The organism is Pseudomonas sp. ATCC 13867, assembly GCF_000349845.1.
Taxonomy (GTDB): domain Bacteria; phylum Pseudomonadota; class Gammaproteobacteria; order Pseudomonadales; family Pseudomonadaceae; genus Pseudomonas.
The window spans coordinates 3,889,329-4,113,365 of sequence record NC_020829.1 but is presented as its reverse complement, the minus strand read 5'-3'; the positions used below and the strand labels follow the sequence as shown (position 1 = coordinate 4,113,365).

Annotated in this window: 218 protein-coding genes, 4 tRNA genes, 4 pseudogenes and 1 riboswitch (2 of these 227 running past the window's edge); of the genes and pseudogenes, 127 read left to right on the top strand and 99 right to left on the bottom strand. The window is 65.7% G+C overall.

Translation table 11 applies throughout. The features are described from left to right. Positions 1–47: the 3' portion of a DUF5064 family protein gene (locus H681_RS18390; RefSeq protein ID WP_015478384.1), read on the top strand. 325 nt of this gene lie to the left of the window's left edge; 47 of the gene's 372 nt are visible here — the last part of the coding sequence; the start codon falls outside the window, past its left edge; its stop codon occupies positions 45–47. A gap of 260 nt (positions 48–307) precedes the next feature. Here the strand turns inward: H681_RS18390 and phnE are convergent, their stop codons facing one another. From phnE to H681_RS18370, 4 genes are read right to left on the bottom strand one after another with little or no spacing between them, the layout of a single operon-like run. Next, a complete protein-coding gene (gene phnE / locus H681_RS18385) occupies positions 308–1,078 on the bottom strand; it encodes a phosphonate ABC transporter, permease protein PhnE (protein WP_015478383.1) in 771 nt (256 codons plus the stop codon). Further along, positions 1,075–1,917, bottom strand: coding sequence for a PhnE/PtxC family ABC transporter permease (locus tag H681_RS18380; RefSeq protein WP_015478382.1), 843 nt, complete (start codon positions 1,915–1,917; stop codon positions 1,075–1,077). Before H681_RS18380 ends, phnE begins: the two co-directional genes overlap by 4 nt. After that, positions 1,911–2,717 (bottom strand): phosphonate ABC transporter ATP-binding protein, encoded by an 807-nt coding sequence (locus tag H681_RS18375; RefSeq protein ID WP_015478381.1) that lies wholly within the window; start codon positions 2,715–2,717, stop codon positions 1,911–1,913. Before H681_RS18375 ends, H681_RS18380 begins: the two co-directional genes overlap by 7 nt. Then, entirely contained in the window at positions 2,714–3,571 is an 858-nt protein-coding gene (locus tag H681_RS18370) for a putative selenate ABC transporter substrate-binding protein (RefSeq protein WP_015478380.1), read from the bottom strand. Before H681_RS18370 ends, H681_RS18375 begins: the two co-directional genes overlap by 4 nt. A gap of 169 nt (positions 3,572–3,740) precedes the next feature. On the opposite strand from H681_RS18370, the gene H681_RS18365 reads away from it, so the two are divergent. Together H681_RS18365 and H681_RS18360 are read left to right on the top strand one after the other, a co-directional pair. Next, positions 3,741–4,640: an NAD(P)-dependent oxidoreductase gene (locus tag H681_RS18365; protein ID WP_015478379.1), complete on the top strand. Its 900-nt coding sequence runs from the start codon at positions 3,741–3,743 to the stop codon at positions 4,638–4,640. Continuing rightward, on the top strand, positions 4,637–5,428 hold the full coding sequence (locus H681_RS18360; RefSeq protein WP_015478378.1) for a hydroxypyruvate isomerase family protein: 792 nt from the start codon (positions 4,637–4,639) through the stop codon (positions 5,426–5,428). Before H681_RS18365 ends, H681_RS18360 begins: the two co-directional genes overlap by 4 nt. 1 nt (position 5,429) lies before the next feature. On the opposite strand, the gene H681_RS18355 is transcribed toward H681_RS18360, so the two are convergent. Then, on the bottom strand, positions 5,430–7,592 hold the full coding sequence (locus H681_RS18355; protein ID WP_015478377.1) for a putative bifunctional diguanylate cyclase/phosphodiesterase: 2,163 nt from the start codon (positions 7,590–7,592) through the stop codon (positions 5,430–5,432). A 301-nt stretch (positions 7,593–7,893) separates the two neighbouring features. Here H681_RS18355 and H681_RS18350 point away from each other — a divergent pair, with 301 nt between their 5' ends. Further along, positions 7,894–9,552 carry a phosphoethanolamine transferase gene (locus H681_RS18350; RefSeq protein WP_015478376.1) on the top strand — a complete coding sequence of 553 codons (1,659 nt, stop codon included), beginning with the start codon at positions 7,894–7,896 and terminating at the stop codon, positions 9,550–9,552. Positions 9,553–9,622: 70 nt separating this feature from the next. Here H681_RS18350 and H681_RS18345 read toward each other — a convergent pair whose 3' ends face one another. Continuing rightward, positions 9,623–10,075 carry a universal stress protein gene (locus H681_RS18345; protein WP_015478375.1) on the bottom strand — a complete coding sequence of 151 codons (453 nt, stop codon included), beginning with the start codon at positions 10,073–10,075 and terminating at the stop codon, positions 9,623–9,625. A 283-nt stretch (positions 10,076–10,358) separates the two neighbouring features. After that, on the bottom strand, positions 10,359–13,211 hold the full coding sequence (gene rapA / locus H681_RS18340) for an RNA polymerase-associated protein RapA (RefSeq protein WP_177324588.1): 2,853 nt from the start codon (positions 13,209–13,211) through the stop codon (positions 10,359–10,361). Between the two features lie 224 nt (positions 13,212–13,435). Between rapA and H681_RS18335 the strand changes: the two genes are divergently transcribed. The 7 genes from H681_RS18335 to H681_RS18310 all read left to right on the top strand — a co-directional run bounded on the left by H681_RS18335 (position 13,436) and on the right by H681_RS18310 (position 18,111). Continuing rightward, on the top strand, positions 13,436–13,738 hold the full coding sequence (locus tag H681_RS18335) for a hypothetical protein (RefSeq protein WP_015478373.1): 303 nt from the start codon (positions 13,436–13,438) through the stop codon (positions 13,736–13,738). Positions 13,739–13,789: 51 nt separating this feature from the next. Beyond that, positions 13,790–14,389 (top strand): alpha-ketoglutarate-dependent dioxygenase AlkB family protein, encoded by a 600-nt coding sequence (locus H681_RS18330; RefSeq protein ID WP_015478372.1) that lies wholly within the window; start codon positions 13,790–13,792, stop codon positions 14,387–14,389. Continuing rightward, positions 14,386–14,547: a hypothetical protein gene (locus H681_RS26710; protein WP_015478371.1), complete on the top strand. Its 162-nt coding sequence runs from the start codon at positions 14,386–14,388 to the stop codon at positions 14,545–14,547. The genes H681_RS18330 and H681_RS26710 overlap by 4 nt, the downstream gene beginning before the upstream one ends. A gap of 216 nt (positions 14,548–14,763) precedes the next feature. Next, positions 14,764–14,874: a cytochrome c oxidase subunit CcoM gene (ccoM, locus tag H681_RS27140; RefSeq protein WP_015478370.1), complete on the top strand. Its 111-nt coding sequence runs from the start codon at positions 14,764–14,766 to the stop codon at positions 14,872–14,874. Positions 14,875–15,055: 181 nt separating this feature from the next. After that, positions 15,056–17,044 (top strand): FUSC family protein, encoded by a 1,989-nt coding sequence (locus H681_RS18320; RefSeq protein ID WP_015478369.1) that lies wholly within the window; start codon positions 15,056–15,058, stop codon positions 17,042–17,044. Further along, on the top strand, positions 17,031–17,240 hold the full coding sequence (locus H681_RS18315; protein WP_015478368.1) for a DUF1656 domain-containing protein: 210 nt from the start codon (positions 17,031–17,033) through the stop codon (positions 17,238–17,240). The genes H681_RS18320 and H681_RS18315 overlap by 14 nt, the downstream gene beginning before the upstream one ends. Positions 17,241–17,253: 13 nt before the next feature. Continuing rightward, complete coding sequence (locus tag H681_RS18310) at positions 17,254–18,111, top strand: efflux RND transporter periplasmic adaptor subunit (RefSeq protein ID WP_015478367.1); 858 nt, start codon at positions 17,254–17,256, stop codon at positions 18,109–18,111. Here H681_RS18310 and H681_RS18305 read toward each other — a convergent pair. The 3 genes from H681_RS18305 to H681_RS18295 form a co-directional block, all read right to left on the bottom strand. After that, complete coding sequence (locus H681_RS18305) at positions 18,092–19,270, bottom strand: MFS transporter (protein WP_015478366.1); 1,179 nt, start codon at positions 19,268–19,270, stop codon at positions 18,092–18,094. The genes H681_RS18310 and H681_RS18305 overlap by 20 nt on opposite strands. Positions 19,271–19,479: 209 nt before the next feature. Beyond that, positions 19,480–19,950 carry a MaoC family dehydratase gene (locus H681_RS18300; RefSeq protein ID WP_015478365.1) on the bottom strand — a complete coding sequence of 157 codons (471 nt, stop codon included), beginning with the start codon at positions 19,948–19,950 and terminating at the stop codon, positions 19,480–19,482. Next, on the bottom strand, positions 19,947–20,900 hold the full coding sequence (locus H681_RS18295; RefSeq protein WP_015478364.1) for an alpha/beta hydrolase: 954 nt from the start codon (positions 20,898–20,900) through the stop codon (positions 19,947–19,949). The genes H681_RS18300 and H681_RS18295 overlap by 4 nt, the downstream gene beginning before the upstream one ends. 338 nt (positions 20,901–21,238) lie before the next feature. On the opposite strand from H681_RS18295, the gene fadD2 reads away from it, so the two are divergent. Beyond that, the gene (fadD2, locus tag H681_RS18290; protein ID WP_015478363.1) at positions 21,239–22,927 is read left to right on the top strand and encodes a long-chain-fatty-acid--CoA ligase FadD2; all 1,689 of its coding nucleotides are present in this window, start codon (positions 21,239–21,241) and stop codon (positions 22,925–22,927) included. 74 nt (positions 22,928–23,001) lie between these two features. Here the strand turns inward: fadD2 and H681_RS18285 are convergent, their stop codons facing one another. Further along, entirely contained in the window at positions 23,002–23,238 is a 237-nt protein-coding gene (locus H681_RS18285) for a YdcH family protein (protein ID WP_041712686.1), read from the bottom strand. A 534-nt stretch (positions 23,239–23,772) separates the two neighbouring features. Between H681_RS18285 and fadD1 the strand changes: the two genes are divergently transcribed. From fadD1 to hrpA, 4 genes and pseudogenes are all read left to right on the top strand, one after another. After that, a complete protein-coding gene (gene fadD1, locus H681_RS18280) occupies positions 23,773–25,458 on the top strand; it encodes a long-chain-fatty-acid--CoA ligase FadD1 (RefSeq protein ID WP_015478361.1) in 1,686 nt (561 codons plus the stop codon). A 39-nt stretch (positions 25,459–25,497) separates the two neighbouring features. Further along, a pseudogene (locus tag H681_RS27270) lies at positions 25,498–26,322 on the top strand (cache domain-containing protein); the annotation flags it as partial. 150 nt (positions 26,323–26,472) lie between these two features. Further along, positions 26,473–27,228, top strand: a complete 756-nt coding sequence (locus tag H681_RS27265) for a methyl-accepting chemotaxis protein (protein ID WP_371318953.1) — start codon at positions 26,473–26,475, stop codon at positions 27,226–27,228. Positions 27,229–27,391: 163 nt separating this feature from the next. After that, on the top strand, positions 27,392–31,447 hold the full coding sequence (gene hrpA / locus H681_RS18270) for an ATP-dependent RNA helicase HrpA (RefSeq protein ID WP_015478359.1): 4,056 nt from the start codon (positions 27,392–27,394) through the stop codon (positions 31,445–31,447). Between the two features lie 107 nt (positions 31,448–31,554). Here the strand turns inward: hrpA and H681_RS18265 are convergent, their stop codons facing one another. Further along, positions 31,555–32,259, bottom strand: coding sequence for a glutathione binding-like protein (locus H681_RS18265; RefSeq protein WP_015478358.1), 705 nt, complete (start codon positions 32,257–32,259; stop codon positions 31,555–31,557). Between the two features lie 132 nt (positions 32,260–32,391). Here H681_RS18265 and H681_RS18260 point away from each other — a divergent pair, with 132 nt between their 5' ends. Next, complete coding sequence (locus H681_RS18260) at positions 32,392–32,829, top strand: HIT family protein (RefSeq protein ID WP_015478357.1); 438 nt, start codon at positions 32,392–32,394, stop codon at positions 32,827–32,829. Positions 32,830–32,855: 26 nt separating this feature from the next. Here H681_RS18260 and H681_RS18255 read toward each other — a convergent pair whose 3' ends face one another. Continuing rightward, complete coding sequence (locus H681_RS18255) at positions 32,856–33,278, bottom strand: hypothetical protein (protein WP_015478356.1); 423 nt, start codon at positions 33,276–33,278, stop codon at positions 32,856–32,858. Positions 33,279–33,482: 204 nt separating this feature from the next. Between H681_RS18255 and H681_RS18250 the strand changes: the two genes are divergently transcribed. Further along, positions 33,483–34,547 (top strand): GGDEF domain-containing protein, encoded by a 1,065-nt coding sequence (locus H681_RS18250; RefSeq protein WP_015478355.1) that lies wholly within the window; start codon positions 33,483–33,485, stop codon positions 34,545–34,547. Between the two features lie 5 nt (positions 34,548–34,552). On the opposite strand, the gene H681_RS18245 is transcribed toward H681_RS18250, so the two are convergent. Next, the gene (locus tag H681_RS18245) at positions 34,553–35,065 is read right to left on the bottom strand and encodes an ankyrin repeat domain-containing protein (protein ID WP_041712137.1); all 513 of its coding nucleotides are present in this window, start codon (positions 35,063–35,065) and stop codon (positions 34,553–34,555) included. Between the two features lie 406 nt (positions 35,066–35,471). Here H681_RS18245 and H681_RS18240 point away from each other — a divergent pair, with 406 nt between their 5' ends. Genes H681_RS18240 through H681_RS18230 form a run of 3 tightly spaced genes read left to right on the top strand, consistent with a single transcriptional unit; the run spans position 35,472 to position 37,437 of the window. Further along, complete coding sequence (locus H681_RS18240) at positions 35,472–36,593, top strand: beta-ketoacyl-ACP synthase III (RefSeq protein ID WP_015478353.1); 1,122 nt, start codon at positions 35,472–35,474, stop codon at positions 36,591–36,593. After that, positions 36,590–37,204: an RNA polymerase sigma factor gene (locus H681_RS18235; protein ID WP_086009570.1), complete on the top strand. Its 615-nt coding sequence runs from the start codon at positions 36,590–36,592 to the stop codon at positions 37,202–37,204. The genes H681_RS18240 and H681_RS18235 overlap by 4 nt, the downstream gene beginning before the upstream one ends. Beyond that, a complete protein-coding gene (locus tag H681_RS18230; RefSeq protein ID WP_015478351.1) occupies positions 37,198–37,437 on the top strand; it encodes a zf-HC2 domain-containing protein in 240 nt (79 codons plus the stop codon). Before H681_RS18235 ends, H681_RS18230 begins: the two co-directional genes overlap by 7 nt. A 405-nt stretch (positions 37,438–37,842) precedes the next feature. Here H681_RS18230 and H681_RS18225 read toward each other — a convergent pair whose 3' ends face one another. Further along, positions 37,843–38,757 (bottom strand): VTT domain-containing protein, encoded by a 915-nt coding sequence (locus tag H681_RS18225; RefSeq protein ID WP_015478350.1) that lies wholly within the window; start codon positions 38,755–38,757, stop codon positions 37,843–37,845. Positions 38,758–39,054: 297 nt separating this feature from the next. On the opposite strand from H681_RS18225, the gene H681_RS18220 reads away from it, so the two are divergent. Continuing rightward, positions 39,055–40,371: an OprO/OprP family phosphate-selective porin gene (locus H681_RS18220; protein ID WP_015478349.1), complete on the top strand. Its 1,317-nt coding sequence runs from the start codon at positions 39,055–39,057 to the stop codon at positions 40,369–40,371. Positions 40,372–40,554: 183 nt separating this feature from the next. Here H681_RS18220 and H681_RS18215 read toward each other — a convergent pair whose 3' ends face one another. Next, entirely contained in the window at positions 40,555–41,019 is a 465-nt protein-coding gene (locus tag H681_RS18215) for a GNAT family N-acetyltransferase (protein ID WP_015478348.1), read from the bottom strand. Positions 41,020–41,164: 145 nt separating this feature from the next. On the opposite strand from H681_RS18215, the gene H681_RS18210 reads away from it, so the two are divergent. Together H681_RS18210 and H681_RS18205 are read left to right on the top strand one after the other, a co-directional pair. Beyond that, positions 41,165–42,304, top strand: coding sequence for an acyl-CoA dehydrogenase family protein (locus H681_RS18210; protein ID WP_015478347.1), 1,140 nt, complete (start codon positions 41,165–41,167; stop codon positions 42,302–42,304). A gap of 42 nt (positions 42,305–42,346) precedes the next feature. Then, positions 42,347–43,528: a CaiB/BaiF CoA transferase family protein gene (locus H681_RS18205; RefSeq protein ID WP_015478346.1), complete on the top strand. Its 1,182-nt coding sequence runs from the start codon at positions 42,347–42,349 to the stop codon at positions 43,526–43,528. Between the two features lie 6 nt (positions 43,529–43,534). On the opposite strand, the gene H681_RS18200 is transcribed toward H681_RS18205, so the two are convergent. The 3 genes from H681_RS18200 to H681_RS18190 form a co-directional block, all read right to left on the bottom strand. Beyond that, on the bottom strand, positions 43,535–44,032 hold the full coding sequence (locus tag H681_RS18200) for a SprT family zinc-dependent metalloprotease (RefSeq protein ID WP_015478345.1): 498 nt from the start codon (positions 44,030–44,032) through the stop codon (positions 43,535–43,537). A gap of 263 nt (positions 44,033–44,295) precedes the next feature. Further along, positions 44,296–44,892, bottom strand: coding sequence for a Yip1 family protein (locus H681_RS18195; protein ID WP_015478344.1), 597 nt, complete (start codon positions 44,890–44,892; stop codon positions 44,296–44,298). A 160-nt stretch (positions 44,893–45,052) separates the two neighbouring features. Beyond that, a complete protein-coding gene (locus tag H681_RS18190; protein ID WP_015478343.1) occupies positions 45,053–45,649 on the bottom strand; it encodes a DNA-J related domain-containing protein in 597 nt (198 codons plus the stop codon). 101 nt (positions 45,650–45,750) lie between these two features. On the opposite strand from H681_RS18190, the gene ttcA reads away from it, so the two are divergent. From ttcA to H681_RS18160, 6 genes are all read left to right on the top strand, one after another. After that, complete coding sequence (gene ttcA, locus H681_RS18185; RefSeq protein ID WP_015478342.1) at positions 45,751–46,578, top strand: tRNA 2-thiocytidine(32) synthetase TtcA; 828 nt, start codon at positions 45,751–45,753, stop codon at positions 46,576–46,578. Between the two features lie 23 nt (positions 46,579–46,601). Further along, on the top strand, positions 46,602–47,273 hold the full coding sequence (locus H681_RS18180; RefSeq protein WP_015478341.1) for a DNA-3-methyladenine glycosylase I: 672 nt from the start codon (positions 46,602–46,604) through the stop codon (positions 47,271–47,273). A gap of 28 nt (positions 47,274–47,301) precedes the next feature. Then, positions 47,302–48,066, top strand: coding sequence for an NAD-dependent deacylase (locus tag H681_RS18175; RefSeq protein ID WP_015478340.1), 765 nt, complete (start codon positions 47,302–47,304; stop codon positions 48,064–48,066). Positions 48,067–48,141: 75 nt separating this feature from the next. Beyond that, entirely contained in the window at positions 48,142–48,765 is a 624-nt protein-coding gene (locus tag H681_RS18170; RefSeq protein WP_015478339.1) for a C40 family peptidase, read from the top strand. Between the two features lie 81 nt (positions 48,766–48,846). Continuing rightward, positions 48,847–49,377 (top strand): C40 family peptidase, encoded by a 531-nt coding sequence (locus tag H681_RS18165; protein WP_015478338.1) that lies wholly within the window; start codon positions 48,847–48,849, stop codon positions 49,375–49,377. 18 nt (positions 49,378–49,395) lie between these two features. Further along, positions 49,396–50,058, top strand: coding sequence for an O-methyltransferase (locus tag H681_RS18160; protein WP_015478337.1), 663 nt, complete (start codon positions 49,396–49,398; stop codon positions 50,056–50,058). A gap of 125 nt (positions 50,059–50,183) precedes the next feature. Here H681_RS18160 and H681_RS18155 read toward each other — a convergent pair whose 3' ends face one another. From H681_RS18155 to H681_RS18135, 5 genes are all read right to left on the bottom strand, one after another. After that, positions 50,184–50,882: a pirin family protein gene (locus tag H681_RS18155; RefSeq protein ID WP_015478336.1), complete on the bottom strand. Its 699-nt coding sequence runs from the start codon at positions 50,880–50,882 to the stop codon at positions 50,184–50,186. 137 nt (positions 50,883–51,019) lie between these two features. Further along, complete coding sequence (gene tcyN, locus H681_RS18150) at positions 51,020–51,775, bottom strand: L-cystine ABC transporter ATP-binding protein TcyN (RefSeq protein WP_015478335.1); 756 nt, start codon at positions 51,773–51,775, stop codon at positions 51,020–51,022. Continuing rightward, the gene (gene tcyL / locus H681_RS18145; protein ID WP_041712684.1) at positions 51,772–52,443 is read right to left on the bottom strand and encodes a cystine ABC transporter permease; all 672 of its coding nucleotides are present in this window, start codon (positions 52,441–52,443) and stop codon (positions 51,772–51,774) included. Before tcyL ends, tcyN begins: the two co-directional genes overlap by 4 nt. Further along, positions 52,443–53,243, bottom strand: coding sequence for a cystine ABC transporter substrate-binding protein (gene tcyJ / locus H681_RS18140; RefSeq protein ID WP_015478333.1), 801 nt, complete (start codon positions 53,241–53,243; stop codon positions 52,443–52,445). Before tcyJ ends, tcyL begins: the two co-directional genes overlap by 1 nt. Positions 53,244–53,360: 117 nt before the next feature. Next, positions 53,361–54,362 carry a D-cysteine desulfhydrase gene (locus H681_RS18135; protein ID WP_015478332.1) on the bottom strand — a complete coding sequence of 334 codons (1,002 nt, stop codon included), beginning with the start codon at positions 54,360–54,362 and terminating at the stop codon, positions 53,361–53,363. A 265-nt stretch (positions 54,363–54,627) separates the two neighbouring features. Here H681_RS18135 and H681_RS18130 point away from each other — a divergent pair, with 265 nt between their 5' ends. The 3 genes from H681_RS18130 (at position 54,628) to H681_RS18120 (ending at position 55,820) form a co-directional block, all read left to right on the top strand. Next, positions 54,628–55,083, top strand: coding sequence for a hypothetical protein (locus tag H681_RS18130; protein ID WP_051070445.1), 456 nt, complete (start codon positions 54,628–54,630; stop codon positions 55,081–55,083). Positions 55,084–55,162: 79 nt separating this feature from the next. Next, the gene (locus tag H681_RS18125) at positions 55,163–55,369 is read left to right on the top strand and encodes a hypothetical protein (protein ID WP_015478330.1); all 207 of its coding nucleotides are present in this window, start codon (positions 55,163–55,165) and stop codon (positions 55,367–55,369) included. Between the two features lie 196 nt (positions 55,370–55,565). Next, positions 55,566–55,820, top strand: coding sequence for a hypothetical protein (locus tag H681_RS18120; RefSeq protein WP_015478329.1), 255 nt, complete (start codon positions 55,566–55,568; stop codon positions 55,818–55,820). A 144-nt stretch (positions 55,821–55,964) separates the two neighbouring features. Here the strand turns inward: H681_RS18120 and H681_RS18115 are convergent, their stop codons facing one another. From H681_RS18115 to H681_RS18100, 4 genes are read right to left on the bottom strand one after another with little or no spacing between them, the layout of a single operon-like run. Further along, positions 55,965–56,603, bottom strand: a complete 639-nt coding sequence (locus H681_RS18115; RefSeq protein ID WP_015478328.1) for an ABC-type transport auxiliary lipoprotein family protein — start codon at positions 56,601–56,603, stop codon at positions 55,965–55,967. Continuing rightward, on the bottom strand, positions 56,600–57,538 hold the full coding sequence (locus H681_RS18110; protein ID WP_015478327.1) for an MlaD family protein: 939 nt from the start codon (positions 57,536–57,538) through the stop codon (positions 56,600–56,602). The genes H681_RS18115 and H681_RS18110 overlap by 4 nt, the downstream gene beginning before the upstream one ends. Next, positions 57,539–58,324, bottom strand: coding sequence for an ABC transporter ATP-binding protein (locus H681_RS18105; protein WP_015478326.1), 786 nt, complete (start codon positions 58,322–58,324; stop codon positions 57,539–57,541). Beyond that, positions 58,321–59,469, bottom strand: a complete 1,149-nt coding sequence (locus tag H681_RS18100; protein ID WP_015478325.1) for an ABC transporter permease — start codon at positions 59,467–59,469, stop codon at positions 58,321–58,323. The genes H681_RS18105 and H681_RS18100 overlap by 4 nt, the downstream gene beginning before the upstream one ends. Positions 59,470–59,602: 133 nt before the next feature. Here H681_RS18100 and H681_RS18095 point away from each other — a divergent pair, with 133 nt between their 5' ends. From H681_RS18095 to H681_RS18040, 12 genes are all read left to right on the top strand, one after another. Further along, complete coding sequence (locus H681_RS18095; RefSeq protein WP_051070444.1) at positions 59,603–61,648, top strand: FUSC family protein; 2,046 nt, start codon at positions 59,603–59,605, stop codon at positions 61,646–61,648. Between the two features lie 22 nt (positions 61,649–61,670). Further along, positions 61,671–61,895: riboswitch (cobalamin riboswitch) on the top strand. A 112-nt stretch (positions 61,896–62,007) separates the two neighbouring features. Further along, positions 62,008–63,852, top strand: coding sequence for a TonB-dependent vitamin B12 receptor (gene btuB / locus H681_RS18090; RefSeq protein WP_015478323.1), 1,845 nt, complete (start codon positions 62,008–62,010; stop codon positions 63,850–63,852). Between the two features lie 14 nt (positions 63,853–63,866). Continuing rightward, positions 63,867–64,478 carry a cob(I)yrinic acid a,c-diamide adenosyltransferase gene (gene cobO, locus H681_RS18085; RefSeq protein WP_015478322.1) on the top strand — a complete coding sequence of 204 codons (612 nt, stop codon included), beginning with the start codon at positions 63,867–63,869 and terminating at the stop codon, positions 64,476–64,478. A 28-nt stretch (positions 64,479–64,506) separates the two neighbouring features. Beyond that, positions 64,507–65,802 carry a cobyrinate a,c-diamide synthase gene (locus tag H681_RS18080; protein ID WP_015478321.1) on the top strand — a complete coding sequence of 432 codons (1,296 nt, stop codon included), beginning with the start codon at positions 64,507–64,509 and terminating at the stop codon, positions 65,800–65,802. 6 nt (positions 65,803–65,808) lie between these two features. Further along, positions 65,809–66,459, top strand: coding sequence for a 5,6-dimethylbenzimidazole synthase (bluB, locus tag H681_RS18075; protein WP_015478320.1), 651 nt, complete (start codon positions 65,809–65,811; stop codon positions 66,457–66,459). Further along, the gene (gene cbiB, locus H681_RS18070) at positions 66,456–67,385 is read left to right on the top strand and encodes an adenosylcobinamide-phosphate synthase CbiB (RefSeq protein ID WP_015478319.1); all 930 of its coding nucleotides are present in this window, start codon (positions 66,456–66,458) and stop codon (positions 67,383–67,385) included. The genes bluB and cbiB overlap by 4 nt, the downstream gene beginning before the upstream one ends. After that, complete coding sequence (gene cobD, locus H681_RS18065; RefSeq protein ID WP_015478318.1) at positions 67,386–68,387, top strand: threonine-phosphate decarboxylase CobD; 1,002 nt, start codon at positions 67,386–67,388, stop codon at positions 68,385–68,387. Positions 68,388–68,437: 50 nt separating this feature from the next. Continuing rightward, positions 68,438–69,898 (top strand): cobyric acid synthase, encoded by a 1,461-nt coding sequence (locus H681_RS18060; RefSeq protein WP_041712680.1) that lies wholly within the window; start codon positions 68,438–68,440, stop codon positions 69,896–69,898. A 114-nt stretch (positions 69,899–70,012) separates the two neighbouring features. Beyond that, the gene (gene cobU, locus H681_RS18055; protein WP_015478316.1) at positions 70,013–70,534 is read left to right on the top strand and encodes a bifunctional adenosylcobinamide kinase/adenosylcobinamide-phosphate guanylyltransferase; all 522 of its coding nucleotides are present in this window, start codon (positions 70,013–70,015) and stop codon (positions 70,532–70,534) included. After that, a complete protein-coding gene (cobT, locus tag H681_RS18050; protein WP_015478315.1) occupies positions 70,531–71,586 on the top strand; it encodes a nicotinate-nucleotide--dimethylbenzimidazole phosphoribosyltransferase in 1,056 nt (351 codons plus the stop codon). The genes cobU and cobT overlap by 4 nt, the downstream gene beginning before the upstream one ends. Further along, a complete protein-coding gene (gene cobC, locus H681_RS18045) occupies positions 71,583–72,173 on the top strand; it encodes an alpha-ribazole phosphatase family protein (protein ID WP_015478314.1) in 591 nt (196 codons plus the stop codon). The genes cobT and cobC overlap by 4 nt, the downstream gene beginning before the upstream one ends. 140 nt (positions 72,174–72,313) lie before the next feature. After that, positions 72,314–72,979: an adenosylcobinamide-GDP ribazoletransferase gene (locus H681_RS18040; protein ID WP_236620550.1), complete on the top strand. Its 666-nt coding sequence runs from the start codon at positions 72,314–72,316 to the stop codon at positions 72,977–72,979. A gap of 144 nt (positions 72,980–73,123) precedes the next feature. Here the strand turns inward: H681_RS18040 and H681_RS18035 are convergent, their stop codons facing one another. Next, positions 73,124–74,944, bottom strand: a complete 1,821-nt coding sequence (locus tag H681_RS18035; protein ID WP_015478312.1) for an acyl-CoA dehydrogenase C-terminal domain-containing protein — start codon at positions 74,942–74,944, stop codon at positions 73,124–73,126. Positions 74,945–75,118: 174 nt separating this feature from the next. On the opposite strand from H681_RS18035, the gene H681_RS18030 reads away from it, so the two are divergent. From H681_RS18030 to H681_RS18015, 5 genes are all read left to right on the top strand, one after another. After that, complete coding sequence (locus tag H681_RS18030) at positions 75,119–75,535, top strand: MarR family winged helix-turn-helix transcriptional regulator (protein ID WP_041712134.1); 417 nt, start codon at positions 75,119–75,121, stop codon at positions 75,533–75,535. Between the two features lie 80 nt (positions 75,536–75,615). Next, positions 75,616–76,818: an MFS transporter gene (locus H681_RS18025; RefSeq protein ID WP_015478310.1), complete on the top strand. Its 1,203-nt coding sequence runs from the start codon at positions 75,616–75,618 to the stop codon at positions 76,816–76,818. Continuing rightward, a complete protein-coding gene (locus H681_RS27065; protein WP_269078313.1) occupies positions 76,815–76,937 on the top strand; it encodes a hypothetical protein in 123 nt (40 codons plus the stop codon). Before H681_RS18025 ends, H681_RS27065 begins: the two co-directional genes overlap by 4 nt. A gap of 48 nt (positions 76,938–76,985) precedes the next feature. Beyond that, positions 76,986–77,537, top strand: coding sequence for a glutathione peroxidase (locus H681_RS18020; RefSeq protein WP_015478309.1), 552 nt, complete (start codon positions 76,986–76,988; stop codon positions 77,535–77,537). 275 nt (positions 77,538–77,812) lie between these two features. Then, the gene (locus H681_RS18015; RefSeq protein WP_015478308.1) at positions 77,813–78,751 is read left to right on the top strand and encodes a DUF2167 domain-containing protein; all 939 of its coding nucleotides are present in this window, start codon (positions 77,813–77,815) and stop codon (positions 78,749–78,751) included. A 218-nt stretch (positions 78,752–78,969) separates the two neighbouring features. On the opposite strand, the gene H681_RS18010 is transcribed toward H681_RS18015, so the two are convergent. Genes H681_RS18010 through purM form a run of 3 tightly spaced genes read right to left on the bottom strand, consistent with a single transcriptional unit; the run spans position 78,970 to position 81,408 of the window. Further along, complete coding sequence (locus H681_RS18010; protein WP_015478307.1) at positions 78,970–79,686, bottom strand: DUF3108 domain-containing protein; 717 nt, start codon at positions 79,684–79,686, stop codon at positions 78,970–78,972. Positions 79,687–79,696: 10 nt separating this feature from the next. Then, positions 79,697–80,347 carry a phosphoribosylglycinamide formyltransferase gene (gene purN, locus H681_RS18005; RefSeq protein WP_015478306.1) on the bottom strand — a complete coding sequence of 217 codons (651 nt, stop codon included), beginning with the start codon at positions 80,345–80,347 and terminating at the stop codon, positions 79,697–79,699. Beyond that, complete coding sequence (gene purM, locus H681_RS18000) at positions 80,347–81,408, bottom strand: phosphoribosylformylglycinamidine cyclo-ligase (RefSeq protein WP_015478305.1); 1,062 nt, start codon at positions 81,406–81,408, stop codon at positions 80,347–80,349. Before purM ends, purN begins: the two co-directional genes overlap by 1 nt. A 214-nt stretch (positions 81,409–81,622) precedes the next feature. Here purM and H681_RS17995 point away from each other — a divergent pair, with 214 nt between their 5' ends. Together H681_RS17995 and hda are read left to right on the top strand one after the other, a co-directional pair. Continuing rightward, entirely contained in the window at positions 81,623–82,666 is a 1,044-nt protein-coding gene (locus tag H681_RS17995) for a DUF2066 domain-containing protein (RefSeq protein WP_015478304.1), read from the top strand. Between the two features lie 157 nt (positions 82,667–82,823). Next, positions 82,824–83,528: a DnaA regulatory inactivator Hda gene (gene hda / locus H681_RS17990; RefSeq protein WP_015478303.1), complete on the top strand. Its 705-nt coding sequence runs from the start codon at positions 82,824–82,826 to the stop codon at positions 83,526–83,528. Between the two features lie 24 nt (positions 83,529–83,552). On the opposite strand, the gene H681_RS17985 is transcribed toward hda, so the two are convergent. The 3 genes from H681_RS17985 to arsC are packed head-to-tail and all read right to left on the bottom strand — an operon-like array spanning position 83,553 to position 84,949. After that, the gene (locus H681_RS17985; RefSeq protein ID WP_015478302.1) at positions 83,553–84,002 is read right to left on the bottom strand and encodes a DUF2069 domain-containing protein; all 450 of its coding nucleotides are present in this window, start codon (positions 84,000–84,002) and stop codon (positions 83,553–83,555) included. Then, positions 84,003–84,599 (bottom strand): NAD(P)H:quinone oxidoreductase, encoded by a 597-nt coding sequence (gene wrbA, locus H681_RS17980; RefSeq protein ID WP_015478301.1) that lies wholly within the window; start codon positions 84,597–84,599, stop codon positions 84,003–84,005. It abuts the gene before it with no gap. Then, positions 84,596–84,949, bottom strand: a complete 354-nt coding sequence (gene arsC / locus H681_RS17975) for an arsenate reductase (glutaredoxin) (RefSeq protein ID WP_015478300.1) — start codon at positions 84,947–84,949, stop codon at positions 84,596–84,598. The genes wrbA and arsC overlap by 4 nt, the downstream gene beginning before the upstream one ends. 124 nt (positions 84,950–85,073) lie before the next feature. Between arsC and H681_RS17970 the strand changes: the two genes are divergently transcribed. Both H681_RS17970 and H681_RS27260 read left to right on the top strand, forming a co-directional pair. After that, positions 85,074–86,303, top strand: coding sequence for a YihY family inner membrane protein (locus H681_RS17970; RefSeq protein WP_015478299.1), 1,230 nt, complete (start codon positions 85,074–85,076; stop codon positions 86,301–86,303). Between the two features lie 157 nt (positions 86,304–86,460). After that, positions 86,461–86,664, top strand: coding sequence for a hypothetical protein (locus tag H681_RS27260; protein ID WP_041712678.1), 204 nt, complete (start codon positions 86,461–86,463; stop codon positions 86,662–86,664). 5 nt (positions 86,665–86,669) lie between these two features. Here H681_RS27260 and H681_RS17960 read toward each other — a convergent pair whose 3' ends face one another. Continuing rightward, complete coding sequence (locus tag H681_RS17960; protein WP_015478297.1) at positions 86,670–87,065, bottom strand: hypothetical protein; 396 nt, start codon at positions 87,063–87,065, stop codon at positions 86,670–86,672. A gap of 182 nt (positions 87,066–87,247) precedes the next feature. Further along, positions 87,248–88,657, bottom strand: coding sequence for a PilZ domain-containing protein (locus H681_RS17955; RefSeq protein WP_015478296.1), 1,410 nt, complete (start codon positions 88,655–88,657; stop codon positions 87,248–87,250). Positions 88,658–88,687: 30 nt separating this feature from the next. On the opposite strand from H681_RS17955, the gene H681_RS17950 reads away from it, so the two are divergent. Both H681_RS17950 and H681_RS17945 read left to right on the top strand, forming a co-directional pair. Further along, the gene (locus H681_RS17950; RefSeq protein ID WP_015478295.1) at positions 88,688–89,158 is read left to right on the top strand and encodes a TlpA disulfide reductase family protein; all 471 of its coding nucleotides are present in this window, start codon (positions 88,688–88,690) and stop codon (positions 89,156–89,158) included. Then, positions 89,158–89,433: an acylphosphatase gene (locus H681_RS17945; protein ID WP_015478294.1), complete on the top strand. Its 276-nt coding sequence runs from the start codon at positions 89,158–89,160 to the stop codon at positions 89,431–89,433. The genes H681_RS17950 and H681_RS17945 overlap by 1 nt, the downstream gene beginning before the upstream one ends. Before the next feature lie 13 nt (positions 89,434–89,446). On the opposite strand, the gene H681_RS17940 is transcribed toward H681_RS17945, so the two are convergent. Both H681_RS17940 and H681_RS17935 read right to left on the bottom strand, forming a co-directional pair. Beyond that, positions 89,447–90,406 carry a hypothetical protein gene (locus tag H681_RS17940; protein ID WP_015478293.1) on the bottom strand — a complete coding sequence of 320 codons (960 nt, stop codon included), beginning with the start codon at positions 90,404–90,406 and terminating at the stop codon, positions 89,447–89,449. Positions 90,407–90,414: 8 nt separating this feature from the next. Then, complete coding sequence (locus H681_RS17935) at positions 90,415–92,130, bottom strand: proline--tRNA ligase (RefSeq protein WP_015478292.1); 1,716 nt, start codon at positions 92,128–92,130, stop codon at positions 90,415–90,417. A 111-nt stretch (positions 92,131–92,241) separates the two neighbouring features. Here H681_RS17935 and H681_RS17930 point away from each other — a divergent pair, with 111 nt between their 5' ends. Beyond that, entirely contained in the window at positions 92,242–92,649 is a 408-nt protein-coding gene (locus H681_RS17930) for a PaaI family thioesterase (protein WP_086009616.1), read from the top strand. A gap of 83 nt (positions 92,650–92,732) precedes the next feature. On the opposite strand, the gene H681_RS17925 is transcribed toward H681_RS17930, so the two are convergent. Beyond that, entirely contained in the window at positions 92,733–94,046 is a 1,314-nt protein-coding gene (locus tag H681_RS17925; RefSeq protein WP_015478290.1) for an OprD family porin, read from the bottom strand. A 722-nt stretch (positions 94,047–94,768) separates the two neighbouring features. Between H681_RS17925 and H681_RS17920 the strand changes: the two genes are divergently transcribed. Both H681_RS17920 and H681_RS17915 read left to right on the top strand, forming a co-directional pair. Further along, positions 94,769–95,194, top strand: a complete 426-nt coding sequence (locus H681_RS17920) for an HIT family protein (RefSeq protein ID WP_015478289.1) — start codon at positions 94,769–94,771, stop codon at positions 95,192–95,194. Between the two features lie 3 nt (positions 95,195–95,197). Continuing rightward, positions 95,198–95,404 carry a SlyX family protein gene (locus H681_RS17915; RefSeq protein ID WP_015478288.1) on the top strand — a complete coding sequence of 69 codons (207 nt, stop codon included), beginning with the start codon at positions 95,198–95,200 and terminating at the stop codon, positions 95,402–95,404. 44 nt (positions 95,405–95,448) lie between these two features. Here the strand turns inward: H681_RS17915 and H681_RS26445 are convergent, their stop codons facing one another. From H681_RS26445 to H681_RS17905, 3 genes and pseudogenes are all read right to left on the bottom strand, one after another. Beyond that, positions 95,449–95,694, bottom strand: coding sequence for a cold-shock protein (locus H681_RS26445; protein ID WP_157883404.1), 246 nt, complete (start codon positions 95,692–95,694; stop codon positions 95,449–95,451). Between the two features lie 84 nt (positions 95,695–95,778). Then, positions 95,779–96,042, bottom strand: a pseudogene (locus tag H681_RS27135) (cold shock domain-containing protein membrane protein); the annotation flags it as partial. Positions 96,043–96,252: 210 nt separating this feature from the next. Further along, on the bottom strand, positions 96,253–96,723 hold the full coding sequence (locus tag H681_RS17905; RefSeq protein WP_015478286.1) for a Dps family protein: 471 nt from the start codon (positions 96,721–96,723) through the stop codon (positions 96,253–96,255). Positions 96,724–96,970: 247 nt separating this feature from the next. On the opposite strand from H681_RS17905, the gene H681_RS17900 reads away from it, so the two are divergent. From H681_RS17900 to nadA, 17 genes are all read left to right on the top strand, one after another. Then, positions 96,971–97,240: an FmdB family zinc ribbon protein gene (locus H681_RS17900; protein WP_015478285.1), complete on the top strand. Its 270-nt coding sequence runs from the start codon at positions 96,971–96,973 to the stop codon at positions 97,238–97,240. A 43-nt stretch (positions 97,241–97,283) separates the two neighbouring features. Beyond that, positions 97,284–99,062: an aspartate--tRNA ligase gene (gene aspS, locus H681_RS17895; RefSeq protein WP_080636236.1), complete on the top strand. Its 1,779-nt coding sequence runs from the start codon at positions 97,284–97,286 to the stop codon at positions 99,060–99,062. A gap of 70 nt (positions 99,063–99,132) precedes the next feature. Then, a complete protein-coding gene (locus tag H681_RS17890) occupies positions 99,133–99,879 on the top strand; it encodes a YebC/PmpR family DNA-binding transcriptional regulator (protein ID WP_015478283.1) in 747 nt (248 codons plus the stop codon). A 116-nt stretch (positions 99,880–99,995) separates the two neighbouring features. Next, on the top strand, positions 99,996–100,520 hold the full coding sequence (gene ruvC / locus H681_RS17885; RefSeq protein ID WP_015478282.1) for a crossover junction endodeoxyribonuclease RuvC: 525 nt from the start codon (positions 99,996–99,998) through the stop codon (positions 100,518–100,520). Positions 100,521–100,551: 31 nt separating this feature from the next. Further along, positions 100,552–101,157: a Holliday junction branch migration protein RuvA gene (gene ruvA / locus H681_RS17880; protein WP_015478281.1), complete on the top strand. Its 606-nt coding sequence runs from the start codon at positions 100,552–100,554 to the stop codon at positions 101,155–101,157. Positions 101,158–101,169: 12 nt separating this feature from the next. Further along, entirely contained in the window at positions 101,170–102,228 is a 1,059-nt protein-coding gene (ruvB, locus tag H681_RS17875) for a Holliday junction branch migration DNA helicase RuvB (protein WP_015478280.1), read from the top strand. Positions 102,229–102,280: 52 nt separating this feature from the next. Next, positions 102,281–102,727, top strand: coding sequence for a tol-pal system-associated acyl-CoA thioesterase (gene ybgC / locus H681_RS17870; protein WP_015478279.1), 447 nt, complete (start codon positions 102,281–102,283; stop codon positions 102,725–102,727). A gap of 1 nt (position 102,728) precedes the next feature. After that, positions 102,729–103,424, top strand: coding sequence for a protein TolQ (gene tolQ, locus H681_RS17865; protein ID WP_015478278.1), 696 nt, complete (start codon positions 102,729–102,731; stop codon positions 103,422–103,424). A 24-nt stretch (positions 103,425–103,448) separates the two neighbouring features. After that, complete coding sequence (gene tolR / locus H681_RS17860; RefSeq protein ID WP_015478277.1) at positions 103,449–103,913, top strand: protein TolR; 465 nt, start codon at positions 103,449–103,451, stop codon at positions 103,911–103,913. Next, positions 103,910–104,929 carry a cell envelope integrity protein TolA gene (tolA, locus tag H681_RS17855; protein WP_086009568.1) on the top strand — a complete coding sequence of 340 codons (1,020 nt, stop codon included), beginning with the start codon at positions 103,910–103,912 and terminating at the stop codon, positions 104,927–104,929. The genes tolR and tolA overlap by 4 nt, the downstream gene beginning before the upstream one ends. Then, a complete protein-coding gene (gene tolB, locus H681_RS17850; protein WP_015478275.1) occupies positions 104,926–106,224 on the top strand; it encodes a Tol-Pal system beta propeller repeat protein TolB in 1,299 nt (432 codons plus the stop codon). Before tolA ends, tolB begins: the two co-directional genes overlap by 4 nt. A 52-nt stretch (positions 106,225–106,276) precedes the next feature. Next, positions 106,277–106,783: a peptidoglycan-associated lipoprotein Pal gene (gene pal / locus H681_RS17845; protein ID WP_015478274.1), complete on the top strand. Its 507-nt coding sequence runs from the start codon at positions 106,277–106,279 to the stop codon at positions 106,781–106,783. Positions 106,784–106,789: 6 nt separating this feature from the next. After that, the gene (ybgF, locus tag H681_RS17840; protein ID WP_015478273.1) at positions 106,790–107,620 is read left to right on the top strand and encodes a tol-pal system protein YbgF; all 831 of its coding nucleotides are present in this window, start codon (positions 106,790–106,792) and stop codon (positions 107,618–107,620) included. A 196-nt stretch (positions 107,621–107,816) separates the two neighbouring features. After that, the gene (queE, locus tag H681_RS17835; RefSeq protein ID WP_015478272.1) at positions 107,817–108,464 is read left to right on the top strand and encodes a 7-carboxy-7-deazaguanine synthase QueE; all 648 of its coding nucleotides are present in this window, start codon (positions 107,817–107,819) and stop codon (positions 108,462–108,464) included. Between the two features lie 38 nt (positions 108,465–108,502). Continuing rightward, on the top strand, positions 108,503–109,177 hold the full coding sequence (queC, locus tag H681_RS17830; RefSeq protein ID WP_015478271.1) for a 7-cyano-7-deazaguanine synthase QueC: 675 nt from the start codon (positions 108,503–108,505) through the stop codon (positions 109,175–109,177). A 59-nt stretch (positions 109,178–109,236) separates the two neighbouring features. Continuing rightward, positions 109,237–109,312 (top strand) — tRNA-Lys (locus H681_RS17825). A gap of 158 nt (positions 109,313–109,470) precedes the next feature. After that, the gene (nadA, locus tag H681_RS17820; protein WP_015478270.1) at positions 109,471–110,529 is read left to right on the top strand and encodes a quinolinate synthase NadA; all 1,059 of its coding nucleotides are present in this window, start codon (positions 109,471–109,473) and stop codon (positions 110,527–110,529) included. 48 nt (positions 110,530–110,577) lie between these two features. Here nadA and H681_RS17815 read toward each other — a convergent pair whose 3' ends face one another. After that, on the bottom strand, positions 110,578–111,909 hold the full coding sequence (locus tag H681_RS17815; protein WP_015475035.1) for an IS4 family transposase: 1,332 nt from the start codon (positions 111,907–111,909) through the stop codon (positions 110,578–110,580). A gap of 206 nt (positions 111,910–112,115) precedes the next feature. Continuing rightward, positions 112,116–113,552, bottom strand: coding sequence for a M48 family metalloprotease (locus tag H681_RS17810; RefSeq protein WP_015478269.1), 1,437 nt, complete (start codon positions 113,550–113,552; stop codon positions 112,116–112,118). Positions 113,553–113,777: 225 nt separating this feature from the next. On the opposite strand from H681_RS17810, the gene H681_RS17805 reads away from it, so the two are divergent. Then, positions 113,778–114,029 carry a sulfurtransferase TusA family protein gene (locus H681_RS17805; RefSeq protein WP_015478268.1) on the top strand — a complete coding sequence of 84 codons (252 nt, stop codon included), beginning with the start codon at positions 113,778–113,780 and terminating at the stop codon, positions 114,027–114,029. 53 nt (positions 114,030–114,082) lie between these two features. Next, positions 114,083–115,162, top strand: coding sequence for an AI-2E family transporter (locus H681_RS17800; RefSeq protein ID WP_015478267.1), 1,080 nt, complete (start codon positions 114,083–114,085; stop codon positions 115,160–115,162). A 51-nt stretch (positions 115,163–115,213) separates the two neighbouring features. On the opposite strand, the gene H681_RS17795 is transcribed toward H681_RS17800, so the two are convergent. Both H681_RS17795 and H681_RS17790 read right to left on the bottom strand, forming a co-directional pair. Further along, complete coding sequence (locus H681_RS17795; protein ID WP_015478266.1) at positions 115,214–115,687, bottom strand: peroxiredoxin; 474 nt, start codon at positions 115,685–115,687, stop codon at positions 115,214–115,216. Positions 115,688–115,699: 12 nt separating this feature from the next. Next, positions 115,700–116,257 carry a glycine cleavage system protein R gene (locus H681_RS17790; RefSeq protein ID WP_015478265.1) on the bottom strand — a complete coding sequence of 186 codons (558 nt, stop codon included), beginning with the start codon at positions 116,255–116,257 and terminating at the stop codon, positions 115,700–115,702. Between the two features lie 171 nt (positions 116,258–116,428). Between H681_RS17790 and dapA the strand changes: the two genes are divergently transcribed. From dapA to H681_RS17765, 5 genes are all read left to right on the top strand, one after another. Then, positions 116,429–117,307, top strand: coding sequence for a 4-hydroxy-tetrahydrodipicolinate synthase (dapA, locus tag H681_RS17785; RefSeq protein ID WP_015478264.1), 879 nt, complete (start codon positions 116,429–116,431; stop codon positions 117,305–117,307). A 13-nt stretch (positions 117,308–117,320) separates the two neighbouring features. Continuing rightward, entirely contained in the window at positions 117,321–118,511 is a 1,191-nt protein-coding gene (gene bamC / locus H681_RS17780; RefSeq protein WP_015478263.1) for an outer membrane protein assembly factor BamC, read from the top strand. Beyond that, positions 118,450–119,208, top strand: a complete 759-nt coding sequence (locus tag H681_RS17775; RefSeq protein ID WP_015478262.1) for an MBL fold metallo-hydrolase — start codon at positions 118,450–118,452, stop codon at positions 119,206–119,208. Before bamC ends, H681_RS17775 begins: the two co-directional genes overlap by 62 nt. 29 nt (positions 119,209–119,237) lie before the next feature. Beyond that, positions 119,238–119,948 (top strand): phosphoribosylaminoimidazolesuccinocarboxamide synthase, encoded by a 711-nt coding sequence (purC, locus tag H681_RS17770; protein ID WP_015478261.1) that lies wholly within the window; start codon positions 119,238–119,240, stop codon positions 119,946–119,948. Positions 119,949–120,043: 95 nt separating this feature from the next. Next, a tRNA-Ser gene (locus H681_RS17765) sits at positions 120,044–120,133 on the top strand. Positions 120,134–120,387: 254 nt separating this feature from the next. Here H681_RS17765 and H681_RS26935 read toward each other — a convergent pair. The 7 genes and pseudogenes from H681_RS26935 to H681_RS17730 all read right to left on the bottom strand — a co-directional run bounded on the left by H681_RS26935 (position 120,388) and on the right by H681_RS17730 (position 127,821). Beyond that, positions 120,388–120,814 (bottom strand): annotated as a pseudogene (locus H681_RS26935) (phage integrase). A 409-nt stretch (positions 120,815–121,223) separates the two neighbouring features. Beyond that, on the bottom strand, positions 121,224–122,078 hold the full coding sequence (locus tag H681_RS17755) for a hypothetical protein (RefSeq protein WP_015478260.1): 855 nt from the start codon (positions 122,076–122,078) through the stop codon (positions 121,224–121,226). A gap of 88 nt (positions 122,079–122,166) precedes the next feature. Further along, a complete protein-coding gene (locus H681_RS17750) occupies positions 122,167–123,672 on the bottom strand; it encodes a CoA-acylating methylmalonate-semialdehyde dehydrogenase (protein WP_015478259.1) in 1,506 nt (501 codons plus the stop codon). Positions 123,673–123,753: 81 nt separating this feature from the next. Next, complete coding sequence (locus H681_RS17745; RefSeq protein ID WP_015478258.1) at positions 123,754–124,992, bottom strand: MFS transporter; 1,239 nt, start codon at positions 124,990–124,992, stop codon at positions 123,754–123,756. 130 nt (positions 124,993–125,122) lie between these two features. Next, positions 125,123–125,734, bottom strand: coding sequence for a malonic semialdehyde reductase (locus H681_RS17740; RefSeq protein ID WP_015478257.1), 612 nt, complete (start codon positions 125,732–125,734; stop codon positions 125,123–125,125). An 18-nt stretch (positions 125,735–125,752) separates the two neighbouring features. Continuing rightward, on the bottom strand, positions 125,753–126,754 hold the full coding sequence (locus tag H681_RS17735; protein ID WP_015478256.1) for a 2,4,5-trihydroxytoluene oxygenase: 1,002 nt from the start codon (positions 126,752–126,754) through the stop codon (positions 125,753–125,755). Positions 126,755–126,954: 200 nt separating this feature from the next. Then, the gene (locus tag H681_RS17730; protein WP_015478255.1) at positions 126,955–127,821 is read right to left on the bottom strand and encodes a fumarylacetoacetate hydrolase family protein; all 867 of its coding nucleotides are present in this window, start codon (positions 127,819–127,821) and stop codon (positions 126,955–126,957) included. A gap of 235 nt (positions 127,822–128,056) precedes the next feature. On the opposite strand from H681_RS17730, the gene H681_RS17725 reads away from it, so the two are divergent. Together H681_RS17725 and H681_RS17720 are read left to right on the top strand one after the other, a co-directional pair. Beyond that, entirely contained in the window at positions 128,057–128,674 is a 618-nt protein-coding gene (locus H681_RS17725) for a TetR/AcrR family transcriptional regulator (RefSeq protein ID WP_015478254.1), read from the top strand. 235 nt (positions 128,675–128,909) lie between these two features. Next, positions 128,910–129,809 (top strand): SphA family protein, encoded by a 900-nt coding sequence (locus H681_RS17720; RefSeq protein ID WP_236620486.1) that lies wholly within the window; start codon positions 128,910–128,912, stop codon positions 129,807–129,809. A gap of 330 nt (positions 129,810–130,139) precedes the next feature. Here the strand turns inward: H681_RS17720 and H681_RS17715 are convergent, their stop codons facing one another. Together H681_RS17715 and H681_RS17710 are read right to left on the bottom strand one after the other, a co-directional pair. Then, the gene (locus H681_RS17715) at positions 130,140–130,484 is read right to left on the bottom strand and encodes a carboxymuconolactone decarboxylase family protein (protein ID WP_015478251.1); all 345 of its coding nucleotides are present in this window, start codon (positions 130,482–130,484) and stop codon (positions 130,140–130,142) included. Positions 130,485–130,641: 157 nt separating this feature from the next. Then, a complete protein-coding gene (locus H681_RS17710) occupies positions 130,642–131,124 on the bottom strand; it encodes a GreA/GreB family elongation factor (RefSeq protein ID WP_015478250.1) in 483 nt (160 codons plus the stop codon). A 134-nt stretch (positions 131,125–131,258) separates the two neighbouring features. Between H681_RS17710 and H681_RS17705 the strand changes: the two genes are divergently transcribed. The 3 genes from H681_RS17705 (at position 131,259) to rmuC (ending at position 134,639) form a co-directional block, all read left to right on the top strand. Beyond that, positions 131,259–131,627 (top strand): antitoxin Xre/MbcA/ParS toxin-binding domain-containing protein, encoded by a 369-nt coding sequence (locus H681_RS17705; RefSeq protein WP_015478249.1) that lies wholly within the window; start codon positions 131,259–131,261, stop codon positions 131,625–131,627. Then, positions 131,628–132,398, top strand: coding sequence for an RES family NAD+ phosphorylase (locus tag H681_RS17700; RefSeq protein WP_015478248.1), 771 nt, complete (start codon positions 131,628–131,630; stop codon positions 132,396–132,398). 876 nt (positions 132,399–133,274) lie between these two features. Further along, a complete protein-coding gene (rmuC, locus tag H681_RS17695; protein ID WP_162140839.1) occupies positions 133,275–134,639 on the top strand; it encodes a DNA recombination protein RmuC in 1,365 nt (454 codons plus the stop codon). 198 nt (positions 134,640–134,837) lie between these two features. Here the strand turns inward: rmuC and H681_RS17690 are convergent, their stop codons facing one another. The 4 genes from H681_RS17690 to H681_RS17675 form a co-directional block, all read right to left on the bottom strand. Then, positions 134,838–136,184: an NAD(P)/FAD-dependent oxidoreductase gene (locus tag H681_RS17690; RefSeq protein ID WP_015478246.1), complete on the bottom strand. Its 1,347-nt coding sequence runs from the start codon at positions 136,182–136,184 to the stop codon at positions 134,838–134,840. A gap of 88 nt (positions 136,185–136,272) precedes the next feature. Continuing rightward, complete coding sequence (locus tag H681_RS17685; RefSeq protein WP_015478245.1) at positions 136,273–137,163, bottom strand: metal-dependent hydrolase; 891 nt, start codon at positions 137,161–137,163, stop codon at positions 136,273–136,275. Positions 137,164–137,170: 7 nt separating this feature from the next. Continuing rightward, positions 137,171–138,943: an SDR family oxidoreductase gene (locus tag H681_RS17680; protein WP_015478244.1), complete on the bottom strand. Its 1,773-nt coding sequence runs from the start codon at positions 138,941–138,943 to the stop codon at positions 137,171–137,173. Beyond that, positions 138,940–139,824 (bottom strand): M24 family metallopeptidase, encoded by an 885-nt coding sequence (locus tag H681_RS17675; protein ID WP_015478243.1) that lies wholly within the window; start codon positions 139,822–139,824, stop codon positions 138,940–138,942. Before H681_RS17675 ends, H681_RS17680 begins: the two co-directional genes overlap by 4 nt. A 392-nt stretch (positions 139,825–140,216) precedes the next feature. Between H681_RS17675 and H681_RS17670 the strand changes: the two genes are divergently transcribed. After that, positions 140,217–140,915 carry a MerR family transcriptional regulator gene (locus tag H681_RS17670; protein WP_236620549.1) on the top strand — a complete coding sequence of 233 codons (699 nt, stop codon included), beginning with the start codon at positions 140,217–140,219 and terminating at the stop codon, positions 140,913–140,915. A gap of 43 nt (positions 140,916–140,958) precedes the next feature. Here H681_RS17670 and H681_RS17665 read toward each other — a convergent pair whose 3' ends face one another. Further along, positions 140,959–141,897: a LysR substrate-binding domain-containing protein gene (locus tag H681_RS17665; protein ID WP_015478241.1), complete on the bottom strand. Its 939-nt coding sequence runs from the start codon at positions 141,895–141,897 to the stop codon at positions 140,959–140,961. An 82-nt stretch (positions 141,898–141,979) separates the two neighbouring features. On the opposite strand from H681_RS17665, the gene H681_RS17660 reads away from it, so the two are divergent. Continuing rightward, entirely contained in the window at positions 141,980–142,438 is a 459-nt protein-coding gene (locus H681_RS17660; RefSeq protein ID WP_015478240.1) for a DMT family transporter, read from the top strand. 158 nt (positions 142,439–142,596) lie between these two features. Here H681_RS17660 and H681_RS17655 read toward each other — a convergent pair whose 3' ends face one another. Further along, positions 142,597–146,073 (bottom strand): PAS domain-containing hybrid sensor histidine kinase/response regulator, encoded by a 3,477-nt coding sequence (locus H681_RS17655; RefSeq protein ID WP_015478239.1) that lies wholly within the window; start codon positions 146,071–146,073, stop codon positions 142,597–142,599. Between the two features lie 248 nt (positions 146,074–146,321). On the opposite strand from H681_RS17655, the pseudogene H681_RS17650 reads away from it, so the two are divergent. From H681_RS17650 to H681_RS17635, 4 genes and pseudogenes are all read left to right on the top strand, one after another. Next, positions 146,322–146,908 (top strand): annotated as a pseudogene (locus tag H681_RS17650) (GNAT family N-acetyltransferase); the annotation flags it as partial. Positions 146,909–146,974: 66 nt separating this feature from the next. Further along, complete coding sequence (locus H681_RS17645) at positions 146,975–147,826, top strand: AraC family transcriptional regulator (protein ID WP_015478237.1); 852 nt, start codon at positions 146,975–146,977, stop codon at positions 147,824–147,826. Positions 147,827–148,031: 205 nt separating this feature from the next. Continuing rightward, positions 148,032–150,197, top strand: a complete 2,166-nt coding sequence (locus H681_RS17640; protein WP_015478236.1) for a TonB-dependent receptor family protein — start codon at positions 148,032–148,034, stop codon at positions 150,195–150,197. Positions 150,198–150,377: 180 nt separating this feature from the next. After that, positions 150,378–152,252, top strand: coding sequence for an MFS transporter (locus H681_RS17635; RefSeq protein WP_015478235.1), 1,875 nt, complete (start codon positions 150,378–150,380; stop codon positions 152,250–152,252). 66 nt (positions 152,253–152,318) lie between these two features. Here H681_RS17635 and H681_RS17630 read toward each other — a convergent pair whose 3' ends face one another. The 4 genes from H681_RS17630 to rdgC form a co-directional block, all read right to left on the bottom strand. Continuing rightward, positions 152,319–152,528, bottom strand: a complete 210-nt coding sequence (locus H681_RS17630) for a cold-shock protein (protein WP_015478234.1) — start codon at positions 152,526–152,528, stop codon at positions 152,319–152,321. A 204-nt stretch (positions 152,529–152,732) separates the two neighbouring features. Next, entirely contained in the window at positions 152,733–153,047 is a 315-nt protein-coding gene (gene sugE, locus H681_RS17625) for a quaternary ammonium compound efflux SMR transporter SugE (protein WP_015478233.1), read from the bottom strand. 136 nt (positions 153,048–153,183) lie between these two features. Beyond that, entirely contained in the window at positions 153,184–154,137 is a 954-nt protein-coding gene (locus tag H681_RS17620) for a bile acid:sodium symporter family protein (protein WP_015478232.1), read from the bottom strand. Positions 154,138–154,189: 52 nt separating this feature from the next. Then, positions 154,190–155,110 (bottom strand): recombination-associated protein RdgC, encoded by a 921-nt coding sequence (gene rdgC / locus H681_RS17615; protein ID WP_015478231.1) that lies wholly within the window; start codon positions 155,108–155,110, stop codon positions 154,190–154,192. Between the two features lie 178 nt (positions 155,111–155,288). Between rdgC and H681_RS17610 the strand changes: the two genes are divergently transcribed. The 4 genes from H681_RS17610 to H681_RS17595 all read left to right on the top strand — a co-directional run bounded on the left by H681_RS17610 (position 155,289) and on the right by H681_RS17595 (position 157,230). Further along, positions 155,289–155,364, top strand: a tRNA-Val gene (locus tag H681_RS17610). Between the two features lie 15 nt (positions 155,365–155,379). Further along, a tRNA-Asp gene (locus H681_RS17605) sits at positions 155,380–155,456 on the top strand. Between the two features lie 244 nt (positions 155,457–155,700). Next, positions 155,701–156,435 (top strand): FKBP-type peptidyl-prolyl cis-trans isomerase, encoded by a 735-nt coding sequence (locus H681_RS17600; protein ID WP_015478230.1) that lies wholly within the window; start codon positions 155,701–155,703, stop codon positions 156,433–156,435. A gap of 369 nt (positions 156,436–156,804) precedes the next feature. Then, the gene (locus H681_RS17595) at positions 156,805–157,230 is read left to right on the top strand and encodes a YkvA family protein (RefSeq protein ID WP_015478229.1); all 426 of its coding nucleotides are present in this window, start codon (positions 156,805–156,807) and stop codon (positions 157,228–157,230) included. Here the strand turns inward: H681_RS17595 and H681_RS17590 are convergent. Further along, positions 157,218–157,976 (bottom strand): substrate-binding periplasmic protein, encoded by a 759-nt coding sequence (locus H681_RS17590; protein WP_041712122.1) that lies wholly within the window; start codon positions 157,974–157,976, stop codon positions 157,218–157,220. The genes H681_RS17595 and H681_RS17590 overlap by 13 nt on opposite strands. 87 nt (positions 157,977–158,063) lie before the next feature. Here H681_RS17590 and H681_RS17585 point away from each other — a divergent pair, with 87 nt between their 5' ends. Genes H681_RS17585 through H681_RS17575 form a run of 3 tightly spaced genes read left to right on the top strand, consistent with a single transcriptional unit; the run spans position 158,064 to position 159,230 of the window. Then, on the top strand, positions 158,064–158,381 hold the full coding sequence (locus H681_RS17585; protein WP_015478227.1) for a helix-turn-helix domain-containing protein: 318 nt from the start codon (positions 158,064–158,066) through the stop codon (positions 158,379–158,381). Next, positions 158,378–158,743, top strand: coding sequence for a hypothetical protein (locus H681_RS17580; RefSeq protein WP_015478226.1), 366 nt, complete (start codon positions 158,378–158,380; stop codon positions 158,741–158,743). The genes H681_RS17585 and H681_RS17580 overlap by 4 nt, the downstream gene beginning before the upstream one ends. A 7-nt stretch (positions 158,744–158,750) precedes the next feature. Next, positions 158,751–159,230 carry a tetratricopeptide repeat protein gene (locus H681_RS17575; RefSeq protein WP_041712670.1) on the top strand — a complete coding sequence of 160 codons (480 nt, stop codon included), beginning with the start codon at positions 158,751–158,753 and terminating at the stop codon, positions 159,228–159,230. Between the two features lie 2 nt (positions 159,231–159,232). Here the strand turns inward: H681_RS17575 and H681_RS17570 are convergent, their stop codons facing one another. Further along, on the bottom strand, positions 159,233–160,981 hold the full coding sequence (locus H681_RS17570; RefSeq protein ID WP_015478224.1) for a bifunctional diguanylate cyclase/phosphodiesterase: 1,749 nt from the start codon (positions 160,979–160,981) through the stop codon (positions 159,233–159,235). Positions 160,982–161,070: 89 nt separating this feature from the next. Continuing rightward, a complete protein-coding gene (locus tag H681_RS17565) occupies positions 161,071–163,149 on the bottom strand; it encodes a carboxy terminal-processing peptidase (RefSeq protein ID WP_015478223.1) in 2,079 nt (692 codons plus the stop codon). Positions 163,150–163,287: 138 nt separating this feature from the next. Between H681_RS17565 and H681_RS17560 the strand changes: the two genes are divergently transcribed. Together H681_RS17560 and H681_RS17555 are read left to right on the top strand one after the other, a co-directional pair. Continuing rightward, the gene (locus H681_RS17560; RefSeq protein ID WP_015478222.1) at positions 163,288–164,250 is read left to right on the top strand and encodes an NAD(P)H-quinone oxidoreductase; all 963 of its coding nucleotides are present in this window, start codon (positions 163,288–163,290) and stop codon (positions 164,248–164,250) included. 28 nt (positions 164,251–164,278) lie between these two features. After that, a complete protein-coding gene (locus H681_RS17555) occupies positions 164,279–165,442 on the top strand; it encodes a site-2 protease family protein (RefSeq protein WP_015478221.1) in 1,164 nt (387 codons plus the stop codon). A 6-nt stretch (positions 165,443–165,448) separates the two neighbouring features. Here H681_RS17555 and H681_RS17550 read toward each other — a convergent pair whose 3' ends face one another. From H681_RS17550 to H681_RS17525, 6 genes are read right to left on the bottom strand one after another with little or no spacing between them, the layout of a single operon-like run. Next, positions 165,449–166,102, bottom strand: a complete 654-nt coding sequence (locus H681_RS17550; protein WP_015478220.1) for an HAD family hydrolase — start codon at positions 166,100–166,102, stop codon at positions 165,449–165,451. Continuing rightward, entirely contained in the window at positions 166,102–167,097 is a 996-nt protein-coding gene (locus tag H681_RS17545; RefSeq protein WP_015478219.1) for an ABC transporter ATP-binding protein, read from the bottom strand. Before H681_RS17545 ends, H681_RS17550 begins: the two co-directional genes overlap by 1 nt. After that, positions 167,094–167,882, bottom strand: coding sequence for an ABC transporter permease (locus H681_RS17540; protein ID WP_041712120.1), 789 nt, complete (start codon positions 167,880–167,882; stop codon positions 167,094–167,096). Before H681_RS17540 ends, H681_RS17545 begins: the two co-directional genes overlap by 4 nt. Beyond that, the gene (locus tag H681_RS17535; protein ID WP_015478217.1) at positions 167,866–168,708 is read right to left on the bottom strand and encodes an ABC transporter permease; all 843 of its coding nucleotides are present in this window, start codon (positions 168,706–168,708) and stop codon (positions 167,866–167,868) included. Before H681_RS17535 ends, H681_RS17540 begins: the two co-directional genes overlap by 17 nt. Then, positions 168,705–169,514 carry an alkaline phosphatase family protein gene (locus H681_RS17530; RefSeq protein ID WP_015478216.1) on the bottom strand — a complete coding sequence of 270 codons (810 nt, stop codon included), beginning with the start codon at positions 169,512–169,514 and terminating at the stop codon, positions 168,705–168,707. The genes H681_RS17535 and H681_RS17530 overlap by 4 nt, the downstream gene beginning before the upstream one ends. Before the next feature lie 56 nt (positions 169,515–169,570). Then, positions 169,571–170,629, bottom strand: coding sequence for an ABC transporter substrate-binding protein (locus H681_RS17525; protein WP_015478215.1), 1,059 nt, complete (start codon positions 170,627–170,629; stop codon positions 169,571–169,573). A gap of 358 nt (positions 170,630–170,987) precedes the next feature. Here H681_RS17525 and H681_RS17520 point away from each other — a divergent pair, with 358 nt between their 5' ends. Further along, the gene (locus tag H681_RS17520) at positions 170,988–171,704 is read left to right on the top strand and encodes a UTRA domain-containing protein (RefSeq protein WP_015478214.1); all 717 of its coding nucleotides are present in this window, start codon (positions 170,988–170,990) and stop codon (positions 171,702–171,704) included. Between the two features lie 102 nt (positions 171,705–171,806). On the opposite strand, the gene H681_RS17515 is transcribed toward H681_RS17520, so the two are convergent. The 6 genes from H681_RS17515 to minC form a co-directional block, all read right to left on the bottom strand. Further along, a complete protein-coding gene (locus tag H681_RS17515) occupies positions 171,807–172,208 on the bottom strand; it encodes a GFA family protein (RefSeq protein WP_015478213.1) in 402 nt (133 codons plus the stop codon). A gap of 48 nt (positions 172,209–172,256) precedes the next feature. Further along, positions 172,257–173,546 carry a M18 family aminopeptidase gene (locus tag H681_RS17510; protein WP_015478212.1) on the bottom strand — a complete coding sequence of 430 codons (1,290 nt, stop codon included), beginning with the start codon at positions 173,544–173,546 and terminating at the stop codon, positions 172,257–172,259. A 169-nt stretch (positions 173,547–173,715) separates the two neighbouring features. Continuing rightward, complete coding sequence (locus tag H681_RS17505) at positions 173,716–174,351, bottom strand: RluA family pseudouridine synthase (protein ID WP_015478211.1); 636 nt, start codon at positions 174,349–174,351, stop codon at positions 173,716–173,718. A 79-nt stretch (positions 174,352–174,430) separates the two neighbouring features. Further along, a complete protein-coding gene (gene minE / locus H681_RS17500; protein ID WP_015478210.1) occupies positions 174,431–174,685 on the bottom strand; it encodes a cell division topological specificity factor MinE in 255 nt (84 codons plus the stop codon). Further along, the gene (gene minD / locus H681_RS17495; protein ID WP_015478209.1) at positions 174,682–175,497 is read right to left on the bottom strand and encodes a septum site-determining protein MinD; all 816 of its coding nucleotides are present in this window, start codon (positions 175,495–175,497) and stop codon (positions 174,682–174,684) included. The genes minE and minD overlap by 4 nt, the downstream gene beginning before the upstream one ends. Positions 175,498–175,558: 61 nt before the next feature. Next, positions 175,559–176,473, bottom strand: coding sequence for a septum site-determining protein MinC (minC, locus tag H681_RS17490; protein WP_015478208.1), 915 nt, complete (start codon positions 176,471–176,473; stop codon positions 175,559–175,561). Between the two features lie 273 nt (positions 176,474–176,746). Here minC and H681_RS17485 point away from each other — a divergent pair, with 273 nt between their 5' ends. Together H681_RS17485 and H681_RS17480 are read left to right on the top strand one after the other, a co-directional pair. Then, positions 176,747–177,679, top strand: a complete 933-nt coding sequence (locus tag H681_RS17485) for a lipid A biosynthesis lauroyl acyltransferase (protein ID WP_015478207.1) — start codon at positions 176,747–176,749, stop codon at positions 177,677–177,679. Between the two features lie 45 nt (positions 177,680–177,724). Continuing rightward, complete coding sequence (locus H681_RS17480; RefSeq protein ID WP_041712118.1) at positions 177,725–178,909, top strand: patatin-like phospholipase family protein; 1,185 nt, start codon at positions 177,725–177,727, stop codon at positions 178,907–178,909. A 117-nt stretch (positions 178,910–179,026) separates the two neighbouring features. Here H681_RS17480 and H681_RS17475 read toward each other — a convergent pair whose 3' ends face one another. From H681_RS17475 to H681_RS17455, 5 genes are all read right to left on the bottom strand, one after another. Further along, complete coding sequence (locus H681_RS17475) at positions 179,027–179,887, bottom strand: pirin family protein (protein ID WP_015478205.1); 861 nt, start codon at positions 179,885–179,887, stop codon at positions 179,027–179,029. A 140-nt stretch (positions 179,888–180,027) separates the two neighbouring features. Then, positions 180,028–180,840 (bottom strand): MlaA family lipoprotein, encoded by an 813-nt coding sequence (locus tag H681_RS17470; protein WP_015478204.1) that lies wholly within the window; start codon positions 180,838–180,840, stop codon positions 180,028–180,030. A gap of 3 nt (positions 180,841–180,843) precedes the next feature. Continuing rightward, the gene (locus H681_RS17465) at positions 180,844–182,193 is read right to left on the bottom strand and encodes a serine protein kinase PrkA (protein WP_015478203.1); all 1,350 of its coding nucleotides are present in this window, start codon (positions 182,191–182,193) and stop codon (positions 180,844–180,846) included. An 87-nt stretch (positions 182,194–182,280) separates the two neighbouring features. Beyond that, entirely contained in the window at positions 182,281–182,766 is a 486-nt protein-coding gene (locus tag H681_RS17460) for a GNAT family N-acetyltransferase (protein ID WP_015478202.1), read from the bottom strand. Positions 182,767–182,830: 64 nt separating this feature from the next. Then, complete coding sequence (locus H681_RS17455; protein ID WP_015478201.1) at positions 182,831–183,394, bottom strand: hypothetical protein; 564 nt, start codon at positions 183,392–183,394, stop codon at positions 182,831–182,833. Positions 183,395–183,496: 102 nt separating this feature from the next. Between H681_RS17455 and H681_RS17450 the strand changes: the two genes are divergently transcribed. After that, on the top strand, positions 183,497–183,862 hold the full coding sequence (locus H681_RS17450; protein WP_041712115.1) for a hypothetical protein: 366 nt from the start codon (positions 183,497–183,499) through the stop codon (positions 183,860–183,862). A gap of 1 nt (position 183,863) precedes the next feature. Here H681_RS17450 and H681_RS17445 read toward each other — a convergent pair whose 3' ends face one another. Both H681_RS17445 and H681_RS17440 read right to left on the bottom strand, forming a co-directional pair. Next, positions 183,864–185,447, bottom strand: coding sequence for a glycoside hydrolase family 17 protein (locus H681_RS17445; protein ID WP_015478199.1), 1,584 nt, complete (start codon positions 185,445–185,447; stop codon positions 183,864–183,866). Between the two features lie 78 nt (positions 185,448–185,525). Continuing rightward, positions 185,526–185,747 carry a DUF2061 domain-containing protein gene (locus tag H681_RS17440; RefSeq protein WP_015478198.1) on the bottom strand — a complete coding sequence of 74 codons (222 nt, stop codon included), beginning with the start codon at positions 185,745–185,747 and terminating at the stop codon, positions 185,526–185,528. Positions 185,748–186,030: 283 nt separating this feature from the next. On the opposite strand from H681_RS17440, the gene H681_RS17435 reads away from it, so the two are divergent. The 9 genes from H681_RS17435 (at position 186,031) to H681_RS17395 (ending at position 193,997) form a co-directional block, all read left to right on the top strand. Beyond that, complete coding sequence (locus tag H681_RS17435; RefSeq protein WP_015478197.1) at positions 186,031–186,885, top strand: glycine betaine ABC transporter substrate-binding protein; 855 nt, start codon at positions 186,031–186,033, stop codon at positions 186,883–186,885. A 223-nt stretch (positions 186,886–187,108) separates the two neighbouring features. Then, on the top strand, positions 187,109–187,420 hold the full coding sequence (locus H681_RS17430; RefSeq protein ID WP_015478196.1) for a DUF485 domain-containing protein: 312 nt from the start codon (positions 187,109–187,111) through the stop codon (positions 187,418–187,420). Continuing rightward, the gene (locus H681_RS17425) at positions 187,417–189,072 is read left to right on the top strand and encodes a cation acetate symporter (RefSeq protein ID WP_015478195.1); all 1,656 of its coding nucleotides are present in this window, start codon (positions 187,417–187,419) and stop codon (positions 189,070–189,072) included. Before H681_RS17430 ends, H681_RS17425 begins: the two co-directional genes overlap by 4 nt. 75 nt (positions 189,073–189,147) lie before the next feature. Beyond that, positions 189,148–190,935, top strand: a complete 1,788-nt coding sequence (locus tag H681_RS17420; RefSeq protein ID WP_015478194.1) for a DUF294 nucleotidyltransferase-like domain-containing protein — start codon at positions 189,148–189,150, stop codon at positions 190,933–190,935. Continuing rightward, positions 190,932–191,558 carry a 3'-5' exonuclease gene (locus tag H681_RS17415; RefSeq protein ID WP_015478193.1) on the top strand — a complete coding sequence of 209 codons (627 nt, stop codon included), beginning with the start codon at positions 190,932–190,934 and terminating at the stop codon, positions 191,556–191,558. Before H681_RS17420 ends, H681_RS17415 begins: the two co-directional genes overlap by 4 nt. Positions 191,559–191,732: 174 nt before the next feature. Continuing rightward, the gene (locus H681_RS17410; protein ID WP_015478192.1) at positions 191,733–192,032 is read left to right on the top strand and encodes a hypothetical protein; all 300 of its coding nucleotides are present in this window, start codon (positions 191,733–191,735) and stop codon (positions 192,030–192,032) included. Between the two features lie 126 nt (positions 192,033–192,158). After that, positions 192,159–192,971: an SDR family oxidoreductase gene (locus H681_RS17405; RefSeq protein ID WP_015478191.1), complete on the top strand. Its 813-nt coding sequence runs from the start codon at positions 192,159–192,161 to the stop codon at positions 192,969–192,971. Between the two features lie 240 nt (positions 192,972–193,211). Continuing rightward, complete coding sequence (locus H681_RS17400; RefSeq protein ID WP_015478190.1) at positions 193,212–193,637, top strand: hypothetical protein; 426 nt, start codon at positions 193,212–193,214, stop codon at positions 193,635–193,637. Positions 193,638–193,667: 30 nt separating this feature from the next. Further along, on the top strand, positions 193,668–193,997 hold the full coding sequence (locus H681_RS17395; protein WP_015478189.1) for a YnfA family protein: 330 nt from the start codon (positions 193,668–193,670) through the stop codon (positions 193,995–193,997). A gap of 214 nt (positions 193,998–194,211) precedes the next feature. Here the strand turns inward: H681_RS17395 and H681_RS17390 are convergent, their stop codons facing one another. From H681_RS17390 to H681_RS17375, 4 genes are read right to left on the bottom strand one after another with little or no spacing between them, the layout of a single operon-like run. After that, positions 194,212–194,442 carry a YheU family protein gene (locus H681_RS17390; protein ID WP_015478188.1) on the bottom strand — a complete coding sequence of 77 codons (231 nt, stop codon included), beginning with the start codon at positions 194,440–194,442 and terminating at the stop codon, positions 194,212–194,214. Between the two features lie 58 nt (positions 194,443–194,500). After that, a complete protein-coding gene (locus H681_RS17385; protein WP_015478187.1) occupies positions 194,501–195,703 on the bottom strand; it encodes an osmoprotectant NAGGN system M42 family peptidase in 1,203 nt (400 codons plus the stop codon). Further along, positions 195,700–197,493, bottom strand: coding sequence for an N-acetylglutaminylglutamine synthetase (gene ngg / locus H681_RS17380; RefSeq protein WP_015478186.1), 1,794 nt, complete (start codon positions 197,491–197,493; stop codon positions 195,700–195,702). The genes H681_RS17385 and ngg overlap by 4 nt, the downstream gene beginning before the upstream one ends. Before the next feature lie 33 nt (positions 197,494–197,526). Continuing rightward, a complete protein-coding gene (locus H681_RS17375) occupies positions 197,527–199,296 on the bottom strand; it encodes an N-acetylglutaminylglutamine amidotransferase (protein ID WP_015478185.1) in 1,770 nt (589 codons plus the stop codon). 150 nt (positions 199,297–199,446) lie between these two features. Between H681_RS17375 and H681_RS17370 the strand changes: the two genes are divergently transcribed. Continuing rightward, positions 199,447–199,908: a MarR family transcriptional regulator gene (locus H681_RS17370; RefSeq protein ID WP_442961246.1), complete on the top strand. Its 462-nt coding sequence runs from the start codon at positions 199,447–199,449 to the stop codon at positions 199,906–199,908. Here H681_RS17370 and H681_RS17365 read toward each other — a convergent pair. Together H681_RS17365 and mnmC are read right to left on the bottom strand one after the other, a co-directional pair. After that, positions 199,905–200,657, bottom strand: a complete 753-nt coding sequence (locus H681_RS17365; protein WP_015478183.1) for a sulfite exporter TauE/SafE family protein — start codon at positions 200,655–200,657, stop codon at positions 199,905–199,907. The genes H681_RS17370 and H681_RS17365 overlap by 4 nt on opposite strands. Positions 200,658–200,708: 51 nt before the next feature. Continuing rightward, the gene (gene mnmC / locus H681_RS17360) at positions 200,709–202,688 is read right to left on the bottom strand and encodes a bifunctional tRNA (5-methylaminomethyl-2-thiouridine)(34)-methyltransferase MnmD/FAD-dependent 5-carboxymethylaminomethyl-2-thiouridine(34) oxidoreductase MnmC (protein WP_015478182.1); all 1,980 of its coding nucleotides are present in this window, start codon (positions 202,686–202,688) and stop codon (positions 200,709–200,711) included. Between the two features lie 227 nt (positions 202,689–202,915). Here mnmC and pap point away from each other — a divergent pair, with 227 nt between their 5' ends. Continuing rightward, the gene (pap, locus tag H681_RS17355; protein WP_015478181.1) at positions 202,916–204,421 is read left to right on the top strand and encodes a polyphosphate:AMP phosphotransferase; all 1,506 of its coding nucleotides are present in this window, start codon (positions 202,916–202,918) and stop codon (positions 204,419–204,421) included. A gap of 159 nt (positions 204,422–204,580) precedes the next feature. Here pap and lapD read toward each other — a convergent pair whose 3' ends face one another. Next, a complete protein-coding gene (gene lapD / locus H681_RS17350) occupies positions 204,581–206,533 on the bottom strand; it encodes a cyclic di-GMP receptor LapD (RefSeq protein WP_015478180.1) in 1,953 nt (650 codons plus the stop codon). A 12-nt stretch (positions 206,534–206,545) separates the two neighbouring features. Continuing rightward, complete coding sequence (gene lapG, locus H681_RS17345) at positions 206,546–207,247, bottom strand: cysteine protease LapG (protein ID WP_015478179.1); 702 nt, start codon at positions 207,245–207,247, stop codon at positions 206,546–206,548. Positions 207,248–207,455: 208 nt separating this feature from the next. On the opposite strand from lapG, the gene H681_RS17340 reads away from it, so the two are divergent. Genes H681_RS17340 through H681_RS17325 form a run of 4 tightly spaced genes read left to right on the top strand, consistent with a single transcriptional unit; the run spans position 207,456 to position 213,886 of the window. Next, positions 207,456–208,601 carry an efflux RND transporter periplasmic adaptor subunit gene (locus H681_RS17340; protein ID WP_041712113.1) on the top strand — a complete coding sequence of 382 codons (1,146 nt, stop codon included), beginning with the start codon at positions 207,456–207,458 and terminating at the stop codon, positions 208,599–208,601. Then, a complete protein-coding gene (locus H681_RS17335) occupies positions 208,598–211,708 on the top strand; it encodes a multidrug efflux RND transporter permease subunit (protein WP_015478177.1) in 3,111 nt (1,036 codons plus the stop codon). Before H681_RS17340 ends, H681_RS17335 begins: the two co-directional genes overlap by 4 nt. A gap of 52 nt (positions 211,709–211,760) precedes the next feature. Next, positions 211,761–212,453, top strand: a complete 693-nt coding sequence (locus H681_RS17330) for a heavy metal response regulator transcription factor (protein ID WP_015478176.1) — start codon at positions 211,761–211,763, stop codon at positions 212,451–212,453. A 32-nt stretch (positions 212,454–212,485) separates the two neighbouring features. After that, complete coding sequence (locus H681_RS17325; protein WP_157883403.1) at positions 212,486–213,886, top strand: heavy metal sensor histidine kinase; 1,401 nt, start codon at positions 212,486–212,488, stop codon at positions 213,884–213,886. Here H681_RS17325 and H681_RS17320 read toward each other — a convergent pair. Next, positions 213,878–214,276 carry a YbaN family protein gene (locus H681_RS17320; protein WP_015478174.1) on the bottom strand — a complete coding sequence of 133 codons (399 nt, stop codon included), beginning with the start codon at positions 214,274–214,276 and terminating at the stop codon, positions 213,878–213,880. The two genes, H681_RS17325 and H681_RS17320, sit on opposite strands and share 9 nt — an antisense overlap. 51 nt (positions 214,277–214,327) lie before the next feature. After that, positions 214,328–214,915 (bottom strand): UPF0149 family protein, encoded by a 588-nt coding sequence (locus H681_RS17315; RefSeq protein WP_015478173.1) that lies wholly within the window; start codon positions 214,913–214,915, stop codon positions 214,328–214,330. Positions 214,916–215,111: 196 nt separating this feature from the next. Here H681_RS17315 and recQ point away from each other — a divergent pair, with 196 nt between their 5' ends. From recQ to H681_RS17290, 5 genes are all read left to right on the top strand, one after another. Next, positions 215,112–217,259: a DNA helicase RecQ gene (recQ, locus tag H681_RS17310; protein WP_015478172.1), complete on the top strand. Its 2,148-nt coding sequence runs from the start codon at positions 215,112–215,114 to the stop codon at positions 217,257–217,259. A 158-nt stretch (positions 217,260–217,417) separates the two neighbouring features. Then, positions 217,418–218,611, top strand: a complete 1,194-nt coding sequence (locus tag H681_RS17305) for a GGDEF domain-containing protein (protein WP_051070442.1) — start codon at positions 217,418–217,420, stop codon at positions 218,609–218,611. 139 nt (positions 218,612–218,750) lie between these two features. Continuing rightward, positions 218,751–219,767 (top strand): DUF2804 domain-containing protein, encoded by a 1,017-nt coding sequence (locus tag H681_RS17300; RefSeq protein WP_015478170.1) that lies wholly within the window; start codon positions 218,751–218,753, stop codon positions 219,765–219,767. A 96-nt stretch (positions 219,768–219,863) separates the two neighbouring features. Continuing rightward, positions 219,864–220,298 carry a transcriptional regulator SlyA gene (gene slyA / locus H681_RS17295; protein ID WP_015478169.1) on the top strand — a complete coding sequence of 145 codons (435 nt, stop codon included), beginning with the start codon at positions 219,864–219,866 and terminating at the stop codon, positions 220,296–220,298. Between the two features lie 340 nt (positions 220,299–220,638). After that, a complete protein-coding gene (locus tag H681_RS17290) occupies positions 220,639–222,735 on the top strand; it encodes a FimV/HubP family polar landmark protein (protein WP_015478168.1) in 2,097 nt (698 codons plus the stop codon). Between the two features lie 294 nt (positions 222,736–223,029). Here the strand turns inward: H681_RS17290 and H681_RS17285 are convergent, their stop codons facing one another. Further along, a protein-coding gene (locus tag H681_RS17285; protein ID WP_015478167.1) for a patatin-like phospholipase family protein crosses the window boundary here: on the bottom strand, positions 223,030–224,037 show its end. 1,179 nt of this gene lie beyond the right edge of the window; only the last 1,008 of its 2,187 coding nucleotides appear in the window; its start codon lies off the right edge, out of view — the gene reads right to left on this strand; its stop codon occupies positions 223,030–223,032.

Here is a 224,037-nt window from a genome sequence, read left to right as displayed (position 1 = left end):
ACCCAGTGGACCTCAATGACGTGATTCGACACGGCGAAGAGGATTGATACTCCTTGGAATCCATAAAGCCCGGCCATGCGCCGGGCTTTTTGTTGCGTGCTGTTACGCTGGGCTTCGGCGTGTTTCGTAGGAGCGGATTCCGTCCGCGATCAGCCGGCAAGGCCGGCGCTGGGCGGGTTCGCGAGCAAGCTCGCTCCTACGAAGAGCGCATCGGCGTGAACTTGTAGCAGCGAGCTTGCTCGCGAACCGCACGAGGCCAGTCGCGAACGGAGTCCGCCCCCGCAAAATCCAGGACCCGCATGCCGACTCAATGGGTCACCCAGCGCTGCCGCGCCCAGGCGCTCAGCGTATCGACGCCCAGCACCAGCACCAGCATGGCGAGAATCACCGTTGCCGCCTGGGCCTGCTGGAACAGGCTGAGGCTGAAGTAGAGCATCTGTCCCAGTCCGCCGGCGCCGACGAAACCGAGCACGCTGGCCATGCGGATATTGTTCTCCCAGCGATACAGCGTATAGGCCACCAGCTGTGGCCAGACGCCGGGCAGGGTGCCATAGGCGAAGGCGGCGATGCGTCCGCCGCCGGCCAGACGCACGGCCTCGGCCGGCGCGCTCGGCGTATTCTCCAGCGCCTCGGCGAACAGCCGGCCGAGCACGCCGCCGGTGTGCAGCGCCAGGGCCAGGGTGCCGGCGTTCGGCCCCAGTCCGGCGGCCAGCACCATCAGTGCGCCCCAGACCAACTCCGGTACCGCGCGCAGGGCGTTGAGCAGCAGCCGCGCCAGACTCTGGGCCACGCGCCCGAAGCGGCCGGCGGCGGGCAGGGCGACCAGCAGGCCGATCAGCACCGCCAGCAGCGTGCCGATGGCCGACATGGCCAGGGTTTCCAGGGCGCCGCGGCCGACGGCCACGAGGTGCGCGGCGGACAGGTCCGGGGAGAGGAAGTCCCCGGCGTAATCGAGCATCTGGCCGGCCCCGCGTGCACTGAACAGCCCGCCGGTGTCCATGTCCAGATAGGCGAACGACGCCGCCACCGCGATCAGTACGGCGAGCAGCCAGGCGAGGCTGCGCAGCAATCCGCTCATTCGAGCCTCCCGCGCAGGAAGCGGCTGAGCAGGTCGGCGCCGAGCACCAGCAACAGGAAGGTCAGCAGGATGCTCGCCACCTCGCCGCCGGCGAACATGCGCAGCGACAGGTCGATCTGCTGGCCGAGGCCGCCGGCGCCGACGAAGCCCATCACCACCGAGGCGCGGATCGCGCATTCCCAGCGGTAGACGGTGTAGGAAATCAGTTCCGGCGCCGCCGAGGGCAGTACGCCATAGGCGAAGGCTTGCAGGCGCGAGCCGCCACCCAGCAGCACGGCTCGGGTCGGGCGCGGGTCCACCGATTCGAAGATTTCCGCATAGACCTTGCCGAGCATGCCGCCGTAGGTGATGGCGATGGCCAGCACGCCGGCGGTGGGACCCAGGCCCACGGCGCGGACGAACAATAGTGCCCAGACGATTTCCGGCACGCTGCGCAGCAGGATCAGCAGGCCACGCACCGGCCAGCGCAACGCGCGTGCCCACCAGGCGGGCAGGCCGCCGCGGGACAGGGCGGAGATCGACAGCGCACGGGTGGCCAGCAGCGAGGCGGGGAATGCGATCAGCCAGGCCAGCGCCATCCCGGCGGTGGCGATGGCCAGGGTTTCCAGCGTGGCACGGCCGAGCAGGCCGAGAAATTCGCCATCATGGGCCGGCGGCCAGAAGCCGCCGAGGAAATTGACCATGGTCCGCGCGTTGTCGCCGCTGAACAGACCGGTGATGTCCAGCTCGGACAGGCGCAGGCCCGGCCATAGCAGGGCCACGGCGAGCAGCGTGAGCAGCAGGCGCGGCAGCGCGGCGGGGTCGCGGGGCGGGCTCTTCGAAAGCGCAGACTTCAGCATCGCGGAATCTGCACCACCATCGGCTTGCCCACCGGCGAGGCGCTGTCCTGCCGTCCCAGTTGCTCGTTGGCGTAGAGCGCCCGCAGGTCGTCCGGGGTGACCCGTTCCGCCGGCTTGTCGAAGGCGATGCGGCCGTCGCGGATGCCGACGATGCGCGGGAAGTGCTCCAGCGCCAGGTCCACCGCGTGCAGGCTGGCCAGCAGCGTCACGCCACGGTTCTGCGCTTCGCGGCTGAGCACTTCCAGGGTATGGCCGGCGAGCACCGGGTCCATCGCCGAGACGGGTTCGTCCGCCAGCAGCACTTCGGCCTGCTGGTACAGCGCACGGGCGATGCCGACGCGTTGCAACTGGCCGCCGGAAAGCTGGTCGCAGCGTTCGAACAGCTTGTCGCCCAGGTCCAGGCGTTGCAGTTCGGCGCGGGCGCCGGTGCTGTCGAGCGGGTAAAGCAGGCTGGCCAGGCTCTTGCCCAGCGACCACTGGCCGAGGCGGCCGGCGAGCACGGCGGTGACCACCCGCTGGCGCGGCGGCAGCGGCGGCGCCTGGTGTACCAGCGCAATGCGCGCGCGCAGGCGCTGGCGTGCGGCGTCGCCCAGCGCCCAGGGTTGGGCACCGAGCAGTTCGAAGCGGCCCGCCGAGGGTTTCAGGGCGGTGGCCAGGATACGCAGCAGGGTGGTCTTGCCGGCGCCCGAGGGGCCGATGATCGCCACCCGCTCGCCGGCTCCGACCGTGAGGTCGATGCCGGCGAGCGAACGCTGGCCATTGGCGTGGACGTGCTCCACGCCGGTCAGTTCCAGGGTCACTTCAGGAGGCCTGCGGCGCGCGCCGACTCCTCGATGCCCTGGTAGTTCTCGGGCTGGGTCTCGATGAAGCGGCTGGCCGCCTGCAGGTCGAGGATTTCCTTGTCGCGCGGCTTGCTCGGGTCGAGGGCGAGGAAGGCCTTCTTGATTTTCTCGGCCAGGGCCGGATCGAGGTTGCCGCGTACGGTCCAGTTGTAGTCGTAGTAGGTCGGGGTGGTGGCGAAGACCTTCACCTTGTTGGTGTCGACCTTGCCGGCGTCGACCAGTTTTTGCCACACGGAGGCGTTCAGCACGCCGGCGTCGACCTTGCCGGCCTGGACCCAGGCGACGGTGGCGTCGTGGGCGCCGGAATAGGCCACGCGGGAGAAGAACTGCTCGGGCACCACGCCGTCCTTCTGCATGAAGTAGCGCGGCATCAGGCTGCCGGAGGTGGACGACACGGAGCCGAAGGCGAAGGTCTTGCCCTTGAGGTCCTGGATCGACTTCACGTTCGCATCGGCGGTGATGAATTTGCTGGTGAACTGCTGGTCCTGCTCGCGCTGTACCAGCGGGATGGCGTTGCCGGTCTTCAGGCGCGCCTGGACGAAGGTGAAGCCGCCCAGCCAGGCCATGTCCAGGCGATCGGAAGCCAGGGCCTCGACCACGCCGGCATAGTCGGACACCGGGATGAACTTCACCGGCATGCCCAGCTGTTCTTCCAGGTAGGCGCCCAGCGGCTTGAACTTGCGCAGCAGTTCGGTGGGGGCTTCATCGGGGATGGCCGAGACCTTGAGTTCCTTCAGGGCTTCGGCATGGGTAACGGACGCAGCAAAGGACAGCGCAAAGCAGGCGGCGAGCGCCAGGGTGCGTTTCAGCATGGAGCAGTCTCCGGTTCAATAGCGGAAAAAGCCTGGGAAGTTTAGTGGCGGTCTGCCCGCGTATTCCCCGACCTTGGGTACACGCACTGCCGGCAGGCTCGGCCTCGGGCCTCGCGGGGGTTAAGATGGCCGCCCCCGTGCCCGCTATTTTGCCTGACAGGAGTGACCCATGTCTGCTGCCTTGCCTTCCATTGCCTTCGCCGGCCTCGGCCTGATGGGCGTGCCCATGTCCCGCCGGCTGCTCGCCGCCGGTTTTCCGCTGACCGTGTGGAACCGTTCCGCCGGCAAGCGCGAGCTGCTCGCCGGGGAGGGCGCCAGGGCCGTGGAGACGCCGGCGCAGCTGTGTGCCGAGGCCGAAGTGGTGATGCTGTGCCTGGCCGACACCGCCGCCGTGCGCGAGGTGGTATTCGGCGCCGGCGGCATCGTCGAGAGCGCCCGTGCCGGGCAGGTTCTGGTGGACTTCTCCAGCCTGGAGCCGGCCGCCACCCGCGAAATGGCGGTGGAACTGGAAGCGCGCACTGGCATGCGCTGGGTCGACGCGCCGGTCTCGGGCGGCACGCCGGGCGCGGAAGCCGGCACCCTGGCGATCATGGCCGGCGGTCGGGTCGAGGACATCGAACGCGTGCGGCCGATCCTGGCCAATCTGGGCCAGCGCCTGACGCGCATGGGCGATGTCGGCGCAGGGCAGGTGACCAAGGTGTGCAACCAGATGATCGTCGCCTGCAACGCGCTGGTGATCGCCGAGGTGGTGGCGCTGGCGGAGAAGTCCGGCGTCGACGCGAGCCTGATCGCCCCGGCGCTGGCCGGTGGCTTCGCCGATTCCAGGCCCCTGCAGATCCTCGCCCCGCAGATGGCCGAGAGCCGCTTCGAACCGGTGAAGTGGCACGTGCGCACGCTGCTCAAGGACCTGGATACCGCCGTCAGGCTGTCCCGCGAGGAAGGCTCGGCCACGCCCATGAGCGGCCTTGCCGCGCAGCTGATGCGCCTGCACGGCAGCCAGGGCAATCTCGAACGCGACCCGGCTACCCTGGTCGAGCAATACCGTCAGTCGAAGGAATCCCACACATGAAACTCTGCGCCAACCTGTCCCTGCTGTTCACCGAAGTCCCGCTGCTGCAGCGCATCGATGCCGCCGCCAAGGCCGGTTTCGAGGGCGTGGAGATCCAGTTCCCCTACGACGTCCCGGCCGAGCAGTTGAAGGCGGCGCTGGATGACGCCGGCCTGCCGCTGGTACTGATCAACCTGCCGGCCGGCGACCTGATGCAGGGCGGCCCGGGCCTGGCGGCGGTAGCGGAGCGCGCGGCAGAGTTCGATGCGGCGCTGGCCCAGGCGCTGGCCTACGCGCGTATCGTCAAGCCGCAGCATGTGAACGTGCTGGCCGGGCGGCTGGTCGAGGGGCTGGACCGCGAGGTCGCCCTGCAGACCCTGGCGGAGCGTCTGCGCGCGACCTGCGATGCCTTCGCCGGCAGCGGCACCGACGTGCTGATGGAGGCCATCAACTGCCACGACATGAAGGATTTCCTGCTCAACACCCCCGAGCATCTGCAGGACATGCTCGAGCGCGTGGCGCGGGAAAACCTGCGCGCGCAGCTGGACCTCTACCACATGGCGCGCATGGGCCTGGAACTGGTGGATTGCATCTATGCGCTGATGGGCCAGATCGGCCACGTGCAGTTCGCCGACTACCCCGAGCGCGGCGAGCCGGGCTCCGGCGAGATGGAGTTCGAGGTACCGCTGCAGGTGCTCGACGATGTCGGCTACGACGGCTGGCTGGGCGCCGAGTACCGCCCCACCGGCACCACCGCCGACTCGTTGCGCTGGCTGCCGCGCTGGCGTGCAGGCCAGTTTGACTTCTGATTCAGGCCTGGTTGCGTAGCAGGGCCGAATCGCTGCCCTCGTGGTAGGCGTCGAGAAACTCCACCAGCGCGGAGAAGGGCAGCGGTCGGCTGAACAGGTAGCCCTGCGCCAGCTCGCAGTGGTTGTCGCGCAGGAAGGCCAACTGCTGCGGGTGCTCGACGCCTTCGGCGATCACCTTCAAGTGCAGCTTCTGCGCCATGGCGACGATTGCCTGGGCGATCTCGCTGTCACGCAGGGATTGTGGCACGTCGCAGATGAAGGAACGGTCCACCTTCAGCGCATCCAGTGGCAGCCGGCGCAGGTACGACAGTGACGAATAGCCGGTGCCGAAGTCGTCGATCGACAGGCTAACGCCCAGTTCACGCAGGCGACTGAGCAACGGGATGGCCTGGTCGATGTTGGCCATCACCGCGTTTTCGGTGACTTCCAGCTCCAGGTAACGGGCGGGCAGTCCGGCGTCGTCCAGGGTGCGCTGCACTTCTTCCACCAGGCTGTCGCGGCCCAGGTTGCTGGCGCAGCAGTTCACCGCCACCCGCAGGTCGGCAAATCCCAGGTCGTGCAGGCGGCGCAGGTCCTTGCAGGCATGGCGCAGGACCCAGGCGTCCAGCGCGCCGATCAGGCCGTTGGCCACGGCCAGGTTGATGAAGCGGTCCGGCGCCAGCAGGCCGTGGGTCGGGTGCTTCCAGCGCACCAGGGCTTCCACCTGTTCCACCCCGCCGTGGTCGAGGCGCAGGATCGGCTGGTAATAGAGCACCAGTTCGTCGTCCCACAGCGCCTTGCGCAGTTCCTCTTCCAGCTGCAGCTCCTGGGTGGCCTTGGTCTTCAGGTGCGGGCTGAAGAAGTGGGTGACGTTGCGTCCGTTGCCCTTGGATTGATAAAGGGCGAGGTCGGCGTGCTTGAGCAGTTCCTCGGCCTGTTCGCCGTCGTTGGGAAACAGGCTGATGCCGACGCTCAGGGTCATCACCAGGCTGCGCCCGGCGGTGGTGATCGGCTCCTTCATGCGCTGCATCAGGCGTTGGGCGAGAATGCGCGCTTCGTGGTCCTCGCCCAGGTCGGCGAGGATGCAGAACTCGTCGCCGCCGAACCGGGCCAGCAGGTCGGAGCCGCGCAAGGCGCTGCGGATGCGCCCGGAGACGATGCACAGCAGTTCGTCGCCGGCGGCGTGGCCGAGGGAGTCGTTGACCCGCTTGAAGTGGTCCAGGTCCAGCAGGATCACCGCCATGCCCTGGCCCTGCTTGCGGTTGCGCTCCAGGCGCAGGGCGAACTCCTCGTTCAGCGCCGCGCGGTTGTGCAGGCCGGTGAGTCCGTCGAAGCGCGCGAGTTGCTGCAGCGAGGCATTGGCGTGGTCGAGCTGGCTGAGCAGGGCATTGACCCGGTGCAGTTCGCTTTCCTTGCTCTCCAGGCTTTCCTCGATCCAGGCGGCCCAGAGCCCGGCGAGCACCACCGCCAGCGCCAGCAGGCCGACCATCAGGCCGAGCTGGATGGCGTTGCCTTGGGTGGGGTCTTCGCCCGGCACCACCCAGCTGGGTAGCGTCAGGGTCAGCGCCGCCATACCGGTGAAGTGCATGCCGGCGATGGCGCTGCCGAGCAACAGGCTGGCGGCGACCTGGTAGATCCATTGGCGCTGCGCAGGCTGCCGGTTGAGGACGGGCGTCAGCACCAGGGCGGCATAGGCCACCAGGATCGCCAGCAGGACCGACAGCGCCACCAGGGGCGGGTCGTAATGCTGCGCCGGTGGCGCCTGGATGGCGGCCATTCCGGTGTAGTGCATGCCGGCGATGCTCGCGCCGATGCAGCAGGCGGCCAGCAGGTGTTGCAGGGGGCTGAGCCCGGCCTGGACGAGCAGGCGCATCGCGACCACCGAGGTGCCGATGGCGATGAACAGCGAGAGGAGGGTCAGCCCGCCGCTGAAGTGCACCGGCACCGCCGGGCGGAAGGCGAGCATGGCGACGAAATGCATCGACCAGATGCCGCTACCCAGGCAAATACCGCCCACCCACTGCCAGCGGTGGGCGTGGCGGGGCGTACGGATCATCCGGCTGGCGATGCTCAAGGCGACGAAACTGGCGACGCAGGCGATCAGGATGGAAAGCAGCACCAGGCCGGAATTGTGTGTGCACTCCAGCAGCACCGCGTCGGGTACGGCGTCCTTCTGCCATTCCATAGCCGGGAGCTCCTGATGTCGGGACGTGGTCGGGGCACGGTTCGATATCACTTTGATGTCAGTCTAGGAGGCGACCATCGCCCTGCAAGGCGTGGATGGCCTTTCCGACGGGGCGGAGGGCTGTCGCCGACGTACGGTCGAGCCCGTTGGCGATGGCGTCTCATCTCTTTCTTCCGGGCAGGGATGGAATCGCCAAATTGACATTTTTTTGACTAACTTCCGGCTAGAGTATCGCCGCCGGCCGGGAGGCTCGGCCGTTGACGTTTCCAACCCGATTATTGACGCTCAAGGAGTGCACTCGATGGCCGAGGGCAAGCGCCGCCTCTTCCCGCAGATCAGTTCGACGCGGCTGGTCATGCTGTTTTCCCTGGCCCTGGTGTTGTTCTACAACGTCGCGACCTGGAAGGCGCTGAACAACCTGGTGCCGCTGGAAGGCATCAAGGGCGCTGCGTTCTTTCTTTCCTTCGCCTTCTTCCTCTGGGCGGCCTTCACCCTGCTGCTGACGCTGGTGTCGTTCCGGCCGCTGCTCAAGCCGGCGCTCACGTTGGTGGCACTGGTTTCCGCGGGCGCGGCCTACTTCATGAACGCCTACGGCGTGGTCATCGACACGGTGATGGTGCAGAACGTGTTCGAGACCAATCCCGGCGAAGCCGCAGCGCTGTTCAGTGCGCGGATGGTGGGTTACCTGCTGGTGCTGGGCGTACTGCCGGCGGCGATCATCTGGCTGACCCCGGTGAGCTATCGCCCGTTCTTCCGCGGACTGCTGAACAAGGTCCTGGTGATCGCCGGGTGCCTGGCGGTGGTGGCGGTTTCGGTGGGCAGCTTCTATTCCACCTACGCGCCGGTGTTCCGCCAGGAAGACAAGCTGACCCACTTCATCAATCCGACCAACTACATCTATGCAGTGGGCAAGTACACCAAGCAGCGCCTGGGCATCAAGGAAAACCTGGTGGTGCAGCCGATCGGCGAGGATGCCGTACTGACCCAGCGCGTGCGCGCCGACGGCAAGAAGTCGCTGATGGTCTTCGTGGTCGGTGAAACCGCTCGCGCCGATCATTTCTCCCTCAACGGCTACGCCCGCGACACCAACCCGGAACTGGCGAAGCTGGACATCATCAACTTCGCCAACGTCAGCTCCTGCGGCACCTCCACTGCCGTGTCGGTGCCCTGCATGTTCTCCAAGTTCCCCCGCGAGGACTACAGCGACAAGAAGGGCAAGACCTACCAGGGGCTGCTCGACGTTCTGCAGCGCGTGGGGGTGTCCGTGCTCTGGCTGGACAACAACAGCGACTGCAAGGGCACCTGCCTGCGCGTGCCGAACCGCGACATTCCCAAGACCCAGGCCGGTCCGTTCTGCGATGGCAAGAACTGCCTGGACGAAGCCTTGCTGCAGGATCTGCAAGCCTATATCGACGGCTTGAAGGGCAACGCGATCATCGTCCTGCACGCTGACGGCAGCCACGGCCCGGAGTACTACGAGCGCTATCCGAAGACCCTGGAACGCTTCAAGCCGGTATGCCGCACCAACCAGCTGGGCAGTTGCAGCAGCGAGGAACTGGTGAACGTCTACGACAACACCATCCTCTACACCGACTTCTTCCTGTCCAAGGTGGTGGAGTTGCTCAAGCGCAACGAAGGCCGCTTCGACACCTCAATGCTCTATGTCTCCGACCACGGCGAGTCGCTGGGTGAAAATGGCGTCTACCTGCACGCCGCGCCCTACGCCATCGCCCCGAAGGCGCAAACCCATGTGCCGATGGTGATGTGGTTCGGCGCTGGCGCGCTGGGCGATCTGGGTATCGATCGCGGCTGCCTGGAGACCAAGGCCAAGGCCGATGAGTTGAGCCATGACAACCTGTTCCACTCGGTGCTCGGACTCTATGAGGTGCGTACCAGCCTCTACCAGCCGGACCTGGACATCTTCCATTCCTGCCGACGCAACATGACCGTCTCCCAGTAAACGGGAACAGCGGCAAAAAGAAGGCCCTGCGGCGTCTGCCGCAGGGCCTTTGTGTTTTCCGGTTCTGGAATTACTTGTCGCGTACCAGCAGCACCGGGCGGTTGCTGACGCGGATCAGGCCTTCGGCCACGCTGCCCAGCATCAGGCGGCGTACGCCACGGCGGCCGTGGGTGCCCATGACGATCACATCGGCTTTCGAGGCTTCGGCCTCGATCTCGATGCGTTCGGCGATCTCCTCGCTGGCGCGCTCCTGGCAGACCCGCTCGAACACGGCCTTGACCGGGAAATCGGCGACATGCTCCCTGGCCTTGGCCAGGATGTCATCGGCAGCCTTCAGCGCGGCTTCGCGCAGCGGCTCGGGGTTGTAGTACACGGCGTAGTCGGGCAGGTGCCGCAACGGGCTGTCGACGATGGTGATGACACGCAGCTCGCCGCCGCTCAGCTTGGCCAGCTTGGCTGCTTCCACCAGGGCACGGTCGGAAACCGGACTGCCGTCCACCGCGACCAGAATGCGCTCGTACATGATGTGTTCCTCAATCAGTGGGCTTGGTAAGAAAACTCTATCCCTCCGAGGGCGAGATTCCCTTGCGCAGCGTCAATGGTAGTCGGTATGTCTGAAAATGCCGGGAATAGAGCGGTGTAACCGTGGACGGAACGTTGCCAGGGCGGGTTCGCGAGCATACAGGTTGCGGGCGTGCCTGCGTTTCGTAGGAGCGAGCTTGCTCGCGAACAAAGCCCGCCCCATGAAAAACCGCCACAGGTCACCCCGTGGCGGCTTCTTCATTGCGCGTTGCTCGGTATCCGGATCAGCCAGCCACCAGAACGCGGATCGCCTCCAGGCGCAGCGAGGCTTTATCCAGCATCGACAGGCTGTCGTCGCGCTGCTTGCGCAGGGCTTCCAGTTCGCTGTCGCGCACGCTGGGGTTGACGGCCTTGAGCGCGGTCAGACGGGCCAGTTCCTCGTCCAGGGTGGCGGTCAACTGCTGGCGGGCCTGTTCCACGCGCTCGGCGTGGCGCGGTGCGATCTTGGTTTCGGCCACGGCGAACTGCTTGGCCAGCACGTCGCGCTGGGCCTGCACGAACTTGTTGGCGCTGGCGCGCGGCACGCTTTCCAACTGGTCGTTGAGGGTTTCGAAGGACACGCGGGCGGACAGGTCGTTGCCGTTGGCGTCCATCAGGCAGCGCAGCGCCACCGGCGGCAGGAAGCGGCCGAGCTGGAGTTTGCGCGGCGCCACGGCTTCGCTGACGAACAGCAGCTCCAGCAGCACGGTGCCGGGCTTGAGTGCCTTGTTCTTGATCAGCGCCACCGAGGTGTTGCCCAGCGAGCCGGACAGCACCAGGTCCATGCCGCCCTGCACCATCGGGTGCTCCCAGGTGAGGAACTGCATGTCTTCGCGGGCCAGCGCCTGGACGCGGTCGTAGGTGATGGTGACGCCTTCGTCGTCGCCCAGCGGGAAGCTGGCGTCCAGCATCTTCTCGCTCGGACGCAGGATCAGCGCGTTCTCGGAATGGTCCTCGCTGTGGATGCCGTAGGTATCGAACAGCTTCTCCATGTAGATCGGCAGGGCGAACTGGTCGTCCTGCTCATCGATCGCTTCCACCAGCGCCTCGCCTTCGCCGGCGCCGCCGGAGTTCAGCTCCAGCAGGCGGTCGCGGCCGCTGTGCATCTCGGCTTCCAGCGCCTCGCGGGCGGCGATGCCTTCGGCCAGCAGGGCAGCGAAGGCGTCGTCGTCGCCGCCGTCCAGCAGTTCCACCAGGCGCGGGCCGAAGCGGTGCTGCAGGGCGTTGCCGGTAGGGCAGGTGTTGAGGAACGCGTTCAGCGCCTGGTGGTACCACTGGAACAGGCGTTCCTGCGGGCTGTTTTCCAGGTGCGGGACGTGGATCTGGATGGTGTGCTTCTGGCCGATGCGGTCAAGACGGCCGATACGCTGTTCCAACTGGTCCGGGTGGGCCGGCAGGTCGAACAGCACCAGGTGATGGGCGAACTGGAAGTTGCGGCCTTCGCTGCCGATTTCCGAGCAGATCAGCACCTGGGCGCCGAACTCTTCGTCGGCGAAGTAGGCGGCGGCGCGGTCGCGTTCGAGGATGCTCATGCCTTCGTGGAACACGGTGGCCGGGATGCCGGACTTCAGACGCAGAGCGTCTTCCAGGTCCAGTGCGGTCTCGGCGTGGGCGCAGATCACCAGCACCTTGTACTGCTTGAGCATCTTCAGGGTGTCGATCAGCCACTCGACGCGCGGGTCGAAGCGCCACCAGCGGGCGTTCTCGTCGGCGTCCTCGACCTGGGCCTGGAAGCTGACTTCCGGGTACAGATCCGGGTGCTCGCCGATGGGCAGTTCCATGTACTCGATCGGGTTGGCCAGCACGTAGGGGTGCAACTGACGCTCCGGGAAGCCCTGCACGGCGGCGCGAGTGTTGCGGAACAGCACGCGGCCGGTACCGTGGCGGTCGAGCAGCTCACGGACCAGGCGGGCACGGGCGTCTTCGTTGCCGCTCTCGACGCTGGCCAGCAGTTCGTCGCCGGCGCTGCCGAGGAAGCCGTGGATGGCCTCGCGGGCGGTGGGGGAGAGGCGGCCGTGGTCGATCAGCTCCTGCACGGCCTCGGCGACCGGACGGTACTGGCCGCTTTCGGCGCGGAAGGCTTCCAGGTCGTGGAAACGGTCCGGGTCGAGCAGGCGCAGACGGGCGAAGTGGCTGTCCAGGCCCAGCTGTTCCGGGGTCGCGGTGAGCAGCAGTACGCCGGGGATGACCTGCGACAGTTGTTCGACCAACTGGTATTCGCGGCTGGCCTGCTCCGGGTGCCAGACCAGGTGGTGGGCTTCGTCCACGACCAGCAGGTCCCAGCCGGCGGCGAACAGGGCGTCCTGCGCACGCTCGTCCTCGCGCAGCCACTCCAGCGCCACCAGGGCCAACTGGGTGTCTTCGAAGGGATTGCTGGCATCGCTCTCGACGAAACGTTCGCGGTCGAACAGGGCGACTTCCAGGTTGAAGCGCCGGCGCATTTCCACCAGCCACTGGTGCTGCAGGTTTTCCGGCACGAGGATCAGCACGCGGCTGGCGCGGCCGGAGAGCAGTTGGCGGTGGATCACCAGGCCCGCTTCGATGGTCTTGCCCAGGCCCACTTCGTCGGCCAGCAGGACGCGCGGCGCCATGCGGTCGGCGACTTCGCGGGCGATGTGCAACTGGTGGGCGATGGGTTGCGCGCGGGCGCCGCCCAGGCCCCAGAGGGAGGATTGCAGCAGGCGGGTGCGGTGTTCCAGGGTGTGGTAGCGCAGGCCGAACCAGGACATCGGGTCGATCTGCCCGGCGAACAGCCGATCGCTGGCCAGGCGGAACTGGATGAAGTTCGACAGCTGGGTCTCCGGCACGGTGTGCTGGTCGTTCTGTGCGGTGATGCCGTGGTAGATCAGCAGGCCGTCGACCTCGTCCACTTCGCGGACGGTCATCTTCCAGCCTTCGAAATGGGTGATCTCGTCGCCCGGGGCGAAGCGCACGCGGGTCAGCGGCGCGTTGCGCTCGGCGTACTGGCGGGTATCACCGGTGGCGGGATAGAGCACCGTGAGCAGGCGGCCGTCCAGCGCCAGGATGGTCCCCAGCCCGAGTTCCGCTTCACTGTCGCTGATCCAGCGTTGACCGGGTTGATACTGCGCCATGATCACCTCCCAAAAAAAGCCGGCTATGGTACCGGAACGTGCGGCATTCAGCGATGGCCGAAGACGGTTCCGGTCGTCCGAAAGGTCGGGCCTGCCGGGAGGGAGGCGCTGGGCGTCGGGGGCTCCCGCTGGACTTGCCGCAAATGTACGAAAGTGTAGCGAGCCGGGCTCAAGTCTGTAGCGGAGCCGCCGATAGCCTGACCAGAGGACCTCCGACGGGACTTTTCCGCATGCTGCCGCCCATTCCCCACAGTCTGGCACCGGTCACCGCCCAGCAGGACGTGCCCAGGCCGCGACCGGATGTCGCCCCGGTGAGCCCGCCTGCCCCCAGCGCGGGCAACGCCGGCGTGGGCCTGGAGCGTCGTCCCGACGAAGAGGTGCTGGAAGAGGAGTACCAGCGCCGCCGCAAACGCCGCCAGCCCAGCGATGGCACGCCGGAGGGCGAGGCGCTGGAAGAGTTGGAGCAGGTCGAGGAGCTGGGCGAAGTGCGGGATGCTCCGCGCAAGGGCCTGTGGATCGATATCGAGGTCTGACGCCGCGGCCCGGAGTAAGCTGGACGAGTTCCCGATCACGCCGAGTCCCGCATGCTGTTCGACGATGCCCCCATTCACTTGCCCGATGCCGAGTTGCGCCTGCTGTCCGACTGGTGCCCGCCGCGGCGTGCTGCTCAGTGGTTCGAACAACTGGTCGCCGAGACGCCCTGGGAGCAGCCATGCGTGCGCCTGCACGGGCGCGACTACCCGGTGCCGCGGCTGGTCAACTGGTACGGCGATCCCGAGGCTTTCTATGCCTACTCCGGCCTGACCCACGTGCCGCTACCCTGGACGCCGCTGCTGACGGAGATCCGCGCACGGGTGGAAGAGGCGGCCGGGCAGCGCTTCAACGGCGTGCTGCTCAACTACTACCGCGACGGCCAGGATTCGATGGGCTGGCACAGCGACGACGAACCGGCACTGGGCCGCAACCCGGTGGTGGCGTCATTGAATCTCGGTGGCGCGCGGCGCTTCGACCTGCGGCGCAAGGGGCGACACACAATCGAACATTCCATCGAGCTGTCCGGCGGTTCGCTGCTGGTCATGTCCGGCGCGACGCAGCATTATTGGCAACATCAGGTCGCCAAGACGCGCCATGCGGTCGCGCCGCGCCTGAATCTGACTTTCCGCCTGGTGCATGCCCTGCCATGAGCAATGACGAAAAACTGATCGACTTCGCCTCCGAGCGCGACAAGCGCATCCACGACGTGCACGAAAAGCGTTTGCAGGACGTGCGCAAGGCCTTCGAGAACGCGCTGCCGCTGAGCAAGGCGCGCAAGAAGGGCAAGAGCAAGCCGAAGAAACGCTGATTTTTCCTGCCCCTACCCACCCCTTTTTCGTCAGAAACACCGTCCCACGCGGCTTCCCGCCGCACCTACCCCTTTCGCTAAGTTGACCTGCGTCAGTGCTCCGGCCCTCGCCGGAAAGCGCCTTGTCGACCATTGATCCAGGTCAATTTGCCCTGTCCGGCCGCCGGTAATCTGCACACATCCCCAGACGATGTAGGCAAATAGGAGGCCAGCATCATGTTCATCGACGAAGTGGTTCTCGCAGGCATCGTTACCGTAGGACTCATGGTTCTGTTCTTCGGCGGGGTCGGATATTTCATCTGGAAGGACTCGCACAAGCGCGGTTGACCTTCCAGATACACAGAGCACGCAAGGCACTTCGGGCGACTTAGGTCGCCCGTTTTTTTTTGCCTGCGCGAAAGTCGGAATGACATATTGTTAGCTTGCTAATAATATCCGGGCAACGATAGTGCCATTCCCGTTGCGGGCTATCTTTAAGCGATAGATCCGAAGCCTTTCGAGAGACTGCGTGCGACCTACGCTACAGGCATTCCTCGCGCCGGATACGCTGGCGCTGACGTTCGCGATCAAGACCCTCCTGGCTGGTGGCCTGGCGCTCTGGTGCGCCTTCCGTTTCGACCTCGAGCAGCCACAGTGGGCGCTGATGACGGTGTTCATCGTGTCCCAGCCGTTGTCGGGCATGGTGGTGGCCAAGGGGCTGTTCCGCCTGATCGGCACCCTGGCCGGCACCGCCATGTCGGTGGTCATCATGGCCTTGTTCGCCCAGACCCCCTGGCTGTTCCTGCTGGCCGTATCGGTGTGGCTCGGCCTGTGTACCGCCGCTTCGACGACCCTGCGCAACCACATGTCCTACGCCTTCGTGCTCTCGGGCTATACGGTGGCGATCATCGGCCTGCCGGCGATCAGCCATCCGCTGGGGGTGTTCGACCAGGCCGTGGCGCGTTCCACAGAAATCTGCCTGGGCATCCTCTGCGCCTCGGCGGTCAGCGCCATCCTCTGGCCGCGCCGGGTCGAGGCCAACCTGGACAAGCAGGCGCGGGCCACCTGGCTTGCCGGGATGCAGGCCGCACGCAGCGAAATCGACGCCGATGCGCGGGAAATCAGGGGCCTGCTGCAGGCGCTGGGCAAGATCGTCGAGGTGGACGTGCAGCGCGACCACGCCTGGTTCGAGGGGTATCGCGGGCGCATGCGGTCGCGGGCGCTGCGCATCCTGTCCCGCGATCTGCTCAGCCTGTTGCGCACTGCACGTGGCGTGGCCCGCCAGCGCAGCGTGCTGGACGAGGGCGACAAGGCGCGGCTGCAACCCTGGATCGATGAACTGCAAGCGCTGTTGCAGGACCCGCAGGTCGAGCCGATGAAGATGCTGGGCGCGCGGCTGGAGCAGGCGGGCACCGACGACACCCGGTCCAATGACCTGCGCTACTGCCTGACCCGCTGTGCCCTGTTGCTGCGCAAGGCCGTGGACGCCGAGCACACCATGCGCTCGGTTGCTTCGGGCGCGGTGGATGAGCGAACGACCGGTACGCTGTCCTGGCACCGCGATGGGCTGATGGCGCTGTTCTACGGATTGCGCAGTGCCCTGGCGCTGCTCGGCATGTCGGCCTTCTGGATGGCCACCGCATGGCCCGCCGCCACCGGTGGAATGCTGCTGGCGGCGGTGATCTGCAGCCTGTTCGCCAACCGCGACAACGCCGTTGCCATTGGCCTGGGCTTCCTGCGCGGCATTCTCTATGCGATACCCGCCGCCGCGGTGGTCACCCAGTGGCTGCTGCCGCAATGGAATGGCTTCCCCTTGCTCTGCATGGCCCTGGGCGTGCCGCTGTTCTTCGCCTTGCTGGGCATGGCCACGCCGGCATTGGCCGGCATCGCCACGTCGTTCTCGATCCACTTCATCACCCTGGTGGCGCCGAGCAATGTGATGAAGTACGACCTGGCCAGCCTGCTCAATTCCGCACAGGGCATCGTCATCGGCGTGGGCTTCGCGGTCGTGGTGTTCCGCCTGTTGACCCTGCCGGCGGACTGGCTGAACCGCCGCCTGATCCAGGCCACCTGTGTCGATCTCGGGCGGCTGACCCGGCGGCCGATCGCGGAGGCGGAGAACTGGTTCGGTGGCCGCATGGCCGACCGCCTGATTCGCCTCGCGCGGCACTACACCCTGCTGCCGAAAGCCGGGCAGCGGCGCTGGCAGGACGGCCTGCTGGCGCTGGACCTGGGCAACGAGCTGATCCACATGCGCGCCTGTCTCAATGGCGCCCAGGGTGTGCTGCGCAAGTCGCGCGACCAGTTCCTCGGCGCGCTTGCCAGCGTGCTGGAGCAAGGGCCGGGCATCGGCCGCGAGCAGCGCCTGGAATCGCTCTGCGAACCGCTGGAACAGGCCCTGGCGCGTGATCGCCAGGGCGACAGCGAACCCAATCGCCTGGCCCGCGCCGCCCTGGCGCAATTGCGCCACACTTGGCGGCAGTGGTGTCGACTGGAGGAATCGCATGGGCCTGCATGAGGTCGGCTGGGGCGGTGTCTACCTCAGCCCGCTGTTCATCTACGCCGTGCTGGCCCTGGGCCTGACCGTGGTACTGCGCCTGCTGCTGCAGGCTACGCCCTTCGGCCGCTGGATCTGGCACGAAGCGTTGTTCGATTGCTCGTTGTTCGTGTTGATTCTCTGCGGCGTCACCTGGGCGCTGAGTGGGATCCCTTGAGAGGAGACGTTGCATGCGCGGATTCCTTCGCGTAGCCATCACCCTGATTCTGGTCGCTGCCGCGGTGCTCGCCGGCACCTGGCTATGGCGTTACTACATGCTGTCGCCCTGGACCCGCGATGCGCGGGTACGCGCCGACGTGGTGGTGATCGCCCCGGACGTTTCCGGGTGGGTCACCGACCTTGCGGTGCAGGACAACCAGCAGGTGAAAGCCGGCGACCTGATCATGCGCATCGACCGCGAGCGCTACGCCGCCAACCTCGAGCAGGCCAAGGCACAGGCCGAAACCCGGCACCAGCAGTACCTGCTGCGCCAGAGCGAAGCGTCGCGGCGCAATCGTCTGGGCATCGCCGCGATCAGCGCCGAAGACAAGGAAACCGCGCAGATCAACGCCGCCATCGCCAAGAGCGAGTACGACGAGGCGCTGGCCCAGGTGCGCCTGGCCGAGCTGAACCTCACCCGCAGCGAGATGCGTGCCCCGCGCGACGGACAGGTGACCAACCTGCGCCTGGCCCAGGGCAACTATGCTCAGGCCGGCCAGCCGGCGATGGCGCTGGTGGACCAGAAGTCCTTCTACGTCACCGCCTACTTCGAGGAGACCAAGCTACCCGGCATCCGCGTCGGCCAGCCGGCGAAGGTCGTGCTGATGAGCGGCGACACCCCCATCGACGGCACCGTGCAAAGCATCAGCAGCGGCATCACCGACCGCAATGCCATTCCCGACAGCCAGTTGCTGGCCAACGTCGAGCCGACCTTCAACTGGGTACGCCTGGCCCAGCGCATTCCGGTGCGCATCCATCTCGACAGGGTTCCCGAAGGCGTGCACCTGAGCGCCGGGATGACCGCCAGCGTCACCGTGAAGGAACGCTGAGGGGCGCGTCGTCCGGCTCGCGCTGCAGCCAGCAGGACAGCACGGCGCAGAGCACCGAGAGCGCCACCAGGCCGATACCGAGCCAGGGCGTCCAGGCGATGCCCGCGAGGCTGATCACCGCGCCGCCCAGTGCAGCGCCGAGGGCTACGCCCAGGTGCATCGCCGAGGTGTTCAGCGCCACCCCGGCGCTGCCGCTGGCCGGGTCGCTGGCCAGCAGGTAGCTCTGCACCGCCGGCGAGATCATCCAACTGATGGTGCTCCAGACCATCAGCGCCGCCAGCAGCATCCAGGGGTACCCGAGGCTCAGCGGGATCGCCAGCATCGCCAGGGCAAACAGGATCGGTACCACGATCAAGGCGCGGCGATGGCCGAGGCGGTCGCTCAGCCAGCCGCCGAGGTAGCCGCCGCCAATGGCCGCAAGGCCGATCAGCAAGAGGGTCAGGGCGATGCGCTGGCTGTCGGTGATCCCGGCCACCTGCTGGAACCAGGGCGTGATGTAGGCGAACAGGGTGAAGTGCCCGCCCAGCAGCAGGATCGACACCAGTTGCGCCAGGTTCAGCGAGGGGCTGCGCAGCTGGCGCTTGTACGCCGCGCCATTGGCCGGGCTGACGAGGGCGCGGCGGGGCAGGGCGAGACGCAGCAGTGCGGCCAGCGGCAGCGAATAGAGGGCGATGGCGGCGAAGATCCAGCGCCAGCCGAACCATTCGTTCACCAGCACGCCGGCCGGCACGCCGAACACCAGCGAGCCGCTGATACCCATGAAGATCAGGCCGATGGCGCGCCCGCGCTGGGTCGGCGGCGCCAGCTCCACCGCCAGCAGGCTGGCCTGCATGATCAACAGCCCGCAACAGGCGGCCATACCGATGCGCATCAGCAGCAGGGGGACGTAACCGGGGCTGAGCGCCGCGCCGGCGTTGAAGGCGGCGAACACCAGCAGGGTGATCACCAGCAGGCGGCGGCAGTCGGCGCCACGGGTGAACCAGCCGAGCAGCGGCGCGGCGATGGCGAAGCTCAGGGAGAACAGGCTGGTGAGCTGGCCGGCGAGGCTGAGGGAAACGCCCAGGTCATCGGCGAGTGACGGCAGGATGCCGGTGAGGATGGCCTCGGCGAGGCCCGCGGCGAAGGTGCAGATGGACAGCAACAGCAGTCGAAGGTCCATGATGGCTCCGATTCCCGGTAATGGGGTTTCGGGCGGAGGGCCTTCGGTTATCCCAGATGGATTGAAAAATGACCAGGGCAGGGTAGTTGAGGTGAAAACTGTATACAAGTTTCCGGGGCCGGCGGCCAGCCCCGGAGTCGACCTCGGAACCTGTTCAAGGTCTTGCCGGGCGCAGCATGAGCAAGCGCAGGCAGACGTTGAATAGATTCTCAGCCGATGGTGATCGGCGGCAGGGCAGGCAGTTCGATGTTGAGCTTCTCGGTGGGTGCCAGCACTTCGGCCTCGCCTTTGACCACGGCCTTGCCATCCTGGTTGAGCACCACGGTGCCGATGCGTACGCGGTTCTTCGGCAGCTTTTCCAGCACTTCCAGCTCTACCGTCAGTTCGTCACCGAGCTTCACCGGGCGGGTGAACGTCAGATTCTGGCCGAGGTAGATAGTGCCCGGGCCGGGCAGGGTGGTGGCGATCGCCGCGCTGATCAGCGCGCCAGTGAGCATGCCGTGGGCGATGCGTTCCTTGAACTGGGTGGTGGCGGCGTAGTCGGCGTCCAGGTGCACCGGGTTGCGGTCGCCGGAGACCTCGGCAAACAGCTGGATGTCGCGCTCGCCGACGTTGCGTCGGAAGTTGGCCTTCTGGCCGACTTCGAGTTCTTCATAGGGGACGTTCTGGACCTGGGTCATAGGGGCTCCTCGGATTTCTCGACCTGCGAGACGGGGCAGTGCGCCGCCAGCCAGTCGATCAGGTTGCGGGTGATCTCGTCGCGGTTGCTCTCGTTGAACAGCTCGTGACGAGCGTCGGGATAGATCTTCAGTTGGACGTCGCGTACCCCGGCCCGGGTCATCGCCTGGGCGAGGTCGCGCAGGCGCTTGCCCTGGCTGACCGGGTCGCGCTCGCCACCGATCACCAGTACCGGCAGGTCGCTGCGGATGCGCGACAGGTGCTCCAGCGGCGTGATGTCGGCCAGGCCGCCGAGCAGGTCCAGCCATAGCTGATTGCTGCAGCGGAAGCCGCAGAGCGGGTCGGCGACGTATTTGTCGACTTCGGCGGGATCGCGGCTGAGCCAGTCGAAGGCGGTACGGTTGGGTTTGAAGGCTTTGTTGAACGAGCCGAAGGAGAGGAAGTCGATCAGCGCGCTGCGCCCCAGCGGGCCCTGGCGCCAGCGCTCGAAGCGGGCGATCAGGCGGGCGCTCTTGTACAGCGCCACTGGCTGGTAATTGGAGCCGGACAGCACTGCCGCCTTCACGCTGGCGCTGTGCTGCATCAGGTAGGCGCTGCCGATGTAGCTGCCCATGCTGTGGCCGAGCAGGACGATGGGCAGGTCCGGATGCTCCTCGCGCACATGCTGGTTCAGCGTGTGCAGGTCGCCGATCACCTTGCCCCAGCCGCCGCGGTCGGCGTAGTGGCCGAGTTCGCTGTTCTCGGCGGTGCGGCCGTGGCCGCGCTGGTCGATGGCGTAGAGGTGATAGCCGGCGGCGTTCAGCGCCAGGGCCAGGCGCTCGTAGCGGCCGGCATGTTCGGCCATGCCGTGGGACAGCATCAGAGCCCCGCGGAACTGACCTTCCGGTGCCCAGTGGCGGGTGTACAGCGGTGTCTCGTCGCTGGCGGTCAGCCAGTAGGCGGCGTAAGGCATGGGTCCTTCCCGTTGTTGTACGAATTATCGTCGAGCGAAGGTGAGACACGGCGATCGTCGCCGAAGCTGCGCAGTGTACAGCGCCGTGCGCATCTGCCCAGGCGATTTTTGCCCAGGTTCGCCCGTGGACATCTTCTGTAAGGATTGTGTCGGCTGGCCTAGGCTTCCCGCGACGTCAGGTGCTCCGTGGTATCCCTGCGCGGCAGTAGGCGGTGGCGCAAGATTCATGCAGTCAATGACACTCGCCGGAGTCTTTGCGCTGACCGGGGGAACTGTTAGCTTCCGTCAAATGACCGCAATGGCGGTTTGGTTTCGCTCAGGTACGAGGATAAGAATAAATGCAACCTGATTTCTGGAACGACAAACGCCCGGCCGGCGTGCCCAGCGACATTGATCTGACGGCCTACAAGTCCGTGGTCGAAGTGTTCGAACGCTCCTGCAAGAAGTTCGCCGACCGTCCGGCGTTCAGCAACCTGGGCGTGACCCTGACCTATGCCGAGCTGGACCGCCTGTCCGCTGCTTTCGGCGCGTACCTGCAGAAGCACACCGACCTCAAGCCCGGTGACCGCATCGCCGTGCAGATGCCCAACATCCTGCAGTACCCGATCGCCGTGTTCGGCGCCCTGCGCGCCGGGCTGGTGGTGGTCAACACCAACCCGCTGTACACCGCGCGCGAGATGCGCCACCAGTTCAAGGACTCCGGCGCCCGCGCGCTGGTCTACGTGAACCTGTTCGGCAAGCTGGTGCAGGAAGTGCTGCCCGACACGGGGCTCGAATACCTGATCGAGGCGCGCATGGGCGACCTGCTGTCGCCGCTCAAGGGGCTCCTGGTCAACACCGTGGTCAAGCACGTGAAGAAGATGGTGCCGGAGTACAGCCTGCCCCAGGCCGTCTCCTTCAAGGACGCCCTGCGCCAGGGCCGTGGCCACGGGCTGCAGCCGGTCAAGGCCGGTCTCGACGACATCGCCGTGCTGCAATACACCGGCGGCACCACCGGCGTGGCCAAGGGCGCCATGCTCACCCACGGCAACCTGGTGGCGAACATGCAGCAGGTGCACGCCTGCCTGCAGCAGCACGGCCCGGACGGCAAGCCACTGATGCAGGTCGGCAACGAGGTGATGATCGCGCCGCTGCCGCTGTACCACATCTATGCCTTCACCGCGAACTGCATGTGCATGATGGTCAACGGCAACCACAACGTACTGATCACTAACCCGCGCGACATCCCCGGCTTCATCAAGGAACTGAAGAAGTGGCGCTTCTCCGCGCTGCTGGGGCTGAACACCCTGTTCGTCGCCCTGATGGATCGCCCGGAGTTCAAGGAACTCGACTTCTCCAACCTGAAGGTCACCAACTCCGGTGGCACCGCGCTGGTCACCGCCACCGCCGAGCGCTGGAAGGCCATGACCGGTTGTTCCGTGGTCGAAGGCTACGGCCTCACCGAAACCTCCCCGGTGGTCAGCACCAACCCCTACGGCGACCAGGCGCGCCTGGGCACCGTCGGCATCCCGGTGCCGGGTACCGCGCTGAAGGTGATCGATGACAACGGCAATGACCTCGGCCTGGGCGAGCGGGGCGAGCTGTGCGTGAAGGGCCCGCAGGTGATGAAGGGCTACTGGCAGCGCCCGGAAGCCACCGCCGAGGTGCTGGACGCCGAAGGCTGGCTGCGTACCGGCGACATCGCGGTGATCGATCAGGACGGCTTCGTCCGTATTGTCGACCGCAAGAAGGACCTGATCATCGTCTCCGGCTTCAACGTCTACCCCAACGAGATCGAGGACGTGGTCATGGCCCACCCGAAAGTCGCCAACTGCGCGGCGGTCGGCGTGCCGGACGAGAAGTCCGGCGAGGCGGTGAAACTGTTCGTCGTGCCGCGCGAGGGCGGGGTGACGGTGGAGGAGCTCAAGGCCTACTGCAAGGAGAATTTCACCGGCTACAAGGTGCCCAAGCACATCGTGCTCAAGGACGCCCTGCCGATGACGCCGGTGGGCAAGATCCTGCGTCGGGAGCTGCGCGAAACGGCTTGAGGCGAGCGTGAACGAAAAGGGGGCTGATCCAGAATCAGCCCCCTTTTTTATTGCCGATTGTCAGCCAGAGCCGGTCAACCGCCACAGCCGCCACAGCAGCTATTCTTCTTGCGCAGGATCTCGTAGAGATCGTCCTTGAGCTGCAGCTTCTGTTTCTTCAGCGCCTCGATGGTGTCGTGCGAGGCAGGGGTGATGCCGGCTTCCATGTTCTTGATCTCCTGATCGAGATCGTTGTGGCTATGGAAGAGCTTGGCGAAATGCGGGTCTTCGGCTTTGAGGCGAGTAATCTTTTCACGGAATTCGGGAAACATGAGGGTTCTCCAGGCGAGTGCAAAAGTACTCTGCGTGATCTGCACCTGGCCGGTGTTGAGGTAGATCATTTCCGGAAGATGATTTCGCAAGTACCTGGCGGATGATTCGTACACCGGCCCGCAAGCGCCGACTAATGCCCTTGCTCTTCACCCGGTGGGCAGAATCGGCATCGGGAGCTGCGCGAAACCGCCTGGTCGGACTCCGCCGATCCACCTCCGTGACGGGACCGCTCTGGCGATCAGTCCCCGTTCTTTTTTCCGGTTTCATCTCCCTGAAACCTGCCTTGTCTGACAATCCAACAAGCCTGTAGCCCCTCTGGGGCGGGCTTTTCCGACGAGTGGGCGGTTAGTGACCGAAATGACTGCTTTTGGTCATTTTTCTGACTGACAAGGCCGTGTTTGGTGCTGGTCGCGTTTTCTCAAAGCTGCTAATCTCGGCCCGCTTTTCGCTCCCTGCCTCAAGGGAAGGCGACATAAACACAACAACGAACCGCACTGCGGTAAAGATAAGCTGTTGCTTAGGAGTGGGCTTCCATGACCGATAATTTCTGGAAGGACAAATACCCAGTGGGGATCGCTGCCGAGATCAACGCTGACCAGTACCCGAACATCCTCGCGGTACTGAAAGAGTCCTGCCAACGCTTTGCAAACAAGCCCGCCTTCAGCAACCTGGGCAAGACCCTGACCTACGGCGAGATGTACAAGCTCTCCGGGGACTTCGCGGCCTATCTGCAACAGAACACCGATCTCAAGCCCGGCGATCGCATCGCCGTGCAACTGCCCAACGTGCTCCAGTACCCGGTCGTGGTTTTTGGCGCCATGCGCGCCGGCCTCATCGTGGTCAACACCAACCCGCTGTACACCGCGCGGGAAATGGAGCACCAGTTCAACGACTCCGGCGCCAAGGCGCTGGTGTGCCTGGCGAACATGGCGCACCTGGCCGAGGAAGTGCTGCCCAAGACCGGTATCCGCAACGTCATCGTCACCGAAGTGGGTGACATGCTGCCGCCGCTCAAGCGCTTCATCGTCAATTTCGTGGTCAGGAACATCAAGAAGATGGTTCCGGCCTTCAACCTGCCCAATGCGCAGAAGCTGACCGACGTCCTGGCCAAGGGCCGTGGCAAGGCGGTGGCGGAAGCCTCGCCCAAGAGCGACGACGTGGCCGTGCTGCAGTACACCGGCGGCACCACGGGTGTGGCCAAGGGTGCGATGCTGACCCACCGCAACCTGGTCGCCAACATGCTGCAGTGCAAGGCACTGATGGGCGCCAACCTCAACGAAGGCTGCGAGATCCTCATCGCGCCGCTGCCGCTGTACCACATCTACGCCTTCACCTTCCATTGCATGGCGATGATGCTCACCGGCAACCACAACATCCTGGTGACCAACCCGCGCGACCTGGCCAGCATGGTCAAGGAGCTGTCGCAGTGGAAGTTCACCGGCTTCGTCGGCCTGAACACCCTGTTCGTCGGCCTGTGCAACAACGAAGGCTTCCGCAAGCTGGACTTCTCTGCACTGAAGCTGACCCTCTCCGGGGGCATGGCTCTGCAACAGGCCGCAGCCGAGCGCTGGAAAGACGTTACCGGCTGCGCCATCTGCGAAGGCTACGGCATGACCGAGACCAGCCCGGTGGTTTCGGTGAACCCGTTCCAGAACATCCAGATCGGCACCATCGGCATTCCGGTTCCGTCGACCCTGTGCAAGGTCATCAGCGATGACGGCCAGGAGCTGCCGCTGGGCGAGCGTGGCGAGCTGTGCGTGAAGGGCCCGCAGGTGATGAAGGGCTACTGGCAGCGCCAGGAAGCCACCGACGAGATCCTCGACAAGGACGGCTGGCTGCGCACCGGCGACATCGCGATCATCCAGGAAGACGGCTACATGCGTATCGTCGACCGCAAGAAGGACATGATCCTGGTGTCGGGCTTCAACGTGTACCCCAACGAGCTGGAAGACGTGCTCGCCACCCTGCCGGGCGTGCTGCAGTGCGCCGCCATTGGCATCCCGGACGAGAAATCCGGCGAGTCGATCAAGGTCTTCGTGGTGTCCAAGCCGGGCGTCACCCTGACCAAGGAGCAAGTCATGCAGCACATGCACGACAACCTCACCGGCTACAAGCGGCCCAAGGCCGTGGAGTTCCGCGACAGCCTGCCGACCACCAACGTCGGCAAGATCCTGCGCCGAGAATTGCGCGACGAAGAGCTCAAGAAGATCAGGGCCTGAGCCGATAAACAAGGAACCCGCCGCGAGGCGGGTTTTTTGATGCCTGCACGGAAGCGGGTCCCTTATCTGCCTGAGGTCCATGCCGTGAATACCGTCCTTCGACTGCGCGCCAAGGTACTGCTCCTGGCCATCGCCCCGATCCTGCTCCTCACCGTTCTGTTGTGTGCCATCGCCACCGTTGCCCTCATGCAATTGTCGACCCAGCAGGAGGCGCAGATCCGCGAGAACCTCACGCATGACCGCGAGGCGCAGTTGAGGAACTTCGTCGATGTGGCCCTGGCTGCCGTTGGCCCGATCTACCAGGCTGCCGCCCAGGGGGATGCCCAGGCCCGCGAACAGGGCATCGCGATCCTCAAGCGCCTCGAATACGGCAAGGGTGGTTATTTCTGGGGCTATGACACACGCTCCGTACGGGTCTTCCAGGGCACCAGCGACGAGCGCCTGGGCGAGGACTTCAGCGGCTATCGCGACCCCAATGGCGTCTATGCCATCCGCGAGTTGGTAGCGGCGGGCCAGAGTGGCCAGCACTATGTGCGCTACAGCTTCACCCTGCCGGGCGGCAATGCCATCGTGCCGAAGATCGGCTATGCGCATTTCCTGCCCAAGTGGAACCTGGTGTTCGGTACCTCGCTGAATCTCGATGACGTCGAGCGGGAGGCTCAGGAAGCCGGCGCTGCCTTCGACGCCAAGATCGACAACCTGCTGCTGTTGATGGGCGGCTCGGCGCTGGCGCTGCTGCTGGTGATCGGCCTGCTTGCCGGGCTGTTCAGCCGCACCATCGTCCAGCCCATCGTGCAGGTGCGCGACAACCTCGACGACATGGCCGCCGGCGATGGAAACCTGACCCATCGTCTGAACCTGGGCCGCAGCGACGAACTGGGCGAACTGGCCGGCTCGTTCAATCGCTTCGTCGAAAAGATCCACGTGCTGGTGCAGCAAGTGGCCGGCACTACCCACCAACTGTCCGGGCTGGTCGGCGACGTGGCGCAGCAGGCGCAGCGCTCCGAGCGGGCGATGGACGGCCAGCGCCACGAGACCGACCAGGTCGCCACCGCCATCAACGAAATGACCGCCGCTGCGCAGGAAGTGGCGCGCAGCGCGCAACAGGCGGCCGACGCGGCGCAGCAGACCGACCGCGAGGGGCAGGCGGCCAAGCGCGAAGTGGACCTGTGCGTCTCGCAGATCAACGACCTCGTGGGCGAGGTGCGCAGCAGCAGCGACTCCCTCGACACCCTGCGCCAGGACGTGCAGGGCATCGTCGGCGTGCTCGAGGTGATCCGCTCCATCGCCGAGCAGACCAACCTGCTGGCGCTCAACGCCGCCATCGAAGCGGCCCGCGCCGGTGAGGCCGGGCGAGGCTTCGCCGTGGTCGCCGACGAAGTCCGCGCCCTGGCCAGCCGCACCCAGCAAAGCACCGGGGAAATCCAGCAGATGATCGACCGTCTGCGCGGTACCACGGAAGGCTCGGTAAGCGCCATGCAGCGCGCCAGCGACATGGCCGAACGCACCCGCGGCCAGGCCAACCAGGCCGGCCAGTCGCTGGACGCCATCGCCCAGCTGATCGGCACCATCAACTCGATGAACGCGCAGATCGCCAGCGCCGCCGAGGAGCAGACCGCCGTCGCCGAGGAGATCAACCGCAGCGTGCACCAGATCGCCGGTGGCGTGGAAAGCGTGGCGGATGACGCCGCCAAGGGCGCACGCACCGCGACCGAACTGAACGGACTGGGAGAGCGCTTGCGCCAGCTGGTCGGCCAGTTCCGCATCTGAACCGGCGGGGCGCAATGCCCCGCCAATCCGGGCCGCCAAGCATTCGGCATGGCGGCCCGTGCCGGTCTTTTGCGACAATTCACGAATTGTCGCCACGACAGCTCACTCCAGGGACCGGCTCCGCACCAGCTCGCGCCGCTCCCGCCTGATGCCCGCGAAGCCGATGACCACAGACAGTACGCCGACCCCCGAACAGCTCCTGCAGCGCATGGATCACGCGATGATCCGCGACCGCCACCGCCTGCGCCGGCAGCTCCATGAACTGCGCAAGCACCCCGACGAAGCCAAGCTCGTCCAGTGGGCCGAGCGCTTCCAAGCCTCCTGCGCCAAGGCCGAGGCGCGCCGCGCGAGCATCCCGTCGATCCGTTACGACGACAGCCTGCCGATTGCCGCCAAGCGCGACGAGATCAAGGCCGCGCTGATGAAGAGCCAGGTGGTGGTGATCGCCGGCGAGACCGGTTCGGGCAAGACCACCCAGCTGCCGAAGATCTGCCTGGAGCTGGGCCGTGGCACCCACGGCCTGATCGGCCACACCCAGCCGCGCCGCTTGGCCGCGCGCAGCGTGGCCACCCGCGTCGCCGAGGAGATCGGCACGCCGCTGGGTTCACTGGTCGGCTACCAGGTGCGTTTCGAGGACCAGAGCGACGACAGCACGCTGATCAAGCTGATGACCGACGGCATCCTGCTGGCCGAGACCCAGCATGACCGTTACCTCGAGCGCTACGACACGATCATCGTCGACGAAGCCCACGAACGCAGCCTGAACATCGACTTCCTGCTCGGCTTCCTGAAGACCCTGCTGCACCGCCGGCCGGACCTGAAGCTGATCATCACTTCGGCGACCATCGACCTGGAACGCTTCTCCAAACACTTTGGCGATGCGCCCATCGTCGAGGTCTCGGGGCGCACCTACCCGGTGGAAACCTGGTACCGCCCGCTGGCGGCGGAAGTGGACGAGGATGGCGAAGCGCTGTTCGACGACCTCTCCGTGGACCAGGGCATCCTCCGCGCGCTGGACGAGATCGCCGCCCACGAGCGCGAAATCGGCAAGCGCCCCGGCGACGTGCTGGTGTTCCTCCCTGGTGAGCGCGAAATCCGTGATGCCGCCGACATGCTGCGCAAGGCCAACCTGCGTCACACGGAGGTGCTGCCGCTGTATGCGCGGCTGACGCCGGCCGAACAGCAGAAAATCTTCGCGCCCATGCCGGGGCGCAAGATCGTGCTCGCCACCAACGTCGCGGAAACCTCGCTGACCGTACCGGGCATCCGCTACGTGATCGACAGCGGCACCGCGCGGATCAGCCGCTACAGCTACCGCGCCAAGGTCCAGCGCCTGCCCATCGAGGCCGTCTCGCAAGCCAGCGCCAACCAGCGCAAGGGCCGTTGCGGACGGGTCGAGCCTGGCATCTGCGTGCGTCTGTACAGCGAGGAAGACTTCAACGGCCGTCCGGCCTTCACCGATCCGGAGATCCTGCGCACCAACCTGGCGGCGGTGATCCTGCAGATGCTGCACCTGCGCCTGGGCGACATCGAGGCCTTCCCCTTCATCGAGCCGCCGGACGGCAAGGCGATCAATGACGGTTTCACCCTGCTGCAGGAACTCTCGGCGGTGAACCGCGAGGGCCAGCTGACGCCGCTGGGCCGCCAGCTGGCGCGCCTGCCCATCGACCCGCGGCTGGGCCGCATGCTGCTGGAAGCGGCGCAACTGGGCAGCCTGCCGGAAGTGCTCACCGTGGCCAGCGCACTGTCCGTGCAGGACCCGCGCGAGCGGCCGATGGATCGCCAGCAGGCCGCCGACCAGGCCCACGCTCAGTGGAAGGACCCGGATTCGGACTTCGCCGCACTGATTAACCTCTGGCGCGGCTTCGAGGAGCAGCGCCAGGCGCTGGGTTCCAACCCGCTGCGCAATTGGTGCCGGAAGAACTTCCTGAACTATCTGCGTCTGCGCGAGTGGCGTGATGCGCACCGCCAGCTGACGCTGATCTGCCGTGAATTGCAGCTGCCCTTCGGCTCCAAGGCTTCTGGTAGGAGCGAGCTTGCTCGCGAACAGCCCCACACCGCGAAACCCCAGGACAACAAAGCCGCCGGCAAGGACTCGAAGAGCGTTCGCGAGCAAGCTCGCTCCTACAAAGGTGGCGAGCCGGATGCGAAGCAGCGCGACATCGACTACGCCGCCGTGCACAAGGCAATCCTCTCCGGCCTGCTGAGCCAGATCGGCCAGAAGGCGGAGGAGGGCGACTACCTCGGCGCGCGCCAGCGGCGTTTCTGGATTCACCCTTCCAGCGTGATCGGCCGCAAGAAGCCGCAGTGGATCATGGCCGCCGAGTTGGTGGAGACCACCAAGCTGTTCGCCCGCATGGTCGCCAAGATCGAGCCGGACTGGCTGGAGCCGCTGGCCGGGCACCTGGTGAAGAAGAACTACCTGGAGCCGCACTGGGAAAAACGCCGGGGCCAGGTGGTGGCCTACGAGCAGGTCACGCTCTACGGCCTGATCATCATCGGCCGCCGCCCCGTGCACTACGGCCCCATCGATGCGCCGGTATCCCGCGAGATGTTCATCCGCGAGGCGCTGGTGCGTGGCGAGATCAACAGCCGCGCCAAGTGCCTGTCGGCCAACCGCCAGTTGCTGGAGAAGCTCGACGAGCTGGAAGCCAAGGCGCGCCGGCGCGACATCCTCGCCGACGAGGAAACCCTCTTCGCCTACTACGACGAGCGCCTGCCGGCGGACATCTACCAGTCCGCCAGCTTCGAGAAGTGGTACGAGCGCGAGCACAAGCAGCAGCCGGACCTGCTGATCATGCGCGAGGAGGACGTCCTCGCCCGTGACGCCAGCGAAGTCACTGCCGGCCTCTACCCGGACCGCCTGCGCCTGGGTGACCTGCAACTGCCGCTCACCTATCACTTCGAGCCCGGCCACGTGCGTGATGGCGTGACCGTGCGCGTACCGGCGCCGCTGCTGCCGCAGCTGCCCGCCGAACGCCTGGAGTGGCTGGTGCCAGGCCTGCTGGAGGCCAAGTGCATCGAGCTGGTGCGCAGCCTGCCCAAGGCCATCCGCAAGAACTTCGTGCCGGTGCCGGACTTCGTCCGCGCCGCACTGGGCAAGATGGTCTTCGCCGAAGGCGCGCTGTCCGAATCCCTCGGCCGCGAGCTGCAGCGCATGACTGGCAGCCGCGTGCCCGAAGAGGCCTGGGCGGAGGCCGAAACCCAGGTGGAAAGCCACCTGCGGATGAACATCGAGGTGGTCGACGCCCGTGGCAAGTTCCTCGGCGAAGGCCGTGATCTGGCCGAGCTCACCGCACGCTTCGCCGAAGCCAGCCAGGCTGCGCTGGCGATCCCGCAGGCGGACAAGCCGCAGAAAGCGGTGGAAGCCAAGGGCTTTGGCGAAGTGGCGGAGAGGGTTCAGCAGAAGGTCGCCGGGCTGTCGATGACGGTCTACCCGGCGCTGGTGGAAGAGGCCGGCGTGGTGAAGGAAAACCGCTTCCCGACCCAGGCCGAGGCCGACTACCAGCACCGCCGCGCCCTGCAGCGCCTGCTGCTGCAACAGTTGGCCGAGCCGGCCAAGTTCCTGCGCGGCAAGCTGCCAGGGCAGACCGACATGGGCCTGCTCTACCGCGAGCTGGGCCGGGTCGAGTCGCTGGTGGAGGACATCCTGCTGGCCAGCCTGGACAGCGCCATTCTCGACGGTGAAAGCAGCCTGCCGCGCGATGGCGCCGGGCTCGCCTCACTGGCCGAGAAGAAGCGCGGCGCATGGACCGAGCACGCCGAGCGCATCGCCCGCCTGACCCTGGAAATCCTCAAGCTCTGGCACGGCCTGCAGAAGCGCTTCAAGGGCAAGGTCGACCTGGCCATGACCGTGCCGCTCAACGACGTGAAGGGGCAACTGGCCAAGCTGGTCTACCCCGGCTTCGTCCGTGACACGCCGCTGGAATGGCTGAAGGAATACCCGCGCTACCTGAAGGCGGTCGAGCAGCGCCTGGACAAGGTCGCCGGCCAGGTCCAGCGCGACCGTGTCTGGAGCGGCGAGATGGCCGGCTACTGGGAACAGTATGCGGCGCGCCTGGCCAAGCACGCCCAGGAAGGCAAGCGCGACCCGGAACTGGTGATGTACCGCTGGATGCTGGAGGAATACCGCGTCTCGCTGTTCGCCCAGCAACTGGGGACGAAGGTGCCGGTGTCGGACAAGCGCCTGTCGAAGCAGTGGAGCCAGGTCGAGGCCTGAGGTTCAGACTCTTCGTAGGAGCGAGCTTGCTCGCGAACCCGCCCAGCGTCTGAGCTGCCGGAGAATTCGTTCGCGAGCAAGCTCGCTCCTACAGGTCTATGCCGCAGTCAGTCGCGCTTGGGAATATTCAGCCCACGCTGTACCGCCGGCCGCGCGAGGAAGCGCTCCAGCACGCGCTTCACGTTCTGGAAGTTGTCGAAGCCCACCAGTTCGCCCGCCTCATAAAAACCGACCAGGTTGCGAATCCACGGGAAGGTGGCGATGTCGGCGATGGTGTAGTGCTCGCCCATGATCCAGTCGCGGCCTTGCAGGCGCTGGTCGAGCACGCCCAGCAGGCGCTTGGCCTCGTCCACGTAGCGCTGCAGCGGGCGCTTGTCCTCGTAGTCCTTGCCGGCGAACTTGTTGAAGAAGCCGATCTGGCCGAACATCGGGCCGATTCCGCCCATCTGGAACATCAGCCACTGCAGGGTTTCGTAGCGGCCGCTGGCGCCGGGGGCGATGAGCGAGTCGGTCTTGTCGGCGAGGTAGACCAGGATCGCGCCGGACTCGAACAGCGCCAGCGGCTTGCCGTCGGGACCGTTGGGATCGAGGATCGCCGGGATCTTGTTGTTCGGGTTCAGCGAGAGAAATTCCGGGGACATCTGGTCGTTGCGCTCGAAGCTGACCAGGTGCGGCTCGTAGGGCAGGCCAAGCTCTTCCAGCATGATCGATACCTTCACGCCGTTGGGCGTGGGCAGCGAGTACAGCTGCAGGCGGTCAGGGTGTTCGGCGGGCCATTTGCGGGTGATGGGGAACGCGGAAAGGTCTGACATGCATACTCCGGTCAGGTCACTGAAGAAAAGCAGCGAAAGGCCTCAGGATAGCCCTCCACGCGCCGCCGGTCATGACCCGGGCGCAACAAACCGGTATGGTGCGGCACCAGAGTCATGCACAAGGAACCGACCATGAGCCTGCACGGCACCTACGATCCACAGAACATCTTCGCCCAGATCATTCGAGGCGATGCGCCTTGCTACAAGCTGTACGAGGACGACGACGTCCTGGCCTTCCTCGATCTCTTCCCGCAGTCCTACGGCCACACGCTGGTGATCCCCAAGCGCAGCGCCGCGCGCAATATCCTGGAGGTCGATCCCGATGCGCTGGACAAGGTGATGCGCGTGGTGCAGCGCCTGACCGGCGTACTGGTGGAAGAGCTCAACCCCGACGGTGTGCAGGTCGCCCAGTTCAATGGTGCGCCGGCCGGGCAGACGGTATTCCATATCCATATGCACATCGTTCCGCGCTATGCCGGCGAGGGCCTGGGCATCCACGCGGCGAACAAGGCCGACGTGGGTGAGCTGGAGAAGCTGCAGGCGCGCCTCGTTGCGCGTTTGAATGGCTGAAGCGCGCCTGGGCGGTCGGGGTTCGCTCAGCGGGTGACCACCGGCTTGATGTCGAAGCCCGTGCGGTTGTCGCTGTTGATGCGGAAGCGGTTGTCGTTGCCAGGCTCCAGCGACACCAGCAACTCGCGGCGCAACATGGCCTTGCTGCACAGGCCGTCGCCATCCTTGTCGCCGATGATGCCGACCACGTGCTGGCCTGCCGGTACGTGGAAGCTGGCCGATTCGCCCGTGCCGATGCGCGCCGCCACCTCGCGGTCGATGGTGACGGCGACATAGCAGCCGCCGCCCAGGTAACCCGCATCACGCGTTACTTCCAGTTCCACGCTGTCCTTGCCCGGTTGCTGGTAGGCCAGCAGCCGGTCGGCGGGAACGGGATGGATCTCATCGCTCTGGTACGAGGCACAACCGGACAGCACCAGCAACGGCAGGACAGCAAGGATCGAACGCATAGACTTCCTCCACGGATGATGCAGCGAAGGCTAGTCCAGACGGACCGATCCTGCCGCGAATCGACCCGCGTGCCCCGAATGATTCGGTCGGATGGCTACGAAGTGTAGGAAATTGGAGTAGTCTTCTGAGGCGGGAACTGGCAGAACGATTGGATTTCGCCACGACGGCCGACCCGCTGACGGCCGAGCCAAGGAGCCAGGCTGATGCAGCGCAACAGCGATCCCGAACAATTGTACGAGCCCAGCACCGGGCCGACAGGGCTGGAAGAGGCGGATCACCGTCTGCTGATGCGGCTGATCTTTGCCTGCACCGGGGCGACCCTGGGGGTATTCGGCATTCTGCAGAGCCTGGCCGGCAACTACTGGCTGGCCGTCGCCGAGGCCGTCGCCTGCGGCATGCTGCTGTGGGCCGCGCACCGTCTCAAGCGGGTACGCCGCCTGGTGCCCTGGATCATCGCCTACCTGCTGCCAACCTTCTGTTTCATCCTCTATATCATCGTCATGCCCAACGCGTCGGCCACGGCCTTTGTCTGGGTCTACCTGATGCCAGTCATGGCCTACCTGCTGCTGGGCAAGCTGCGCGGCTTCCTGCTGGCCGTGCCGTTCATGCTGCTGGCGACCCTGATGTACCTGTACATGAACCACCTGCGCCTGGATGCGCCAGGCCTGATCGACATCGGCAATGGCATCTTCTGCGGCGTGCTGGTGCTCGCCTTCATGCACGTCTACGAGGGGCGGCGTGCCGACGCCTACAGGCAACTGCGTCGCCTCGCGCTCACCGACACCCTGACCGGAGTGGCCAGTCGCGAGAGCTTCCAGCGTGCGTTGCAGCGCTGTATCCAGGAATCGGCTCGCTACGACGCGCGCCTGGTGCTGGTGGTGCTGGACGTCGACCATTTCAAGCTGATCAACGACCAGTGGGGGCACGACGCCGGTGACAAGGCCCTGCAGCACCTGTGCAAATCCCTGCGCCACCGCTTGCGCGCCACCGACCTGATCGGTCGCCTGGGCGGGGAGGAGTTCGGCATCCTGCTGCCGTACACCGACCGCTACGACGCCCAACCGCTGGTGGAGTCGCTGCGTAAGGAAGTGTCGCGGTTACCGCTGGAGTACTCCGGCCAGCGGATTCCCCTGTCGGCCACCTTCGGCCTGGCCGAATGGCCCTCCGACGGCCTGGACGCCGACGAGCTCTACCGCTGCACCGATCGCCGCCTGTACCGGGGCAAGGCGGAAGGACGGGATCGGCTGGTCTGCAGCGACCCGGTCTGAGCGGCTCAGGTGGCGTCGAGCAGGGCGAGGGTGTCGGCGGCGTTCATCATCCGCGCGGCGGCCAGGGGCGTCAGGCCGCTGGCGTCCTGTGCCACGCGGTTGGCACCGTGCTCCAGCAGGCAGCGGACGATTTCCGGGCGATTGAACATCGCCGCCATCATCAGGGCGGTCTTGCCATCGGCTGAAGCACCCTCGACGTCGGCGCCGTGTGCCAGCAGCAGGCGGACCATCCGCAGATCGCCCTTGAAGGCCGCACCGGCCAGCGGTGTCTGTCCGGCGTTGTTGCGCAGGTCCGGATCGGCGCCGTGGTTCAACAGCACCTGCACCGTATCGTGGTGGCCGTAGTAGCTGGCCAGCATTAGCAGGCTGTCGCCCTTGTGATTGCGCAGATTGGCCGGCAGCCCCTGGCGCAGCAGCTCGGCGAGGCGCTCGGTATCGCCCTGGCGGGCCAGGTCGATCACCTGATTGGCAAATTCCAGTGTCTGTTCGTCCATTTCCGGGCGGGGCATGTCACTCATCCTGTCAGTCTTCCTGGGCAATAAGCCGAAGCATACGGGGCGCCACCGATTCCGGCGCGCCAGCGGTTGCTATGGTGCCCTTGCAGAATTTCAATCGATTGAGCCATGCCAGGGAGTACGAGGCTTTCTTACGGAAAGTGGCGGAATTACCACGCTTTACCGGCGACTTTTTGCCGAAAATTGCAGCATAATCAGCGGCCAGCGGTTGTACCAAGGTGCCATCGAGGACCGCCGGGCGGTGAAAGGTGCCGCTCGCGGGCGGGGGTGGCACACTGCCTTGTTACATCCCCCGGCATCCGCGTGATGCCGCGGAAACCCAGACTATCCAGTGCCGGCCAGCGTGCGGGCACCTTGATGCCTAACCTTGCCGCCCGGTCCGGCGGCCCGATACAGAAGAGGATTGACCGTGCATAAAGTCGTGATCAGCGGAACTGGCCTGTACACCCCGCCGTTCAGCATCTCCAACGATGAACTGGTGGAATCCTTCAACAGCTACGTCCGCAGTCACAACGAGCAACACGCCGACGCCATTGCCAAGGGTGAGATGGAGCCGCTGGCCGAATCCAGCTCGGCCTTCATCGAGAAGGCTTCCGGTATCAAGAGCCGCTTCGTGGTGGACAAGGAAGGTATCCTCGACCCGCAGCGCATGGCGCCGCGCATTCCGGAGCGCTCCAACGAAGACTGGGGCATCCTCTGCGAGATGGCCGTGCACGCGGCGAAGGAAGCCCTGCAGCGCGCCGGCCGTACCGCCGCGGACATCGACGGCGTGATCGTCGCCTGCTCCAACCTGCAGCGCGCCTACCCGGCGGTGGCCATCGAAGTGCAGGCCGCCCTTGGCATCCAGGGTTTCGGCTACGACATGAACGTCGCCTGCTCCTCGGCCACCTTCGGCCTGCAGGCCGCGGTGAACAGCGTGCAGCTCGGCCAGGCCCGCGCCATCCTGCTGGTCAACCCGGAAATCTGCACCGGTCACCTGAACTTCCGCGATCGCGACAGCCACTTCATCTTCGGCGATGCCGCCACCGCGGTAATCGTCGAGCGCGCCGACCAGGCCACCAGCCCGCACCAGTTCGACGTGGTGAGCACCAAGCTGCTGACCCAGTTCTCCAACAACATCCGCAACAACTTCGGCTTCCTCAACCGCGCCGCGGAAGAGGGCATCGGTGCACGCGACAAGCTGTTCGTGCAGGAAGGCCGCAAGGTGTTCAAGGACGTCTGCCCGATGGTGGCCGAGCTGATCGGCGAGCACCTGGTGCAGAACGACATCCCGGTCAGCGACGTGAAGCGCTTCTGGCTGCACCAGGCCAACCTGAACATGAACCTGCTGATCACCCGCAAGCTGATCGGCCGTGACGCCGAAGCCCACGAGGCGCCGGTGATCCTCGACACCTACGCCAACACCAGCTCGGCGGGTTCGGTCATTGCCTTCCACAAGCATCAGGACGATCTGCCCGCCGGCTCCATCGGCGTGCTGAGCTCCTTCGGCGCCGGCTACTCCATCGGCAGTGTGATCCTGCGCAAGCGCTGATCGTGCCCACCGACGACAGCGAGTTGTTGTCGCGCCTGCTGGCCGGTGACCAGCAGGCCTTCCGCACCCTGGTAGCCGCCTATCAGGGTGCGATGCGCGCTGTCGCTATCGCCATCGTCGGTGCTGCCCATGCCGACGAGGTGGTGCAGGACGCCTGGCTCGCCGCCGTGCGCAACCTCGACGGCTTCCAGGGGCGTTCCAGCCTCAAGACCTGGCTGCTGACCATCACCGCCAATACCGCGAAATCCCGCCTGCGCAAGGTTCGTCGCGATGTGTCGCTGGACGACCTGCCCGCGCCCCACGGCAGCATCGACGACAGCCGTTTCGCTGCCGACGGCCATTGGAGCCCGGCGCCGCTGGCCTGGCACGAGGACTCGCCCGAAGCCCTGCTGGCCGGGGAGGAACTGCGTGAATGCCTGGAAAAGACCCTTGCCAGCCTGTCCGAGCTGCAGCGCAGCGTCCTGCTGCTGCGTGAGCGCCAGGGGCTGGACTTGGAGGCGATCTGTAATCTTCTGGACGTTTCGCTCTCCAATGTCAGGGTGCTGCTGCACCGCGCGCGGCTGAAGGTGTTCGCCACGCTGGAGCACTTCGAGGAGACCGGGGAATGCTGACCTGCAAGGAACTGGTGGCACGCTCCAGCGACCTGCTGGATGAGCAACTGGGCTTTCGCGAGAAGCTGGCGCTGCGCCGGCACCTGCTGCTGTGTCGCAACTGTCGGCGTTACCTGCGGCAGATGCGGCTGACCCAGGCTACTTTGCGCGCGCTGCCGGAGAAATCCGGCGCGGACACCGACCTGCTCGCCGCGCATCTCGCCGAGCTGCGACGGGACCATTCGCGGCGCTGACCCTGGGGAAGGCTCTTCGTGGGGGCGAGTTTGCTCGCGAGCCGATGTTTTCGGTGACTCCAGCATCAAGCGGGTTCGCGAGCAAGCTCGCTCCTACAAGAGCGGGATCGCCTGGCGTTCTTCCGTAGGAGCAACTGCCTACTTCTGGGCGATCTGTGCCAGCGCTTCCTCCTCACCCCAACCCTCTCCCTCAGGGAGAGAGGGCAGACCGTGCCGGCTGAGACCGAGATTTCCTCCTGCGCCGAACGGTCCCCTCTCCCCCTGGGAGACGACTGCATGGATGCAGGAGGTAGAGCGACGCAGGATGCCAAAGCCGAGGCTGAGGGCCGCCCCGAGCGCAGATATATCTCGTAGCGGACTCCGTCCGCGATCAGCCCGTCTACCAAGCGATTGGCGGATAAATCCCTAGCGCGGCCCCTGCGCGTGCCACGCATCCAGCCCGCCCGACAGCGCCCAGGCGCGCGGATGTCCCGAGGCCTGCAGGCGTTCGGCGAGCATGGCGGCAGAGAGTTCGTGGGGACAGGCGCAGTAGATCACCACGTCCTGGCCTTCCAGGCTGCCGTGCAACTGGTCCAGCGGCGTGTCGAGGCCGAACGGGATGGAGCCGGGGATCGCTTCGCCATCGAGCTGCGCACGTACGTCGAGGATCAAGGGCGGCTGGCCGGCGTCGAGGCGGGCGCGCAGCTCGCCGACGCTGATGCGCGGGATCCGCGAAGTGCGGCGCAGCAGGCTGAAGCGCTGCCAGAGTTTCCAGGTGATGAACAGGGCGAAGGCGCCGAACAGCAGTGCCGCGCCAAGGCTGGCGTATTGGGTGAGCCAGCCGAGCACATGGTCCACCGCGTCGCTGAAGATGCTGCCGATCATCAGGGCCGAGCCGGCCCACAGCGCGGCGCCGGCGCAATCGTAGCCGAGAAAGCGCGGCGGCGGTGTACGGGTCATCCCGGCCATCGTGGTGGTCAGCGCGCTGGCTCCGGGGAGAAAGCGCGAGATCAGCAGCGCGCGCGGACCGATGCGCAGGTACAAGCTCTGGCTCTGGCGGATGCAGCTGTCCGGCGACAGCGAAATCTTGCACGCGCTGCGCAGCATGAAGCCGCCGTAATGCCGGCCGGCGAAGTACCAGATGAAATCGGCGATCAGGCAGGCGACGACGGCCACCGCCAGCGCTTCGCCCAGTGGTACGCCGCTGCCTTGCAGGGCCAGCGCGCCGGCAACGATCAGGGCCGGGTAGGCCGGAATCGGCAGGCCGAGCTGCTCCAGCAGGACGTTGAGGAACAGCAGGGAGAGGCCGTGCTGCTGGATCAGGGGTTGCAATTCATGCATGGGGACGCCTGAAGGCAAGGTCGTTCAGTGGGAGGTGGAAGCATACCGCCAAAGCGCGATCGGAAAGAGCCCGGGACCCAGTCGGGCGTGGCTCAGGATTCTTATGACTCAAAGAAATCAAAAGTTCCTCTGTAATAAAAGTTTTATCTACGAGCAACTGATCTGAAATAACCCCTCGCCAAGATTCCCAGCAACACAAACGGGGGCCGCCAGACGGCCTGTGCGAGACCTTGGGGGCCGCGCAGCAGCCAGGCACTCGGCGTGTTCAACGCTAAATACCATTAAGGGGAATCTTCGATGATCCGTAAGCACTTCGCCGGTTACGCCGCCACTGCCCTGGCACTGGCCGTTTCCGCCCAGGCTTTCGCAGGCACAGTCACCACCGATGGCGCCGATATCGTTATCAAGACCAAGGGCGGCCTTGAGGTCGGCACCACCGACAAAGAATTCAGCTTCAAGCTGGGTGGCCGTCTGCAAGCGGATTACAGCCGTTTCGATGGTTTCTACACCAAGAATGGCAACGATGCCGACGCCGCGTATTTCCGCCGTGCCTACCTGGAACTGGGCGGCACCATGTACCGCGACTGGAAATACCAGATCAGCTATGACATGGCCCACAACTCGGGTAACTCGGACAACGGTTACTTCGATGAAGCGTCCTTCAGCTATATCGGCTTCTCCCCGGTCACCCTGAAGTTCGGCCGCTTCGACCCGGACTTCGGCCTGGAAAAAGCCACCAGCTCCAAGTGGGTTACCGCCACCGAGCGTAACTCGGCCTACGAACTGGCTGACTGGATCAACACCCACCAGGACGGCATGGGTGCCCAGGTTGGCGGCGTCGTCGCCAACATGGCCTACCTGGATGCCGGCGTGTACGCCAAGGACGCCGACGACACCGACGGCGACAGCGTCAAGCAGTTCAACTTCCGTGGTGTGTTCGCGCCGATGAACACCGACGGCAACGTCCTGCACCTGGGCGTGGACTACGCCTACCGCGATCTGGACGACACCGCCTTCGACTCCCGCATCCGTCCGCGTCTGGGCATGCGCGGCGTTTCCACCAATGGCGGTAACGACGCCGGCGAAAACGGCAACCGCGCGACCTTCGGCGGCGCCACCCTGAGCCCGGCCGGTTCCTACAAGGATGACTCCACCTGGGGTGCTGAATTTGCTTACGCCTTCGGCCCGTTCTCCGCTCAGGCCGAATACCTCAAGCGCAAGCTGAAGGCCGACGCCGATGCCTACCAGGACATCAAGGCTGACGGTTACTACGGCCAGTTGGCCTACACCATCACCGGCGAGTCCCGCGTGTACAAGCTCGATGGCGCCAAGTTCGACACCATCAAGCCAGCTGACAAGCAACTCGGTGCCTGGGAAGTCTTCTACCGCTACGACCACATCAAGGTCGATGACCCGAACGTGACCGTGGCCACCGCTACCCGCGATGTTGGCGACACCAAGGCCAGCACCAACACCATCGGTGTGAACTGGTACGCCAACGAAGCGGTGAAAGTCTCCCTCGACTACGTTCACGTCACCACCGATGGCATTCGCAACGCCAACGGCGACGATGACGGCAACGGCGTCGTGACCCGTCTGCAGTACGTGTTCTAAGAACTACAGCTTTACCGTTTGACTCCTTTGTGTGAACCCCGCTTCGGCGGGGTTTTTTTATGGGAGTCGGAAAGCCTTTCTGTAGGAGCGAAGGGGACGCCATCGTTATTGCTCGCGAACCTGCTGCACGCCGAAGCTGCCTGCGACCTCGTTCGCGAGCAAGCTCGCTCCTACACTTGTGCCTTAGCGGAAACCGGGGCGTGCTGGCTGCCGGCGGAATTCGAACTCGAGCAGCTCATCGAACGGATTGCCCATTTCCAGGCGCGTCCAGCCCAGCTTGACGAGGAAAGCCCGCGCCGTCGGGTTGTCCGGCCTCACGCTGGCCCGCCACAAGGGGCTGCTCTGCAGTTCCGGTTGGCTCATCACCAGCGCCATCACTGCGCGTCCGACGCCTGAGCCGCGCAACTCCGGGCGTACCGCGAGGTCAGTGACGAAGTAGTACGGATGCGCCGGGGTGGGCAGGCAAACCCCTACCACCGCGATCAGCTGGCCGCCGCGCAGAATGCTGTACTGGGCCTTGTCCGCATCCTTCAGTACCTGTTCCAGCCAGTAGCGATCCATCGGACCGAGTTGCGCATCGAGCAGCGGATCGGCGAACCAGCTTTCGTACGGCGGGATGTCCTCTGCCTGGAAAGGACGAATCTGCATGCGGGTGCTCTCCGGTGCAGCCTTGGGAAGTTTCACCCTCGCATCCGCTGGGCGAATGCGTCAATCGACCCTGAGCGCTCGCGTCATTGAGGCCGCGCGCGGCCAGCACCTACCCTGCGGGCACTCAACCCACCGGGAGTCGACCATGCTGCGCAATCACTTCGAGACCGAGCACAACCTGTTCCGCGATGCGTTCCGAGCCTTCCTCGACCGGGAAGTGGTGCCTCACCAGGACGAATGGGAAGAGGCCGGCGTGGTGGACCGCAGCGTCTGGCGCAAGGCGGGGGAGATGGGCTTCCTGCTGCCCTGGGCGGAAGAGGAGTACGGCGGAACCGGTCTGAAGGATTTCCGCTACGAACAGATCATGTGCGAGGAACTGGCCGCCATCAACGAGCCGGGCTTCATGATTCCGCTGCACTCGGCGCTATGCGGTCCCTACATCGCCGAGTACGGCAACGCCGAGCAGAAGGCCCGCTGGATGCCGGGGATCATTCGCGGCGAAAGCATCCTGGCGGTGGCGATGACCGAGCCGTCGGCCGGCTCCGACCTGGCCGGCATGCGCACCACGGCGGTGGACAAGGGCGACCACTTCGTCCTCAACGGTTCCAAGGTGTTCATCTCCAACGGCCTGCTGGCGGACCTAGTGATCGTCGCGGCCAAGACCGATCCGGCGAACAAGCACGCGATGGGGCTGTTCGTGGTCGAGCGCGGCATGGAAGGCTTCGAGCGTGGGCGCAACCTGAAGAAGCTGGGCATGAAGAGCCAGGACACCGCCGAGCTGTTCTTCAACAACGTGAAAGTGCCGAAGGAAAATCTGCTGGGCGACGCCAAGGGCGGCTTCTTCTACCTGATGAACATGCTGGCGCAGGAGCGCCTGACCAACGCCTGTGGCGCGGTAGCCGGTGCCGAGGCGGCGCTGAACGCGACCGTCGACTACGTGAAGGAGCGCAAGGCCTTCGACCGCCCGGTGGCGCACTTCCAGAACACCCGCTTCAAGCTCGCCGAGATGCGTACGCAGATCGACGTCGCGCAGGTCTTCACCGACCGTTGCGTGATGGACCACAACCAGAAGAAGCTCATCCCCGAAGTGGCCGCCGAGGCCAAGCTGTTCACCACCGAGCTGTTGTGCAAGGTGGTCGACGAAGGCGTGCAACTGCACGGCGGCTGGGGTTACATGTGGGAGTATCCGATCTGCAGGATGTACGCGAACGCGCGTATCCAGCGCATCTTCGCCGGTACCTCGGAGATCATGAAAGAGATCATCAGCCGCGGCATGAAGCTCTGAGGCGCGGCGCCCACGCATCGATTGAGCGAAACAGGAGTGCCCATGAACGGCCCGCTCGCCTCCCTGAAAATTCTCGACTTCTCCACCCTGCTGCCGGGGCCGTTCGCCTCGTTGCTGCTGGCTGACATGGGCGCCCAGGTGCTACGCGTGGAGTCGCCCACGCGCATGGACCTGGTGCGCGTACTGCCGCCGCACGTGGACGGCACCTCGGCCAGCCATGCCTATCTCAACCGCAACAAACGCTCCGTCGGCCTGGACCTCAAGCAGCCGCAAGCGGTGGAAGTGGTGAAGCAACTGGTGCAGGAGTACGACATCGTGCTGGAGCAGTTCCGTCCCGGCGTGATGGACAAGCTGGGCGTGGGCTACGAGGCGCTCAAGGCGATCAACCCGAAGCTGATCTACGTGTCGATCACCGGATACGGCCAGACCGGGCCGCTGCGCGACCGCGCTGGGCATGACATCAACTACCTGGCCCTGGCTGGCGTCGCCAGCTACACCGGCCGCCGCGAGAGCGGCCCGCTGCCGCTGGGTGTGCAGCTGGCGGATATCGGCGGCGGCTCGCTGCACGGTGTGATGGGCCTGCTTGCTGCGGTCATCCACCGGCAGCAGACGGGGGAGGGGCAGCAGGTCGATGTGAGCATGACCGACTGCGCCTTCAGTCTGCATGGCATGGCTGGCGCGGGCTATCTCGCGGCGGGCGTGGAGCCGGAGATGGAAGGCCTCGCGCTCAACGGCGGCAGCTTCTACGACTACTACCGTACCCGCGATGGTCGCTGGTTCTCGGTGGGCAGCCTGGAGCCGCAGTTCATGCAACAGTTCTGCGCCGCCATCGGCCGCCCGGAGTTGGCCGCGCGCGGGCTTTCGCCCAAGCCGGAAGAGCAGCAGGCGCTCAAGCGTGAGATCGCCATCGAGTTCGAGAAGCAGGATTTCGAGGAGTGGCGTGAGCGTTTCGCGGCGCTGGATGCGTGCGTCGAGCCGATGCTGTCGCTGGCGGAGGCGGTGGAACACCCGCAGTTGCGCGAGCGCGGAGTGGTCACGCAGGTGCCCAATGGCCAGGGCGGCGCGCAGCGACAGGCGGCCTGTCCGATCCGCTTTTCCGCCGGCCTGCCCGAACCGCGCCATATCGGTGCCGCACTGGGGGCGCACACGGCGGAGGTGATGGCGGAGCTGGGCTATTCGGCCGAACAGGTCGAGGCGTTGAAGGCGGCGAAGGTCATCGCCTGAGCGGTATCACTCGCGGCGGGTTTCGCCGGTGAACACCAGCGTCGCGCGGCAGCGCCGGCAATAGTAGCGGCGACCCTGGGCGACCAGATTGTGGCGCTGGGCGGAAAAGGGAAATTCGTTGCCCTCGCCGCAGTGGCAGCGGTACAGGTAGCGGGTAGCCCGGCGGCGCTTGATCTCGTAGGTGTGGCAGCGGTCCGGCGGCAGGCCGTAGATGCCGCGCATGATCAGCTGCCACTCCTCGCCATGCGGGCGAATGCGCGGGCCGAACATCTGGTGGGCGATCAGGTGGGCCACTTCATGGGCCACGGTCTGCTCAAGGAAGTGTTCGTGGTTTTCCCGGTACAACTGCGGGTTGAAGCGCAGCAGGTTTTCATCGAGGTGGGCGACGCCGGCCTTCTGGCCGCGTAGCCGGAAGCTCACTTCCGGGCGGGGAAAGCGCCGCTGGAAGAAGGCTTCGGCCTGCTGGTAGCAGGCTTCGACGCGAGCGTTAAGCTGTTCAGGCATACAGTGGTTCTCCGACGGGGGCAGATTATGCCGCAGTCGGAGCGCGGGTGGCGGATTTCTCGTGGCCGCTCGTCCGGGGTGCAGGTTCAGGCAAGCCGGGAAGCCTTTCAGGCAAGTGGCCTTCCCTGTAGAGCGGACTCTGTCCGCGAGGCTTCCTTGCCGGCCATACGGCCGGATCGCGGACAGAGTCCGTTCCTACGAAAAGCAGTGGTGCAAAAGAAAACCGGGCCACTGGGACCCGGTTTTTCATTCAAGGATGGGAATCAGGTGTATTCCGGGCCGACACCGCTGCCCCAGAGGATCACCGACAGGGCGATCATCGCCACCAGCACCACCAGCCCCACCGCCAGCACGGAGCTGGAGAACAGGAAACCTTCATCCCTGGGAATGTTCATGAAGGTCGGGATGCCGACGTAGAGCAGGTACACGGTATAGCAGATCGCGGCGGTGCCGATGATCATGCCCAGCCACAGGTGCGGATAGAGCGCCGCCAGACCGCCGATGAACAGTGGGGTGGCGGTGTACGCGGCGAATACGATGCATTGGGTCAGCGACGGCGCCGCATCGTAGGTGCGTGCCATCCAGTGGATGAAGGCGCCCATCACGGCGACGCCGGCGAGCATGGCGATATAGGTCATGATGGTCAGCTGTATCGCACTGGCGGGCGTCAGCTTGACCGGTCCTGCGTTGCCCAAGACCCAGCCGACCTGTGTGGTGCCGATGTAGGCGGAAATGACCGGGATGGCCGCGAGGATCAGAACGTGGGTCAGGTACATGTGGCTGATGGATTCTTCCTCGCCACGGATGTCCTGCCATTCCTGATCGGGATGGGTGAAGAGCCCCCACACATGATGGATCATGTCAGCATTCTCCTCTTCTTATAGAAGGCCGCCCCCCAGCAAGACCCCAGAGACGCGTAGCCAGCGTCATCCGGTGTCCGACCGACCTATGCGGCCTTATGACGCAGTATAGGGAGGGCTGGAGGGGGCGTCGTCCGTGGGGTTAGAGCAAATGGAAGTTTCACGGGCGGCTGTAATAGCGCTCCAGAATTTCCATCGCCTTGTTGATCGACTGCAGGCGCGTGGTGCTGCCGCCCCGGTCGGGATGGTGCTGGCTGACCAACTGGCGGTAGCGCAGCTTGATCAGCGCATAGTCCACCGGGCCGTCTTCCAGCTCGAACAGGGCCAGCGCGGCGGCTTTTTCCTCGTTGCCCTGCATGCGCGTCCAGAAGCTTTCCAGCAGCTTCTCCACGTCGCGCTCGGTGGTTTCCTTCAGGTGTCTTTCGTCGAGGTAGTAGGTGCGCAGGGTGTCTTGCTCGCCGAGCGCCTGCGCGCCGCTCATGTAGGGGGAGAGGCGGATCTGCAGCGGGCCGATCTCCAGGTGCGCGGCACTCTCCGCCCACAGGCGGTCGCGCAGCCGATAGAGCGCGTTGAACACCAGGAAGTGGGTGCGGAACAGTACCAGCTTGTCGGTCAGCGCCAGGTTCGGAACATGCGTGGAATGCCGCGCCTTCAACTGCTGGATGAGCTGAAATTCGGAGAGTCCGTCAGGCGCTTCCTGTAGTAGCTGCAGGAGCTGGTCCGTCAGGTCGAGGGAAGGATCGAGGTCGGGCGTCATGCTGTCAGATTAGCAGTAGCCCGATAGAGGGGCTGGGGTACGCGTCGCTTTGCGCGTAAAATGACCGGCTTTTCGTCTTGCCCTTCGGATTCCAGAACATCATGGCCAGCACCCTTTCGGTCAACCAGAACAAACTGCAGAAACGCCTGCGCCGCCAGGTTGGCGAAGCGGTCACCGACTTCAACATGATCGAGGACGGTGACAAGGTGATGGTCTGCCTGTCCGGCGGCAAGGACAGCTACACCCTGCTGGACATCCTGCTGTACCTGCAGAAGGTGGCGCCGATCCAGTTCGAGATCGTCGCGGTGAACATGGACCAGAAGCAGCCCGGCTTCCCCGAGCATGTGCTGCCGCAATACCTGGAATCCATCGGCGTGCAGTATCACATCATCGAGAAGGACACCTACTCGGTGGTGAAGGAGAAGATCCCGGAGGGCAAGACCACCTGCTCGCTGTGCTCGCGCCTGCGCCGTGGCACCCTCTACACCTACGCCGACGAGATCGGCGCGACCAAGATGGCGCTGGGGCACCACCGCGACGACATCCTGGAAACTTTCTTCCTCAATATGTTCTACGGCGGCACCCTCAAGGCCATGCCGCCCAAGCTGCTGTCCGACGACGGCCGCAACGTGGTGATCCGCCCGCTGGCGTACTGCAACGAGAAGGACATCGAGGCCTACTCGGTGCTCAAGGAATTCCCGATCATCCCGTGCAATCTCTGCGGCTCGCAGGAAAACCTGCAGCGCCAGGTGGTCAAGGAAATGCTGCTGGACTGGGAGCGCAAGTCGCCGGGCCGCACCGAGATCATGTTCCGCGCGCTGCAGAACGTGGTGCCGTCGCAACTGGCCGACCGCGACCTGTTCGACTTCAACAGCCTGCGCATCGACGAGGCGGCGACCCCGCGCTTCCTCGATGTGATGAACCTGTAAGAACGCCCCCGCAAGGACGCCCGATGCGCGATTACCCGTGGCTGTATGAGTATTGCCTGAACCGCTTCGGCTCGGTCGAAGCGCTGGAAGCCCGCCTGCCGCAAGCCTGGTCGCCGGCTGAACTGGCGGCGGTAGGCGATGACCGCTACCTGTCGCTGATCAGCCTGCGTATCTTCCGCGCGGGGCTCAAGCACAGCCTGGTGGACGCCAAGTGGCCGGCCTTCGAGGAGGTCTTCTTCGGTTTCGATCCGGAGAAGGTCGTGCTGATGGGCGGCGAGCGCCTGGAAAACCTGATGCAGGACACCCGGCTGATCCGTCACCTCGGCAAGCTCAAGAGCGTGCCGCGCAACGCCCAGATGGTCCTCGACATCGCCCGTGAGTACGGCAGTTTCGGCAAGCTGCTGGCGGACTGGCCAGTGAGCGATATCGTTGGGCTGTGGAAGCTGCTGGCCAAGCGCGGCAACCAGTTGGGCGGCATGTCGGCGCCGCGCTTCCTGCGCATGGCCGGCAAGGACACCTTCGTGCTCAGCGACGATGTGGTCGCGGCCCTCAAGGCCCAGGACATCGTCGACAAGGCGCCCACCAGCCTGAAGGACCTCGCCCGGGTGCAGGCCGCGTTCAATACCTGGCAGGAACAAAGCGGTCGCCCGCTGTGCCATATCTCGATGATGCTGTCGTACACGGTCAACCATTGACGCGCGGCCTGGCCGCGGAGGAGGGCGCATGGATTCGGCGATCAAACGCACCGGCGCGGCACTGGCCTGCGCCGAACGCATCCTGGTGATCACCGGCGCCGGCGTCTCCGCCGATTCCGGCATGCCCACCTACCGCGGCCTTGGGGGCCTCTACAACGGTCGCACGGAAGAAGGGCTGCCCATCGAGGCGGCGCTTTCCGGGCCGATGCTGCGCGATAATCCGGCGCTGTGCTGGAAATACCTGGCGGAGCTGGGCAAGGCATGCATCAACGCGCGACCCAACGCTGGCCACGAAGCGATCGCCGAGCTGCAGCGGCTCAAGCCGGAGTGCTGGGTGCTGACGCAGAACATCGACGGTTTCCATCGCCGCGCGGGCTCGCCGGTGGAGCGCCTGATCGAGATACACGGCGAACTGGCACCGCTCTATTGCCAGTCCTGCGGCCAGGAAAGCGCCGAGCTGGCCGAGCACCTGCAACGTCCGCTGCCCCCGCGCTGCGAGCGCTGCGCAGGCGTGCTGCGCCCGTCGGTGGTACTGTTCGAGGAGATGCTGCCGGAAGCGGCGATCGACACGCTCTACGCGCAACTGCGCAAGGGATTCGATGTCGTATTGCTGGTGGGAACCACCGCGAGCTTCCCCTACATCATCGAGCCGGTGATGCGGACGCGGGCCGCTGGAGGCTTCACCGCCGAGGTGAATCCGGGGCTGACCGACCTGAGTTCAGTGGTCGAGGAAAGAATGCAGGGTCGAGCCTTAGACATTATGCCGCGCCTGTTGAGTCACATTCCGCGATAAAAAACTTGCATTGGTCTCATTGAGCGGGCAAATTAGCCCGCTAACTAATGGAACTAATGAGACACGGTCGTGCCCATGCTTAAACGCTTCGCACCCCTCGTGCCCATGAGTTTCGTTCTGCTGCTGGCAGCTTGTGCCAGCCATTCGCCGGAATCGCAGCAAAGCCAGGTCGCCGCATCGTCGACCAGCCGCGCCGCTTTTCTCCAGATTGACCAGAATAAGGTCACGCAGGCGGATGAGTCGCAGGACGAGGGGGCCAAAAACTATAACGGCAGTTCGACCACGCACGTATCCGATATCCTGGATCGCGCGTTCTCGCTGATCGGTACACCGTACCGCTTCGGTGGGAAATCGGAACGGACTGGTTTCGATTGCAGCGGCTTCGTGGGCTATCTGTTCCGCGAAGAAGCAGGCATCAACCTGCCGCGCTCCACGCGCGAGTTGATCAATATGGACGTCCCGCTGGTCTCCAAGGAAGACCTGCAACCGGGCGACCTGATCTTCTTCAATAATCGTGGTCGCGGTCGGGTGAGCCATGCCGGCATCTATATCGGTGACGGCCAGTTCATCCACTCCGCCAGCCGCCGTAGCGGTGGGGTGCGGGTGGACAGCCTGGACGAGAGCTACTGGCGTCTGAGCTACATGGAAGCCAAGCGCGTACTCGAACCGGGTTACGAACCCAAGACGGTGAGTCGCTAAACTTAAAGTTTTACTTTAAGTATTGCGTTCAACTCACTGTCGGTGCAAAGTGATGGCATTCCTTCGCAGGGATGCCATCACATGCTTTCGCCACAGCGCATCATCCTTCTCGCGTTTCTCGCTTCCCTGGCCGCCTGTGCCATTCGCACTCCGCCATCGCCGCCGCCCGTGGTGAATGCGCCTTCGCTCCCTGCCTACAATTCGCAAGCCGCCGATGACATTCTGATCCGCGCCATTGGCCTGGTCGGTACCCCTTATCGCTGGGGCGGCAACACGCCCGATGGCGGCTTCGATTGCAGCGGCCTGATCGGTTATGTCTACCGCGATGCCACCGGCCTGCAACTGCCGCGTTCGACACGCGAGATGATCACCCTGCGCGCGCCCACCATCGGCCGCGAATCCCTGCAGAGCGGCGATCTGGTGTTCTTCGCCACCAGCGGTGGACGTGGCGTGAGCCATGCGGGTATCTATGTCGGGGAAGGGCGCTTCGTCCATGCGCCCAGAACGGGTGGAACCGTACGCCTGGACAGCCTCGACAGCGCCTATTGGCAGAAAGCCTTCCTGGAAGCCAAGCGCGTCCTCGCCGTGCAGAGTATCGCCCTCCATCCCTGATCGTTTGCGGGAGGGGCCATGACGACACGCACACTGAACCTGGACGATACCCTCTACCAGTACCTTCTCGACGTGTCCCTGCGGGACTCCGCGATCAAGGCTCGCCTGCGCGCCGAGACCGCGGCGATGCCGACGGCGCGCTGGCAGGTTGCGCCTGAACAGGGGCAGTTCCTTGCGCTGCTGGTGAAACTGATCGGCGCCCGGCGCATCCTCGAAGTGGGCACTTTTACCGGCTACAGCGCACTGTGCATGGCCGAGGCGCTTCCCGCCGACGGGCATCTGCTGTGCTGCGATCTGCCCGGTGACTACAACGAGATCGCCCGTACCCACTGGCGGGAGGCGGGTGTCGATTCCCGTATCGAACTGCGCCTGGGGCCGGCGTTGTCCACGCTGGAGAGCCTGATGGCCGGGGGCGAGAATGGTTGCTTCGATCTGGTCTTCATCGATGCCGACAAGGCGCGCTATCCCGCCTATTTCGAGTACGCCCTGAGTCTGTTGCGCAGTGGCGGGCTGGTGGTCTTCGACAATGTGCTGTGGAGCGGCCGGGTGCTGGAGGTCGAGCCTCAGAGCGAAGATACGCGCGCCATCCAGCGGCTCAACCGGGCGTTGAAGGACGATGCCAGGGTCGATTACTCGCTGGTGCCGATCGGCGATGGCATGAGTCTTTGCCGCAAGCGGTGACATTGCCGATCAGAACGCAGCTCCGTATCGAATCGATAGTCCTGCCGGGAGAGATCCTCCTTCGGCCCACCCGACACAAGAAGGCACGCCAGATGGCGTGCCTTTTTCGTTTCTGGTGCGTGCCGTCAGGCAACGTCGACCAGGATGACTTCGCTGTCTTCCAGCGCCGTCACCTTCACCACGGCTTCGTTGGCGATAGCCGCGCCGTCGCGAGCCTCCAGCGCCACGCCATTCACTTCCACCTTGCCGGTCGCCGGCACCAGGTAGCCGCGGCGCTCGCTGCCCAGTTCGTACTCGGCACTCTGGCCGGCCTTGATGGTCGCCGCGACCAGACGGCCATCGGCGCGGATGCGCAGGGCATCGACGTCGCTCTCATAACCGCTGGCCAGGGTGACGAAGCGTCCGGCGCGGTCGCCCTTCGGGAAGGGCTTGGCGCCCCAGGACGGCGTGCCGCCGCGTACCGAGGGGATGATCCAGATCTGGAAGATCCTGGTCAGGTCCTTCTCGAGGTTGTACTCGGAGTGCACGATGCCGGTCCCGGCGCTCATGACCTGCACGTCGCCGGCTTCGGTGCGGCCCTTGTTGCCCAGGCTGTCCTGGTGGGTGATCGCGCCCTGGCGGACGTAGGTGATGATTTCCATCTCGCGGTGCGGGTGCGGCGGGAAGCCGGTGCCGGCGGCGATTTCGTCATCGTTCCAGACGCGGAGGTTGCCCCAGTCCATGCGCTCGGTGTCGTAGTACTCGGCGAAGGAGAAGTGGTGCTTGGCGTTGAGCCAGCCGTGGTTGGCGCCGCCGAGTTGCTGGAAGGGTCTGCGTTCGATCATGGCGAAGTCCTCATGGGCACGGCCGGCGGAATCACCGGCCCGTGCGGTTCATGGGAGCTATGTTCCATCGCATTTGATAGATATAAAAGCGCAAATATCCGAGCTAATAGATCGAATTTTACGATTGTTTGCGGGATTCAGGAGCCGTCTCGGGTAAGGAATTTGCTAAGGAACTGCCGCGTGCGTTCCTCCCTCGGATTGGAGAACAGTGTCTTGGCATCGCCCTGCTCGACGATTACGCCCTTGTCGATGAAAATCGCCCGGTTGGCCACGTCGCGGGCGAAACTCATCTCGTGGGTGACGATGACCATCGTGCGTTTTTCCTGCGCCAGGCCGCGAATGGTCGCCAGCACCTCTCCGACCAGTTCAGGATCGAGCGCCGACGTCGGTTCGTCGAACAGGATCACGTCCGGCTGCATCGCCAGGGCGCGGGCGATGGCAACGCGCTGCTGCTGGCCGCCGGAAAGTCGCTTGGGATAGGCGTCTTCCTTGCCGGCCAGGCCGACCTTGGCGAGCAGGGCGCGGGCGCGTTGCTCGGCCTGGGCGCGGGGCTCCTTCTTGACGATCACCGGGCCTTCGATCACGTTCTCCAGCGCCGTGCGGTGCGGGAACAGGTTGAAGTTCTGGAACACGAAGCCCACGTGCTGGCGCAGCTTGCGGATCAGGCCCTGCTGCCCGCTGAGCGGACGCGAGGCGTCGATGCGGATCTCGCCGACCTGGATGGTGCCGCCGTTGGGGGTTTCCAGCAGGTTGAGGCAGCGCAGCAGGGTGGTCTTGCCGGAGCCGCTGGGGCCGATGATCGCAACCACTTCGCCGGGCTCGACGGTCAGGTCGATGCCCTTGAGCACCTCCTGGCCGCGGAACTGCTTGGTCAGCTGGCGTACTTCGATCATGCGTCGTGCTCCTGGTCATGACGGTTGACCCGGTCTTCCAGGCGGTTCTGCAGGTGCGACAGGATGCTCGCGAGGATCCAGTAGATCAGCGCGGCAGCGAGGTACATGGTGAACACCTCGAAGGTGCGCGCGGTAATCAGTTGGGCCTGGCGGAACAATTCCGGCACCTGGATGGTGGCGGCCAGGGCGGTGTCCTTGACCAGCGAGATGAAGCTGTTGCCCAGCGGCGGCAGGGCAGTGCGCGCGGCCTGCGGCAGGATCACCCGGCGCAGGGTCTCGGCGCGGGTCATGCCGATACTGGCGGCGGCTTCCCACTGGCCCTTGTCGATCGAGCCGATGGCGGCGCGGAGGATTTCGCAGACGTAGGCGGCCATGTTCAGCGAGAAGCCGATCAGCGCCGCCGGCAGCGGGTCGAGTTCGATGCCGGCCTGGGGCAGGCCGTAATAGATCATGAAGAGCTGGACCAGCAACGGCGTGCCACGGAAGAACGACACGTAGATGCGGGCGAGCCAGCTCAAGGCGGTGAAACCGTACAGGCGCATGAGTGCCAGCACGAAACCCAGCAGCAGTCCGAAGAACATGCCGCCTACGCTGAGGACTACCGTGAAGACCGCGCCCTTGAGCAGGAAGGGCGCGGAATCCAGCGCAAGCTGCAGGCTTTCTTCGATCATTGGGTGACGTCAGCCTGGAACCACTTCTCCGACAATTTTTTCAGCGTGCCGTCGGCCCGGAATTTCTCGATGGCCTTGTTCAGCGCCGCGAGCAATTCGGGGTTGCCCTTGCGCAGGGCGATGCCTGCTTCCTGGCGGGCGAAGGGGGCGCCGGTCAGCGCCATGGCGCCCTTGGTCTTGTTGACCATGTCGAAGGCCGCCAGGCGGTCCACCAGGATCACGTCGATGCGCCCGCTGCGCAGGTCCTGGAACTTGGTCGGGTCGTCTTCGTAGGTACGCACGTCAGCCTGCGGCACGTGTTCGCGCAGCCACTGTTCGTAGTTGGTGCCCAGGCCTACGCCGACTTTCACCCCGGCGAGTTTTTCGGGGGCGTCGTATTTGCCTTCGTCACCCTTGCGCACCAGCGCCTGGATGCCGGAAACGGTGTAGGCGTCGGAGAAGTCGTACTTCTTCTTGCGCTCCTCGGAGATGGTCACCTGGTTGATTACCAGGTCCAGGCGCTTGGATTCCAGCGCGGCGAGGATGCCGTCCCACTTGGTCGGCTGCAGCTTGGCGGTGACGCCCAGTTCCTTGGCGATCAGGTGGGAGAAGTCCACTTCGAAGCCGGCGAGTTTGCCGTTCTCGTCCTGGAAGCTGAAGGGCGGGTAGGTGCCCTCGAGACCGACGCGGACTTCGTCCTTGGACTTGATCTGGGCAAGCAGGTCGTCGGCGGCCTGGGCCTGGCCGAACAGGCTGGCGCCGAGGGTGAGGGTCAGGCCGGCAAGCAGGAAATGACGTCGCAGTGCGGAGAAGGTCATGGTGAGCCCCGTTTTTGGTGTTTTAAGCAGGTTAGTCAACGCGTGGCGACTATAGGGTCGTAGTTGTTATGCAATAAAATAATAAAAGATTACATACTTAGCTGGATTTGCTCGGATTCATCCTGCCGGGTGGTAAGCGAACAGCGCCGGCGAGCCTCCGGTGTGCAGGAACAGCAGGGGCCCCTGCTGGGCGAAACGCTGGCGGGCGACGCCATCGAGCAGGCCGGCCATTGCCTTGCCGGTGTAGACCGGGTCGAGCAGCAGTCCTTCGTGGCTCGCCAGCAGGCGCAGCGCATCCAGCGTGCCGGCGTTGGGCTCGCCGTAGCGCGGGGCGAAGTACTCATCCCAGAGTTCCACCTTCGGCGCCTTGGCCGTGTCCTGGCCAAGCAGTTCCAGCGTGCGCTGGATCAGGCCTTCCACTTTCGGCCGCTGCGCGGCGTCGGTGCGCGAGACGGTCACGCCGATCACCGGCAGTTCCGGCAGGGCATCGGCCAGTGCCACGGCCAGTCCGGCATGGGTGCCGGCGCTGCCGGAGGCCAGCACCACGGCGGCGAAGCGCTGGCCGCTGTGGCGGATCTGCTCGGCCAGCTCCAGCCCGGCGCGTACGTAGCCCAGCGCGCCGAGGGCGTTGGAGCCGCCAATCGGTACGAGGTAGGGCTTGCGGCCTTCGCGCAGCAGGCGCTCGCCGGTCTGCTGCAACAGTTCGTCGGCGGTGTCCAGGTTGGCGACCACTTCGACCTCGGTGCCGAACAGGTCGAGCAGCAGGCGGTTGCCGTTGCTCAGGTAGTTGTGGTCGGCGGTGCCGATGGGGTTTTCCAGCAGCGCCATGCAGCGCAGGCCCAGCTTGGCTGCCACCGCGGCTGTCTGGCGTACGTGGTTGGACTGGATCGCCCCCGCCGTCACCAGGGTGTCGGCGCCGGCGCGCAGCGCATCGGCGGCGAGAAACTCGAGCTTGCGTACCTTGTTGCCGCCCAGTGCGAAGGGCGTGGCGTCGTCGCGCTTTACGTGGATATCGCGGCCCAGCCGGGCGGAAAGCCGCTCCAGCTTTTCCAGCGGCGTCGGGCCGCCGGCCAGTTCGAGACGAGGGAAGCGGGCGAGCGATTCGCGCAGGGAGCTCATGTGGGAATCCCGGATCAATCCTGTGAAACGGTCACGATAGAGCGACAGACGCGCATCGGCAATGCACTGGTGGCGCGCATGACGCGGTGTCGCAGCGGAATGTCGCGTCTGGCTGGTGCAACGGGGTGGCGCAGGAATGCCGCGGGCTGTGAATCAATGTGCGGACAGCCGTGCGGCGAACCGCTACGCTCCATCTTCAGACCCGGAACGCCAGCGTTGAATCGGGCAGATGACGAGAACATTCATTCCAGGGGCGGGACATCCAATGACACCAGTTGTAATTCCGGTCGCCAGCAGCCGAGGTTCGCTGCGGCGCTTGTGCATCCTGTTGTTCGGCAGCGTTGCGCTGCTGCTGGGAGGCATGGCTCCGGCCCATGCCGACCGCATACTGCCCTCGGGCATGATGGTGGGCTTCGTCGACAACGCGGTCTATCCGGTGATCACCCTTAAGCGCCCCAAGCCGAGCCTGCTGCGGCAGGTGATCACGCTCGGGTTCTACAAGAGGACCATCAGCTATCCGCTGTCGGTTTCCGTCCGCATCCGTGACGAGGACAACCGCTTCATGGTTCACGGGCTGTTGCCGAAGATCAACGGCAAGTTCGTCGGCCTCAAGCTCGGCCTGGACCAGCGGATCAACCAGATCTGGGTGATGACCTATGAGGAAGCGTCCGAGTACGTCACCCGTCCGGATACGCTCTTCCCGCCGACCGGAGGGGCGTGAACGGCATCGCCTGCAGCCGGAACGGGGCTGGATCGGCTATCATGTGTGCCGTTCCAGTCTCTTGTAGAACCCCAGACCCATGACTTCCTCTCAGCAGCCGCCCCGCGACGACAGCGCGGAATCCACTCAAGACGCTTCCACGCTGTCTCTGACCGACCTCGCCAAGGCCGCCCTGGCGGCACAGAAACAGGCGAGTACGGCCTACCAGCACCGCAAGCCGCACGACAAGGCTGAATTCCGGCCACCGCATCCGCGCGGCTCCCGCCGCTCGATGGGCAAGCGCTGAGACGACCTTCCGCCGGTAAGCCCTTCAGGCAAGGTATTTGTCGGGGGCTTGCAGGCTGAACTGCATCGCCGCGTTCGGGTCGAACTCCCACCGCCATGCACCGGCGGTCGTTCGAATCACCAGCCCGCTTTCGCGAAGCCGTCAGGGAATGACAGACGCGCCGCCCGTCCGGCGCATCGCGTAGCAAGGAGAAGCCATGAAATACCTGATCCCCGTACTGTCCCTGCTGGCCCTGGGTGGTTGCATCACCATGACCGGCAACTACGAAGTCAGCGCCCACGACGAGGCAGGCAACGCCCTGGGCAAGGGCAAGTTCCTCGCCCACGGCAGCGGCATCTATACCGTGCGCAACTCACTCTGCTCGGTGTATCCGAAGGCCATCGTGACCATCCGTGACGTGGACACGGACCAGGAGCTGGAGGGCGAGAGCCCGTACCATTGCCACAAGTAGCGGCAGGCTGGCCAAGGGGTGCTTTGGCGTCCCCACTGGAGCGCTCGTGCGCGAGCAAGCTCGCTCCTACAGATAATCCGTGCCTTTGTGCAATAGACGGCTCGCGGGCGGCCCCTGCCGGTATCAATCAGCTCAGGCCACGGCTCAGTTGTCGGCTTGGGCTGGCTGCCCGATCTGCTGCGCCTGCCCCTGCTGCAGCGTCCACTCCACCACCTGCGCGGCGAGCTGGTCGGCGGCCTTGCCGAAGGCGGTGACCACTTCCGCCACCTGCTTGCCGTCCACCGCCTGGCGGACCTCGAAGCTGCGCGAGGCGACGATGCGCTGGCCGAGCGTGCGCACCAGGCGCGCGTCGTAGCGGATGTGGATCACCGGTTCACCGTTCTGGTATTCGCTCTGGAAGGCGCGCAGTTCGCCGGTGAGGTCGAGGTCGGCCTGCAGGCTGTTTTCGTCGCTGCTCAAGGCTCGGATGCTGCCGTTGGCGGTGAAGGCGTCGAGCAGGCGATCGCGCAGCAGGCCGGGGGCTCGGTTGCTCCAGCGCGCGCCCTGGTAGCTGCTGAGCTGATTGCCCTGCGGGATCACGGCGATGCGGTTGCTGTCCAGTGCGAGGCTCGCACTGGGCGCGCTGACCCGCAGTGACCAGTCCACAGCCGCGTTGTTGCGCTGCGGTTGCTGGGCGGCCGGCAGCAGGTAGAAGTCCGGGGTTTCCGCTTCCGGAAGAATCGAGCAGGCACTGAGCAGTCCGAGCAGGGCGGCGACACCGAGCAGGCGGGGAAGGGCGATCATGGCTGGAACTCCTTGTTGCGTTCGCGGCCGAGCAGGTAGCCAGCGGGGTTTTCCTGCAGGCGCCGGGTGACGCCGCGCAGGTCCTCCAGGGTGGCGCGCAGTTCGCGCACGGCGGGGCCGATTTCGCCCAGTCCGCTGAGGCCGCCGTTCACCGCGTCGTAGTTGTTGTTGAGCAACTGCTCGATCCGCTCGCTGCTGACGCGCAAGGCGGCCAGGGTCTTCTGGGTGTCGTCGAGGATGGCCGGACCGCGGCTGCCGAGGGTCTGGTTGGCGCGTTCGAGCAGTGCACTGGCGTTGGCCAGGGTGATGCGCGCCTGTTCGCTGGCGGCGGCCATTTCCTTGATGGTCTGGCGGATGTCGGCGCGCTGCTCGGCGATCACGCTGGTGGCCTGGTCCATGTGGTCGAGGGTGCGGCTGATGTGGTCGACGTTCTCCTGGGAGAACAGCCGGCTGGCGTTGGCGAGCAGGGTGTTGACGTTGGTGGCGATGTCTTCGCCATTGGCCAGGAGCTTGGCCAGTGGCGAGGGGATGGTCTTGATCACCGGGATGCTGCCGTCCTGGCTGACCAGCGGCGGGCTGTCCTGGGCGGCGCTGGAAAGCTGGATGATGGCCTGGCCGGTGACGCCGGTGAGCGCCAGCTTGGCGCGGGTGTCTTCGCGGATCGGTGTACTGTCGTAGACGCGGATGCGCGCGCGGACCTTGCGCGGATCGTTCGGATCCAGGCGCAGGGAGACCACGTCTCCCACGCGGATGCCGCTGTACTGCACGGTGCCGCCTTCGGAGAGGCCGGTCACCGCTTCGTTGAAGATCACATCGTAGAACTTGAACTTCTGGTCGTTGCTCGACTGCGCCAGCCACAGCGCGAAGAGCAGTGCGCCGATCGAGACGATCAGGGTGAACAGGCCGATCAGCACGTGATGGGCACGGGTTTCCATTCAGCTTTCCTCCCGCAGGTGTTCGGTGGCCTGCAGCGCGGCACGGCCGCGTGGGCCGTGGAAGTAGTCCTGCACCCAGGCGTCGTTGGTCTCGGCGACCTGATCCAGCGGCCCCACTACCAGCACGCGCTTTTGCGAAAGCACGGCAACGCGGTCGCAGATGGTGTAGAGGGTGTCCAGGTCGTGGGTGACCAGGAACACGGTGAGGCCGAAGGCGTCGCGCAGGGTCAGGATGAGTTGGTCGAAGGCCGCGGCGCCGATGGGGTCGAGCCCTGCAGTGGGTTCGTCGAGGAACAGGATGTCCGGGTCCAGCGCCAGGGCGCGGGCCAGGGCGGCGCGCTTGACCATGCCGCCGGAGAGTTCGGCGGGGTACTTGGCGCCGGCATCCGGCGGCAGGCCGGCGAGGGAGATCTTCACCTTGGCCATGAACTCGGCGTCGGCGCGGGACAGGCCCGCATGCTCGATCAGCGGCAGGCAGATGTTCTCGCTCACGCTCAGCGAGGAGAACAGCGCGCCGTTCTGGAACAGGACGCCGAAGCGTCGCTCCAGCTTCGAGCGCTGCGCCGGCGGCAGTTCCAGCAGGTTCTGGCCGAACACCTGGACGCTGCCTTCGCTGGGCTGGCGCAGGCCGATGATGCTGCGCAGCAGCACCGACTTGCCGGTGCCCGAGCCGCCGACCACGCCGAGGATCTCGCCCTTCATCACATCCAGGTCGAGGTGCTCGTGCACGGCGTGGGTGCCGAAGCGGTTGGCCAGGTCGCGGACGACGATGATTGGTTCGCTCACCAGCCCATCTCCATGAAGAACAGCGCGAACATGGCGTCCAGCAGGATCACCACGAAGATCGACTGGACTACGGCGGAGGTGGTGTGTTCGCCCACCGACTGTGCGCTGCCGCTGACGCGGAAGCCTTCCAGGCAACCGATCACGGCGATGATGAAGGCGAACACCGGGGCTTTGACGATGCCCACCAGGAAGTGCTGCACGGCGATGTCGTTCTGCAGCATGTAGAGGAACATGCGCGGCGAGATGTCCAGGCTCAGGGCGCAGACCACGCCGCCGCCGAAGATGCCGGCGATCATCGCCAGGAAGGTCAGCAGCGGCAGGGCCAGCAGCAGTGCGAGCACCCGGGGCAGGACCAGCAGCTCCACCGGATCCAGGCCCTGGGCCTGGATGGCGTCGATCTCCTGGTTGGCCTTCATCGAGCCGATCTGCGCGGTGAAGGCGCTGGCGGTACGGCCCGCCAGGAGGATGGCGGTGAGCAGCACGCCGAATTCGCGAAGGAAGGAGAAGCCCACCAGGTCGACGGTGTAGATCGCCGCGCCGAACTTCTGCAGCACCGTGGCGCCGAGGAAGGCCACCACCGCGCCGACCATGAAGGTCAGCAGGGCGACGATGGGCACGGCGTCCAGGCCGGTCTGTTCCATGTGCGCGGCCAGCGAGGTGATGCGCCAGCGGCGAGGCCGCAGCAGGCTGCGCATCAGCGTCTGCAGGGTCAGGCCGATGAAGCCGAGAACGCCGACCAGGTGATCCCAGAAGGTGACGGTGGCGATGCCGATGCGTTCGAGTATGTCGACCAGCGCGTTGCCCGGTGGCGGTGCCTTTTCATCGAGCCGGCACTGGGTGATGGCGCCGCCCACGGTGCGCAGCAGCGCCTGGCGCTCGGGCGGCAGGTTGCGGGCGATCTGCTCGAGCTGGCTCATCCGCGCGCCGCCGATGACTTCGGCGAGCAGCGCGGCGCCGGCGGTGTCGAGGGCGCCGAGTTCGCTGAAGTCGAGGGTGGCGATGTTCTGTCGCTGCTCAGCCAGCCCGCGCATCTGTTGCTGCAGGCTGGTGAAATGGGCGAGCGTCCAGTCGCCGCTGACGTGCAGCAGTGTCTGGGTGGCGGATGAGTCCAGCCGAAGCTGGCCGGCTTGAGCGGGCGCGATCATGCAGGGAGTCTAGCGAAGTTCTTCGATGGAGCCATTCGTCGGGTGGGCCTGGTTCTCGTAACGGGATATTTCTGGACTTTGTTAGCAAGCTAACTAAAATTCGCCCGGTCGGTTTCCTGCCGGTGGTCTTGCCATGCCTGCTCTGCCTCCTTCGTTGTCTGCATTCGCCCAGGCCATCTTACGCCCCCGGGTGGTCGATCTGCAGTTCGCCATCAAGGCGGTGCTGGCGGGCGGGATCGCTCTCTACCTGGCGTTCGTCTTCCAGTTGCAGCAGCCGCAATGGGCGCTGGTCACGGTGTTCGTGGTCAGCCAGCCGTTGAGCGGCATGGTGCTGGCCAAGAGCGTGTTCCGCCTGCTTGGCACGCTGACGGGGGCGGCCATGTCGGTGGCCCTGGTCGCCTGGCTGGGGCAGGCGCCCTTGCCGTTCCTGCTGGCGATGGCGCTATGGCTGGCGTTCTGCACCGCCGGGGCGTCGATGCTGCGCAATTTCTCGTCCTACGGCTTCGTGCTGGCCGGCTATACCGCCGCGATCGTTGCCCTGCCAGCCTCGGCCGCGCCGCTGATGGTCTTCGACCAGGCCGTGGCCCGCTGTTCGGAGATCGGCCTGGGCATTGCCTGTGCTTCCCTGGTCAGCGTGCTGCTGTGGCCGCGCAGCACGGAGCAGCAGTTGCTCGAGCAGGCGCGCAAGGTCTGGTCGTCGACGCTGAAGGCGGCGTCCGCGGAAATGCTGGGCACCGATGAACACGCGGCGCTGATCGCTACCCTGGGCAGCATTCTGGAGCTGGATGGGCGGCAGGAGCAGGCGTGGTTCGAAGGTCCGACGGGGCGTCGGCGAGTGCCTGCGTTGCGTGGGCTCAATGCCGCCCTGCTCGGCCTGCTGCGCGCCGCGCGCCGGGTTGCGCGGGAGGGACGGTTGCTCGACGCCGCCGTCGAGCTGGCCGTGCGCCCCTGGCGCGAGCAGGTGCGCAAGTGCCTGGAGAATGCGCAACAGCCCGACTTCACCGCCTGCCGGGAGCATCTGCTCGGTGCGCTGGAGAACGTCGTAGGTGCACAGGAGCGCGATTACCTGGAATCTCTGCTGGCGGTGCTGGATCGGGGCCGGCAATCCCGGCGCAGCCTGGAAGTACTGCTTTACGGTGAAGCGACACGCGAGGCGCCGGCGCTGATCGTCTGGCACCGGGACGTCGAGCGCGGGCTGCTGTTCGGCCTGCGCAGCGCCCTGGCATTTCTCTGCGTGGCGGGGTTCTGGGTGGTCAGTGCCTGGCCCAGCGGCCTGGGCGCGGTTTCCATCACCGGTGTGGTGCTGAGCCTGTTCGCCAGCCGTGACGAGCCAGCCGGCGCGGGCCTGAACTTCCTGCGCGGCATCCTCCTCTCGATTCCCGTGGCGGCGGTTGCCGTGCTGGTGATCCTGCCGCGATGCGAAGGATTCACGGCGCTCTACAGCGTACTCGGCATACCGCTGTTCATCGCGGCGCTGTGCACGACGCGGCCGGCCATCGCCGCAATGGCATCGGCCTTCTGCATCTTCTTCGTGAAGAACGTGGGGCCGAGCAACCAGATGGTCTACGACCTCGACCACTTCCTCAATTCGGCGTTGGCGACGGTGCTGGGCGTGGGGTTCGCGGTGCTGGTGTTCAACCTGGTGGAGCTGCGGCCGGGGCGCCGCCACTACCGGCGAGTGCTCGGCGCACTGCTGGCCGACCTGGCACGGCTGACTCGTGGCCCGCTGCCCAGGCTGGAGGCCTGGTTCGACGGGCGCAGCGCCGACCGCCTGCTGCGCCTGGTGCAATACCAGGACGGCCTGCCGCGGGAACGCCGCGCCCAATGGCGGGGAGGGCTGTTCGGCCTGGCGTTGGCGGACGAACTGCTGTTCCTGCGCGACAGCCTGGGCACGGCGCGGGGGCCGCTGCGGCGCGCGCGGGACTCTTATCTGGCGCGGTTGCGGCAGTTGCTGCTCGACGGCGGGCCGCGTAACGACCGGGAGCATGCGCTGGATGGAGTCGAGGAGGCGCTGTCGGCTGCGTTGCAGGGCAATCGCTGGCTGGAGGAAGGCCAGCGCCGCCGGGCACGGGCCGCCGTCGGCCAATTGCGCTCGATCTGGTTGCGCTGGTGCCGGGAGGCTGCGGCCGACGCACCGGTGCGCTTCGTCACCCTGGGAGCGACAGGCCGCCGCAATTGACCGTGGCTGGCGACAGCCACTAAGCTGCGCGCCTGCTTCAGGTGCCCCCGGTGCAAGTCGGGGGTGAAACAGGGAAGCCGGTGAAGTCCGACCTCGCGGTCCGACCAGTCCGGCGCTGCCCCCGCAACGGTAAGCGAGCATCGAACCGCATTCCGCCACTGTGCCATCGGCATGGGAAGGCGCGGTTTCAGGAGCCTGTCACGGCCCACTCGCAAGCCCGGAGACCGGCCTGCTGCATGTCATGGCATCGCGGTGGGCGCTGTCGAGCGTTCCGGCGGATCGACCGCCGGGGCGCTACCGTCCTCCGCCTGCCTTTTTCGGTCAGAGCCGCGCGGGTGAGAGCGGCGGAGTGAGTTCACGTGAAGCATTTCCTCTATTGGCCGACAGCCCTGGCGCTGGGCGGCTTCTCCTGCATCGGCCTGGCGGCGGACGAAGCGCCGCTGGTGCTCGACGATCAACTGGTGACCGCCACGCGCACCGAGCGCCGCGCCGAGCAGACGCTCGCTTCGGTCAGCGTGCTGGACCGCGCCGACATCGAGCGCAGCCAGGCGCAATCGGTGCCCGACCTGCTGCGGCGGCTGCCGGGGATTTCCCTGGCCAGCAACGGCGGCCCCGGCAAGGCCACCAGCCTCTACCTGCGCGGCAGCGAATCCGACCATGTGCTGGTGCTGATCGACGGCATCAAGGCCGGCTCGGTTTCGTCCGGCGGTGCGTCCTTGCAGGACTTGCCGGTGGCGCTGATCGAGCGCATCGAAGTGGTGCGCGGGCCGCGTTCCAGTCTGTACGGTTCCGAGGCCATCGGCGGGGTGATCCAGATCTTCACCCGACAGGCACTGGAGCCGGGCTTCAAGCCCTGGGTCTACGCCGGGGCGGGTAGCCAGAGCACCTACGAAGGCAGCGCCGGAGCCTCGGCCGGCAACGGTCGCGGCTGGTTCGCCCTCGGCGTATCGAGCCTGGATACCGCTGGCATCGACGCCAAGGCCAACGGTGCCAGCGGCCATGAGCCGGACCGCGACGGCTACCGCAACCTGTCCGGTTCGCTGCGTGCCGGCTACCGTTTCGACAACGGCCTGGAGCTGGACGGCAGCCTGCTGCAAACCGATTCGCACAACGACTTCGACACGGTGAACAGCCGCCGCACCCAGGGCTTCGATGCCTACAACGATGGCGTGCAGCGGGTGATCGGCGGCCGCGCGCGCTTCGCGCCGCTGGAGCCCTGGCGGGTGAGCCTGTCCGCCGGGCGCAGCGAGGACAAGTCCGATGCCTACCAGGACGGTGCCTTCTACTCGCGCTTCGACAGCCGTCGCGACACCGCGTCCTGGCAGAACGACCTGGACCTCGCGCCCGGCCACACCCTGACCCTGGGCTACGACTGGCAGCAGGATGAACTAAGCAGTTCCACCGACTATGCGTTGACCTCCCGCGACAACCGCGGCACCTTCGCCCAGTACCTGGGCAGCGCGGGGCGGCATGACTGGCAACTGAGCCTGCGCCACGACGACAACCAGCAGTTCGGCAGCCGCAACACCGGCAACCTCGCCTGGGGCTACGCGCTGACCGACGCCGTACGGGCCTTCGCCAGCTACGGTACGGCGTTCAAGGCGCCGACCTTCAACGAACTCTATTACCCTGGCTACGGCAACCCCGACCTGGATGCGGAAACCTCGCGCAGCGTCGAACTCGGCGTGGACGGTCGCCACGGCTGGGGCCACTGGGCGGTGAACCTGTACCGCACGGCGATCGACGACCTGATCGCCTACGACTCGGCATTGCGTGCGCCGGACAATATCGACCAGGCGCGCATCCGCGGTGTCGAACTGCAGCTGGGCAGCCAGTGGCGGGACTGGGTGTGGAACGCCAACGCCAGCCTGCTCGACCCGGAAAGCCGCGCCAGCGGCAACCGTGGCAACGACCTGCCGCGCCGCGCCCGGCAGTTGTTCAACCTGGACCTCGACCGGCGCCTCGACGCGCTGAGCCTGGGCGCCAGCCTGCACGCCGAAGGCCGCCGCTACGATGACCTGGCCAACCGCAATCGCCTGGGCGGCTTCGCTACCCTGGACCTGCGCGGCGAGTATCGACTGAACCCGGAGTGGCGTCTGCAGGCGCGCCTGAGCAACCTGTTCGACGCCGATTACCAGACCACCCTGGGCTATGAGCAGCCCGGCCGCGCCGTACTCTTCGGCGTGCGCTACCAGGCCCTTTGAGAGGAGAGAGACCGATGAGCGAATCCCCGGAAAAGGACGAACGCCACCGTTCGCGCATGCAGCGCAAGAAAACCGTGGTCGACGAGAAGATCGCCCAGGCCCAGGGCGAGCGTGGTGTGTTCCTGGTCCACAGCGGCAACGGCAAGGGCAAGAGCAGCTCGGCCTTCGGCATGGTCGCCCGCGCCTTGGGCCACGGCATGAAGGTGGGCGTGGTGCAGTTCATCAAGGGCGCCGCCACCACCGGCGAGGAGGCCTTCTTCCGGCGTTTCCCCGAAGAGGTCAGCTACCACGTGATGGGCGAGGGCTTCACCTGGGAGACCCAGGACCGCCAGCGCGACATCGCCAAGGCCCGCGAGGCCTGGGACGTCGCCCGCCAGTTGCTGGGCGATCCGCAGGTCGGCCTGGTGGTGCTGGACGAGGTGAACATCGCCCTCAAGCACGGTTACCTGGCGCTGGACAGCGTGCTCGCCGACATCGCCGCCCGTCCACCGATGCAGCATGTGGTCGCCACCGGGCGTGGCGTGCTGCCGGCGATGGTCGAGGCGGCCGACACCGTGACCGAGATGGGCCTGGTGAAGCATGCCTTCAAGGCCGGGATCAAGGCGCAGAAAGGGGTGGAGTTCTGATGGCTGCCGTCGTGCCGGAACGCACCTGATGTCCGACTCCCGTCAGTGCCCCGCACTCCTGATCGCCGCCCCGGCCTCCGGCCAGGGCAAGACCACCGTGACCGCCGCCTTGGCACGCCTGCACACGCGCCTTGGACGCCAGGTGCGGGTGTTCAAGTGCGGGCCGGATTTCCTCGACCCGATGATCCTCGCCCGCGCCAGCGGCGCGCCGGTCTACCAGTTGGACCTGTGGATGGTCGGCGAGGACGAGAGCCGGCGGTTGCTTTGGGAAGCCGCCGGCGAGGCCGACCTGATCCTGATCGAAGGCGTGATGGGGCTGTTCGACGGTTCGCCCTCGGCGGCCGATCTCGCCCGCCGCTTCGACGTGCCGGTGATGGCGGTGATCAACGGCCAGTCGATGGCCCAGACCTTCGGCGCGCTGGCGGTCGGCATGGCTACCTACCAGAGCGACCTGCCATTCTCCGGCGTGCTCGCCAACCGCATCGGCAGCCAGCGCCACCGCGACCTGGTGCGCGACAGCCTGCCGGAATGGATCCGCTGGTATGGCGCGCTGCCGCGCGACACCGAGGTGGAACTGCCCAGCCGTCACCTGGGCCTGGTGCAGGCCGACGAACTGGCCGACCTCGACGCCCGCCTGGACGCCGCCGCCGATGCCCTGGCCGCCAGCGCCAGTACCGAGCTGCCGGCGCCGGTGTGCTTCGCGGCAGCCGGGCCGCGCGCCGCGCTCGGTCGTCTCGACGGCGTGCGGATCGGCGTGGCGCGGGACAACGCCTTCGCCTTCCTCTACCAGGCGAACCTCGATCTGCTGCGCGCACTGGGGGCCGAGCTGGTGTTCTTCTCGCCATTGTGCGACAAGGCGCTGCCTGCGGTGGACAGCCTCTACCTGCCCGGCGGCTACCCGGAATTGCACCTGCGCGCGCTGGCGGAAAACCTCTCCATGTCCCAGGCGATCCGTGCTCACCATGACGCGGGAAAGCCGATCCTCGCCGAGTGCGGGGGCATGCTCTATCTGCTCGACGCGCTGGCCGACGTGGATGGCGTACGCGCCGAACTGCTCGGCCTGCTGCCCGGCGAGGCACGCCTGCAGAAGCGCCTGGCGGCACTGGCGCTGCAGGCCGTGGCGCTGCCCGAAGGCACGCTGCGCGGCCACACCTTCCACCATTCGCTGCTGGACAGCCCGGAACCACCGCTGGCCCGTGGCGTCTGTCCGAACGACAAACCGGTGGCCGAGGCGGTGTTCCGTCGTGGCCGGCTTACCGCGTCCTACATCCACTTCTACCTGCCGTCCGCTCCGGACGCCGCGGTGGCCCTGTTTCGACCATGACCGACCATGACTCAGCACGCCTACAGCCTTGAAGAACGCGCCGCGCTCTACCGCGCCATTGCCGAGCGCCGCGACATGCGCCACTTCAGCGGCGGCGAGGTGGCGCCCGAGCTGCTTGCCCGTCTGCTGGAGGCCGCCCATCAGGCGCCCAGCGTCGGCCTGATGCAGCCGTGGCGGTTCATCCGTATCACCGCCAGGGCGTTGCGCCAGTCGATCCACCAACTGGTGGAGGACGAACGTGTGCGCACCGCCGAGGCGTTGGGCGAACGCTCCGCCGAATTCATGCGGCTGAAGGTGGAGGGGGTGCTCGACTGCGCCGAAGTGCTGGTCGCCGCGCTGATGGACGGCCGCGAGGCGCATGTGTTCGGCCGCCGCACGCTGCCGCAGATGGACCTGGCCTCGCTGGCCTGCGCCCTCCAGAACCTCTGGCTCGCCTCCCGCGCGGAGGGCCTGGGCATGGGTTGGGTGTCGTTGTTCGACCCGGCCGCCTTGGGCGAACTGCTCGGCCTGCCCGTCGGGGCCGAAGCGGTGGCGGTGATCTGCCTCGGGCCGGTGAGCGAGTTCTACCCGGCGCCGATGCTGGCCCTGGAGGGCTGGCGGCAGCCGCGCCCGCTCGGCGAGCTGCTGTTCGAGAACCACTGGGGGGAGCAGCCATGAGCCTGGCGCTGTTGAGTGTGCTCGGGGTGGCGCTGGACGCGCTGCTGGGCGAGCCGAAGCGCTGGCACCCGCTGGTGGCCTTCGGGCGCTTCGCCGATCGACTGGAGCGGCGCTTCAATCGATCGCGCACGGATGCGGCGGCCGACACGCCCGGTCTGGGCTGGCGCAGTCATGGCGTTACCGCCTGGGTGCTCGCGGTCATTCCGCTGACCTTGATCGCAGGGTTGCTGAGCCTGCTGCCCCAGGTCGGCTGGCTGGTCCAGGCGCTCGCCCTGTATGCCGCGCTGGGCCTGCGCAGCCTGGGTGAGCACGCCGAACCGGTGGCCCTGGCATTGCGCGGCGGCGATCTGAACGAAGCGCGTCTGCGCGTGGGTTGCATGGTCAGCCGCGAAACCTCCGCGCTGGACGAGACCGCCGTGGCCCGCGCGGCCACCGAGTCGGTGCTGGAGAACGGCAGCGACGCGGTGTTCGCCGCGCTGTTCTGGTTCGCCGTGGCCGGCGCTCCGGGCGTGGTGCTGTATCGGCTGAGCAATACCCTCGATGCGATGTGGGGTTATCGCAACGCGCGCTTCGAACGCTTCGGCTGGGCGGCGGCGAAGATCGACGATGTGCTCAATTACATCCCGGCGCGACTGGTGGCGCTGACCTACGCGCTGCTCGGGCAGACCCGCCTGGCACTGCGCTGCTGGCGCACGCAGGCGCCGCAATGGGACAGCCCCAACGCCGGCCCGGTGATGGCCGCCGGTGCCGGCGCCCTGGGTGTCGCGCTGGGCGGTGCGGCGCGCTACCACGGCGCGCTGCATGAACGTCCGCAACTGGGCGAAGGCCCGGCGCCGAGCGCGGCGGACATCTGGCGCGCGCTGGCCCTGGTGCGCCAGGGCGTGCTGCTGTGGCTGGCGCTCATCCTGATTCCGGGAGTGCTCTGAATGCTCGAACATGGTGGCCGGTTGCGCCGGGCGGCGCAGCACTATGGCATCCCGCTGGCGGAGTGGCTGGACCTGTCCACCGGCATCTCGCCCTGGCCCTGGAGCCTGCCGAACATCCCGGCCAGCGCCTGGATGCGCCTGCCGGAAGACGACGATGGCCTGGAAGCCGCCGCGCGCCGCTACTATGGCGCCGAGACGCTGCTGCCGCTGTCCGGCAGCCAGGCGGCCATCCAGTTGCTGCCGAGGCTGCGCCGGCCGGGCAAGGTCGGCGTGGTCTCGCCCTGTTATGCCGAGCATGCCCATGCCTGGCGTAGCGCCGGGCATATCCTGCGGGAAGTCGGCGATCACGAAGTGACGCATCACCTGGAGCGTTTCGATGTGCTGGTGGTGGTCAACCCGAACAACCCCACCGGCCGACGCATCGATCCCGGCGTTCTGCTGGAGTGGCACGCGCGGTTGCACGAGCGCGGCGGCTGGCTGGTGGTGGACGAAGCCTTCATGGACTGTACCCCGGAGCAGAGCCTGGCCCCCCGTTGCGCAACCCGGCCGGGGCTGGTGGTGCTGCGATCCTTCGGCAAGTTCTTCGGCCTGGCCGGCGCGCGGCTGGGATTCGCTTTCGCCGAACCGCGCCTGCTGGCGGGCCTTGCGCAGTCGCTCGGGCCCTGGGCGGTGAACGGTCCGACGCGTTGGGCGGCGCAGGCGGTGCTGGGCGATCTCCACGAACACATCCAGCGCCGCCGCGACCTGGCCGAGGCCAGCCGGCGTCTGGCGGGGCTGCTCGGCGAGCATGGTTTCGCCCCCCAGGGCGGCACGTCGCTGTTCCAGTGGGTGGTGTCGATGCAGAGCCCGGTACTGCGCGAGCACCTGGCGCGCCAAGGGATTCTCGTGCGCCTGTTCGACTCGCCCGCCAGCCTGCGCTTCGGCCTGCCGGCGGACGAGGAGGGCTGGCGGCGCCTGGAGCATGGTTTGCACACCTTCAAGCAGATGGAGAACCTGCGATGACCTCGCCGACGGGGCAGGCCGAGAGGCTGATGGATCAGGGTGCGACATTGATGGTGCAGGGCACGACATTGATGGTGCAGGGCACCACCTCCGACGCCGGCAAGAGCACCCTGGTGACGGCGCTGTGCCGCTGGCTGCGTCGCCAGGGCGTGGCGGTGGCGCCGTTCAAGCCGCAGAACATGGCGCTCAACAGCGCGGTCACCGCCGACGGCGGCGAGATCGGCCGCGCCCAGGCGGTCCAGGCCCAGGCCTGTGGATTGGCACCGCACACCGACATGAACCCGGTGCTGCTCAAGCCCAACAGCGACATCGGCGCCCAGGTGGTCATCCACGGCCGCGCGGTGACCAGCATGAACGCCGCCGCCTACCACGACTACAAGCGGGTGGCGATGCAGGCGGTGCTGGAGTCGCACGCGCGTCTCGCCGCGCAGTACCCGGTGGTCATGGTGGAAGGCGCGGGCTCGCCGGCAGAGATCAACCTGCGCACCAACGACATCGCCAACATGGGCTTCGCCGAGGCGGTGGACTGCCCGGTGATCCTCGTCGCGGACATCGACCGTGGCGGCGTGTTCGCGCATCTGGTCGGCACCCTGGAGTTGCTGTCCGTGAGCGAGCGGGCGCGGGTGAAGGGCTTCGTGATCAACCGCTTCCGGGGCGACATCGCGCTGTTGCAGAACGGCCTCGACTGGCTGGAACAGCGCACCGGCGTGCCGGTGCTGGGCGTGCTGCCATACCTGATGGATTTCCACCTGGAAGCCGAGGACGCCATCGACCTCCGCCAGACCGCCAAGAGCGGCGAATGTCTGCGCGTGGCGGTACCGGTGCTGCCGCGCATCAGCAATCACACCGATTTCGACCCGCTGCGTTTGCACCCACAGGTGGAGCTGAGCTTCGTCGGGCCGGGGCAGCCGCGGCCGCCGACGGACCTGATCATCCTGCCCGGCTCCAAGAGCGTTCGAGCCGACCTTGCCTTCCTCCGCGAGCAGGGGTGGGATACGGCGATCCAGCGCCACCTGCGCTATGGCGGCAAGCTGCTGGGGATCTGTGGAGGGTTGCAGATGCTGGGACAGACCCTGGCCGACCCGCATGGACTGGAAGGCGCGGCGGGGGAGAGCGACGGCCTCGGCCTGCTGGACTTCCGCACCGTGCTGGAGCCGGAGAAGCAACTGCGCAATGTCCGCGGCCGGTTGGCGCTGGAGGATGCCGAGGTGGCCGGGTACGAGATTCATGCCGGCGTCAGCGAAGGCCCGGCGCTGGAATGTCCCGCCGTCCGCCTGGGCGATGGTCGCGCCGATGGCGCCGTGAGTGCGGACGGCCAGGTGCTGGGCACCTACCTGCACGGGCTGTTCGAGTCGCCGGCCGCCTGCTCGGCGCTGCTGCGCTGGGCGGGATTGCGCGAGGTGCGGAGCATCGATTACCACGCGCTGCGTGAGCGCGACATCGAGCGCCTGGCCGACCAGGTCGAGGCGCATCTGGATACTGCACGATTGAAAGCACTATGCGGGCTGTAGGGGGGCTCTTCGTAGGAGCGAGCTTGCTCGCGAACAAATTTCCTCGAACGCGCCGGGGTCGGGCGGTTCGCGAGCAAGCTCGCTCCTGCAGATATCGATTTATCCGGAGACAACATGCTTGAACTGATCCTCGGCGGCGCCCGTTCGGGCAAGAGCCGCCTGGCCGAGCGCCTGGCGCTGCAAAGCGGCCTGCCGGTCACCTATGTCGCCACGGCCCAGGCCGGCGATGGCGAGATGTCTACGCGCATCCTCCAGCACCGCGAGCGCCGTCCCGCGCAGTGGGGGCTGGTGGAGGAGCCGCTGGCCCTGGCCGGGGCGCTGGAGCGCCTGGCCGATCCACAGCGCTGCGTGCTGGTGGATTGCCTGACCCTCTGGGTCACCAACCTGCTGCTGCATGAAGACGGCTGGCGCCTGCGCGGCGAGATCGATGCGCTGCTGGAGGCGCTGCCGCGCCTGCCGGGACGGATCATCCTGGTCAGCAACGAAACCGGGCTGGGCGTGGTGCCGATGGGCGAGCTCAGCCGCCGCTATGTCGACGAGGCCGGCTGGCTGCACCAGTCGCTGGCCGAGGTCTGCGAGCGCGTGGTGTTTACCGTCGCCGGCCTGCCCACGGTGTTGAAGGGGAATGCGTTATGAGTCTGCAATGGTGGCTGCAAGGTACCCAGCCGATCGACCGCGTGGCGCAGGACAAGGCCGCCGCGCGCCAGGACCGGTTGACCAAGCCGCGCGGCGCGCTGGGCCGCCTGGAAGAGGAAACCATCCGTCTGGCCGGCCTGCAGGGCCGCGAGCGGCCGACGCTGGAACACCTCTGGATCGCCCTGTTCGCCGGTGACCACGGCGTGGTGGCCGAGGGCGTATCGGCCTATCCGCAGGCGGTGACCGTCGAGATGCTGCGCAACTTCGTGCGCGGCGGCGCGGCGATCAGCGTGCTGGCGCGTGATCTCGAGGCGCACCTGGAGGTGATCGACCTCGGCACGGCGACGCCGCTGGAACCGCTGCCGGGTGTGCTGCACCTGATGGTTGGCGCCGGCACCGCGAACTTCACCCGGTCGCCGGCGATGACCGCTGCGCAGTGCCTGACCGCCCTGGAAGCCGGGCGCGAGTCGGTGCGCCGGGCGCAGCAGGCCGGCGCGGAGCTGTTCATCGGCGGCGAGATGGGTATCGGCAATACCAGCGCGGCGGCCGCGCTGGCCTGCGCGCTGCTGGATGAACCGGCGCAGGCGCTGGTCGGCCCCGGTACCGGGCTGGATGCGCAGGGGGTGGCGCGCAAGGTCGAAGTGATCGAGCGTGCCTTGGCCTTGCACCGCCCCCAGTGCGACGAGCCTTTCGAAGCGCTGTGCCGCCTCGGCGGTTTCGAGATTGCCGCGCTGGCCGGCGCTTACCTTGCCTGCGCGCAGAAAGGCATTCCGGCGCTGGTGGACGGCTTCATCTGCAGCACGGCTGCGCTGTGCGCCACGCACCTCAACCCCAATTGCCGCGACTGGCTGCTGTTCGCCCATGCCGGTGCGGAACCGGGGCACGACCGTGTGCTCAGCGCGCTCAACGCGCAGCCGCTGCTGGACCTCGGCCTGCGCCTGGGCGAGGGCAGCGGCGCGGCGCTGGCGGTGCCGCTGCTGCGCCAGGCCTGCCGGCTGCACAGCGGCATGGCCACCTTCGCCGAGGCGGCGGTGTCGGATCGCCCGGCATGACGCTGTTCCTGGACCTGCTGCGCCACGGCGAAACCGAGCAGGGCGGCGGCTTTCGCGGGCGCCTGGACGATGCGCTGACTGAAACCGGTTGGGCACAGATGCGGGCGACGGTTGGCGAGGCGTGCCGCTGGTCGGCGGTGGTCAGCTCGCCGCTGCGCCGCTGCGCCGCGTTCGCGCAGGAACTGGCGGGCCGCCACGGGCTGCCGCTGAGCCTGGACGCCGACCTGCGCGAGCTGGACTTCGGCCAATGGGAAGGCCTTTCGCCAGCTAAGCTGATGGAAAGCGATGCCCAGGCGCTGGGGCGTTTCTGGTCCGATCCCTACGCGTTTCCTCCGCCCGACGGCGAGCCGTTGGGTGACTTCGAACTCCGCGTATTCCGCGCACTGGAGCGGTTACACCGCGACCACGCCGGCGCCTGTGTACTGGTGGTGACCCACGGTGGCGTGATGCGCCTGCTGGGGGCATTGGCTGGTGGCTTGCCGGCCCGGCGTTTGCTGGAGGTGGTGGTCGATCACGGCCAGTGCCTGTCGCTGGCCGTGGCGCGTGAAGGCGAAGGCTGGCGAATCCAGCAGGCGGAACGGCGATGAGCGAACAACCCGAACGAGATGAGCCCGTGCCAACGCCGGGTGACCTACCCACTTCCCCGCCCGCCGGCCCGCTCAGCGACTGGTGCCTGCCCCTGGTGGCGCTGCAGTTCCTCACCCGCCTGCCGGTGCGTTTCACGCAGATGCCCACGCCGGAACAGTTCGGCCGGGCGACGCTGTTCTATCCGCTGGTGGGGTTGCTGATCGGCGGGCTGCTGATGGGCGTGGGCGAGTTGCTGGTCAACGTGCACCTGCTGTTGCAGGCGGCGCTGTTGCTGGCGCTGTGGGTCCTGATCAGCGGTGCGCTGCACCTGGATGGCCTGGCCGATACGGCGGATGCCTGGGTCGGCGGCCTGGGCGATCGCGAGCGCACCCTGGCGATCATGAAGGATCCGTGCTGCGGGCCTGCGGCGGTGGTGACGCTGGTCGTGGTGTTGCTGCTGAAGTTCGCCGCGCTTGCCGCGGTGCTCGGCAACCACCAGTACTGGGCGCTGCTGCTGGCGCCGTGGCTGGGACGTTGTGCATTGCCTTTGCTGTTCTTCAGCACCGAGTACGCCCGCCGCGGCGGCCTCGGGCAGGCGCTGGCGGACCACTTGCCGCGCCGGGCGACACCCTGGATGCTGGCGGGCAACGCCGCGCTGATGGTGGTGATGGGGTTGCCCGGAATGCTTGCGGTGGCGGTTGCGCTGGTGGTCTTCGTCTGGCTGCGCCGCCGCTTCATCGCCCGCCTGGGCGGTACCACCGGGGATACCGCCGGGGCGATGGTGGAGCTGATCGAGTGCGCAGTGCTGGTGGCGCTGGCGGTCTGATCATGTCCCCGCGGTTATGCGGGTGGGCTGGACGTGTTGTAGGAGCGAGCTTGCTCGCGAACCGCATGGCTCCGATGCGGCCGGGAAGCGCGTTGGCGAGCAAGGGCTGGGCGCCCCCCCTCGGTCCTACGAAAAGCGCCCACCTCAATCGAAGGCGAAATGCTCCGTCTTCAAACCCATGATCGACTGCACCGGCTTCGCCATCGCCGCCGCATGCCCCTTGGCGCGCGGCAGCAGGCGGGCGAAGTAGAACTCGCTGGTAGCGATCTTCGCCTTGTAGAAGTCGCTCGACTCGCTGCCGCCCTGGCGCAGGCGCTTGCGCGCGGCGGCTTCCTGCAGCGCCCAGGAATACGCCAGCGCGGCGTAGCCGGAGAACATCAGGTAGTCGTGGCTGGCGGTGCTCACCAGGTCGCGCTGCTTGCGGGCGGTGAGGGCGATGCGCAGCGTCAGCAGGTTCCACTGCGCGCAGAGCTTGAGCAGGGTGAGCGCGCGACCGCGCATGGCCGGCTCCTGCTTGAGCAGTTCGACGGCGAACTTCGCCACCTGCCGGGTGAAGTCGCGCACCGCCTTGCCCTGGGTCATCAGCAGCACCTTGCGGCCGAGCAGGTCCAGCGCCTGGATGCCGGTAGTGCCTTCGTAGAGCGTGGCGATCCGCGCGTCGCGGACGATCTGCTCCATGCCGTGTTCCTTGATGTAGCCGTGGCCGCCGAATACCTGCATGCCGAGGTTAGCGCTCTCCAGGCCCAGTTCGGTCAGGCAGCCCTTGAGGATCGGGGTGAGGAAGCCGAGCTTGTCGTCCCAGCGGTCATATTCGGCGTTGTCGTTGGTCAGCAGGCCCTGGATCATCTTGTCGGCGTACTGGGTGGCTAGGTAGATCAGCGCGCGGCCGCCCTCGGCCACGGCCTTCTGGGTCAGCAGCATGCGGCGCACGTCGCCGTGGTGCATCAGGCTGTCGGCGATCTCGCCCGGTTCCTTGGTGCCGGAGAGGGCGCGCATCGAGCGGCGCTCGCGGGCATAGGCGAGTGCGCCCTGGTAGGCCAGCTCGGCGGTGGCGACGCCCTGGATGGCGGTGCCGATGCGCGCGCTGTTCATGAAGGTGAACATGCACTCCAGGCCCTTGTTCGGTTCGCCGATCAGGTAGCCGGTGGCGCCGTCGAAGTTCATCACGCAGGTGGCCGAGGCCTTGATGCCCATCTTCTTTTCCAGCGCGCCGCAGGTCACGCCGTTGCGCGGGCCGAGGCTGCCGCTTTCACCCGGCAGGAATTTCGGCACGATGAACAGCGAGATGCCGCGCGTGCCTTTGGGCGCGTCCGGCAGGCGTGCGAGCACGATGTGGACGATGTTCTCGGTGAGGTCGTGCTCGCCGGAGGAGATGAAGATCTTGGTGCCGGTGATCGCGTAGCTACCGTCGGTGTTGGCTTCGGCGCGGGTCTTCACCTGACCCAGGTCGGTGCCGCACTGCGGCTCGGTCAGGCACATGGTGCCGCCCCAGCGGCCTTCGGTGAGCGGGGTGAGGTAGGTCTGCTTCTGCGCCTCGGTGCCGTGCTGCATCACGGTGTTCATCGCGCCCAGCGACAGCCCCGGGTACATCGAGAACGGCCAGTTGGCGGTGCCCAGCATCTCCTGCTTGAGCGCGCCCAGGCTCATCGGCAGGCCCTGGCCGCCGTATTCCACCGGGTGCGACAGGCCCTGCCAGCCGCCGGCGACGTAAGCGTCGTAGGCTTCCTTGAAGCCCTTGGGGGTGCGCACTTCGCCGTTCTCCAGGTGGCAGCCTTCCTCGTCGCCACTGTGGTAGAGCGGGGCGATAACCTCCTCGCAGAGTTTCGCGCATTCGCCGAGAATGGCATCGACCATGTCCGGCGTGGCTTCGCCGCCGTTGACCAGGTTCTGGTAGTGGCTGGGGAAATCGAAGACTTCGTTGAGCAGGAAGCGGGTGTCGCGCAGCGGAGCTTTGTAGACGGGCATCGGGGACCTCGGAGCGTGATGCGCCCCGTCGAAAGCGCGGGGCTGGATGGCCGCAGTTATACGGCTGGCTCCGCGCGATGCCCTTGGCTGCGCCAACGCGCCGATCTGGCAGATGGGACAATCGGTCGCGCCGGCCATTGACGATCCGCAGATTGCGGGTATATACACGCAGTCATGCTGACGACCCACTGTCTCTGTACCAAATTGCGCCGCTCCGCCCGTGCGGTCACCCGTGTCTATGATGACGCCCTGAAGGGGGTCGGGTTGACCACGCCGCAGTTTTCCCTGTTGCGGCACCTGTCGCGGCTGGAGCAGCCGAGCATCTCCGAACTGGCCGAAGCGATGGGCCTGGACCGCAGTACCCTCGGGCGCAACCTCAAGCCGCTGGAAGGCGAGGGGCTGGTACGCCTGGCGGAGGGCGCAGACCTGCGCAACCGTATCGTGGTGCTGACCGCGGAAGGACTGGCGCGCATCGAGCTTGGCCGCGAGGCCTGGGATGCGGCGCAGCAGGATGTCGCGGCCCACCTGGGCGAGGACAAGCGCCGTCAGCTGGAAGCCTTGCTGGATGAACTGGCCGAGCTGGAGAGCTAGCGGCGGCCCGCGTGCAATGGATAGCTTTTCACCTTAGAAGACGGATTAAAAGCGGGTATATACCCGTTTAGGAGAAAACGATGTCGAAGCTATCGCGCACGGCGTTCTGGATACTCTTGTCCGGCGCCCTGATCCTGGCCTTGTCCCTGGGCATCCGCCACGGCTTCGGCCTGTTCCTGGCGCCGATGAGCGCCGAGTTCGGCTGGGGCCGCGAGACCTTCGCCTTCGCCATCGCCCTGCAGAACCTCATCTGGGGCATCGCCCAGCCGTTCACCGGGGCCATCGCCGACCGCTTCGGCGCCATGCGCACCGTGCTGGTGGGCGGCATCCTCTACGCCGTCGGCCTGGTGCTGATGGGCTACTCCGATTCGGCCTTCAGCCTGTCCTTGAGCGCGGGCCTGCTGATCGGCATCGGCCTGTCCGGCACTTCCTTCTCGGTGATCCTCGGTGCGGTGGGCCGTGCGGTACCGCTGGAGCGGCGCAGCATGGCGATGGGCATCTCGGCGGCGGCCGGCTCCTTCGGTCAGTTCGTCATGCTGCCGGGCACCCTCGGCCTGATCAGTTGGCTGGGCTGGTCCGCTGCGCTGCTGGCGCTGGGCCTGCTGGTGGCACTGATCGTTCCGCTGTCCGGGCTGATGCGCGACAAGCCGCTGCCGGTCCAGGGCCACGAGCAGACCCTTGGCGAGGCGTTGCGCGAGGCGGCCGGCCATTCCGGCTTCTGGCTGTTGTCCCTGGGCTTCTTCGTCTGCGGCTTCCAGGTGGTGTTCATCGGCGTGCACCTGCCGGCCTACCTGGTGGATCGTCACCTGCCGGCCACCGTCGGCACCACGGTGCTGGCGCTGGTGGGGCTGTTCAACGTGTTTGGCACCTACATCGCCGGCTGGCTGGGCGGGCGGATGAGCAAACCCAAGCTGCTCACCGGCCTGTACCTGCTGCGCGGCGTGGTGATCGTCGCCTTCCTCTGGGCGCCGCTGACGGTATGGACGGCCTATGCCTTCGGCATTGCGATGGGGCTGCTGTGGCTGTCCACCGTGCCGCTCACCAATGGCACCGTGGCCACGCTGTTCGGCGTGCGCAACCTGTCGATGCTCGGCGGCATCACCTTCCTGTTCCACCAGGTCGGCGCCTTCCTCGGCGGCTGGCTGGGGGGCTATGTGTATGACCACACCGGCAACTACGATCTGGTCTGGCAGGTTTCCATCCTCCTCAGCCTGCTGGCGGGCCTGCTCAACTGGCCAGTGCGTGAGCGCCCGATCGAGCGGCCAGTCCTGGAGGCCGCGTGAAACGCAGGCTGGTGATCGTACTGGTACTGGGCATTTGCCTGGCGCTGGCCGGCCTCGCCTGGTGGGGCTGGCAGCGCGGCGGGCTGGCGCTGATGCAATTGGGCATGGGCAGTTGCTGATGCCCGGTGCGCGGGGTAGCGTGGCGGAATCACTCGAGGATCACTGCCATGCGTCTCTCTCTGCTCGCCCTGACCCTGCTGTTGCCCTTTGCCGCCCAGGCCGCCGAGTGTCCGGCGCTGCTCAAGACTCAGGGTGAATTGCCCAAGCTGCGTTCCAAGGACGTGCTCGACCTCTGCGAGCTGTATGCCGGCAAGCCGCTGGTGGTGGTGAACACCGCCAGCCACTGTGGCTTCACGCCGCAGTTCAAGGGGCTCGAGGCGGTCTACCAGAAGTACAAGGGGCAGGGCCTGGAAGTACTCGGCGTGCCCTCCGACGACTTCAAGCAGGAAGACGCCGACGCCGCCGAGACCGCGAAGATCTGCTACGGCAATTACGGTGTGACCTTCAACATGACCTCGGTGCAGCACGTCAGCGGCGACGAGGCGATCCCCCTGTTCAAGGACCTCGCGCAGCAGGCTGACCAGGTGCCGCGCTGGAACTTCTTCAAGTACGTGGTGGATCGCCAGGGCAAGGTGGTGGCGGAGTTTTCCAGCCTGACCAAGCCAGATGATCCCGAGCTGCAGGCGGCCATCGAGAAAGCTATCGCCAGCCAGCCCTGAATCAACGGCTTTTTGTAGGAGCGAGCTTGCTCGCGAACGCATGGCACCGGCGCGGCCGGCAAACGGGTTCGCGAGCAAGCTCGCTCCTACAATGAACCCTGTCGGAGACAGATCATGAAACCACCAGCCGGGCCGGTGCCCGGCTTTTTTGTGCAGCGCATCGGGCGGAAGTGAAATTTCCTGTTACAGGTTCAGCGCTGGAGTGCGACAATTCGTGCCCGGCGGCTCAGCAATTGGCCGCCGATGTCATGGATATGATTCAGGAGATTCACCCTATGGATGGCAAAGCCCTCTTCCTCGTTGCCTTGCTCGCGCAGGCTGGCGCCGCGCCCGCGTTTGCCGCACCCGCCACTTCCAGTTCCAGCGAAGCCCCTGCTGCTGCGGCCGCCACAGCCCCCGCCGCCGAGTCGGACGAGGAAATGTCGCCCGAGACCTTCGTCGCCAGCCTGCACTTCCAGAAGGGCAAGGTGGTGGTCGGTGACAACCTCGCCACCTTCGACCTGCCGGACAATTTCGTCTTCCTCGACGGCAAGGATGCCGAGCGTGTGCTGGAGGCCTGGGGCAACCCGCCCAGCTCCGAGCCGCCATTGGGCATGTTGATGCCAGCGGACGTCTCGCCCTTCGCCGCCGAGTCATGGGCGGTGACCGTGCAGTATGAGGAGAGCGGTTACGTGTCCGACGAGGACGCGGCGAAGATCGACTACGCCGAGATGCTCAAGGACATGCAGAACGATCTCAAGGAAGCCAACCCGCAGCGCGAGCAGCAGGGCTTCGAGGCGATCCAACTGATCGGCTGGGCCGCGCCGCCGCGTTATGACGCCGCCGAGAAGAAACTGTACTGGGCCAAGGAGCTGCAGTTCGGCGACGCCAAGGAGCACACGCTGAACTACAACATCCGCGTGCTGGGCCGCAAAGGGGTGCTGGTGCTGAACTTCGTGGCCGGTATGGAGCAACTGCCGGAGATCGAGAAGAACGTCGACAAGGTGCTGGCCATGACCGAATTCAATCCGGGCAGCCGCTATGTCGACTTCAACCCCAGCGTCGACAAGGTCGCGGCCTATGGCCTGGGCGCGCTGATTGCCGGCAAGGTGGCGGCCAAGGTCGGCCTGTTCGCCACCGCGCTGGTGCTGCTGAAGAAGCTGTGGATCATCCCGGCGCTGGCCATCGGCTGGATCCTCCGCCGCTTCAAGCGCAAGCCCCCCACCGAGGGCTGATTCGCAGGCATGGCTTCAAGGCAAAGAAAAGCCGGGCAATGCCCGGCTTTTTTGCTCTTGGTAGGAGCGAGCTTGCTCGCGAACAGAACTCCAGGCAACGCCGGCGCCAAGCGGTTCGCGAGCAAGCTCGCTCCTACAAAAACACTGCGACATCTGGTCCGGCCACGCACGATAGAAAAAGCCGGGCATTTGCCCGGCTTTTTCATGCTGCTGAAGGATCAGCCTTTCTCGCCCTGGACGGTCTTGCCGTTCACGCTGCCTTCCTTGAGCATGATCTGGTATTCCTTGCCGTCGGACTCCTGTTGATACAGGCGGACCAGCAGGTAATCCCAGTCCTTGGCGAACCAGAGGACGGTCTTGCGGTTGCTCTTGGTAGGGTCGCGCACGCGCTCCACCTTGATGGCGGTGATCAGGCCGGCCTGGGTGCGGACCTTCTCCTCGCCCAGCACGCGGAAATCGTAGGTATCGGTGTCGGTACCCTCGATCACCTGGTAGCTCATGGCCTTCTTGCCGACAGCCACATCATGCTGCAGCGCGAGCTGGTAGGTCGACTTGTCCAGCTGTCCCTTGTTCAGCGGCTGGCGCACCTGGTCGCCACGGTCGCTGCCCAGTACCTGCTTCTCGGCCCAGTCGAAATCGAGCTCGGTCTGCTTGTTCTTGCCCAGGCCTTCGCGGGCCCAGCGGTAGGTCAGCGGCAGGTAGGTGTCGTTCTCGACCTTGAACGTACTGGTCTCGGTGAGACTGGCGAGCAGCATGGACGCCTTGAAATCCAACTCCCAACGGCCGCCGTCGCCTTGCTTGAGGCTGCGGGAGGCGGTCCCGCTGATCGGCATCTGTTTCCAGTCGGCGGTGTAGCTGGCCTCGAACGGCTGCAGCTCGAAAGCCTGGGCCGGCAAGGTCAGTACAGCCATCAGGAACAGCAGGGCTCTACGCATCACGAATCTCCTAGGTTCGGTACGAATAGCCGGAGGCGGGCAGAAGCTCCCCATCCAGCATGGCGCCTTGCTCGCCCAGGCACAAACGGCCTTCGGCGAACCAGTGCATGGCCAGCGGATAGATCAAGTGCTCCTGCACGTGAACGCGCTGCGCCAGCGTTTCCGGCGTGTCGTCAGACTGTACCGGGATTGTCGCCTGTACGACCAGTGGTCCACCGTCAAGTTCCTCCGTGACGAAGTGCACGCTGCAGCCATGTTCGGCGTCGCCGGCTTCCAGCGCGCGCTGATGGGTGTGCAGGCCCTTGTACTTGGGCAGCAGGGACGGATGGATGTTCAGCAGGCGGCCGTGATAGTGACGCACGAAGCCGGGGCTGAGGATGCGCATGAAGCCGGCGAGCAGCACCAGGTCAGGGCTGAAGCCATCGATGGCCTGGATCAGCGCGGCATCGAAGCTTTCACGGTCGGCATAGGCCTTGTGGTCGAGGAAGCAGGTCTCGATGCCGGCCTTGCGCGAGCGCTCCAGACCGTAGGCGTCCGCGCGGTTGGACACCACCGCGCGGATCGCTGCCGCCGACGGGGCGTCGGCGAGGCTGTCGATCAGGGCTTGCAGGTTGCTGCCGGAGCCGGAAATCAGCACCACGACATTGCAAGGTGTGGACATCAGTGGCCTTTCAGGTTGTTCAGGACCACGCGCTCGGCGTCGGCGGCGCAGGCTTCGATGCTGCCGATGACCCACGGCTGCTCGCCGGCGTCACGCAGGGCTTTCAGGGAAGCCTCGACCTGGTCCTGGGCAACACAGATGACCATGCCCACGCCGCAGTTCAGCACGCGGTGCATCTCGGTCTCGTCGACGTTGCCTTTTTCCTGCAGCCAGTCGAAGACCGCCGGGCGTTGCCAACTGGCCACGTCGATCACGGCCTGGGCGTTGTCCGGCAGGACGCGCGGGATGTTGTCGAGCAGGCCGCCACCGGTGATGTGGGCCATCGCCTTCACCGCGCCGGTCTGCTTGATCAGTTGCAGCAGGGGTTTGACGTAGATGCGGGTCGGGGCCATCAGCAGGTCGGCCAGGGGCTGGCCGTTCAGCTGGGTGGACTCGATGTCGGCGCCGGAGACTTCGATGATCTTGCGGATCAGCGAGTAGCCGTTGGAGTGCGGGCCGGAGGAGGGCAGGGCGATCAGGGCGTCGCCGGCGACCACTTTCGAGCCGTCGATGATCTCGGACTTCTCCACGACGCCGACGCAGAAGCCGGCCAGGTCGTAGTCTTCGCCTTCGTACATGCCGGGCATCTCGGCGGTTTCGCCACCGACCAGGGAGCAGCCGGCCAGCTCGCAACCGGCGCCGATACCGGTGACCACGGTGGCGGCCACGTCGACGTTGAGCTTGCCGGTGGCGTAGTAGTCGAGGAAGAACAGCGGCTCGGCGCCGCACACGACCAGGTCGTTCACGCACATGGCGACCAGATCCTGGCCGATGCTGTCGTGCTTGTTCAGGTTCAGCGCCAGGCGCAGCTTGGTGCCGACGCCGTCGGTGCCGGAGACCAGTACGGGCTGCTTGTAACCGGCCGGGATTTCGCACAGAGCGCCAAAGCCACCCAGGCCGCCCATGACTTCCGGACGCGCGGTGCGCTTGGCGACGCCTTTGATGCGTTCGACCAGGGCTTCGCCGGCGTCGATGTCCACACCGGCGTCCTTGTAGCTCAACGAGGGTTGCTTGTTGCTCATAAATCCAGGCCTATAGATAGGGATGATTCGTCTTGCCGCCGGGCGCGCCGTTCGCGCTTCCCGGCCTGCGCGGGAGGCGCGGGATTTTATCAGGCTTGCCCGGCAGCGGCCATCTCGTGCTGTTGCCGCTGGCCGGACGGCTGTTTAAGGTATAGGCCTTCCTTGCCGGCTCGTTGGATGCCGGCATCTTCGTTTTCCTCCGCGAGAGCCCGCCATGCGTCTGACTGCCCGCCTGTTGATCCTCTGCCTGTCGCTGCTCAGCCTGCCATCCTTCGCTGAAACGCTTGGCAATCTTTACCAGGTGCACGAGCCGGTGGCTTCCCAGCAGCCGGACGAGCGCAACGCCGGCCTGACCCGCGCCCTGCAGACCCTGGTGCAACGCCTGACCGGCGACACCCGCGGCCTGCAAAGCCCCGCGCTGGCGGGCTATTTCAAGGACCCGCAGCAATTGATCAGCCAGTACGGCTACGAGAACGGTCCGCCGCTGGCGCTGGTGGTGGACTTCGATCCGACCGCCACCGACAACGCGCTGCGCCAGGCCGGCCTGCCTGTCTGGGGTGCCAGCCGTCCGTCCGTACTGGCCTGGTGGCTGAATGAAAGCACCGATGATGGCAGCAGCCTGGTGGGTGACAGCCAGGAAGCCGCTGCGCCGCTGAACCGTGCCGCTCAACGCCGCGGCCTGCCGCTGCGCCTGCCGATGGCTGACCTCAGCGAGCAGCAGGTCGGCACTGCCGAGAACCTCAACGCCGCCCAGCCTGACGCGCTGAACGCTGCCTCCGAGCGCTACGGCGCCGACGCCCTGCTGGCGGTGGACGCCAAGGAAGCCGACGGCAAGTGGACCGCCACCTGGCGCGTATGGATGGGCGATAGCCGCGAACAGGGCCAGGCCCAGGGCGATACTCCGGACGCGCTGGCCGATGCGGTGATGCTCGGTGTGTCGCAACGTCTATCGCAGCGTTTCGTCGGTTCGGCAGGATCGGCTTCGGCCCAGGTCCTGCAGATCGAGGGCGCCGATCTGGCTCGCTACGCCGAGGTGTCGCGTCTGCTCGAGCCTATGGGCGCCAAGCTGGTGCTGGTGCAGGGCGGCAAGCTGGTCTACAACGTGACCGCGAGCCCCGAGCAATTGCGCGCGCAACTGGCGCTGGCCCGCCTGCAGGAAGCCTCCGCCGAACCGACCCCGCCAGCGGTGGATGCCAATGGCCAGCCGGTGCCGAACCCCGCCGTACCGCGCCAGAACATCCTGCGTTTCCACTGGTGATTTCTGCGGATAACGCCATGCCCCGGGAGCGGACAAAGTCCCGTTGCGGGGCATGGCCGCTCTGATCCGTACCGGGGAGCTGCGTTATCCTTCTGATTTGGATAAACTTTCAGTCACCAAGGCTCACCCTAAGCGATTGAAGAAACGCTCGGCCCGCATGACTCCTATGCAGCTCCCCCTAAGCGTACGCCTGCGTGATGACGCAACGTTCGCCAACTACTACCCCGGTGCCAATGCCGCGGCGCTGGGCTATGTCGAGCGCCTGTGCGAACCGGAAGCGGGTTGGACGGAGAGCCTGATCTATCTCTGGGGCGCCGAAGGCGTGGGCCGCAGCCACTTGTTGCAGGCCGCCTGCATCCGTTCCGAACAGCTCGGCGAGCCGTCCGTCTACCTGCCGATGGCGGATCTGGTGCCCTACGGCCCGGAAATCTTCGACAACCTCGAACAACGCGAGCTGGTGTGCCTGGACGACCTCGATGCCCTGGCCGGCAAGCGTGAGTGGGAAGAAGGGCTGTTCCACCTGTTCAATCGTCTGCGCGATTCCGGCCGCAAGCTGCTGCTGTCGGCGTCGGTGTCGCCACGCGAGCTGGGGGTGAAGCTGCCGGACCTGAAATCCCGCCTGACCCTCTCGCTGATTTTCCAGCTGCACCTGCTGAGCGACGAAGAAAAGCTGCGTGCCCTGCAACTGCGCGCCTCTCGTCGCGGCCTGCACCTGACCGACGAAGTGGGGCGCTTCATCCTCACCCGCGGCGCGCGCAGCATGCAGTTCCTCTTCGACCTGCTGGACGAGCTGGACAAGGCGTCGCTGCAGGCCCAGCGCAAGCTGACGATTCCCTTCCTCAAGGAAACCATGGGCTGGTAAGCCCAGGTTTCCTCCGGCGGTTGCTCAGGCGCTCGTCGCTTCCTGCTGTGTTTCCTCGCCTTCGCCGGCCCGCTTGCGGTCGTACTGGAAGCGCCAGCGGGTGTACAGCAAGGCCGAGCAGAACAGCCCGACGCTGAGGATGATCTCGGCCCAGCCGAAGATGGCGTGGGCGGGATCGAAGGCGTTGAGCACACCGAGGATGAAGTACAGATTGATCACGTAGCAGGCCCAGGCGTGGCCGCGCGCGCTGCCGATCAGCAGGCCCGGCGCGACCACCAGCAGCGGCAGCAGCTTGAAGCCGAGGAAGACCCACGGTACCCAGTGCGCGCCACCGTGGGCGTCGGCGAACAGCACATCCCAGATGACGATGAGCAGAATCAGGCCGATGAAGCTGCCGAGGGCAATGGCCCGGCTGGCGGCCAGCCGGGGCTTGAGCCAGTCCATCGACGGCAGCGGTTTGTTCTTGCGGGCCATTCAGCTCTCCAGTTTGCGGGCGACTTCGGCCAGGCGCTTGCCCAACGCGCGGCACAGGGTGATTTCGTGATCATCGAGGCTGCGCTTGCCATCCGCGCCGGCGAAATGGCTGGCGCCGTAGGGGGTGCCGCCGCCTCGGGTTTCCAGCAGGGCCGGCTCGCTGTAGGGGATGCCGGTGACGATCATGCCGTGGTGCAACAGCGGCAGCAGCATCGACAACTGGGTGGTTTCCTGGCCGCCGTGCAGGCTGGCGGTGGAAGTGAATACCGCCGCCGGCTTGCCCACCAGGCCGCCGGTCAGCCAGAGGCTGCTGGTGCCGTCGAGAAAGTACTTGAGTGGTGCGGCCATGTTGCCGAAGCGCGTCGGGCTGCCCAGCACCAGGCCAGCGCAGTCCTTCAGGTCGTCCAGGGTGGCGTAGAGCACGCCTTCGGCCGGGATGTCCGGGGCTACCGCTTCGCATTCGGTGGAGACGGCGGGCACCGTGCGCACGCGGGCTTCCAGGCCGCCCTGTTCCACGCCACGGGCGATCTGTCGTGCCATTTCCGCGGTGGCGCCGTGGCGGCTGTAGTACAGGACCAGGATATAGGGCGTGTTCAAGGCAGGATCTCCAGCACCTTCTCCGGCGGGCGGCCGATCACCGCCTTGTCGCCGACGATCAGGATCGGTCGCTCGATCAGCTTGGGATGGCTGGCCATCGCCTCGATCAGTTGCTCGTCGCTGAGCGCCGGATTGGCCAGGTCGAGGGTCTTGTACTCGTCCTCGCCGGTGCGCAGCAATTGGCGCGCGCCGATGCCCAGCTTGCCGAGCAGCGCCTTGAGTTCAGCCGCGCTGGGCGGGGTTTCCAGGTAGCGGATGATCTCCGCCTGGATACCGCGTTCTTCCAGCAGTTCGAGGGCGCCGCGGGATTTCGAGCAGCGGGGATTGTGGAACAGGGAAATCTGGCTCATGTGCCGGGACTCGCAAGGCCGATGAAGTGGCGGCTATTCTAACCGCCTCCTCGGATCGGACTGAACCGCTGTCGTGCGGCGCGATCTACGAGGACGGTTTTTCTGTGCAGCCAAAGGACAATTCATGCACGAACGCATGCGGGGCCTGGTCGAGTTCGGCCGCTATCTGGCCCAGCGCTTCCTCGCCGACAAGGCGCCGAACAGTGCGGCGGCCTTGACCTATACCACGTTGTTCGCTGTCGTCCCGATGATGACCGTGACCTTCGCCATGCTCTCGGCCGTGCCGGCCTTCGAGGGGATGGGGGAGCGCATCCAGTTGTTCGTGTTCCGCAACTTCGTACCCTCCACCGGCGAAGCGGTTGAGGCCTACCTGCGCAACTTCACCGTGCAGGCGCGGCATCTGACCTGGCTGGGCGTGGCCTTCCTGGCGGTGACCGCGTTCACCATGCTGGTGACCATCGAGAAGGCCTTCAACGCCATCTGGCGGGTGCGCCAGCCGCGCCGGGGCGTCGCGCGCTTCCTGCTGTACTGGGCGATCCTCAGCCTGGGGCCGCTGCTGCTGGGGACGGGCTTCGCGGTGTCGACCTACATTACCTCGCTGTCGCTGCTGTCCGGCCCTCACGCCCTGCCGGGGGCGGCGATGCTGCTGAAGTTCATGCCGCTGCTGTTCAGCGTCGCGGCCTTCACCCTGATCTACGCGGCGGTGCCCAATGCGCGGGTGCCTTTCCTTCACGCGTTGGCCGGTGGTGTCTTTACCGCGATCCTGTTCGAGGCGGCCAAGTCGCTGTTCGGCCTCTATGTCAGCTTCTTCCCCGGCTACAAGCTGATCTATGGCGCCTTCGCCACGGTGCCGTTGTTCCTGTTGTGGATCTACCTGTCCTGGCTGATCGTGCTGTTCGGCGCGGAGCTGGTCTGCAATCTGTCCTCGACCCGGCTGTGGCGGCGCCGCGCGCTGCCGCGCCTGCTGGTGATCATGGGGGTGCTGCGGGTGTTCTTCGATCGCCAGCGGCACGGCGTGCCGACCCGGCTGGAGCATCTGCACCGCGCGGGCTGGCTGTTGCCGGAAGACGAGTGGGAGGAGATTCTCGATTTTCTGGAAGGCGAGCAGCTGGTTTGCCGTGTCGGCGCAACCAGCGCGTCCTGGGTGCTGTGCCGCGACCTGGGCAGCTACCGCCTGCATCACCTGCTCAACCGCAGCCCCTGGCCGCTGCCGTGTCTCGACGCCTTGCCGACGGAACTGGACGAGCCCTGGTACCCCGCCTTGCGGGAAACCCTGGAGCGTTATCAGACGGAGCGGCAGGCACTTTTCGGCGCCAGCCTCGCAGAATGGTTGAAGCCGTCACATTCTGAGTGACGTAAAACGTCAGTTTCGGGCGATTCTGATGCTTCGGAGATTTCGTATTTAGTGTAGGGCGCGCCAGTCATGGCTATCTCTGGATTGGCACGCTTCTGGCTATAGCTCTGACAGGACAATGATGTTCTGTAGAAGTTCCTTCAAGGCCAGCGAATCCATGAACAACGACCAGAAAAAAGTAGTACACCTGCATCAGCGCGATCCTCAGAGTGCGCTGGAGAGGCTGAATAGAATCACTGGTCTGCAGTTCAGCAGTTGGCCGGAGTCCCTGCTGCCCGTGGCGCAGGGCGAGGCGAGCGGCGTGTCGCCACAGGCCGGGCCGGAACTCGAGGCGGCTGCCCAGGTACGTCAGCTGGGCTGATCGGATCAGAGGCTGGTGGCAATCGGGCGTGCGGTGCTTTCCTGCGGCTCGACGGCCTGGACGAACAGTTCCTCGACCACCAGGCGCGACAGGCCGATGGCTGCCCGCAATCTCACCTGCATGTCCTCGATACGCTGGCGGAACGGCAGTCGGGCGATGCCTGACAGCAGGATGCGGCTCTGCGCATTCACCGTGCCGTGATCGACGGCCACTTCTCGAACCTGTTCGCCATCCCGATAGATGACCACCAGTGTCACCGGCAACTCCGCCACACCGGGCAGTTGCAGCCAGGCGGCGATGTTGTAGTCGCTCAGGCGGCCGCCACTGGCCGAGTTGGCGACACGCGCGCTGCTGACGATGTGGCTGGGAACCTTGCTGACAAGCTGGTCGGTGGGCTGCATCTGGCAATCCTGTCGAAAGTGGGAGGCGTGCGTGGCGCCTGCCGCATAGTGGGGCTGCCGAGAGGCGGCTGGAGGAAAGGCTTCTAGTCGGCTCGGACTAACGTTCCGAATTATAGGTAGGTAATTTCCGACAAACCGGGCCTATTGCCGATCTTGGCTGTGACTTGTCTCGCAAATCAGCTTCAGACCAGGCGCAGCGGGTGCCGGGAGACGAGGGGCGTACTCAGGTTGGCGGTCGGCAACGGCAGGATGGTCTGGTTGTCGAAACTGGCCAGTTGCAGCCAGAGGTTTTCTCCTTCCACGAAATGTCCCTGGGGTAGCCACAGGCCGTGGTACCAGCCGTTGCCGGGCTCTGGGGTGCTCTGCAGCACGCCGGGGTGACGCTGGGCGTCAGGTGCGCGACGCAGCCAGACGGGCCGGGGAAGCCCTTTCAGGTAGCGCAGGCCCAGGTGCAGTCCGTCGTTGTTGAGGTGTCGCCAGCGCACCACGGCCAGGGTTGGCGTGCCGTTGTTGTTGAGGATCAGCAGCAATTGGCCGACCGGGAACTGGTTGGCACGATTGCCGGCACAGTTGATGCGGGCGCCCCCGGCGCTGACGTCCAGTATCCCGGCATCGCAACCGCCTTCGGTATCGGGGCTGAGCAGGTGCTGCTGGATGGCGCCAAGCCCCACGATCAGCCGGCAGGTGCCGGTCTGCTCGGTACGCTCGTGTCGACGCGGATGATGCCCCAGCCAGTGATGGCGGACGCGCTCCAGCAGGATGTCCTGGTCGACCTTGCGCAAGGGCGCGGGGTCGTGGAGGGCGATCAGCAGGGCGCCCAGCTCCAGGCGGCGCAGTTGCTCGGGCGGCACTTCGCCGATCTGCTCGTGACCGATGCAGGGCAGGTCGGCGCCCAGGTCGACCAGGTAGCCTTCCTGCTCCTCATCGTCCCAGACATGCAATCGGCCAAGGGCGGCGAGGGGAGCGAGAGCGCTGAACAGCTGCGGGGCTTCGCCTTCGGTCAGGTGGAAGGGGTTGCTCAGGGCGAGCAGCAGTATCTGCTGGTAGAGGCCGCGCAGGGTGCCGGCAGGAGTGGGGTCGAAGGCGGCCGCCACCGGCTCGTCGAGACACTCCTGGTGCTCGCCGACCCAGTACAGCAGGTGGCTGTCGCGCCAGAGCACGCCGGGCGGTTGCTGGTACTGCTGGTAGTGGCGCAGCAGCGCCTGGGCGAGGAAATGCTGGGCCATGTACAGGCACCAGGCCAGGTGCGGCCGCGACGGTTTGCGGCCGTGCAGAATCTGCAGCAGCAGACGCTTGAAACCCGCCGCCAGCTCGGTGCAGAAGTGCACGAACAGCGTCGGTGGCGCCTTTTCGTGGCGAATCATCTGCGAATAGTGGCGATATTCTTCGGTCAGGCTTTGCAGGGCGCGTTGCCTTTCCAGTAAGGTCAGCGCACATCGGTTGAGGCGGAACAGTGTACCCAGGGTCTTCTGTAGTCCTTCCAGCAGGGAATGGCGTCGGGATTCCTGAAGCACTGCCGCCAGATTGCTCGTTGCATCGGAATCCTCTTCGAGGATATCCGGCACCTCCAGACGCAAGGCATCGAGCGTCATGAACGCCCCGCATACACGAGGACTGAAGGCATGGGAGTGCGGCTCCGTATTGTGATGGGACTGGTCGCCGGCCTGCTCCTGGCCGGTTGTTCGGCTGACTATGGCAGCGATCAGCATGGACAGAAAGTAACCGCTGCGAGCATGGATGGCCAGTGGCTAGTCATTAATTATTGGGCCGAATGGTGCGCGCCGTGCCGCAAGGAAATTCCCGAGCTGAACCAGCTTGCCAAAGGGGGCGCGGAACAGGGTTTCCGGGTGCTGGGCGTGAATTTCGACGGGCTGCGCGATACCGATCTGGCCAAGTCTGCCCAGGCGCTGGGAATCGCCTACACGGTGCTGGCGGATGACCCCTCGCCGCGATACAGCCTGCCACGCAGCGAAGCGCTGCCTGTCACCTACATCGTCGACCCTGACGGCAAGTTGCGCGAGCAGTTGCTCGGCGAGCAGACCGCCGCCGGCCTGCAGGCGCGCCTGGCTGCTCTGCGGGAGGAGAAACGCTGATGGCCAGGATCTGTCTGCACGGCTATGTGAGTGGCAAGGTACAGGGCGTGTACTACCGCCAGAGCACGCAGGAACAGGCCGAACGCCTGGACATCGATGGCTGGGTGCGCAACCTGGACGACGGTCGGGTGGAGGTGCTGCTCGAGGGCGAAGAGGGTGCCGTGTGCGAGCTGGAGAAATGGCTGGCCCGCGGGCCGGTCAAGGCAAAGGTGGCGGCGGTGGAGCTGGCGCCGATGACGCCCCAGGGCATCACCGGCTTCATCGTGCGCCGCTGAGCACGGTCTGGCGTCAGTTGCTGGCCGCGCCAGGGTCCGCGGCCAGGCGGCCGGCATCGGTCATCAGGCTGTGCAGGAATTCCTTCTGCAACTCCGGATCGTTGCGGGTCAGCTCGATCAGGCTCTGCTCCAGCTCGCTGGCTTCCTCTTCCAGGCCAAGCTCGGAAAGACGCTTCACGCGGTGCACCCAGTGGTGCACATCATCCGCTTCCAGGTCGTCGTAGATCAGCCGGTGGGCTTCCTGCAGCTTGCCGCGAAGCGAGCGGCTGACCTGCAGGCTGGCGTCGGCGCGGGTATCGTCCGAGGGATCCTGCACGCTGAACTGCAGGCGGCCGATGCGGCTGACCTCTTCATCGCTGAAGGGGCCTTCCAGCAGGTTCAGGCGCAGCACGCCATGACGGTCGGTCAGCAGTTCCTGGGAGTTCTTGCCGGCGGTGACGGTCACCGGGCGTTCCGCCCAGGGCAGGCTCGAGTACTCCGTGCGCTTGTCGCGCTGGTGTTCTTCGATGGTTGCCAGGTTCTGCTCGGCGCGACCGTTGGATTGCACGTTCATGAATGGGTTCATGCCGTCGATGCCATAGCGGATCCAGCCACGGGTGACGCTCTCCGGCAGGTTGCCGAGGGCGAACACGTTGACCACATTGGCGCCGATGCCGGCGACGAAGGCCACGACGCCCAGCGGCATTTCGTAGGACTTGCGCCAGCCCTGGTAGGGCGTGTAGCGGTCGTAGCGCCGGGTGACCTCGAATTCGGTAACCTCGAAGGTCTTCTGCTCCTGCACGCGAATGCGACGCTGCGGCAGTTCCAGGGTGCCTGGCGTGCCCACGTCGATCTGCAGGCTGTGGTCGAGCAGTTTGCGCTCGACTCGCTCTTCATGTTCGCTGCGTTGCGGCAGCTGGTTGGCGCAGCCGCTCAGCAGGAGGCTGCCGCACAAGGCGGCAGCCGCGAGGCTGGAGGTACTTCGGGGGAACATCGCTCTGCTCAGTTGCGGATCTTGGCCGTGATGAAGGCTTGCAGGTCGGACAGGGCGACAGGCTGCGACTCGGCGTCACGGCGGCCCTTGTACTCCAGGGTGCCTTCGTCCAGGCCGCGCTCGCTGACGACGATGCGGTGCGGGATACCGATCAGCTCCATGTCGGCGAACTTCACGCCGGGACTGGTCTTCTTGTCGCGGTCGTCCAGCAGCACTTCGAAGCCGGCGGCGGTGAGGTCCGCGTAGAGCTTGTCGGTGGCGGCGCGCACGGCCTCGTTCTCGTACTTCATCGGCACGATGGCGATCTGGAAGGGCGCCAGGGCGGCCGGCCAGAGGATGCCGCGATCGTCGTAGTTCTGCTCGATGGCGGCGGCGACCACGCGGGATACGCCGATGCCGTAGCAACCCATGATCAGGGTGACCGGCTTGCCGCTCTCGCCCAGTACAGAGAGCTTCATGGCTTCGCTGTACTTGGTGCCGAGCTGGAAGATGTGGCCGACTTCGATGCCGCGACGGATCACCAGGGTGCCCTTGCCATCCGGGCTCGGGTCGCCTTCGACGACGTTACGCAGGTCGGCGATTTCCGGTACCGGCAGGTCGCGTTCCCAGTTCACGCCGAAGTAGTGCTTGTCGTCGACGTTGGCGCCGGCGGAGAAGTCGCTCATCAGCGCGACGGAGCGGTCGATGATGCAGGGCAGCGGCAGGTTCAGCGGGCCGAGGGAGCCGGGGGCGGCGCCGATGGCGGCCTTGATGTCCGCCTCGCTGGCCATCTGCAGCGGGCTGGCCACCAGCGGATGGTTGCCGGCCTTGATCTCGTTGAGTTCGTGGTCGCCACGGACGATCAGGGCAATCAGCTTGCCTTCTTCGGCTGCATGCACCACCAGGGTCTTGATGGTCTTCTCGATGGGCAGGCCGAACTTCTCCACCAGGGCGGCGATGGTCTTGGTTTCTGGAGTGTCGACCAGACGCAGCTCTTCGCTGGCCGCGCCGCGAGCGGTCTCGCGGGGCAGGGCCTCGGCTTTCTCGATATTGGCGGCGTAGTCGGTGGATTCGCCGAAGACGATATCGTCCTCGCCGGAGCCGGCCAGCACGTGGAACTCGTGGGAGCCGCTGCCGCCGATGGAGCCGTTGTCGGCTTGCACGGCACGGAAGTCCAGGCCCAGGCGGGTGAAGATCTTGCTGTACGCGCCGTACATGACGTCGTAGGTCGCCTGCAACGAGTCCTGGCTGGTATGGAAGGAGTAGGAGTCCTTCATGATGAACTCGCGGCCGCGCATCAGGCCGAAGCGCGGACGGATTTCGTCACGGAACTTGGTCTGGATCTGATACATGTTGATCGGCAACTGCTTGTAGCTGTTCAGCTCGTTGCGCGCCAGATCGGTAATCACTTCCTCGTGGGTCGGGCCGACGCAGAAGTCGCGGTCATGGCGATCCTTCAGGCGCAGCAGCTCGGGGCCGTACTGCTGCCAGCGGCCGGATTCCTGCCACAGTTCGGCGGGCTGGATGGCGGGCATCAGTACTTCCAGGGCGCCAGCGGCGTTCATTTCCTCGCGAACGATGGTCTCCACCTTGCGCAGTACCCGCAGACCCATTGGCAGCCAGGTGTAGAGGCCGGACGCCAGCTTGCGGATCATGCCGGCGCGCAGCATCAGCTGATGGCTGATGACGACCGCATCGGAAGGGGTTTCTTTCAGAGTGGAAAGCAGGTACTGACTGGTACGCATCGTTGGCCGTTATGTCGGTTGCGAAGAGGGATATAGGTTGGGCATTGTACGGTGCAGGTCTGGCTGCGTACAGGGCGCGGCGGGCAGAGACGGAGGAGCAAGGTGAGTCGACTGAATGCAGCGCAGGTGCAGACGTTCATCCGGGCTGGATTGCCGATGGCGGATGACATGGATTTTCGTATCGATGCGCTGGAGGGGCGTAGCGCGTATGCGCGGATTCCGTTCCACGGCAAGCTGGTTCGCCCCGGTGGAACGGTTTCCGGCCCGACCATCATGGCGCTGGCGGATGCGGCGATGTATGCAGTGATTCTGGCTCAGTTGGACAACGTCGAGATGGCGGTTACTTCCAACCTCAATATCAACTTTCTCAGCAAGCCGAAGCCGGAAGATCTTCTGGCGGAAGCAAAGATATTGAAGCTGGGGCGTCGTCAGGTGGTTTGCGAAGTGGCTGTCTTCTCGGTCAGTAATCCGCAGGAGTTGGTTGCCCATGTAACGGGCACATATGTATTGCCCATGTAACGGATACGTTCGAAATTGTAGGTAAGTTGCAATAAAAAACCCGGCAGAAGCCGGGTTTTTTATTGTTTGCAGTTCGCTCTGTATTACAGGACGGACAGCGGGTAGTCGACGATCAGGCGGAACTCGTCGACCTTGCCACCGGTGCTGTCGTCGCCACGGTGCCAGGCTTGGCGGATACGGAAGGACAGGTCCTTGGCCGGGCCGCTCTGCAGTACGTACTTGGCCTCGACGTTGGTCTCGCGCTCGCTGTCGTCATTGCCGTAGGCGCCTTCGTAGGCAGTGCCGTCAGCGTGGGAGCCGTCGATATCCTTACCGCTGATGTAACGAGTCATGAAGCTCAGGCCGGGAACACCGTACTCAGTCATGTCCAGGTCGTAACGGCCTTGCCAGGATTTTTCGCCCGGGCCGTTGAAGTCGGAGTATTGAATCGAGTTGGCGAGGAAGATCGAGTCGCCGCCACCGTTGTTGTCACCGATACCGATGTAGTCGAACGGAGTATCGCCGTTGACGTCCTGGTAGGCCAGGGTGAAGGTGTGCGCGCTGATGGTGTAGGCGGCAGCCAGCGAGAAGGTGTTGTTGCTGATGTCACCCAGCTTGGCATCACCCGAATCGCGGGTGTTGTAGTAGTTGAAGTCGAAGCCCAGCGATTGGTTGTCTGCGATCGGCAGGGTGTAGTTCAGGTTGGCGTAGTACTGGTCCCAGAGATCTTCGACCTGGGCGCCGTACAGCGATGCGCTGAACTGATCGTTGAACTGGTATCTGCCGCCTACGAAGTCGGCGGAATCGGCAGTCTCGCCACCATATTGCGCCCAGATCTCGCCGTCGCGGTTGGTGGTGTCATAGTTGGTGCCGGAGTAGTAGTGACCGCCTTCCAGATCCAGGCCTTCGATTTCGCTGCTCATCAGGGCGATACCGCTGGCAGTCTGCGGCAGCAGGCGGGTGCCGCCTACGGCGAATACCGGAGCGGTGGGCTGCATGTCGCCGATTTTCAGTTCGGTCTTGGAGATACGGACCTTGAGGGCTGCCCCAGCCTTGCCGTAGTCGTCAGCCTTGTCGCCGTCGTCGTGGAGTGGCAGGTTGCCGGTCTTGCCGTAGCCGCTGCCGCCGTCAAGTTTCAAACCGAGGTAGCCGAAGGCATCGACGCCGAAGCCGACGGTGCCTTGAGTGAAACCGGAGTTGTAGTTGGCCAGGAAGCCTTGGCTCCAGTCGCGGGCGTCGGTAGCGCCACCGGTATTGCTACGGTTGAAGTAGTAGTTGCGAACCAGGAAGTTCAGGCTGCTGTCTTCGACAAAGCCCTTGGATTCAGCCTGATTGCCTACGAAGGGCTCGGCCATTGCCAGTTGCGTGGTGCCTGCAGAAACCGCCAGGGCGATGGCGCTCCACTTCATCACTTTCATTGTGATTGCTCCTTTGGTTTTGAAATTATCTGCCATCACAGTGCCGCGGTGACGGCTCATTCTTTTTGTCGGCGCTAACTTATAGCACGCGTGTTGTCTTGGCGATAGTTGCCCAATTAATCACGCGAAAACTTTACGGGGCTGTCGCAAACCTGCATGAACTATGTCGCATTCAGGTAGATTCGATGTTGCAAAAAGAGATTGCTCCCCCTGGTTTACGGCATGTTGTTGGTTGCGTCAGCCGGCGTGGTTCGATTCTCCATTGACCACTTCCGGATTCCGTACGTCGCGCTGCCTGTGGGGCAGTGTAGCGGCCATATCCTTGCCCCCGTCCATTGGCCAGCAAAAAACGTGCACAAATGTTCCGTTATTGCTTCGCATCTCCGGATGTGCGGCGCGATGATGCATTTCACGGGTTCCTTTGTGGTTTTGCAATAAAGGGAGAATAGCGGCGCCTCTTTCAGGGCGGTGCCGTATCGGCTGGTTTAACGATTTTTCTATGCATTTCGGTGTTCTTGTCCGAGGGATCAGTTCCGCTGGCCTGCCGTCGGAATCAGCTCGGCATGCATTGCGCACGCTCCTGGGGCCTTGTGGAGGATGCCCGCTCCGGGGAAGTGCAGTACGCGGTCGTATTCGCTGGCGGGGCGCTCTAGTATCCTTCGCGCCCTTCGCCCCGGTGGGGCTAGTCTTATCAATACGTTCGTCGAACAGGAGATGTGGTTATGTTCGTCCTGGATTCCCGTCTCGAGCAGGACACCGTCCCGGTGGGGGATTTTCCGTTGAGCAGTCTGCTGCTGATGAATGACTCGCAGTATCCGTGGTTCATCCTGGTGCCCCGGCGCGAGGACGTCAGCGAACTGTTCCAGCTCGATCCCGATGATCAGCAGCAGCTCTGGAGGGAGGCTACGCAGCTGGCGGAAACCCTCAAGGACACTTTCAGCGCCGACAAGATGAACGTTGCCAATCTTGGAAACGTCGTCAGTCAGTTGCATGTGCATGTGATCGTGCGGCGCCGCAATGATGCGGCCTGGCCGGGGCCGGTCTGGGGGCGTCATCCGGCGGTACCTTACGGTGTCGAAGAGCTTGCCCGCCTGCGTGAGAAACTGCGCATGGTGCTGGGCGATGAGTTCCGTTTCGTGCAGGAGTGAGTGATGGAGCTGGAGGATCGGGTTGCGGACCTGGAGAGCCGGCTGGCGTTCCAGGACGATGCGTTGCAGACCATGAGCGATGTGGTCTACGAACAGGAGCGGGTGATCGAGCGTCTGCGCCTGCAGATGCAGGCGTTGATCAAGCGTCTCGAGGATCTGCAGGGGCAGGTGGGCGTCGCAGACGATGAGGCGCCGCCACCGCACTATTGAGCCCAATAAAAAGCCCGCCGATTGGCGGGCTTTTTATTGGGCGTTCAGCGGCGGTTGGGAAGGGCCGCTATCACGTCCTCGGCCTGCAGTCCCTTGTCGCGCTGGACGACGGAGAACTCCACGCGCTGGCCTTCGATCAGGATGCGGTGGCCTTCGCCGCGGATGGCGCGGAAGTGCACGAAGATGTCCTCCCCGGTGTCGCGGGAGATGAAGCCGAAACCCTTGGAGGTGTTGAACCACTTCACGGTGCCGGTTTCGCGATTTTCGTCGCTGACCGGAGCCGTATCGATGGGGCGGGGTTTGTTCAGGTCAGCGGCCCATTGCAGGACGACGGCGGCGGCCAGGCTCAACAGCGGCAGCAGGATGGCCGGCTGATTGCCGATGAACGGCAGCGGGGCAAGCAGGATCAGCACTTGCAGTACGACAGCCAGGACGACCAGGGCGGTCGACAGGCTTTGCAGTGCCGCCGGCTGCTTGAGGTTGCTGCTCGGGGCGAGCAGCAGGCTGGTCAGGCCGAGCAGTGCAAGATAGATGGCATCGCTTTGTTGCAGGTAGGGCAGGGCATCGTTGCGCAAACTGGGAGCGAACGACAGCAGGAGTGCTGCGACGCCCGTCAGGAGATGGACGACTTTCAACATGGCTACGGATTCACCTTGAGCGGGTAACGAAAAAAAGCAGCCGTCCAGCGGAGCGACGCTGAAAAGTGTATGAAAGCGTGCCGGACAGCCTATGCGCGAAGCGCACGGCAGTATTTAACCGCAATCCAGTTGCCTTCTCAAATCAACCGGTTAGGCCATTCGTAGGGGGAGGGGGCCCGCTCGGTGGTGGGCTCCCTATATAAAGAAGAGTTATTCGGCGAGCAGGCTGCGAAGCATCCAGGCAGTCTTTTCGTGAACCTGCATGCGCTGGGTGAGCAGGTCGGCGGTGGGTTCGTCGTTCACCTTGTCCAGCAGGGGGAAGAGATTGCGGGCGGTGCGGACCACGGCTTCCTGGCCTTGCACCAGTAGGCGGATCATCTCCTGGGCGTCTGGCACGCCTTCCTCTTCCTTGATCGAGGACAGGCGTGCGTAGGCGGCGTAGGTCCCCGGGGCGGGGAAGCCCAGCGCGCGAATGCGCTCGGCGATGCTGTCCACGGCCAGCGCCAGTTCGGTGTATTGCCCCTCGAACATCAGGTGCAGGGTATTGAACATCGGCCCGGTGACGTTCCAGTGGAAGTTGTGGGTCTTCAGGTAAAGGGTATAGGTGTCCGCCAGTAGGCGGGACAGGCCATCGGCGATGGCGGCGCGGTCCTGTTCGGCGATTCCGATGTTGATTTCCATGACGACCTCCTGGGGTGCGGCTTGTCTGTCGGTTCGTATAGTTGTGAGCCAGGCTAGCATCGACGTGTGGGTGGCGCTCTTGGCTTGTGTCAAGGTGATCGATAGGGTGTCTCTATCGATTTCGTGGCGACAAAGCGTGCGTCGGCGTGCAGGGGGCGGCGGCTGCAAGCCTTGGTTTTTTCAGGCTATAATCCCGCCTTTGCCGCGGGACGCGGGCCCGTGGCAGTGTGATCAGTCAAGGTGCCCCATGCCGATTTACGAGTACCAGTGCCAGTCCTGCGCGCATCAGCTGGAATCGCTGCAGAAGATCAGCGATGCGCCGTTGGTCGATTGTCCGGCCTGCAAGGCTCCCGAGTTGAAGAAGATGTTGTCGGCTCCGGGCTTCCGCCTGGGTGGCAGCGGTTGGTACGAGACTGACTTCAAGACCGGAGCGAAGAAGAATCTTGCCTCCGGCGATGCTCCAGCGGCCTGTCCGGCCACCGGTTGCGGTGGTGGCGGCTGCTCCGCCAGCGAATGAGCGGTTCCCTAGAATTCAAGACTTTCGAGAAGCGAAACACACCATGATGCGCAGCCACTATTGCGGCCAATTGAACGAGAGCCTGGACGGCCAGGTAGTCACTCTTTGCGGTTGGGTACACCGTCGCCGCGACCACGGCGGGGTGATCTTCCTCGACGTGCGTGATCGCGAAGGCCTGGCCCAGGTGGTGTTCGACCCGGATCGCGTCGAGACCTTCGCCAAGGCCGACCGCGTGCGCAGCGAATACGTGGTGAAGATCACCGGCAAGGTGCGCCTGCGTCCCGAAGGCGCGCGCAATTCGAACATGGCTTCCGGCGCCATCGAAGTGCTGGGTCACGAGCTGGAGGTGCTGAACCAGGCCGAAACCCCGCCGTTCCCGCTGGACGAGTACTCCGACGTGGGCGAGGAAACCCGCCTGCGCTACCGCTTCATCGACCTGCGTCGCCCGGAGATGGCCGCCAAGCTGAAGCTGCGCGCACGCATCACCAGCAGCATCCGCCGCTACCTGGACGACAACGGCTTCCTCGATGTGGAAACCCCGATCCTCGGTCGTCCGACCCCGGAAGGCGCGCGTGACTACCTGGTGCCGAGCCGCACCTACCCGGGGCATTTCTTCGCCCTCCCGCAGTCGCCCCAGCTGTTCAAGCAACTGCTGATGGTCGCCGGCTTCGACCGCTACTACCAGATTGCCAAATGCTTCCGCGACGAAGACCTACGTGCCGACCGCCAGCCGGAATTCACCCAGATCGACATCGAGACCAGCTTCCTGGAAGAAAGCGACATCATCGAGATCACCGAGAAGATGGTGCGCCAGCTGTTCAAGGAAGTGCTGAACGTCGAGTTCGACGAGTTCCCGCACATGCCGTTCGAAGAGGCCATGCGCCGCTACGGTTCGGACAAGCCTGACCTGCGTATCCCGCTGGAACTGGTCGACGTGGCCGACCAGCTCAAGGATGTCGAGTTCAAGGTGTTCTCCGGTCCCGCCAACGATCCCAGGGGCCGCGTTGCCGCCCTGCGCGTTCCGGGCGGTGCGAGCATGCCGCGCAAGCAGATCGACGACTACACCAAGTTCGTCGGCATCTACGGCGCCAAGGGGCTGGCCTACATCAAGGTCAACGAACGCGCCAAGGGCGTGGAAGGTCTGCAGTCGCCGATCGTGAAGAACATCGCCGAGCCGAACCTGAACGTGATCCTGGATCGCGTCGGTGCGGTCGATGGCGACATCGTGTTCTTCGGCGCCGACAAGGCCAAGATCGTCTGCGACGCCCTCGGCGCGCTGCGCATCAAGGTCGGCCATGACCTCAACCTGCTCACCAAGGAGTGGGCGCCGATGTGGGTCGTGGACTTCCCGATGTTCGAAGAGAACGATGACGGCAGCCTGACTTCCCTGCACCACCCGTTCACCGCGCCCAAGTGCACCCCGGAAGAGCTCGAGGCCAATCCGGCCGACAAGCTGTCCCGCGCCTACGACATGGTGCTCAACGGTACCGAGCTGGGCGGCGGCTCCATTCGTATCCACGACAAGGCCATGCAGCAGGCGGTGTTCCGCGTGCTCGGCATCGACGATGCGGAGCAGGAAGAGAAGTTCGGCTTCCTCCTCGATGCCCTCAAGTACGGCGCACCGCCGCACGGTGGCCTGGCCTTCGGCCTGGACCGCCTGGTGATGCTGATGACCGGCGCGGCTTCGATCCGCGAAGTCATCGCCTTCCCGAAAACCCAGAGTGCCGGCGATGTCATGACCCAGGCCCCGGGCACCGTGGATGGCAAGGCGCTGCGCGAGCTGCACATCCGTCTGCGCGAGCAGCAGAAGGCCTCCGAGTAAGTCGATTCAGATGGCAAGGGCGCCCGGACTCGGGCGCTGAATGCGAAACACTAGCGATACGGAGTGAGTTATGGCTGGTCATTCCAAATGGGCCAACATCAAGCACCGCAAGGAACGTCAGGACGCCAAGAAGGGCAAGATCTTCACCAAGCTCATTCGTGAGCTGACCGTTGCAGCCAAGCAGGGCGGCGGGATCCCGGCGGACAACCCGCGTCTGCGCCTGGCCGTGGACAAGGCGCTGACCGCCAACATGACCCGCGACACCATCGACCGCGCCATCCAGCGCGGCGTGGGCTCCAGCGAAGCGGACAACATGGCCGAGCTGACCTACGAGGGTTACGCGCCCAGCGGCGTGGCGATCATCGTCGAAGCGATGACCGACAACCGCAACCGCACCGCGGCCGAAGTGCGTCATGCCTTCAGCAAGTGCGGCGGCAACCTGGGCACCGATGGTTCGGTGGCCTACATGTTCGAGCGCAAGGGCCAGATCAGCTATGCGCCGGGGGTGAACGAAGAAGCCCTGATGGACGCCGCGCTGGAAGCCGGCGCCGACGACGTGGTGGTCAACGACGATGGTTCCATCGACGTCTTCACCAGCTTCGCCGACTTCATCTCGGTCAACGAAGCGCTGACCGAAGCCGGTTTCAAGGGCGAGGAAGCGGAGGTCGCCATGATCCCGTCGACCACCGCGACCCTGGATCTGGACACCGCGCAGAAGGTCCTCAAGCTGATCGACATGCTCGAAGACCTGGACGACGTGCAGAACGTCTACTCCAATGCGGATATCCCGGACGAGGTGATGGCCCAGCTGGGCTGATCCCTCCACCGGCGCTGGTCTGAAGCCGGAAGCGGGAGCGGTCGTCAGCGGCGCCTCCCGCTTCCGGTTTTTGTTATCTGAAGTACAGGTTACCGACAAGGTGTGATCGGACGGACATGACCCTGATTCTCGGCATCGACCCAGGCTCACGGATTACCGGCTTCGGCGTGGTGCGCGACACCGGCCGCGGCTGCGAGTACGTAGCGTCGGGCTGCATCCGTACCGGCAATGGCGAACTGTTCGAGCGCCTGCAGATCGTCTTTCGTGGCGTGCGCGAGGTCATCCAGACCTACCGGCCGAGGATGATGGGCATCGAGCAGGTGTTCATGGCGCGCAACGCCGATTCGGCGTTGAAGCTGGGGCAGGCGCGGGGCGCGGCCATCGTCGCGGCGGCGGAAGAAGGCTTGCAGATCGCCGAGTACACGGCCAGCCAGGTCAAGCAGGCGATTGCCGGCACCGGTGGTGCGGACAAGCAGCAGGTGCAGATGATGGTGATGCACCTGCTCAAGCTGACGCAGAAGCCGCAGATCGACGCCTCCGACGCCCTGGCCATCGCCCTGTGCCACGCGCACACCCGGCAGAGCCTGGTGCCGCATGGGCTGGTGGGTACCCGTCGACGTGGCGGCCGGCTGCGCCTGTGACCTCGAATCTAGCAATTAAGGACGCTTACCTGTGATTGGACGCCTGCGTGGCACCCTGGCGGAAAAACAGCCGCCGCACCTGATCCTCGATGTAAACGGGGTGGGTTACGAACTCGAAGTGCCGATGACCACGCTCTACCGTCTGCCCGGTGTCGGCGAGCCGGTGACATTGCATACGCATCTGGTGGTGCGGGAAGACGCCCACCTGCTCTACGGCTTCGCCGAGAAGCGCGAGCGCGAGCTGTTCCGCGAGCTGATCCGTCTCAATGGGGTGGGGCCGAAACTTGCGCTTGCACTGATGTCGGGTCTGGAAGTCGATGAGCTGGTACGCTGCGTCCAGGCGCAGGATACTTCCACCCTGGTGAAGATTCCCGGAGTGGGGAAGAAGACTGCCGAGCGTCTGCTGGTCGAACTCAAGGATCGCTTCAAGGCCTGGGAAAATATTCCGTCGATCGCGCCTCTGGTGGTGGAACCCATGCGGGTCGCCGCAGTCTCAAGCGCCGAGTCCGATGCAGTCAGTGCCCTGATCGCGTTGGGCTTCAAGCCGCAGGAGGCGAGCCGTGCCGTGGCCGCCGTGCAGGAGGAAGGTCTGTCCAGCGAAGAACTCATCCGCCGCTCGTTGAAAGGCATGGTCTAGGTGTAAATATCGATGATCGAAGCTGATCGCCTGATTTCCTCTGCCTCCGGCCGCGACCGCGAAGAGCAGTTCGACCGTGCCATCCGCCCATCGAAGCTGGCCGATTACATCGGCCAGCCGGTGGTGCGCGAGCAGATGGAACTGTTCATCCAGGCGGCCAGGGGGCGCAACGAAGCGCTCGATCACACGCTGATCTTCGGTCCGCCGGGCCTGGGCAAGACCACGCTGGCGAACATCATCGCCCAGGAAATGGGCGTGTCGCTCAAGAGCACATCCGGCCCGGTGCTGGAGCGCCCCGGTGATCTGGCGGCGTTGCTGACCAACCTCGAACCCAACGATGTGCTGTTCGTCGACGAGATCCACCGGCTGTCGCCCATCGTCGAGGAAGTGCTGTACCCGGCGATGGAAGACTTCCAACTGGACATCATGATCGGCGAGGGGCCTGCGGCCCGTTCGATCAAGCTGGACCTGCCGCCGTTCACCCTGGTGGGCGCGACGACCCGCGCCGGGATGCTGACCAATCCGCTGCGTGATCGCTTCGGCATCGTCCAGCGTCTGGAGTTCTACGGGGTGGATGACCTGTCCACCATCGTCAGCCGTTCCGCTGGCATCCTCGGGCTGGAGATCGAGCCGGCGGGCGCCTACGAGATCGCCCGGCGGGCACGGGGAACGCCGCGGATCGCCAACCGCCTGCTGCGGCGCGTGCGGGACTTCGCCGAAGTGCGCGGCACTGGCCATATCAGCAGCGACATCGCCGACAAGGCGCTGAACCTGCTGGACGTTGACGAGCGTGGCTTCGATCATCAGGATCGCCGCCTGCTGCTGACCATGATCGACAAGTTCGACGGCGGGCCGGTGGGTATCGACAACCTGGCCGCCGCGATCAGCGAAGAGCGGCACACGATCGAGGATGTGCTGGAACCGTATCTGATCCAGCAGGGCTATATCATGCGCACGCCGCGGGGACGGGTCGTCACCCGGCATGCGTATCTGCATTTCGGCCTGAACGTGCCGAAGCGGATGGGGGAGGGGACGACGTCGGATCTGTTCGTCCCTGAAGATGGTAATTAATTGCATTTGTAGACGATTGCCGATTGGCAAAATCTCTACTTGGTTCTAGAGTATGCGCGCGCAACACGGGGGTCAGCCGTTCCAGCAGCGGTATCGGGTCTATTACGAGGACACCGATGCCGGCGGCATCGTCTACTACGTCAACTACCTCAAGTTCATGGAGCGGGCTCGTACCGAGCGGCTGCGTGATCTGGGCTTTGCCCAGTCGCAGCTGGCGGGAGAGAACCTGCTTTTCGTCGTTCATTCGGCCGAGGCGCGCTACCACGCGCCGGCCCGCCTGGATGACGAGCTGCTCGTCAGCGCCGAGGTGGAGGAGTTGAACCGCGCGAGCCTGAAGTTTCGTCAACAGGTTCGGCGGGCGTCGGATTCGACCTTGCTCTGCGAGGGGCGATTCCTGGTGGCGTGCGTGCGGGCGGATACCCTGAAGCCCCGCGCTATCCCAGATGTGTTGCGTGCGGCATTTGCCGGCAGTCCGGACACCCTTTCAGCAGGAGATTAACGTGGAACCGAACGTCGTCGACCATACTTCGATGTGGAGCTTGATCAGTAACGCCAGCATCGTGGTACAGCTGGTGATGCTGACCCTGGTGGCCGCCTCGGTCACTTCGTGGATCATGATTTTCCAGCGCAGCAACATGATGCGCTCGGCGAAGAAGGCCCTGGAAACCTTCGAGGAGCGCTTCTGGTCGGGTATCGACCTGTCCAAGCTTTATCGCCAGGCCGGCAGCAACCCGGACCCGGATTCGGGCGTCGAGCAGATCTTCCGTGCCGGCTTCAAGGAGTTTTCCCGTCTGCGCCAGCAGGCCGGCGTCGATCCGGATGCGGTGATGGAAGGTGTGTCCCGCGCCATGCGCGTCGCCATCTCCCGTGAGGAAGAGAAGCTGGAAACCAGCTTGCCGTTCCTCGCCACCGTTGGTTCCACCAGTCCGTACATCGGTCTGTTCGGCACCGTGTGGGGCATCATGAACTCCTTCCGTGGCCTGGCCACCGTGCAGCAGGCCACCCTCGCCACCGTGGCGCCGGGCATCGCCGAAGCGCTGATCGCCACCGCCATCGGCCTGTTCGCTGCGATCCCCGCGGTCATCGCCTACAACCGCTTCGCCGCACGCTCGGAAACCCTGATCGGCCGTTACTACACCTTCGCCGACGAGTTCCAGGCCATCCTGCACCGCAAAGTGCACACCAGCGACGATTGAAGACGACGTAAGAGGTAAGCCGATATGGCAAGGGTTCGTCACAAGCGCAAGCCGGTCGCCGAAATGAACGTGGTGCCCTACATCGACGTGATGTTGGTGCTGCTGGTGATTTTCATGGTGACCGCGCCGATGCTCAACCAGGGGGTCAAGGTCGACCTGCCCAAGGTTTCCAGCGAGGCGCTGCCGCAGGACAACGATTCGCGCGTCCTCACCATCTCCATCAAGGCCGACAAGACCTACTACTGGAACATGGGTTCCGAGGTCGATCCGGACCAGGGCAAGGGCAGCCAGACTGCCGTGGACCTCGATCAACTGGTCAACGCTGCTTCCGGCATCATGGCCGAGAACAGCCGCCAGGGTAAGAAGGTCCAGGTCTTCGTCCGGGGTGACAAGGCCGTCGACTACGGTTCGGTCATGGCGGTCATGGGCGGCCTGCAGAAAGCCGGTGTCGGCAACGTCGGTCTGATCACCGAGGCGCCGGGGACTTGATGCACCAGCTCGAGCGCTCTCCTTCGGAAAGCTACTTCTGGCCGGTCGTACTGGCCGTAGCTCTGCACGCCCTGATCTTCGCCATGCTCTTCGTCAGCTGGGCCATGACGCCTGAACTGCCGCCTTCGCGGCCGGTCGTCCAAGCCACCCTGTACCAGCTGAAATCCAAGAGCCAGGCGACCCAGCAGACCAACCAGAAGATTGCCGGCGAAGCCAAGAAAACGTCGTCGCGGCAATACGAGCAGGAGCAGCTCGAGCAGAAGAAAGCCGAGCAGCAGGCCATTGCTGCTGCCAAGGCCGAGGAACAAAAGAAGGCCGATGCGGCTCAAAAGGCGGCCGAAGCCAAGAAAGAGGCTGATGCCAAGAAGGCCGCCGATGCCGCCGCGGCCAAGAAAGAGGCCGAGGCGAAGGCTGCCCAGCAGAAGCAGCAGGCAGACATCGCCAAGAAGAAGGCCGAGGAAGAGGCCAAGAAGCAAGCCGCCGAGGACGCCAAGAAGAAGGCGGCCGAAGAGGCCAAGAAGAAGGCCGCCGCGGACGCGAAGAAGAAAGCGGCTGCCGATGAGGCCAAGAAGAAGGCTGCGGTGGAGGCTGCCAAGAAGAAGGCGGCCGCGGCCGCGGCCCGCAAGGCGCAGGAAGACAAGAAGGCTCAGGCACTGGCCGAGCTGCTGTCGGACGATACTCAGCGACAACAGGCTTTGGCTGACGAGCGAGGCAACGAAGTAGCTGGTAGCCTCGACGACCTGATCGTCAAGCTGGTGAGCGAGCAGTGGAACCGCCCGCCATCGGCGCGTAACGGAATGAGCGTAGAGGTGCTGATCCAGATGTTGCCGGACGGTACCATCACCAACGCCAGCGTGACCCGCTCGAGCGGCGACAAGCCGTTCGATGCTTCCGCGGTGGCAGCGGTGCGTAACGTCGGCCGGGTTCCCGAGATGCAACAACTGGATCGTGCGACCTTTGACCAGCTCTACCGTCAGCGCCGCATCGTCTTCAAACCGGAGGATTTAAGTCTGTGAGTACCCTGATTCGCTTCGCGCTGTTCGCCCTGGCCCTGGTGGCCGGCGTGGCGCAGGCCGCCGACCCGCTGGTGATTTCCAGCGGTCGCGACTCGGCCGTCCCGATTGCCGTGGTTCCGTTCGGCTGGCAGGGCGGCAACGTGTTGCCCGAGGACATGTCGAACATCATTGGCAACGACCTGCGCAACTCCGGTTACTTCGAGCCGATCCCGCGGCAGAACATGATCAGCCAGCCGGCCCAGGCCAGCGAAGTGATCTATCGCGACTGGCAGGCGCTCGGCGCCCAGTACGTGCTGATCGGCAACATCGTGCCGGCCGGTGGTCGTCTGCAGATCCAGTACGGCCTGTTCAACGTGGCGACCCAGCAGCAGGTCCTGACCGGCAGCGTGGGCGGCACAACCGAGCAACTGCGCGACATGTCGCATTATATTGCCGACCAGTCGTTCGAGAAGCTCACCGGCATCAAGGGCGCGTTTTCCACCAAGCTGCTCTACGTCACCGCCGAGCGCTTCTCCGTGGACAACACCCGTTACACCCTGCAACGCTCCGACTATGACGGCGCTCGCCCGGTGACCCTGCTGCAGTCCCGCGAGCCGATCCTGTCGCCGCGTTTCTCGCCCGATGGCCGCCGCATCGCCTATGTTTCCTTCGAGCAGAAGCGTCCGCGCATCTTCATGCAGTACGTCGACACCGGTCGCCGCGAGCAGATCTCCAACTTCGAGGGTCTCAACGGCGCCCCGGCCTTCTCGCCGGATGGCAACCGCCTGGCTTTCGTGCTGTCGCGTGACGGCAACCCGGAGATCTATGTGATGGACCTGGGCAGCCGCCAGCTGCGTCGCCTGACCAACAACCAGGCGATCGACACCGAGCCTTTCTGGGGCGCCGATGGTTCGACCCTGTACTTCACTTCGGATCGTGGCGGCAAGCCGCAGATCTACAAGATGAACGTCAACTCGGGCGCCACCGATCGCGTAACTTTCATTGGCAACTACAACGCCAACCCGAAACTTTCCGCGGATGAGAAAACCCTGGTAATGGTTCACCGTCAGGACGGTTTCACCAACTTCCAGATCGCGGCCCAGGACCTTCAGCGCGGCAATCTGCGCGTGCTTTCGAATACCACGCTGGACGATTCGCCTACTGTTGCGCCCAATGGCACGATGCTAATATACGCCACCCGCCAGCAGGACCGGGGCGTGCTGATGCTCGTAAGCATCAACGGACGTGTTCGGTTACCTATACCTACCGCTCAAGGCGACGTGCGCGAACCATCCTGGTCCCCTTACCTGAACTGACGGTTGCCAACTGTTTCAAACTTATACACTGGGGTTCATTAGGAGTTACATGATGGAAATGCTGAAATTCGGCAAATTTGCCGCGCTTGCTCTGGCCATGGCCGTTGCCGTTGGCTGTTCCTCCAAGGGCGGCGACGCTTCCGGCGAAGGCGCCAATGACGGCCGTGACCCGAACGCTGGCTACGGCGCAAACAGCGGTGCCGTTGACGGCTCCCTGAGCGACGAAGCCGCTCTGCGCGCTATCACCACCTTCTACTTCGAGTACGACAGCTCCGACCTGAAACCGGAAGCCATGCGTGCCCTGGACGTACACGCCAAGGACCTGAAAGGTTCCGGCCAGCGCGTAGTCCTGGAAGGTCACACTGACGAGCGCGGTACCCGCGAGTACAACATGGCTCTGGGCGAGCGTCGTGCCAAGGCCGTCCAGCGCTACCTGGTACTGCAGGGCGTTTCCCCGGCTCAGCTGGAGCTGGTTTCCTATGGGAAAGAGCGTCCGGTTGCCACTGGCCACGACGAGCAGTCCTGGGCCCAGAACCGTCGCGTTGAGCTGAAGAAGTAAGACGTGATGCCGATGCGCCTGCGTTTTCTGACCTTGATCGCATGCGGCCTGCCCCTGATGGCGGCGGCCGCGGTTCCGGTACAGGACGGCAATGGTGGCGGTTACGCCAACACGCCGCCCTCGGGTTATGGCACCGCAGGCGCTGAGGGCGCCTATGCCGGAGGCGGGATGACGACTCAGCCCGTCTCCGGACAGGCTCAGCTGTTCATGCAGCTGCAGCAGATGCAGGACGAAATGTCCCGTCTGCGCGGCATGCTCGAAGAGCAGCAGAACCAGATCCAACAGATGAAGCAGGAAAACCTGGAACGCTACCAGGATCTCGACGGCCGTATCTCGGGTGGTGCGGGTGCCGGTGCTGCTCAACAGAACTCCCCCGCTGCCGGCGCCAGTGCCGGAGCTGCCGCAGGTGCCGGCGCAGCCGCCGCACAGCAACCCGCCGCCAGCAGCGAGCCGGGTGATCCGGCAAAAGAAAAGCTCTACTACGATGCCGCCTTCGACCTGATCAAGGCCAAGGACTTCGACAAGGCCAGCCAGGCCTTTGGCGCCTTCCTGCGCAAGTACCCCAACAGCCAGTATGCCGGTAACGCGCAGTACTGGCTTGGCGAGGTGAACCTCGCCAAGGGGGACCTGCAGAGCGCCGGCCAGGCCTTTGCCCGCGTCAGCCAGGCCTATCCGAGCAGCGCCAAGGTGCCGGACTCGCTGTACAAGCTGGCTGACGTCGAGCGTCGCCTGGGCAATACCGACAAGGCACGTGGCATCCTGCAGCAGGTTATCTCCCAGTATCCGGGCAGTTCCGCAGCGCAACTGTCCCAGCGTGACCTGAAGAACCTCAAGTAAGGCTCGCTCCCTCAGTCCGAAAACCCGCGCTCGTCGCGGGTTTTTTCGTTAGAATCCCCGCCTTTCGGGACGTGTCAGTGGCTTCAGCTCGGCTGATGTCTGCGGCCCCCGTGTATGCCGAGTGCGCCGTGTCGCACTCCTGACTCCAACGCAACGGAGGCGGATGGCCTGTATCGCCGTCACGCCCGTGGCTGATATGCAACAGACCCTGCGAATCACCGAGATTTTCTACTCGTTGCAGGGGGAAACGCGCACCGCCGGCTTGCCGACGGTGTTCGTGCGGCTGACCGGCTGTCCCCTGCGCTGCCAGTACTGCGATACCGCCTATGCCTTCAGTGGTGGCGAAATCCAGTCCCTCGACGCCGTCCTCGAGCGCGTCGCGGCTTACAAGCCACGCTATGTCTGTGTCACCGGTGGCGAGCCGCTGGCCCAGCCCAACTGCATCCCGCTGCTGCGGCGCCTCTGCGATGCCGGCTATGACGTGTCGCTGGAAACCAGTGGTGCGTTGGACATCTCCGCCACCGACCGCCGCGTCAGCCGTGTGCTGGACCTGAAGACGCCGGGCTCCGGCGAAGCGTCGCGCAATCGCTACGAGAACATCGGAGAGCTGACGCCCAACGATCAGGTGAAGTTCGTCATCTGCTCGCGCGGGGACTACGACTGGGCAGTTTCCAAACTCATCGAATACCGCCTGGAGCAGCGTGCCGGCGAGGTGCTGTTCTCGCCCAGTCATCGCCAGGTGGACGCCCGTGCGCTGGCCGACTGGATTGTCAGTGACAACCTGCCGGTACGCCTGCAACTGCAACTGCACAAGATTCTCTGGAATGACGAGCCGGGCCACTGAGCGCGGAGGAGACCCTGTTTATGTCCAATCAGAAAGTCATGAATGACAAGAAGGCCGTGATCCTGCTCTCTGGCGGCCTGGACTCCGCGACCGTGGTCGCCCTGGCCAGGGCCGAGGGCTATGACTGCTATACCATGAGCTTCGACTACGGCCAGCGCCACCGTGCCGAGTTGCAGGCGGCCGAGCGTGTGGCGAGCCAGTTGGGTGTCATCGAGCACAAGGTGATCGGCCTGGACCTGAACGACATCGGTGGCTCGGCCCTGACCGACAGCAGCATCGATGTGCCCGAAGCGCCGAGCGAGGGCATTCCGGTGACCTATGTGCCGGCGCGCAATACCGTGTTCCTTTCCCTCGCTCTCGGCTGGGCCGAGGTGTTGGGCGCGCGGGACATCTTCATTGGCGTGAATGCGGTGGACTACTCTGGCTACCCGGATTGCCGTCCGGAGTTCGTCGAGGCCTTCGAGCGCATGGCCAACCTGGCTACCAAGGCCGGTGTGGAAGGTGAGGGCTTCCGCATTCAGGCGCCGCTGCAGTTCCTCTCCAAGGCGCAGATCGTCCAGGCCGGCATTGCCCAGGGCGTGGACTACAGCCTTACGGTTTCCTGCTATCAGGCGGACGATGACGGGCGCGCGTGCGGCAAGTGCGACAGTTGCAGGCTGCGTGCTGACGGCTTTCGCGCAGCCGGGATTGAAGACCCGACGCGATATTTCTGAAAAAAGTTTTTAAGGGGTGTTGTTTTTGCGTTAGAAATCAGTATTATACGCACCACGTCGGGTCGTTAGCTCAGTCGGTAGAGCAGTTGGCTTTTAACCAATTGGTCGTAGGTTCGAATCCTACACGACCCACCAACAAATCCTGCGAAAGCCCCGTGATCGAAAGGTCACGGGGTTTTTGCTATGCGCCGGGAAAAGTCCGTCGTGCGGCAGCCGACAGCGCGTCGCCAGAAGGACGGTGGTGATAAAATCGTCGGCATAATCAGAACCGCGCCTGTAGAGGTTTCCACACGATGTCCCAGATTTCCGAACGCCTGTTGGTTCAGGCTCACCTGGCTGCCAAGCAGCCGCGGGTGCTGAGTGCACAGGAAGAGGCCGATTACCGCGCGGCCATCGCTGCCGAGCTCAAGGCGCAGAACGCCGTGCTGGTCGCGCATTACTACTGTGACCCGGTGATCCAGGCGCTGGCCGAGGAAACCGGCGGTTGCGTTTCCGATTCGCTGGAAATGGCCCGCTTCGGCAACCAGCACCCGGCACAGACCGTGGTGGTTGCCGGCGTTCGCTTCATGGGCGAGACCGCCAAGATCCTCAACCCGGAAAAGCGCGTGCTGATGCCGACCCTGGAGGCAACCTGTTCGCTGGATCTCGGCTGTCCGGTGGATGAGTTCTCGGCGTTCTGCGACCAGCACCCGGAGCGCACCGTGGTGGTCTACGCGAACACCTCGGCGGCGGTGAAAGCGCGGGCGGACTGGGTGGTGACCTCCAGTTGCGCGGTGGAGATCGTCGAGCACCTGATGGATAACGGCGAGCCGATCCTCTGGGCGCCGGACCAGCATCTGGGTCGCTACATCCAGCGCGAGACCGGTGCCGACATGCTGCTCTGGGATGGCGCCTGCATTGTCCACGAGGAATTCAAGGCCAAGCAGCTGGAGGACCTCAAGGCGGTCTACCCGGACGCGGCGATCCTGGTGCACCCGGAGTCGCCCGAGGCGGTGGTCGAGCTGGCCGATGCGGTGGGCTCCACCAGCCAACTGATCAAGGCCGCGCAGACGATGCCGAACAAGCGCTTCATCGTCGCTACCGACCGCGGCATCTTCTACAAGATGCAGCAGCTGTGCCCGGACAAGGAGTTCATCGAAGCGCCCACCGCCGGCAATGGCGCGGCCTGCCGCAGCTGCGCGCACTGCCCGTGGATGGCGATGAACACCCTGGAGCGCACCTTGACGTGCCTGAAGGAGGGGAGTGGCGAGATCTTCGTCGATCCGGCGCTGATTCCCAAGGCCATCAAGCCGCTCAAGCGCATGCTCGACTTCACCCAGGCCGCCAGGCTGAGGGTGGCGGGCAACGCCTGATCTATTGCCCTACAGCGAAAAAGGCCCGGCATAACGCCGTAATGCTGTTCACTTAAGCGGAGCAGCCTTGCAATCCACTGGGTAGCGGGACTTGGAGATCTTCACCGTCCTTGGTCTTGAGGGCCTTGGACGGTGATCCAGAAACAGTCCTCCGAGTCCCGATCTCAGCTCCGAGAGGCGCCTGCCTGTTGCCGAAATCGGGTTGGCCGCCGCCATCACGATCAATTGCACGGCGATATAGTGGGCCACCGGCTTGAAACGTATGTCGCTTGGGGAACGGCCAAAGGCCACCGCAGCCTGACTGGCCTCACGGCGGATGATGTTGTAGGCCAGCAACACTCCCCAGACCTCTTGATAGACCAGTTCCTTGACCTTGCTGCGCAGGGTCATTGCATTCTGCTGTAAGGAGCTTTTGATATCCCGGAAGCCCAGCTCGATCTCCCAGCGTTCCTGGTACAGCTTCACCACGGCTTTGGCGTTATGGATATCCGCCGGCAGTGAGGTCAAAAGGGTTTTTACCTTGCCCCCTACTTCGTAGCTGACCTCACGCACCTCCCAGTGCGTTGGCAGGTCCGGATTGCGCTTGCGTGCCGGGGTCGACACCTTCATGCGCAGCAGGCGATCCCCTTTGCCGTAACGCGTCACCTCCTCGCTGACCAGGGCCTTGCGTGCCGGAATCAACCAATGACGGTTGTCACCGCCCTTGGCCAGCCCCAGTAGCAAGTCAGCACTCCAAAATCCCTTGTCGAACAGCGTCACCGAGTGATCGGGAACCTGCTGCAGGAATGTATCGGCCAAGCGCATTTCGCTACGGCGGTAGGGACTCAGCTGGGCATCCAGGATCAGGTGCGAGCGCACATTCATCAGGGCTGCAAGCCGCAGCATGGGGAATGGTGTCTGGCGGTCGGTGGAGGTATTGCCAGAGCCGAAATGCTCCCGGAGTTCGGGGGTGTCTGGGGTGCGCAGCAGTGCGCCATCCACGGCCAACACCTGCAAGCCCTGCCAGGTATCGCCGTCGTAGCGCTCGCGGCCCCATTGGTGACCCGTCTGGCGAAACAGCCACTCAACCGGATCGGCACCCAACCGTTTGCGCGCCTCGGTGACGCCACTTCTGGCCAGAAGGTCGTAGGAGGCCAGCCCCTGGGCGCAGATGTTCAGACGCCTTGCCACTTCATGGACCGGTTCGTCGCGGAACAACGCCATCCCCAGCACCAGCCAGAGCACCTGGTCGCTGGGCAGGCGGCGCCGCCGGATGGTCGCCTGGGCGGAAAGGTCCAGCGCGGACGCCACCCACTCGACCGGAATGTTCTGGGTGAAGGTGCTCAAATCGGAGAAGTTGAACAACTCGCCTAGGTCGAGCAGTTGCTGTTGGAAAGACATAAAAAATCCGATGCCAGAAGTCTGGCATCGGATTTTCAGGGAGCCGCGACAACAGCTCAAATGCTTAAGTGAACAGCATTACGGCATAACGCCGGGCCTTTCCGTTTCTACCAAGGTGATTTTCGTAGGAGCGAGCTTGCTCACGAAGCTGAACGGCTCCCGTGCTGCCCGCTGAGCCGTTCGCGAGCAAGCTCGCTCCTGCGGGTTCAGCGGCCCATCATCTCCTTCAGCAGACGTTCCTGTTCGCGGAACTCCTGCTGGCGCGCATCCAGGCGCGCGGCCAGGGTGAAGTTGCCGCCGGCACGCCGCTTGGCGAAGTCCAGTTGCTCGATGGCCTGCTTGTAGTCGCCGGTGAGGGCGTAGAACTCGGCGCGTGCCTGGTACACGCCGATGGCGTTGCCGCTGAGGGTGCAGGCGTCGGCCAGGCGACTCCAGACGTCCGGGTCCAGCGGCCGCTTCTGGGACAGCTTGAACAGGGTCTTCTCGGCATCGGCGGCGCGGTTGCTCTTCAGCATCAGATCGGCCTGGGCCTGGATCAGCGGATAGCTCTGCGGGAACTGGCTGAGCAGGCGCTGCACCCGCGCCTGGGCATCGGGGAGCTTGTTGGCGGTGATGTCCAGATCGACCAGGGCCAGGTTGTAGCTGATGTCGTTGGGCGCCTTGGCCAGTAGTTGCTGGAGGCCGCCGCGGGCCTCGTTCAACTGGCCGATGCGGATCTGCGAGAGCGCCAGGCCGTAGCGGGCTGCATCGTTCTTCGGGTCGTCGTCCAGCACCGCGCGGAAACGCTTGCCGGCCATGCCGGGGGTTTCCTCGAACATCAGCTGGACGCGGGCGCGCATCAGCTCGTAGCGCAGAGTGTCTTCCTTGCCGCCCTTGGGGAACTGCTCGGCGCGGTTGCGGGTGTCGGCGATACGCGATTCGGTCACCGGGTGGGTCAGCAGGAACTCCGGCGGCTTGCCCTCGTAGCGGTACTGGCGGGCGAGGCGCTCGAACATGTTGGGCATGGAGCGCGGGTCGTAGCCGGCGCGAACCATAGTGGTGACGCCGACGCGGTCGGCTTCCTGTTCGTTCTGCCGGGAGAAGCGCAGTTGGTTCTGGATGGCTGCCGCCTGGGTCGAGGCGATGGCGGCGATGCCGGCATCGCCGGCACCGGCTGCGGCGGCGACGATACCAGCCAGCATGGCGGCCATCACCGGAATCTGCATGCGTTGCTGCGCTTCGATGCCGCGGGCGAAGTGGCGTTGGCTCAGGTGGCCGAGTTCGTGCGCCAGTACGGCGATGTATTCGCCTTCGGTCTGGGCGTAGAGGAACAGGCCGCCGTTGACGCCCACCACGCCGCCGGGAGCGGCGAAGGCGTTGATCTGCTTGTCGCGGATCAGGATGAATGCCAGGCGATGGTCCTGCAGCTCGCTGGACTCGGCCAGGCGGTAGACGGTGGACTCGACGTAATCCTTCAGTTGCGGGTCGTTGAGCGAATCGACCTGGCTGCGCAGCATGCTCAACCAGGCGCGGCCGAGCTGGAACTCCTGTTCCGGGGATACGATGGACGAGCTGGCGTCGCCCAGGGATGGCAGGTCGTCCGACATCGCGGGCGCTGCGAGGGCGCAGGCGATGGTGAGCAAGGCTGGGCGCAGTACTTTCATGTACAAGAAGCTCGTTCCGAGAAAGGCTCTACTTTAGCTGTACGTTATTGCCAATGCCTAGGTCGCACGGAGCGACTGCGGTGCAAATCGCAGTCGGTATTTCCGGGCTGCCTGGGTTTCGAGCCGCGAAGCTGATGGTGTCGTTCGGGCGGCGGGTGTCGCGGAGCCTGGTTACTTTTCCAATGCTTTCGGTATCCTTGAGAGCCCTTCCCGGAGTTCGTTTCGATGTCTGATTCCACGCCGCTCATCCCCGCCTGTGACGCGGAGCTGGATGCCAGCGGTCTTAATTGTCCGCTTCCCCTGCTCAAGGCCAAGCTCGAGCTGAACCGTCTGCCCAGCGGCGCGGTGCTCAAGGTGATCGCCACCGATGCCGGGTCGCAGCGGGATTTCCGCGCCTTCGCCGAGCTTGCCGGTCACTCGCTACTGCATGAAGAGGTCGAAGCCGGCGTCTATCGCTACTGGCTGCGCAAGAAGTAGCCCTCATGTCCGGGTAACCGGGACGTTACCCCCTTCGTTTTGCAGGTCTGTTCATGCTCAAGGTTTTGCAGGACTGGATGCAGCGCTATTTCTCCGACGAGGAGGCGATAGTGCTGGCGGTCATTCTGGTGCTGGGCTTCAGCGTCATCCTGGCGTTCGGCGGCATGCTCGCGCCGGTGCTGGCCGCAATGGTGATCGCCTTCCTGATCCAGGGCATGGTGGGCGTTCTGGAGCGCCTGCGCCTGCCGCACCTGTTCGCGGTCTGGCTGGTCTATTCGCTCTTCCTTGGCCTGCTCGCGGTGTTCCTGCTGGTGCTGGTGCCGCTGGTCTGGAAGCAGCTGTTCACGCTGCTCAATGAATTGCCGCGGATGCTCGGCGACTGGCAGGCCACGCTGCTGATGCTGCCCGAGCGTTACCCGGACATGGTTACCGAAGAGCAGGTCCTGCACACCGTCGAGGCGGCGCGCAGCGAGCTGGGCCAACTGGGCCAATGGGCGCTGACGTTCTCGCTGTCCGGGCTGCCGGTGCTGGTCAATATCATGATCTACCTGGTGCTGGTGCCGATCCTGGTGTTCTTCTTCCTCAAGGACCGCCGCCGCTTCTACCACTGGTTCCGCCGCTACCTGCCGCGCGAGCGGGGGCTGATGAAGCAGGTGTGGAACGAGATGAACCAGCAGATCGCCAACTACATCCGTGGCAAGGTCGTCGAGATCTTCATCACCGGCGTGACAACCTACATCGCCTTTGCGGTGCTGGGGCTGAACTATGCCGCGCTGCTCGCCTTGCTGGTCGGCCTGTCGGTGGTGGTGCCTTATATCGGCGCGGTAGTGGTGACGGTGCCGGTGGCGCTGATCGCGCTGTTCCAGTGGGGCTGGAGCGACCAGTTCATCTACCTGATGGCCGCCCATGCGATCATCCAGGCGCTGGATGGCAACGTACTGGTGCCGCTGCTGTTCTCCGAAGCGGTCAACCTGCACCCGGTGGCGATCATCTGTGCCGTGCTGCTGTTCGGTGGCCTGTGGGGCTTCTGGGGCGTGTTCTTCGCCATTCCGCTGGCGACCCTGGTGAAAGCCGTGCTGGATGCCTGGCCCCGGCAGCCGGAGCCGGAACGGCAAGTCAGTCCGCTGATGTGATGGAGCGAAAAAGCCCGGCACAGGCCGGGCTTTTTCATATGGCTCGGTAACTCAGCCCTTGTTCAGCGCCTGGGCGGCGGCGAGCACGGCATCGACGTGGCCCGGCACCTTCACGCCGCGCCATTCCTGGCGCAGCACGCCCTTGGCGTCGATCAGGAAGGTGCTGCGGTCTACCCCCATGTATTCCTTGCCGTAGAGCTTCTTCAGCTTGATCACGTCGAACAGCTGACAGACGGCTTCATCCTTGTCGCTGATCAGCTCGAAGGGGAAGCACTGCTTGGCCTTGAAGTTCTCATGGGACTTGATGCCATCGCGGGACACCCCGAAAACGACGGTGTTGGCCGTGGCGAAGTCCTCGATCTTGTCGCGGAAGCCCTGGCCTTCGGTGGTGCAGCCGGGTGTGCTGTCCTTGGGATAGAAGTACAGCACGACCTGCTTGCCCTTGAGTTCCGACAGACGGAAGGCGACACCGCTGGTGGCCGGGGCCTGGAAGTCGGCGACGGCTTTGTTCAGTTCAACGGCCATGAGGCTCTCTCCTTAGGGATGCTGCGGGCGCCAGGGCTCGATCAGCGCGTCCAGGTTCAGGGCGTCGGCGAAGTCCAGGAACTGGTCGCGCAGCCAACTGATCTGGGTGCCGGCCGGCAGGGTCACGGTGATGGTGGCGTTGAGCATGCTGGTGTTGGTGTGCGGCGCCTGGTAGGTGTCGCAGGTGAGGTTCTCCAGCTCGATGTGGTGATCGATGAAGAACTGGCACAGCTCGTTGAGGATGTCCGGACGATAGACCGCGCTGACGTAGGCCACGTAAGGCAGCGCCTGGGCGCGGGTGACGTGGGCGTTGCTGCGGGTGACGCTGAGGGTGAAGCCGTGGCGTTTGGCCAGGGGCGGCAGGCCGCCCTCCAGGCGAGCCAGGGCATCCCAGCTGCCGGAGACCTGCAGGATCAGCGCGCTGAACTCGCCGTGGCGGGTCAGGCGGCTGCTGACCACCGAGCAACGGTTGTCGACGCAGGTGCGGCACAGCACGCTGGTCAACTCCATCGGGTTCGGACCAAGAGCACTGATCAGAAGGAATTGTTCACGAGGGTGGGAGGTGGACATGCAGCTTTCCTGGGAGTGGCGGCCAAGCGGGCCGCATCGACAAAGGGGGAAGGGTAGCGAAAAGCGCCGATGAGGGGAATGTCTGTGCGTTCGCGGACGCTGCTGTCACCTTGTGCGTGGCCGGTGGCGACAGTACCATTACGGCTTTCTTTTTCCGGCAGGAGCGGTTGCATGATTGCGGGCAGTATGGTGGCGCTGGTCACCCCCTTCGATGCTCAGGGTCGACTGGACTGGGACAGCCTCGCGAAGCTGGTGGACTTCCACCTGCAGGAAGGCACCAACGCCATCGTCGCGGTCGGCACCACGGGTGAATCGGCCACTCTGGACGTGAGCGAACACCTGGAAGTGATCCGTCGCGTGGTCGACCAGGTCAACGGCCGCATCCCGGTCATCGCCGGCACCGGTGCCAACTCCACCCGCGAGGCCGTCGAGCTGACCGAAGCCGCCAAGACCGGCGGTGCCGACGCTTGCCTGCTGGTGACCCCGTACTACAACAAGCCGACCCAGGAAGGCCTGTACCAGCACTTCCGCCACATCGCCGAAGCCGTGACCATCCCGCAGATTCTCTACAACGTGCCCGGCCGTACCTCCTGCGACATGCTGCCGGAGACCGTCGAGCGCCTGTCCAAGGTGGCGAACATCATCGGCATCAAGGAAGCCACCGGCGACCTGCAGCGCGGCAAGGAAGTGCTGGACCGCGTCGGCAAGGACTTCCTGGTCTATTCCGGCGACGACGCCACCGCTGTCGAGCTGATGCTGATGGGCGGCAAGGGCAACATTTCTGTGACCGCCAACGTCGCCCCGCGCGCCATGAGCAACCTGTGCGCCGCCGCCATGCGTGGCGATGCCGGCGAAGCCCGCGCCATCAACGACCGCCTGATGCCGCTGCACAAGGCCCTGTTCATCGAATCCAACCCGATTCCGGTGAAGTTCGCCCTGCACGAAATGGGGTTGATCCCCGAAGGTATCCGCCTGCCCCTGACCTGGCTCAGCCCGCGTTGCCACGAACCGCTGCGTCAGGCCATGCGCCAGACCGGCGTGCTGGCTTAAGGAGCTCTCTCGCATGAAGCGACTGGCAGGACTGACTGCGCTCGCCCTGGTCATCGGCAACACCTCCGGCTGCGGCTGGCTGTGGGGGCCGGATGGCTATTTCCGTGACCGTGGCGACGACTACCTCAATGCCCGCGAAACGGCGCCGATGAAGGTGCCCGAAGGCCTGCAGAGCAAGCCGCTCGACCCACTGCTGCCGGTGCCCCTGAACGTCGCCGACACCCATGCGAAAGAGGGCGAGTTCGAAGTGCCGCGCCCGCAGCCGCTGGCCAGTTCCGGCGAAGTCAGCGACTTCAGCCTGCAGAAGAGCGGCGATTCGCGCTGGCTGATCGCCCAGCGTCCGCCGGCCGAAGTGTGGCCGGTGGCCCATCAGTTCTTCCAGGACAACGGCTTCTCCATTGCCGACGAACGCCCGCAGACCGGGGAGTTCAGCACCAACTGGCAGCCGCTCTCGCAGCTCTCCGCGCCCCTGGCGCGCCGCCTGAGTAGCCGCGTCTCCGGCGTCGAGCCCGACAGCGAAGCGCGCGTGCGCGTGCGCATCGAGCCGGGCGTGGAAACCAACACCAGCGAAGTCTACGTGCTGAGCGAAACCCGCCCTGCCGGCAGCACTGCCAGCGCCGACTGGCCGTCCAAGCCGGTCGTGCCGAGCCTCGACGCCGCGCTGCTCGATGAAATGCTGGCCAACATGGCCACCAGCGCCGAGAAGGGCGGCTCCGTCTCCCTGCTCGCCGCGCACTCGGCCTACGACACGCCCGGCACCGCCGAGCTGAGCAAGGACGGTAGCGGCAACCCGGTGCTCACCGTGGATTCCGACTTCGATCGCACCTGGGTCAGCGTTGGCCGCGCACTGGATCGCGCCGACATCCGCGTCGACGACCTCAACCGCAGCCTGGGCGTGTACTACGTCAACATCGCAGAAGGCGCGAAGAAGAAGGACGAAGACAAGCCAGGCTTCTTCAGCCGCCTGTTCGGCGGTGGCGAGAAGACCAAGGAAGAGGAAGACGCCAAGGCGCAGCGCTACCAGGTTCGCCTGACCAGCGTGAACAACACGGTGCAGATCACCGTCGACAAAGACATCAACACCTCCGCGCCGGCCGATGTCGCGCAGGGCGTGCTGGAAAAACTCCAGGAGAGTATGCGCAGTGCACTTCGCGGTCCTGGGGAGCGGAAGCCGGGGCAATTCGGCCTTGGTGAGCAGTTCTGACACCCGGATACTGATCGATTGCGGCTTCCCGCTGCGTGAAACCATCCGCCGTCTGGCGCGCCTGGGCGTAGAGCCCGGGCAACTGGACGCGGTACTGGTCACGCACGAGCACTCCGATCACATCAACGGCGTCGAACTGCTGGCCCGGCACCATCGAATACCCGTGTACCTCAGCGCCGGTACCCTGCAGGGAATGCGCAAGCCGGTGACACCGGCGGGGCTGCTCAGATGCGGCGACCGCCTGGTACTGAAAGACCTGGAAGTCACTGCGGTGAGCGTCTCCCACGATGCGCGGGAGCCCCTGCAGTACGTGTTTTCCGATGGCCGGAAGCGCTTTGGCCAGCTCACCGATCTGGGAGCCGCCACGGCGCAGGTGCTGGAATGCTATCGTGGCCTCGATGCCTTGGTTATCGAGGCAAACCACGATACCGACATGCTGGCCCGCGGTCCGTATCCCTACCCACTCAAGGTCCGTGTAGGCGGCCAGTGGGGACATTTGAACAACCGGCAGGCCGCCGAACTGGTGGCCCAACTGGGCTGGGAAAGCCTGCAGCACCTGGTGCTGGCGCATCTCAGCGAAAAGAACAACTCGCCGCAGCTGGCCCGGCAAAGCTTCGTCGACACCCTAGGGTGCGACCCGGACTGGCTGCAGGTAGCCGATCAGCATTCTGGACTCGACTGGCGCACCATCGCCTGAGCCCACCCCTTAAGCAAGCGGAGCCCATCATGGAAAAACGCGAAGAACTCTATCGCGGCAAGGCCAAGTCGGTTTACACCACCGATGACGCCGACCGCCTCGTCCTGCTGTTCCGCAACGACACCTCGGCGTTCGACGGCAAGCGCATCGAACAGCTTGATCGCAAAGGCATGGTGAACAACAAGTTCAACGCCTTCATCATGCAGAAGCTCGAAGCCGCCGGCATCCCGACCCAGTTCGACGCCCTGCTGTCGGACAACGAAGTGCTGGTCAAGAAGCTCGCCATGATTCCGGTCGAGTGCGTCGTGCGCAACTACGCCGCCGGCAGCCTGGTGCGCCGCCTGGGCGTGGAGGAGGGCCTGCAGCTCACTCCGCCGACCTTCGAACTGTTCCTGAAGAACGACGCCCTGGGCGACCCGTTCATCAACGAATCCCACGTCCAGGCCTTCGGCTGGGCGACCCTGGAGCAACTGGCCGAAATGAAGGCCTACTCCTTCAAGGTCAACGAAGTGCTGAACAAGCTGTTCGACGACGCCGGTCTGCTGCTGGTGGACTTCAAGCTCGAGTTCGGCCTGTTCCACGGCAAGATCGTCCTGGGCGACGAGTTCAGCCCGGACGGTTGCCGCCTGTGGGACAAGGAAACCCGCAAGAAGATGGACAAGGACCGCTTCCGCCAGGGGCTGGGCGATGTCATCGAGGCCTACGAAGAAGTGGCCCGCCGCCTCGGCGTCCCGCTCTGATCCGCCGAGCGCACGCAAGCGCCTGATACCACGCAAAAAAATCCGAAAACAAAGCTTCGCGTTCGGACTTCAAGCTGGTATCATGCGCGCCGCACGGAGAGATGCCGGAGTGGTCGAACGGGACGGATTCGAAATCCGTTGAGTCAGCAATGGCTCCTAGGGTTCAAATCCCTATCTCTCCGCCATTATTGAAATGGCTGAAGCCCCTGAAATTCCTAGAGTTTCAGGGGCTTTGTCTTTTCTGCGTCCGGGCCAGTGTCGAAAGGATCAGGCACGCTATCGGCAGCCCAGCCTCAGTGGAATACACTCGCTCGAACCAACCAGGGATGGTGGTCATGGGATTCGCAAAGGTATTCCTTTCTTTCGGCGCCTTAGTCTTCTGCGTGCTACTCATCAGCGCCGCTGGTGCGGCCATTCACAAGCACATCACTAAGTCCATCTACGACTCTTCGCCCGAAGTCAGGACGGCAGTCTCGCGCGTGTCCACTTTGTTGAAGAGCAGCGATCCTGCCGAACAGAAGCAGGCCATCAGCAAGTTCACCCGTTGCAGTGGATTCGTGTAGCCGATCTCGCCCAACTGGTGCAGCTCGTTGTACACCGCTCGCAGATACCCCAGGCGGTTGTTCAACGTCTTGCCATGCGCCCCTGTAGCCAGTTCGATACTCCGTGTACTGGTTGCCCGTTAGCTGCGCCGCCACCGGTTCGCCCATATCCTCGGCCAACTGCAGCAAAAGCCGCTTGCGATTCTCGCCGTCGCTCAACGCGTGGCCATGCGGAACGCTCCAGCGCTCGATCAACTCGGACAATCGCCGCCGATCCTTGGGCTGTGGATTCCATTCCGGATTCTGTACCAGGCGCTGACGCATCAGGGCCTCGAAGCGTTGCGCTTCGGCCTTGGTTTTGAATCGCTTACGAAAGCGTTTGCCGTATCGATTAGACTCGCGCTCCGATAGATTCTGGCGAGCAGAACTGCGCCTTCGTAGTCAGCAACGAGTTGCTTGCCGAGTGACTTGGCGCGCTCCTCGCCATCGGTTCGCCGATCCATCCTGTGCCGACGAAAGTACGGACCTTCATCGATTATCTTGGCGCGCTGTTCGCTCCCCCCTCTGCCCTGGGACGAGGTTCTGGATGACGCTCAAGAAGCGGTGCTGCATCGGTTCCGCCAGCTCCAGTTGCCCAATAGCGACTGACCGCTTCAGGTTGGCCAAGGAGTGCCGGAGCGCCGGAGTGTCATGGCAGGCCCTCCGGCATCCGGACAGGGGAAGTTCGTCGCCCTTAGAAATGCCACTCCATGTGCAGCGTCGGGGCGCGGGTGTTGACGCCTGGCTTATGTACCGCACCGTACTTGTGGTGCCACCACTCGTAGCCCGGGCCGACCCACAGCTTGTTCTTTTCGCCGAAGGCCAGCTTGCCGACATCGACCATCAGCGCGCCGCGCACCAGGCTTTCCTCGCCGGTATCCTGGCGGAAGTAGTCCTCGCCCTTCTCGGTCTTGTAGCTGGCGAAGCCGTGGAACTTCAGCGGCACCTCGCCGGCCTGGAAGGGGTAGCCCCAGGCCAGGTGGATCACGTAGTACGGGTCGAACTCGATGTTCTCGGTCTGGCAGGCGGGCAGGCCGCAGTGGTTCCACTCCATGGCGTAGAACAGGCTGAGGTCGAGGTAGCCGGGCACGTCGAACTTCAGTGTCGGGCCGACCAGCAGCATGCGCTTGCGGGTGGAAAAGTCGGTGTTCTTGTAGTTCAGTTCGGCGCCGCCGCCGATGGCGATGTCCTTGATCGGGCCATAGCGGAACGAGCGGTCGAACAGGTGGCTCAGGTAGAACTGGTGGCGATAGACCATGTACGCCTCGATGGCGCCGTGGTCGCTGTCCTTCTCTGGGTCGTTGCCGTCGGACTTGAGGATGTCCAGGTTGAACAAGCCCATGCCGCGCTCGTTACCCCGGCTGTGGCCGAGCTGGTAGATCTCCTTCTGGATCTTCTTGTCCACTGGCGGCTCGGTGAAGTGCTCGCCATAGCGGAAGCCGACGAAGGTATCGCTCCAGTCGGCGGCCTCGGTTGCCTGTACGGCGAGGGCCAGGGTGCACGCGGTCAGTACCTTGCAAAAGCATTCTTGTAATTGTTTTACGTTCATTGAGGTCCAGTTCCGAATCGGTTGCCGCCCGCGCGGGATCGCCGTGCGGGCTGCGAGGGGAAAGGCGGGCGGGTAGCCCGCCGCGGGTTCACTTCATGGTCGGCATGACGAAGTCGGCGCCGTTGCGGATGCCGCTCATCCAGCGCGAGGTGACGGTCTTCAGCCGGGTGTAGAAGCGCACGCCTTCCGGGCCGTGCATGTGGTGGTCGCCGAACAGCGAGTTCTTCCAGCCGCCGAAGCTGTGGAAGGCCATGGGCACCGGGATCGGCACGTTGATGCCGACCATGCCGACCTGGATCTCGTGGGCGAACATGCGCGCCGAGTCGCCGTCGCGGGTGAAGATGGCGGTGCCGTTGGCGTACTGGTGGGCGTTGATCAGCGCCACCGCCTCCTGGTAGCTCTGCACCCGCACCACGCCGAGCACCGGGCCGAAGATTTCCTCCTGGTAGATGCGCATCTGCGGGGTGACGTGGTCGAACAGGCTGCCGCCGAGGTAGAAGCCGTCCTCGTAGCCCGGCTGCTGCATGCGGAACTCGCGACCGTCGACCACCAGCGCGGCGCCTTCCTCGACGCCGCTGTCGACGTAGCCGCGCACGCGGTCGCGGTGCTCGCGGGTGATCAGCGGCCCCATTTCCGCCTGCGGGTCGGTGCCCGGGCCGATCTTCAGCGCCTGCACGCGCGGCGCCAGGCGTTCGACCAGCGCGTCGGCGGTGGCATCGCCCACCGCCACGGCGATGGAGATCGCCATGCAGCGTTCGCCGGCGGCGCCGTAGGCCGCGCCCATCAGCGCGTCGGCGGCCTTGTCGAGATCGGCGTCGGGCATCACCACCATGTGGTTCTTCGCCCCACCGAGGGCCTGCACGCGCTTGCCGTTGGCCGCGCCGGTGGCGTAGATGTGCCGGGCGATGGGGGTGGAGCCGACGAAGCTGACGGCCTGGATGTCCGGGTGGGCGAGGATCGCGTCCACCGCCTCCTTGTCGCCGTTGACCACGTTGAACACGCCGGCGGGCAGGCCGGCCTCGGCCAGCAGCTCGGCGAGGAACAGCGCCGCCGATGGATCGCGCTCGGACGGCTTGAGGACGAAGGTGTTGCCGCAGGCCAGGGCCACCGGGAACATCCACAGCGCGACCATGGCCGGGAAGTTGAACGGGGTGATTCCGGCGACCACGCCGAGGGCCTGGCGCATGGCGTGCGAATCGATGGCGCTACCGATGTTTTCGCTGACCTCGCCCTTGAGCAGGTGCGGGCCGCCACAGGCGAACTCCACCACCTCGATGCCGCGCACCACCTCGCCCATGGCGTCGGAGTGCACCTTGCCGTGCTCGGCGGTGATGATCGCCGCGAGCTTCCCGGCGTTCTGTTCCAGCAATTCCCTGAAGCGGCCGAGCACCCGCGCGCGGCGCAGCGGGGTGGTCGCCGACCAGGCCGGGAAGGCGGCCTTCGCGGCGGCTACTGCCTCGTTCAGTTCCGCGGCGCTGGCCAGCGGCACCTGGACGCTGATCTGGCCGGTGGCCGGGTTGCGCACGTCGGCGACGCGGCCGCTGCGGCCCTCGCTGCGACGGCCGTCGATGTAGTGCTGCAGGATGGTGGTCATGGTTTTTCTCCGCATGAGCAGTCCCGTTCCGGCACGTTGCGCACGTGCCGGTCTGGCGGGCTGCAGGTCAGTGATGGATGGTCAGGAGGCGGCGGTTCCAGCCGGCTTCAAGGCTGTCGCCGGGGCGGCGAGTGGCACTTCGGCCTGGGGCATGAAGAACATGATCAGCGTGCCCAGGGCGAAGAACCCGGCGCACACCAGCAGCCCGAGCCCCAGGCTGTGGCTGGTGGCGATGCCGCTCAGCAGCAGCGGGGCGAAGGCGGCCAGGCCGCGGCCGAAGTTGAAGCAGAAGCCGGCGCCGATGGTGCGCACCCGCACCGGGTAGAGGGCGCTGAAGTAGGAGGCGAACAGGCTGGCGAAGGCATAGAAGAAGGCGTAGACCGGGCCCAGCCAGAACAGCACCTGGTTGTCCGTGGTCAGCGCATAGACCGCCAGCATCACCGCGCTGCCGAGCAGCGACAGCAGGGTGGCGTTGCGCTTGCCGATGCGATCGGCGAACAGGCCGAAGGCGTTGATGCCGATGAAGGCGCCGATGTTCAGGATGGTCATGAAGTGCGCCATCATGCCGAGTTCCAGCCCGCGCTCCTGCACCAGGTAGGTCGGCAGCCAGGTGCTGGCGCCCCAGAAGCCGATCACCGAGCAGCTCGCCGCGGCGGTGCCGAGCAGGGTCAGGCGCAGCAGGTCGGGGGCGAAGATCTCCCGGACCGAAGCCTTGACCGGGGCCTCCGCGCTGCTTGCGACGCTGTCCTTCTGCGCCTTCCATTCCGGCGATTCGGGGACGAACAGCCAGAGGTAGAGCACCGGGATCAGGGTCGAGATACCCGCGGCGAGGAACAGCATCTGCCAGTCCGGCAGGAAGGCCTTGCCGGCCATCGCGGCGATGGCGGCGCCCACCGGGAAGGAGCTGAGCACGAAGCCGGTGGCGCGGGCACGCTGATGTTGCGGCCAGGTCTCGGCGATGTAGGCCGAGACGATGCCCCACACCCCGCCCAGGCCGAGGCCGGAGAGGAAGCGCAGCAACAGCAGCAGGTACCAGTTGCCGGTGCTGGCGACCAGCATGGTCAGCGCGCCGAAGCTGATCAGCGACGCCAGCAGCGCCTTGCGCCGGCCGAAGTTGTCGGAGTACCAGCCGGTGGTAATGCTGCTGAAGCCGATGCCGAGCAGCGTCGCCGAGGCGAGCATGCCGGCTTCGCCGATGCTCAGGCCGAGGTCCTGGCGGATCACCGGCAGGGCGATGGTCAGCAGAATGATTTCCATGGCGTCGAACAGATAGGCGAGGAAGCCGCCGACGAGCACGTGCCATTTCGAGATGTTGTGCATGGTCGCGTCTCCGTCAGTCGTTCAGCCGGTGGGTGGATCGGTGGATCGGGTGGGTGTGCCGCATGGGTTTCTCCTTGTTCTTGTTATGTACGGCGCCGGGCGCGGCTGGCGCCCGGCAGATCGGGGATCGCTAGAGCAGGGCGCAGCTCTCCTCGAAGGCCAGGCGCGGGCTGCGCGGGAAGAGTTTTTCCGGGTCGCCGTAGCCGAGGTTGCAGAGGAAGTTGGTTTTCACCCGCTGACCGGGGAAGCTGCCGTCGGCGCCGAAGAATTCGCGGTCGACCCGTTCGTGGTCGAAGCCCGACATCGGCCCGCAGTCCAGGCCCAGGGCGCGCGCGGCAAGGATGAAGTAGCCGCCCTGCAGCGAGCCGTTGCGCAGCGCGGCGGTCTCGATCATTTGCGGCTGCGCGGCGTACCAGTCGCGCATCCCGGAGTTGTGCGGGAACAGGCGCGGCAGTTGCTCGTGGAAGTCGGTGTCGTAGCCGATGATGGCGGTCACCGGCGCACCCAGGGTCTTCTCCACATTGCCCTGGGCGAGCGACGGCAGCAGGCGCGCCTTGGCCTCGGCGCTGCGCAGGAAGACGATGCGCGCCGGGCAGCCGTTGGTGCTGGTCGGACCCCAGCGCACCAGATCATGGATGGCGCGCAGGGTGTCGTCGCTCACCTCCCTGTCGAGCCAGCCGTTCTGGCTGCGGGCGTTACGAAAAAGGAGGTCGAGTCCCTGTTCGGAAAGTACTTCTCTCATGGCTCTGGGTTCCTGTGGTCATCGGTGGTTGTGGCGCTGGCGCTCGGCGAGCGAACGTGGGGCGACGCTTTCGTCTTCGTCGCTGCCGCCTAGGAAGAACTCCACCGACATCGGCGGACCCCACTGGTAGAGGCTGGAGTCGCAGGCCTGGGTGCAGTTCATCGGCGATTCGTGGTTGAACAGGTCACCATCGGTGAAGTGCTCGATGAGGTTGCCGGAGGGGTCGCGCCAGTAGTCGAAGATCTGGCTGCCGAGTACATGGCGGCCGACGCCCCAGAACGGCGTCCAGCCCTGTTCGTTCATCCATTCGTGGCCGAGGCACTGGGCGTCGAAGTCCTGCACCTCGAAGGAGGCGTGGTGGACCACGTCCTTGCCGGCCTGGAACAGCGCGATGGTGTGGTGGTCGGTCCAGTCGTCGCCGCGATTCAGGCGCAGGAAGGCGGCGGCCGGGCAGTCGCGCTGCTCGCCCTCGACGATCAGGTCGGACGGCAGCATGCCGAGTACGTTGCGATACCAATCGATCATCGCCGTCATGTCGGCGACGCCGATGGCGACGTGGCCGAGACGCATGGCCTGCGCCGGTCCCTTGCCGGGCCGCTGCACGTCGCCGAAGCGGCGTTTCTCCACTGCGGAGTTGAGCACCAGCGCCGAGCGGTGGGGCAGCGGATCGACCGGCTGGATGCCGTGAACCAGCTCTATGCGTCGGCCAGACGGGTCATGCAGGACCACGCAGTGACCACCGCCGGGATGCTCCAGCGGCTGGATCGGCGAGGCGCCGGGCAGGCGCTCGGCGGCCTGCAGGTCGTCGAGGGTTTCCACGGCGAAGGCGATGGCGCCGAAGGCCGGGGTGTCGGCGCGCTCGGCGATGTACACGTAGGGCAGCGTCCCGGTGCCGCGCAGGTACAGGCGCTGTTCGGTGCGGTGGGCCACGACCAGGCCGAAGTCGAGCAGGAAGCGTTCGAGGCGGTCGAGGTCGGAATGCCGGTAGACCACGTGGTTGATGTCTTTGATGTGCAGCATGGCTGCGTCTCCTTGGCCGTGGCCGGCGACAGGTTCGGGGCGTTCGGCGGCGGGATGGCCTTTTTCCGGGCGGCCGCGTCCGCGGACTGCCGGGCAGTCCGTGGCGAGGGCAGCCGGGAACACCGGCGCGGCGCTAGGCCGGCCGGGCGAATCCCGCCTGATTCAGGGCGAACGGGTTATGGGCGAACTGTGGCGCGGCCTCAGGCCGGCGGAGTCTCGGCGGCGATCGGGTTGCTCAGGAGGCCGATGCCTTCGATCTCGACGGTGCAGATGTCGCCGGGCTGCATGAACAGCATGGGGCGGCGGGCCCAGCCGATGCCGGCCGGGGTGCCGGTGACGATCACGTCGCCCGGTTCGAGGGTGACCGCTTCGCTGAGCACGGCGATCAGTTCGGCGACATCGAAGACCATGTCGGCGGTGTTGCCCTGCTGCTCGACCTTGCCGTTGAGCCGGGTGGTCAGGCTGAGGCCGCGGGCGCCGGGCGGCAGCTCGTCGGCGCTGACGAAGGTGGGGCCGAAGGCGCCGGTGGCGTCGAAGTTCTTGCCGATGGTCCATTGCGGCGACTTGAACTGGTAATCGCGCACCGAGGCTTCGTTGAAGATGGAATAGCCGGCGACGTATTCCAGCGCACGTTCACGCGGGATGTGGCGGCCGCGGCTGCCGATGATCACCGCCAGCTCGCCTTCGTAATCCAGCTGCTCGGACGCCTGCGGGCGGACGATGGCGTCGCCGTGGCCGATCAGGGTGGTGGCGAAGCGCGGGAAGAAGGTGGGGTAGGAGGGCTGCTCGTAGGGGCTCTCCTTCGTATGGTCGGCGTAGTTCAGACCGACACAGACGATCTTGCCGGGGCGCTCGATGGGCGGCAGGTAGCGGATGCTGGAGGCATCCAGGAGGGGGGCTTCGCTGAGCTTGCGGTGCGCCAGTTGTAGCGCTGCATGACCGGCATCCAGCAGTTGCAGCAGCGAACCCGGATAGCCCGGCTGGTTTTCGGTGAGGCCGCGCAGGCCCGCTTCGGTTTCCACGGCAAGGCCCTTGGCGGAGCCTTCGACAAAGTGCACGAAACGCATGATCTGTACCTCGCTGTTATTCTTTTTCAAGGCTTCAGTAAACGGTAACGTACCGTACCGTTTTATCGAGATTCCCATGCGCAATGTTCCCTGTCAACTCGGAGCCAAGAAGTTTTACGAATATGCCGCCGGGCTTCGATTCGATTTCATTTCATGCCTGGAGCCCCCGGCAGACCGCGGGTAGGCTATGCACGGTTGTTTAGACAGATTCGCTGGACGTGGGAGGGAAGGTTCGTTGAACGAGCGGGTGGAAAGTCAGAGGCAGGTCGAGAAGCGCGAGGGTATCCTCGCGGCGGCGACGGAAATGTTCCTGGAGGAGGGCTACGCCGGGGTCAGCGTGGACGCGATCATCGCGCGCATCGGCGGCTCCAAGCGCACCCTGTACGCCTATTTCGGTGACAAGGATGGGCTGTTCGCGGCGATCATCGCGCGTCTGTGCGAGGAGATCGTCAATCCGCTCAGGAGCATGGATCTCGCGCACAAGCCCTTGCCGGATGCCTTGCGGGAAATCGCGGGAACATTCTTCGACGTAGTCCTTTCACCCCGAACCATTGCCATCCACCGACTGATCGTGGCAGAGGCGCCGCGCGCACCGGAGGCGGCCCGGTCATTTTTTGAGGCTGCGCCGGGCGCGGCCTATGGCTGCCTGACCGAGTACTTCCGGTGGGCCGATGCTGCCGGGTTAGTGAGCCCTGGGGACGCCCAGACGCGAGCAGTCCTGTTTCTCGATGCGTTAACCGGCGATTTCCAGTTGCGTTGCTTGCTTGGCTTGATGGAAACGCCTTCGCGCACTGAGCGCCAGCATCGGCTGGACGAGGCTATCGCTATTTTCCTGAGCGGTTTGGCGCGGTGAACTGGCGGTCAAGCGCATTGCAAATGCGTTCGGTCAGGCAGCCGACCAGCCAATGTACCGATGGCAACCGCTCCGCGAGAGCCATGTCGTCATATCGTTCATGAAATGGAACGGTGTGGGTGATCGGTGAGTCTAGCGTCACTGCCCTTGCAATCTTATCGTTTCCGTCATCTGCAACCTGACGCGCAATGGCTGAGTGATGATTCGGATAAGACCCTGCAGTGGTTCTGCCGCCGTGCTTTCGCTGACGAGTGTACTGAGCTGCGCCGATGCGGCCGCTGATGACGTCAGCCTCCCGCCCTTACCCTTGGGCAACACCAGCTTCATGGATGGCATCGTGTTGCCGGGAATGTTGTTCGAGCTGCCGGTCCAGCATTACCGTTCCAACGATGCCGCCAACGCCCAGGGCCATGCCGTCCCAGGGCGCCAGCGAGTGCGTAGTACGGCTGTACTACCGCATCTTGCATACATCAGCACCCGGAAGTTCCTGGGGGCGTATTACGGGGCCGAGATTCTATTGCCACTGGTGCACCTTGATCTCGAAATCGATGGTGGACCGGACGGTGACCGAACCCGTCAAGGCGATCTGGTCGTCAGTCCGATGCTCCTGCAATGGGAACCCGTGTCTCTGTTCGGTCGGCCATACTGGCAGCGCCTGAACCTGGTGATTACCGCGCCTACAGGGGACTATGACCGCGATGCGAGCATCAATGTGGGGAGCAATCTCTGGATCGTCAGCCCGCATTATGCATTTACCTGGGAGCTCACCGACCGGCTCGAGGTCAGCGGTCGTTTGCACTACGCCTGGTCGAGCCGTAACGACGATCCGGCGTCCCGGCTTCAGGCGGGCGATATCCAGCCGGGGACCGCGATCCACAGCAATTTCTCGGTTTCGTATGCGCTTTCCGATGCATGGCGAGTCGGGTTGGCGGGTTACCAACTGAGGCAAACCAGCGCCGACCGGATCGATGGGCAACGCCAGTCCGACTCGAAGGAACGCGTGCTGGGGCTGGGTCCCGGTGTGATGTACCGCCAGGGCAAGCAGAGCTTCTTCGCCAATTACTACATCGAGCAAGGGGCAAGAAATCGCTCTGAAGGCAGCCAACTGACTTTGCGCTATCTCCTTCCTTTCTGATCGGGGCCCGGACATGCCTGTGGTAGCCGGAGAGAAGGCTCGTGATTCTCGCCTATGGCGAGATGCGGCGTTTCAGGAAGCCGGACGCGAGGAAATGTCGGCGGTATGTCCGTGGTGCTGTGCTCGCGGAGCATCCGCTGCATCAATGGCAAGCGGAAGTAGGGTACAGAGGCCATCACGTCGTGCTCGAGTCTCGTCAGTGTATCGACGCTGTCCCGGAGAGCGACGTATGAGCCGTCAGGCCTTGGGACGGGTGTTCCACCGATATCCCATCGCTGTCGATCAGGAAAGTGGTGTCCGCGACGCGGTGAAGGCGTCGCGGGCACGGGCCTATTTCTGCGCGGAGGAATCGAAGGCCTCCATTGCGCGCAGGGAGTAGACGTAGGCAGCGCCGGCGTTCAGGGCGATGGCGGTGGCCAGGGTCTGGGCGACTTCGGCTTCGGTGGCGCCGGCCTTGCGGGCGGCTTCGGTATGAACGCCGATGCAGCCGTCGCAGCGGGTGGTGATGGCCACGGCAATCGCGATTAGCTCGCGGGTCTTGGCGTCCAGGGCGTCGCCATCGGCGGCAGCGGCGTCGAGGGCCTGGTAGGCGGCGATCATTTTCGGATGTTTCTTGCCCAGGGCGCCGAAGGCTTTTTTCACGGCGGGCACGTATTCGGACCAGTTGAACAGCATGATGCTTCTCCTTGAGGCCAGGGGGCTTGAGGCTAGGGCGTGGGTGTGGCCTAGAAGCATAGTCTGGCTCGGGACAGCGGGCATGACGGGTTCGCCCCGCTGTTTTTTTGCGCGAGTTGCACCAATGGCTGCGGGCGTGCTCGATCGGCGCCGAGGCTCAGTAGGCGTCGAGGATTTCGTAGCACTGGCGGGCGTTGCCCTGGCCGATTTCCAGCTCGTCACCGGGCAGGCGGTGGAGCAGGGCGTTGCCCAGTGGTGCGCGGCTGGTGATGACGAGGATTTCGGTGCCTTCGTGTCGTACTTTCAGGCCGGCGGCATCGGGGCCGAGGAAGACCCAGCGCCGCTGGCCGCTGTCGTTGACCAGTTCCACCAGGGCGCTGGTCTGGATGCCCGACTCTTCGTCGAAATCGCGCAGTTGCAGGTTCTCGAACAGGGACAGCGCCTGGCGGATTTCCTCGACGCGGCGCGACTGGCCGGCAGCGAGATAGGCCGCTTCGAGCCCGAGCGTGTCGTACTTGTTTTCGGCGATGTTCTCTTCGTGGGTGGCCGTTTCATGGGCCGTCCTGGCGGCGCGTACGGCGATTTCCAGGTCTTGCGCGAGCCTGGCGAGAATGTGCTGGTAGACCTGCTGCTTGTTCATCACGGGGCGTCGTCGGTCGGGCTGTGCATTGTGCGGGCTTTGCCGCCACGAAGCGACAGGCGCGATGAGGGATGTTCGTGTCTTATCGGCATTCAGTGGTATATTTGCTGAAAATGCACGATGAGGAGGTCGCCATGAGTGCCCTGTTACGCGAAAGCCCCGCAGCCGATGCCGTACTGGCCAAGGCGGTACTCACGGCTCGCGAACATCTGGCGATGACCCAGCAGGAACTGGCGGCGATCGTAGGGGTGGACCGTAGCGCCGTCAGCCGCTGGAAGCAAGGCGGTCTGCGGGTGGACAGCAAGACCGGCGAACTGGCCCTGTTGCTGGTGCGGGTCTATCGCGCGCTGTTTGCCCTGTTCGGCGGCAATCTGGAGGACATGCGCCACTTCCTGCGTACCGAGAACCGTCACTTGAGCGGCGTGCCGCTGCAGTTGATGGAGCAAGTGCAGGGGCTGGTGGCGGTGGTCGAATATCTGGATGCCATCCGGGGCAAGGTCTGAATGTCCTTCGAAACGGGCGCCCGGATCTGGGCACGGCATGCACCGGAGTCGGTCGTCGGTCCGATTCGTGGGCGCCTGGTGCGCCTGGTGGAGAGCCAGGGCCAGGTAGCCACGCTGCAACTGGTGGACACCCTGGCGGAGCAGGCGCTGCTGGAGGAGTTGCTGGAAACCAGCAAACCGCGCATGCCGCCGCCTGCCGAGCACCTGCATTATCTATTGAAGACTCCGTTCCGCTATCCCCCGCTGCGCTGGGGTTCGCGCTTTGGTCGGCGGAATGAGCCGAGTCTCTTCTATGCGGCACTGAAACTGGAAACGGCGATGGCCGAGTCGGCCTTCTACCGTTTCGTGCTCTGGGAGGGGATGAGTTCGCCGCCGCCCAGTGGCCGGATTCTTTCCGAGCACGCCTCGTTCGAGGCGCGTTTCCAGGTGCAGCGCGGCGTGCGCCTGCAGTTGCCGCCGTTCCGCGAGTACGAGCCGGCGCTGCGCGATCCGTTGGACTACCGGGTTGCCCAGGGCCTGGGTAGCGCGATGCGCGAGGCCGGGGTGGAGGCGTTCGAATATCGCTCGGCACGCTGTCCGCACGGCGGGGTCAACGTCGCATTGTTCGCCCCATCGGCATTCACCGAGAAGCGTCCGCGCAACCTGATGCCCTGGCTGTGCGAGACCACGGGGGAGTATGTCGCCTTCAAGCACGCCCAGGTGCCGGACACGCCGCGATTGTTCCCGCGCACGCAGTTCCTGGTGGACGGGTGCCTCCCGTATCCCGCCTGACCGTCCGTCGTGCCGTGGCATGGTATCGCAGGCATCGGTGTAAGGTGCGGGATGGTCACGCAGGGAGTGCCACACCTTGGATATACGGATAGCGGTCCACCCCAACGACAGTCGGCGCTGGCGGGTCTACCTGAATCAATTCTTCTTCGACTGTGGCAGCCGTGGCGCGGCTGAGCGTATCTTTGCGCGGGTCTGCGCTGCCGAGCGGCAGGCCACGCCGCTGCCCAATCCGCCCAAGGTCAGCCGTTCCGAACGGCGTCTGCCCCGGCGAATGGAGTGGGCATGAGACGGCTGACTCCCCCGCCCTCGAGCCCGCATCGGATGCCACGGGTATCGGCGCGTGCTTCGCCTGGCTGATCCGGCTCCTGCTCGTTTTCCGCTTCACACCGTCCTTTCCGCTGCCCTGAAACGGGGCGGTCGGCTGCTGTCTGGCGCGCACTTGTGCACAATGCCGATGCGTACTGTCAAGCCCCTGCAATATTGCATTTAGCCACCTGCTTGTTTCTCTTGCGTTTTTTAACTTATTGAAAGATAAGGAAAATTTTCATTGGTGAAAAAATCGCCAATCTGTCACGCGCCCCCGATTCACTGGGGGTAGGGCGCTTTTTCATCACGTTTTCCACCAACTTATCCACAGCTTCTGTGGATTGTCCCGAGCGCTTGCTCAGGAGCCCTGTTCCAGGGCCTTTACAGGTGGCAACGCGTCTCGAGGTGGTCGGCTGTTAGTATTGCGCGATCCTTTGCCACACCCCGGAGTACCGCATGCCTCTCGACCTGTCCGCCCTGTTGCTCGGCGCGCTTGCCGGTCTGTTGCCGATGGCCGCGCTGGCCTGGCGACTGCAATCGCAGCGTGTCGCCACGGAGCAGGAAGTGGCCCTGCTGCGCGAGCGCCTGGCCAATGCGCAACTCGCGCAGGATGGGTTGTCCGCCCAGGCCGAGGCGGATCGCGAGGCGTTCCAGCGCCTGAGCGGCCGGCACGGCGAGTTGTCGGCTGAAGTTGCCGCGCTGCGCCGCGAGGTGGAGCTGGGCAAGCAGGAACGTGAGCGCCTGGGCGCGGCGGAGCAGGATTGGCAGGCCGAACGCGCGGACAAGGAGGCCGAGCTGCGGCGCCTGTCCGCCGAACATGCAGCCTTGTCCGCCGAACTGCGTGAGCAGCAGGATAACCACCAGCAGCGCCTGGGCGATTTGCAGGCGGCGCGGGACGAGTTGCGCGCGCAGTTCGCCGAGCTGGCCGGGAAGATCTTCGACGAGCGCGAGCAGCGCTTCGCCGAGTCCAGCCAGCAGCGTCTCGGTCAACTGCTCGACCCACTCAAGGAACGCATCCAGTCCTTCGAGAAACGCGTGGAGGAGAGTTACCAGGCCGAGGCCCGCGAGCGCTTCTCGCTGACCAAGGAACTGGAGCGCCTGCAGCAGCTGAACCTGCGCCTGGGCGAGGAAGCCACCAACCTGACCCGTGCGTTGAAGGGCCAGAAGACCCAGGGCAACTGGGGCGAACTGGTGCTGGAGCGGGTGCTGGAGCATGCCGGGCTGGAGAAGGGGCGCGAGTACGAAACCCAGGTCAGCCTGCGTGCGCCGGATGGCGAGCGCTTCCAGCCCGACGTGCTGATCCGCCTGCCTGGCGACAAGCAGGTGGTGGTGGACGCCAAGGTCAGCCTGACCGCCTACCAGCAGTTCATCGCCGCCGAGGACGAGGTGATCCGCCAGCAGGCGCTCAAGGCACACGTGCTGTCCCTGCGCAACCATGTGAAGGGACTTTCCGGGAAGGATTACCGGCGCCTGGAGGGGCTGCACAGCCTCGACTTCGTGCTGCTGTTCATGCCGGTGGAAGCGGCCTTCTCGGCGGCGTTGCAGGCGGAGCCGAACCTGTTCCAGGAGGCCTTCGAGCGCAATATCGTGATCGTCAGCCCGACCACCCTGCTGGCGACCCTGCGGGTGATCGACAGCCTGTGGCGCCAGGAACGACAGAACCAGAACGCCCGCGAGATCGCCGAGCGCGCCGGGGCGCTGTACGACAAATTCGTGCTCTTCGTGCAGGACCTGGACGAGATGGGTACCCGTCTGCAGCAGTTGGACAAGACCTATGCCGCGGCGCGCAACAAGCTCTGCGAGGGGCGCGGCAACCTGATCAGCCGTGCCGAACAGGTGAAGCTGCTGGGCGCGCGAGCCAGCAAGAACCTGCCGACGGACTGGCTGGAGCGGGCGTTGAGCGATGATTCGCCTTTGGGGGAGGAAGGGGAATAACGCTGCCCCTCAATGTGCGCCGATCCTGCTTTTGTAGGAGCGAGCTTGCTCGCGAATTCTCCCGGCACAGAAGTCAGTCCACCTGTAGAAGCGGACCATGTCCGCGAATCGCGCGCATGGCGCGCTCCTACAGGTGAGTTCCGGATCGGTTGCGGTTCGCGAGCAAGCTCGCTCCTACGAAGGGCGCGACGTGCTCCGTCAGAACAGCGAGTAGGGCTTGCCCGCCGTGCCGTCGGCGAAGCGCCGCAGCCTGAAGGCATGCAGATCCATCCCCGGTTCGCCCCTGAGTATCCACTGGCTCATCAACTGGCCGATGATCGGCCCCATCGCGAATCCGTGCCCGCAGAACCCGGTCGCCACCAGCAGGCCAGGCACTTCCGCTGGCGCATCGAGCACCGGGATGCCATCCGGCAGCACGTCGATCAGGCCGGCCCAGCTCTCCACCACCTTCACATCGCGCAGGGCCGGGAAGGCTTTGGCAAGGTTGCTCTGTGCCGCAAACACCCGGGACGTATTCACCTTCACCTGAGGGTCGCGCTCACCCAGTACCGGGCCGTTCACGCTGCGCTCCGAACCCGGCAGGCGCTGGCGCAGGTCGTGCAGTAGCGCGCCGTTGAGCTTGAACGAGAAGCTCGCGCGGTTGGCCGGCAGGTGCGGCAGGTAATGCCGCGCGCCGCGCAGGTAGTCGAAATTGAGGTCGATATCGGCCTGGGTTTCGTCGGCGAGGTTGAGGCTGCCGTCGGCACGCTGGCGGAAGCCGATGCCGTGGCCGATGAAGCTCTGCGCGCCGACATCGGGGCCAGGGCTGGTGCGCGAGACGGTGCAGCGTACCGCCTGTTGCGGTAGTTCCAGGCCGAGGCTTTGCACCAGGCGCCAACTGCTGGCGCCGGCGCAGACCAGCAATTGTCGGGTCTTCACATAGCCACGTTCGGTCTGCACGCCGCAGATGGCGCCGGCGGCCCGATCGATGCCGGTGACGCCGCAACCTTCGACGAACCGCGCGCCGCACTCGATGGCGCGCAGCGCATAGCCGGGGGCGACGCGGCGCGGTTCGGCCTGGCCGTCGTTGGCGGTGTACAGCGCCCCGAGTGCGGGATCGGCCAGGGAGGGCATCAATTGGGCGACTTCGCTGCGGCCGAGCAGGCGGGTGCCGAGGCCGAAGTTGGCGGCGACCTTCAGCCAATCCTCGTACTTGCGCTGCTGCTCCGGCGTTTCGGCGAGGTACAGGCAGCCGCCCTGGCGCCATTCCAGCGGCAGTTGCAGCTCATCTTCCAGGCGCTCCCAGAGCGGGATCGCCGCCATCATCAGCGGCACTTCCGCCGGGTCGCGCGCCTGCTGGCGGACGAAGCCCCAGGCGCGGGTGGATTGCTGGCTGGCGAGGCCGGCCTTGTCCAGCACCAGTACACTCATGCCCTGGCCGGCGAGGTACCAGGCGGTGGCACAGCCCATGATGCCGCTGCCGGCGATGACCACGTCCACCTGTTCCGGCAGGCGCTCCACGCGGGAGGAAAGGGCGGGGTGAAGCGGGTAGGTTCCCATCGGCATACGGCGGCATCCCTGTATCGAGCGACGGATGCCGCAGTATGCGTTTGGCGTGCCCGCGCAGCCACTGCGCGGGCACGCGGGCAGGGGCTTACGAGGCGCGCGCGGCGCGGCTGGCGGCCGGCGAGCGGGCCAGGTAGTCCAGTGCTTCCTGGGTGTTGGCCTCGTGATCCGGGTGGTACCAGGGCTTGAAGTAGCGCAGGAAGCTGGTGGCCACGGAGCTGATCTTCGGCAGCACGCCATTGCGCGAACCATCCCGCCAGATCGCGGCGAAGGAGCGCGGCCTGGCGATGCTCGGGTCCTGCCGCGACAGGGTGCGGGTGCCGAAGGCGAACAGGTAGATGATCAGCGGCAGCACCACGAACATCCACAGCTGGCGGCTGACGAAGCTGCCGCCCAGGTGTACGTGCAGGTCGTGGGCGACGTTGCGGTGCTCCACCTCTTCGGCGCCGTGCCAGCGGAACAGGTCCAGCAGCACCGGGTCGGCCTTGGCGCGGTCCAGCGCGTCGGCCTCCAGGATCCACTTGCCCAGCACGCAGGTGAAGTGCTCCACCGCCGCGACGATGGCGCAGCGCTGGCCGATCCACCAGCGCTTGAGCCAGGCGGTGCGGTTGAACAGGGTAAGGCCCAGCGGCGTATCGCTGAGCAACTGTTCGAACAGGTAGTCCATGACCTTCAGGTAGCGCGTCGAGTCGATGCCGTGGTGGTTCAGGTAGCGCTCCAGGGCGCCGGAGTGGGCGCGGGCGTGCATCGCTTCCTGGCGGATGAAACCCTGCACGTCGTCGCGCAGGTTGCCTTCCTTCACGAAGGGCAGCGCCTTGTTGTACAGCCGGCAGAACCACAGCTCGCCGGCCGGCAGCATCATGTGGATGACGTTGATCGTGTGGGATGCCTCGGCCTCGCCGGGAATCCAGTGCAGGGGCGAGTCGCTGTAGTCGAACTGCACCTTGCGTTGCACCAGCTGGTGATGATGGTCGTTCATGGGATTCTCAGGCGGTCAGGTTGAGACGGGCGAACAGGCGCGACAGCCAGGGCATGAAGCGCCATTGCAGGGCGCCCAGGTACACTTCGCTGCCGACCTTCACCAGTGGCTGGTTGCGTTCCACCGCGCGGGTGATGCGTTCGCCAACGGTGTCCGGGCTGAGCCGGCGTCGACGATAGAAGCGCTGCACCTTGGCGCGGTGCTTGGCTTGTTGTTCGTCATCCAGGCCGGCGAAGCGCGTGGCCTGGACGATGCCGGTATCGACGAAGCCCGGGCATGCCGCGCTGACGCCGATACCGTGCCCGGCCAGCTCGGCGCGCAGGCATTCGCTGAGCATCAGCACCGCCGCCTTGCTGGTGGCGTAGGCCGGGTAGTTGCGCGATGGCGCGAAAGCCACGCCGGAGGCGACGTTGACCAGATGCCCCGGTTTGCCGCTCTCGACCATCTGCTTGCCGAACAGCCGGCAGCCGTCGATCACGCTCCACAGGTTGATGCGCAGCAGGCGTTCCCATTCCTGCGAGGTGGTCTTGAGCATCGGCCCGGCCATGCCGATGCCGGCGTTGCTGACCACCACGTCGGGCACGCCGAGGCTGCTCTTCACCCACTGGGCGAAGCGCTCCATCGCCGCGCTGTCGCCCACGTCCACACAATAGCTGCAGGCGCTGGCGCCCACCGCGCGGGCCAGTTCGGCGCTGCGCTCGGCGGCGGCCGGGTCGATGTCCGCGGCCAGCACGCTGGCGCCGCGTTCGGCGAAGCTCAGCAGGGTCGAACGGCCGATGCCGCCGCCCGCGCCGGTGACCACCACCAGCTTGCCGGCGAAGGAGCCGGCGCCGGGTTTCAACGCGGCGCGTTGCAGTTCCAGCGTGGCTTCGCCGCCCTCGATGTGGCTGACGAACTCGTCGATCCAGTTACCCAACTGCGCCGGTTCGGCGAGCAGTTGCCAGTGCCCGGCGGTGACGTCGCGGCGCCACAGGCGCGGTGCCCACAGCGAGAGCTGCTGGAACAGCTGCTGGCCGACGTAGCGGTCGCGGGTCGGCACGATCAGTTGCACCGGCACCTCGGTATGGCGCTTGCGCGGCTTGAAGATCGAGGTGATGAAGTTGGCCCGGTAGAGCTTCACACCGTGCTCGCCGTCGCTGGCCTGGTGCGGGTTGCGTGCCGGGTTGCGGATGCCTTCGACCTTGCGCAGGTATTGCGGCCAGGCCTTGGCCGCGCCGAAGCGCCAGGACAGCGATGGCAGCAGCGGCAGGTGGAAGTAATAGATGTACCAGGAGTGCAGCAGCTGGCTGGCCATCTGCAGCAGCGCGCGCGGCGTCTTGCGGCGCAGGCGGTCGCGCATCCAGAAGCCGACGTGGTCCAGGCAGGGGCCGGAGACGCTGGTGTAGGAGGCGATACGCGCGCGCAGCTGCGGATCGGTGACGCTCTCCCAGGTCTGGATCGAGCCCCAGTCATGGGCCACCAGGTGCACCGCGCGCTGCGGGCTGACGGCATCGAGCACGGCCCTGAGGTCCTGGCTGAGCAGTTCCAGGCGGTAGTCGCGGGTCTTGCGCGGCTTGTCCGACTCGCCGGCGCCGCGCACGTCGTAGGCGACCAGTTGGAAGCGCCCGGACAGTCGACGGATCAGCGGCAGCCAGACTTCATGGTTGTCCGGATAGCCGTGGACGAACAGCACCATCGGCAGGTGCGGCTCGCCCCAGCGCCACACGGCCAGGCGCACGTTGCCCGATTGCACCTCCAGGCGCTCCGGCGTCGGCAGCGCCTTCTCCAGCATGGCGTTCATGCCACCTCCCGTCGTGCCGGTGCGCTGACCAGGCCACGCTCGACCCAGCGGCGCACGTGAGGCAGGTCGTCGTCCAGCCAGTAGGCGTCGTCCTCGGTGACCACCAGCAGCTCCTCGAACTTGGCACCCACGCCGCGCAGGCCCAGGTGCGGCTCGACGGCCCAGAGGCCGGGTGTCGGGGCGTGTTGCGAGCGGTCATTGCTCGACCACAGCGGCGACCAGCCTTCGCGGCGGCCGGTGATCAGGGCGTTCTTCATCAGCGTGGCGATGTTGCGCACGCCAAAGCGCGCGACCGAGGGACCGCTGTTGCGCGCACCGAGTTTTTCCACGCGATGGGCCAGCACTTCGAAGGGATAGGCTTTGTGCCGGGGCAGGGTGCCCTGGCGCTGGCAGAGGCGGTCCACCGACTGGCTGACCTCGGCCAGCGGCAGGCGCTGGCGGACCTGTTCGACGATCAGGTTGCGGTGCGCCAGCAAATCGTCCATCAGCCGCTCCACCAGCAGGTTGTGGCCCAGCGCGCCGGAATAGCCGACGTCGGCGGTATAGGCGCCCAGGGTTGGCGCGCAGTCGAGGATGAAAGGCATGCCTTCCTCCAGACGCTGCTTGCCGGGATAGAAGGCCAGGTTGAAGCCGCCCAGGTGGCGCAGGCCGTCGAAGCCCTTGAACGAGGTGCGCGGGCCGAACCAGGCGAAGGGCTGGTGGAACCAGTCGCGCACGCCGTGATCGACCAGCCAGGTCTTCATCAGGGCGGCGGTCTCGCGCTCGCTGATGCCCGGGCGCAGTTCGCCGGCAATGGTTTCGCAGCAGCGGTAGGCCAGTTGCTGAATCTCGCGGAAGTGCCGCAGGTCTTCGGGAGTGGGCACCCAGGCGCCTTGGGACATGACTTTCTCCAGGCTGGTTATTGTTATGGTGACATTGATCAATGTCACGATCGATGCTGACCCATCGGCGGGCGTTGCGCCATGCCGTGCGCGCCGGGCCTTGAGTGTTACCGGGGCGCAGAGCCGCTGGCGGCGCGGGTTGTGGAGCGGTGAGGGATTTGCGGCGGGTGCAGGTCCCGTCTTTGGTTGGGCCGCCGGGCTGTGCGGCGGATCACTTAGGGATTAGTCCTTTTGATTGTTCCGGGGGCGCGCCGCTGGCTATCATCCGGCCCATGAGCACACCCCTGAACCTGCTGCAGCGCCTGCTCCAGCGCCCGGACGAAGTTCCTTCGGCGCTGGAAGACGAGTGTGAATACACGGTGGACGAACTGGCCCGCGAGGCCGGCAGCACCGTGCGCAACCTGCGCGCCTACCAGGATCGCGGCCTGCTGCCGCCACCCGAGCGCCGGGGCCGTGCCGGGGTGTACTTCGCCAGCCACCTGCGCCGGCTGCGGCTGATCAACCGCCTGCTGGAGCGCGGCTACAACATCGCCAACATCAAGGAGCTGCTGGAGAGCTGGGAGCGAGGCCACGATCTGGACCATGTGCTTGGCCTGGACGAAGCGATTGTCGGTCCGTGGAACCTGGAGTCCCCCGGCAGCATCGAGTTCAGCGAGCTGCAGGCACTGTTCGGCGACGAGCTGAACGACGTGGTGATCGATCAGGCGCTGGCGCAAGGCCTGCTGGCCTTCGACGGCGAGCGCATCAGCATTCCCAGCCCGCGCCTGTTCAACGCCGGCGTCGAGCTGTACCGCGCGGGTATTCCGCTGGCCGCGCTGCTGGATCATCTGGCCGTGCTGCGCACCGACACCGAACACCTGGCCGCCGGTATCGTGCGCCTGGTGGTGACCCATCTGGTGGACAAGCCCGGCGCCGACCTGCTGCCCGGCGCGGCCGATCTGGAGCGCCTTGCCGAAGTCTTCCAGCGCCTGCGGCCGGTGGCCGAGCAGGTGGTCCTGGTGGAGCTGGCGCGCGGCCTGAAGCGTTCGGCCAACGAGATGCTCGGCGAGCGTGTCGGGGAAATCCTGCGGCGGCTGGAAACACCGGAGTAACGACGGCTCGCCGCCCGGCGAGTTCAGCCGGCGCTGCAACGGTTCAGTTGTCGCGTGCCGGTTTTCGCAAGTCCAGGCCGACGGCCTGGGCCAGCTTGCCCCGCAGCCAGCGTCGCGCAGGGTCGTCCTCGCGGCTATCCGACCAGATCTGTACGAAGTCGAAGCGCGCCAGGTGCAGCGGCGGCTCGAAGCTCGCCAGCCCGTGGGCGCCGAGATCGTCCGGCAACATGCGCTCGGCGATGGTCAGGACCAGGTCGGTACCCGCCAGCAGGCTGGGGGCGACGCTGAAGTGCGGCACGGTGGCGGCCACCTGGCGCCGGCGGCCGAGGTTTTCCAGGTGACTGTCGATCTCCTCCGCCGGGCTTTGCTGCAGCGCGACCCGCAGGTGCGGTGCGGCAAGGTATTCCTCCAGCGTCAGGCGGGAGCGCCCGGCGAGGGTTTCGGCGGCGCACAGGCAGACGAAGCGTTCCTCGAACAGGCGCTGGGCGCGTACGCCCTCAGGCAGCATGGGGAAGACGCCGAGGGCCGCATCCAGCTCGCCGCTGGCCACCTGCTCGGCCATCCCCAGCCGCGAGGCCTGGCGCACGTCCAGATGAATGCCGGGCGCCTCGCGTCGAAGGATCGCCAGCAGCGACGGCAGCACCACCCAGGCGCCGTAGTCGGACATGCCCAGGCGCAGCTCCAGTTCGGCGCTGGCCGGGGCGAAGTCGTCGCCCAGCACCAGCCGGCGCACGCCACCGAGGATGTCGCGCAGCGGCCCGGCGAGGTCGAAGGCGCGGCGAGTCAACAGCATCTGGTTGCCGGCGCGCACCAGCAGCGGGTCGTCCAGCAGGTCGCGCAGGCGGTTCAGCGCATGGCTCACCGCCGGCTGGGTCATGGCCAGGCGCTCGGCGGCGCGGGAGACATGGCGTTCATCCAGCAAGGCGTCGAGGATCACCAGCAGGTTGAGGTCGATACGGCGTAAGTCATGAATCGGGTGCATGGCTTTTGTACCAATCTTTCATTTCAATGCGCCAGGTGGATAGCAGAAGCTGGGACCATCGACAAGCAATGGAGGATGATCGATGTCGAAACTACTTCTGCTGCTGCCCGCCATCGGTGTGGGTGCGCTGGTCGCCCTGCAGGCCGGCAGCAATTCGCTGCTAGGCCGTCAACTGGGCCATCCGCTGAGTGCCAGCCTGACGTCCCTGGGAGTCAGCCTCGCGGCGGTGATCGTCGCGCTGCTGGCCTTCCGCGTGCCGCTGCCGGCGGTCACCGGGATCGCCGCGACGCCCTGGTGGGGGTGGCTTGGCGGAATCTTCGGCGCGGCCTACCTGACGGTGGCGGTGATGTTGGCGCCGAAGATGGGCGCGGCGACTTTCCTGGCCTGCGTGGTGGCGGGGCAGATGCTGATGTCGGCGCTGTGCGACCAGTTCGGCTGGGCCGGTTTCCCGGTGCGGCGGCTATCGCCCGAGGGCCTGCTGGCCGTCGGGCTGATCATCGCCGGGGTGGTGTTGTTGCAGTGGCGGGGGAGGGTGGTGTGAGGTATCGCTGGCTGATGGTGTTGGGCGGGTTCGCGAGCAATAACGATGGCGTCCCCCTCGCTCCTACAGGGAAAAGTCGGGTGCTCTTCGTAGGACCGAGGGGGACGCCTAGTCCTTGCTCGCGCACCGCCGCCGCTGCCAAAGCTCGGCTTGGCGACTTATCTCAAGCTCAAATGCCGACTCAACAGCGCCCGCAGTGCCGCCGGCTTCACCGGCTTGGGCAGGAAGTCCAGCCCGGCCGCGTGGATCTGCGCCACCAGCTCGGGGCGGGCGTCCGCGCTGATCACCACGCCCGGCACCGGTTCGCCCAGGCGGGTGCGCAGCCAGGCCATCAGGTCGGTGCCCAGTTCGCCGTCGTCCAGGTGGTAGTCGATCAGCGCCAGTTGCGGGCGCGCGTCGCCTTCGAGCAGCACCTGGCACTCCTCGCGGCTGCGCGCGGTGAGCACGCGGCAGCCCCAGCGGGTCAGCAGGCTGTTCATGCCGGTGAGGATGCTGTCTTCATTGTCCACGCAGAGCACCTGCGCGCCATTGAGCTGTTCCGGGGTTTCCACCTTGTGCCCGTTGATCGGTACCGGCGCCGGCTGGCGGGCCAGCGGCACGCTGACGCTGAAGACGCTGCCCTTGCCCGGCCAGGAGCGTACTTCCAGGCGATGGCCGAGCACCTTGCACAGCCGATCGGCGATCGCCAGGCCCAGTCCCAGGCCCTTCTCGGCGCGAGTCTGGTGGCTGTCCAGGCGTTTGAACTCCTCGAAGATCACCTGCAGCTTGTCCGGCGGAATGCCCGGGCCGTGGTCCCAGACTTCCAGGCGCAGGTGCCCGGCCTCGCGGCGCACGCCGAGCAGCACGTGGCCCTTGGCATAGCGGAAGGCGTTGGTGAGGAAGTTCTGCAGCACCCGGCGCAGCAGCTTGATGTCGCTCTCGATGCGCAGCTTGCTGCCGCGCACGTGGAAGTCGATGCCATGCTCCTGGGCCAGCACACGGAATTCGACGCCGAGGGTGTCGTACAGGTTGGCCAGCGGGAAGGCCGCCACATCCGCGCTGACGCGGCCGCCCTCGAGACGCGAGATGTCCAGCAGGTCGGTGATCAGGTCCTCCGCCGAGCGCAGCGACGAATCCAGGTGGCGCACCAGTTCAGTGGCCTCCTCGGGCAGTTTCTCCTGGTGGGAGAGGGCGGCGGAGAATAGCCGTGCGGCGTTCAGCGGCTGCATCAGGTCATGGCTGACCGCGGCGAGGAAGCGCGATTTGGACTGATTCGCCGCCTCGGCGTTGCCCTTGGCCTCGGTGAGCGCCTGGTTCAGTTGGGAGAGCTCGAAGGTGCGCTCCTGTACGCGCTGCTCCAGGCCCTCGTTGGCGTCCTTGAGACCCTGCTCGGCATCGCGGTAGGCCGTGATGTCGGTGAAGCTCATGACGAAGCCGCCGCCGGGCATCGGGTTGCCGATCAGCTCGATCACCCGGCCATTGGGGAACAGCCGCTCGGAGGTATGCGGGGTGCCCTGGCGCATCCAGTACAGGCGCTTGGCCACGTGCAGGTCCGGGTCGCCCGGTCCGCAGAGATTGCGTTCGGCGTTGTAGCGGATGATGTCGGCGATCGGCCGGCCGACGTAGATCAGTCCTTCCGGGTATTCGAAGAGCTCCAGGTAGCGGTGGTTCCAGGCCACCAGGCGCAGGGACTGGTCGACCACGCTGATGCCCTGGGTGATGTTCTCGATGGCACCCTGCAGTAGCGCGCGGTTGAACTGCAGCACCTCGGAGGCTTCGTCGGCGATCTTCACCACGTCCTCCACCTGCATCTCGCGGCCTTCGATGGCGGCCTTCACCACGGCGCGCGCCGAAGAGGCGCCGAGCACGCCGGCGAGCAGGCGCTCGGTGTGGGCGATCCACTCGCCGTTGGCGTTCTGGCTCGGGGTGAAGCCCTTGCCCTGGCGGTAGGCGAAGCGGATGAAGCTCTGCCGCGCGCGTTCCTCACCGACGAAGCGGGCGGCGAGCATCAGCAGGTCTTCCAGCTGCACCGCGAGCATCGAGCGCGAGCTGAGCTTCTGGGAGATTTCCTGGCCGATGAAGCGGCTGGCCTGCCAGTGCTCGGAGACGCGGGTGCGGGAGAACACCGAGACCAGCCCGAACAGGGCGAAGTTGCCGATCAGCGAGAGCAGCACGCCGAGGGTCAGCGGCTCGATGGACAGGCCGAACGGCTGGCCGGCGAGCCAGGCGAGGCCGGGGAAGGTTTCCAGTGGCCAGCCCAGGCCCTTGGCGACTACCGGCAGCACCAGGGTATAGGCCCACAGCACGGAGCCTGCGGCCAGGCCGGCGAATACGCCGCGGCGGTTGGCCTGCTTCCAGTACAGGGCGCCGATCATCGCCGGGCCCAGCTGGGCGATGGCGGCGAAGGCGATCTGGCCGATGGTGGCCAGGCTCGCGGTGGAGCCCAGCAGGCGGTAGCTGACGTAGGCCAGCAGGAGGATCAGCGCGATGCTCACCCGGCGCACGGTCAGCAGCCAGTGGCGGAACACCTCGAAGGGCTGCTCGGCCTCGCCTTTGCGGCGCAGCAGCCAGGGCAGCAGCATGTCGTTGGAAACCATCGTGGACAGCGCCACGCTGGCGACGATGACCATGCCGGTGGCCGCCGAAGCGCCGCCGATGAAGGCCAGCAGGGCCAGCGCCGGATGGGCCTCGGCCAGCGGCAGGCTGATCACGAAGGAATCGGGCATCACGCCGGCGGGCAGTTGCATCTGCCCGGCGAGGGCTATGGGCACCACGAACAGCGCGGCCAGCACCAGGTAGATCGGGAACACCCAGCGGGCCTGGTTGAGGTCGCGCGGTTCGATGTTCTCCACCACCAGCACGTGGAACTGGCGCGGCAGGCACATGATGGCGGTCATCGCCACGCCGGTCTGCAGCAGCATGCTTGGCCAGTGCACGGTTTCTTCCCAGTAGTCGGCCAGTTGCGGGGCGACGCGCGCCTTGTCGATCAGGTCGCCGAAACCGTCGTAGAGGCCGTAGGTGACGAAGATGCCGACCGCGATGAAGGCGGCGAGCTTGACCAGGGATTCGAAGGCGATGGCCAGGACCATGCCGCGGTGGTGTTCGGTGACGTCCAGGCTGCGGGTGCCGAAGACGATGGTGAACAGCGCCAGCACCAGCGACACGATCAGCGCGGTGTCCTGGGAGCGGATGCCGGTGGAGTCCGGGCCGGCGCCGATCAGCAGGTTGACGCCGAGGACGATGCCCTTGAGCTGCAGGGCGATGTAGGGCAGCACGCAGACGATGCAGATCAGCGCCACCACCACCGCCAGCGCCTGCGACTTGCCGTAGCGCGCGGCGATGAAGTCGGCGATGGAGGTGATGTTCTCCTGCTTGCTGATCATGATCATCTTCTGCAGCACCCAGGGCGCGAAGAGCATGAGCAGCACGGGGCCGACGTAGATCGGCAGGAACGACCACAACTGGTCGGCGGCCTGGCCGACGGCGCCGAAGAAGGTCCAGCTGGTGCAGTACACCGCCAGGGAGAGGCTGTAGACCCAGGCGCGGACGCGTGGCGAAAGAGGGGCGCGACGGCGGTCGCCATAGAACGCGATGGCGAACAGGACCGCCATGTAGAGCAGGGCGACCGTTGCGATCAACCCACTGGACAACGACATGCTGACTCCGGAAATGAACAGGCTCCCCCGCAGGAGCGCTTGCAGCAGTTTCGCACCAAAGTCCCGATGTGTCAGACGACTGCTACCAATGTCTCAGTGGTGCTGTGTCGCGCTTCTCACTTGAGCTGTACCGTCCGGGCTGATAGCGTGCCGGCCTTTTCCGCGCTGCCCGTCCGTCGTGCCCGCTCGCCGGTACGGCACTTCGGGCGGCCGCTACGCTCTGAAATGAGCGAGATTCCCGCGTCGACGTATCCAGGAGAGCGCCATGTTCAGACCGTTACCGATCACCTTGCAGCGCGGGGCCTTGCGCCTGGAGCCGATGGTGGAGGCCGACGTGCCCGAACTGGTGACGCTGGCGGAAGCGAACCGCGAGGCGTTGCAGTACATGAGCGCCCCGCAGCGCCCGGACTGGTACCGCCAGGGCCTGGCCGACCAGCGCGAAGGCCGCGCGCTGCCGCTGGTGGTGCGCCTGGGCAACGAGATCGTCGGCACCACGCGTTTCATGGACTTTCTCCCGGCGCTGCCGGCCTGCGAGATCGGCGCCACCTGGCTGGACCAGGCGCAACACGGCAGCGGCCTGAACGCCACCATGAAGTACCTGATGCTGCGCCACGCCTTCGACAGCTGGAAGATGGTCCGCGTGCAACTCAAGACCGCCGCCAGCAACCTGCGTTCGCAGCGCGCCATCGAGAAGCTCGGCGCGGTGCGCGAAGGCGTGTTGCGCAACCACCGGCGCCTGGCCGGCGGTCGGCTCGACGACACTATCCTCTACAGCATCACCGACCACGAGTGGCCGCAGGTGAAGGCCGCGCTGGAAGCCGGTTTCAACGGCTGAGTGCGCGGTGTAAGGTGATCGATCCGCTCGCTCTCAGGCGCAGCGGTGCGACATCGGGGCAGGACCATGACGGAACACCACGCGAGCGGCGAAAGAACCCGCTTCTGGCGAGCCCAGGAGCTGGGGGGCGTCGAGCTGCTGCACGCGCGCTACATCGAGCAGGTGTTTTCGCCCCACGTCCACGAGGGGTTTGCCCTCGTCATGATCGAGCAGGGCGCGCAGCGCTTCCACCATCGCGGCGCCGAGCATTTCGCCCCGGCCGGCAGTGTGGTGCTGATCAATCCCGACGAGGTTCACACCGGCTCCAAGGCCGACGAGGCCGGCTGGCGTTATCGCGGCTTCTATCCGGAGCTGGAGCAGGTCTCCGGCGTACTGGAGGAACTGGAGCTCTGCGGCGGCGGAACGCCGTCGTTCGATGCCAGCGTGGTGTTCGACCCGGAGCTGGTGCAGGCGCTGTTCGCTGCCCACCGCCTGGTGGATTCCGACGCCACCGTGCTGCAACGCCAGACCTGCTGGCGCGAAGCGCTCCTGCTGCTGTTCCAGCGCCATGCGCGGATTCCCGAAGCGCCGCCGGCCGGCAACGAGCCGGTGGCCGTGGCGCGGGCGCGGGAACTGCTCGGCGCGCGGCTGATGGAGCCGCCGTCGCTGGAAGAGCTGGCCGCTGCCGTCGGGCTGTCGCCTTTCCATTTCGCCCGCGTGTTCCGCAAGGCCACCGGCCTGCCGCCCCATGCCTGGCTCAGGCAACGCCGGCTGGAGCAGGCAAGGGCGCTGCTCAAGCAGGGCTGCATGCCGGTGAGTGTGGCGATGCAGCTGGGTTTCGCCGACCAGAGTCACCTCAGCCGGCAGTTCAAGCAGGCCTATGGCGTCGGCCCCGGCGAATACCGCCAGGCTTGTGCGCGGTCTTTCCGTCCCGTCTGATTTTTCCGGCGTCGTTATCGGCCAGAGCCCGCCACCGAAGGGCTGCTGGCCTATTGCCGTGACTGATGAACAGTCGTTCGAGATGCCGAAAAGAGAATCTGAGTCAATCGGAATATTTTATCATTTGCGATACATTTGCATTTACAAAATTTACAATCAGTTCTAATTTCCCGCCCCTTCACGAAGTACCCGGGAAGGGGGAAGCATGTCGCACGTTCGTTCATGGTCGCGCCTGGCGATCGCCGTTACCCTGGCCACGCCGCTGCTGCCGGTCCAGGCCGAGGAAGAGACCAAGGAGCTGGAAGCCGTCACCGTGGTCGGTGACTGGCTCGGCGAAGCCGACCAGCAGGTGGTGCAGAACCACCCCGGCGCGCGCACCGTGGTGCGTCGCGAGCAGATGATCGAAGAAGGCGCGCAGAACGTTCGCGACGTGCTGCGTGGCATCCCCGGCGTGCAGGTGCAGGACAACAACGGCACCGGCGGCAGCGATATCTCCCTCAACGTCGGCGTGCGCGGCCTGACCTCGCGCCTGTCGCCGCGCTCCACCGTGCTCATCGATGGCGTCCCGGCCGCCGTGGCGCCCTATGGCCAGCCGCAGCTGTCGATGTTCCCGCTGTCGGTGGGCAACCTCGACAGCGTCGACGTGGTGCGTGGCGCCGGTTCCGTGCGCTATGGCCCGCAGAACGTCGGCGGGGTGATCAACTTCGTTACCCGGGCGATTCCCAAGGAGTTTTCCGGCGACGTCGGCACCACCATCGAAACCGCCTCCCACGGCGGCTGGAAGAAGCTCTATAACGCCTTCCTCGGCGGCACCGCCGACAACGGCATGGGCGCCGCGCTGCTGTACTCCGGCGTGAAAGGCGCGGGTTACCGCGACGGCAACGACTCCACCGACATCGACGACGTGATGCTCAAGACCCACTGGGCGCCGACCGACGTCGACGAGTTTTCCGCCAACTTCCACTACTACGACGGCAGCGCCGACATGCCCGGTGGCCTGACCCAGGCGCAGTTCGACGACGATCCGTACCAATCCGTGCGCGACTGGGACAACTTCACCGGCCGCCGCAAGGACGTCTCGCTCAAGTACAAGCGGCAGATCGACGACCTGACCCAGTTCGAGGTGCTGACCTACTACAGCGACAGCTTCCGTGGCAGCACCATCGCCAACCGCGATCTCAAGACCCTGGCGTCCTACCCGCGCGACTACCACACCTTCGGCATCGAGCCGCGGGTGTCGAAGGTCTTCATGGTCGGTCCGACCACCCAGGAAGCCAGCATCGGCTATCGCTACCTGAAGGAGGCCATGCACGAGCGCGCCAGCCTGGTCGGCCTGGTGAACAACGTGCCCACGCCGACGGCCGACGCCGACGGCCATACCTACCAGGACCGTACCGGCGGTACCGAAGCCAACGCCATCTACCTCGACGACAAGATCGACATGGGTAACTGGAGCGTGACCCCGGGCATCCGCTTCGAAAGCATCTCCACCGACTGGCACGACCGCCCCGTGCTCGACAACAAGGGCAAGCCGGTGCAGGAGAAGAAGCGCAGCAAGGACTACAACGAGCCGCTGCCGGCGCTGGCGGTGATGTATCACCTGTCGGACGAGTGGAAGCTGTTCGCCAACTACGAGACCTCCTTCGGCAGCCTGCAGTACTTCCAGCTCGGCCAGGGCGGCAGCGGCAACGACACCGCCAACGGCCTGCAGCCGGAAAAGGCCAAGACCTACGAAGTGGGCACCCGCTACGACAACGGCGTGTGGGGTGGCGAAGTGACGCTGTTCTACATCGACTTCGACGACGAGCTGCAGTACATCAGCCGCGACGTGGGCTGGACCAACCTGGGCGCCACCAAGCACCAGGGCATCGAGACGTCGGCACACTACGACATGGCCGCACTCGACCCGGTACTCGCCGGCCTGACCGCCTACGGCACCTTCACCTACACCCGCGCGACCTACGAAGGCGAGATCCCCGGCTTCAAGGGCCGTGACCTGCCGCTGTACTCGCGCCAGGTGGCGACCGTCGGCCTGCGCTACGAGCATGACCGCTGGACCTACAACCTGGACGGCTTCGCCCAGTCGAAGCAACGTGCGCCCGGTCCGACCACCAACGCCAACGGCAGCTTCACCGGCGACTACATCACCGAGCCGAGCGCCGATGGCCGGTACGGCGACATCCCCGGCTACATGCTGTGGAACGCCCGCGTCGGTTATGACTTCGGCCCGCAGGCGTCGAACCTGAAAGTCGCCGCCGGGGTGAAGAACCTCTTCGACCAGATGAACTACACCCGCTCCAGCGACAACAACTCCGGTATCTACCTGGGCGAGCCGCGCACCTTCTTCGTGCAGGGCAGCGTCGGTTTCTAAGCGCGCGCTTCGTGGAGGAAAGAGCCCGTCTTCGCGACGGGCTTTTTCTTGCCTGCAGGAATGAGAACCCGTGGTCGCCGGGATGGACTGTGCGGAAAATGTGGCTTTTCTCCCGGTCGTCGCCGTCAAATCCGTGCTGTCATTCCGGCCACGCGGCCATCACGCAGGTAAACAAGGACGATGACTGAACATTCGCAATTCGCCCTGCTGGGCAAGAAGCGTTTCCTGCCCTTCTTCATCACCCAGTTGCTGGGTGCGTTCAACGACAACATCTTCAAGCAGTCGCTGATCCTGGCGATCCTCTACCACCTCACCGTCGGCGGTGACCGTAACCTGCTGGTCAACCTCTGCGCGCTGCTGTTCATCCTGCCGTTCTTCCTGTTCTCCGCGCTGGGCGGACAGTTCGGCGAGAAGTTCAACAAGGATGCGCTGATGCGCGCGCTGAAGCTGGCCGAGGTGGTGATCATGCTGGTGGGCGCCGCCGGCTTCGTGCTGGGCAGCCTGCCGCTGCTGTTCCTCGCGCTGTTCGCCATGGGCACCCACTCGGCGCTGTTCGGCCCGGTGAAGTACTCGATCCTGCCGCAGCACCTGAAGGAAGACGAACTGGTGGGCGGCAACGCCCTGGTTGAAATGGGCACCTTCCTCGCCATTCTCTGCGGCACCATCGGCGCCGGTGTGCTGATGTCGCGGCAGGACTATGCCGCCGGCGTCAGCGTCGCCGTGGTACTGGTGGCCGTCTGCGGTTTCCTCGCCAGTCGCAATATCCCTCGCGCCGCCGCCGCGCTGCCGGACCTGACCATCGACTGGAACATCTTCCGCCAGTCCTGGAGCATCCTCCTGCTCGGCCTGTGCCAGCGTCCGGCGGTGTCGCGCTCGCTGGTGGGCAACTCCTGGTTCTGGTTCCTCGGCGCGGTCTACCTGACGCAGATCCCGACCTACGCCAAGGAACTGCTGCACGGCGACGAGAGCGTGGTGACGCTGATCCTCACGGTGTTCTCGGTAGGCATCGCGCTGGGCTCGATGCTCTGCGAGAAGCTCTCCGGCAAGAAGGTGGAGATCGGCCTGGTGCCCTTCGGCTCCATCGGCCTGAGCCTGTTCGGCATCCTGCTGTGGTGGCATTCGGGCGGCTTTCCGCAGGGCGAACAGCCGTATGACTGGCTGGTAGTACTGGAGCATTCGCAATCCTGGGCGGTGCTGGCCGACATCCTCGGCATCGGCATCTTCGGCGGCTTCTACATCGTGCCACTGTACGCGCTGATCCAGGCGCGCACCGAGGAGGACAAGCGCGCGCGGGTGATCGCCGCCAACAACATCCTCAACGCGCTGTTCATGGTGGTCGCGGCGATCGTCTCGATCCTGCTGCTGTCGGTGGCGAAGCTGACGATCCCCGAGCTGTTCCTCGTGCTCTCGCTGATGAACGTCGCGGTGAACGTGTACATCTTCAAGATCGTCCCCGAGTTCACCATGCGCTTCCTGGTGTGGCTGTTGACCCACTCGATGTACCGGGTCGACCACCGCAACCTCGACGTCATTCCCGACGAAGGGCCGGTCGTGCTGGTGTGCAACCACGTGTCCTTCGTCGATGCGCTGCTGATCGCCGGCTCCGTGCGGCGCCCGGTGCGCTTCGTCATGTACTACAAGATCTTCCGCATCCCGGTGCTCAACTTCATCTTCCGCACCGCGGGCGCCGTGCCCATCGCCGGGCGCAACGAGGATGCGCAGACCTACGAGAAGGCGTTCGCCAGGGTCGCCGAGTACCTGCGCGACGGGGAGGTGGTGTGCATCTTCCCCGAGGGCATGCTGACCCTGGATGGCGAGATGAACGAGTTCCGTGGCGGAGTGGAGCGGATCATCGAGGAAACCCCGGTGCCGGTGATCCCGATGGCGCTGCAGGGCCTGTGGGGCAGCTTCTTCAGCCGCGATCCGCAGAAGGGCTTCCTGCGCCGCCTGTGGTCGCGGGTCTGCCTGGTGGCCGGCCAGCCGGTGGCGCCGGAAGAGGCCAGGCGCCTGGTGCTGCAGGAGCAGGTGGCCGAACTGCGCGGCGCGGCCCGCTGAGCCTGCGCGACGGAAAAGAAAAAGCCCCGGCATTGCCGGGGCTTTTTTCGTGGTGCAGGACGAGGATCAGATAACCTGAACTTCGTCAGCCTGCAGGCCCTTCTGGCCTTCCACGACGATGAAGGAGACCTTCTGGCCTTCCTGCAGCGACTTGAAGCCATTGCCCTGGATGGAGCGGAAGTGAACGAATACATCGTTGCCGCTTTCCGGGGTGATGAAGCCGAAGCCTTTAGCGTCGTTGAACCACTTGACGGTGCCGGTCTGACGATTCGACATGGAATTACACCTTGAACTATTGAAGATTGTTTTGCGGAAAAGTCCGCGCTCGTCCTGAGTTGCAAGGTGCAGTCGAAGCCGGGTGGTGGGGAATGGCCCCACCAGGTCACGAGCCACAGTGACCCAAGCAAACACAGTGGACTGCAGCATACCGACAAATTTTCGGGAAAGCGACAGCCCGCCGGCATCGAAATCGATGCAGCGTCAGTGGCTCAGTTTCAGGCCGACCAGGCCGCACAGGATCAGCGCAACGCTGAACAGGCGTACCGGCGCCACGGATTCGCCGAACAGCACGATACCGACGATGACGGTGCCGACCGCGCCAACGCCGGTCCAGATGGCGTAGGCGGTGCCCAGCGGCAGGTTCCGCATGGCCAGGCCCAGCAGGCCCATGCTGGTGATGATCGCCAGCACGGTGAGTACGGTCGGTATCGGACGGGTGAAACCTTCGGTGTACTTCAGGCCGACTGCCCAGGCGACTTCGAACAGGCCGGCGACGAACAGAATGATCCAGGACATGCGGGACTCCAGAAGGGATGGATTGAAGGGCCGTCCCCCATTGGAGCACCGGAAGGTGGTGAGGTCGTCCTCACAATGTGCATTATTTTGCACAAAAGCGCGATGCCGGGCAACCCGGCATCGGAGCATGACCCCGTTACGAGGCTTGTTCCTGGGCGGATGGCTCGTCGATCATGCGGCGGAACACCGCCGCCAGGATGGAGCCGGAGAGGTTGTGCCAGACACTGAACAGCGCGCTGGGCACGGCGGCCAGAGGGGAGAAGTGAGCATTGGCCAGCGCTGCTCCCAGGCCTGAGTTCTGCATGCCGACCTCAATGGCCAGCGCCTTGCGCTGGGCCAGCGGCATGCCGGTCAGGCGCCCGGTCAGGTAGCCCATCATCAGTCCGAGCGCGTTATGCAGCATCACCACTGCGAGTATCAGCAGTCCGGACTCGGCGATCTTCGCCTGGCTGGCAGCCACCACGGCGGCAATGATCACCACGATACTGATCACTGAAACCAGCGGCAGCACATCCACCGCCACGCGGGTGCGCTCTGCGAGCACGCGCTGGGCGACGAAGCCCAGCGCGATCGGCAGCAGGACGACCTGCACGATCGACAGGAACATGGCGCCGAACGAGACCGGCAACCAGGCGGAGGCGAGCAGCCATACCAACGCGGGAGTGACCAGCGGCGCGAGCAGCGTGGTGACGGAGGTGATCGCGACCGACAGTGCTACGTCACCGCGGGACAGCCAGGTCATGACGTTGGAGGCGGTGCCGCCGGGACAGCAGCCCACCAGGATCACACCCACCGCGATTTCGTCGGGCAGCGCCAGCAGCTTGCAGAGCAGCCAGGCCGTACCCGGCATGATGATGAACTGCGCCAGCACACCGATGATCACTCGCCCGGGATGGCGTCCGACTTCGCGGAAGTCCTCCGCCTTGAGCGTCAGTCCCATGCCGAACATCACCAGCCCCAGCAGCGGCACGATGGCCACCGTCAGTCCCTTGAACCAGGCGGGTTGGAAAAAGGCCAGAACGGCGAACAGCAGAACCCAGACTGGAAAGGTGTTGCCGCAGAAGCGGCTAAGGGAAGCGAGGGCACGCATGGGGCTTTCCTTCTTATTGTGTCAGGCGCCGCAAGCGCGGCGCCTGCCGGGGTCAGATACCTTCCGGAATCGCCTCGCCGCCGAGCGCCTCGACCAGCGCCGGGATGAATTCGGCAAAGGTCAGCATCATCAGGGTGAAGCTGGCGTCGAGCTGGCCGAGGGCGTCTTCGCCACCGTCCTGCTCCGCCTTTTCCTGCAGCATGTCTTCGAAGCGCAGGCGCTTGATCACCACCTTGTCGTCGAGGACGAAGGACAGCTTGTCCGACCAGGCCAGGGACAGCTGGGTGACCAGCTTGCCGGCGGTCAGGTGCAGCTGGATTTCCTCGCTGGTCAGGTCCTGGCGCTTGCAGCGCACCACGCCGCCGTCTTCGTGGGTGTCGCGCAGCTCGCACTCGTCGAGGACGAAGAAGTCGCCGGCCGCTTCCTGGGTCTTCACCCATTCGGTCAGGGTGGCGGTCGGCGCGGTCTTCACGGTCAGCGGGCGCACTGGCAGCGAGCCCAGGGCTTCGCGCAGGGTGGAAAGCAGGTCTTCGGCCTTCTTCGCGCTGGAGGAATCGACCAGGATCAGGCCGAGGCTCGGGGCGATGGCGGCGAAGGTCGCCGAGCGGCGGATGAAGGCGCGCGGCAGCAGGGTCTGGACGATCTCGTCCTTGAGCTGGTCGCGTTCCTTCTTGTAGACCTTGCGCATCTGCGCGGCCTCGATTTCGTCGACCTTGTCCTTCAGGGCGTCACGCACGACGCTGCCGGGGAGGATGCGCTCTTCCTTGCGCGCGCTGACCAGGAAGAAACCCTCGCTGGCGTGGACCAGCGGTGCGTCCGGGCCCTTGCCGAACGGCGCGGAGAAACCATAGGTGGTCAGTTCCTGGCTGGCACAGGGGCGCGCCGGCTTGCTGGCCAGGGCCTTCTCCAGGGCATCGGCGTCGATCTGCAGATCCTGGGTGAGGCGGTATACGAGCAGGTTGCGGAACCACATGAGGGGCGAACTCCTGGACACAAAGAACCCATTATTCCGTCAGGCGCTTTCCAGGCCAACCCCGTTTTGTCTTTCCCGCACTTCATCTAAGCCTTTGGAACATCTGAAAATTTTTTTTATTGAGGGGCTTGCCAGCCTCCAATCTCCTCCGTAGAATGCGCCCCACTTCGAGAGTGAAGGGTGATTAGCTCAGCTGGGAGAGCATCTGCCTTACAAGCAGAGGGTCGGCGGTTCGATCCCGTCATCACCCACCAAACTCGAGGTCCGACGCAGCGGTAGTTCAGTCGGTTAGAATACCGGCCTGTCACGCCGGGGGTCGCGGGTTCGAGTCCCGTCCGCTGCGCCATATTTCGAAAAGCCCTCAGGTAGTGATGCCTGGGGGCTTTTTCTTTGCGCGCGAAAAAGCCGCGCCAGTTTGCATTCCTTACGACCTGTCTTCCGAACATATCCTGTTAATTTTCCTATAAGTTTGCAGTGGGAACTTCTCCCGTGGCAGGGGTTCCTATTGCCCATAGCCACTGGCCACGAGCGCCTGATAAGCTCGCGGCTTCAAAGACCCTGCCATGACGGCGCACAGACAAGGATTCAGCATGAAACAACATCGGTTGGCGGCAGCGATCGCGCTGGTCGGCCTGGTTCTCGCGGGTTGCGACAAGCAGGCCGCTGAAGTGGAACTGAAGACCCCTGCGCAGAAGGCCTCCTATGGCATCGGCCTGAACATGGGCAAGAGTCTGGCCCAGGAAGGCATGGATGACCTGGATTCCAAGGCCGTCGCCGAAGGCATCAACGACGCCATCGGCAAGCAGAAGCAGAAGCTGACCGACGAAGAGCTGACCGAAGCCTTCACCTTCCTGCAGAAGCGCGCCGAAGAGCAGGTCGCCAAGAAGAACTCCGAAGCCCTGGAAGCCGGCAAGAAGTTCCTCGAGACCAATGGCAAGCGTGAAGGCGTGGTGACCACCAAGTCCGGCCTGCAGTACGAAGTCGTGAAGAAGGCCGAAGGTCCGCAGCCCAAGGCTACCGACGTGGTGACCGTTCACTACGAAGGCAAGCTGGTCGACGGTACCGTGTTCGACAGCTCCATCCAGCGTGGCAGCCCGATCGACCTGCCGGTTGGCGGCGTGATTCCGGGTTGGGTCGAAGCGCTGCAACTGATGCACGTCGGCGAGAAGATCAAGCTGTACATCCCGAGCGAACTGGCCTACGGCGCGCAGAGCCCGAGCCCGACCATCCCGGCGAACTCCGTGCTGGTGTTCGACCTGGAACTGCTGGGCATCAAGGATCAGAATCAGCCGGAAGCGGCTGAGGAAGCTCCGAAGCAGAACTGAGTACCTTCGTACCAATGAGAGCGCCCCGTTACCCACGGGGCGTTTTCGTTTTTGCGGGGCCGGCTCTGGAACGGTAGGCTGACCCAGGGGCTGTTTGGGAGTAGGCTGACCCCCGGTGTTACGCTTATGCACATATTTGCCGCAGTTGCAGTGATGTCGGGTGCTTGACATCCGGGCGCCCATCGAATAGCCGCAACTGCATGATTTTTAACGCATTTGTCAGGCTGGATAAAAAATCGCCTATCTGTCTGGAGCCCTGATGGCTCGGGCGTTTGGGCGATATTGAAGCTTTCTTTCAACAGACTTATCCACAGTAAAGGTGGATAACCTGAAGCATTCTTGTCTGGGCATTCCTACCGAGGTGACGTGATGAAAAAGCCTCCAGGATTCGATCGCTACCTGAACCTCGCCGGACGTTTTCTGGCCCGTGGTCGGATTCCGGCGCTGCTGTTCGCGGTGGCGCGCAAGAGCGGTCGGCTGAAGCTGGCCCGTAATGACCTGAAGCTGCTCCAGGAACTGTTGGTGGCCTGGGTGCGCGGCGACTATCGCGGCATCAGTTCCCAGGCCCTGGTGTCCGTGGTGGCGGCGCTGCTGTACTTCCTGGCGCCGGTGGACCTGGTGCCGGATTGGCTGCTGGGCGTGGGGTTCCTCGATGACCTGGCCGTGCTGGCCTGGGTCGTGCGCCGTTGGCAGTCCGAGCTGGATGCCTTCAAGGTGTGGCGTGACGGCCAGGGTGGCGAAACTCGCGAGGCGCTCAAGCAGTTGCCGGCGCCGGAGCAGGTTCAGCGCCTCTGACGCAGCAGTTGCCCCTGACGAGCGAGCATGCGCTGGATGGAGCCGTCGTCCACCAGCTTCTGCAGCGCTGCGTCGAAGCGTTCGACGGGGACCGGCAGCGTCGGGCCGTAGGAGCAGTGGATCGAGTAACGCTGCAAGGCGCCGGGATTGATCCGGATGGCCAGGTCGGGATGTTCCTCCAGCAGGAATTGCAGCGGCCGGCGCATGTCCACGATGGCATCCAGGCGCTTGTGTTCGAGCATGCGCAGGCGGGTTTCGAGGTTGCGCACGTCGTTGCGGTGGATCGCGCGGCTGGCGAACGCCTCCATCAGAGCGGGCGGGTAGACGTAGCCGAGACTGGTGCCGAGCGTATGCCCGTGAAGGGCATCTAGCGTGTCGAATGACGGCGCATCGCCGCGTTGCGCCAGTACGTCTTCTTCCTCGAACAGGCTGGGCGACCAGCGCAGTTTCTCCGGGGCGCTCATCCACTGCGGGTTGTTGATGCACAGCAGTTGGATGTTGCCCTGTTGCAGCGACGTTTCTACGCGCTTGTCGGGCGTTTCGATGAAGCGAACCTCGAGCTTCAGGAGCTGTCCGACCCTTTCGCCCAGATCGCGGACGAAGCCATGCGCCAATTCGTGGTCAATACTTTCCACGTAGGGCATTCCGTTGCTTGGCGAATAGCCCCAACGCAGTTCTTCGGCACCGCAGAGGACGCTCGTCAGGCAGAGGCAGATCGGGAGAAGGCGCTGCAAGTCGGTCCTCATGTTCGGCGGGAGGTGACGGCGGCAGCAGTATAGCCGGCACAGGTGCCCGTCAGGCTGTTAAGATGGCGGCCTGCAAGGAGTGTTGTCATGAACGTGCAAGTCATCATGCGTGACGGCGAGGCGGAATACGCCGTTGTCCCCTGGGCCGAGTACCAGGCACTGCTGGCCGCCGCCGGCCGCGGCGCCGCACAGGTGGTCCAGCCCGCCGCAGCACCCGTATCCGATGAAGCTCCGAACTGGAAATCCCTGCGCGAGGCGCGCGGCTTTTCCATCGAGATGCTGGCGCGTGCGGTCGGCATCAGCCCGTCGTATCTCGCCCTCATCGAAAACGGCGAGCGCGAGGCCAGCGACGCCATTCAGCACGGTCTGCGCCGTGCCCTGGGCAGTGGGGAGTCCGGGTCTTGAGCGTACAGATCAGTCGTAAACACTGGGAAGGCCTGCTCGGCGAGCTGGAAGATGCCCGCCGCCAGCGCCATCTGCTGACCTACCGGGCGTTGATCGAGCGTCTGCAGTTGCCGACGCCGGCGATGACCATCCTGACCGCCGCCCTCGAACATCTCGCCGCACTGGATGCCCGTGCGGGGCGACCGCTACGCAGTTCACTGGTGATCAGCCAGGGGGCGAGCCGCCTGCCGCGCACCGGTTTCTTCGAATGCGTGGAGCGTCTGGGGCGCTTCTCCGGCGCGCCGGACGGCCCGGCCGCGGCGGGGTGGCATGCGGCGGAAGTGGTGCGGGTGTTCGAGTTCGAGTATCCCGAGGAGCTCTGAAATGGCGATGCCCCGTGAGCTGTTCTGGCGCCTGCGCGCGCGCCTGACCTATGCCGTGGCGCGGCGCCTGATGGGCTGGCCCTGGCTGGTGCGCCAGCCGCGCGCCTGGCAGTGGATGCAGGGGCAGTTCTCGCGCATGGCCAACCTGGGCGATGTCGCTGCGCAGAGTTTCTACGGCCACCTGCTGCTGTTCCGTGGCCAGGGACTGGGCGCACGCGAGGAAGGATTGCGTCTGCTGCGTCTGGCCGCCACCGGTGGCGATGCCAAGGCGGCGTATCAGATTGGCGTGCAGTCGCTCAAGGGCGATACCCGCCATGCCGCCGATGCGCAGGAAGCCGCACGTTATTGGGGGCAGGCCGCCGAGGCCGGCCACCCGCTGGCGGCGCGCAAGCTGGTGGAGCTGTATCGCAGTGGCGGCCCCGGCCTGCCGCCCGATGAGAGCCAGGCCGCGCGCTACGAAACGCGCGCCCGACAACTCGGGCTCTGAGCTCAGGCGACGGTGAGGATGTGCAGGCTGTAGCCGGGCATGGCCTTGGCGTGCCGCTTGGCCTCCGAGGCCAGTCCCGCCAGTTGGCTGGCATCCAGGCGCGTGCAGGCATCGGCCTTGAGATGCACCACGCCGATCGACAGTGACAACAGCGGAAACTCCTCGCGCTGTCCCTGGCGGTTGTACGAGACGAAGCATCCCGCTTCGAGGTGTTCGCGGCTGTAGAAGCGCCGGCACTGTCCCTGGAAGTCTTCCAGCAGGTGATTGAGGCGTTCGCGCCAGTCCCGGATGCCCAGTACCAGCATGAAGTCATCGCCGCCGATATGGCCGACGAAGTCCTGCGCCGGGTCTACCCGTTCGCCCAGGCATTGCGCCAGGCACAGCAGCACCTCGTCGCCGCGTGCGTAGCCGTAGAGGTCGTTGAAAGGCTTGAAGCTGTCGATGTCCACGTAGCACACCACGGCTTCCCGGCCCTGTTGCAGCAGCCGGCTCAGGCACTGCTGGATGGGCACGTTGCCGGGCAGCAGAGTCAGCGGGTTGGCGTGGCGGGCCTGGCGGATCTTCTGCTCGGTGATCAGCTTGAGCACGTCGATCACCCGGCCCAGGCCGAGATAGCGGCCGTTGAGGGTGATGATGAAGTCTTCCTCGATGCGCTGCCGCGCTCGGCTGGTGAGCAGGCGGCTGACCTGCTGCAGCGACTGGCTGCGTTCCACCGCGAGGAAGTCGTGGCTCATCAGCCGGCTGATCGGCTTGAGCGCATACAGTTCGGGTGCGAACGGCTTGAGCAGGGCATCGGACAACGCATGCCGATGGACGATGCCCACCGGCTGTCCGTGCGGGTCGAGTACCGCCAGGGAGTTCAGGTTGGCCTGGGCGCGGAAGGCTTCGAGCACGTCGCTGATCGGGGTGTCGTCGCGCACCGCCGGCTGTTCCAGCAGCAGCGGCTGCAGGCTGGATTGTTCGTCGGCGAACAGGGCCCCGCTGGTGTCCACCTCCGGTAGCAGGTTGCGTGCATCGCGCGGCGGCTGTTCGCCGGGGCGGCCGAACAGGTAACCCTGCACCAGGTCGATGCCCATTTCCGAGAGCACCGCGAGCTCTTCCGCCAGCTCGATGCCTTCGGCGATGACCTGGGCGCGCGAGGCGTGGGCCATCTTCAGGATGGAGCCGACGAATTCGCGCTTCACCGCGTCCAGGTGAATGCCTTCGATGAAGTGGCGGTCGATCTTCACGTAGTCAGGGCGCAGTTCCGACCACAGGCGCAGGCTCGAATAGCCCGCGCCAAGGTCGTCCAGGGCGATGGAGAAGCCCATCGCCCTGTAGTGGTGCAGCGCGGTGTCGAGCAGGCTGAAGTCCTCGATGGGGGTCTGCTCGGTGAGTTCGATCACCACGTCGTTGGGCGAGATGCCGAAGGTCTGCAGTAACTGCAGGGTGCGGCCGGGCTGATGGGTGGGTTCCAGCAGCGATTCGGGAGAGACGTTGAGAAACAGCTTGCCGTCGAGGTTCAGGTCACGGAAGCGTGCGCAGGCCTGGCGTCGGCAGAGCAGCTCCAGCTGGCTCAGGCGGCCACTGCTGCGGGCGATGCTGAACAGCGGCAGCGGCGAGTGCAGGGGGCCGTTGGACGGGCCGCGGGTGAGGGCTTCGTAGCCGACCAGGCGCCGTTCGGAGAGCGACAGGATGGGCTGGAACAGGCAGTGCAGGTCGCCGTGAGCGAGGATCTGGTCCAGCGCGCTCAACTGCTCGGTGACGGTCATGACGGTTCTCGGTGAATGGAAATGCAAAGGGCCGGTTTCCCGGCCCTGTGCATTTCACGACAGCGTCATGACTGTTTGATTACATCCGATCAGTGTTTGGCGACCTGCGAATCCAGGTTCAGGTAGTCGATCAGGATGTGCCCGGACTCGGTCAGGTAGGCGTCGTCCTGCGGCTTGGTCTTGTCTTCCTCCGGCAGGGCGTTCTCGTCTTCCTTCTTCAGCTCCTTGAGCGGCTCCTGGCCCTTGGATTTGCGCAGGGCGTTCTCCATCGCCAGTTGGCGGTTCTCGATGCTGCTCTGCTGGGCGCGACGCTTGGCTTCGTTGAGGCTGACGGTTTTCTCTTTCATCAGCTCCTGGGCCAGCGCCAGGCGCTCGCGGGCGTAGACGAAGTCGGCGTTGTTCTCGGTGCGCGCGTCGTGACGGCTGCGCAGCTGGTCGAGGAACGGCTTGAACGGGTCGGCCTGGGCCCTGAGCACCGGCTTGATGGTGTCCCAGGGCATGGAGTCGGGCAGGGCGCTCTCGCCGATTTCCTTGTCGTCGACGATGGACGGGTAGCTGATGTCCGGGATCACGCCCTGGTGCTGGGTGCTCTGGCCGGAGACGCGGTAGAACTTGGCCAGGGTCAGCTTCAGCTCGCCGTGGTTCAGCGGCTGGATGGTCTGCACGGTGCCCTTGCCGAAGGTCTGGCCGCCGACGATCAGCGCGCGGTGGTAGTCCTGCATGGCGCCAGCGAAGATTTCCGAGGCCGAGGCGGACAGGCGGTTGACCAGCACGGTCATCGGGCCGGTGTAGAAGGCCTTGCCCTCGTCGTCGTTGAGCACGTCGACGCGGCCATCGCTGTTGCGCACCAGCACGGTCGGGCCCTGGTCGATGAACAGGCCGGTCAGCTCGGTGGCTTCCTGCAGGGAGCCGCCGCCGTTGTTGCGCAGGTCGATGACGATGCCGTCGACCTTGTCCTTCTGCAGCTCGGCTATGAGCTTCTTCACGTCGCGGGTGGTGGACTTGTAGTCCGGATCGCCGGCGCGGTAGGCCTTGAAGTCGAGGTAGAAGGCGGGCACGTCGATGATGCCCAGCTTGTAGTTCTTGCCTTCGTGGTCGATGGTGATTTCCGACTTCTTCGCCGCCTGGTCTTCCAGCTTCACCGCCTCGCGGGTGATGGTGACGATCTTGCTGGTCTGGTCATTCGGCGCGTTGCTCGCCGGGATCACTTCCAGGCGCACCTGCGAGCCTTTCGGGCCGCGGATCAGCTTGACCACTTCGTCCAGGCGCCAGCCGACCACGTCGACCATTTCGCCCTTGCCCTGGGCGACGCCGACGATCTTGTCGGAGGTGGCGATCTGCTTGCTCTTCTCGGCGGGGCCGGCCGGTACCAGGCGCACGACCTTCACGTAGTCGTTGTCGCTCTGCAGTACGGCGCCGATGCCTTCCAGCGAGAGGCTCATGTTGATGTCGAAGTTTTCCGCGCTGTCCGGCGACAGGTACTGGGTGTGCGGATCGTAGGTCTGGGCGAAGGCGTTGATGTAGGCCTGGAAGATGTCTTCGCTGCGGGTCTGCTCCAGGCGCATCAGCTGGTTCTTGTAGCGCTTGGTCAGTTGTTCCTGGATGGCCTTGTTGTCCTTGCCGGCGATCTTCAGGCGTAGGACTTCGTCCTTGACCTTCTTGCGCCACAGGTCGTCGAGCGCGGCGCTGTCCTTCGCCCAGGGCGATTTTTCGCGGTCGATTTCCAGCGACTCGTCGGCCTTGAAGTCCATCCTGTCGACGCCCTTGTTCAGGGTGGCCAGGGCGAAGTCCAGGCGCTCCTTCAGACGGTCGAGGTGACGCTTGTAGATGGTGAAGCCGGGCTCCAGTTCGCCGCTCTTGAGGAAGTCGTCGAACTGGGTACGCCAGGGTGCGAACTGGTCGATGTCGCCGGCGGTGAAGTACATGCGCGCCGGATCGAGGGTCTTGAGGTAGCTGTCGTAGATCTTCGCCGAGCGGTCGTCGTTCAGCGGCGGTTTGTTGTAGTGGTGGCGCTTGAGCAGCTCAACGATGTTGAGGCTGGCGATCACCTGGTCCCGGTCCGGCTGCAGGCCATCCCAGACGTTCGGGCTGCTGGTGGCCGCGAACGAGGACAGGGCGGTTGCGCCGAGGATGAACAACAGGGCGGTACGGGGCAAAAATCGCTTCATGCTGATTCGACTGAGTGCGGAGTTATGACGCATATTAGGCCGTAATTGGCGGCGCCGGGTTCAATCGCAGGTGAATTCGGCGCGAAGAAAGGGCCCGACCTTACGGATCGGGCCCTGCGAAGTCACTATGGAGGCAGCGTGAACGCATTGCAAGGTATCGAAGGGCGGGTGGAATGGGGGGAGCGTCCCTCTCCGGCCTGCGCACAGGGGCAGATCCGCATCCAGGTCGCCGCCGCCGGGATCAACCGTGCCGACCTGCTGCAGGTGGCCGGCCTTTACCCGCCGCCGCCCGGGGCCAGCGATGTCATTGGCCTGGAGTGCTCCGGGGTGGTCGCCGAGGCGGGAGCCGGCAGTACCTGGCAGGTCGGCGATCGCGTCTGCGCATTGCTGGCCGGCGGCGGCCTGGCCGAGGAAGTGGTGGTGGACGAGCGCCATGCCCTGCCGGTGCCGGCGGGCCTGTCCCTGGCGGAAGCCGCCGGGTTGCCCGAGGTCTACGCCACCGCCTGGCTGAATCTGTTCATGCTGGGCGCATTGCAGCCGGGCGAGAAGGTCCTGCTGCACGCGGGCGCCAGCGGCGTCGGCTCGGCCGGCATCCAGCTGTGCAGGGCCTTCGGTAGCCCGTGCTGGGTCAGCGTCGGCAGCGCCGAGCGCCTGGCCTACTGCGAGGGCCTGGGCGCCGAGGGTGGCGCACTGCGTGGCGAAAGCCTCGAATCTCTTCGGGATTTCGCGCCGTTCGATGTGATCCTCGATCCGGTGGGGGCCAACTACGCCAAGCTGGATCTGGAAATCCTCGGCCGTGACGGTCGATGGGTGGTCATCGGCCTGATGGGCGGTCGCAAGGCCGAGCTGGATCTGGCCCTGCTGCTGGGCAAGCGCATCCAGTTGATCGGCTCGACCCTGCGTTCGCGCGATGCCGACTTCAAGGCGCAACTGATCGCCGAACTGGGGCAGAAGGTCTGGCCGCTGTTCGAGTCGGGCAAGCTGAGCCCGCAGTTGGAGCGGACCTTCCCGATCGAGCAGGCGCAGGATGCGTTCGATGCGCTGGCCAGTAATCAGGTGCAGGGCAAGGTGGTGGTGGTGATCGATCCGAGCCTGGGCTGACCAGGCGCCGGACGCAGGGAGTGCGAACATGGCGGACACACGGGATATAGCCGCTGGCGGCGAAGCGGTGAATGACTTCTGGAGCCTGCCGGGTTGGCTCAACGGCCTGCTGTGGCTGCTCCAGTTCACCTTGAGCGCCGCGGCGGGCGCGCTGGGTGTGGTGCTGTGCCTGTTGTGGCTGCCCGAGGGCGTGATCTGGGACCTGTCGGGCATCGTCGCCGGCTTCGTCATCGTCTACCTGGCCATCGTCGTCCATGAGCTGGGTCATTTGCTGGCGGCCCGCTGGAGCGGGATGACCGTCCTGCGCATGCGTGTCGGCCGCCTGGATGTCCGGGTGTTGCGCAACGGCTGGAAACTGGGCTGGCCACCGCGCACGCAAAAGCGCCTGCAGGGGTTCGTCATGGCCTTCGCCGACTCGCGGGGCCCCTGGCGGCGGCAGCATCTGTGCTTCGTCGCTGGCGGTCCGCTGGCGAACCTGACCCTTGCGCTCCTGTCTGGCGGCCTGGGGGCGTGGCTGGCGCCCGGTGCCGCCCACGGGGTGCTGCTGGCATTCGCCGCTTCCAACGCCTGCCTGGGCGTCGCCAATCTGCTGCCGGTGGAGCGCAAGCCGCTGGTCAGCGACGGGCTCTGGCTGCTGCGCTGGTGGCGCGGTCTGGATGTTGCCCATCCCAAGCTGGCCTTTGCCCGGCTGATGGGAGCGGCCTGCGCGGGGCTGTGCGCCGACCAGGCGGATCCGCAGGACCTGCGCCTGCTGGAGTCTCAGGGGCTGCCCATGTCGCTGCTGGCGCTGTATATCCGCCTCAGAGCGCTGCTGGTGCAGGGGCGCTGGGAGGAAGCGGCTGCGCTGGACGCCGCGCTCCAGGCGCAACGTACGGTGCTGCCCGAGGCGCTGCTGCGTCCGCTGTACGATCTGTTGCGACTGATGGATACCGAGCTGGCATTCTCCCGGGCGATGGCCAGCAAGAGTGCCGTTGGCCTGTTCGACGAACTGCTGCCGAGCCGGCTGCAATGCGAATACGCCAGTATCTGGGCGCGCTGCCTGGCCCTGCGTGCGGCGCTGGCCGGCGACGACGGGGCGTTTCGCCGTCAGTTGGAGCGGGGACTCGAGCATGCCGCGCAGTCCCCCGATCTTTCCCTGGAGAAGGAAGAGGCGCGGATCCAGCAGGGCATGCTCCGGTTCCTGAGCGGCTGAGCCGGCTCAGTTCCAGGCGAGACTGTCCCAGCCCATCTTCTGCGCATGCTCCAGCAGCACCGGGTCGGCATTCACCACATGCGGGTGGCCGACCAGCTTGAGCAGCGGCAGGTCATTGCGTGAGTCGGAGTAGAAGTGCGCGCCGGCCAGTTGACTGTCGTCGCCCTGCAACAGGTCGAGCAGGCGCAGCACCTTGCCTTCGCGGTAGGTGAGGGTGCCGACGGTGCGGCCGGTGTAGTGGCCGTCGATCACTTCCAGGTCGATGGCCAGCACTTCGCCAATGCCGATGCGTTCGGCGATGGGCTGCACCAGGTGCACGCCCGAGGCGGAGATCACCAGCGGCCGGTCGCCGGCCTCGCGGTGGCGGGCGAGGGTGGTGCAGGCGTCGCTGTGGATCAGCGGCTCGATCACGTCCTCGACGAAGGTTTCCACTTCCCGCTCGATTTCCTCGACGCTGCGCCCGGCCATCGGCTCCAGGGCGAAGGCCATGTAGTCCTCCATTGGCAGCTTGCCCTGCGCGTACAGCGCCATCAGCTCGGCGTCGCGCTTGAGGAACGACTCCGCGTCAACCCAGCCCAGATCAGCCATGCGCTGGCTCCACAGGCTCGCGCAGTCGCCGTCGATCAGGGTGTCGTCGAGGTCGAAAATCACCAGGGCCATCAGGCCACCTCCCGAATGCTTTCAATATCGATTTGCAGGCCGAGCGCGGTGCCGGCCGGGTACAGGCGCTCGGCGCTGCGGTTGAGCACGTCGACGGTGAGTTCCACACCGGCGGCGTCGACCCGGTAGCGGATCACGTTGCCCAGCAGGCTGTGGGAGAGTACCCGAACCGGGATGCCTTCGCCCGGCTCCACGCTCAGGCGCAGGGACTCCGGACGGATCGCCACCTGCTGGCGGAACGGCCGCTCCAGCAGGCGGGTCGCCTGGGCGGCGTCGAGCAGGTTGTAGTTGCCGATGAAGCCGGCGGCAAAGGCGTTTTCCGGCGCGGTGTAGAGCGTTTCCGCGTCGCCGCTCTGGACGATGCGCCCGGCGTTCATCAGCACGATGCGGTCGGACAGCGTCAGCGCTTCCTCCTGGTCGTGAGTGACGAACACCGTGGTCAGTTTCAGCTCCTGCTGGATGCCCCGAATCTGCTCGCGCAGGTGCTTGCGGATGCGCGCGTCCAGCGCCGACAGCGGCTCATCGAGCAGCAGCAGGCGCGGGCGGGTGACCAGCGAGCGGGCCAGGGCGACGCGCTGGCACTGGCCGCCGGAGAGCTGGTGCGGGTAGCGCGAGTTCAGTGGGCCCAGTTCGACCATCTCCAGTACATCGCGCACCCGCTGGGCGGATTCCGCCGCCGGCACCTTCTGCATGCGCAGGCCGAAGGCGACGTTCTGCTCCACGGTCATGTTGGGGAACAGTGCATAACTCTGGAACACCATCGCAATGCCGCGCTTCTGCGGACTCCTGGGCACGATGTCCTCGCCGTCGAGAAAAATGCGCCCGCTGTCCACCGGGGTCAGGCCGGCGATGCAGCGCAGCAGGGTGGATTTGCCGCAGCCGCTGGGGCCGAGCAGGGTGACGAACTCGCCGCGTTCGGCGGCGAAGTCGATGTCCTGGAATATCGTGGTGCTGCCGTAGCTCTTGTTCAGTGTCTCGACGCTGAGGAAGCTCATGTCTTGTCCTTGCTTAAACGGTTTGCCGCCCAGGTGAGCAGCAGGACGAAGAGGAAGTAGGAAACCACCACCGCGCTGGTGTAGTGGCCGCTGCTGTTGCGCATGTTGTTGAGGAACACTTGCAGCGTCTCGTAGCGGGTGCCCACCAGCAGGTTGGCGAAGACGAACTCGCCGATGAGGAAGCTGAAGGACAGGAACAACGCCACCATCAGGCCCTTGCGCAGGTTCGGCAGCACCACCAGCAGGGCGGCCTGCCAGGTGCTGGCGCCGAGCAGGTGGGCGGCGTCCATCAGGTCGTGCAGGTTGATCGCCTGCAGGTTGTTGCTGATCGCCCGGTACATGAACGGCAGGGCGATGGTGAAGTAGCAGCCGATCAGCACCCAGGGCGTGCCGATCAGCGGCAGCGGGCCGGCCGCGTAGAGTTGCAGCAGGCCGACCGACGACACCACCGGCGGCACCGCGAAGGGCAGCAGGATCAGCACGTTCATCAGCGCGTCCAGGCGCGGGAAGTAGTAGTGCACGACGAACATCAGCGGCAGCACCAGCACCACGCTGAGCACCAGCGAGCCGAAGCACACCAGCAGCGACTGGCCGAAGGCGACGAGGAAGCGCGGGTCGCTCCACAGGGTCAGGAACCACTTCAGGGTCAGCCCGTCCGGCAGCACGCTGGCGCTCCACGAGGTGGCCAGCGAGTAGAGCAGGGTGGCGGCCAGCGGCACCAGCAGGATCAGGAACAGCGCATAGACCACCACTCGGTGGTACAGCGGACTAGCGTTTCTCGACATGGTAGCTCCGGCGCAGCAGCCACTGGTGGGCCAGGGTAATGATGCTCATCAGCCCGACCAGCACCATCGCCAGCGCACTGGCCATGTTCGGGTCGAGGAACACGTCGCCCGAGACCAGCCCGGCGATGCGGATCGGCACCACGTTGAAGTTGCCGGTGGTCAGCGAGTAGACCGTGGCGTAGGCGCCCAGCGCGTTGGCCAGCAGGATGACGAAGGTGCCCAGCAGCGCAGGCGTCAGCACCGGGATGCCGATGTGGCGCCAGAACGCCCACTGGCTGGCGCCCAGCAGCGCGGCGGACTCGCGCCAGTCTTCGCGCAGGGCGTCGAAGGCCGGGTAGAGCAGCATCACCCCCAGGGGAATCTGGAAGTAGGTGTAGAGGATGATCAGGCCGGTCTTCGAGTAGAGGTTGAAGTCCTCGATGATCCCCGCCTGTTTCAGCAGCAGCGTGATGGCACCGTTGAAGCCCAGGATGATGATGAAGGCGAAGGCCAGCGGCACACCGGCGAAGTTGCTGGTCATGTTGGCGAAGGCCATCACGAAGTCGCGCAGCTTGCTGTCCACCTGGCGCAGCGAGTAGCTGCCGAGTATGGCGATGGCCAGCCCGATCAGGCTCGACCAGACAGAAATCTCCAGGCTATAGCGGATCGCCTGCAGGTAGAACGGCGAGCCGAAGATTTCGCTGAAGTTGCCCAGGCCCCAGCCATCGCCGGTGCGCACGCTGTTGATCATCACCCACAGCAGTGGCGCGAGCTGGAAGGCGAAGAAGAACAGCGCGAAGGGCAGCAGGCAGAGCAGGGCGAAGAGTTTTCCGGTGTTCGATCTCATGCCTTGAGCAACTCCCGGCAGACCGGTTTGTCGTGGGCGGCGCCGAGGATTTCGCACAGCGTGCCGCAGAGTTCGATCTGGTGCGGGCGCGCCTGGTCATCGAGGCTGAACGCCTCGCCGAAGACGAACAGCGGCACTTCGCGCTCCTCGGGGAGGATGCCGCCGTGGCTGCGGTCGTCGTTCATGCCGTGGTCGGCGGTGACCATCACCTGGTAGCCGGCGGCCAGCCACTGGTGCAGGTATTCGGAGAGGATGATGTCGACGTGCCGCGCGCTGTTGCGGTACTGCGGCGTGCCCAGGCCGTGCTTGTGGCCGGCGTCGTCGATGTTCATCGGGTGCACCAGCAGGCAGTTCGGCGCGTGCCGGCGGCGCAGCGACTCGGCGTCGGTGAACAGGTGCGAGTCGGGGTAGTGGTCGGTCCAGTAGAAGTGGCCGTGCTGGATCGGCAGGGATTCGTCGTCGGTATGGCGGTCGCGCGCCGGGTCGAACGGCGTGCGGTTGTACAGCTCGCTGACCCAGTGATAGGCCGCCGCAGCGGTGCTCAGGCCGGCATCGCGGGCGTAGTGGAACAGGCTGCGCTGGTTCGACAGGCGCGACACATCGTTGTGCAGGATGCCGCTGTCGATGGGGCGTACGCCGGTGAGGATGCATTCATAGAGTGGGCGCGACAGCGAGGGCAGCTCGCATTCGAGCCGGTACAACTGGCCGCGGCCGGCGTTGCACAGGGCTTGCAGGTGGCCCATGCAGTCGTGGGCGACGCTGTAGTTGAGGCCGTCGAGGACGACCAGGATGACGTCGTGGCGCATGGGACGGGGCCTTTTCGGAACGCGAAACCGCCCCGGCGAACCGGGGCGGCCGGGCGTCACTGCATGTTGATGATGACGTTTTCCTGCCACATGCGCGGCAGACGCTTGGAGGTCTCTTCCCAGGCCTTGGGGTCCTTGATCGGCTGGGCCTTGGCGTACTGCTCGTTGGGCAGCAGCTTGGCCTGCACGTCGGCCGGCAGGGTCAGGTGCTCGGCGCGGATCGGACGGGCATTGCCCTTGGCCAGGTTGATCTGCCCGGCGTCGCTGAAGATGTACTCGCGGGCAAGCTTGGCGGCGTTCGGGTTCTTCGCGTACTTGTTGATGATGGTGGTGTAGCCGGAGATCACCGAACCATCGGAGGGGATCAGTACCTCGAAGCGCGCCGGGTCGATCTGGTCGCGGTAGCTCAGGCCGTTGAAGTCCCAGACGATGCCGACTTCCACTTCACCCTTCTCCAGGGTGTTGATCACCGGGTTGGTCAGCGACAGGCGGCCCTGCTTGGCAATCTGGGCGAAGAACTCCAGGCCCGGCTTGATGTTCTTCTCGTCGCCGCCGTTGGCGATGCTCGCCGCCAGCACGCCGTTGACCGCCTGGGCCGCGGCGCTGACGTCACCGATGGTGACCTTGTACTTGCCCTTGAGCAGGTCGGCCCAGCTGTGCGGCACGTCCTTGACCAACTGCTTGTTGACGATGAAGGCGATGGTGCCGGTGTAGGCCAGCGCCCAGTGGCCGTCCTTGTCCTTGGCCCAGTCCGGGACCTGCTCCCAGGTGCTGGGCTTGTAGGGTTGGCTGACGTCCATCTGCAGGGCGATGGGCCCGAAGGCGGCGCCGACGTCGCCGATGTCGGCGCTGGCGTTCTCGGCTTCGGCCTTGAACTTGGCCAGTTCCTGAGCCGAGCTCATGTCGGTGTCCATGTGCTTGAGACCGTACTTGCTTTCCAGGTCCTTCCAGGTGTCCTTCCAGTTCGCCCAGCTGTCGGGCATGCCCACGCTGTTCACCTGGCCTTCCTTGCGGGCGGCGGCTTCCAGCGATTGCAGATCGGCGTCGGCCGCCATGACGAGGCCACTGCCGATGGCGATGGCCGATCCCAGCAGTGAAGCAAGCAAGCGTTTCATTCGGTGCTCCTTCGATCGTGAGGGTGGGGTCCGTGTCCGGCATCCGCCGACGCGGGAAAACGATTGGTCTAGATCAGCAAGACCCAGGCCAATCTATGCGGCCTGGATGACAGTTTGATGTCCAGCCAGGCGCCGGCCCAGGCGGCGTGGCGCTCTGGCGGAGCACTCGGGGAAAGCGTAGACCATCGCCAAACCCGCGCTTTCATTGGGCTACGCTGCTTTGTGAGGCTGGCACGGGCGCTGCTTGAACGTAGGCTGTCACGGGACGGTCACGGGGTTTTTCTAGGATGAGGGCGCCCCGGGCAGGTAGCGAAATGCCCTGTTTCGGGGCTGGACTAGGCCAATAGAGGGAGTCGGCATGCGCGACACGGCGCTACCCACGGTGACGGCGATCTGCCGGGCACTGATCGAACAGATCGACAGCGGGCTGCTCGCCGCCGGCGGCAAGCTGCCGGCCGAGCGCAAGCTCAGCGAACTGTTCGATACCACGCGGATCACCTTGCGCGAGGCGCTGGGCCAACTGGAGGCCCAGGGGCTGATCTATCGCGAGGAACGCCGTGGTTGGTTCGTCTCGCCACCGCGCCTGCTCTACAACCCGTTGGTGCGCAGCCACTACCATGCGATGGTGGAAGGGCAGGGCCGGGTACCGGCCACCGAAGTGCTGTCGGCCCGGCAGATTCCCGCCAGCGCGGCGATCTGCGAGCTGCTGGAACTGCCGGCGCTGTCCAGCGTGTTCCAGATCCGCCGCCTGCGACGGGTGGACGGCCGGCTGGTGCTCTATGTCGAGCATTACCTCAACCCGGCATACTTCCCCGGCATTCTCGACAGCGATCTCACCTGCTCACTGACCGAGCTGTATGGCAGTCGCTACGACATTCGCTACGGGCGCGTGCGCTTCGACATGGTGCCCACCGCCCTGCACGGCGAGGCGGCCAGCGTGCTGCGCATCGCCGACGGCAGCCCGGCGCTGCGCATCACCCGTATCAACCGTGACCAGCACGGACGGATCATCGACTGCGACCTGGAGTTCTGGCGGCACGATGCGATCCACGTAAGCGTGGAAGTGCCGGACTAAGGCAGGACCTGTAGGAGCTTGCTCGCGAACGGATTTAGCCGGGAGCTTCGGTGTTGGGCGGTTCGCGAGCAAGCTCGCTCCTACGTAAGAGCAAATCCCGCTTCAGCGATCCGGATTCCACTCCGGGTAGGCCGGAATTCCCTCCTGCGCCAACCAGGGACGGTCGTGGGACACCCAGATATGCCGCGCCGGCCGCGTGCCCGGATCGTCGTCCAGGCTCGCCACGCGAACGATAACGTGGGGTTGTCCGTCGCGCTCGGCGATCAGTTGCGTCCCGCAGCGCGGACAGAACTTGCGCAACTTGCCCGGTGACGACTCATAGGCGGCGACCTTGTCCTCGCCGCGCGTCCAGTGGAAGTGCTCGCGCATCACCCCGGCGGTGGTGGCGAAGGCTGCCGAATGCGCTTTCTGGCAGGTATGGCAGTGGCAATGGCCGATCGGCATGTCCAGGCCATCGATCTGGTAGGCGATGTCGCCGCACAGGCAGCTTCCGTTGAAGGGCATGTTCGATCTCCTGAAAGAAAAACGCCCGACGGGTGCCGGGCGTTCGGGTCAGGGCAGGTCGGCGCTGTCGTAGAAGGCGCTGAGGACCTTGGCCAGGTAGTGCAGGTCCTGGCTGCCGGCCAGCTCGCGGATGGAGTGCATCGCGAAGGTCGGCAGGCCGATGTCCACGGTACGTACGCCGATCTGGCTGGCGGTGATCGGGCCGATGGTGGAGCCGCAGCCCATGTCGCTGCGGGTCACGAAGCTCTGCACCGGCACTTCGTTTTCCAGGCACAGGTGGCGGAAGAAACCGGCGGTTTCGCTGTTGGTGGCGTAGCGCTGGTTGCTGTTGATCTTGATCACCGGGCCGCCGTTGAGCTTCGGGCCGTGGTTGGCGTCGTGCTTGTCGGCATAGTTGGGATGCACGCCGTGGGCGTTGTCGGCGGAAACCAGCAGGGAGCGTTGCACGGTGCGGGTGAAGACGTCGCTCTCGGGCAGAACGCGGCGCAGTACCTGCTCGAGGAACGGGCCGTCGGCGCCACAGGCGGAGCAGGAGCCGACCTCTTCGTGATCGGTGCAGACCAGCACGCCACTCTGCTCGTCGTTGCTGGCCAGCAGGGCTTGCAGGCCTGCGTAGCAGGACAGCAGGTTGTCCAGGCGGGCGCCGGCGATGAAGGCCTGGTCCAGGCCGATCACGGCGGCGCGCTGGGTGTCGTAGAAGCTCAGCTCGTAGTCGAGGATGGCGTCGGCGGTGATGCCGTGCTCCAGTTGCAGTTGCTCGCCGAGCAGGTCGCGGAAGTCGCGGCCCTCGCCGGCGGAAACCTGGGCGAGGATCGGCGGCAGTTCGGTCTGCGCGTTGATCGCCCAGCCCATGTTGGCCTCGCGGTTGAGGTGGATGGCCAGGTTCGGGATCACGGCGATCGGCGCCTTGAAGTCGATCAGCTTGCTCTCGACCTTGCCGGCCAGGCGGAAGGTGACGCGGCCGGCCAGCGACAGGTCGCGGTCGAACCAGGGCGCGAACAGCGCGCCGCCGTACACCTCGACGCCCAGTTGCCAGTAGCCGTTGCGCACCAGCTCGGGGTTTGGCTTGACGCGTAGGCAAGGGCTGTCGGTGTGCGCGCCGACCAGGCGCAGGCCGCTCTCCAGCAAGGGGGCGGTGCCGAGCTTGAAGGCGATCAGCGAGGAGTCGTTGCGGGTGACGTAATAACGGCCACCGGGCTCGGTGCGCCAGGCGTCGCGCTCGTCCAGACGCTGGTAGCCGGCCTCGTCGAGGCGACGGGCGAGGGTCTGGGTGGCGTGGAAAGGCGTGGGGGAGGCCGCGAGGAAATCGATCAGGCCCTGGTTGAGTTCTGCACGCATGGGTAACTCCGGACAGCGAATGGCCGGAAGTTTAACGTAAATACGCGAATCTGCGGCTGGGGGCTCTTTGTAGGATCGAGGGGGCGCCTAGCCCTTGCTCGCGAACGGATTTCCCGGCGACGGTGTCGCTTGGCGGGTTCGCGAGCCAGCTCGCTCCTACAGAAAACAATCAGAACGGCGCGGGCGACTCGAAGCGCAGGCGCTCGCCGGTCTGTGGGTGGGTCAGGGCCAGCATGCTCGCGTGCAGGCACAGGCGGTCGCGCAGGGTCAGCGCTTCGCCCTCGGCGTACAGGCGGTCGCCCAGCAGCGGGTGGCCGATGCTCAGCATGTGCACCCGCAACTGGTGCGAACGGCCGGTGATGGGGGTGAGCTCGACGCGGCTCCAGTTGCCGTGGCGCTCCATGACGCGCCAGAAGGTCAGTGCATGGCGGCCCTGTTCGAAGTCCACCACGTGGCGCGGCTTGGTCGGTGGGTCGTAGCGCAGCGGTGCTTCGATGCGGCCGCTGTCCAGTCCCGGCTCGCCCCAGCACAGTGCGGTGTAGGCCTTCTCGGTTTCACGGTCGTGGAACTGGCGGGACAGCTCGCGGTGGCTGTCGGCGTCGCGGGCCAGCACGATAAGGCCGGAGGTTTCCCAGTCCAGGCGATGGACGATGCGCGCTTCCGGGTAGCCGTTCTCCTGCAGGCGGGTGATCAGGCAGTCCTTGTTGTCGTCCGCGCGGCCGGGCACGGAAAGCAGCAGGGTGGGCTTGTTCACCACCAGCAGGGCGGCGTCCTCATGGACGAACTGGATCTGGGAAAGCGGCATGGAGGCTCTTGCGCGAAATAATGAAAGGACCGAAAACGACTGCGGCGGCCAAGGCCGCCGCAGGTTCACCACTGCCGGATCAACGCTCCGGCAGGGTGATGTTGAGCTCCAGGATCGAACAGCTACCCTGGTTGGCCAGCTCGACCTGGACTTGTTCCTGGTCGATGGGCACGTATTTGCGGATCACTTCCAGCAGGTCTTTCTGCAACTGCGGGAGGTAGTCCGGTTGTGAACGATTGCCGCGCTCGTGGGCGACGATGATCTGGAGTCTTTCTTTCGCGATGGATGCGCTGTTCTGCGACTTCCGGCTGCGGAAGAAATCTAAAAGGCTCATTCACGTCCTCCGAACAGTCGTTGCAGGAATCCTTTCTTCTGCACATCGAGGAATCGATGCGGCATCTCTTTACCCAGCAAGCGCTCTACCGCGTCGCTGTAAGCCTGGCCGGCATCACTCTCTTCGTCGAGGATGACCGGGACGCCCTGGTTGGACGCCTTGAGCACCGCCTGGGATTCCGGGATCACGCCGAGCAGGCGGATGGCCAGGATTTCCTCGACGTCTTCGACGCCGAGCATTTCGCCCTTGGTGACGCGCTCGGGGTTGTAACGGGTCAGCAGCAGGTGCTCCTTGATCGCGTCCTCGCCCTTCTCGGCGCGGGCCGACTTGCTGGCCAGCAGGCCGAGCATGCGGTCGGAGTCGCGGACCGAGGAGACTTCCGGGTTGGTCACGACGATCGCCTCGTCGGCGTAGTACATGGCCAGGTGGGCACCTTTCTCGATGCCGGCCGGGGAGTCGCAGATGATGTAGTCGAAGGTCTGCTTCAGCTCTTCCATGACCTTGCCGACGCCTTCCAGAGTCAGGGCGTCCTTGTCACGGGTCTGGCTGGCGGCCAGGACGTAGAGGTTCTCCAGGCGCTTGTCCTTGATCAGGGCCTGGGTCAGGGAGGCTTCGCCGTTGATGACGTTGACGAAGTCATACACCACGCGGCGTTCGCAGCCCATGATCAGGTCGAGGTTACGCAGGCCCACGTCGAAGTCGACGATGACGGTCTTGTGGCCGCGCAGGGCCAGGCCGGTGCCGATGGCTGCGCTGGTGGTGGTTTTACCGACGCCACCCTTACCGGAAGTGACTACGAGGATCTTGGCCAAGGTGATTCACCCCAAAGAAAAAACGAAGAATTCTGGTCCCTGAAAGTCGCGGCAGTATCCGTTAAAGGCGGGTGATGTTCAACACGTCACCCGACAGGCTGACATGCACCGCCTGCCCCCATTGCGGACTGCGTCGAAGGTCTTCGGCGACCTTGTAGTTTCCAGCGATGGACACGAGTTCCGCGGCCAGTTGCTGGCAGAAAATCCGCGCGCTGGTGTCGCCCTTGACACCGGCCAGGGCTCGTCCGCGCATCGGACCGTAAACATGGATATTGCCGTCGGCGAGAAGTTCCGCGCCGGGACTGACGGGAGCCAGGACGATCAGGTCGCCGCCGGCGGCGTAGATCTGCACGCCGCCGCGCACCGGACTGGTGACCAGCTTGGTCGGGCGGACGACCGGCGCCGGCGGTTCGGCCGGTTTTTCCGGCGTGGCGTCCGTTATGGGCTCCTGGGTTTCGGCGGATTTTTCCGCCTGGATTTCCGTCGCTTTCCCGGTGGAATTTTCCGGCTGGACGGTAGCGCCGCCAGCAGCCTGTTCCACGACCTTCTCGGAAAGGCGCTCGCTGCGCGGACGGCGCACCGGCGTGGCGCCGGTCAGCGGGGTCGCCGGGTCCTTGGGTTCCACGGTGCGCTCGCGGGACGAGCCCGAGGGCGGCAGTACCGGGATATCGAACATGGTGGCCAGGCGGATGTCTTCTTCGCGGCTGGCGCGAATGGCCAGGGTGCGCAGGCCGTGGCGGCGGCAGATGTCCAGCACGCCCTGCAGGTCGAGCTGGCCTTCGCCGTCGGGCAGCTTGTCCAGCGCCAGCACCAGCGGGGTATCACGGAAGAAGTTGGGCGCCTGGGCGACCTTGTCGGCGAGCTGCCGGTCCAGGCGCGGCAGGTCATTATGGGCCAGTTCCAGAACGGTGACGGCCAGCATGCTGCCCTTGAGCTGGAATACGGGATCGTGGTCGAGAAGGTCAGCTTGGCTCATGGTCGGACTGCGTCATCAAATGGGTTGGACTTATAGCGGACCGCCCCGGCAGCCGCAAGCGTGGCCGATTGCTAGGAGCTGCCAGCATTTCGTCACCGCCGCGACGGAGTCGTATGCTTCGCGGTGCGCGGTTCATGGCCCGAGAATCGGCGATTCAAGGTAGCCACGCAGCGACGCAACTCGCGCCGAAACGGCAGCGGACCCTGTCTACGTGAGGCGCGGGGCGGATCGGCAAGGTAGAATGTCGGGCTTTGATCGTGACCGGAAAGTTCCATGGACCGCCCCACCTTTCGCCGTGAGTTCCTCCATCCCCGCCACTGGCCGCTCTGGCTTGGCCTTGGCGTGCTCTGGCTGGTGGTGCAGTTGCCCTATCCGGCGCTGCTCTGGCTCGGGCGCGTGCTGGGTGCGCTGATGTACCGCGTGGTCGGTAGCCGCCGGGCGATTGCCGCGCGCAACCTGGAGCTGTGCTTCCCGGAACTCTCCGCCGCCGAGCGCAAGCGCCTGCTCAAGGCGAACTTCGCTTCCACCGGCATCGCTTTCTTCGAGATGGCCATGAGCTGGTGGTGGCCGAAGGCGCGCCTGGCCAGGCTGGCGCACATCGAAGGGCTGGAGCACTTGCGCAAGGCCGAGGCCGACGGCAAGGGCGTGATCCTCATGGCCATGCATTTCACCACCCTGGAGATCGGCGCGGCGCTGCTCGGCCAGGTACAGACCATCGACGGCATGTACCGCGAGCACGACAACCCGGTGTTCGACTTCGTCCAGCGCGCCGGCCGCGAGCGGCACAACGCCGATGCCACCGCCATCGAGCGCGAGGACGTGCGCGCCATGCTCAAGGTGCTGCGCGCCGGCCGCGCCATCTGGTACGCGCCGGACCAGGACTACGGCATCAAACAGAGCATCTTCGTGCCGCTGTTCGGCATTCAGGCCGCCACTGTCACCGCCACCACCAAGTTCGCCCGCCTGGGCCGCGCGCAAGTGTGCCCCTTCACCCAGTCGCGCCTGGCCGACGGTTCGGGTTATCGCCTGACCATCCATCCGCCGCTGGAGGACTTCCCCGGCGAGACCGAGGAAGCCGATTGCCTGCGCGTCAACCAGTGGGTCGAGCAGGAAATCCGCCGCCAGCCCGAGCAGTACCTCTGGGCGCACCGCCGTTTCAAGAGCCGCCCCGAAGGCGAACCCAAGCTCTACGACAAGAAGAAGTAGACGCCGGCGGACTAATCTGGAATCGACGTGACAAGGACTTCAGCCGTGACCGACTCCGCCAGCCCAGCGACGACTCCCGCCGTGACCGGCCTGATTCTCTCCGGGGGCGGGGCGCGGGCGGCGTACCAGGTGGGCGTGCTGGCGGCGATCGCCGAGCTGTTGCCGGAGGGCGCCGAGAATCCCTTTCCGGTGATCGTCGGGACCTCGGCGGGGGCGATCAACGCCGTCGGGCTGGCTTGCGGGGCGTCGTCCTTCCCGACGGCGGTGCAGCGGCTCACCCAGGTCTGGAAGGGCTTTCGCACTGGCCAGGTGTACCGCGCCGATTGGCTGGGCGTGGTCAGCCAGGCGTTCAAGTTCCTCGGCCACAGCCTGCTCGGGCTGGGCAAGCGGCAGCCGGTGGCGCTGCTGGACAGCACACCGTTGCGTTACCTGCTGGAGCGCGAGCTGGATCTCTCCGGCATTGCCGCTGCCGTGCGCCGGCGCAACCTGCGCGCCGTGGCGGTCACCGCGTTTGGCTACGAGTCCGAGCAGGCGGTGACCTTCTACCAGGGCCGCGCCACCATCGATCCCTGGCTGCGCCATCGGCGCGTGGGCGTGCCGACGCGCCTGTGCCTGGAGCATCTGCTCGCCAGTTCGGCGATCCCGCTGCTGTTCGCGCCGGTGAAGCTGCAGCGCGAGTACTTCGGCGACGGCGCGGTGCGCCAGCAGGCGCCGATCAGCCCGGCACTGCACCTGGGCGCCAATCGCGTGCTGGTGATCGGCGTGAGCGGCAATCCCACGGTCGGTAGCGCCAACGAACAGGTGGCCAGTTACCGCACCGGCCAGCCGCCGAGCCTGGCACAGGTGGGCATCCATCTGCTCAACAGCACTTTCATCGACAGCCTGGAAGGCGATATCGAGCTGCTGCACCGGATCAATTTCCTCAGTTCGCTGGTGCCGGAGGGCAAGCGCCGCGCGGTGCTTGGGCTACAGCCGGTCGAGGTGCTGCTGATCTCGCCGAGCAAGCCGCTGGACGAGATCGCCGCCGAGTACCGCCACGAGTTGCCGCCCGCCCTGCGCCTGTTCCTGCGCGGGCCGGGGGCGACCAAGGTGAGTGGGGCCGGTGTGCTGAGCTACCTGCTGTTCGAGCCGGGCTACTGCAATGCGCTGATCGAACTGGGCTATCGCGATGCGATGGAGAAGCGCGCGGAGATCGCGCGCTTCCTGGGGATGGAAGACTGGTCGCTGTAATCTGGGCGGCTCTTCGTAGGGACGAGGGGGACGCCCAGTCCTTGCTCGCGAACTGCATGGCACGGGACCTGTTCGCGAGCAAGCTCGCTCCTGCATGAAAAGCAGTGCGGCGGGCCGTCAGACGGCGAATACACCATCGCGGTAATCGCGCAGGGCCTGCTCGATTTCTTCGCGGCTGTTCATCACGAACGGCCCGTACTGCACGATGGGCTCGTTGAGCGGCTTGCCGGCCAGCAGCAGGACGCGCGCGCCCTGGTCGCTGGACAGCCGGATCTCGTCGCCCTGGCCCAGTCGCACCAGGCGATTGGTGGCGACGGTTTCGTCGCCGCGCTCGCCCGGTACTTTCAGCGAACCTTCGTAGACGTACAGCATCACCCGGTGCCCCGCCGGAATGCGTGGGCTGACCGAGGCACCGGCCGGCAGCCGCAGGTCGTAGTAGTGCGGCTCGGTGCCGGGGCGCTGCACGGCGCCATCCAGCGCGGTCTTGCCATCGTCGAAGCGACCGGCGATCACGGTGACGCCGACGCCTTGCGCGGTGGTGGTGCGCGGCACGTCTTCCGGCTCTATGTCGCGGTAGCCAGCCGGGGAGAGTTTGTCCTTCGCCGGCAGGTTCAGCCACAGCTGGAAGCCGCGCATGGCGCCTTCTTCCTGCTCGGGCATCTCGCTATGGATGATGCCGTGGGCGGCGGTCATCCACTGCACGCCGCCGGGCTTGAGCAGGCCACGGTTGCCCAGGTGGTCTTCATGGCGCATGCGCCCTTCGAGCATATAGGTGACGGTCTCGAAGCCACGGTGCGGGTGGGCCGGGAAGCCGGCGATATAGTCGTCGGGATTCTGCGTGTCGAACTGGTCGAGCATCAGGAACGGGTCGAAACGCTCGATGCCGGGGCCGCCGATCACGCGGGTCAGGCGCACGCCGGCACCGTCGGAGGCGGGGTGGCCGATGTGTTGGTCGATCAGGGTACGCAAGCGGGTCATGGAAACCTCCTTGATCAGTGAATGGGGTCATCCTAGTCCTAAACGATGAATCAATGGTTGCGAGTTTTTCGCCAAAACAATCGAATAAATAGATTTATTAGTCGAAAAAGAAACCGCCGCGAAAGGGCGGCGGCTTCGGGTCACTCCTGGATCTGCAGCTTGCGCGCTTCGGTGTAGACGTAGCGGAGCTTCTCGTACTCGAACGGGGAGTTCGTCTGGCCGTAGCGGAAGCCGGTGCTGTAGCGCTTGTCGACGATCTCCAGTACCGGCAGTTCCCAGTATTCGCGGCCGAGGCTGGAGACGTTGAGGTAGTCCACCTCGCGGACGGCCACGAAGTCGGTCACCAGGCCGCCGGTGTCGCGCAGGTTGGAGGGGCCGAGGATCGGCAACATCAGGTACGGGCCCTCCGGTACGCCCCAGTAGCCCAGGGTCTGGCCGAAGTCCTCGCTGACTTTCGGCAGGCCCATCGCAGTAGCCGGGTCCCAGAAGCCGGCGATACCGAAGACGGTGTTGAACAGCAGCCGCGCGGTGCTGTTCGCCGCCCGTTCGGCCTTGAGCTGGGCCAGGCTGTTGAGCAGGGTCGGCACTTCGCCCAGGTTGCTGAAGAAGTTGCTCACGCCGGTGCGCACGAAGTGTGGGGTGACGTATTCGTAGCCGTGGACCACGGGGAGGAACACCCACTCGTCGAAGCGGTAGTTGAAGTGGTAGACGCGGCGGTTCCACGACTCCCAGGGGTCGTAGACGTTGAGCGCGTCCAGGGTAGCGCGCTCGAACTCGCGCTGGTCCAGGCCGGGGTTGAACTTCAGTGCGTCTATCGGGTGCTTGAAGCCGTCGGCCTGCGGCTGTTCGGAGAAGCCGTTGTCGCTGCCGGGAGCCGGCGTCGGCGTGTCGTCGGCCTGCGCCAGGCCGCAGCACAGCGCCAGGGCGAAAAGCCAGGAAGGGCGGAATGGCATGGGTCAGTTCCCTGTCTGCGCGGTTGCCAGGCCGGGGGCCTGCGCATCCTGTCCTTTGAAGAACGCCAGCATGTCCTGGGCGTTCACGCGGTAGTTGAGGTTGCCGCAGTGGCCGCCGAGCGGGTAGAGCGTCAGGCGGTCGCCGAAGGTGCGGCGCAGGAAACCGATGTCGCCCGGGCCGAGGATGACGTCGTCGGCGTTGTGCATCACGGCGATCTTCGGGCTGTCGTGCAGGTAGTCCTGCAAGGCGTAGAGGCTCACCTGGCCGATCAGCTGCGGCAGGCTGCCGCCGTCGTACCGGGCGCGCCACATGGGGATCAGCTGTTCGGTCATGTAGCACTCGAAATCGCACTGCATGGCGCGCTTGAAGAAGGGCTCCAGGCTGGTGCCTTCCTTGATCGGGTAGTTCGGCGGGGTGATCAGCCCGCGACGGTTGATCAGGTCGGAGGTGAAGGCGATGTCGGCGGAGGAGAAACGGAACGTGGCGCCGATCAGCATGGCCATCTCTTCGTTGGAGAGATGCTGTCTGGACTGCTGCAGTTCGTAGAGGAAGGCGTCGTTGAGATCGACGTAGCCTTTCTGCTTGAAGTAGCGCGACAGCTTGCCCAGTACGACCTGGTAGAAGGTCTTGGAGTCGTCGATGCCTTTGACCCGGGTCTGCACCATCTTGTCCAGGTTGCTGACCGAGGTATAGAGGTTCACCGGCGGGTTGAGCAGCAGCACGCGCTTGAAGTTGAAGCTGCGGCGGGTTTCGTCGAGCTGGCTGACGAAGGCGGCGTGCAGGGCGCCAAGGCTGTAACCGGTGAGGTAGTACTCGCTGACCGGCAGGCTGGGGTGTTGCGCGCGCACCGCCTGCATCACCCGGTAAAGGTCATCGGCGTCGTCGGGCGTGTAGCCCGGCGTGGCCAGGCGCGAGGCGCCGGCCATGAAGTCCCAGCTGGTGGGCGAGGAGATCTGCACCACGTGGTAACCGGCGCCGTAGAACAGACGCTTGAGGTATTCCGGTGTGCTGCTGGCGTAATGCGCGCCGGTGCCGGCGATGATGAAGACCAGTGGCGCCTCGTGGTCCTGTTGGGCCAGGCGGTAGTGCAGCTTCTTCACCGGCCAGAAGTTCTCCGGCAACTGGTGCTCGCGTTCCGGGCGCAGTTTCAGGGCGTAGTCGGACTGGCGGATGTCGTCGTCGTTGGGCAACTGCGGGCGCAGGTCCGGCGGCGTCGTGGCGATGGTCGCCTCGAACGGGTTGGTCAGCGGGTAGCCGTAGTTGGCCTGGGCGACGTCGCGGCTGAACGCCGGCCCGGCGAGCCCCAGGGCGAGACAGCCGAGCAGAGCGGCCGCGCGTGAAAGACGTGTCATGGTGGGGAGAGTCCTTTCGGGAAAGAATCAACTCTTAGGGAAGCCGGCCATTATGACCAGCGCATTGCCTACAAGTGCGATGGGGCATCACGCCTTGTGGGCAAGGTCGCGCAGGGCGTCGCCAGTCAGTCGATAGACGGTCCATTCATCCTGTGGGTGCGCGCCCAGGCTGCGGTAGAAACCGATGGCGGGTTCGTTCCAGTCCAGCACGGACCATTCCAGGCGTCCGCAGCCGCGTTCCACGGCCAGCCGCGCCAGTTCCGTGAGCAGTGCCTTGCCCAGTCCGGCGCCACGGGCGGCGGGGCGCACGAACAGGTCTTCGAGGTAGATGCCCGGTTGGCTGAGCCAGGTGGAGTAGTTGTGGAAGAACAACGCGAAACCCTGCGGCTGGCCATCCACCTCGCCGATCAGTACTTCGGCGTAGGGCCGTGGGCCGAACAGGTGGTCGTGCATGCGCTGGGCGTCGGCCTTGACCTCATGGACGAGGCGCTCGTAGTCGGCGAGTTCGGTGATCAGCTCGAGAATCAGTGGGATGTCGGCGGGAACGGCGGGGCGGAGCGTGACGCGTGGCATGGGTGACACCTTGCAGAGTGGGATGCCCGAGGATGCCCCGTGGCCGAGGCCGCTGGCAACCGTTCTACAGGCGCTCCAGGCTTTCCACCCAGATCAGCTCGCAGGCGCCGGCGCCGGTGTCCTCGCGGCTCAGCGAACTGACCCAGCGCCAGCCGTCGTCGCCCTCCACGCGCACCAGCTTGCCGCTCAGGCGGATGCGCTCGCCCTTGTCGACCTGCGCCAGGGCGCGGGCCACGCTGTCGTTGGCGGGGATCATGTGCATATTGGCGCTGTGGGTCTCGATGTCCCGACGCGGGATCGGCATCGCGTCGGCGCGCCAGTGGTACCAGCGGTTGCCCTGGGTGATCCGGATGCCGGCGAGGACGTTCGGGTCGGCCATCGGTCCCCAGCCCAGGGCGAGGTCGGTGGGGGACAGCTCGGCCTCGCGGCCCAGGCGGTAGTCCTCGCGACCCAGTACCCGCGCTTCGAGGCTGAAGTCCTGTAGCGGGTAGACGGCGTAGCGTTCCACCCGGAAGCCGCCGCCGGGCAGGGCGGCGCTCTGTGGTGGCGTATGGGAGCGTTCGCCGGGCCAGAGCCACCAGAAGCTGATGATCACGCAGGCCAGCAGGAACAGGTTCGATCGCTTCATCGCGGGCTCCGTCGCGTCGCGCCATGCAGGTGGGCGCAACGCCTCTTGCATTGGCCATTGCGCTGGTTATGCTGGGCGCCGTTTTCGCCCCGGAGAGGCGCCGTGCCCCGTCGATTGCCTGTCATCGTGCTGTTGCTCGCGTTGTCGCTCTGGCTGGCGGCCAGCTACGGCGTGCGTTTCGGGTTGATGGAGGATAGCCGCTGGGTCGGGTTGTGCGCCGAACCGGCCAGCCGCTGGGAGTGCGCCGTACGCACGCAGTTCGGCTGGCTGATCCACTTCGGTGTCTTCGGCACGCTGGCGCTGGGCCTGTCGGCGCTGGCTTTCCTGGTGCCCGGCCGTACCGGCTGGTGGCTGGCGGTGCTGGGAATGTTCGCCGCGCTGCTGGCACTGGTGCTGTACAACGCCGGTCTTGCGGTGTTCGCCGTGGTGCTGGCCGGATTGCGCCTGGTGCGTGCTCGGCGCTCCTGACTCAACCGGCGTTCGCCCGTACGCCGCTCGCGAGCGGCAGGGGCTGTTGCAGTCCGCGGCAGAGCGCCCCGAGCAGCAGCAGGCTCACCGCCGCCCAGCCCAGCGCCTGCAGGTTGCTCGACCCCTCCAGCAGCAGTTGCGCCGGAAGGCCGAGGGCGATGATCAGGAGCAGCAGCAGGCATTCGCGGCGCGGCGCGTTGACCGGCCGGAACAGGTAGACCAGCGCCGGGAACAGCAGCGCAACGCTGGGGAAGCTGCGGTAGCGGGCATCGAACACCAGACCCAGCATCAGTACCGCGCCGGCGAAGCCGGTCGCCGCCAGCCAGAGCCCGGCGCGTTTCTCCAGCCAGTCGAAGGCGCCGGCGCGCCAGCCCTGGCGCGCGGACAGAGACAGGCTGAGGTGCGCCAGCACCAGCAGGTTCAGCCCGATCAGGCAGGCTGCCCATAGCCATTCGCCCCAGGCGCGGCTGGTCACCACCGCCAGCTCCGTCCACAGCGCGATACAGGCACCCGCCAGCGCGGCACCCAGGGGCAGCAGGAGCGCGGCGCGGGACGAGGCGGGGCGACCGCCCAGCAGCAGGCCGCCGGCCAGGATCAGCCCGGACAGGCCCAGCCACATCGGCCAGCCCGGCAGATTGCTGACTGGCCCGGCGAGTACGCCTTTCTCCTCGCGGTCGGCGCTGAACAGACCCCAGTAGCCGCCCACCGCGCCTTCGCTCCGGCGCTTCCAGGGCTGGTCGAACGCCTCGATCAGGTTGTAGTGCCAGCCCCGTTCCTCGGCCATGTGCACGAAGCCACGGATGAAGCGTGCCTCGTTGACCCGGCTGGGCACGGCGGTTTCGCGCTGGCGGCCTTCGCTGGGCCAACCGGTCTCGCCGATCAGGATGTCCTTGGGTGCGAACTCGCGGCCGAAGTCTTGGCGAGTCTGCGCAACATGGGCGAGGGCGTCGTCGATGCCGGCGGGGCTGTCTTCCCAGTAAGGCAGCAGGTGGATGGTGATGAAGTCCACCGCCGGGGCGATCTCCGGGTGGCGGTGCCAGAACTCCCAGACGTCGGCGTAGGTCACCGGCTGGCGCACCTGGGCTTTCACCTTGTGGATAAGTCCGGCCAGGTAGCGCCCGGTGACTTCCTTGCGCAGCAGGGTTTCGTTGCCGACGATCACCGCCTGCACCACGTCCGGGTACTGGTTGGCCGCGTTGATCAGTGCCTGGACTTCTCGCTCGGTATCGACCGGACTGGCGTTGACCCAGGCGCCGAGCATCAGCTTCAGGCCATGCTTGCGGGCCAATGCCGGAATACCTTCCAGGCCGGTCATGGAATAGGTGCGCACGCACTCGAAGCGCGTCGCCAGCAGGGCCAGGTCGGCGTCCATCTGCGCCGGGCGCAGGACGAAGGGCTGGTCGAAGGGCGACTGGTCCTTGGCGAAGGGGCTGTACGAGGCGCACTGCAGCTTGTGCGTGGGGGTCGCCGCGTCGGGCAGGCTCACAGGCTTGCCGAGGCCGTACCAGAACCCGCACAGGGCGAGGAGGGCGATCAGCAGGGCGAAACAATAGGGCAGGAGCGGAAAGCGTGGAGTCTGGGACATGGCGGCGAAGGCACGCGAACCGTGGCGAGGCGCGCATCTTAGCAATGCCGCCGGTCGGCGTCAGTGCCTGCGAAGGGCTCAGGCGTGACGGTGGATCCAGTTGCCGAGCGGTGCCGCGTCAGCCTTGTCGGCCTGCTCGAAGCGTTTCCAGAACTTCTCGTGGAAGTGGAAGCCCACGGCGTTGCACAACGGCTCGACGATCGCCAGCAGGCCGCCCACCGCGATGCTGCCGGTCAGGGCATAGGCCACGCTGAAGGCGATGGTGAAGTGCATCAGGGTGAAGGTGACGGTCTTGAGCATGGCGGCTTCTCCGAGTTGAGAATGATTCTCCGTTGTGGAAAGGCTATCGCGGGGGGAACCCTGGCGGGTAATCGAGTCTCTGTATGGATGCGATAGACGCCACGCCCGTCGTGGATGGAATGGCACGGTCGTGGATGGACGGTTTCTGTCGCGGATCGGACGGCTTGGCGTCGCTCTCAGAGCAGTTCGCCATCAGCGGGCGCCGATCATGAAAGGGCGGCCAAGACCGCGAAATGCGCCGGGTTCGCCCGGACGCTCCGACAAAAAATACGGGGAGAAAACCATGCGAATGATGCGACGCCTGTTGGGCCTGGGCGCGGGACTGGCGCTGTCGGCTGCGGCGGGAATGGCGGCTGCGGCGGCCAAGCCGGAAGTCACGCTGGGCTATGTCGATGGCTGGTCGGACAGCGTGGCCACCACACACGTGGCCGCCGAGATCATGCGTGAGAAGCTCGGCTACCCGGTCAAGCTGATGCCGGTCGCGGCCGGCATCATGTGGCAGGGCGTGGCGCGCGGCAAACTCGACGCCATCCTCTCGGCCTGGCTGCCGGTCACCCACGGCGCCTACTACGACAAGATGAAGGACAAGGTGGTCAACCTGGGCGTGAACTATCCGGGGGCGAAGATCGGCCTGATCGTGCCCGAGTACGTGAAAGCCAACAGCATCGAGGACCTCAAGGCGCAGAAGGCCGATTTCGACGGCCGCATCGTCGGCATCGACGCCGGTGCCGGGGTGATGCTCAAGACCGACCAGGCGATCAAGGACTACGGCCTGAACTACAAGCTGGTGGCCAGTTCCGGCAGCGGCATGATCGCCGAGCTGACCCGTGCGGAGAACGACAAGAAGGCCGTGGCGGTGACCGGCTGGATTCCGCACTGGATGTTCGCCAAGTGGAAGCTGAAGTTCCTCGAAGACCCGAAGAAGGTCTACGGCGAAGAGGAACACGTCGACAGCGTCGCCAACCCGGCGCTGGAGAAGAAGGCGCCGGAAATCTGGGCCTTCCTGAAGAAATTCCAGTGGAAGGACGGCCAGGAAATCGGCGAGGTAATGCTCGCCGTACAGAACGGCGAAAAGCCGGACGTGGCCGCGAAAAAATGGGTGGAGGCGCATCCGGATCGCGTCAAGGAGTGGCTGTGATCGCCTAGCTCGCACCCTCGCGCGATACAGAAAAATCCCCCGTGAACGTTCCTGTTCGCGGGGGATTTTTTTATGCCGCAGCGTCTATTCCGGGCTTGTTCGTAAAAATCGCGAAATCGTTCCACCCCCGCTACGACTAAAGTCGTCTGGAGCCCTTGCAGCGCTCACCTAAATTAGGGATCGACGACATCCGCGTCATCCCCGCTGTGAGGACAAGAACAAAATGAACGACAGCATCTATCAGCGGATTGATACCAATCCGCGCTTCAAAGAGTTGGTGGCCAAGCGCGAGCGATTCGCCTGGCTGCTCTCCCTGGTCATGTTGGGCCTGTACGTGGTCTTCATCCTGCTGATCGCCTTCGAGCCGCAGTTGCTCGGCGCGAAGATCAGTGCCGATTCGTCCGTCACCTGGGGTATCCCCATGGGCGTCGGGCTGATCGTCTCCGCCTTCGTGCTCACCGGCATCTACGTGCGCCGTGCGAACGGTGAATTCGACCGCCTGAACCAGGAAATCCTCAAGGAGGCCCAGCAATGAAAGGCCGAATTTCTGCGGCCCTCGCTCTGGCCGCGTTCGCTCCCGCAATCTGGGCTGACGCCCTCACCGGCGAGGTACAGCGCCAGCCGCTGAACGTCTCCGCCATCGTCATGTTCGTCGCCTTCGTCGGCCTGACCCTGTGCATCACCTACTGGGCTTCCAAGCGCAGCAAGTCCGCTGCTGATTTCTACACCGCCGGCGGCAGCATCACCGGCTTCCAGAACGGCCTGGCGATCGCCGGCGACTACATGTCCGCCGCATCCTTCCTCGGCATTTCCGCGCTGGTGTTCACCTCCGGCTACGACGGCCTGATCTACTCCATCGGCTTCCTGGTCGGCTGGCCGATCATCCTCTTCCTGATCGCCGAACGCCTGCGCAACCTGGGCAAGTACACCTTTGCCGACGTGGCGTCCTACCGCCTCAAGCAGAAGGACATCCGCACCCTGTCCGCCTGCGGTTCGCTGGTGGTCGTGGCCTTCTACCTGATCGCGCAGATGGTCGGCGCCGGCAAGCTGATCGAGCTGCTGTTCGGCCTGAACTACCACGTCGCGGTGGTCATGGTCGGCATCCTGATGGTGCTCTACGTGCTGTTCGGCGGCATGCTGGCGACCACCTGGGTGCAGATCATCAAGGCCGTGCTGCTGCTCGCCGGCGCCACCTTCATGGCGATCATGGTGCTCAAGCACGTCAACTTCGACATCAGCACCCTGTTCTCCGAAGCCATCAAGGTCCACCCGAAGGGCGAGTCCATCATGAGCCCCGGCGGCCTGGTGAAGGACCCGATCTCGGCGTTCTCCCTGGGCTTCGCGCTGATGTTCGGCACCGCCGGCCTGCCGCACATCCTGATGCGCTTCTTCACCGTCGGTGATGCCAAGGAAGCCCGCAAGTCGGTGTTCTTCGCCACCGGCTTCATCGGCTACTTCTATATCCTGACCTTCATCATCGGCTTCGGTGCGATCCTGCTGGTCAGCACCAATCCTGACTTCAAGGACGCCACCGGCGCCCTGCTGGGCGGCAACAACATGGCGGCCGTGCACCTGGCCGATGCCGTGGGCGGCAGCCTGTTCCTGGGCTTCATCTCCGCCGTGGCCTTCGCCACCATCCTCGCGGTGGTTGCCGGCCTGACCCTGGCCGGTGCCTCGGCCGTGTCCCACGACCTGTATGCCAGCGTGCTGAAGAACGGCAAGGCCAACGAGAAGGATGAGCTGCGCGTATCGAAGATCACCACCGTCTGCCTCGGCGTGGTGGCGATCATCCTCGGCATCCTGTTCGAGAAGCAGAATATCGCCTTCATGGTCGGCCTGGCCTTCTCCATCGCTGCCAGCTGCAACTTCCCGGTGCTGCTGCTCTCCATGTACTGGAAGAAACTGACCACCCGCGGCGCCATGATCGGCGGCTGGATGGGCCTGATCACCGCGGTGGTGCTGATGATCCTCGGCCCGACCATCTGGGTGCAGATCCTCGGCCACGAGAAGCCCATCTACCCGTTCGAATACCCGGCGCTGTTCTCGATGGCCGTGGCCTTCATCGGTATCTGGTTCTTCTCCATCACCGACAAGTCCGCTGCGGCCGACGAAGAGCGCGCGCGCTTCTTCCCGCAGTTCATCCGCTCGCAGACCGGCCTGGGTGCCAGTGGCGCCGTCGCCCACTGATCGCCTGAGCTAACCTGCCGGGGCCGGGGGTGGCAACACCTCCGGCCCCGCTGCTTTGAGACGGGGGCTTCCGGGATGTCCGATTTCAACTTCGCCCTGCCGCCATTCGACCAGTTGCGCCCCCACGAGCGCGAGCAACTGCGCGACGCGCTGAGCGTGGGCTACTACACGGTCGACGAGGTACTGCTGGACGCCGGCGCGGCGGTGCCTTGCCTGTTCATCCTGCTCAAGGGTGTGATCGAGGAGCGCGGCGAGGACGGCAGGCTGTTCGCCCAGTACGCCGCCGAGGACCTGTTCGACGTGCGCGGGCTGTTCTCCGGCAGCAGCAAGCACCGCTACCAGGCGGTGGAAGAGAGCATCGTCTACGAGTTGCCGGCGGAGGTCTTCCACCAGCTCTGCGCGAGCAACCCCGAATTCGCCCGTTTCTTCCGCGCGGACCTTGCCGGCAAGCGCCAGCTGGAGCGCCGCGACGGGCAGAACCTGGCCGAGTTCATCCTTACCCGCATCGCCCGCGAACACCTGCTGCCGGCCATCGAAGTAGAGCCGGCACTGCCCCTGGGCGACGCTGCGCGTCTGCAACTCAGCCGTGGCGCCGACGCGCTGCTGGTGCGTGAGGACGGTGCGCTGGGGATCGTCACCCGCACCGACCTGATGGTCGCGCACTTCCGCGACGGCCGCAGCGAAACCGAACCCATCGGTCCGCTGGCGCACCGGCCGCTGGCGAGCGTCGAGCTGGGCGATTTCCTGTTCGACGCCATGATTCTGATGACCCGCCAGCGCATCGAGCGCGTGGCGGTCTGCGAGGCGGGCAGGGTGGTCGGGTTGCTGCACCTGACCCAGGTGCTCAGCCTGTTCTCCACCCATTCCCACGTGCTGGCGCTGCGCATCGCCCGGGCCGACAGCGAGACGGAGCTGCGCGCGGCGGCGGAAACTTTGCACACGCTGATCGCCACCCTGGCCGGCAACGGCATCCGCCTGCGCTTCATCATGCAACTGGTCAGTGCGCTCAACGAGCAGTTGCTGGAGCGCCTGTTCGAACTGCAGATCCCGCCGGCGCTGCGGGGCAGGTGCTGCCTGATGGTGATGGGCAGCGAAGGCCGCGCCGAGCAGTTGCTCAAGACCGACCAGGACAACGCCCTGATCCTCGCCGACGACCTGCCGGTGGAGCAGGGCCTGCAATTGATGCAGCGCTTTTCGGCGGCGCTGCTGGCGTTCGGTTATCCGCCGTGCCCCGGCGGCGTGATGGCCAGCCGGCCTGAGTGGTGCAAGCCGTTGTCGGAGTGGCAGCGCGAGCTGCGCGAGTTGCCGCTGCAGGGGCGCCCGGAACAGTTGATGCGCCTGTCGATCCTCACCGATGCCTGGCCGGTGGCCGGCAACCTGCGGTTGTTCGAGGGCCTGCGCGGCAGCCTGAACGCCCTGGCCGGCGACGACAGCCGCTGGTTGAGCGACCTGGCATTGCCGGCCTTGCAGTTCGATACGCCGCTGACCTTCCTCGGCCAGCTCAAGACCCAGGATGCGCGCCTGGACATCAAGCGCGGCGGCATCTTCCCCATCGTCCACGGCGCCCGCTCCCTGGCGCTGCGCGAGGGGCTGGAGGAGCGCGGAACCCTGGCGCGCCTGTCGGCACTCAAGGCGCTCGGTGTGCTGGAGGCGTCGCTGGCGGACAATCTGGTCGAGTCCTTCGAGTTGTTCCTGCAACTGCGTCTGCGCCAGCAACTGGACGGCGAGCGCGACGGACGCCAGCAGGGGCTCGACGTCTCGCGGCTGAGCCGCCACGAGCGCGACCTGCTGCGCTATGGCCTGCACGTGGTGAAGAAGTTCAAGCAGAGCCTGATCCGGCACTTCCACCTGGAGACCCGATGAACGCGTGCGCCCGCCTTCCCGATCACCGCTGGTCCGCCTGGCGCCGACGCCTGTACTGGTGGCGCCACGACCCGGCGGACGCCGAGGAGCTGGTCTCGCTGGACCTGGAGACCACCAGCCTCGATCCGCGCAAGGCCGACATCCTCAGCATCGGCGCGGTGCGGATCCGGCGCGGCAAGCTGATCCTCGGCGAACGCCTGGAACTGCTGGTGGAGCCGCCGCCGAGCCTGGACGGCGAGTCCATCCGCATCCACAAGCTGCGCCGCACCGATCTCGAAGGCCAACTGCCGCTGGCGGAGGCGCTGCGCCGGGTACAGGCGTTCATCGGCGATCGTCCGTTGCTCGGCTATTACCTGTCCTTCGACGTCGCCGTGCTGCGCCGGCACCTGCGCGAGCAACTCGGCGCGCGCCTGGACAACCCGCGGGTGGAGGTTTCCGAGCTGTACCACCGCAAGATGAGCCGGCGCTTTCCCGACCTGCACCTGGACCTGCGTTTCGACACCCTGGCGCGCCACCTGGATATTCCGGTGGAAGGCCGGCATACCGCCATCGGCGATGCACTCACCGCCGCGCTGATGTTCCTGCGCCTGCGCAAGGGCTCGCTGCCGCGCCACCTGGGCTGAACCGCGACCGCCCCTCGATGGTGCAGCCCGGGTGTGAATGCCGACGCTGTGCGTGATGTCACGCCATCGGTGAGACCTGGGAACGGCCCAAGGGCCACAGGGTGATTCGTCGCACAGCCCTGACTGTGATGGCGTACTAACATAACGGACCTTTGCCGTTATGGAGTCGAAAGGATGCCGGGTGTCGTACTGGTCGTACTGGGAGTGCTGTGGTTGGTCGTCCAGTGTGGCGTGGGCCTGCTGCCGCTGGCGGATGCCATATCGCTGGAGCCGGTCAGCCAGCCCGAGCGCTTCTGGCAGTTCGCGTTCCTCGGCCCCTCCATTCCCCTGGCCCTGGGGGTGTTCCTGCTGCGCTATCGCGTGCGGCGTTTCGTCGAGCTCAAGCACGAGAGCGTCAACTGCGCCGCCTATCTGCTGGTGTGCGCCGGGACTGCCCTGGTGCTCGGCAAGCTCTGCGCCTTGCTGATCGGTTGAGAGCTGCGACGACGGTTTGCCGGGGGCATTCAGCACCCTGATGTCGCCGCCGGGCCGGCGGGCCTTGGTTACACTTGGCTCACTGTCCTGAACCTCTCTCCCGAACAAGAAAAGGCAAACCTCCCCATGCAGAACCGCATCATGATCACCGGCGCCGGTTCCGGCCTCGGCCGCGAAATCGCCCTGCGCTGGGCCCGCGAGGGCTGGAAGCTGGCCCTGGCCGACGTCAACGAAGCGGGCCTGGCCGAAACCCTGAAACTCGTGCGCGAGGCTGGCGGCGACGGTTTCACCCAGCGCTGCGACGTGCGCGACTACAGCCAGCTGACCCAGCTGGCGCAGTCCTGCGAAGAAAAACTCGGTGGCATCGACATCGTCGTCAACAATGCCGGCGTGGCCTCCGGCGGCTTCTTCAGCGAGCTGTCGCTGGAGGACTGGGACTGGCAGATCTCGATCAACCTGATGGGCGTGGTCAAGGGTTGCAAGGCCTTCCTGCCGCTGCTGGAGCAGAGCAAGGGCCGGATCATCAACATCGCCTCGATGGCTGCGCTGATGCAAGGCCCGGCGATGAGCAACTACAACGTCGCCAAGGCCGGCGTGGTGGCGCTCTCGGAAAGCCTGCTGGCCGAGCTGAGCCTGGTGGACGTGAAGGTCCACGTGGTCTGCCCGTCGTTCTTCCAGACCAACCTGCTGGATTCCTTCCGCGGCCCCAGCCCGGAAATGAAGAGCCAGGTCGGCAAGCTGCTGGAAAGCTCGCCCATCAGCGCCGCCGAGATCGCCGACTACATCCACCATGAAGTCGCCCGCGATGTCTTCATGATCCTGCCCCACGAGCAGGGCCGCATGGCCTGGCAGATCAAGCAGCAGAACCCGCAGGCGATCTACGACGAAATGGCGAAGATGGCGGAGAAGATGCAGGCCAAGCGCCGCACGCCCGCATGATCGACGGCGGCTTCCCGCCCCCTTTCGGTGCAGTGAAAGAGGGGCTTGCCCAGTCCGGTGCAACGGGTTAGTTTTACTCACCGGCCTGCCTGGCTGAAGTACGTTGGACCCCGGTGAAAGCCCCGCGAATGTCGTGGGGCTTTTGCTTTTCCGGGCTACTGCGCAGCTGTGGGGATTCGCGCTTTGCGCATCGCCAGGCCTGTGTTAGAAGGCATCGGTGTCATTGAAGGAAGAACCCGCTTGCAGTCCGAATCCATCGTCTATGGTTGCATCCGCGACTGGCCCGGCGACTCGATGGAGCGCCGCCTGCGCCGCGCCGCTAACCGCAAGGTGCTCGACAGTCTGCCGATGGGGGAGGCGTGGCCTTTTCTTGGCCGCGAGATGTTCAGCCGCTGCGAAACCGAGGGCGCCGGCCTGTACCAGTCCCAGGTGATCCATTTCGGTGCCAGCTACCAGACCATCGAATACGAATGGAAGCTCTGGGTCGAACAGTTCGAAGCCCTGCTGCGCCGTCTCTACTGGGCCAGCGCGGTGGTCCACCTGGAAACCGAAGTCAACGGCAGCCACACCTTCCGCTGGGAATCCGAGAACGGCTTCCACAGCCCCCGCGAAGGCGAACTGAAAGTGCGCTGCGCCTGGGAGCGCGAGGGCGGCCTGCGCGGCTGACTCGAACGCCTCCCGTCACGGATAGAGCCCATGATCAACTACCTCTGGTTTGTCCTCGCCGCGTTCTGCGAGATTGCCGGCTGTTACGCCTTTTACCTCTGGCTGCGCCTGGACAAGAGCGCCCTGTGGATCATTCCCGGCCTGCTCAGCCTGACGGTGTTCGCTCTGTTGCTCACCCGCGTCGAGGCCAGCTATGCCGGGCGTGCCTATGCCGCGTACGGCGGCATCTACGTCGCCGCGTCGCTGTTCTGGTTGGCCTTCGTCGAGAAGAGCCGCCCGCTGTGGAGCGACTGGGTAGGCGTAGCGCTGTGCGTGATCGGCGCCAGCGTGGTGCTGTTCGGGCCGAAGCTCGCGCCCTGATCCGAACGGGATCGAAGCCTGTAGGAGCGAGCGTGCTCGCGAACGGGGCAACCGGCCGAACCGGTGCGATCAGTGAGCGTAAGGTTCGCGAGCAAGCTCGCTCCTACAAGAGCCCCTCACCCCACCCCGTTCCTGGGGAGGGCTGGGGTGAGGGGGAAGCACAGGCAGGGGGTTAACCCGGAAGAAGACAGTTGCTCCTGCAAAGAGCTCTTGCTCAGTCCGCCAGCCACTCCTTCGGCACTTCGCTTTTCAGCACCAGCTGGCACAGTTGGCTTTCCGGGTCGAAGACGATCACCGCCTCGCCGCGCCTGAGGGCATGCCGCGCGCGTTCGACGCGGACGTCCAGCGGGGTGTCGTCGCCGTTGTCGGTGCCTTCGCGGGTGACGAAGTCTTCCAGCAGGTTGTTCAGGGTGTCGGCTTCGATCAGCTCAAAGGGAATCAGCATGGCGGGTACTCGCAAATCGCAGCGCGGGATTGTAGTCCCGCGCTGCGGCGAGTGCAGCTCAGTTCTTGTCTTTGCCAGGGGCGTCGCTGGTGTCGATCAGATCATCCACCGGCGGCACATGGGTGGTGCTTTCCATGTGCACCGGATGTTCCAGCTGCTTGCTGAAACGTTCCAGGGCGCCTTCGCTGGGTTCGGCGTCGCTGTCGAACACCGGCGGGCTCAGCAGGTAGGCGGTGAGCAGGCGCGACAGCGCCGCCAGACTGTCGATGTGGGTGCGCTCGTAGCCGTGGGTGGCGTCGCAACCGAAGGCCAGCAGCGCGGTACGGATGTCATGGCCGGCGGTGATCGCCGACTGCGCATCGCTGTGGTAGTAGCGGAACAGGTCGCGGCGCACGGCGATCTCGTGGCGTTCGCTCAGCCGCAGCAGGTGCCGTGACAGGTGGTAGTCGTAGGGCCCGCCGGAATCCTGCAGGGCCACGCTCACCGCGTGCTCGCTGGAGTTCTGCCCCTCGGCCACCGGGGCGATGTCGATACCGACGAACTCGCTGACATCCCAGGGCAGCGCGCCGGCCGCGCCGGAGCCGATTTCCTCGGTGATGGTGAACAGCGGGTGGCAGTCGATCGGCGGTTCCTGGCCACTCTCGCGGATTGCCTTCAGCGCCGCCAGCAGCGCGGCCACCCCGGCCTTGTCGTCGAGGTGGCGGGCGCTGATGTGGCCGCTCTCGGTGAACTCCGGCAAGGGGTCGAAGGCGACGAAGTCGCCGATCGCCACGCCCAGGGTTTCACTGTCGGCGCGGCTGACGGTGTAGGTGTCCAGGCGCAGTTCGACGTGGTCCCAACTGATCGGCAGGCTGTCCACCGCCGTGTTGAACGCGTGCCCGGAGGCCAGCAGCGGCAGCACGCTGCCGCGTAGTACGCCGTTCTCGCAGAACACCGTGACCCGGCTGCCCTCGGCGAAGCGGCTCGACCAGCAGCCCACCGGCGCCAGCGCCAGGCGGCCGTTGGGCTTGATCTCGCGGACGATGGCGCCGATGGTGTCCAGGTGCGCCGAGACTGCGCGGTCCGGGCTGTTGCGCCGGCCCGCGAGCGTCGCGCGGATGGTTCCGCGGCGGGTCATTTCGAAGGGCACGCCGATCTCCTCCAGCCGTTCGGCGACGTAGCGCACGATGGTGTCGGTGAAGCCGGTGGGACTGGGGATGGCGAGCATTTCCAGCAGCACGCGCTGCAGGTAGTTCAGGTCGGGTTGTGGCAATGGACTCATGCCGAAGCCTCCGTGCCGGGATGGGATTCGCGGTTGAGCAGTTCGCGGCTCAGCGGGAACAGCAGGTCGACGAAGCGCTCCGCGGTGGGCTGCGGCTCATGGTTGGCCAGCCCCGGCCGCTCGTTGGCTTCGATGATCACGTAGTCCGGCTGGTCAGCGTCGCGCACCAGCAGGTCGAGGCCGGTGACCGGGATCTCCAGCGCACGCGCCGCGCGGATCGCGGCGTCGGCCAGTTTCGGATGCAGCCGCTCGGTGACGTCCTCCAGGGTGCCCCCGGTGTGCAGGTTGGCGGTGCGGCGCACGGCCAGGCGCTGGCCGCTGGGCAGCACGTCGTCGTAGCCGAAGCCGGCGGCGGCCAGGGTGCGTTCGGTCTCCTTGTCCAGCGGGATGCGGCTTTCGCCCCCGGTGGCGGCCTGCCGTCGCCGGCTCTGCGCCTCGATCAGCCGGCGGATGCTGTGCCGACCATCGCCGATGACCTCGGCGGGGCGGCGGATCGCGGCGGCCACCACTTCATAGCCGATCACCACGACGCGGAGGTCCTGGCCCGCGTGGTAGCTCTCCAGGATCACGCGGGTGTCGAACTGCCTGGCCTGGGCGATAGCGCTTTCCACTTCGCCGGCGCTGCGCAGGTCCACGGCGACCCCTTGTCCCTGCTCGCCGTCCACCGGCTTGACCACCAGCGAGCCGTGTTCGGCAAGGAACTGGGCGTTGTCCTTGACGTTGCCCGCCAGGCGCTGTTGCGGCTGGCGCAGGCCGACGCGGTCGAGGGTGCGGTGGGTGAGGGTCTTGTCCTGGCACAGGCTCATGCTCACCGCGCTGGTCAGGTCGCACAGCGATTCGCGGCAGCGGATGCGCCGGCCGCCCTGAGTGAGGATGAACAGCCCGGCGTCGGCGTCCTGCACCTGCACGTCGATGCCGCGCCGATGGGCCTCGTCGACGATGATCCTGGCGTAGGGGTTCAGGTCCTCCTCGGGGCCTGGGCCGAGGAACAGCGACTGGTTGATGCCGTTCTTGCATTTGATGGCGAAGGTCGGCAGCTCGCGGAAGCGCAGCTTGCGGTAGAGCGACTTGGCCTGCTGGTTGCTGTGCAGCACCGACAGGTCGAGGTAGGCAAGACCCCGGCTCATGAAGTGCTCGATCAGGTGGCGCACCAGGGCCTCGCCCACGCCGGGGCGGCTGGACTGCGAGTCCACCGCCAGGCACCAGAGGCTGGAGCCGCCTTCCGGGTCGCGGAAGGCCTTGGCGTGGTTGATGCCCATGACGGTGCCGATCACCGTGCCGGTCTCGTCGTCTTCGGCCAGCCAGTAGGCCGGCCCGCCCTGGTGGCGCGGGGTGACCTGGGCGGCATCCACCGGGAGCATGCCGCGCGCCAGGTACAGGCGGTTGATCGCCGCCCAGTCCTCGTCGCTGTGCACCCGGCGGATGCGGAAGCCGCGGAACGGCCGGCGCGCCGGGCGGTAGTCGGTGAACCACAGGCGCAAGGCGTCGGAAGGATCGAGGAACAGCTGTTGCGGCGCCTGCGCCAGCACTTGCTGCGGCGCGGCGACGTAGAGGGCGATGTCACGCTCGCCGGGGCGTTCGTTGAGCAGTTCGTTGGCCAGTTGCTCGGCGGTGGCGAAGGTATGGCCGATCAGCAGACGGCCCCAGCCGCATTGCAGGATCAGCGGGCCTTCGTGGCGTTGTTGCGTGTGATCGCCGGCGAAGCGTGCCTGGAGACGTTCGTAGGTGGGCGTCTGGCCTCGTAGCAGGCGCTGGTTGTGGGGGTGAGGCAGGTTCAAATGGGTCTTCATGGTGGACTCCCTGAAAAGCATTCGTCCTGGGCTTCACAAACCGTGTTCGGTCAGCCAGAGATTGAGCGCGGCCAACTGCCAGAGCTTGGAGCCCCGCAGCGGCGTGAGGTCGGTCGACGGATTGCTGAGCAGACGGTCGAACATCGCCGTCTCGAACAGGCCGCGATCCTGGCTCGGATCCAGCAACAGTTCGCTGACCCAGGCGCGGGTGTTGCCCTGCAGGTGCTTCAGGCCGGGCACCGGGAAGTAGCCCTTGGGGCGGTCGATCACCTCGCTGGGGATGACCTTGCGCGCGGCGGCCTTGAGCACCTGCTTGCCACCGTCGCCGAGCTTGAAGCGCGACGGGATGCGCGCCGAGAGCTCCGCCACCCGGTAGTCGAGGAACGGCACGCGGGCTTCCAGGCCCCAGGCCATGGTCATGTTGTCGACCCGTTTGACCGGGTCGTCGACCAGCATGATGGTGCTGTCCAGGCGCAGAGCCTTGTCCACCGGATCGATCGCGCCGGGCTGGGCGAAGTGCTCGCGAACGAACTCGCCGGCCACGTCCTCCACCTGCAACGCTTCGCGCACGGTGTCCAGGTACTCGCCGTGGCTACGGTCGAAGAAGGCCGTGCGGTACGCCTGCAGCGGGTCCTTCGCGCCGGCCACCTTGGGATACCAGTGGTAGCCGGCGAACAGCTCGTCGGCGCCCTGGCCGCTCTGCACCACCTTGCAGTGCTTCGACACCTCGCGGGAGAGCAGGTAGAAGGCAATGCAGTCATGGCTGACCATCGGCTCGCTCATGGCCTGGAAGGCGGCCGGCAACTGCTCGATGACTTCCTTCTCGGCGATGCGCAACTGATGGTGGCGGGTGCCATAGCGCTGGGCGATCAGGTCGGAGTACTGGAACTCGTCGCCGCGCTCGCCGCCGGCATCCTCGAAGCCGATGGAGAAGGTCAGCAGATCGTCCACGCCCGCTTCGTGCAGTAGGCCGACCAGCAGACTGGAATCGACCCCGCCAGAGAGCAGCACGCCCACTTCGCGGGCGGCGCGCTGGCGCACGCTGACGGCGTCGCGCAGGCTGTCCAGCAGGCGTTCTTCCCAGTCGTCCAGGGTCAGTTCCCGTTCATCGGGCAACGGGCCGTAGCCCAGGTTCCACCAGCGCTGGCGCTCGGTGTGGCCCTGGGCGTCGATGCTCATCCAGGTGGCCGGCGGCAGTTTCTGCACCTCGGCCAGCAGGGTGCGCGGCGCGGGGACCACGGCGTGGAAGTTGAGGTAGTGGTTGAGCGCCACCGGGTCCAGCGCCGGGTCGATGTCACCGCCCTTGAGCAGCGCCGGCAGGCTGGAGGCGAAGCGCAGGCGCTTGCCGGTGCGCGACAGGTACAGCGGCTTGATGCCGAGACGGTCGCGGGCGATGAACAGGCGCCGTTTGTCGCGTTCCCAGATGGCGAAGGCAAACATGCCATTGAGACGTGGCAATAGTTGTTCACCCCAAGCGTGGTATCCCTTTAGAAGTACTTCGGTATCGCCACCGGAAAAAAAGTGGTAGCCGAGGGCTTCAAGTTCACCGCGTAGTTCGGGGTAGTTGTAGATTGCGCCGTTGAACACCAGCGACAGGCCCAGCGTCGGATCGATCATCGGCTGGCCGGAGGCTTCGGCCAGGTCCATGATTTTCAGGCGCCGGTGCCCGAGGGCCAGTGGCCCTTCGCTGTGGAAGCCCCAGGCATCGGGGCCCCGTGGGGCGAGGTGGTGGGTGATGCGTTCGACCGCTGCGAGATCGGCGGCCTGGTTATCGAAGCGAAGTTCTCCTGCTATTCCGCACATGTCCTTACCGGTTCTCCGTTGGGGATGAGTGGGTGGTCCCTCAAGGGGGCCATAGGGGAGGACCGCTCGAATGGATGAGAGTTCTATTTGATTTCATTGAGGAAAGTCCGAAGGCGCAGGTGAACGATGATGGCCGATAGCAAATCTTCGATGCGTAACGCCCACGCCCTGTCGATGCTGCAGGCGTTGCGCCGCCTGCAGCAGGCGGCCGACGTGCACTCCAAGAGCCTGGGGCGCGATGGCGAACTGACGCCGCTGCAACTGCTGATCCTGCAGGTGGTGGAGCTGGAGGGGGAAATTACCGCCGGTCAGTTGGCCGGGCACGTCGCGCTCTCCCAGTCATCGCTGTCGAGCGTGCTGACGCGCCTGGAAAGCCAGCGGCTGCTGACGCGCCGGCGTGACTCCGATGACCGCCGCAGACACTGGCTGAGCCTGGACGCCGCGGGGCATGAGGCGCTGCGCGATGGGCCGGAGCTGCTGCCCGAGCACGCTCTGGAGCGTTTCGCCGGACTGCCGGAGTGGGAGCAGCACGCGATTCTCGCGGGGCTGCTGCGCGCCGCCGAGTTGTTCGAGACGCCGGATGCGACGGGCGCGGAAGAGGAAGCGTCCTAGGACGCCAGCAGCTTCTGCGCGGCCAGCGACAGGCTGACCGCCACCAGCATCAGGGCGAACAGACGCTGCAGCGTCGCGCCTCCCAGGCGCACGGCCAGGCGGTTGCCGGCCAGCACCCCGAGCGCGCCGCCCGTCGCGAGGCAGGCCAGCAGCGGCAGGGGCGGCTGGGCATGGCTCAGGTAGAGCAGGAAGCCGCCGCCGGACACCAGCGCGATCACCGCCATCGAGGTCGCCGTCGCCGCCAGCATCGACAGCGGGGTGAACCACAGCAATCCCGGCACGATCAGGAAGCCGCCACCCACACCCATCAGGCCGGAAAGCAGGCCCACCGCCAGCCCCACGCCCAGCAGCGGGCCGTTGCGCATCGCCTGGGGGCCTGCACGCTCCTGGCGCGAGCCCTGCCACATACGCCAGGCCGACCACAGCACCAGCAGGCAGAAACCGACGATCAGCCAGGCTTCGGGCACGAACTGCCCCAGCCACTGGCCGATGGCGTTGCCCGGCCAGCCGGTGATGACCAGCCAGAGCAGCGGCCGCCAGGCCACCTGTCCCTGACGCGCACGGGGCACTGCGCCGATCGCCGCCGACAGTGCCACCGCGCCGAGGCTGACGCCGATGGCGTCGTGCAGCGGCAGGTGCAGGCTGAGCAGCAGCGGCAGCGCCACCAGCGAGCCGCCGGCGCCGGTGAGGCCCAGCAACAGGCCGAGGATCAGGCCGATGACCGAGGATTCCAGCAGTAATGCATCCATGTCGGTGGTCCGCTCTGGAGAGGTGGCGCGGCCCATCCGGCCGCGCGGTGATCAGGACGTCTTCTGCCCGCGCACGACGTCGCGCAGGAAGAAACGATTGGGGTGGCAGGCCTCGGCCACGGCGCGCGGCAGCGGCAGCGGTTCGTCGTCCAGCCAGGCTGCCAGCAGCTCGCCGGACAGCGGCGCGGTGACCAGCCCGCGCGAGCCGTGGGCGCTGTTCAGGTACAGGCCGTTCAGCCAGGGGCAGGGTGTTTCCGGCACCTGCCGGGCGTCCTTGCCGAGCACCGCGTAGGCCGCCGCGAAGGCGTCGCGGTCGGCCAGCGGGCCCACCAGCGGCAGGTAGTCCGGCGTGGTGCAGCGGAAGGCCGCGCGGCCTTGCAGGGTTGCCGGGTCGAGGTGGGCGATGTGCAGGCGTTCGCTCAGGTCTGTGGATATTTCCGCCAGCAGGTCGAGGTTGCCCAGGTGTTCTTCCAGCGAGGGTTCGGTGTCATTGCGCTTGAACTCGAAGCTGGCGCCCAGGGTGTGTTCGCCGTGGCGGAGCGGCGCGACGTAGCCTTCGGCGCAGACCACAGTGCTCAGCGCGACGCTCTCGGCGGTGGCCGGAACGCGGGTGATCTGTCCGCGGATACGCTTCATCGGCAGCGTCTCGGCGCCGGCGAAACGCCGTACTTCGGCGGCGGTGGCGAGGATGGCGATGGGCGCGCTGGCCAGCTTTTCCTTGCCGCTCCAGGCACTCCAGCCATCGGCTTCGCGTTGCAGGCGGACTTCCTCGCCGGTCAGCACGCGAATGTTCGGATGCTGCGCCAGGTGCCGGCACAGCGCCGGTGGATGCACCCAGCCGCCTTCGGGGAAGAACAGGCCGCCGGCGGGCAGGCCGACACCGGCGATGCGCTCGGCTTCGGTGTGATCCAGCAGACGCAGCAGCGAATCCGGGAAGGCCTCGGCCAATTGCGCCTGGCGTTGCGCCTCGGCGTCGTCGAAGCCCAGCTGCAGCACGCCGCAGGCCGACCAGTCCGCGCCGTTCTGCAGGCGCTCGATCAGCCGGCGGGTATGCCCGAAGCCGCTGACCACCAGGCGTGACAGCGCGGTACCGTGGGCCGACAGCTTGAGGTAGAGCACGCCCTGGGGATTGCCCGAGGCTTCCTCGGCCAGGCCGGCGTGGCGCTCGATCAGCGTCACTTGCCAGCCGCGCGCGGCCAGGCTGGCGGCGCTGGCACAACCGGCCATGCCGCCGCCGATCACCAGTGCCGCGCGCGGGCCGTTCGGGCGGGCGGGGCGGGCGTACCAGGGTTTGGCGGGTGCGCTGTTTTCGCCGGCGAAATCGCCCACCAGCATCTCGCGCTTCTGCCCGAACCCCTTCACGCGCTGCATGGCGAAGCCGGCGGCGATGAGGCCGCGCCGGACGAATCCGGCACTGGTGAAGGTGGCCAGGGTCGCGTTCGGCGCCGAAAGCCGGGCGAGCTGGGCGAACAGGGCGTCGGTCCACATCTCCGGGTTCTTCGCCGGCGAAAAGCCGTCGAGGAACCAGGCGTCGATCCGTGCATCCAGCTCCGGCAGGGTGTCCAGCACATCGCCCACCAGCAGGGTCAGCACCACGCGGCCGTCGGCGAAAACGAAGCGCTGGAAGCCGGGGTTGACCGCCACGTACTGGGCCAGCAGTTGTTCCGACCAGGGCGCCAGTTCCGGCCAGAGGGCCAGGGCGCGGCGCAGGTCGTCCGGCGCGACCGGGAATTTCTCGGTGCTGACGAACTGCAGCCGTGCTTCCCGGGGCGCCAGGGCTTCGAACTGTTGCCAGGCGCAGAGGAAGTTCAGCCCGGTGCCGAAGCCGGTCTCGCCGATGCACAGCCGGCCGTCGGCGGGCAGCTCGCTCAGCCGTTGCGCCAGACGGTTGCCGTCAAGGAACACATGGCGTGTTTCATCGATGCCGGAAGCGCGGGAGAAGTACACGTCGCCATAGGCGCGGGAAGTGGGTTGGCCGTTTTCGTCCCAGTCGATCTGGGCGCTGTGGGCTTTGGGATGGGAAAGGGGCATGCGTCGGTCGTAGTGAAAGCAAAGGCGGCAGTTTAGCCGATCCGCCGTGTCGGCCTCAGGGGTTGCCGATGTTTCGATGTGCGCCGTGTTGCCGCGCCGGAGCGCAGGTCTTTCCCTGGCGCCCCCTCCCGTAACCCCGCGGACGTCGTTGCGGCCAAGACGAAATGTCAGCAGCCCGCCCGTCACTTCCGCTACCTTTTACAGCATTCGGAAACAAGGAGAGGTGCATGTTCGAATCCGCCGAGATCGGCCATTCCATTGACAAGGAAACCTACGAGAAGGAGGTCGCCGTCCTGCGTGAGGCGTTGCTCGAGGCGCAGTACGAGCTCAAGCAGCAGGCGCGCTTCCCGGTGATCATCCTGATCAATGGCATCGAGGGCGCCGGCAAGGGCGAGACGGTGAAGCTGCTCAACGAATGGATGGATCCGCGCCTGATCCAGGTGGAAAGTTTCCTCCTGCCCACCGACGAGGAACTCTCCCGTCCGCCGCAGTGGCGCTTCTGGCGCAAGCTGCCGCCCAAGGGGCGTATCGGTATCTTCTTTGGCAACTGGTACAGCCAGATGCTCTATGCGCGGGTGATGGGCGAGGTCAAGGACAGCCAGCTGGATGGGCTGATCGGCGACGCCGAACGCTTCGAGCGCATGTACTCCGACGAAGGTGCACTGATCTTCAAGTTCTGGTTCCACCTGTCCAAGAAGCAGCTCAAGGAGCGCCTCAAGGCGCTGGAGAACGACCCGACCCGCAGCTGGCAGCTCAGCGACCTGGACTGGAAGCAGAGCGAGGTCTACGACAAGTTCGTGCGCTATGGCGAGCGCGTGCTGCGCCGCACCAGCCGTGACTATGCGCCCTGGTACGTGGTCGAGGGCGCCGACGAGCGCTACCGCAGCCTGACGGTGGGCCGTACCCTCCTCGAAGGCCTGCAGGCCGCGCTCAAGCTCAAGGACCGCCCCACGCCGCAACCCCACGCCGCGCCGCTGGTGTCCAGCCTGGACAACAAGGGGTTGCTCGGCGCGCTCGACCTGACCCTGAAACTGGACAAGGATCAGTACAAGGAGCAAATGGCCAAGGAGCAGGCGCGCCTGGCTACGCTGATGCGCGACAAGCGCTTCCGCAGTCATTCGCTGATCGCCGTGTTTGAGGGCAACGACGCCGCCGGCAAGGGGGGAGCCATCCGTCGCGTGACCGATGCGCTGGACCCGCGCCAGTACCACATCGTGCCGATTGCCGCGCCCACCGAGGAGGAGCGCGCCCAGCCCTACCTGTGGCGCTTCTGGCGGCACATGCCGGCGCGCCGGCAGTTCACCATCTTCGACCGCTCCTGGTATGGCCGGGTGCTGGTGGAGCGGGTCGAGGGCTTCGCCTCGGACGCCGACTGGCTGCGCGCCTATGCGGAGATCAACGACTTCGAGGAGCAACTGGTCGAGTTCGGCATCGTGGTGGTGAAGTTCTGGCTGTCCATCGACCAGGACACCCAGTTGGAACGCTTCAAGGAACGCGAGTCGATTCCGTTCAAGCGCTTCAAGATCACCGAGGAAGACTGGCGCAACCGCGACAAGTGGGACCTCTATGTGGATGCGGTGGGCGACATGGTCGACCGCACCAGCACCGAGATCGCGCCCTGGACGCTGGTGGAGGCCAACGACAAGCGCTATGCGCGGGTGAAGGTGCTCAAGACCATCAACGACGCGCTGGAGGCGGCGTACGCCAGTGCGAAGAAGGGCAAGAAGGACTGAGACGTCCGGTTTTTCGCTTGGGGCGAGAAAATCCGTCGTTGAACGGGGCGGTCCGGAGCGTGGTGCAGATTTATTTGTGTAGGAGCGAGCTTGCTTGCGAAATGGATTTCGCAGCGGGGCCTGTTCTCGAGCAAGCTCGCTCCTACAAGGTCGCGCGATCTAGCCGTTCTTCTGCGACGGCTTCGGCGCCCCGACCAGCCGGCCCATCGCCCCGGCGATCCCCATTTCCCGCAATACCTTCAATTCACCCTCGCTCTCCACCATCTCGGCAATCAGCGGCAGGTCGATGCTGTTGGCCGCGCGGAAGACCGCCTCGATGAACAGGCGCTTGTCATTGTCCTGGTCGATGGTGCGGATGTAGCTGCCGTCGATCTTCAGGTATGCAAGGCCGAGGCGGGTGAGGTTGCCGATCAGGCTGAAGCGCCCGCCGAAGTGCTGCAGGCCCAGCTTGGCTCCGACGTCCTGCACCGACTGGGCCAGCTTCTCCAGCTCCGCCGGCGGCGGCAGGTAGCGTTCGTCCACTTCCAGGGTCATCAATTGAGCCTCCTGCGGGTGGGCGCGGAGGATCTCGAACAGCTCGCGCAGCGGCTCGGCGCTGCGCACGGTTTCCGCTGACAGCGACAGCGCCAGCGGCGCCGGTTGCTGGGCGAGATGGGCGAGGGCGTGTTCGAGCATGGCCAGGTCGAAGCGCGCGGACCAGCCGAAGCGTTCGATCCACGGCAGGAACTGCCCGGCCGCGACGGCTTCTCCCTTGGGATCGAGCAGCCGCGCGAGGACTTTCTGGTGCAGCAACTCGCCGTTCTCGGCGCAGGCGCGCACGGGCTGGAACCACAGCTGCAACTTGCCCTTCTGCAAGGCATCGTCGAGCCACTCGCGCCAGGCGCGGGAGTCCTGCACCGGTTGGCTGCCGGAGCTGTCCAGGCGCTGCCAGGGACGGCCCGGCGAGGACTGCGACTGGGCCAGTGCCTGGTCGGCACGGGAGAGGACGCTGGCCGACGATTCGCCGGGACGGAAGGCCGACAGGCCCAGGTGGGCCACCGGTGTGCAGTCGCTGGCGCCGGTGCCGCGCAGGTTTTCCAGGGCGGCGCTGAGTTCATCGGCCAATTGCTCGGCACTGGCGCTGTCGACGCCCGGGGCGAGCAGGGTGAACTCGCCGCCACGGCTGCGCGCCGCCAGCCAGTCCGGGGTGCCGTGCTGTTCGCGCTCGCGCTCCAGCAGCTCGGCGACGTCGCGGATCAGCGCGTCGGTGCGCTGCCCGCCCAGGCGCTGGTTGAGCCCGGCCAGGTCGTTCAGGCGCAGCAGCAGCAGGTAGCCGGCGGCGTTCTGTTCGCTGGGGGACAGTTGCGCGTCCAGCCGCGCGTCGAACAGGCGGCGGTTGGCCAGGCCCGAGAGGCTGTCCTGGTAGGCCTCTTCGCGCAGCTTCTCGCTGCGCGAGGCTTCCTCGGCGAACAGTGCCTTGAGCTTGTCCACCATCTGGTTCATCGCCTGCACCACGCGCTTGAGTTCCGGTGTGCGCGGCTCCCTGGGCAGGGTGAGGAATTCGCGGCGGGTGATGGCCTGGGCCTGCTGCACCATCTGGTCCAGCGGCTTCAACTGGGTGCGCAGCAGCCAGCCGCCGAGGATGGCGCTGATCAACCCGCACAGCAGCAGCCAGGCCAGGCTGCCCAGCGCGCCGTCCCACAGCTTGGCCAGGGCGAACTGCGGATGGCTGACCACCTCGACCCGCGCGGCCTGCTCCCAGCCGCGCATGATCAGCGCGTCGCCACCCTGGGCCTTGAGGTTCACCAGCCGGGCGAACCAGCGTGGCACCTGGTCGGAGCGGGTGCTGGTGTCGCGCTCGACGACGACCTTGCCGTCGGGAATGCTGACCACGCGGATGGTGGCGAAGTAGCCGGAGTCGAAGATCGAGCTGACCATCAGCTCGATCATCGCCGGGTCGTCCACGTGCGGGGTGAGCGACAGCCCCAGCGCGGTGGCGGCGTCCTGGGCGTGGGAGCGCAACTGGCTGATCATCTGTTCGCGGGAGCTTTCCAGGCTGGCGGCGAAGCTGCCGGCGAAGGCCACCACGAGGAACAGGCAGATCGCCAGGAACAGTTGCTTGAGCAATGACATGCCGGGGTTCTCCTATCGCGTCTCGTCGAGGTCCAGGCCCTCGGCGCGCATCTTGGTCAACAGGTCCTGCCAGCGCGACAGCTTCTTGCTGTCGCCGGTGCGCTTGCCGCCGCCGGGGCCGGGCAGCCACAGCCCTTCGGCGTTGAAGGCGTAGACGGGCAGGAGGTCCTTGCGCTGGGAGGCTGGCCTGATCTGCGGGATCAGGTTGTCCAGCACCAGCGGCTCGGCGGTGGGGGAGGCGTAGTAGGTGAGCACCATGTGCGCCTGGTTCTGCTGCAGTGCCTTGACGTAGGTGATGCGCAGCTTGTCGCTGGCGACCCCGAGGCGGCGCAGGGTGATGAACTTGGCGATGGAGTAGTCCTCGCAGTCGCCGGCGCCTTTGTAGAGGGATTCGATGGGCGTCGCCCAGTAGTCCTCCTGGTGCCAGACGGTGCGGTCGTCGGTGAACACCAGGGCGCCGTTGAAGAAGGCGTTCACCGCCTTGAGCTTGGCGGCTTCGTCGAGGTTCTCGCTGTCGTCGATCAGCCGGCCCCAGGACTCGATGCGTGTTTTCGCGGTGCCCAGGTTGCCGTAGCGCTGCTCGGCATTCTTCAGGATGGCGTCGAAGTTCCAGGTGGCGCCGGCGGTCAGCGCGAGGAGCGCGAGCAGCAGCGCGCCGGCCCGCAGACGCGGCGGGCTGGCGAACAGCCTGAGGGCTCCTCCGGTTGGCTGCATCGCCAGCGCTCCATGTGGGATGTGTGGAGTCTAGGCGCTCTTCGAAAACTTGCGCTGGCGCATCGCCATTGGGCGAAAAGCCCCGTCGTACAGGCCTTGCCGGCGAATCTGACAGGATTGTCATTTAAGGGTCAGCGTGCGGTCCCGCGCTCTGGCTTATAACCCCAGGATGCGGCCGCTGTGGCCGAACCAGACGCAGGAGAGCGGGATGCAGGGGCAACGGCGGGTTTGGCTGGCGGCGGGAGTGCTGGGAGTGGCGGCGCTGGGAGCGGGCTTCTGGGGCTTTGCCGGCCGGCACGAGGCGCCCCAGGCCGCGGCGCAGACAGCCGGCGTGCCGGTGACCCTGGCGCGCGTGGCCCGCGAGGACCTGACGCAGAACCTCGACGGCGTCGGCACCGTTACCTCGCTGCACAGCGTGCTGGTGCGCCCGCAGGTCGAAGGCCAGCTCACCGCGTTGCTGGTGGAAGAGGGGCAGATGGTCAAGGAGGGCGAACTGCTGGCGACCATCGACGACCGCGCCATCAACGCCGCGCTGGAGCAGGCCGAGGCGACCAGGCAAAGCAATCAGGCGCAGTTGCGCATCGTCGAGCAGGATCTCGTGCGCTACCAGACGCTGAGCCAGCGCGGATCGATTTCCCGCCAGACCCTGGAGCAGACCGAAGCCGAGGCAGCGCGCCTGCGCGCCACCCTGCGCGGCAACCAGGCCACCATCGACGCCGAGCGCGTGCGCCTGTCCTACACCCGCATCACCTCGCCGGTCGCCGGCCGCGTCGGCATCCGCAACGTCGACGTCGGCAACCTGCTGCGCACCAATGACAGCAGCGGCCTGTTCACCGTCACCCAGATGTCGCCGATCTCGGTGGTCTTCGCCCTGCCGCAGGAAAGCCTGCCGCAACTGCAACCGCTGATGAAGGGCGATTCCCCGGTGATCGCGCGCAGCCGCGACGGCGGCCAGCTGCTCGGCGAGGGCCACCTGCGCAGTATCGACAACCAGGTCGCCAGCAGCACCGGGACCATCCGCGTGCGTGCGGTCTTCGACAACAAGGACGACCAGCTCTGGCCGGGGCAGTTCGTCGCCATCGACCTGCAGTCCGGGGTGCTGCGCAACGGTCTGGTGCTGGATAGCCGCGCCGTGCGCCGTGGCCTGGATGGCGCCTTCGTGTTTCGTATCGAGGACGGCAAGGCGCAGAAGGTGCCGGTGCGCATTGTCCAGGAAGTGGATGGCCGCACCCTGGTCGAAGGCCTCGCGGCGGACGATGAAGTGGTGCTCGACGGCCACTCGCGCCTGACCCCCGGCGCCCGGGTGGACGTGCAGGGCGACGTGCAGACCCTGGCCCGCCGGAGCGAGCCGTGAGCGTGCGCGCCGGCATGTCCGGCTGGTGCGTGCGCCACCCCATCGCCACCTGCCTGCTGACCATCGCCTCGCTGCTACTCGGCCTGCTGGCGTTCTTCCGTCTTGGCGTGGCGCCACTGCCGCAGGTGGATTTCCCCACCATCCAGGTGCAGGCGCTGTTGCCCGGCGGCAGCCCGGAAACCATGGCGTCTTCGGTGGCGACTCCGCTGGAAGTGCAGTTCAGCGCCATCCCCGGCATCACCCAGATGCTCTCCACCAGCGCTTTGGGCTCGACCACCCTGACGCTGCAGTTCGACCTGGAAAAGAACATCGACGTCGCCGCCCAGGAGGTCACCGCCGCGATCAACGCCGCCGCCGGGCGCCTGCCGGCGGACATGCCGAACCTGCCGACCTGGCGCAAGATCAACCCGGCGGACAGCCCGATCATGATCGTCCGGGTGAATTCCGAGCTGATGCCGCTGATCGAGCTCAGTGACCTTGCCGAAGTGCTGCTGTCACGCCAGCTCAGCCAGATCAGCGGGGTCGGGCAGATCTTCGTGGTCGGCCAGCAGCGCCCGGCGATCCGCATCCAGGCGCAGCCGGAGAAGCTGGCTGCGTTCCGCCTGACCCTGGCCGACCTGCGCCAGTCGCTGCAGTCGGCGAGCATCAACCAGGCCAAGGGCGCGCTGTTCGGCGACGGCCGCGTGTCCACCCTGGCGGCCAACGACCAGTTGTTCAGTCCCAATGAATATGGCGACCTAGTGGTGGCCTACCGCGCCGGGGCACCGGTGTTCCTGCGCGATCTGGCGAAGGTGGTGAAGGCGCCGGAAGACGACTACGTGCAGGCCTGGCCGGACGGCCGCCCCGGCGTGGCGCTGGTGATCCTGCGCCAGCCCGGCGCGAACATCGTCGAGACCTCCGATGCCATCCAGGCCGAGCTGCCGCGCCTGCGTGAAATGCTGCCGGCGGGCGTCGAGGTGGAAGTGCTCAACGATCGCACCCGCACCATTCGAGCCTCGCTGCATGAAGTGGAGCTGACCCTGCTGTTGACCATGGGGTTGGTGGTGCTGGTGATGGGGCTGTTCCTGCGCCAGCTGTCGGCCACCCTGATCGTCGCCACCGTGCTGGCGGTGTCGCTCAGCGCCAGCTTCGCGGCCATGTACCTGCTGGGCTTCACCCTGAACAACCTGACATTGGTGGCGCTGATCATTGCCGTGGGCTTCATCGTCGACGACGCCATCGTGGTGGTGGAGAACATCCACCGCCACCTGGAGCAGGGCAAGGACCGGGTGCAGGCGGCACTGGCCGGCGCCTCGGAGATCAGCTTCACGGTGGTCTCCATCAGCTTCTCGCTGATCGCCGCGTTCATCCCGCTGCTGTTCATGGGCGGCATCGTCGGGCGGCTGTTCCGCGAGTTCGCCGTCAGCGTCACGGCGGCCATCCTGATTTCGGTGCTGGCCTCGCTGACCATCGCGCCGATGCTCGCCTCGCGCTTCATGGGGGCGCCCCATCACCATAAAAGCGGGCACGGGCACGACGACGGAGGCATCGCCGGCTGGCTGCTGGCACGCTACGCCCGGGGGCTGGACTGGTCGCTGCATCACCAGCGCACGGTGCTGGCTGGCTTCGTGGTCTGCGTGGCCATCGCGGTGGGCGGCTACGTCGGCATTCCCAAGGGCTTCTTCCCGTCCCAGGACACCGCCTTCGTCTTCGGCACCACCCAGGCCGCCGAGGACATCTCCTATGCCGACATGGCCGAGAAGCACAAGCAGCTCGCCGTCATCGTTGCCGCCGACCCGGCGGTGCAGAGCTACAACCACGCCATCGGCATCACCGGCGGCAGCCAGAGCCTGGCCAACGGACGCTTCTGGATCGTGCTCAAGGACCGTGGCGACCGCGACGTCTCGGTGGACGAGTTCATCAACCGCATCCGCCCCAAGCTGGCCAAGGTGCCGGGCATCGTCCTCTACCTGCGTTCGGCGCAGGACATCAACCTCGCCACCGGGCCGGTGCGCACCCAGTACCAGTACGCCCTGCGCAGCAACGACAGCGCGGCGCTGGCGCAGTGGGCGGATCGCCTGACCCAGCGGCTGAAGGAGGAGGGCGGCCTGCAGGATGTGTCCAACGACCTGCAGATGGGCGCCAGCGTCACCTCGCTCGAGATCGACCGGGTGGCGGCGGCGCGCTTCGGGCTGTCCGCCGAGGACGTCAGCCAGACCCTCTACGACGCCTTCGGCCAGCGCCAGGTCGGCGAATTCCAGACCGAGGTCAACCAGTACAAGGTCATCCTCGAACTGGATTCGCGCCAGCGCGGCCGCGCGGAAAGCCTGGCCTGGTTCCACCTGCGTTCGCCGCTGACCGGCGAGATGGTGCCGCTGGCAGCGCTGGCGCGGGTCACACCGGCCAAGTCCGGGCCGCTGCAGATCAACCACAACGGCATGTTCCCGGCCGTCACGCTGTCCTTCAACCTGTCGCCGGGCGTGGCCCTGGGCGATGCGGTCAGCCTGGTGCAGCGGGCGCAGGCGGAGATCGGCATGCCGTCGAGCATCAGCGGCGAATTCCAGGGCGCCGCGGCGGCCTTCCAGAGTTCGCTGGCCAGCCAGCCGCTGTTGATCCTCGCGGCGCTGTTTGCGGTCTACGTGATCCTGGGCGTGCTCTACGAGAGCTTCGTGCACCCGCTGACCATTCTTTCCACCTTGCCCTCGGCCGGCATCGGCGCGGTGTTCCTGCTCTGGGGCTGGGGCCTGGAGTTCTCGGTGATGGCGCTGATCGGCCTGGTGCTGCTGATCGGCATCGTCAAGAAGAACGGCATCCTGATGGTCGACTTCGCCCTGGCCGCGCAACGCCAGCGTGGGCTGTCGCCCTACGACGCGATCCGCGAGGCGTGCCTGGCGCGCTTCCGGCCGATCATGATGACCACGCTGGCCGCGCTGCTGGGGGCGATCCCGCTGATGATCGGCTTCGGTACCGGCTCGGAACTGCGCCAGCCGCTGGGTGTGGCGGTGGTCGGCGGGCTGCTCTTCAGCCAGGCGCTGACCCTGTTCAGCACGCCGGTGGTGTACCTGGCGCTGGACCGGCTGTTCCATCGCCAGCAACCGGCACCGGCCGCGCTGGGAGGTGCGGTATGAGGAGCGGCTGGGTAGCATGCCGGACTGCGGGCGTCACGAACGGAGGGCTGGCATGCGCGTACTGATTGTCGAAGACGAGAGCAAGACCGCCGACTACCTGCAGCGCGGGCTGAGCGAGCAGGGCTTCACCGTGGACGTCGCCAGCAACGGCATCGACGGCCGGCACCTGGCGCTCAATGGCGAATACGACGTCATCGTCCTCGACGTGATGCTCCCCGGCATCGACGGCTACGGCGTGCTGCGCGCCCTGCGTGAACAGCGGCAGACGCCGGTGATCATGCTCACCGCCCGCGAGCGTGTGGAAGACCGCGTGCGCGGCCTGCGCGAGGGCGCCGACGATTACCTGATCAAGCCGTTCTCCTTCCTCGAACTGGTGGCGCGCCTGCAAGCCCTGACCCGCCGTGGCGCACACCTGGAAAGCGCCACACAGATGCGCATCGCCGACCTCGCCATCGATCTGGTCAGCCGCCGCGTGCAGCGTGGCGGCACGCGCCTGGAACTGACCGCCAAGGAGTATTCGCTGCTCTGCGTGCTGGCCCAGCGCAGTGGCGAAATCCTCTCCAAGACGGCCATCGCCGAGCTGGTCTGGGACATCAATTTCGACACCGACACCAACGTCGTGGAGGTCGCCATCAAGCGTCTGCGCGCCAAGCTCGACGGGCCCTTCGACACTAAGCTGCTGCATACCATCCGGGGCATGGGCTACGTGCTGGAAAGCCGCACGGCCCAGGAGCGCGAGGCGTGAAGGGCCTGTCGCTGTCGACCCGTCTGGCCGGCATGTTCGCCGGCGCCGCGCTGGGTATCTTCCTGCTGATCGGCTCGGCCCTCTACTGCGTGCTGGACGGGCAGATCGAGCGCCTGCAGCGCTCGGAGCTGGACACCCGCTTCAACATGGTCGCACGCATGCTCGACAAGCCCGACCTGGCCGAACGCTGGCCGCACATGCAGCTCAAGCTCAACACCCTGAGCCAGGAGTACCAGCTGATCCGCTTCTGGATCGACAGCGACGACTCGCGCTTCCGCTATGGCCAGCCCAACGACGCGGTACGGCGGATGCTCGGCAGCGGCAACGGCTACGCCGAACTGGAACTGCCCGATCATGATTCGCGGCTCAGCGCCCGCGTCGGCGTGCTGCCGGCCAGCGGCTCGCGCCCGGCGCTGGTGCTGCTCGCGGCGATCGACAGCGTGGCCTTCCAGCATGCCCGCCACGCCACGCTGATCACCCTGTTCGTGCTGTCCGCGCTGGGCATCGCCCTGGCGACGCTGTGCGGGCACTGGATCGCCCGGGTGGGCCTGCGGCCGGTACGCGATCTCTCCGCCGAGGCGCGGCAGATCAGCCCGAAGCAGCTGTCCCAGCGCCTGCGCCTGGAGGGCCTGCCAACTGAGCTGTCAGCGCTGGCCGGTGCCTTCAATGAGGCACTGGATCGGCTGGAGCAGGCCTACCTGCGCCTGGAGTCGTTCAACGCCGATGTCGCCCACGAACTGCGCACGCCGCTGGCCAACCTGATCGGCCAGAGCCAGGTGGCGTTGTCCCGCGAGCGCAGCGCGCCGGATTACGAAGAGGTGCTGCAGTCCAACCTGGAAGAGCTGGAACGCCTGCGCGCCATCGTCAACGACATGCTGTTCCTCGCCCGCGTCGATCAGGGCGGGCTGGCGGCCGAGCGGGTGGAAACCTCGCTGGCGGCCGAAGTGGCGACGACTGTGGATTTCCTCGAGGTGATCTTCGACGAGCAGGGCGTTCAGGTGAACCTTCGTGGCGATGCCCGTGCCTGTGTCGAGCGGGCGCTGTTCCAGCGAGCGGTGACCAACCTGCTGTACAACGCCGCCCAGCACACCGCGCCAGGCGGTCGCATCGAGGTGCGCCTGAGCGGCGAGCGCGGCGCCGCGCTGGTGGAAGTCAGCAACCCCGGCGAGCCGATCAACGCCGAGCAGCGTGCGCGGCTGTTCGAGCGCTTCTACCGCGCCGACCTGGCCCGCGCCAACAGCCAGACCAGCCACGGGCTGGGGCTGTCCATCGTCAAGGCGGTGGCGAGCATGCACGGCGGTTCGGTATTCGTGCGCAGCGAAGGCGGGGTGAACACCTTCGGCTTCACCGTGGATGCGGTGGGGCCGGTGGTGGCGGCGCCAGTGCCGGAGGAGGGCGGCCAGGTGCCGCCGCTGACTCCGCGATCAGTCTAGGCGCCGGGTCTTGGTGCGGATCAGATAAATGCTCACCAGGGTTGCGCTGGTCAGCATGAACGCCCAGGCCCAGGGGCGCTGCACCAGGAAGCCGGAGATCAGGATGCTGCACCACATCAGGCCGATGGCGTAGACCTTGCCCTTGAGCGGGATGCCTTCGCCGTCCAGGTAGTCGCGAATCCACGGGCCGAGCTTCGGGTGGTTCACCAGCCAGTCGTAGAAGCGCTGGGAGCTGCGCATGAAGCAGGCGGCGGCGAGCAGGAGGAAGGGCGTGGTGGGCAGGACCGGCAGGAAGATGCCGATCACGCCCAGCGTCACGCTGAGCCAGCCCACGCCGAGCAGGCAGTAGCGAACCCAGGCGTGGCGGCTCTGGCGGATTTCTCGAGGCATCGACTGGCGCGAAACGAGTCCGGAGCCGCGCGGCGCAGCTCCGGTGGCGGATCAGTGAGTGCGGGGCTTGAGCAGGGCCGGCTTTTCTTCCGGGGCCTGGCACAGCAGGAACAGGTTGGTCAGCAGCTCGGGGATCTGCGCGACCATGTCGTCCACCAGTTGGCGGTCACGGGCGATTTCGTCGAACTCGGGCTGTTCGTCGAACAGTCCGGAACCGACCATGATCGGCAGCAGCAGCTCGCTGACTTCTTCCTCGGCCTGTTCGAACCAGATGGCCTCGCGCAGGAATACGCCTTCCATGAAGCCAATGCACCAGCCGCGGATGTCGGAGTCGTCCGGCTCGGCGCCCAGGTAGGGTTCGCACGGCAGTTCCAGCTCTTCGTCGCTGGCCAGCAGGCGGGTGACGTGCGCCTTGAGCTGGACCAGGGTGCCTTCGATCTCGCTGCGCTCCTCGTCGCTGCGGTAGTGCGGCGGCTCGGCGAACAGGGCATCGATCCACTCGCGCTCCGGCACTTCCTCCGGGCAGATCGCCAGGGCGGTCAGGTAGCCGTGTGCCGCCACGTAATCCAAGGCTTCCTCGTGCAGGTCATCGGCATCGAGAAAGGCTTGCAGGCGGGACAGTTGGTCGGCGAAGGACATCGGGTACTACCTCGGAGGTGATCGGCCCCAGATTGTAGTCGTTCCGGGGCCCCTCGGCAAAAGCCAAATGCCCGCGCGGCCCGTACTGACGCGGGGTTCGGACGCATGTGACGGATTTTTCCGCAGTTTCCCGGACAAGGTGCCGGGCGCGGGCGGGTGGCTTGCGTATAATGCGCGGCTTCATTTGGAGTCCCCCATGCTCGATCAGGCCCAGCGCATCCTCAAAGACGTTTTCGGTTACGACGCCTTCCGCGGCAATCAGGCGCGGATCATCGAGCGCGTGGCCGGCGGCGGCGATGCGCTGGTGCTGATGCCCACCGGCGGCGGCAAGTCGCTGTGCTTCCAGGTCCCGGCGCTGCTGCGCGAGGGGCTGACGGTGGTGGTCTCGCCGCTGATCGCACTGATGGAAGACCAGGTCGCCACGCTGGACGAACTGGGCGTGCCGGTGGCGGCGCTGAACTCCTCGCTGAGCCCCGAGGCCCAGCGCGAGATCGCCGACCGCCTGCAGCGCGGCGAGATCAAGCTGCTCTATCTGGCCCCGGAACGCCTGGTGCAGCCGCGCATGCTGGCCTTCCTGCAGCGCCTGGAGATCGGCCTGTTCGCCATCGACGAAGCACACTGCGTGTCGCAATGGGGCCACGACTTCCGTCCTGAATACCTGCAACTGGGCCAGCTCGCCGAGCTGTTCCCGCACGTGCCGCGCATCGCCCTGACCGCCACGGCGGACATGCGCACCCGCGAGGAGATGATCCAGCGCCTGCACCTGCAGGACGCCGAGCAGTTCCTCTCCAGCTTCGACCGGCCGAACATCTTCTACCGCATCGTGCCCAAGGAGCAGCCGCGCAAGCAGTTGCTGGGCTTCCTCGCCGAGCGGCGCGGCGACGCGGGCATCGTCTACTGCATGTCGCGCAAGAAGGTCGAGGAGGTCGCCGAGTTCCTCTCCAACCAGGGCTTCCCGGCGCTGCCGTACCACGCCGGGCTGTCCAACGACCTGCGCGCCTTCCACCAGAAGCGCTTCCTCAACGAGGAAGGGCTGATCATGGTCGCCACCATCGCCTTTGGCATGGGCATCGACAAACCCAACGTGCGCTTCGTCGCGCACCTGGATCTGCCCAAGAGCCTGGAGGCGTACTACCAGGAAACCGGCCGCGCCGGCCGTGACGGCCTGCCCGCCGACGCCTGGATGGCCTACGGCCTGCAGGACGTGTTGCTGCTGCGGCAGATGATGCAGAACTCCGAGGGCGACGAACGCCACAAGCGCGTCGAACGGCACAAGCTCGAAGCCATGCTGGCGCTGTGCGAGGAAACCCGCTGCCGCCGCCAGGCGCTGCTGGCCTACTTCGACGAGGTGATGCCCGATCCTTGCGGCCACTGCGATATCTGCGTCGATGGCGTGGAAACCTGGGACGCCACCGAGCCGGCGCGCCAGGCCCTGTCGGCGATCTACCGCAGCGGCCAGCGCTACGGCGTCGGCCACCTGGTGGACGTGCTGCTGGGCAAGGACACCGAGAAGGTCCGCAGTGCCGGCCACCAGCACCTGGCGGTATTCGGCATCGGCAAGTCCCGTGCCGAGGACGAATGGCGCACGCTGTTCCGCCAACTGGTCGCCCGCGGCTTCGCCGATGTGGACGTCGACGGCTTCAACGGCCTGCGCCTGACCGAGGCCTGCCGTCCGCTGCTGCGCGGCGAAGAGACGCTGGCCCTGCGCCGCGATCCCAAGCCGCAGCGCAGCAAGTCGTCGTCTTCCACTGGCGGCGCCAGCCCGGCCAGCCAACTGGTACGCCAGGAAGAGCGCGAGATGTGGGAAGCCCTGCGTACCCTGCGGCGCAAGTTGGCCCAGGAGCACTCGGTGCCGCCCTACGTCATCTTCCCCGATGCGACCCTGCTGGAGATGCTGCGCAGCCAGCCCACCACGCTCACCGCGATGGCCCAGGTCAGCGGCGTCGGCGCGCGCAAGCTGGAACGCTACGGCCAGGCCTTCCTCGACGTGCTCACCGAGTCCGAGGCGGCGCCCGACGCCCCGGCGCCGGTCACCGACCTGCGCCATGAACTGGTGACCCTGGCCCGCGCCGGCATGACCCCGGCACAGATCGCCCGCCAGCTCGATTGCAGCGAGAAGAACGTCTACAGCCTGCTGGCCGAGGCCATCGGCCGTCAGCAACTGACCCTGGAGCAGGCGCTGGACCTGCCCGAGGAACTGCTTGGCGAAGTACAGGACGCCTTCCTCGACGAGGACGGCGAGCTGCCGCCGGTGAATGCCATCGCCGAGCTGTTCGAAGGCCGCGTGCCGCTGGGAGTGCTGCACTGTGTGCGCGCCGCGTTGCAGGCCGAGCTGGAAGTCTGATCGCGTCGTTATTGTCTTTTCCGTAGGACTCTGCCCGCGAAGAGTTCCGCAGCGGCGCTGATCGCGGACGGAGTCCGCTTGTACATTCATCGCACCCCGCTTCGTCATATTCGTGACGGGGCAAAACGACAAACTTGTGACGCTCATCTCGAACAGCTATGGTGGCACTTAGACCTCCACGAGAAGAGGTGAACGTGCCGCAACAAAGCTGGCTGGACGACGTCCGCTCCAATGCCTATGCCGAACAGCTCTCCCGGGGCTTTCGCCGCCTGAGCTTCGAGCCCGACCTCGAAACCCAGTACCGTCACTACCTGCTGGAAGACAGCTTCGATCTCAAGCGCACCGCGCTGAGCGTCGGAGTGCTGATCTGGCTGGCGCTGGCGGCCATCGACTTTCTCCTCATCCGGACTCCAGAACACTGGGACATGCTCGCAGTGCGCATCGGCGTGCTGGTGCTGCTGACCGTCTGCGGCGGGCTGATCCTGCAGCGCCGGCATACCCAACTGCTGGTGCCGCTGAGCCTGGCCTGCATCCTCAGCGTCGGCATCGGCGCAGCGGCCGTGGCGGGCATCGCCCATACCGTGGACCAGACGTATCCCTACGAGGGATTGCTGCTGGTCAGCATGGCCGCCTACTTCCTGATCGGCTTGCGCTTTTCCGAGGCGGTGGCCTGCGCCTTCGTCATCCTGCTGGCGTACGTGGGGTTCGAGCTGTATGTCGCCCTGCCGTTGCCCAAGCTGATCAGCAACGTGGTGTTCCTGCTGTTCGGCAATCTGGTCGGCGCCGTGGGGTGCTACCTGCTGGAGTACAAGTCCCGCCAGCATTTCCTGATCAGCCGCCTGCTGAAGATGATGGCCGAGCACGACAGCCTCACCGGCCTGCACAACCGCCGTAGCTTCAACCGCCAGCTGGAACGCCTGTGGCGCCAGGCGCAGCGCGAGAGCGTGGGACTGGCGCTGCTGCTCTGCGACGTCGACCACTTCAAGGCCTACAACGACCGCTACGGCCACCAGGCTGGCGATACCGTGCTGCAACGCATCGGCGAGGTGCTTGCCGCCTGCGCCCGGCGGCCGTTGGACATGGCCGTGCGCCTGGGCGGCGAAGAGTTTGCCGTGCTGCTCTACGGGGCCAGCGAGCGCGAGGCCAGGGAGCGCGCCGAAGTGCTGCGCGAGGCGGTGCAGGGGCTGGCCATCGCCCACGAGGGCTCGCTGACGGCGGACGAAGTGACGCTGTCCATCGGGGTGTCCTGCCTGTGGCCGGAAACCGGGCACCCGCTGCGCAGCATCTATGAACACGCCGATCGGGCGTTGTACGAGGCCAAGGCATTCGGACGCAATCAGGTGGTGGCCTGAATGCCTTGAGCGGTTGTACACCCAGCGCGGGGCCCGTCCTGATGGCCGATTCCGTCCCCCGCACTGGCGCCGTGCGTGACTGCGGCGCCCGCGGGGCCGGTGCTAGGATGCGCCGGACCCCGCCACCGAGCCCGCGCCCATGCAGCAGCTGATCCAGGCCAACGGCCAACCGCACTACGGCATCTTTTCCACCACCCCGGCGACGATCAACCACCGCGACTTCGACTTCCGCTCCCCTATGGGGCGTCGTCTCGGCGCGCTGAGCAAGTGGCGCAGTTTCCATCAGTTCCAGTACTTCGGCCTGATCAGCCCGACGCTGATCGGCGGCTGCGCGCTGGCCGATCTGAGCCTGCTGTCCATCGGCTTCGTCTACCTCTACCACCCTGAAAGCGGGCGCATGATCGAACGCCAGTTCAAGTGCCCGCTGGGCAAGGGCTCGCGCTTCTCGCAGGCGCCCAACGACGGCGTCTGCGAGCTGCTCCAGGGCCGCAACCTGTTGCGCCTGGAGAACGGTTTGGCTCCACTGGAGAAGCGCCTGTTGGTGGAACTGGACGATGGCACCCGTATCGACGCGTGTTTCAGCGAGGCGCAACCAGCCTTCGAACCCATGAGCCTGTGTACCCCGGCGGCGGTGAACGGATGGGTCTATGCGCGCAAGGTGGCCGGCGTGCACTGCCACGGCGAGGTGCGCAGCGCGCTGGGCAACTACGACCTGCGTGCGCTGGATGCCTACGCGCACCACGACTGGTCCGCCGGCTACATGCGCCGCGAAACCTTCTGGAACTGGGCCTGCCTGTCCGGCGAGGCGCAGGGACGGCGCGTCGGCCTGAACCTCTCGTGCGGGGTCAATGAAACCAGTTTCACCGAGAACTGCTACTGGCTCGATGGCCGGCTGGTGAAGGTCGATACCGTGCGTTTCGAGTTCGACCGCGACCAGCCGCTACAGCCCTGGACCATCGGTTCCTACGACGGCCAGGTCGAGCTGCGCTTCGAAGCCCACGGCCTGCACCAGGAGCGCCTCAACCTGGGCCTGCTGGCGAGCAACTTCAAGCAGATCTTCGGGCGCTTCAGCGGCGTGCTGAAACCGGCGGGAGAGGCCGAGGTGCGCATCGACAATCTGTGGGGATTCGTAGAAGACCAATATGCGAAATGGTGAAGTGCTGCGTCATACCCTGCGACAATCTGTCATTGTACGGGCTTGATTAGCTGGCTAATAATTAGTCAAATCAATTAGCCCGAACTTTGCGACACAATGGCAGACAACGATAAGCACTACTTCGGTACCCAACTGGCCCAGGCTTCGCGTGCATGGCGGGCTGAACTCGACCGCCGGCTCAGCCACCTCGGTTTGTCCCAGGCGCGCTGGCTGGTGCTGCTGCACCTGGCACGCCACGCCGCCGCGCCCACCCAGCGCGAGCTCGCGCAATCCGTCGGCGTGGAGGGTCCGACCCTGGCCCGTCTGCTCGACGGCCTCGAAGCCCAGGGACTGGTTCGTCGCCAGGCCGTGGCCGAGGACCGCCGCGCCAAGCGCATCGCCCTGACGCCCAAGGCGGATGTCCTGATCACCGATATCGAGAACATTGCCGCTGCCGTGCGCAATGAAGTGCTCAGCGGTATCACCGAGGACGAGATTGCCGTCTGTCAGCGGCTCCTTAGCCGGATTCTCAGTAATTTGGAGAAAAACTGAGAAGTGCATCACATTTTATTCGGCTAAATAGCCATTTTTCTGGCGTTTTCTCGCGGAATCGCCAGTCCCCCAGTGAGTTTCTCTGGACCATTCGCCGGTTTTCCGACGACTTGTCTTGACCAAATCCCTTGGACCACCTAATCCCTGATATCAATCGGCCTGTACCTTTCAGGTGCAGTGGTGGGGCGCGTGCGGTCTGTCGTCCGGCATGGCGATTCGAGTATGTGGACAGGTAGAACCTGCTGCTTTCGGGTGGTCAGGGAACGGCCGGCAGACCCAGACTAGGGGTAGGGTTATGGCTCGAATAACAAAAATTCCGCTGACGCTCGCTGCGCTTTCTGTGTTTGTTTCCGCTCATGCGAATGCTCTCGGCCTGGGTGAGATCACCCTGCACTCGTCGCTGAACCAGCCGCTGGATGCGGAAATCGCCCTGCTGCAGACAGGCGACATGACCTCCGACGAACTGATCGCCCGCCTGGCGAGCCCCACGGCCTTCGAACAGGCCGGTGTCGACCGCTTCATGTTCCTGCAGAACCTGCGCTTCACCCCGGTGATCCGCGCCGGACGCAGCTACATCAGGGTGGTGTCCACCCAGCCGGTGCGCGAGCCGTACCTCAACTTCCTGGTGGAAGTGGAGCGGCCCAACGGGCGCCTGTTGCGCGAGTACACTGTGTTGCTCGATCCGCCGAATTACAACAGTGCGCGCACTTCGGTCGCCGCCAGTATCCCGTTGCCCGAGCGCAGGACTCCCGAAGCCCCCCGCTGGCGCGCCGAACCGGTTCGCAGCGCCCCTGCGGCCACGCCCATCCCGGCGGGCGAGGGGCGTTACACCACCGTGCGCAACGATACGCTGTGGAGCATCGCTTCCCGCCTGAGCGGCAGCGGCGCGTCGCACAGACAACTGATGGACAGCCTGTTGGCACTGAACCCGCGAGCCTTCGTCAATGGCGACCCGCACCGGCTGAAGGTCGGGCAGACGCTGGTCCTGCCCCAGGGCCAGCAGCTCGCAGGGTACGGCAATGTTCCTGCGCCGCAGCCCGCCGCTGCGGCAGCCACGGCGAATGCCGCATCGTCGAACCTCCAGACCGACGTTTCCGCCCCGGCAACGCTTTCCGCGCCGCCAGCCGGTGATACGGCAATGGCATCCTTCTCCGCACCCGCCGCCCCGGCGGTCGATGGCAACCTGGCCAAGGTCGAAGCAGACCTCGCCCTGAGCAACGCCCAGCGCGACCAGTTGAACCAGCGCATGGACGCCATGCAGAAGCAGTTGGAAGCGCTGCAGAAGGCCCTGGAAAGCCGCGACCAGCAGGTGCAGAGCCTGCAGGCCGAGCTGGCTCGCCGCGATGGGCCTGCCGCACCGGCGGTTCCGGTGGCGCCCAAGGCGGTACCGGCTTCCACGCCGGCGACACCTGCCAGCGACGCCCGGGGCGCACAGTTCAACTTCTGGCCGTGGCTTGGTGTGGGCGCGCTCGGTGCGTTGCTGGCCGGGCTGCTGCTGATGCGCCGCAAGCGTAACGAGCCGCCGCTCAAGGACATCGGCGGGCGCCAGGTGCAAGCGGCGATGCCTCCGGCCAAACCCCTGGCGGGCGGTGCCGTGCCGCCGCCCGTGGCTGCGCCGATCCAGCGTCCCCAACCGCCGGTGATGGCTCCGGAGTCCGGGGTGGCGCGTCTTCCGGCTGCCAGTGCGGACAGCCTGGAGGGGGCGGACATCTACATCGCCTACGGCCGCTTCAACCAGGCGCGCGACATGCTGCGCAAGGCCGTTGCCCGGGAGCCCGAACGTCGCGAGCTGCGCATGAAGCTGTTGCTGGTGCTCGCCGAGCTGGGTGACCTGGCCGGCTTCCATGAACAGGAACACGAACTGGTGGCCCGTGGCGGGGACCAGAAGCCGATCGACCAGATCAAGTCGCGCTATCCGGCAATGCTCGAGCGCGGGGAGGAACTCCCGGTCGCCCCGACGGGTGAAACCCTCACCGACTGGGATGACCTGGCGTTGGACGCAACGCCCGCGTCCAACGCGGGTGAAGCGCAACCGGACTTCGCCCTGAACCTCAGCGACATGTCGCTGGATCTGGACTGGGACTCCGTCGATCCCGTCGATACGCCACAACGCAACAAGAGCACGCCGGCCGCCGAACAACCCGCTCCCGCCGATTTCCGCAGCAACCTGCGCGAGCTGCCGGAAATCACCGAGCTGGAGCTGGATGGCGAGCATGCCAGCCTGTTCGGCCAGGCCAAGGAAGTCGACCTGGTGTTCGAGCTGCCCGAGAGCGAGCTGCACGAGCATGACGAGCTGCTGGCCAGCCTCGATGAGGCCCGGACCTGCATCGATCGGGGCAACCTGGAGGAGGCTTACCGCATCCTCAAGCGTGTGATCGAGAGCGGCGACTCCAAGGCCAAGGCCGAGGCGCGCGAGCTGCTGGCACGGATTGCCTGATCCACGCATGAATGGAAGAGCCCGGCCGCGTGCCGGGCTTTTTCATGGGCGCTGATCGAGCAACTCCGTCCGCGATCAACGCCGCTGCGGGGCAAATCGCGGACGGAGTCCGCTCCTGCAAGCGCCCGGTACAAGGCGGATGGATACCTCCGGCGCGTCCTGCGACGAATCCTCCCTTGCAGGAGCGAGCTTGCTCGCGAACATGGGCATCCAGGCTGGCGCAGAGATACCCGGCAAACCACCGTTCGCGAGCAAGCTCGCTCCTACAGGCCGGGGCCCGATGGCGAGCAGGGCTTAGAAATTCCGTCCCAGGTTGATGTACATCGCGTGCTCGCTGGCGTCGTTCAGGCCGTAGCTGAAGGACAGCGGCCCGAGCGGCGTCTCGAAGCCCATCAGGATGCTGCCGGCGTTGACGTAGCCGGTGTCGTAGCTGTTGTCGTTGTTCCACACCCGGCCGCGTTCCAGGCTGCCGCCCAGGTAGAAGGGGAAGTCCAGCGGCAGGAAGGAGCGCTCGGTCATGCGCCGGTAGTAGATGACCCGGCCGAGGCTGTAGTTCTGCCCGGCCAGGGCATCCTGGCGGAAGCCCGAGAGCTGCCGCGCGCCGCCGAGCAGGAAGCTCGACACCACCACCTCGGCATCGTCGAGGGTGCGTCCGTAGCCACCGCCCAGCACGAAGGTGTCCGGCCCGCTGCTCAGTGCCTTGTCCAGGTGGATGTCCCACTGCCGGTAGCGGTCGTCGTCGCCCAGCGAGGGGGTGTGTTCGCGGAAGGCGGCCTGGATGTTTTCGCCTTCGCGGGGGAAGTCGACATTGTCCATCGTGTCGAAGGAGTACTTGAGCTCCGCGTAGCCTTCGTTGAAGTTGAAGTCGGGCAGGTCCTGTTCGCCCACGCGGACGTCGGCCTTGCCGTAGGCCTGGGCCACGCCGAAGCGGATCTCGCCGTTGTTGGCGATCTGCCGGCCGACATTGAGGCCGTAGCCATAGCGCTCCAGGCGGTATTCGGCGATGGGATCGTCGTCGTCGGTGGCTTCGACGTTCTGCGCCTCGTTGAACAGGAAGGGCGCGACGAAGTAGCGCGAGCCCACGTCCAGCGGCTGGTAGAACTCGCTGTAGAGTTCCTGGTGGTCGCCGATCTGCAGGCGCGTCAGCCATTCCGCGCCGAGGCGGTTGATGCCATTCATGCGGTAACTGGCACCGACGTTGAAGGTGCTGTCGCCGCGCAGGTCGTCGGAGAGGTTCAGGCCCAGGCGCAGGTAGTCTGTGCCGCCGCGCTTGCCGTAGGCGTGGATCACCAGGGCGTTGCC

Coding starts and splice junctions, on each gene's coding strand:
- phnE (WP_015478383.1), bottom strand. CDS start 1,078: ATGAGCGGATTGCTGCGCAGCCTCGCCTGGCTGCTCGCCGTACTGATC.
- H681_RS18380 (WP_015478382.1), bottom strand. CDS start 1,917: ATGCTGAAGTCTGCGCTTTCGAAGAGCCCGCCCCGCGACCCCGCCGCG.
- H681_RS18370 (WP_015478380.1), bottom strand. CDS start 3,571: ATGCTGAAACGCACCCTGGCGCTCGCCGCCTGCTTTGCGCTGTCCTTT.
- H681_RS18365 (WP_015478379.1), top strand. CDS start 3,741: ATGTCTGCTGCCTTGCCTTCCATTGCCTTCGCCGGCCTCGGCCTGATG.
- H681_RS18360 (WP_015478378.1), top strand. CDS start 4,637: ATGAAACTCTGCGCCAACCTGTCCCTGCTGTTCACCGAAGTCCCGCTG.
- H681_RS18355 (WP_015478377.1), bottom strand. CDS start 7,592: ATGGAATGGCAGAAGGACGCCGTACCCGACGCGGTGCTGCTGGAGTGC.
- H681_RS18350 (WP_015478376.1), top strand. CDS start 7,894: ATGGCCGAGGGCAAGCGCCGCCTCTTCCCGCAGATCAGTTCGACGCGG.
- H681_RS18345 (WP_015478375.1), bottom strand. CDS start 10,075: ATGTACGAGCGCATTCTGGTCGCGGTGGACGGCAGTCCGGTTTCCGAC.
- H681_RS18335 (WP_015478373.1), top strand. CDS start 13,436: ATGCTGCCGCCCATTCCCCACAGTCTGGCACCGGTCACCGCCCAGCAG.
- H681_RS18330 (WP_015478372.1), top strand. CDS start 13,790: ATGCTGTTCGACGATGCCCCCATTCACTTGCCCGATGCCGAGTTGCGC.
- H681_RS26710 (WP_015478371.1), top strand. CDS start 14,386: ATGAGCAATGACGAAAAACTGATCGACTTCGCCTCCGAGCGCGACAAG.
- ccoM (WP_015478370.1), top strand. CDS start 14,764: ATGTTCATCGACGAAGTGGTTCTCGCAGGCATCGTTACCGTAGGACTC.
- H681_RS18315 (WP_015478368.1), top strand. CDS start 17,031: ATGGGCCTGCATGAGGTCGGCTGGGGCGGTGTCTACCTCAGCCCGCTG.
- H681_RS18310 (WP_015478367.1), top strand. CDS start 17,254: ATGCGCGGATTCCTTCGCGTAGCCATCACCCTGATTCTGGTCGCTGCC.
- H681_RS18305 (WP_015478366.1), bottom strand. CDS start 19,270: ATGGACCTTCGACTGCTGTTGCTGTCCATCTGCACCTTCGCCGCGGGC.
- H681_RS18300 (WP_015478365.1), bottom strand. CDS start 19,950: ATGACCCAGGTCCAGAACGTCCCCTATGAAGAACTCGAAGTCGGCCAG.
- H681_RS18295 (WP_015478364.1), bottom strand. CDS start 20,900: ATGCCTTACGCCGCCTACTGGCTGACCGCCAGCGACGAGACACCGCTG.
- fadD2 (WP_015478363.1), top strand. CDS start 21,239: ATGCAACCTGATTTCTGGAACGACAAACGCCCGGCCGGCGTGCCCAGC.
- H681_RS18285 (WP_041712686.1), bottom strand. CDS start 23,238: ATGTTTCCCGAATTCCGTGAAAAGATTACTCGCCTCAAAGCCGAAGAC.
- fadD1 (WP_015478361.1), top strand. CDS start 23,773: ATGACCGATAATTTCTGGAAGGACAAATACCCAGTGGGGATCGCTGCC.
- H681_RS27265 (WP_371318953.1), top strand. CDS start 26,473: ATGGACGGCCAGCGCCACGAGACCGACCAGGTCGCCACCGCCATCAAC.
- hrpA (WP_015478359.1), top strand. CDS start 27,392: ATGACCACAGACAGTACGCCGACCCCCGAACAGCTCCTGCAGCGCATG.
- H681_RS18265 (WP_015478358.1), bottom strand. CDS start 32,259: ATGTCAGACCTTTCCGCGTTCCCCATCACCCGCAAATGGCCCGCCGAA.
- H681_RS18260 (WP_015478357.1), top strand. CDS start 32,392: ATGAGCCTGCACGGCACCTACGATCCACAGAACATCTTCGCCCAGATC.
- H681_RS18255 (WP_015478356.1), bottom strand. CDS start 33,278: ATGCGTTCGATCCTTGCTGTCCTGCCGTTGCTGGTGCTGTCCGGTTGT.
- H681_RS18250 (WP_015478355.1), top strand. CDS start 33,483: ATGCAGCGCAACAGCGATCCCGAACAATTGTACGAGCCCAGCACCGGG.
- H681_RS18245 (WP_041712137.1), bottom strand. CDS start 35,065: ATGAGTGACATGCCCCGCCCGGAAATGGACGAACAGACACTGGAATTT.
- H681_RS18230 (WP_015478351.1), top strand. CDS start 37,198: ATGCTGACCTGCAAGGAACTGGTGGCACGCTCCAGCGACCTGCTGGAT.
- H681_RS18225 (WP_015478350.1), bottom strand. CDS start 38,757: ATGCATGAATTGCAACCCCTGATCCAGCAGCACGGCCTCTCCCTGCTG.
- H681_RS18220 (WP_015478349.1), top strand. CDS start 39,055: ATGATCCGTAAGCACTTCGCCGGTTACGCCGCCACTGCCCTGGCACTG.
- H681_RS18215 (WP_015478348.1), bottom strand. CDS start 41,019: ATGCAGATTCGTCCTTTCCAGGCAGAGGACATCCCGCCGTACGAAAGC.
- H681_RS18210 (WP_015478347.1), top strand. CDS start 41,165: ATGCTGCGCAATCACTTCGAGACCGAGCACAACCTGTTCCGCGATGCG.
- H681_RS18205 (WP_015478346.1), top strand. CDS start 42,347: ATGAACGGCCCGCTCGCCTCCCTGAAAATTCTCGACTTCTCCACCCTG.
- H681_RS18200 (WP_015478345.1), bottom strand. CDS start 44,032: ATGCCTGAACAGCTTAACGCTCGCGTCGAAGCCTGCTACCAGCAGGCC.
- H681_RS18195 (WP_015478344.1), bottom strand. CDS start 44,892: ATGATCCATCATGTGTGGGGGCTCTTCACCCATCCCGATCAGGAATGG.
- H681_RS18190 (WP_015478343.1), bottom strand. CDS start 45,649: ATGACGCCCGACCTCGATCCTTCCCTCGACCTGACGGACCAGCTCCTG.
- ttcA (WP_015478342.1), top strand. CDS start 45,751: ATGGCCAGCACCCTTTCGGTCAACCAGAACAAACTGCAGAAACGCCTG.
- H681_RS18180 (WP_015478341.1), top strand. CDS start 46,602: ATGCGCGATTACCCGTGGCTGTATGAGTATTGCCTGAACCGCTTCGGC.
- H681_RS18175 (WP_015478340.1), top strand. CDS start 47,302: ATGGATTCGGCGATCAAACGCACCGGCGCGGCACTGGCCTGCGCCGAA.
- H681_RS18170 (WP_015478339.1), top strand. CDS start 48,142: ATGCTTAAACGCTTCGCACCCCTCGTGCCCATGAGTTTCGTTCTGCTG.
- H681_RS18165 (WP_015478338.1), top strand. CDS start 48,847: ATGCTTTCGCCACAGCGCATCATCCTTCTCGCGTTTCTCGCTTCCCTG.
- H681_RS18160 (WP_015478337.1), top strand. CDS start 49,396: ATGACGACACGCACACTGAACCTGGACGATACCCTCTACCAGTACCTT.
- H681_RS18155 (WP_015478336.1), bottom strand. CDS start 50,882: ATGATCGAACGCAGACCCTTCCAGCAACTCGGCGGCGCCAACCACGGC.
- tcyN (WP_015478335.1), bottom strand. CDS start 51,775: ATGATCGAAGTACGCCAGCTGACCAAGCAGTTCCGCGGCCAGGAGGTG.
- tcyJ (WP_015478333.1), bottom strand. CDS start 53,243: ATGACCTTCTCCGCACTGCGACGTCATTTCCTGCTTGCCGGCCTGACC.
- H681_RS18135 (WP_015478332.1), bottom strand. CDS start 54,362: ATGAGCTCCCTGCGCGAATCGCTCGCCCGCTTCCCTCGTCTCGAACTG.
- H681_RS18130 (WP_051070445.1), top strand. CDS start 54,628: ATGACACCAGTTGTAATTCCGGTCGCCAGCAGCCGAGGTTCGCTGCGG.
- H681_RS18125 (WP_015478330.1), top strand. CDS start 55,163: ATGACTTCCTCTCAGCAGCCGCCCCGCGACGACAGCGCGGAATCCACT.
- H681_RS18120 (WP_015478329.1), top strand. CDS start 55,566: ATGAAATACCTGATCCCCGTACTGTCCCTGCTGGCCCTGGGTGGTTGC.
- H681_RS18115 (WP_015478328.1), bottom strand. CDS start 56,603: ATGATCGCCCTTCCCCGCCTGCTCGGTGTCGCCGCCCTGCTCGGACTG.
- H681_RS18110 (WP_015478327.1), bottom strand. CDS start 57,538: ATGGAAACCCGTGCCCATCACGTGCTGATCGGCCTGTTCACCCTGATC.
- H681_RS18100 (WP_015478325.1), bottom strand. CDS start 59,469: ATGATCGCGCCCGCTCAAGCCGGCCAGCTTCGGCTGGACTCATCCGCC.
- H681_RS18095 (WP_051070444.1), top strand. CDS start 59,603: ATGCCTGCTCTGCCTCCTTCGTTGTCTGCATTCGCCCAGGCCATCTTA.
- cobO (WP_015478322.1), top strand. CDS start 63,867: ATGAGCGAATCCCCGGAAAAGGACGAACGCCACCGTTCGCGCATGCAG.
- H681_RS18080 (WP_015478321.1), top strand. CDS start 64,507: ATGTCCGACTCCCGTCAGTGCCCCGCACTCCTGATCGCCGCCCCGGCC.
- bluB (WP_015478320.1), top strand. CDS start 65,809: ATGACTCAGCACGCCTACAGCCTTGAAGAACGCGCCGCGCTCTACCGC.
- cbiB (WP_015478319.1), top strand. CDS start 66,456: ATGAGCCTGGCGCTGTTGAGTGTGCTCGGGGTGGCGCTGGACGCGCTG.
- cobD (WP_015478318.1), top strand. CDS start 67,386: ATGCTCGAACATGGTGGCCGGTTGCGCCGGGCGGCGCAGCACTATGGC.
- H681_RS18060 (WP_041712680.1), top strand. CDS start 68,438: ATGGTGCAGGGCACGACATTGATGGTGCAGGGCACCACCTCCGACGCC.
- cobU (WP_015478316.1), top strand. CDS start 70,013: ATGCTTGAACTGATCCTCGGCGGCGCCCGTTCGGGCAAGAGCCGCCTG.
- cobT (WP_015478315.1), top strand. CDS start 70,531: ATGAGTCTGCAATGGTGGCTGCAAGGTACCCAGCCGATCGACCGCGTG.
- cobC (WP_015478314.1), top strand. CDS start 71,583: ATGACGCTGTTCCTGGACCTGCTGCGCCACGGCGAAACCGAGCAGGGC.
- H681_RS18040 (WP_236620550.1), top strand. CDS start 72,314: ATGCCCACGCCGGAACAGTTCGGCCGGGCGACGCTGTTCTATCCGCTG.
- H681_RS18035 (WP_015478312.1), bottom strand. CDS start 74,944: ATGCCCGTCTACAAAGCTCCGCTGCGCGACACCCGCTTCCTGCTCAAC.
- H681_RS18030 (WP_041712134.1), top strand. CDS start 75,119: ATGCTGACGACCCACTGTCTCTGTACCAAATTGCGCCGCTCCGCCCGT.
- H681_RS18025 (WP_015478310.1), top strand. CDS start 75,616: ATGTCGAAGCTATCGCGCACGGCGTTCTGGATACTCTTGTCCGGCGCC.
- H681_RS18020 (WP_015478309.1), top strand. CDS start 76,986: ATGCGTCTCTCTCTGCTCGCCCTGACCCTGCTGTTGCCCTTTGCCGCC.
- H681_RS18015 (WP_015478308.1), top strand. CDS start 77,813: ATGGATGGCAAAGCCCTCTTCCTCGTTGCCTTGCTCGCGCAGGCTGGC.
- H681_RS18010 (WP_015478307.1), bottom strand. CDS start 79,686: ATGCGTAGAGCCCTGCTGTTCCTGATGGCTGTACTGACCTTGCCGGCC.
- purN (WP_015478306.1), bottom strand. CDS start 80,347: ATGTCCACACCTTGCAATGTCGTGGTGCTGATTTCCGGCTCCGGCAGC.
- purM (WP_015478305.1), bottom strand. CDS start 81,408: ATGAGCAACAAGCAACCCTCGTTGAGCTACAAGGACGCCGGTGTGGAC.
- H681_RS17995 (WP_015478304.1), top strand. CDS start 81,623: ATGCGTCTGACTGCCCGCCTGTTGATCCTCTGCCTGTCGCTGCTCAGC.
- hda (WP_015478303.1), top strand. CDS start 82,824: ATGACTCCTATGCAGCTCCCCCTAAGCGTACGCCTGCGTGATGACGCA.
- H681_RS17985 (WP_015478302.1), bottom strand. CDS start 84,002: ATGGCCCGCAAGAACAAACCGCTGCCGTCGATGGACTGGCTCAAGCCC.
- arsC (WP_015478300.1), bottom strand. CDS start 84,949: ATGAGCCAGATTTCCCTGTTCCACAATCCCCGCTGCTCGAAATCCCGC.
- H681_RS17970 (WP_015478299.1), top strand. CDS start 85,074: ATGCACGAACGCATGCGGGGCCTGGTCGAGTTCGGCCGCTATCTGGCC.
- H681_RS27260 (WP_041712678.1), top strand. CDS start 86,461: ATGAACAACGACCAGAAAAAAGTAGTACACCTGCATCAGCGCGATCCT.
- H681_RS17960 (WP_015478297.1), bottom strand. CDS start 87,065: ATGCAGCCCACCGACCAGCTTGTCAGCAAGGTTCCCAGCCACATCGTC.
- H681_RS17955 (WP_015478296.1), bottom strand. CDS start 88,657: ATGACGCTCGATGCCTTGCGTCTGGAGGTGCCGGATATCCTCGAAGAG.
- H681_RS17950 (WP_015478295.1), top strand. CDS start 88,688: ATGGGAGTGCGGCTCCGTATTGTGATGGGACTGGTCGCCGGCCTGCTC.
- H681_RS17945 (WP_015478294.1), top strand. CDS start 89,158: ATGGCCAGGATCTGTCTGCACGGCTATGTGAGTGGCAAGGTACAGGGC.
- H681_RS17940 (WP_015478293.1), bottom strand. CDS start 90,406: ATGTTCCCCCGAAGTACCTCCAGCCTCGCGGCTGCCGCCTTGTGCGGC.
- H681_RS17935 (WP_015478292.1), bottom strand. CDS start 92,130: ATGCGTACCAGTCAGTACCTGCTTTCCACTCTGAAAGAAACCCCTTCC.
- H681_RS17925 (WP_015478290.1), bottom strand. CDS start 94,046: ATGAAAGTGATGAAGTGGAGCGCCATCGCCCTGGCGGTTTCTGCAGGC.
- H681_RS17920 (WP_015478289.1), top strand. CDS start 94,769: ATGTTCGTCCTGGATTCCCGTCTCGAGCAGGACACCGTCCCGGTGGGG.
- H681_RS17915 (WP_015478288.1), top strand. CDS start 95,198: ATGGAGCTGGAGGATCGGGTTGCGGACCTGGAGAGCCGGCTGGCGTTC.
- H681_RS17905 (WP_015478286.1), bottom strand. CDS start 96,723: ATGGAAATCAACATCGGAATCGCCGAACAGGACCGCGCCGCCATCGCC.
- H681_RS17900 (WP_015478285.1), top strand. CDS start 96,971: ATGCCGATTTACGAGTACCAGTGCCAGTCCTGCGCGCATCAGCTGGAA.
- aspS (WP_080636236.1), top strand. CDS start 97,284: ATGATGCGCAGCCACTATTGCGGCCAATTGAACGAGAGCCTGGACGGC.
- H681_RS17890 (WP_015478283.1), top strand. CDS start 99,133: ATGGCTGGTCATTCCAAATGGGCCAACATCAAGCACCGCAAGGAACGT.
- ruvC (WP_015478282.1), top strand. CDS start 99,996: ATGACCCTGATTCTCGGCATCGACCCAGGCTCACGGATTACCGGCTTC.
- ruvB (WP_015478280.1), top strand. CDS start 101,170: ATGATCGAAGCTGATCGCCTGATTTCCTCTGCCTCCGGCCGCGACCGC.
- ybgC (WP_015478279.1), top strand. CDS start 102,281: ATGCGCGCGCAACACGGGGGTCAGCCGTTCCAGCAGCGGTATCGGGTC.
- tolR (WP_015478277.1), top strand. CDS start 103,449: ATGGCAAGGGTTCGTCACAAGCGCAAGCCGGTCGCCGAAATGAACGTG.
- pal (WP_015478274.1), top strand. CDS start 106,277: ATGGAAATGCTGAAATTCGGCAAATTTGCCGCGCTTGCTCTGGCCATG.
- ybgF (WP_015478273.1), top strand. CDS start 106,790: ATGCCGATGCGCCTGCGTTTTCTGACCTTGATCGCATGCGGCCTGCCC.
- queE (WP_015478272.1), top strand. CDS start 107,817: ATGCAACAGACCCTGCGAATCACCGAGATTTTCTACTCGTTGCAGGGG.
- queC (WP_015478271.1), top strand. CDS start 108,503: ATGAATGACAAGAAGGCCGTGATCCTGCTCTCTGGCGGCCTGGACTCC.
- nadA (WP_015478270.1), top strand. CDS start 109,471: ATGTCCCAGATTTCCGAACGCCTGTTGGTTCAGGCTCACCTGGCTGCC.
- H681_RS17815 (WP_015475035.1), bottom strand. CDS start 111,909: ATGTCTTTCCAACAGCAACTGCTCGACCTAGGCGAGTTGTTCAACTTC.
- H681_RS17810 (WP_015478269.1), bottom strand. CDS start 113,552: ATGAAAGTACTGCGCCCAGCCTTGCTCACCATCGCCTGCGCCCTCGCA.
- H681_RS17805 (WP_015478268.1), top strand. CDS start 113,778: ATGTCTGATTCCACGCCGCTCATCCCCGCCTGTGACGCGGAGCTGGAT.
- H681_RS17800 (WP_015478267.1), top strand. CDS start 114,083: ATGCTCAAGGTTTTGCAGGACTGGATGCAGCGCTATTTCTCCGACGAG.
- H681_RS17795 (WP_015478266.1), bottom strand. CDS start 115,687: ATGGCCGTTGAACTGAACAAAGCCGTCGCCGACTTCCAGGCCCCGGCC.
- H681_RS17790 (WP_015478265.1), bottom strand. CDS start 116,257: ATGTCCACCTCCCACCCTCGTGAACAATTCCTTCTGATCAGTGCTCTT.
- dapA (WP_015478264.1), top strand. CDS start 116,429: ATGATTGCGGGCAGTATGGTGGCGCTGGTCACCCCCTTCGATGCTCAG.
- bamC (WP_015478263.1), top strand. CDS start 117,321: ATGAAGCGACTGGCAGGACTGACTGCGCTCGCCCTGGTCATCGGCAAC.
- purC (WP_015478261.1), top strand. CDS start 119,238: ATGGAAAAACGCGAAGAACTCTATCGCGGCAAGGCCAAGTCGGTTTAC.
- H681_RS17755 (WP_015478260.1), bottom strand. CDS start 122,078: ATGAACGTAAAACAATTACAAGAATGCTTTTGCAAGGTACTGACCGCG.
- H681_RS17750 (WP_015478259.1), bottom strand. CDS start 123,672: ATGACCACCATCCTGCAGCACTACATCGACGGCCGTCGCAGCGAGGGC.
- H681_RS17745 (WP_015478258.1), bottom strand. CDS start 124,992: ATGCACAACATCTCGAAATGGCACGTGCTCGTCGGCGGCTTCCTCGCC.
- H681_RS17740 (WP_015478257.1), bottom strand. CDS start 125,734: ATGAGAGAAGTACTTTCCGAACAGGGACTCGACCTCCTTTTTCGTAAC.
- H681_RS17735 (WP_015478256.1), bottom strand. CDS start 126,754: ATGCTGCACATCAAAGACATCAACCACGTGGTCTACCGGCATTCCGAC.
- H681_RS17730 (WP_015478255.1), bottom strand. CDS start 127,821: ATGCGTTTCGTGCACTTTGTCGAAGGCTCCGCCAAGGGCCTTGCCGTG.
- H681_RS17715 (WP_015478251.1), bottom strand. CDS start 130,484: ATGCTGTTCAACTGGTCCGAATACGTGCCCGCCGTGAAAAAAGCCTTC.
- H681_RS17710 (WP_015478250.1), bottom strand. CDS start 131,124: ATGAACAAGCAGCAGGTCTACCAGCACATTCTCGCCAGGCTCGCGCAA.
- H681_RS17705 (WP_015478249.1), top strand. CDS start 131,259: ATGAGTGCCCTGTTACGCGAAAGCCCCGCAGCCGATGCCGTACTGGCC.
- H681_RS17700 (WP_015478248.1), top strand. CDS start 131,628: ATGTCCTTCGAAACGGGCGCCCGGATCTGGGCACGGCATGCACCGGAG.
- H681_RS17690 (WP_015478246.1), bottom strand. CDS start 136,184: ATGCCGATGGGAACCTACCCGCTTCACCCCGCCCTTTCCTCCCGCGTG.
- H681_RS17685 (WP_015478245.1), bottom strand. CDS start 137,163: ATGAACGACCATCATCACCAGCTGGTGCAACGCAAGGTGCAGTTCGAC.
- H681_RS17680 (WP_015478244.1), bottom strand. CDS start 138,943: ATGAACGCCATGCTGGAGAAGGCGCTGCCGACGCCGGAGCGCCTGGAG.
- H681_RS17675 (WP_015478243.1), bottom strand. CDS start 139,824: ATGTCCCAAGGCGCCTGGGTGCCCACTCCCGAAGACCTGCGGCACTTC.
- H681_RS17665 (WP_015478241.1), bottom strand. CDS start 141,897: ATGCACCCGATTCATGACTTACGCCGTATCGACCTCAACCTGCTGGTG.
- H681_RS17660 (WP_015478240.1), top strand. CDS start 141,980: ATGTCGAAACTACTTCTGCTGCTGCCCGCCATCGGTGTGGGTGCGCTG.
- H681_RS17655 (WP_015478239.1), bottom strand. CDS start 146,073: ATGTCGTTGTCCAGTGGGTTGATCGCAACGGTCGCCCTGCTCTACATG.
- H681_RS17645 (WP_015478237.1), top strand. CDS start 146,975: ATGACGGAACACCACGCGAGCGGCGAAAGAACCCGCTTCTGGCGAGCC.
- H681_RS17640 (WP_015478236.1), top strand. CDS start 148,032: ATGTCGCACGTTCGTTCATGGTCGCGCCTGGCGATCGCCGTTACCCTG.
- H681_RS17635 (WP_015478235.1), top strand. CDS start 150,378: ATGACTGAACATTCGCAATTCGCCCTGCTGGGCAAGAAGCGTTTCCTG.
- H681_RS17630 (WP_015478234.1), bottom strand. CDS start 152,528: ATGTCGAATCGTCAGACCGGCACCGTCAAGTGGTTCAACGACGCTAAA.
- sugE (WP_015478233.1), bottom strand. CDS start 153,047: ATGTCCTGGATCATTCTGTTCGTCGCCGGCCTGTTCGAAGTCGCCTGG.
- H681_RS17620 (WP_015478232.1), bottom strand. CDS start 154,137: ATGCGTGCCCTCGCTTCCCTTAGCCGCTTCTGCGGCAACACCTTTCCA.
- rdgC (WP_015478231.1), bottom strand. CDS start 155,110: ATGTGGTTCCGCAACCTGCTCGTATACCGCCTCACCCAGGATCTGCAG.
- H681_RS17600 (WP_015478230.1), top strand. CDS start 155,701: ATGAAACAACATCGGTTGGCGGCAGCGATCGCGCTGGTCGGCCTGGTT.
- H681_RS17595 (WP_015478229.1), top strand. CDS start 156,805: ATGAAAAAGCCTCCAGGATTCGATCGCTACCTGAACCTCGCCGGACGT.
- H681_RS17590 (WP_041712122.1), bottom strand. CDS start 157,976: ATGAGGACCGACTTGCAGCGCCTTCTCCCGATCTGCCTCTGCCTGACG.
- H681_RS17585 (WP_015478227.1), top strand. CDS start 158,064: ATGAACGTGCAAGTCATCATGCGTGACGGCGAGGCGGAATACGCCGTT.
- H681_RS17575 (WP_041712670.1), top strand. CDS start 158,751: ATGCCCCGTGAGCTGTTCTGGCGCCTGCGCGCGCGCCTGACCTATGCC.
- H681_RS17570 (WP_015478224.1), bottom strand. CDS start 160,981: ATGACCGTCACCGAGCAGTTGAGCGCGCTGGACCAGATCCTCGCTCAC.
- H681_RS17565 (WP_015478223.1), bottom strand. CDS start 163,149: ATGAAGCGATTTTTGCCCCGTACCGCCCTGTTGTTCATCCTCGGCGCA.
- H681_RS17555 (WP_015478221.1), top strand. CDS start 164,279: ATGGCGGACACACGGGATATAGCCGCTGGCGGCGAAGCGGTGAATGAC.
- H681_RS17550 (WP_015478220.1), bottom strand. CDS start 166,102: ATGGCCCTGGTGATTTTCGACCTCGACGACACCCTGATCGACGGCGAC.
- H681_RS17545 (WP_015478219.1), bottom strand. CDS start 167,097: ATGAGCTTCCTCAGCGTCGAGACACTGAACAAGAGCTACGGCAGCACC.
- H681_RS17540 (WP_041712120.1), bottom strand. CDS start 167,882: ATGTCGAGAAACGCTAGTCCGCTGTACCACCGAGTGGTGGTCTATGCG.
- H681_RS17535 (WP_015478217.1), bottom strand. CDS start 168,708: ATGAGATCGAACACCGGAAAACTCTTCGCCCTGCTCTGCCTGCTGCCC.
- H681_RS17530 (WP_015478216.1), bottom strand. CDS start 169,514: ATGCGCCACGACGTCATCCTGGTCGTCCTCGACGGCCTCAACTACAGC.
- H681_RS17525 (WP_015478215.1), bottom strand. CDS start 170,629: ATGAAACGCTTGCTTGCTTCACTGCTGGGATCGGCCATCGCCATCGGC.
- H681_RS17520 (WP_015478214.1), top strand. CDS start 170,988: ATGCGCGACACGGCGCTACCCACGGTGACGGCGATCTGCCGGGCACTG.
- H681_RS17515 (WP_015478213.1), bottom strand. CDS start 172,208: ATGCCCTTCAACGGAAGCTGCCTGTGCGGCGACATCGCCTACCAGATC.
- H681_RS17510 (WP_015478212.1), bottom strand. CDS start 173,546: ATGCGTGCAGAACTCAACCAGGGCCTGATCGATTTCCTCGCGGCCTCC.
- H681_RS17505 (WP_015478211.1), bottom strand. CDS start 174,351: ATGCCGCTTTCCCAGATCCAGTTCGTCCATGAGGACGCCGCCCTGCTG.
- minE (WP_015478210.1), bottom strand. CDS start 174,685: ATGAGCCTTTTAGATTTCTTCCGCAGCCGGAAGTCGCAGAACAGCGCA.
- minC (WP_015478208.1), bottom strand. CDS start 176,473: ATGAGCCAAGCTGACCTTCTCGACCACGATCCCGTATTCCAGCTCAAG.
- H681_RS17485 (WP_015478207.1), top strand. CDS start 176,747: ATGGACCGCCCCACCTTTCGCCGTGAGTTCCTCCATCCCCGCCACTGG.
- H681_RS17475 (WP_015478205.1), bottom strand. CDS start 179,887: ATGACCCGCTTGCGTACCCTGATCGACCAACACATCGGCCACCCCGCC.
- H681_RS17470 (WP_015478204.1), bottom strand. CDS start 180,840: ATGCCATTCCGCCCTTCCTGGCTTTTCGCCCTGGCGCTGTGCTGCGGC.
- H681_RS17465 (WP_015478203.1), bottom strand. CDS start 182,193: ATGACACGTCTTTCACGCGCGGCCGCTCTGCTCGGCTGTCTCGCCCTG.
- H681_RS17460 (WP_015478202.1), bottom strand. CDS start 182,766: ATGCCACGCGTCACGCTCCGCCCCGCCGTTCCCGCCGACATCCCACTG.
- H681_RS17455 (WP_015478201.1), bottom strand. CDS start 183,394: ATGAAGCGATCGAACCTGTTCCTGCTGGCCTGCGTGATCATCAGCTTC.
- H681_RS17445 (WP_015478199.1), bottom strand. CDS start 185,447: ATGTCCCAGACTCCACGCTTTCCGCTCCTGCCCTATTGTTTCGCCCTG.
- H681_RS17440 (WP_015478198.1), bottom strand. CDS start 185,747: ATGCTCAAGACCGTCACCTTCACCCTGATGCACTTCACCATCGCCTTC.
- H681_RS17435 (WP_015478197.1), top strand. CDS start 186,031: ATGCGAATGATGCGACGCCTGTTGGGCCTGGGCGCGGGACTGGCGCTG.
- H681_RS17430 (WP_015478196.1), top strand. CDS start 187,109: ATGAACGACAGCATCTATCAGCGGATTGATACCAATCCGCGCTTCAAA.
- H681_RS17425 (WP_015478195.1), top strand. CDS start 187,417: ATGAAAGGCCGAATTTCTGCGGCCCTCGCTCTGGCCGCGTTCGCTCCC.
- H681_RS17420 (WP_015478194.1), top strand. CDS start 189,148: ATGTCCGATTTCAACTTCGCCCTGCCGCCATTCGACCAGTTGCGCCCC.
- H681_RS17415 (WP_015478193.1), top strand. CDS start 190,932: ATGAACGCGTGCGCCCGCCTTCCCGATCACCGCTGGTCCGCCTGGCGC.
- H681_RS17410 (WP_015478192.1), top strand. CDS start 191,733: ATGCCGGGTGTCGTACTGGTCGTACTGGGAGTGCTGTGGTTGGTCGTC.
- H681_RS17405 (WP_015478191.1), top strand. CDS start 192,159: ATGCAGAACCGCATCATGATCACCGGCGCCGGTTCCGGCCTCGGCCGC.
- H681_RS17395 (WP_015478189.1), top strand. CDS start 193,668: ATGATCAACTACCTCTGGTTTGTCCTCGCCGCGTTCTGCGAGATTGCC.
- H681_RS17390 (WP_015478188.1), bottom strand. CDS start 194,442: ATGCTGATTCCCTTTGAGCTGATCGAAGCCGACACCCTGAACAACCTG.
- H681_RS17385 (WP_015478187.1), bottom strand. CDS start 195,703: ATGAGTCCATTGCCACAACCCGACCTGAACTACCTGCAGCGCGTGCTG.
- ngg (WP_015478186.1), bottom strand. CDS start 197,493: ATGAAGACCCATTTGAACCTGCCTCACCCCCACAACCAGCGCCTGCTA.
- H681_RS17375 (WP_015478185.1), bottom strand. CDS start 199,296: ATGTGCGGAATAGCAGGAGAACTTCGCTTCGATAACCAGGCCGCCGAT.
- H681_RS17370 (WP_442961246.1), top strand. CDS start 199,447: ATGCGTAACGCCCACGCCCTGTCGATGCTGCAGGCGTTGCGCCGCCTG.
- H681_RS17365 (WP_015478183.1), bottom strand. CDS start 200,657: ATGGATGCATTACTGCTGGAATCCTCGGTCATCGGCCTGATCCTCGGC.
- mnmC (WP_015478182.1), bottom strand. CDS start 202,688: ATGCCCCTTTCCCATCCCAAAGCCCACAGCGCCCAGATCGACTGGGAC.
- pap (WP_015478181.1), top strand. CDS start 202,916: ATGTTCGAATCCGCCGAGATCGGCCATTCCATTGACAAGGAAACCTAC.
- lapD (WP_015478180.1), bottom strand. CDS start 206,533: ATGTCATTGCTCAAGCAACTGTTCCTGGCGATCTGCCTGTTCCTCGTG.
- lapG (WP_015478179.1), bottom strand. CDS start 207,247: ATGCAGCCAACCGGAGGAGCCCTCAGGCTGTTCGCCAGCCCGCCGCGT.
- H681_RS17340 (WP_041712113.1), top strand. CDS start 207,456: ATGCAGGGGCAACGGCGGGTTTGGCTGGCGGCGGGAGTGCTGGGAGTG.
- H681_RS17330 (WP_015478176.1), top strand. CDS start 211,761: ATGCGCGTACTGATTGTCGAAGACGAGAGCAAGACCGCCGACTACCTG.
- H681_RS17325 (WP_157883403.1), top strand. CDS start 212,486: ATGTTCGCCGGCGCCGCGCTGGGTATCTTCCTGCTGATCGGCTCGGCC.
- H681_RS17320 (WP_015478174.1), bottom strand. CDS start 214,276: ATGCCTCGAGAAATCCGCCAGAGCCGCCACGCCTGGGTTCGCTACTGC.
- H681_RS17315 (WP_015478173.1), bottom strand. CDS start 214,915: ATGTCCTTCGCCGACCAACTGTCCCGCCTGCAAGCCTTTCTCGATGCC.
- recQ (WP_015478172.1), top strand. CDS start 215,112: ATGCTCGATCAGGCCCAGCGCATCCTCAAAGACGTTTTCGGTTACGAC.
- H681_RS17305 (WP_051070442.1), top strand. CDS start 217,418: ATGGTGGCACTTAGACCTCCACGAGAAGAGGTGAACGTGCCGCAACAA.
- H681_RS17300 (WP_015478170.1), top strand. CDS start 218,751: ATGCAGCAGCTGATCCAGGCCAACGGCCAACCGCACTACGGCATCTTT.
- slyA (WP_015478169.1), top strand. CDS start 219,864: ATGGCAGACAACGATAAGCACTACTTCGGTACCCAACTGGCCCAGGCT.